This is a genomic window from Nostoc sp. (genome assembly GCF_036917935.1).
In the GTDB taxonomy this organism is placed as follows: Bacteria; Cyanobacteriota; Cyanobacteriia; order Cyanobacteriales; family Nostocaceae; genus Nostoc.
On record NZ_JBALEL010000002.1, the window covers coordinates 115,343 to 346,028 of the forward strand.

A 230,686-nucleotide genomic window follows, 5' to 3' on the forward strand; every position below is an offset into this window, starting at 1 on the left:
TACTAGTCAATTTTAGATTTTGGATTAATTGCCAATCCAAAATCCAAAATTCAAAATCCCAAATTATTGTGACTTGGGACGAGAAAACTGGGAAGGTGGCTTAAAGTTTTCTACTGGTACGTTCTTAAGTGCCTTTTCCATAAAATCTTTCCAAATGGGAGCAACCATAACACCACCTGTCGCATGGTCAGCTAATTGTCTGTTGTCATCTCTCCCTACCCAGACAGCAGTTGTTAACTGTGGCACAGTACCAACAAACCAAATATCTTTTTCTGATGATGTTGTTCCCGTTTTCCCTGCGGCTGGGCGACCGATAGCAGCACCTTTACCAGTACCTTCAGAGATTACCGATCGCATCACATCGATAATTGCTGCTGATGCCCAAGGATCGAGAACTAGCTGCGGTTTAGGCGTGTTATCTAACAACACGTTACCACTACTATCGGTAACACGGGCAATTACGGTTGGTGGAGATTGCCAGCCATAATTAGCAAAGGTAGCATAAGCACTAGCCATTTCCAGAGGGGTGACACCAATTGCACCAAGTGGCAAAGAAGACACAGGTTCCATCGGACTCATAATCCCCAAGGTACGGCAGGTTTCTATGACTCTGTTCATCCCCACAGCCTTACCAATTTTGATCACGGGAATGTTGCGCGATTGGGATATAGCTGTGCGGATTGACATCTCTCCCCTAAAAGTCGCATCATAATTTCTGGGAGAGTACCAACCGTTACCATCTCGATAGCTAACTGGGGCATCTACCACCGTTGAGTCTGGACTATACTTACCAGTAGCAAAAGCAGTATAGTATACAAATGGTTTAAAAGAAGATCCGGGCTGGCGTTGAGATTGAGTTGCACGATTGAATTCACTGGTCTTAGGATCTATACCACCCACCAATGCTTTAATAAAATGTGTGCGCGGATCAATTGACACCAGGGCCATTTGATTCTTAGATAATCCCTGATCTAAAAGTGTTTTATGCCACTTTGTAACTGTTTCCTCTGCCATCATTTGAAAGTTGGCATCAACTGTAGTTTGCACCCGCATCCCGCCTTTAAGTAGTGTCTCACGCCCAAACTTTTTAGCTAACTCCTGCGCTACAGTATTGGTTACATAAGGTAGGGCACTACCTTGAAAGGATTTGATTTTACCAAGTTTGATTTCTTGCTTGAGGGCATTGTCGTACTCTGACTGGTTGATCCAGTTCAATTCCAGCATCCGTCCCAGCACTTCTTTTTCTTTCTGTTTTGCCAACTTCATGCTCACAAACGGGCTGAATTCTTCTGGCGCTTGGATTAAACCCGCCATCATTGCTGACTCACCCAAGCTTAAATATTCTGCTGACTTATTAAAGTAACTGCGTGCTGCCGTTTGTACTCCATAATTGTTATGACCCCAATAAACTTGATTGAGGTACATTTCTAATATTTGGTCTTTAGTGAGAATTTGCTCTAACCGAATTGCTAGCACCCCTTCTGCTAACTTTCGGGTAAAGGCACGCTTGCGAGACAAAAATAAGTTTTTTACCAATTGCATAGTAACGGTAGAGCCACCCTCTTTGACTCCACCTGCTACCGCGTTAACTACTACAGCACGTCCAACACCAGTGGGGTTGATACCGTGGTGATCGTAGAAGTGACTATCTTCACTTGCCAACACCGCCCGTTTTAAATTTGGGGAAATTCTATCTAGGGGCACGACTTCCCGGTTGGCTTCCCCGTGAATACTCGTTAAGAGTTTGCCCTTAACATCATAAATGTAAGTCGTTTCTGAGGGAAAGAAGTTACGTAGCTGTCTCACATCTGGCAAATTACGGAAACTGATGGCTAAACCAACCAGTCCTCCGGCTACAATGGAACTTGCCAGCATGGTGATTGAGAGGAGAGTACCGCCAGTTACCTGACCGACTCCTTTCAAAAACTCAAAACCTGATGAAGCCCGACGCTGTGGCTGTTTATCTTCAAAAGTCCTAGACGACGACACGGCTATTTCACTTCCTCACTTGTAAATTTAACTGTAATTGATTGGGTGAAGCAAGGCGGTTAGTTTTTTGCAATTATAGTAGTTTGGCAGATGAGAAAGTGGATAAATTGCCAGTGAATATAACCAACTTAACTTCTAGTGTGCAAAACATCGCTAATAATGAATCTCTTAGGATGACGCAAGATTTTGCTTGGTTGCGTCGTGGTGTAGTAGAAGTTTTCCCACAATCAGTTGATGTTAACAGCGAAAGTCTAGAAAGGCTCTTACTAACTACAAACAGACCTTTAAGGGTCAAATTGGGGATTGATCCTACTGGTACTGATATTCATCTTGGTCATAGCATACCAGTACGAAAACTGCGAGGTTTTCAAGATGCAGGCCATACAGCAGTTTTAATCATTGGCGATTTTACAGCTCGTATTGGCGATCCAACTGGTAAATCTGAAGTGCGTCGTCAGCTGACAGAAGCAGACGTAGCTCAAAATGCTCAGACTTATCTGGATCAGGTACGTCCTATCTTGGATTTTGACACACCAGGAAGGTTAGAGGTGCGCTATAACTCCGAATGGCTCTCTGGGCTTAACTTAGAGAAAATTTTGGAGTTACTCTCCACGATGACGGTGGGGCAGATGTTGGCCAAAGAAGGATTTGCCGATCGCTATAAAAAAGAGAATCCGATTTTTATCCATGAGTTCCTGTACCCGTTAATGCAAGGTTTTGATTCGGTTGCAGTTGAGGCAGATGTGGAATTAGGTGGCACTGATCAGAAATTTAACATTGCTGTAGGTAGAGATTTGCAGCGCCATTTTGGTCAAAAGCCCCAATTTGGGATGCTGCTGCCAATTTTGATTGGCACGGATGGCGTGCAAAAAATGTCTAAGTCTTTAGGTAATTATATCGGATTGTCAGAACACCCAGGACAAAAGTATCAAAAGTTGCAAGGAGTTCCCGATCATCTGCTGTCACAGTATTGTGAACTGTTGACGGATTTACCTCTGGATAAACTGCCAGAAAATCCCCGCGATCGCCAAACACTCCTGGCATGGGAAGTTGTCAAACAGTACCACGGCGAAACCGCAGCTCAAGAGGCAAAAGTTGCAGCCCAAAGTGGCGGCAAGGAAGGTGCAGTTCCAGAATTCTCTCTAGCTGGCGTGCAGCAGTTCCCTACTAAGTTAGCGTATATTCTCAATGCCAGTGGCTTGTGCAAAAGTACAGGGGAAGGAAAGCGGAAAATTCAAGAGGGTGGAGTGCGCTTAGATGGCGATCGCATTACCGATGTTGATACTACTTTTGCTGATCCCGCCCAGTTACAAGGTAAGGTTTTACAAGTTGGGAAAAATAAGTTTGTGCGTTTAGTGCCTTAAATGGGAAATGGGAAACTGCAAATGAACGCAGAACAACGAGTTATAGTGCCTTTGGATGTGTCGGATGAACAAAGTGCGATCGCGCTTATAGATCAACTTCCGCAAGTGGGTTGGTGGAAGGTAGGCTTAGAGTTGTTTACCAGCACTGGCCCAAAAATTCTGCAAGTGCTAAAGTCCCGACAAAAACGCATTTTCCTAGATTTAAAGTTTCACGATATCCCGAACACAGTCGCCGGTGCTTGTCGTAGTGCAGCTAGTTACGGAGTGGATTTGTTGACAATTCACGCTACATCTGGTATTGACGCTCTCAAAGCTGCAACAGAGGCGGCAGAGGAAGGGGCTGCAAAAGCAGGTGTAAAACCGCCAAAATTAATTGCTATTACTTTGTTAACAAGCATTTCTGCTAGACAGTTGGCGTTTGATTTAAAGATTCCCCTAGAGTTACCAGAATACGCCCTAGAAATGGCACTACTGGCTCAAGAGGCGGGATTGGATGGGGCAGTTTGTTCGCCCCAAGAAGCGGCACAACTACGGCAAACTTGTGGAGATGACTTTTTGCTTGTTTGTCCGGGGGTTAGACCAACTTGGGCTGATATTGGCGATCAAAAGCGATCGCTGACCCCAGCGCAAGCAATTATTGCTGGCGCTGATTACCTAGTAATTGGGCGTCCCATCACCGCTGCTACTGAGCCGGAGTTAGCCTGGAAGAGGATTTCTGAGGAGTTAACCACGGTGGCATGAAGCTAAGAGTCAGTAAGAAACTCAGAGTGCAGGGTGTAGGGGAGAACAATCTTGCCTCTTCGCTCAGGAAGAAAAATTATAGTTGGCTTTTAGCTTGTAGCTTCTGGATTTTAGGATCAAATAACCTTGCTTACCCAGCCTTCTCGACAAACCCCACCCCTAAACCCTTTGCGATCGCAGAAAAGGAAAATGTCAATACTGGGGCAAGGTCTTTGTGTTCGGAGCAAAATTTAGAAATATTAACTATACAGCTACTGCAAGATTTGCCTAGTTATACTAACCGTGTAACTCAACGCGCCCGTCGCCTCAGTAGAAGCAGTCAGGTTTACAGTTATATGCTAGTGGCAGGAAAACCTGAATTTACTCCTCTGCCCCTTAACCTTGAAGAATATAGTGCAGATGCGTCTAAAAGTACTGCATCAGGAGTTGAGCAAGTTTTCTTTACTACCTTGGAGCGGCAGTACATAGGAAAGAAAGCGGTAGAATTGCAGGAGTTCCACTGGCTGTTGTTGACTAAAACTCAAAGTGGTTGGCAACTAGTGATGATGTTTTCTCAAGCTGGTTCCTATTCATCACAGCAGCTACTATCCCCGCCACGCGATAGTAGTAACGGTACTGTTGCCCAAGGGGTTAAAACTTGGTTACGGGATTGTCAAGCGGGAAGTGTACGTCAAAAAAACCTAATTCCAAATCTTCGTAAATTAGGAAAATATTAAATGACGGCATATTATTGCCAGATGCGATCGCGGAACTCAGCGATCGGATAATGGATACGGAGAAGAAATAACGCTTGCTGATCATATTCTCCAGATTTAGCAAAATTTTGATTATTCTGAGTGTCAACGCGAAACCTCACATTTTCGCTATGACCCAAGAATACCAATTGATCTGCACTGACATTGTACTGAGCCAGCGCAGTTAGAGCGAGACTGTTCCAATCGATTTTGCTCTCGATCAATTTCCGATTCAGATACTTATTTCAAACAAAATAAATCTACATCGCCCACCTAGCTTGTATCAGTGGAATTTTACATATATCTTTGGGAAGATTTTCCGGAAATATAGCTGATAAACAGCTAAAAGAAGCAGACATTATTTAAAAACGCAGACTGGCTTGAATTTAAGCGTTGTAACTCCTGTTTTTTGGCGATAACATGGAAATAAGTTTATTTCAAGCTTCTCAAACCGCGTTTAGCCTCAGTTTTTTATGGACATTCAGTTAATCAACATCGGCTTTGGTAACATCGTGTCTGCCAACCGAGTAGTTGCCATTGTCAGTCCAGAGTCTGCCCCCATTAAGCGGATTATTACCGATGCACGGGACAGAGGTCAACTGATTGATGCAACTTACGGTCGTCGGACTAGGGCTGTAATTATCACCGATTCCAGCCACGTAATTCTCTCAGCGATTCAGCCGGAAACGGTAGCGAATCGCTTTGTGATTTCCCGCGATCATCAGACTGTAGATAATTGACTAGCAGTGGGTTTTTCCACTCTTCTTTGCACCGTATTGGCAGTACTGTATGAATATAGACAAATTTTCTGTCACTCTTGCTACAAATTCTTTAGTCACTAGTGGACTAGACCAAGAACACAAGACTAATGAATAATATGTATTGATTGATTCACAGGTTGAAGGGATGATGCCAGTTTTACCCATCCAAAGTAGTGCTACTACCGAAGAATGCTTACATTTAGGCAGGTTAATTGTTTTAACTGGCCCCAGTGGGGTCGGTAAAGGCACTTTAATGCGATCGCTCCTAGAGCGTCATCCAGAACTCTATTATTCCGTATCCGTAACGACTCGTTCTCCCCGACCGGGGGAAATCGATGGCAAAAGTTATTACTTTATCAGCCGCAGTAAGTTTAAACAATTAGTTACTGAAGGTGAATTTTTAGAATCGGCAGAATTTGCTGGTAACTATTACGGCACACCCCGTGAAGCTGTACTTAACCAAATTCATTCCGGTAAGTTGGTGGTGCTGGAAATTGAGCTAGAAGGGGCAAGACAAATTCGTGCTTCCTTCCCCAGTGCCCTAAGCATTTTTATTTTACCGCCTTCCTTTGATGAATTGCAGAAACGAATACGCTCTCGTGGCCAAGATTCTGAAGAAGCGATCGCTCGTCGTCTGATCCGCGCTCAAGAAGAAATTCAAGCCGCAGATGAATTTGATATTAAAATCGTTAATGACGATTTTGAAACTGCTTTAAATGATATTGAAGCGGTTTTGTTTAAATAAGTTAGGAGCGGAGCCGGAGACGCTCCGCCTCCGGTTAAGAGTTAGAAGTTATGAATTTAAACTCCTAACTCCTATAGGAATCATATTTGAATTCTGAAAAAATCTCGGTAGTCTTGTAATGGACTGTCATGGCTTTAATGTTGCAAAAAAATTCTAGTAAAAAAATTGCTTTGTTGGGTGGAGGCTTTGCATAACCCAACATCCTGATAATCAGTTGGGTTACGCAAAGCCTCCACCCAACCTACGTCTAATGCACTATTTTGCGTAGACAGTCCACTACGTGCATTTCAAAAATCAAATACTAGTCCTATAGTAATTCAGGACTTACGCAAACAATAGCCGAAAATAGTAATTTTCTGGTAGGGGCAATTCATCAATTGCCCCTACAGCGTCTAGTTTTGCCTAAGTCCTATAATTAACCAAATAGACCTTGAATTAGTGACAAATTACTAGTCAAAAAGTAAGCAACTACTGCACCACCAATACCACCAATTAAGAAAGAACTGGCGAAGTTGTTCCAGCTTTCTTTAGAGTTAAAAGCATCTGCTGGAGGCTTGGGTACGGTAACACTAGGAAGTGCTTTAGGCGGATTGCTATTGGCATACAGCGATAGAGCGCCCGTGAGAACTACAACCAGGCCAATGGCTGCCAGTAACCCAGCTAAGTTAGCATTATCTGTGTCCCGCAGTGGGCCCAATTTGGCAAAGGGGCCAAATAGCCAGTAACCATGAGCCATACCAACTTCTAAACCGCGTCTAGCAGGAGCCAGACCTGGGCGATAGGCAGGTAAGTTATTAATGAACCACTTGCTCAAGGGAGAAGCATTAATCGGGGTTTCTAGGTTGCCTAGCTGTGGATCGCCGAATGCCGGAAAAACAACTTCCCGATTTCTCGGATCGCTGGGGAGATTTTTTGATGCATCTACTGCTTGTGCCATATTTTATGTTCAGCCTCTAAATTTAAAATGGTGGCATTTTTATATTAATAATAATTGTGGCTAAAGATGTCTTTTTGCTAGGAAGTTTAGAAAAATTAATTTAGCTAGTTTTAAAACTCTGAAACTCGCGATCTGTAAACAGAATCACGAGTTTCAAAAAACTATTTTTGCTGCCTATTTTAGTGATAATTCTGCCTAACTAAGCTGAATACATCAACTACACAATATTAGGCAAAAAACAAGACATTGATTCAACTGTCCTAAATTCCATTTGACACTTATGGGAGTGGGTGGAAAAGTAGGTCGGGGAACAAGAGGTTGAATTCAATCAAGATAACTGCTGTGATCGTCAGCCAGATGGTAGCTGCCACGGGCGCTGTGGAAATGAATTTAATCAAATAAGATGCTTGAGCGTCTTTGTCTGCCATGAATTTAGTCTCCAAAACCAATGAATTAGTTAAGCTGATTTAGCGTGGGGAAATGGGGATTTCTGAATCCTTGGCTGCTAATTTTCCAGAGAGAAGTTCTTGGACTGCTGCTACTGGCCAAGTAAAGCCTGACGCCATGATCGGTAGTGCCAAACCAAGATCGATTTGGACTTCTTTGAGTTCAGTGTCAGATTCCTTTTTGATTGCTTGCAGATAGGCACGACCTACCCAACCAATCCAACCAGCAATATATAGAAACAGAATGCTAGGGATCAAAAAGTCACCAGCACGATCTAGACGACCATCAACAATCAAGTGGGGATACCCCTCAGGGCCGCACAGCGCCTGAGAATAACGCTCAAACCGCTTTTTCCCGGATTGGGGGTCAGCGGTCGTATTACGGGCATTAGCTGCTAGCTCTTGAAAAGCGGGATTGTCTTTACACGGTGTCAAATTAGCCCCTAAAGCCTGTGCTGGGGGGGCAAAGTTGAACCAAAGACTAATCGCTAACATCAAAGCAAACAATCGTCGCATAGAGTTGTTTCCTTTTATTACAAAACAAGAAGTTCTTTGTACAAAACGAAGCGGCTTGTACAGTTGTTTATTTGCATAACTAGGAAGTCATCATACTCTTGGGTGGGAACCGAGTAAAGTTTAAGTCAATAAAAGTTAAAGCTTCTCAACCAAAATGAGTGCTGAGTGCTGAGTAACGAGTGCTGAGTACAAGAATTGTTGTAGTAGGGTAGTAAAGAAGCAAGATTTTCTCTCTATGACTCAGGACTCCAGACTCAGCACCCAGCACTGATTACTCTCAATGACAACCGTTTTAGCAATAGAAACCAGTTGTGATGAAACAGCCGTCGCAATTGTTAACAATCGTAAAGTTTGCAGCAGTATCGTAGCCTCACAAATTCCAGTCCATCAGCAGTATGGTGGGGTCGTGCCAGAAGTAGCATCTCGCCAGCACTTAGAAACGATAAATGTTGCGATCGCACAAGCCTTAGAACAAGCCCAACTAGACTGGGGAAAAATCGACGCAATTGCCGCCACTTGTGCCCCTGGACTCGTAGGAGCGCTGTTGGTGGGGTTAACTGCTGCCAAAACCCTAGCGATGGTACACAACAAGCCATTTTTGGGGGTTCATCACCTCGAAGGTCACATTTACGCAACTTACTTGAGCGAATCAACTTTAAATCCCCCTTTTCTTAGCTTACTGGTTTCAGGCGGACATACAAGCTTGATTTATGTCAAAGATTGTGGTATGTACGAAACACTGGGACAAACCCGTGATGATGCTGCGGGTGAAGCCTTTGATAAAGTGGCGCGATTGTTAAAGCTGGGTTATCCCGGTGGGCCAGTGATTGACAAGTTGGCACAAGAGGGCAATTCTCAAGCCTTTGCCCTACCGGAAGGAAGAGTTTCTTTACCCGGTGGAGGGTTTCATCGTTATGATGCGAGTTTTAGTGGGTTAAAAACGGCTGTATTGCGTTTAGTGCAGCAGTTAGAGAAAGATGGTGGACAAGTACCAGTGGCAGATGTAGCAGCTAGCTTTCAGGATACGGTAGCGCGATCGCTAACCAAAAAAGCGATCGCTTGTGCCCTAGACTATGGTCTAGATACAATCGCCATTGGTGGCGGTGTCGCAGCAAATAGCGGGTTGAGAAAAAACCTCCAAGTCGCCGCCGTAAAACATAACCTACGCGTCCTATTCCCGCCTCTAAAATTCTGTACCGATAACGCCGCCATGATTGGCTGTGCCGCCGCTGACCATCTATCCCGTGGTCATACATCCCCCCTCACACTGGGCGTTGAGTCTAGGTTAGGGCTGACTGAGGTGATGAAGTTGTATCAATCTGTTGAGTAGTCATTAGTCATTTGTGCTTTGTCATTTGTAAGCACCAATGCCCTTCAGGAGTGCTAAGTGGAGAATCTCACTTCCTTACTCAGCACTCAGCACTCTGGACTCGGAACTGTTTTGCCCAATGCCCAATAACTATTGACTTTTGACTATCGCCCGGATGTGATCAGCCACTGCATCCGGCTGTTCCAACATAGCCAGGTGTCCGCAATTAGGAATTTCCAGAACATTGTCACCACAATATTGGAAAAGTCTGTGAAAGCTAGCTAAATGGCGCACATACTTGGGTTCCATAACCTTGTCTTCGGCGCCAGCCAAAAAATAAACTGGCTGCTTCAGTTGGGATACTAGCTCAGGTAAACGATTGATTTCTTCTTCAGTTGTGGAGTCTAACAGAGTTCCCAGAGCCGCTTCTGGGTCAGCTACGATGAAATCAATTACCCGCTGACGTGCCCAATGGCGCTCTAAAGGACGAGCCACACTAGCTCTAGTAAACAGCAAATCAATCAAAGGCACTTGGGACAGCCAGCGCGGACGGACTTGCAAAAATTTCTGACCCGCCGAGCGAAACTGCTCAAAGGCTTCTTTGAGGTAAATACCACCGCCAGCGTTGATACAGATAACACCTTTAACACAGTCAGGTATTTGATCTGCTCCCCAAAGAGCGATCGTCCCACCCAACGAGTGACCAATTAGCCAAGCACTGGTAATATTCAGCTGTTTCAGAAGAACTGCTAAATCCTGAGTGTATGCAGCAGGAGTATAAAGAGAATCGATTGGTGAGCCAACCGCACTACTAGAGATGGGCGTAAGACTCAGAGACGTTTCTGCTCGACTAAAATCGGTTTTTACCTGGGATTGGGATTCACCAAAACCCCGCAAATCATAGGAAAGGCACTGCAAATCATCTGATAGGCGGGAAATCACAGGTTGCCAATATTCACGGCTATTGAGCCAACCGTGAATAAATACTAAAGCATGAGGGCAGGAAGTGGGAGCCGTTAGCTCGTATGCGTGTGGAACGCCCAAGATTTCAATAGTTGCCATACTTAATATCGTACCCTTAAGGGCGGGTGCGACTAAATACGGAGTGCGAAGAGTTAGAAGTTAGGAGTGAGAAGTTATTAATTTTTAATTACGAATTACGTCGCTTGCTTTTCGCCGGAGGCGAGTATTACGAATTACGAATTATTTAACTGATAACTCCTCACTTTTTTCATTTACCCAGCAACCTCTGTCGCACCCCTTCAGCAATTTTGTGACCCAGATATTCAGGAATCAGGCTTTCGTTTGGCCCCAACAAGTAAAGAATTAGCCGTGTACGTCCGCGCCAAACCAGTAAATTGGCATTGACTACCAGCAGGTCTTCCTGCCAGATGGCGTACATCACTTTGTAGAATAATCCTGGTTGATTATCAGCTTCAATCACTAAGGCAGGGAGATGAAAGACTGGATCAACATAGAACTCAGTTTGTACCTGCTCTAAGCCAGTGTCAAGATTGAATTCTACTGCCAGCATCTCTTCTACCTCAAACCGACCTCCTAAAGCCTCCCGAATCGCGCGACAAACATTTTCTGCGGTTTTGTCGGTCAAGGCTTTACTACCACGAGACACCAACAGCTTGATAAAAACTAACATCGGCGGACGGATCTGACCGTATAGACTCAGACCGTGGATAGTCAACCCATAAGCTGCTAGTACACCAAAAATATCGCTGAGGAGAAAAGACTGGTTGCGGTAAGCAAAATGCAGGGCACTTTTGCTGCCTTCCGGTTTCAGTTCAATAACAGCGCGTCTAGTTTTATAGAGACGGTAGGCTAGCCGCAAATTTTGCAGTTGAATTTCACTACTGACGAATTGCTCATAAAACTGGGGAAACGCTCGATTAAAGCGCTTTAGGAGTTCCAGTGTCGAAGATTTTAAACCAGAAGCCATTGTTAAGGGTAAGACTCGCTTGCTTTCGTCACCTGGGGGCTGGGTGTTGGGTGTTGGGTGTTGGGGATTAGGGACTGTGGGGGACAAGGGGACAAGAGTATAGAGTGTTCTCGATACCCAATGCCCAATCCCGTGTGTACAATTCACTCCTAAGCTAACGTGCATTTAAGCTCTATACGAGCAATTGCCAGGATTAGATTTTTCCATTATGAATTTTGAATTTTGAATTGTTTATATCCTTACCCTTTTGGTGAATTTCTCCTAGCCTTTACAACAAAATGCTAAAGTTGAGAATGATTGGTGTGAAACACGCTCTAACTTGCTGTTACCATTGCAAATCCCGAAAACAACCGAAAAACTTTGAGTGTAAGGGGTAGTAAATGGGGGTAGCTATGTTAAAAGTGAATCAACACTCCTGAGAGTGGAAACCAATTCAGTTATACTACCCGAACCGCGTTGGCATGGGTTTTTGGAAAACTTGGTTTAGTACTCCTGAATCTGTAGGGACAACTAGGACAAACCCCTTTGAAGAGCATACAGCAGAAACTGCGGGCAACTCCAGCCCCAGTAATATTAGCGAAGCTTCTTCAAAGGAGGCTCGGATCGTCTTCAGTACGGAACGAGACATTGACCTATATGAGCTAGAAGAACTCTGTGATGCAGTTGGTTGGTCGCGTCGTCCTCTAAGAAAAGTGAAAAAAGCTATTGAGCATAGTTTTCTCGTTGCCTCAATGTGGCAAGTGAGAGGAAACCAAAAGCGGCTCATTGGTTTTGCCCGTGCTACCTCAGATCACGCGTTTAATGCCACTATCTGGGATGTAGTAGTTCACCCAGACTTTCAAAGTCAAGGACTGGGCAAGGCGCTGATGAAATACGTTCTCAAAAAACTTAGGAGTGAAGAAATTAGTAATGTCACTCTCTTCGCTGACCCCCATGTTGTAGATTTCTACCGAACTATGGGGTTTATGGCTGATCCAGAAGGCATCAAAGGCATGTTCTGGTATCCTCACTAGCGCTCAATCGAAATAAAACGCGATTCGCACAAGAAAATCAGGTATAGTAGTATAAATCTATTATTTTGATTTGGTTTGACAAGGTTTAGCCGATGAACGAACAAGTATATCTCTTGTAAAACTAAGTCGGCAGCCAAACCTTTATCAGTGTAAATATCTAATCTAGCTCCTATTTGCAGAAGATAAAAGATATTAGGCATAAGCCGTGTTATGTGATATGATTAATTTAACGCTTTTGTAAAAGCGCGATCGCTTTGATGGAAAGTTAAAACCAAACCAAAAAAGTGGATAAGGATAACGGGATGTAGCGCAGCTTGGTAGCGCGCCTGCTTTGGGAGCAGGATGCCGCAGGTTCAAATCCTGTCATCCCGATTTAATTAATCTAGTTAACACTTAGAGGAATTAGATAGAGTTTCTTTGCTAACATCTACAATTTAATTGGATATTTTTACGGAGAAGACCAATTAGGCTGTTCTGCTGTTGAACGCTAAGAGGCAAATCTCTTCCTTAAGTAGTAAGTAAGATATTCTTGACACTGAACTTTGTATAGATTTGAAAAGATATTAAACCAATCGCAGATGGAACGATTGATTAACTAATAGCGTCAATGAATCTTAGAAAAAGCCGATAAAATCGCATTTATGATCTCCAAGCTTGGAGACATGGAGAGACTTTTTACTGTTTGAGAAGACATATAATAGGCATCTACGGCATTTCGCGGTAAATAGCGAAGCGAAACCTAGAAAAACACAACGTTAGCACAGCCAATTTGTGAAAACGATACTATAGCAACTCTAAATAGTTAGGGAACATTGGATTTTGACCGTTGACGCTTAACACTCAACCTCAACGCGCACAATGAATTTTTCACAACTCAAATAGATTGCTATATAACTAAAGCTAGTTGGTGCTGTGCAAATCCAACCATTTGTTTAATTTAATTGGACTATTGATGCGAGGAGCAGTCATGAAATCATTTATTCGCTTGGGCGCAACATTGGGTATAGCTGGCAGTGTATTTTTAACGGGGCTTTCAGGAATAGGCAATCTACCAGGAATGGGCAATCTAGAGGCGATCGCGTTGCCACAAGATCAGGTAGTGAAAAAGCTCCAAGAAGTACCTGTATTCACGCTCACCAATCCTAAAGGTGAATTCGTAGTTCTTTCGAGAAACAACGCATCCAAGCCGATCTCGCAAGTGGGATTTTTTATTAGCAAGCAAGATGCTCAAAAATTTCTTGACAATCGACTCAAAAAAGAAAATCCCCAGTTGGCAAGCACTCTACAGGTTAGACCTTTGTCCTTGGCAGACTATTATAAAATAGTGCAAGAAAGCAAAAAGAAACCAGACTCTGTAATTTATACTTTAGTCCCGACGCAACAGCAGGTAGCCTCGGCAACAAGTATGCTGAATCAAAATGGTAAAAAGGGGGAGCAATTCAATGGTATTCCCTTGTTTGTACCCAAATTTAAGAAAGATAATAGCTATCTAACTATTCCTCTTGCCAAAGGCAACGAGCGGTACATCCCTTTCTTTTTTGAAAAAGAACAAGCAGTGGCTCTATTAGACGAATTCAAAAAAGCCGTGCCAAAGGAAGCAGACAACACTGAAATTCAGGTGGTGGATTTGTACGGTGTTATGGAGGCTCTCAATAGCAGCACCGATCCTAGTATCAATAAAATTGTTCTGTATCCATCACGAGAGTCGATCAATTTTATTCGCTCCCTTGCACCGAATCAATCACCAGCTGCCAGACCCGCTCCCAAAAAATAACGGTTATGCGCTCCAAGGTTGAGGTATGGGGGAGAAACATCTGATAGTCTCTGGTTTACAACTTTGGCAGTGGCGAAATGCAGCTCTTAAAGCCGCGATCGCCACTGATGTCCCACCAATGGAGGTTGACTGGCTACTTCTAGAAGTTGCTGGGTTAGACCGCTTGGCACTGCGTTTGGAGTCTTTTAAAAACTGGCCACAAATTCAGCTGCAATTGCCGCTAGAAGATTTAGACCAACTGTGGCAGAGGCGATTAAATGACCGCTTACCAGTACAGTATATTGCGGGAGTTACACCTTGGCGCCATTTTAAAATCGCGGTTTCGAGTGCGGTTTTGATTCCCAGACCAGAAACAGAGTGCTTAATTGATTTAGCTGAAGCATCTGCTAGTAATGCTTCAGGACACTGGGCAGATTTGGGTACTGGGAGTGGAGCGATCGCACTGGGATTAGCAGATGTCTTGCCAAAAGCAACAATTCATGCAGTTGATTACAGTTTAGCAGCTCTGGCGATCGCCCAAGCCAACGCCAATAATTTGGGTGTTGGTGATCGGATTAAATTTTATCAAGGTTCCTGGTGGGAGCCACTGACATTTCTCAAAGGTCAGTTCAGTGGTATGGTGTCGAACCCTCCTTACATCCCCACCAGCACCTTACCTACTTTGCAGCCAGAAGTAGTTAACCATGAACCACATCTAGCTTTGGATGGTGGCGCTGATGGCTTAGATTGCATTCGCCATTTGATAGAAATCTCCCCTAGTTATTTGCTTCCGGGTGGCGTGTGGCTAATTGAGATGATGGCAGGACAGTCCGATGTAGTGCGAGAACTTTTGCAAAATCAAGGTAATTATTGCAATATTCAAATTCACGCGGACTTAGCTGGAATTGAACGTTTTGCCCTAGCTTATAGAAGTTAGGGAAACCCTAACTCAATTTGGCTATCTCTATCTGTTTGAGGCATTCCAATATCACTAAAACATTATCAATTCCAAGAGAATTTATTTCCACTCTTTAGCCCACAATCGCATCTCTCTCTCACAACATTTAAGCGATTAATTTAATACTGTGCTACTGGTTGATAAATATTAGACATCTTGCATAAATATATTGATTTGAAAATGGGGGAAAGGGTTTTGAGTCCTTTTCCCTTTTTTCTAACTTATGCAAGAAGTTGATTGAGCTTGAGTCAAAATATATAGCGTATTTCAGGTAAATGAAGTACAGGGGTAGGGGCACAACATGTTGTGCCCCTACAATTATCTGTACCTCACGCCTGTTGCAATCTGCTGTATATTGAATTGTTCTCGCTGACTTACTTAGTAAGATATATGACCCAAGCTTCTCTAACAAATCTAATAGCTGGCGCACGCGCTGGCCTTTTGGTGAGCTTTCCCACCGATACAGTGCCGGCACTTGCAGCTATACCAGAAAAAGCAGCATTAATTTTTGCGGCGAAGCAACGCAGTCAGGATAAACCTTTGATTTTGATGGCGGCTAGGGCTGAAGATTTGTGGCTGTATGTCAAAGGTAGTGAGAATGAGTATAAAGTTTGGCAAGAATTAGCAGATAAATATTGGCCAGGAGGGTTGACGCTAGTTTTACCAGCTTCAGATCGTGTCCCCAAAGTTATGAATCCCATTGATCCGACAACAATTGGTATCCGAGTCCCAAACAGTGCGATCGCTCAAACTATTTTGACTCAAACAGGCCCTCTTGCCACCACTAGCGCCAATTTTTCTGGTCAACCACCTTTGCAAACGATCGCAGAAATTGAGACTCAGTTTCCCCAGGTTCTAACTTTAGCAACGACAGAATACCACGATGAAATACCGGGGATGGGTGTACCTTCCACTGTTGCTAAATGGACAGGGATAAATTGGCAAATTTTGCGGCAAGGTGCGATCAAGTTAGATATTTCGAGTGATAACCAGATATAGGTAGCTATAATGTTGTTTTCCTGATTAGAACAACAGAGAAATCCGCAACTTTAGTTGGCGCTGTTGTGGTTAATTAACAAGTCAATAATTGCCAGATTATGAATTGGAGCAACTGGATATATCTAGGAGCAGGAATAGCACTAGGTATGGTTTTCCGTCAGTTATTTGGGCGATCGTCAAATGTTTTATCTAGCTCATCCCCAGTAGCGCCATTAGATCAACAGGATATGCAACCAATATCGCAACAGCTACAGCAAACGCAGCTGGCATACCTTATGGCAAGGGAAATGAGCCTGTTTAAAGCTGGTTTTTTGGCGCGGACTACCCATGAATTGCGATCGCCTTTTAATGGTTTGATTGGCTTACATCAGTTAATTTTGTCAGATTTGTGTGAAGATCCGGCTGAAGAGCGAGAATTTATTGCCCAAGCTCACGAGCGAACCCTGAAGCTGCTAAAGCTAATGGATGAAATTCTCAACGTTGCTAGAGCTGAACACGGCACCAATAAATTAGATATTCAGCCCAGACCCTTAGCCCAAATTTTGGAGGAGGTTCATGACTTAACTTATATGCTGGCGGCAAATCGCAATTTTCCCTTGCAATTATTACCAGCAGACCCAGAAATTTATGTTTTGACAGATTACCTCTGGCTCCGCCAAGTATTGATAAGTTTAATAGATACTGCTATTACTCAGATGGAGGAAGGCAGCATCTGTATTTCCAGTAGCACCCTACCTACAAACAATTTTGTAAACATTTGGCTAGATTTACCAACCCATGCTATACCCTGGAGCGAGCCGATTGATTTGCTCAAATTTGAAGATCAACTGGCCCAGATTGACCAAAAGAACGCTGCTCTTTCCCCAGGAATGAGGTTATTAATCAATCAGACTCTAGTGGAAGTTATGGGAGGAAAGTTGGAAATCCTACCCTTGACCATTGTGAAGGAACCATCTCAGCAGCTTACCAGACTACAAATCTCTATCCCCCTAGTGATTCCTGAAGCTGAACTTCTGTAGCAGAAACGAAAGCACGGTTAGCTTGATTGTCTAGCATCATCGTAGTGGTGGTGTTGGTTTGAAAACCAATCTTTTCGTAAAAACCTTGCTGGTGAGTAGTCATCAGGTAAACGCGCTCAACGCACTTCATGCGCGGATGACTCAAAACGGTTTCGACTAAATTGCTTCCCAACCCACTATTTTGATGCTCTGGATGAATCACAACATCCCAAATTGTGGCGCGATAGATGCCATCAGATGTTGCTCTAGCAAAGCCAATGAGTCGATCGCCAAGGCAGACGGAAATCACTGGCTCACTGTTGGCAATGGCTATACCTAAATCTTCAATACTGCGTCCCTTTGCCCAGAAAGCGGAAACGTTTAACAGTTCTTGGAGTTGGTAAAGGTCAATTTCAGACTTGCGCTCGCTAAATTGAATCTGAAGATCGTTCATGTATGGCATCCACTTTTGGCAGTATCTTTAGTAGACATCTGGTGAAATTAAATATGTATTATCCAGAACTCTTGTAGAGACGTAGCACTGCTACGTCTCTATATTCTTTTTCACTCATATCTCTAGTATGGCTAAGTCATATTTTGCTATAAATTGCTGTACGTGTATATGTATATGCAACGCCAAAATTTAATGACAAACCCACTTCCATAGAGGATGAGTTGCTCCCTGTTGACGTATCCGATAAACTTGTTTTTCTAAACGTTGTTTTTCCTGCTGTGGTAGTCCAAGTAGAATATTCCGACTTTGCCAAACTAAAACAGCAGCGGTCATCCCCAGACAAAAGGCTAGACCGAAGGTAGACAGTGGATGGTAGAACAGTCCAAATCTCACTGCCACCCAGGTAAAATATTGTTGCCACAGAGCAATTTCTGCACGTAGACCCCACAAGGAAACAGGCGCAATGGTCAGCCATAAACAGCCCACAAACAGCCACCTGCCATATACTGTTAGCTGATGTAGCCTTTGTACTTGTTGAGCAAACAATGGGTCAGATTTCTCCAAGTCTGGGACATTCGTTAATGGTTCTTTCGGTTGATCCATAGGGGAATAAGATTGCAAGGCGTGGGTGAGCAATTCAAAATGCTTTCACCCAATTTTGAAAAATACACAAGTTTAACTATCCTGGGAACTGGGAGATGTATCAATCGACTCAGCGCTGTCTACAACCTGGGATTGACCCCCGCGCTCTCGCCACCAAGCAAGGAGAGTACTGGCGATGAAAATACTTGAATATGCACCCATTGTAAATCCAATAATTAAGGCCAGGGCAAAGTTTCTCAGGGTTTCGCCACCAAATAGAAACAGAGAAAATAATGTTAGCAAAACGGTTAACGTGGTATTAATCGATCGCGTTAAAGTTTGATTGGTTGCATCATCAACAACTTTGTCAATGTGATCGTTAGGATGTAGATGCAGTATTTCCCGAATGCGATCGTAGATGACCACGGTATCTGTCACCGAGAAACCAGTAATAGTCAAAATAGCAACGACGAAAAGGCTATCAACTTCAATACCTACTACTAATCCTAAGATGGAGAAAACACCCAGGGTAATCAAAACATCATGGAACAAGGCAAGAATTGCGATTACAGCATAGTCCACCTGGAACCGCACACTTAAATAAATAACGATCCCAGCAAAGGAGACAATCAGAGCTAATAACCCTTGAGAAAATAGCTGACGACCAAGTGTTGGGCCAACGGTGTCAATTTGAGTGGCTTTCGAGTTAAATGCTCCAATTTTTTCACTCAAGGCTGTTTGCAACTGGGTGCGTTCATCGACATTTAATGTCTTTGTGCGAATGGATATTCCCTGTTGTTTTTGACCAACAACTTGGATGCTACTATTATTTAGCTTCTGAGCGTCAACTACTTCCCTGACATCAGAAATTTCAATCGGTTGAGTACAACTGTTTGCTTGTGTACAATCGCGTTCAAATTGTAGTCGCGTACCACCAACAAAATCTAAACTGGGACGTAGTGGTGCGCCTAGTTGTTGCCAAGAAATCACCATTGCCACGATGCTAACGAGCATCAGGGTGGCAGAAATTGTCCACCAAAGTTTCCGACGTTTGATGACACTAAATTTCATGACTGCACCTCCGCACCAGACTTAATTGACGTTGAGAGATTGGGACAAAACAACTCTGGCTTACGCAAGTTGGGAAATCCCAATGTTAGGAACAGCAGTGTGCGACTACAAGTAATGGCAGTAAACAAATTCACCCCTAACCCTAGCGCCAATGTCAAAGCAAAGCCTTTTACTAAACCTGCTCCTAAGAAAAACAGTGCTGCACAAGAAATTAATGATGTGACATGACTATCTAAAATGCTAGACCAAGCTCGGTAGAATCCTGACTCTATAGAACGATATAAAGTTTTACCAGCACGTAGTTCTTCACGGGTACGCTCAAAAATCAATACGTTAGCATCAACTGCCATACCGATACTGAGGATAAACCCAGCAATACCGGGGAGAGTTAATGTAATGCCTAGCAACGCGAAGGTGGCATAGGTCAATAGCGCATAGATAATCAAAGAAAAGTCGGCAATTAACCCTGGTAGTCGGTAGTAAACTAGCATGAAAACTAATACTAACAGCAATCCGCCAATCCCAGCGTAAATACTGCGTTGGATACTATCTTTACCTAAACTTGCCCCAACGGTACGGTTTTCAACTATTTCTACTGGTACGGGTAATGCCCCACCGCGTAGTTGCACGCCTAAGTCATTGGCTTGTTGGGCGGTAAACCGTCCTGTAATCACAGCAGAGCCACCAGTAATCCCAGTGGCGGCAAATTCTATACCCACGGTAGGAGCGCTAATCACTTCATTGTCCAGAAAAACACCAATGCTACGCCCAGTACCGGCAAGATTTTTCGTCAAATTGGCAAACAGTTCACCACCCTTTTGGTCGAAGCGAATGGCAACATTCCAGTTGTTACCTTGAGTGGGTTCACCATAGGCATCCTTGAGGTATTTGCCAATGAGCGGTGGATTGGTGCTTTCAAACAATTCTGCGATCGCTTGATTACTTTTTTGTAAATCTTCTTGGTTCTTGACAATTAGCGCTTTGTCAGTACTCTTTCTCAACTCTTCTTGCTTGGCTTTAAATTCGGCTCTTGATGCTTGAAAAGCAAGTAGTTGAGTTTCTGTATTCGGCTTTTGGGTACGAAATTCTAACTGCGCCGTACCCCCTAGCACCCGTTCAGCTTGCTCTGGATCGTTTACTCCTGGTAGTTGCACCAAGATTTTATCTGAACTGACTGTTTGGATCACTGGCTCAGAAACACCCAGACCATTAATCCGGCCTTCGACAACTTTCTTCACACCTTCCAATTCTCGGTCGGTGATTTTGGGAATTTCCGCTGATGGTTTCACCTGAATTGTGAGCTGTGAGCCTCCGCGCAAGTCTAGCCCAAGGGGTATTGGAATTGTGGCAATCACCGTAATAGCGGCGATTATCAGGACTAAAATCAAAATTAATAGCGATCGCTGTCTTTGCATACCATAACTCGCAACTGACAAAGGCTATAATAGCGCTCTTTTATGGAGTTATGAGCAAGTATTGGGTACTGGGGATCGGGGATTGGGCATTGGTTATTTTCTTTGTACCTAGTCCCCAGTCCCCATTACCCCAGAGGGGGCCCCACCTGACCCAATCCCTAATCCCTAGACTCGCAACGCTACCATTTTTTCCACAGCTTCCACTATTTGCTCTGGCTGGATGATTGTTAGTCGTTCCAGATTGCCGTTATAGGGTGTGGGAATATCTTGGGAAGAAAGTCGCAGTACTGGTGCATCCAATTCATCGAATAAGCGATCGTTTATTGAGGCGATGACTTCTGCTCCAATACCCGCAGTTCGCATGGATTCTTCCACAACAATGACTTTATGGGTTTTACGTATTGATGCACCAATGGTATCAAAATCTAATGGTTTGAGGGATATAAGGTCGATAACTTCTGGATCATATCCTTGTTTTTCAAGAGTTTTTACTGCTTGCAGCACATGATGGCGCATCCGCGAGTAAGTAATAATGGTTACATCTTTCCCCTCACGCACAATTTCTGCTTTATCTAGAGGTAGCAAGTATTCTTCTTCTGGTAAATCTTCTTTCAAGTTGTAAAGCAGAACGTGTTCAAAGAACAACACTGGATTATCATCGCGGATAGCGGATTTCAGCAGTCCTTTAGCGTTTCTTGGTGTAGAACAGGCAACAATCTTCAACCCTGGCACAGCTTGGAAGTAAGTTTCTAGTCGCTGGGAATGTTCTGCGCCTAGCTGCCGTCCCACACCTCCAGGGCCCCGAATTACCATCGGAATTTTAAAGTTACCGCCAGAAGTATAGCGCAGCATCCCGGCGTTGTTGGATATTTGGTTGAAGGCAAGCAGTAAAAAGCCCATATTCATCCCTTCAATGATCGGACGCAACCCAGTCATTGCGGCTCCCACAGCCATGCCAGTAAAGCTATTTTCAGCGATGGGGGTGTCTAGAATGCGGAGTTCGCCATATTTTTGGTAAAGGTCTTTGGTAACTTTATACGAACCGCCGTAGTGTCCGACATCTTCACCGAGAACGAATACGCTGGAATCACGCGCCATTTCTTCATCAATGGCTTCCCGTAAGGCGTTGAAGAATAGTGTTTCTGCCATTTAGACCTTTAGTACGATTATGGTTTTAGAATTTTATCGTGCTGCTGTCGCAAATACGGTTAGCGATCGCACTAGTTAGAGTTTAGGTTGTTTAAACGAACCACCCCTAGCATAGAGCGAGTGATTGCCATAACTATATCAAAGCTATTTAATTTAGATTTTAGATGTTTTATGAGCGATCGCCTGACACTCTGGCAAATATGGCTGATTGGTTTATGTAATAAAATTTAGAATAAATGTATAAAAATATTAAAGCTTACTGCTTAAAAAATACTAACTTAACGTGAGTTCGACGAATTAAAAAACAGCCAAAGGTAGAGCAGGTAATGAAAATTTGGTAATTTATGGAACTGTCACCACTGTACGTATTTGGCAATTTTTAAAATTAGAAGGACAATCTATCCAGATTGACTTAAGTGAATATTATCTTAAAGATTAAAGATGTCAATAAAATTTTAGGAATCTTAGCTAGTGGTATCCGCTGAAAAAATCATAATTAAGTAGCGATCGCATCCCTAAAACACCCACTCCAAAGGTTTTTGACGATATACTGTCCCCAGATGCGTAGGCGTAGCCCAACCCAGGCATCGCAATACCAAGAAACAAAGAATCTCACGCCTAAACACTAAAACACAACTCTGCGTCTAAAGCGCCTCTGCATGAGATTTACCAGTAAATTATTACTACTCAATTACTTGACTACTTTAACCATCGCGCCGCATCTTTAGCATGATAAGTTAAAATCAAATCTGCGCCAGCCCGTTTAAACCCAGTTAAAGTTTCCAAAACCACCCGCTCCTCATCAATCCAACCATTGAGAGCCGCAGCTTTCACCATCGCATATTCACCAGAAACATTGTAAGCCGCAACAGGTAAGTTACTTGCTTCCTTCACCCGCCAAATAATGTCCATGTATGCCAAGGCTGGCTTAACCATGAGCATATCAGCACCTTCAGCGATATCCAATTCAATCTCTTTAAGGGCTTCGCGGGCATTACCTGGGTCCATTTGATAAGTTCTTCTGTCCCCAAATTGCGGTGTCGAGTCTGCTGCATCCCGAAATGGGCCATAATAACCCGAAGCATACTTAGCAGCATAAGACATAATCGGGGTATCTTGGAATCCGGCTTCATCCAAACCCTGACGGATTGCTTGGACAAACCCATCCATCATCCCCGAAGGCGCGATGATATCAGCACCGGCTTTTGCTTGAGAAACCGCTGTTTTCTTCAACAATTCTAGAGTTGGGTCATTTAAAACCCGTCCCGTTAAATCACCAACTTGCAGATAACCACAATGACCGTGGCTTGTGTACTCACACAAACAAGTATCGGCAATTACAATCAAATCTGGTACTGCTGCTTTTACCGCCGTTGCTGCTTTTTGGACAATTCCGCAATCATGCCAAGCGCCAGTGGCATCCACATCTTTATCAGCCGGAATCCCAAATAGAATAATCGAAGGAATTCCTAAGTCATAAACTTCTTTTGCTTCTTCAACAATTTTATCTACCGAAAGTTGGTAGACTCCGGGCATGGATTTCACCTCATTAGCGATTCCCTCACCCGGTACGGCAAATAATGGGTAGATTAAATCGCTTGTTGTCAAAACAGTTTCACGAACCATCCGGCGCAGTTGAGGATGGGTACGCAGACGACGGGGGCGATGTATAGGAAACATAAAATTTTATCAAGAAAAACAACGCAAATGGACACAAAACAAAGCGTCACAAAAGCAGGCTAAAATTTTCCTGCCGTCGGACAGACTACAAACAGTGCTTAACTGTCCTTTGCCCTACTCTTAATCAAGTTGTAGGGCAATTTTGTATTCTACAGCTTGGTTGCACCTATCCGACGGACTGGAAAAAAAACAACATAGTAAGCAATTAAAAATGGTAAGACTGTCTGTTGGCAAAATCTGGCGAATTGAGGGTTGAAATTTTAACGCATAGGCGCTTGGTCTTCCCGCAGGGTAGGGGCGCAGAGGTAAACGCAGAGGCACGCAGAGAATTCGCTACGAATTAATGAAATATTGTATTTAGTAGCAAATAAATCAGGGTAAGCGCATCTCAATTTGAGTTGACAAATATAAAGTAGTATGCTGTCTTTGAAAACTATTTATCTCAGATTGGGGGCAGTCTCATGGCATCAGGATTCAAATCTCCTAATGTACCAACTAAAAGCCTAAAGGCTTTGAGGGTAGCCAATGCGACTGCGCTAACAGAACAGATGCAATCATTTTTTAGCGAAATAAAAGACCCGCGTGTAGCAAGAACCCGTGCCCATTTGTTAACAGATATTTTAATAATAGGAATATTTTCGGCGATCGCTGGAGGTAGGGGATGGGAGGATATGGAAAACTATGGGTTGAGTAAAATTGATTGGTTAGGGGAATTTTTAGCTCTGCCAAATGGCATTCCTTGTCCAGATACTTTTCGACGAGTATTTGAACGAATTAACCCCAAAGTATTTGAGCATTGCTTTCAAAGATGGATACAGTCGATAATTGAAACAATTGGAGCGCAGGTAATTCCTATTGATGGTAAAACCATCAGAGGTTCTTATGACAGAGAACAGGGAAAATCGGCTTTACACCTAGTCAGCGCATGGGCAAGTGAGCATCGCCTTGTGCTGGGGCAAGTTAAGGTGACAGATAAATCCAATGAAATCACGGCGATTCCGGCACTGTTAGGCTTACTAGACTTAGATGGATGCATTATTACTATTGATGCTTTTGCGTTCACAAACAGCCATAGCAGCTCAAATCTATAATGCAAAAGCGGATTATATTTTAGCACTTAAAGCTAATCATTCTACACTTCATGAGCAAATTAAGCATTGGTTTAATCAAGCGATCGCTCTAAATTTTGAGGGCATAACTAAAAGTTATGACGAACGCATAGAAAAAGGGCATCATCGTACAGAAAAAAGACAAGTTTGGGCTGTACCTATTTCTCAGCTACCTCCACTATATAAACAAGCTGATTGGTTAGGTCTAAAAACCGTTGTGATGGTTGTGCGATTCCGACGTTTATGGAACAAAACGACCCATGAGGTTCAGTTTTATTTGACTAGTTTACACAGTGAAGCGCTTATTCTGGGACGGGCTATCCGTCTCCATTGGGGTGTTGAGAATAGTCTGCATTGGAGTTTGGATGTTACCTTCAATGTTCGCGAAGCGGCTCTGAAAGAGCAGATGCTTGTCGTATTCGTACTGGACATGCACCGCAGAATTTTGCTCTACTACGGCGTATTGCCCTTAATGCTTTGAATCGAGAGCAATCTTTGAAACGTAGTAATCGCCAAAAGTCTAATCGAGCCGCAATGGATAACAATTATATGCTTACTATTCTTGCTGCTTGTTTATTCCAACATGATGATGCTTGTGAATCCACTTGTCAATAGTGTTTGAGACGCGCTTACCCTGGCAAATAAATGACAATTACCAATGCCCAATCCTCATAAATTTGTGTTAAAAAACTCGGAAAATATAGGGATAACGGAAGGGTATATCAGGATTGTTGAAAACTCCGATGAGCGCCCAAATTGTTAATCCCCAGTGCAATAGATATCCCAGACCGGCTAGTGGCCCCAATATTAATAGTGGTAGCACTAACCAACCGAATAGAAAAAATAGCGCTCCCAAAATCCCTGCATAAAGCCAGACATTAAAGTGGAAATTTATCGATTCTCTGGCGTTTTCTTTAACAACAGGATCGTCAGACACCAGCAGTATGGCAATAGGTATACCTACAGATACCAATGTCGTGCTTAAAAAAATGGCTCCATGAGACAAAGCAGATAGAAGCTTTCGCTTGTCTGTGTCGTACATTGCTTTCTCCTATTTAGTCAGATTGTTAGTTATATTACGACCCTATCACGAGCATCGTTGTCTTAAGATTAAAAGACTTGCCAGAGTCCAAAAAAATTAAGTTAGCTAACAAACAAATACACTTATGTCTACTGAACTTGAGTCTGAACTTATTGAAGCGGTTGAACTTCGCCGCAACTTTGCGATTATATCTCACCCTGATGCGGGTAAAACTACACTAACAGAAAAGCTACTCTTGTACGGAGGTGCAATTCACGAAGCTGGGGCGGTTAAAGCGCGACGGGCACAGCGTAAGGCTACCTCGGACTGGATGGCGATGGAACAACAACGGGGTATTTCCATTACTTCTACGGTGTTGCAATTTGAATATCGGAATTGTCAAATAAATTTATTAGACACTCCCGGACACCAAGACTTCAGTGAAGATACGTATCGTACCCTCGCCGCCGCCGATAATGCAGTGATGCTAATTGATGCAGCAAAAGGTTTGGAACCTCAAACCCGCAAATTGTTTGAAGTGTGTAAGTTGCGGGGTATCCCAATTTTTACATTTATCAACAAGCTCGATCGCCCAGGCAGAGAACCTCTGGAACTGTTAGATGAAATTGAGCAAGAATTGGGATTGCAAACCTATGCGGTAAACTGGCCAATTGGTATGGGCGATCGCTTTAAAGGTGTTTTTGACCGGCATAAGCAACAAATTCACCTGTTTGAACGCAGCGCCCACGGTAGCCGAGAAGCCCGTGATACCATAGTGGAATTAGGTGATCCGAAAATAGAAGAACAGCTAGAACAAAGTCTGTATCACCAACTGAAAAATGATTTAGAACTCTTAGAAGGAGTTGGGCCAGAGTTAGATTTACAGTTGGTACACGAAGGCAAAATGACGCCTGTGTTCTTTGGTAGCGCCATGACTAACTTTGGTGTAGAGTTATTCCTCAAGTATTTCCTCGACTATGCCCTTAAACCCGGCTCTCATTACAGCAGTCTTGGCGAAGTTGCTCCTACATACCCGGAGTTTTCGGGGTTTGTCTTCAAACTGCAAGCGAACATGGACCCGAAACATCGCGATCGCGTCGCATTTATCCGGGTTTGCACTGGTAAGTTTGAAAAAGATATGATGGTGAATCACGCCCGCATTGGTAAACTCATCCGTCTATCTCGCCCGCAAAAACTCTTTGCTCAAGAGCGAGAATCGATTGATGTGGCTTATCCTGGCGATGTGATCGGTTTGAACAATCCCGGTGTTTTTGCGATCGGGGATACAATTTACACGGGACAAAAGCTCGAATATGAGGGGATTCCGTATTTCTCGCCGGAACTGTTTGCATCTCTGAGGAATCCCAACCCCTCGAAGTCTAAACAATTCCAAAAAGGCGTTGCGGAATTGCGCGAAGAAGGTGCTGTGCAAATTATGTATTCAACTGATGAAGCCAAGCGCGATCCAATTTTGGCGGCGGTGGGTCAGTTGCAATTCGAGGTGGTACAGTTTCGCTTACAAAATGAGTATGGTGTAGAAACCCTACTAGAGGTATTGCCCTACAGTGTCGCCCGTTGGGTTGAGGGTGGTTGGGAAGCATTAGAAAAGGTGGGACGAATATTCAATACCACTACAGTTAAAGACAGTATGGGACGCCCAGTGTTGCTATTCCGTAATGAATGGAATTGTCAACAGTTATTGGGCGACCATCCAGAGTTAAAATTAAGCGCGATCGCTCCAGTATTTTCTAGTCAACAACCAGTGGAGGAATGAAGAAGAATCCAGAATTAGTCCCACAGAAGACGCAACTGAATTCTGACGACTGACACCTTTATTCTTTCTTTATCGTTCACTTGACAAGCAAAACTTGAGCGCGGTTGATTTCCACGGCATCCGAGGTTCGCGCTTTTGCACAAACGTGGATCAATTAGAAGAGATTGGAGTGCCAGAATTTGTATGCCTTCACATGCCAAATCGTCTTTGGAGGCTGGTTTAGTTGCCCTCAAGCAGGGAAATTACCAAACAGCGATCGCTCAACTAGAACCGATTGCTAGCAGCCAAAGCAATGCTACTGCTAGCTTACAAGCCCAGGTTGGTTTAGTGATGGCTTATGCTCGTAGTGGCGAAGTTCCCAAAGCGATCGCTTTTTCCCAGAATCTCATTGAGAGTAACAATCCGCAAGTTCAAGAGTGGGCAACACGCGCTCTCGAACACCTGACAAAACGTAAAAAACCTGATCAAGAATCAAAAAAAGTCGAAACTGGATTTGTTGCCTTTGAGAATTCAACCCCAGATTCAACCCCAGATTCAACCCCAGTTACTCCCCCGGAAACTTCTACATTCGAGGAAAAGCCAAACGAGCAAGTAATAGAAACTAAAAGCGACGACATCCCGCCGATGGTGCCACTAGCTAAACTCAAAGCTACATTAGCGACACCACCACCAACACCGGCTGCGCCCCTAAGCGGCTTCATGGGTTCTGTTACCCGCACCCAAGCCAAATTATTCGGCGTTATTTATTGGCGACAAGCACAACGCGCCAGAGCATGGCAACCCCTACGTAAACCGAAATTAATTCCGCTGCGGCTACTGTCAGCAGGAACATTCATTGCCCTGTTTTGGGTGCTGCGAGAAATCCTGAAGTTAGCAATGGGATTTATCAACCAGACTTTAGTCAAACTACCTTATCTGGAGCCGTTGCAGCTTTTATACCGCGACCCTACTAAATTGTTGCTAATAGTCTTGGTGATTTTGATCGGAGTATCACCTTGGTTGCTGGATCTGCTACTGGCGAAGTTGTATGGTCAGCGAGAATTTCCTAAAGATGTATTGAATACTCATAGCCGCGAAGCCGTCCGGGTGCTGCAACGTTGTTGTCAACAACGCCACTGGCCGTTACCCAAACTGCGGGTTTTACCAACGGCTGCACCAATTATCCTGACCTATGGTAGTTTACCACGTAATGCCAGGATTGTTGTGAGTCAAGGGCTATTAGAGCAGCTGGCAGATGATGAAATCGCCATTATTTATGCCACGCAGCTAGGGCATATTGCTCACTGGGATTTTGCTGTGATGTCTTTGTTGCTGCTGGTGACACTACCAACTCACAAGCTATATCAGCAAGTGTCGGAGTTGGGAGACAAAATATCAGCGAAAATTTGGCGCTGGCCAGTGACAATTCTGGCGAGTCTAATTTATGGAGTTTGGTGTTTGCTAACTGGGACTGCATTGTGGTTGTCGCGGTTGCGGCTTTATTATAGCGATCGCGTCGCCGCTGAAATTACTGGTAATCCCAATGCCCTGATTCGCGCTTTACTCAAAATCGCCATTGGCATTGCCGCTGATATCCAAAAAGAAGAACACACCAGTTGGCAATTGGAAAGCTTAAATCTCCTAACACCAGTCAGCTACCAACAGAGTTTATCTTTGGGCACTATTGCCAGTAATTTATCTTTTGAATCCTTTTTGAAGTGGGATACTGCCAATCCCTATCGCCGATGGTTTACGATCAATAATAGCCATCCTTTAATGGGCGATCGCATCGAACGTCTCTGCCAAATAGCCCGTCACTGGCATCTAGACACCGAACTACATTTTGCTAGCGTTCCATCAAAGGTTAAGCGTCAGTCTTTCTTATTACAAATCGCTCCCTGGTTGGGAATTCCTCTAGGGGTTCTGTTTGCAGCTTTAGTCTGGCTAACGTGGCAACTAGCATTCGCACTCAAGTTTTTAAATCTAAAGTGGATATATGAAGATTGGTCTTTTATTACAGGCTGCCTTCTGATTGGCTTTAGCATCGGTACAGTGATGCGGATTAATTCTTTCTTCCCCGATATTAAACCGGCCACGGTGCAAACTGACGACAGCTTACCCAACCTGTTATCTGACCCTTCTGCCTTACCCATTGACAGCATCAGCGTGCGTCTGGTGGGCAAATTATTAGGTCGTCAAGGCACTAGTAACTCCCTAGCGCAAGATTTAATCTTCCAATCCAGCGCTGGTTTGGTGAAATTACACCACATTTCTTGGCTAGGACAGTCAGTCAATCACCAGGATTTGATCGGCCGGCAAATTATCGTCACAGGTTGGTTCCGGCGAGGAGCAACACCTTGGATCGATATCCAAACCTTGGAAACTCAAAGTGGTAAAACCATTCATAGCCCTCATCCCATTTGGTCTACTTTTTTAGCAGTTGCAGCACAGGCTTGGGGGGCATACGTTTTTCTTACTGGTTAGTCATTAGTCATTAGTCATTAGTCACTAGTCACGAGTCACGAGAAAATAAACAACTGACAAAGGACAAATTGGAATGTAAACAAAAGTTGCAGGTTTTCTTTACGAATGTTACATTTATTTACACAAACAATAGCAGCCGACATAACTCAGCACTATAGCTTAGTTGTGAACTCGGATGTTTTTCTCCCCCTCCATACCTTTTATCTTCTCAACACAGCAGTAAATTAACCAGCCACTGGCTGGTTTTTGTTTCAAAGTATGCTCCCTTGATTAAAAAAATGTGTTTTATGTTACGATGCAGTAATACTAACGTCGGAAATGTATGCGCTAAACTAGCTACGTAGAAAATACCGTGGTAATGTAAGGAATGGTATTTGATTCTGCGAAAAAGGGCATGGAAGAAAGCGTGTACTTTAGCAGGCAATAGGCTATTAAATTTACAATTCTTAGAATTAAGGTGTTATTAGCTCACCATAGTGTGAGCCTTTGGATTAAACAAGCTTGATCCCGACGAAAAACTGTATTGTTGTATAAGTTGACAGTTTCGAGCAATAAAAATTGGTTAGTGGCAGCCTTGGTCAATAGCATCTATTTAAAAGCCAAAGCTAAATGATTGTTTTCTTGCCTTGCCATATTCATTCAACTCTGGAGGTATAGTTCATGTCCGTTCGCCTATATATAGGTAATTTGCCTAAAGATGAAATAGATCGTCAAGATCTGCAAGCCGTTTTTGCAGCAGAAGGTGATGCTGTAACTACTAAATTAATTAAAGACCGCAAAACTGGCAAATGCCGTGGTTTCGGTTTTCTTACCGTCAACAATGACGAGCAAGCTGACGAAATCATTGAAAAGTATAATGGTCAGATGTTCAAAGACACTCCCATTAAGCTAGAGAAGGCATTACCTCGGACAAAGGGTGAAGAGGGTGACGAGCAAGCTCCTAAACCAGTTACTCTTGCTAGTAGTACCCCGACTCCTAGCCCCAACAGAGAAGGTAGCCGTCGTGAGAAAAGCTCTAAGAAGCCTCGTCGTGGCGGCGGCAGTGGCGGCGGAGGTTCTCGTGAAACCAGCACCGCAACCACCGATTCAGACGCTATTCGTCCAGATCCTCGTTGGGCTTCGGAATTAGAAAAGCTGAAGCAGATGCTAGCTGCACAAACTACGAATTAATCCAAAAGGGAGAGAAATTAAAAATTAAAAATCAGAATTTTTTTTGATTTTTAATTTTTAATTATTGATTATTATCTAGCTGCTTAGTTAAAAATTACTTGCAGCTAATTTTGTAAGTGCGTAGGCGCAGCCCAAGCTAGGCATCGCATCGCCACTAGTCACATTAAGACGTGACTTAGAATTAGGAGTTAGAAGCGTAGAAACAGTCCAAGCTCCAGAAAATTTGGATTAGAGTCAAATCAAGCAACACATAAATTTCACACATATAGCAAAGTGCTGAGTGCTGAGTATAGACCCAGTTGCTTCAAGGTTTTGATCAATCAACACTGTGCTAACATATCTGACTACAGCTATATCATATACTTACGGAATAACAGTAAGTATATACTAATACAACAGTAACTTCCATAGAGTTCCTGTTAGAGCTTGTTTATAAAAAAATTAAGTTTTTGCGATTTAGACAGATTAAAAAACCTGACCGATGTGAATGCGATGCCTAGGTTGGGCTGCGCCTACGCAGTAATTGTCTGGATTTGATAAATTATAGTCAGTAATGGCAAGCTTGATAATGCCAAGTGAACTGGAAGCGTGTAGGCGTAGCCCAACCTAGGCATCGCTCCAAAGATAATTTACACTCAAGGTAAGACCGATCATTTGCAGCTTCTGTTATGTCTTCAACTCTAGATTCTTTGCCACCTGCGCTTGCTAAAATTGTCCAGCGCTTTCAACGCGCTTCCGAACCGAAACGGCGCTACGAACAGCTAATCTGGTATGCTCAGAAGCTAAATGAGTTCCCAGAAGCTGATAAATTACCCGAAAATAAAGTTCCTGGTTGCGTGTCTCAAGTTTTTATCACAGCAGCCTTGGATGACGGTAAGGTTGTGTTTCAAGGTGATTCCGATTCCCAGTTAACCAAAGGATTAGTAGGGCTTCTGGTTGAAGGATTACATGAACTAACGCCAACTGAGATTGTCCAACTTACCCCAGATTTTATTCAAGAAACAGGCTTAAACGTTAGTCTGACACCTTCCCGTGCTAATGGTTTTTACAACATTTTTAAAACCATGCAAAAAAAAGCATTGGAATGCAAGTTAGATTTGCCTAACTAAACTTGGTCATTTGTCATTTGTCATTTGCAAAGGACAAAGGATAACTGACAAATAGCGTACAACTACCAAAATTTAGTCTCATGTCAACCAATCTATTATCTATCTCTGCTGCTATTGGCTTTGGTGGAGTGGTTCAAGAATATCTCTGGAACTGCGAAAATCAGCAATTGCGCGTTGTTTATGAAACCCTCGGTAAAGGTTCACCGCTATTGCTACTACCAGCTTTTAGCACTGTTTCGACGCGCTTGGAAATGGGCGAACTTGCCAGGTTACTAGCTCCCAATTTTCAAGTTGTAGCCATAGACTGGCCTGGATTTGGAGAATCTTCTCGCCCTAGTTTGAATTATCGACCGGAAATATATCAGCAATTTCTGGAAGATTTTGTTAAAGATATTTTTAATATTCCCATTACTGCGATCGCGGCTGGCCATGCTGCTAGTTACGTTTTACAATTAGCTGTGAAACAACCTGCTGCTTTCTCAAAGATTATATTGTTAGCTCCTACTTGGCGTGGGCCTTTGCCGACAATGGGAGCAAGTCATCATATAGCTGGCTTTGTGAGAGAATTGGTGCGATCGCCTATACTTGGTCAAGCTCTCTACAAGCTCAACACTACCCAATCTTTCTTAAGTTTTATGTATCGTCGTCATGTCTTTACTGACGCGGCTAAAATTACACCCAGTTTCATCGAGAAGAAATGGCATACGACTCAACAACCAGGAGCGAGATTTGCATCTGCTGCCTTTGTAACTGGTAATCTTGATGCTGTACATGAACAAGCTGATTTTCTGGAACTTGTGCAGTCTTTAACCGTACCGCTCATGGTAGTAATTGGGGAATCCAGCCCCCCCAAATCACGAGAAGAAATGAATGCTTTGGTAGCCTTACCAGGAGTGAGAAACGTTGTTATCCCTGGTTCTTTGGGACTGCATGAAGAATACCCAGCAGTTGTTTTAGAAGCAGTTCAAGACTTTTTGTTCTCTTCAGAAAATTAAATCCTCACTTTTCCATCAAAGTATAATTTTCTTGTTTGCGATAATTATTATTGCATAGCGCTTCTCGTTTGTATGCAATATACTTTGACCTCTCTCCTATAGCGGTTCTCGGCCCAAGTGATGTACAAGAACCCCACCCCCAACCCCCTCCCCGCTCTTCGAGAGAGGGCTATGATGCAGCTCATGTGATTAGGAAACGCTATAAAAGGAGAGAGGCTTTGAATCTTACCCGGTATGAGTGATATTTAATTCTTCTCCATATCCTTGAGATTGTGGTCAGGACGCTACTAAAGCTAAGGGTGATGTAATCTCTGAAGGTAAATGGTGTGAAATTAGAGATCGCTACATTGCACTACTATATCTGCCTCTATTTCCGTTTGAGTACGGATCTCGGTTTAATCTCTTTTGGGTTAAAAAGTGAGCAGTAATCAAAATTTTAGAAATGAGTAACAATCAAAAATTAAAATATTTATCTCTAGCATATTGTGCGTATTTTGCACTGACAATATATTGGCTTTTTCACTATACTGGCCCAGTGAAATTTTTGGGAGAAATCCAGATGAGTCTGTTTGGTAAGCAGTTACAAGCTGTAAGTTTAATGATCGTTAATCTTCCAGTTATATCGTTAGTGACTTATTTACGCAATCGAGTTCAAAGCCAAAATCCAGATCCAGAATTTTCTGCTAAGTGGAATGTAATTGATGATTTGACAAAGAACCGACTTCTAAAAGATGCCCTCAAGCCGACAATTATTTTAATTATCGGGTTTGTTGTACTAAATATTACATTAGCGCAATCATTTAGCAAAGATATCGGTACACTTAACATCGCTCAACTAAGTTCCGGCAAAATTGCTGAACACAGTTTTTATGCCAATATTTCAGGCTATCCAGATCCCAATGCTTTAGTAACACAAAAGGGCGGTAGAATGCCCAGAGTCTATATTGCATTGAAAGAGAACTTTCAATCGAACACGCCGGTTCATCTAATTATTTCATTAGACAAGAGTGATATTGAAGAGTATGTTCACAAAGATCCAAAAAGTGAAACAGTCACGGTGAGTGGATTTGTGACTGAGGGTGGAGAAGGAGAAGTGAGAACGTGGTTAGAGAAGCAAGGAGTTGCCATTGCCGACAATTACTGGACTATCGTCCCTAGAGTTAATTTGAGTAACCGCAGTAGTACGAAATATTTTTCGGTATTTATAGCTATTGGCTTTATCAGTTTTGCCGCTTTTATCTTTTATAGAAATTGCAAAGAACAAACAGCATAGCTGAATCTGGCATTGTCAAGGTACTACCTGCGACTTTTGAGAAGTCTGTATAAGTTTCTGCGGTTACTCTAAGAGTTCTCCAAAGGAGTAGTTTTGCTTGTATGGAATATTCCTGTTAGGCTAACCAATTTGTGAATATTTATGACTTATTACAGATGCAGAAAAATAAAATGTTTCTAGATTAAATTATGTGATAATTTTGCTGAAAGCCAAAATCAGAGCAAGTTCAATACGGTTCAGTTAAGGATAATCGTAGGTTAAGGTTTTTATGGCTAACTGAACTGTATTGAGAGCAAGTTCGCACAAAAATATAAAAAGTCTTATCATGGGTGATAATGATTATCCATATAACAAGAGGCATTTAGAGTATGGTGGCTGACGTAATCAACAATTCAGTTCCCGTTACTGTTCTTACAGGCTATTTGGGAGCAGGTAAAACGACTCTACTTAATCACATCCTCACCTACGAACACGGCAAAAAAGTTGCTGTGATTGTCAATGAATTTGGGGAAGTGGGTATTGATAATCAATTGATTATCGATGCAGATGAAGAAATATTTGAAATGAATAATGGCTGTATCTGTTGTACAGTGCGCGGCGATTTAATTCGGATTATTGGCAATTTGATGAAGCGGCGCGATAAATTTGACCATTTAGTAATTGAAACGACTGGATTAGCCGATCCTGCACCAGTGATTCAGACATTTTTTGTGGATGAAGATTTGCAAAGCCAACTGTCTTTAGATGCGGTGGTGACAGTCGTAGATGCCAAGCATATTTGGCAGCACTGGGATGCAGACGAAGCCCAAGAACAGATTGCCTTTGCGGATGTAATTTTACTTAATAAAACAGATTTGGTAGCGCCAGAAGAGTTGGATGAATTAGAAAAACGGATTCGGGCGATGAATGCGATCGCAAAAATCTACCGTACCCAAAATTCTGAACTAGGAATGGATGCTTTATTAGGTGTAAAAGCCTTTGATTTAGACCGTGCATTAGAAATTGATCCAGATTTCTTAGGCGAAGATGCCCACGTACACGATGAAACTGTCTTTTCTGTGGCTTTAGTAGAAGCAGGTGCAGTCGATGGAGAAAAATTAAACGCTTGGATTTCCGAATTACTGCGTACCCAAGGGCCAGATATTTTTCGGATGAAAGGTATTTTAAATATTGCTGGAGAAGAAAATCGATTTGTATTCCAAGGAGTACACATGATATTTGATGGCAAACCCGATCGCCCCTGGAAACCCAGCGAAACCCCCAAAAACGAATTAGTCTTCATCGGTCGCAACCTTGATGCAGCCCAACTCAAGCAAGATTTTCTCGCTTGTCTAGCATAATTTAGGGAGTGGGGAGTAGGGAGTAGGGAATTTACTAATCCCTATTTCCCATGCCCCAATCCCCATTACCCAATAAATATGAACACCACAACCAGCAAATCTAAGGAATTTGAACAACACTATTCGGGGACACTTTCAGATTATGTAACTGCGATCGCTTGGTCGCCACAAGGTAAAACTTTAGCAGCAACTTCCGCCGCCGGTGAAGTCGTTCTGTGGAATGATGGCGAACTCACAACCTTACAAACTAGTAACGGTAAATCAGTAGACTGTCTCGCCTTTTCCCCAGATGGAAAATTTTTAGCAGTTGGCGGACAAGATGGACAGGTGAAAATTTGGCAAAATACTGAATTAATCGCCACGTTGTCAAATGCCCCCGCATGGGTTGACAAGCTAGCTTGGAATTACACTAGCAACCAACTGGCTTTTAGTTTAGGGCGTTACGTCCAAGTCTGGGATGCAGATACTCATGAAATTGTCGTAACGCTGAATTTCGACAACTCTTCAGTATTGGGTATAGATTGGCGCATTGACGGACAATACTTAGCCATTAGTGGTTACAAGGGAGTGAAGATTTGGCATAGTCAAAACTGGGATGAAGAACCATACAGCTTAGATATGACTACTGTCAGTTTAGCGATGGCTTGGTCGCCCGATGGCAAATTCCTGGCTTCTGGCAACATGGATCGTAGTGTCACCGTTTTAGAATGGAACAACCCCGATCCTTGGGTAATGCGTGGCTTCCCTGGTAAAATTCGCCAATTGGCATGGTCAGAAGCTACCACGAAAGTGGGTGCGCCAATCTTGGCATCTTCTAGCGTTGAAGGTATTGTAGTCTGGGAAAAGCTAGAGGATGATTCTTTAGGTTGGGAAGCACGAGTTTTAACAAATCATGTGGGTGTGATCAATGCGATCGCCTTTGCACCTAAAAGCTTCCTTCTCGCTTCTGCTGCTGCTGACGGCTGGTTATGTTTGTGGAACAAAGCTAAGGAAGTATCCCAAATTATCACAGGTGTCTCAGCAGGATTTTCCACCCTAGCTTGGCATCCCCAAGGCAAGTTACTGGCCGCAGGCGGTGAACAGGGCGAATTACTTGTATGGTCAAAGGTTTTGCGGGGTCAAGGATTCGGGCGTAATTAAGCAATACTCACTAATTAAAGTTGAACCTCGGCAATTTATTGGCTATGCTGTATCAGCAAAGGTATCTTTGTAAATTATGAACATTGTCAAACTGATTTTACTTGCCTGTCCTGCATTTCTGGTATCCATGCTCCTGGTGGTCAATCCAGCAAACGCATCCAGCCTGAAATCTGCATACGCTACCCAAATTATGACGGTAGTATCTACACAACAAATTCCCGATCTGGCAACACCAAACTTGATTCAAACATCTCATCCGATTATTGATCAACTTGGTTGCAATTGTGCCAACTGTGTTCAGTCTAAATTTCAGTCGCTACAAGGCAAGCTGCCATCAGTCGGTTTTTAATAAAGTTAGGAGTTATGAATATTGTCGGGGCACAGCAATGCTGTGCCCTTATTAATTTTATAAGCTTTTTGTCAGTCCCTAAGTGGCGATCGCACTGTTTAGGGCATAATTATTTATGGTATTCGTTAAAGATAGCGCCTAAAAAACGAGGTAAGAAAGCTGTTAGGTGAATTCCTAGATACTGAAAAAGCTGCGGTAAGCCAGTGAAGTTAGTGCGATCGCCATCTGCATCCAAGCTGTTAAGCTCTTGTTAAAAGAGCTAGTCTCTTAATTAGAAAACTTGCTAGAGTGAACAGAGTTAGCCTTAATGTCTAATCGCCAAAACCTATACATCTCATGGATTTCGCTAATATTGCATCCCAGCTAAACGCTGGAACGATTTTGCCAGAGGGGATTGTTATTCTCACCCTCTTGGGGGTTTTGATTGTTGATTTGATTTTGGGGCGTACATCCGCACGCTGGATTGGATATCTAGCGATCGCAGGTTTATTTGCTTCGATTATCGCCCTATATTTTCAATGGGACTCTCCTAATCCCATCGGTTTTACCGGTAGCTTTAATGGTGATGACCTGAGTATCGTCTTTCGCGGGATTATTGCCTTGTCTGCGATCGCGACTATACTGATGTCCATTCGCTACGTTGAGCAGAGCGGCACCGCTTTAGCTGAATTCATCGCTATTTTGCTGAGTGCTACTTTAGGAGGGATGTTTTTATCCGGGGCTAGTGAGTTGGTGATGATTTTCATCTCCCTAGAAACCCTGAGTATCTCCTCTTACTTGTTGACAGGTTATACCAAGCGTGACCCCCGCTCCAACGAAGCGGCGCTGAAATACTTGTTAATTGGAGCTTCCAGTACAGCAATATTTTTGTACGGCGTATCACTGCTGTATGGACTATCTGGAGGACAAACGGAACTAAGTGCGATCGCTAATGGCATTGCCACAGCTAAAGTCGGTCAATCTTTAGGTTTAGTGATTGCTCTGGTTTTTGCGATCGCAGGTATTGGCTTCAAAATCTCTGCTGCACCCTTCCACCAGTGGACACCAGACGTTTACGAAGGCGCTCCCACCCCAGTCATCGCCTTTTTATCTGTCGGTTCCAAAGCAGCTGGGTTTGCCCTAGCCATTCGCTTGCTGACAACAGCCTTCCCCCTTGTTGCTGACGAGTGGAGGTTTGTCTTCACTGCTCTGGCCGTTCTCAGCATGATCTTGGGTAACGTAGTCGCCTTAGCCCAAACCAGCATGAAACGGATGCTAGCTTATTCATCCATTGCCCAAGCTGGGTTTGTGATGATTGGTTTGATTGCTAGTACACAGGCAGGGTATGCCAGTATGATATTTTACCTGCTGGTTTACCTATTCATGAACCTGTGCGGCTTTACCTGCATCATTCTGTTCTCACTACGCACGGGAACCGACCAGATTGCCGAATACTCTGGCTTATATCAAAAAGACCCACTCCTAACACTGGGATTGAGCATCTCGCTGCTTTCCTTGGGTGGTATTCCACCATTGGCTGGGTTTTTCGGCAAGATTTACTTATTCTGGGCTGGTTGGCAAGCAGGACTTTATTGGTTAGTCTTGTTGGGCTTAGTTACCAGCGTCATCTCCATCTACTACTACATTCGCGTAGTTAAGATGATGGTAGTCAAAGAACCCCATGAAATGTCCGACGCCGTGAAGAATTATCCACAAGTGCGTTGGGATTTGCCTGGGCTAAGACCTTTGCAGGTCGGGTTGGTGGTAACATTAATTGCCACTACCGTAGCAGGGATTTTGTCAAATCCACTGTTTACATTGGCTAACAATTCCATCTCCCATACCCCAATTTTGCAAGCAACAATCAACAGTAGTGTAAAAGCACAAAATCTACTGCTTTTGCCAAAGTTAGATTCGGTTAGTCAGTCTCACCCCTCAGTCGATTCTACTGCTGAGATTTTATAATCCCACTCTCAACCAAACTTTGTACTCAAAGACACGCCTGTCTGCTTATTAGCAAACAGGCGTTTGTCATATCTTTTAACTTCAAATAAAATTGACAACTTATATTAAGTCCGGTTAAATATAGCGCTTCTCAATTGAGTGCAATAGAGACCTAACCCCCAACTCCTTCCTTACTAACGTTGGGGAGTAAGATTCAAAGTCTCTCTCCTTTTAGGAGTGAGAAATGGAAGTGAGGTCAAAGTGTATTGCATACAAACGAAAAGCGCTATAGTTGTAATTTACATAGATTTAGTATACTAATAGATGATCGTTCTCTTGATTTTTAGCAAAAATACTAAAGCAGTAATTAAATTTTATGAGACTGAGATCACAGGTATCTTAATTACAAATTCTGCACCTTGTCCTGGAACAGAAAAATAGCTAAGTTGTCCGTTATGTTTTTCAACTATAATCTGATAGCTTATATATAGTCCTAGTCCAGTACCTTTGCCCACAGCTTTAGTGGTGAAAAACGGATCAAATAGCTTTGAGCGAACTTGTTCATTTATCCCCAAACCATTATCAGCAATACTAACCGCTATCCAGTTTTCATCAATTACCTCAGTTTTAATTTGAATTTGAGGATTATTCTTTGGAAATTTTTGATTGTTAGTAGTTTGTGAATTGACCAGTGACCACTGACCATTGTTTGCCAACGCCTCCAGTGCATCGATCGCATTAGTAAGAATATTCATAAAAACTTGATTGAGTTGACCAGGGTAGCAAGTTACATTCGGCAGTTGACTATATTTTTTGATGACTTTTATTTCTGGATACTCATACCTAGCTTGTAGGCGATGCTCCAAAATCATTAAAGTACTATCAATTCCTTCATGGATATTAACTTGCTTAAGTTCAGCTTCATCAAGTCTGGAAAAGTTACGTAGTGATTTAACAATTTCCTGAATGCGTTCTGTTCCCACTGTCATAGACTGGAAGAGTTTAGTTATATCTTCAATCAAAAAATATAAGTCTATTTCTTCTATTTGTTTTTTGATTTCTGGAGAAATATGTGGACAAAATTGTTGATACATTTGTACCAAGTTCAGTAAATCCTGAGTGTATTTATAGGCGTGGTGAAGGTTCCCATAAATAAAACTCACGGGGTTATTAATTTCATGAGCAATACCAGCCACCATCTGACCTAAACTAGACATTTTCTCAGCTTGGATAAGCTGAGTTTGGGTAAGTTGTAGTTCGTTTAGTGTTTCTTGTAAAGCAGTTGTACGTTCCTCAACCCGAATTTCTAGCTCTTGATTCGCTTTCTTGAGCGCTTCCTCTGCCTGTTTACGTTCTTTTGCTAACTCATCAATTTTTTCATTCAGGAGAACGAAATTACTGCTGGCTAAAGCTCTATTTTCCAAGCGTAAGAGAATTAAAGCTGAAGATTCAGGAGACCAAGGTTGAATAACTGCTCCTTGACTACGACATATTAACGTTTGTCCATCATTATTTCGTAAAGTTAAGGAGCCAATAACCATTGCCCTGCTACTTGAACAAGCTTGCAAATACCTGACAATATCGTTGGTAGACTCAGTTACAAGTTCAAAAAGCATTCTTCCCCGCAGTTCCTGACGGCGTAACCCCAACATATCTGCTACTGGTTGATTGGTAGCTAACAACTGACCCTCTCCACTCACCAGGAGTAAAGGTTCTGGTAAAACTCTGGCAAGTTCAAAAAATTGTTCAGGAGTCATGAGGCTTCCAATTTCAGGGTTCGACTCTACTTTACATATCTGCACTAAGCTTGTATTCTGTGATTATTTTGGTGCTAAAGGGTTTAGACAGATTCTACTGCCCGAAAGTATTCTCGACCTTCTGCATCTTCTGCTTCTTCTGTAAGTTTTAAGTAAATAACAACTCTACATCCAGAAGCACCCTTTGCGATGCTCTCTTGCAATTCTACTTTCGCATACCCCAGATTATTAGCTGCGATCGTTCCAAAGACGTTTGAAGTCATCATGCACATGGCAGGGCGATTAAGTACTTTTTCACCAAATGGGCAGACGCGGTTGCCAAAGACAATTTTTTGATCATTCTGCTCAATGACATAAAAATCGCCCTGGATTCGTTTTTTTAAATCAATCAAGACATCAGCTACCTGCTTAGGAGAAAGGTTGGATACTGCCAGGGCAGATTTATAATCTTGGTTAATCTGCCTACCCATCCTTTCACCAACTACACTAATAAATCCAGAAGCTTCTTCTAAGCCAACTACATCCTGCAAAGTACCAGATAATTCTCTGATTAATGTACGTAAAAATATATCGCGTTCTAAAGAAAGATTAAGCGTAGCTATTGAGTGATTAAGTGCATTAGTCATAAATTTTAAGGGCACAATCTTGGAACTACAGTTCTAGAGTTCCCCAAAATGCATCTAAAATAACTGCTTAATCTCTTTCTTCAGAGAATTTAATCCTTGCTTTTGTTTCTAATGAATAGTGATGGTCATCACAAATTCTAAACCTTGTCTTTACAAAAATTCCCGATTTTGCAAAGTCTTTTTTAGCTTCCATCCCCATTATCACCCAATACGCTAGGACTAAGACTTTAACCTCCCTAACCCTCCTTTTTAAGGAGGGAATTAGAGCAAGCATTTTTAAGGGCGATTAGGGGGATATTCCGGGGCAAAGTATCATGTATTATCACTCTACGCATAAATCCGCTTGCTCTTAATCAGGATAAAAGGTTCCTGTTTTGCATCAATAAATTTTATTACTTTGAAACCGGGCTTAATTAAGAATTTTTAACTATTAATTGCCTGATGAATTTGCTGTAAAATGAGAAAATGTTCAAAGTCAATTGCAGCAAAAATAATCCCAGCTTTTGGTATATCTCCTGCAAGAGAAGTGGCACATTGCTGAAGAACTTCTTCAACTGCTGATAGAGAATCTGGATCGTTACTGTGACCCACTACTGCCTTGAACATAAATTTATCTATTATGTTTATGAACGCGACTTACTATGATTATTAAATGGGAAGCTTGATAATAAACTCTGAACCTTGTCCTACTGTTGAATTTACCTCCAGAGTTCCTCCATGTTTTTCAACAATAATTTGACGGGCAATTGATAATCCTAATCCTGTGCCTTGACCGACAAGCTTGGTGGTGAATAAATAGTCAAATATTTTTTGCTGGACATCAACCGGCATTCCCACGCCATTATCTTTAATCCGAATCAAGATACAATTTTTATCTTCAGAAAGAGTGGTCTGAATCATAATTTGATTGGGATTTGCTTCAATTTCAATGTAGGTATGTCCTACATTAGACTCCTCTAAAGCATCAATAGCATTAGCTAACAAATTCATAAATACCTGATTTAGTTGTCCGATAAAGCATTCTAATTCTGGTAATTTATTGTAATCTCTAATTACTTGAATATCAGGACGATCCTCTGATGCTTTTAAGCGGTGTTTGAGAATCATGATTGTACTATCGATGCCATCATGAATGTTACAAGAAATTTTGCGATCGCTATCTGCTCGAGAAAAGGTTCTGAGACTGGTACTAATGTCGCGAATGCGCTGAACACCCTCTTTCATTGAGGAAATTAAGTTAGGTAGATCGGCAAGCATATATTTCAAATCTATCGCTGCAATTTCCTCTTTAATTTCTGGGACTGGATTAGGATAGTGATGCTGATAGAGATCAATGAGGTTAATCATGTCTTGGAAATATACTGAAGCGTGTCCTAGATTACCATGAATGAAACCAACTGGATTATTAATTTCATGAGCAACTCCTGCTACTAATTGACCAAGGGCAGACATTTTTTCTGTCTGTACAAGCTGGAGTTGAGACTCTTGTAGGTCTTTTAATGCCCTAGACAAAGCTGCTGTCCTTTCTGCAACTCGTTTTTCTAAAGTTTTGGTGAGATTGCGTAATTGCAGATGGGTTTTAATTCTAGCTAATAATTCTTCTTCATGAAAGGGTTTAGTGATGTAATCAACTGCTCCTATATTTAGACCCTTTACCTTACTATCAGTATCAGAATTAGCCGTCATAAAAATTACGGGAATATCACAACTATCAGAACTTTGTTTCAGCCTTTTACAGGTTTCAAATCCATCTATTCCCGGCATCATTACATCTAATAATATTAAATCAGGTAGTCTAGATTCAATCCGTTTTAGTGCTCTTTCTCCATCATTTTCTGTGATAACTTCAAAGCCTACACTAGTTAATATATCAAAGACAATTTCTAAGTTTGTAGTAGTATCATCAACCACTAAAATTAAATTATCTTCTGGTTCATAAAGCATTTTGATGTCTTGCTTGTCATTCATGTATTTAAATTAATTTAACTCCTTCTTAATTATTCACTATTGCCCTGCGATCGCAGCTAAGTCACCTCTATTTTATTGGTGGACTGACTGACTTTCCTTATCGTCTGACAATCCTATAGTTCCCAAAAAGTCTGATAACAGCAACATTCTCACACTAAATTACCTACAGCTTTTCGCTGGAGCGATCGCTACAGGATGAAAATTAACTACCAATCTTCACTTTCACTAGAGTTTAACATCCTCTTTGATCAAAGCGATCGCTATGAAATTAGTCATTATTACCCTTGTTTTTTTATAAATTTTCCCGTATTACAGAACAATATTTTTAATCCGATAAGCTAACTTTTTCAACTAGTCAACAGTATTTATTATGAGTTAAGAAAATTTTATTAGGAGTTAATAGAATCAGAATTAATTTTATTAAAAATTTATAAATCCGAACAATCTCGGTTATTTTTTCCAAAGAGAATATACAACAATAGCTAAATAAGGTTGGAAATATTCATATATATTGATGCGCCGATAATAGGGGCATGAATACGATTTATACATTGTAAAAAATGTGTAAATTATAGTGAATTTTTCAATAATTCTGTTAGGAAAAATTAAAAATTGCATTGATTTTTTCCTGCAATTCATATTTATTGCTTTGATTTGAACTAATACATTCTATTTTTTATGCAGCAAGTCATTTCCCCTGTTTTATACTGTCCATTTCCATCTCAGATCAATAAGTACGTTGATGTTCTAGAAGGCCACGCCCTTGAATGGGTAACTCGCTTTAACCTCTTGGCCAATGAATCATCTTATAAGCGTTTTTGCAAATCAAAATTTTTCTTCCTAGCAGCGAGTGCCTATCCTAACTGCCAGCTTGAAGAACTGAAAATTGCCAATGATTGGTTGAGCTGGGCGTTTATTTGGGATGACCAGTGTGATTTATCAAATTTAGGAAGACAACCTGATGTTCTCAAAGATTTTCATAAGAGATTTTTGGAAATATTGAACGGTGCAGAACTCACGAGTAAGGATATACCACTTGCTTATGCCTTAAGTGATTTACGACAACGGATACTTCAAAGAGGCAGTCAAGAATGGTTTCATTACTTTGTTGATCGCTATGAAGGCTATTTCGATGGCTGTGTTCAAGAAGCAGTTAACCGGGCACAGGAAATTTCACCCGATGTTGACAGTTATATGCTTATACGTAGGTCAACTTTAGGTGGGTATGTTTTCCTTGCATTGATGGAATTGTGCAATTATTTAATAATTCCTGATTCTCTCCGAAATCATGAGGTGATGAAAGAGTTAAAATTGATGACAATTAACATTCTTGCTTGGTGTAATGATATTTTCTCCGTACATAGAGAAATGTCAAGTGGCGATGTTCATAATTTAGTCTTGATAATTCATGAGCAACAAAAAGTTTCTTTAGAACAAGCAATTATTGCAACTAGCGAAATGCACGATCAAGAAGTATATCGCTTGAAAGAGTTTGAATTATCTCTTCCATCTTTTGGAGAGAAATTAGATGTTGAACTTGCCAAATATATATCAGGACTACATAGCTGGATATCTGCCAATATGAATTGGTATTCTCACTCCGAACGCTATCAAAATATAGAAAGCTTGGAGTTAAATCAATAAATTATCACTCTATCTTTATAAGAAAAAGGATACCTAAGAGGTATCCTATTTTGCTGAAGTTCATCATAGATAAACCCCACATTATTCTGTTAAGGGTTTATCCTCGCTAATACAATTTTTCGATTTTGGTTTGGACTTAATATTCAGATGCAACTACCTAATCCTCTCAAAACCCCTTCTTTGCTACAAAAGCTTCAATGGATTACTGACCCTGTGGGCTATGTGGAAAACGCAGTTCAACAATATCCCGACATTTTTACTGGTAGGATAATTGGCTTTGGCGATACTGTAGTAATTGTGAATCATCCTCAGGCAATCCAAGAAATTTTAACGAATGATAGAAAGAAATTTCTAGCTGTTGGTGAATTCAATAGAATTACTGAACCCTGGCTAGGAAAAAATTCAGTTCTCATACTTGATGGCAGTCGTCATAAACAACAACGACAATTGATCATGCCTTCTTTTCATGGAGAGCGAATGCAAAGCTATGGCCAACAAATCTGTAATCTGACCGAAAATGTCTTTAATCAGTTACTACTAAATCAGCCTTTTTTGGCTCGTAACATAACACAAGAAATATCTCTACAGGTTATGTTACAAGTTGTATTAGGGTTGCATGAGGGAGAAAGATTTCAAAAACTTAAGCATTTACTGCCATTGCTGTTAGATCTCTCTCATTCACCTATCACTTCTAGTTTTTTCTTTCTCCCATTCTTGCAACAGGATTTAGGAGCTTGGAGTCCTTGGGGAAAATTTCTGCGTAATCGGCAGACAATCGATCAATTGCTCTACGCCGAAATTGCTGAACGTCGTCAACAGTCTAATTCAGAACGCGTCGATATCCTTTCCTTGCTGATGTTAGCTCAAGATGAAACTGGTCAATCAATGACAGATCATGAATTGCGCGATCAGTTAATAACTCTAATAGTTGGCGGTTATGAAACTACGGCATCTGTAATGGCTTGGGGATTGTACTGGATTCACAAAAAGCCTCTAGTCCGTGAAAAACTGCTCCAAGAACTGGACACTCTCGGTGATTCCCCAGACCCTATGAGCATTTATCGACTACCATATCTTACGGCTGTCTGTAATGAAATCTTGCGAATTAGCCCTGTTTTACTGTTCTGTTTCCCAAGGGTAGTACAAGAACCCGTTACACTCTTGGGACATTCTTTAGAGCCTGGAACAGTATTGGTTCCTAGTATTTATCTTACTCATCAACGTGAAGATTTATATCCCCAACCTAAGGAGTTTCAACCAGAACGTTTTCTAGAACGCCAATTTTCTCCCTATGAATTTCTGCCGTTTGGTGGTGGCGTGCGTCGTTGTCTTGGTGAGGCTTTGGCCTTATTTGAAATGAAACTAGTATTGGCAACCATCCTATCAGACTATCAGCTAGCGCTAGTTAATCAGCAACCTGAGCGACTTCAGCGTCGAGGTTTTACCCTAGCACCTGGTAGTGGAGTCAAGATGGTAATTACAGGGCGACATGTACGTCAAGAGTCTCCAGTAACTACGGAAACTGCACCTATCCTGTAATATTTACACTTTAACAGGACTTACACAAACAATAGCCGAAACCCTGATTTTTAGTAGGGGCAATTCATGAATTGCCCCTACAGCTTTCCAAGACAATGCCTCAATTCAAAAAAAATATTTTTGCCGGAATTTTAGTAAATCAACCTTTATTCAAAGTATCCCACTGTCACCTTGGTATCTCAATCAGGAACTCAGTCCTCTCTTTTGGGATGGAATTACAGGTTAACCGACCCTTATGTTTGTCTACAACAATCTGATAACTAATCGACAACCCCAATCCAGTACCACTTCCTATTGACTTAGTGGTAAAAAACGGGTCAAAGATTTTTTGCCGCACTGCTTCTGTCATCCCAGGGCCGTTATCGACAAACCGAATTCTTACAGTGTTGGAATCTGTTAGTTCAGTAACAATACGAATTTGTCCTACCCTGCGAGAAGCCGTTGGGCCGACGGGCAGTCCGCTCAAGTCAGGAAACCCTTTCGGCAGTTCCTCCTGGAAATCCCTCGACGCTCTCTGCGAGACGCTGCGCGGAGCTTGCCCCGTAGGACTAGCTAACGCTGCGCTATCGCCCTTGGCGTCTCCCCTTGGCAGAAGATCGGACTGTACTACGCGGCTGCCCTCGTCTATGTCCTTTGTTATTTGTCCTTTGTCATTTACCAATGACGGATGACAAATGACAAATGATTCTTCTAAAGCATCGATCGCATTACTTAGGATATTCATAAATACCTGATTTAACTGACCAGCATAACAATTTATTTCTGGTAAGTTTCCGTATTCTTTGATCACTTCAATCTCAAGACGATCATTTTTTTCCTTGAATCGGTGTTGTAGAATCATCAAAGTGTTGTCGATTCCTTGGTGAATATCTACAGGCTTCATTTCAGCCTCATCCAAACGAGAGAAGTTACGTAAACCTAAAATAATATTTCGGATACGCAAACTCCCAACATTCATTGAATCTAGAGTTTTTGGTAGGTCTTCTGCTAGAAAATCAAAGTCAATTTCTTCGCCTTTCTCCTCGATTAGAGGCGAAGGATGGGGATATTCCTGCCGATAAACAGTTATCAACTCCAGCAAATCTTGGACATACTCACTAGCATAAGCAATATTCCCATGAATAAAGTTGATGGGGTTATTGATTTCATGGGCTATGCCAGCCACCATTTGCCCTAAAGAAGACATTTTTTCACTTTGAATTAATTGGCTTTGGGTACGTTTTAATTCTTCTAGAGTATTTTTTAAGGATTGATTTTTAGCGTTGATCTCTTGCGTCCTTTCTTCTACCTTTTGTCCTAGCGTATGATTGTATTCTGCCAAACTTTCATTAGCTTGTGCCAAATTCTTATAGAGGAGAGCATTCTCCAGTGAGATTGCTGCTTGGGTAGTCAGGAGTTTGAGAACTTCAACTCGATCGCGTGTAAATGCTCCTGTAGTTAAACTATTTTCTAAGTAAAGAATTCCCATTAATTTGCTTTGATTAATAATAGGTATACACAACAAGCTCTTGGGTTCTTCACGAAGAATATAACGATCATTTTCTAGGAAGTTAATCGCCTTTGCATCATCAATGACAAAAATTTCTCTAGTGCGCTTAACGTAGTTAATCAAAGTAGTGGGAATGTCATTACTTGCGTTTAAAGGAATTGAAGGTAATTCTATAGATATAGAACTAAAAGTTGAACTTGAACTGATTGCAGTCAGAGTTAACTCTAAGTTATCACTTTCGCTCAAAATGAGAGCGCATTTAGAGGCTCCCGCGTTTTCCATTACAACTTCCATTAAGGTAGAAAGCAGTCGTTCTATCTCGATTTCCCCAGAGAGTGCTTGAGATGCTTTAATAAATGCTGCTAAATCTAGAGAATCAGAAACGCTTGTTTTTGAGCCAAGAACAGTCTGTTGATTACTCAGAGTTGATAGGGAGATGTTAATAATAGAAGTGCTGCTTTCAAGAGAATCACGGCTCGGTTTTTCTTGTTGGAGTATGGGCGCGAGTAATTGGGGATAGCGTTTGACTAAATCGCCCACTTTAGCTGAGGCACCCCAGCGAACATAGCTATAGTAAGCTTCAGTTAAGTATGTTTGTGCAATCTTTTGTTTGCCCCATTTTAAATAAAATCTACCGGCAAGTTCATTGGCGACACCTTCTTCATTAATGTATGCGTTGTCTTTAGCAAGAGAAATAGCGAGATCGTATGATTTCATTGCTTCGAGATATTGACTTCCAATCTGATAGCGTTCAGCCTCTACAAGATAATATTTATGTAAATAATTCATTGGGGCATGATGTGCCCAATGCTCCATTTTTTCCTGATTGGCTTGAACCCGATCGAGAATGCATTTTTGCTCAGATTCGGATACGTCAAAATATACAGCTAGACTTGCCAGAGAATCATAAAAATGGAAAACTGGAATAATTAGATGTCCTATTGCGGTATCTAAATACTTTTTCGCTAGTGTGGCATTTTCAACTGCCTGATGAAATTCTTGAAATAGATAACAGAGATGAAGTTTGCTGACATAGAGATATAGAAGTCCCAGTCCATCTTTAGTTTCCAAATGGATCGGCAGCATTTTATCTTCGTTATAAACCTCACCAATTAAAGAACACGAATTTTCTGCACACCCTAGCAGATTCAATACACTCTGCCGATAAATAGTACTCCATTGGAATACTGTTTTTTGCTTGATTTGTCTGATGGCATTATTATAATTTGCCATTTCTTGTTCTAGCTCTGAAAGTTCTGTACCGATAAAATATGAGCAGTAAGAATAAGCGTGTAGAGAATAAGCTGCATACTCTAAATCTCCTGTTTCAATACCGATAGAATAAGATTGCAACAAAGGTTTTAATATTTCCTTGCCGTGCTCCTTACAAGGTCTAACAAGTGAAAGAAAAGATCCAAGAACTTTCGCACTAATTTCTTTAATTTGTAACCTAGACAAAAGATTTACAGCTAGTTTACCAAATTCATAGCCAGACTCAATATCTCCCACTAGCGCACAGAGGATTACTCCATAATTAACATAGGCAAAGGCAGACAATGGTGCATTGCCATATTGTAGGGATAAGTTGATCTCTTTAACAATAATCAGTGGTAATAGTTCAGGAAGAGCTTGATAAGTTAAAGCATGAATACTCGATAAAATACTCATAACTGCCAGCGTTTTAGCTTCTGTCATTTCTGGTAGGTTAATCAAATCTTCAATATGCCTACCAGTCAAATTTGATGCTATTTCTGCCATTACTAGCTGAATATCAGATTGGCTTGGATGTTCAGGAAACTCTACTCCCAAAAGCTTCAAAAAGGCTAGTGCTGTATTAATTCCTTTGAGTGCTTGGTTCTGTGCCCCATAGGCTTTAATTTTTACTTCGTAAACTTTAACTTTATCTATAACAGTTTTCCCTCGTACCAACACTATCTCTGCTAATTGCTCGGTTTGCTCAAAGTCGCCGTCCAAGTATGCTGCTTCTGCGGCTGTCTCATATAAAGCTAGGATTAGCTCATATTTCGTCTCCCAACTATCATCTGTCAGCAATCTAATACCAGTAGTTAAATACTTAACCGCAGCGAGATAAGCTGTTGATGCTAAAGCTTTACGTCCAGCAATTAAATTCATTTGGGCCAGTTCATCTCGTTTAGCCTGATGGGAGATGAATTCTAGTGCAATATTGAACTGATTGACAAGCTCAAAAATCTTTTCTCCTCGTTCTGCAACTGGAATATTGCTGAAAAGCAGTAGTCCAATTTTTAAGTGAATTGGCTTTTTTTGTTCTTCGGGAATCAAAGAATATGCGGCTTGCTGTACTCGGTCATGGACAAATTTATATTTAGGTAACTGTAAATCAGAGATTGGGAATTGTGTAGATTCTATTCCATGAGCGATCAATTCTTGATTAGTATTATTTTTGGAAAAGATGTTATAATTTTCCGTCTGTGGTAAAACTAACCCATCAAGTAATGCTTGCCACAAGTCTGATGCTGTATCGACTACAGATTTTTCATTGACGATCGCCAGAGTTTTTAAGTCAAATTGATTCCCAATACAGGCAGCCATTTTCAGAACTTTTTGGGTATAAATTGGCAATTTTTCTATTTGCAGGGCGATAAATTCTACTACATCATCTGTGAGAGCTAATTCTTTGACTTTTGAAATATCATACTGCCAATAACCAACATCAAAGTTTAATGCAATTAGTCCGTCATCGTGTAAAGACTTAAGAAATTGGACGCTAAAGAAGGGGTTGCCTTTAGTTTTGGCAAATACCATCTGGGTGAGAGGAACAGCAATTAATTCAGGACAATGAAGGGTATCAGCAATTAGATGATTTAGATCACCCTGATTTAAAGGTGGTAGGGTGATCGTATTAATAGTTGCTCCTGCTTGTTCAATTTCCTGTAGTATTAAATAAAGCGGATGTGCCTTGGAAACTTCATTATCTCGGTAGGAACCAACTAACAAGAAACCCCCCTTAGTTTCATGCATCTGTTCTGTCTTTTCTGATAGAGAAGACAAGGTGCTTTCACTCATTAATAACTGAATTAGTTTTAAAGAAGCCGTATCTGCCCATTGTAAGTCGTCGATAAAGATAACTAGGGGATGTTCTTTAGTTGTGAAGATTTGGATGAATTTTTGAAACAATAAATTGAAACGATTTTGGGCAGCACTGCCAGAAATTTCTGTAATCGGAGGTTGCTTACCAATAATCTGTTCGAGTTCAGGAATTACATCAATAATTACCTGAGTTTGTGTACCCAATTGCCGCAGAATTTTGGCTTTCCATTGTTCAATTTGGGCATCAGTTTCTGAGAGCAGTTGCCCGATTAAGTCCCGAAAGGCTTGTACCAATCCTGATAAGGGAATGTCACGTTGAAACTGGTCAAATTTTCCTTTGATGAAGTAACTACGCTGCCGCACAATAGGTTTGTGAACTTCATTGACCACGGCAGTTTTGCCAATGCCAGAGAAACCTGCAACTAATATCATTTCTGTTGCCCCGTCTGTCACACGCTTAAAAGCAGCGAGTAGGGTTTCAACTTCACTTTGACGGCCGTAGAGTTTTTCGGGGATTACAAAACTGTCTGAGATGTCTCTCACACCTAGTTCAAAGGGTGCAATATTTCCTATTTCTTGCCACTGCCTTTGGCACACCTCCAAGTCATGCTTTAACCCCAAAGCACTCTGATAGCGGTCTTCGGCATTTTTTGCCATCAGCTTGCTGATAATGTCAGACAAAATTAGCGGAATATTAGAGTTTATCTGGCTGGTTCTTAACGGTTGTTTGGCAATGTGAGAGTAAACTAACTCTATTGGATCTTTGCTGGTGAAGGGCAACTGTCCGGTGAGGAGTTGAAAGAAGGTGACACCGAGAGAATAAAAATCAGTACGGTAGTCGATACCTCGATTCATCCTTCCGGTTTGTTCTGGGGAAATGTAAGCCAGAGTGCCTTCTAAGATGTTGGGATTCGTGAGAAATTGAATTTCTCTTGGCAGGAGGGTGGCAATACTAAAGTCGATGAGTTTTATTTCATCTGTGGTAGGGTTTATTAGGATGTTGGCAGGCTTGATGTCTTTGTGAATGATGCGATCGCGATGCAGTCCTTCAACGGTAGAAGCAATTTTAATTGCAATGTGGAAAAACTCATTCAGGGAAAGCCAGTTTTCCTTCTTGTCCTTATCTTCCATTCGCCAGTCTTGGAGGGAAATTCCGCCAAAATCTTCCATCACTAAAACGTAGCTGTTACGGTAGTTTTCTAAGCTATAGGTTTTGACTATGCCAGGAAGATCAAGGTTTTTGGTGATGATATATTGATTTCGGAACTGGGCGATTTCCGCAAAGGTAGGATATTCATTCCGCATCAATTTGAGAACGACTGATTTTTGGTCTTCTTCTCTAATGCCGCGATAAACTAGGGTTTTACTGCCTGAGTAGATTTGTTCAGTAATGCGATAGCCAGGAAACGAATATAATGTATCCAATACTACTAACATTGCGGACTATGCTCATAATTATTGTTTCTATGGCTTATTATTCCCATGCGAAGACTGTCCTTATCGTGAAATAGGATTTTTTTGTTTAATTTGTATTAGAAAATATAATTTTTTGCTAAATATCTGAATCTTGAACTATAGCGTTTCCTCATCTAGTTAAGTACATATAAAAACCTCACCCCCAACCCCTGTCCTTGAGGAGAGGGGAGATAAAGCACAGCTTTATTAGGGTGAGGTTAAACTGTATCTCACTAGATAATGATGATTTTTGATACTTTCCGCACTAAAAGTGATGGAGATTCTTGAAGAGTCTAAACTTGAACTTTCAATGGTGCTGGCAAAACACCCTAGACACTCAAACCAAGTATTTTTCAATGCTGGCATTGTGCTTACTTTTATTTTTACTTTCAGAGTCCACAAAATTAAAAAGTATAACTACTCCGCAACTTGCCATTATTTGCCCTTTAAGTGTTCAGCATCAAGGCTGATATATCGGTTGCCGGGATTTCTCCGTACTAAGTTGTTTCACTCTAACTGTGGTTATTCTTACTCGAATTAAAAAGATTATATCACAGCAGTTAAAACTGCCGTTCGCCTTTACTCAGGTCTAAAGACACTGAAGCTCTGTCGGCTTTTCGTGTTATTTTATGTCAACATAAGTGTTTTTGAACTAACTATTTTTACCGCCTTTTAATCGGACAACCGTTATTAGAGACGGTGTATTTTTGGCTGCGATAATAATAACTAGCACAAATACTACTTGATTTTTTGTTTAATAAAAGTCACAACCTGAGTTAGCTGTTTTTTCAAACCATCAATTTCTGCTTGCATTTTGACAATTTTCTCGTTTAACACATTAATTTCTGCGTCGGAGACTCCTCCAGTAGTAGGGGTTGTGACGCTAGGAATTGCGACGCTAGGAGTTGCGGCAGAAGGAATTGCGACGCTAGGAGTTGCGACGCTAGGAGTTGCAGCAGAAGGAATTGCGACGCTAGGAGCTACTACCGTACTATTAGCGACACTAGAGGTTGCTACTGTGCTATTTCTGACAGAAACTGCTGCTCCTACTGAGACTAGTTCTGGGCGTGGCTGTTTCGCCTTGGCCATAGCTAACTTAATCGCGCTAATTAGTTGCTTTTGATCAAAAGGCTTTCCCAGAAATTCAAAATATTCAAAGGGTTCTGTGATTTTCTCCGTCACCTCTTCCTTGCGACCAGACATGATCACTAAAGGAATTTTCCTTAACTCTGGGTGGGCTTGGACTTGCTGGAAAACTTCCCAGCCACTCATTTTAGGCAACAGGAAATCCAGCATAATCAGGCTGAGTTTTTCCTGAAGGATAAAATTTAGTCCTTCCACACCGTCTTTTGCTTCCAGTACCTCAAAATTGCCCGGAGGCAACATTTCTCGTACTTTTACCCTGACAACTGTAGTGTCATCGATAACTAAAATCTTGTTGCTTGCCACGACTGTTTGCTCTAACAGAAACTATAAGTGTAAATAGCGGCTTTGCCGATTGTCCTTGAGAATCCTCCCACTATATACAAAATTTCTAGCAATTGGGGGATAGTATATTTCGGTATAAATGACATTGTTAGAGGTGTTTTGCAAAACTTTTGCTTGCGCTCTTTTCAATTTGTGTCATTGTGATATTTAATCGACAGACCACTACATCTATATCCGCATCTTGCTTGGATGTCTATGATTTCGTCACAACAAGCCGAACTAAAGTCTGAAATTACGGCAATGCCTAGCTGGTTACGTCGCCCGATTGGTAAAGCCAGTGAAATCTCTACCGTACAACGCATTATTAAGCAGCGCCAAATTCACACGATTTGCGAAGAAGGCCGGTGTCCTAACCGGGGAGAGTGCTATGCCCAAAAAACTGCAACTTTCTTACTAATGGGGCCTACTTGCACCCGCTCTTGTGCTTTCTGTCAAGTAGATAAAGGTCATGCACCGATGCCTCTTGATTTAGAGGAACCCCAAAAGGTAGCACAGGCGGTGCAGCTTTTGGGATTGCGTTATGTGGTGCTGACTTCTGTAGCCCGTGATGACTTGCCCGATCAGGGTGCAGGGCATTTTGTGAAGACGATCGCGACTATCCGCCAGTTGAACCCAGAGACTCAAATTGAAGTGCTGACCCCAGATTTTTGGGGTGGTGCTGGTGTTGGGGAGTCAGGTCAACGCCAGCGGATAGCTACGATTGTAAAAGCCAAACCAGCTTGTTTCAATCACAATATCGAGACAGTGCAACGGTTAACTGGGCCAGTGCGCCGGGGAGCCAAGTACGATCGCTCGCTCTTGGTACTGGCTGTGGTCAAAGAAATCGATCCGACAATTCCCACCAAATCAGGTTTGATGCTGGGACACGGAGAAACACTTGATGAAGTCGTTGAAGCAATGGCTGATTTAAGGGCTGTGGGGTGCGATCGCTTGACTATCGGGCAGTATATGCGTCCAACTCTTGAACATCTGCCAGTGCAAAAATATTGGACTCCAGAGGAATTCGATCAACTCGGCATATTAGCATGGAAAATGGGATTCAACCATGTTCGTTCTGGGCCTCTGGTTCGCAGTTCCTATCATGCTGGAGAGGAGGGAGTAGGGAGTGGGGAGTAGCGAGACAAGGGAGAATATCTCCCGAATCCCCATTACCCCTTATCCCCAGAGGGGGCCCCACAATCCCCATTACCCCTTATCCCCAGAGGGGGCCCCACCTTCCCCAATCCCCAATCCCCAAGTTCACACAAATATTCTTAAAGAATTTGGGTATTTGGTACGCCAGTTTGGTATTTCTTAAAAAGTCCTGAAATTAGGAGAATCACATTATGACTGCTAAAGCTAAGAATCCCCCAGTTGCCGACAGTGGAGCTAAACCTCCCTACGCTTATCGCACAGGCTGGGCAGTGTTCTTGTTAGCTATCAATTTCCTGGTAGCAGCCTACTATTTCCACATCATTGAATAATTAGATGTGGAATGGTGCTGCTCAAATCGTTCCTTTGAATAAACCTTTGGGACGAATGAGCAGCACCAAAATCATGATCAACAGTGCTACACCTTGTTTATACTGAGAACCCAGCCAAGGAGTGCTGATTTCCTGGACGATGCCAATGATCAAAGCTGCTGCGATCGCACCGTAGGGATTGCCAATGCCACCAAGAATCACTGAGGCAAATAATGGTAATATTAAGAACCATCCCATATTTGGACGCACGGCTGTAATTAATCCATACATACTGCCGCCCAAAGACGTAAGAGTGCCGGCAATTAACCAAGTCCAGAAAATTACCCGGTCAACATTGATACCTGAAACCCTAGCTAAGTCCAGATCGTCAGCAACTGCTCGCATCGCCTTACCAATTTTGGTATTTTGTAGCAGGTAATGCAGCGCCAAAATTGCTAGCACCGCCAACCCTAATACCAATAATTGATTTTGCGGTATCTTTAAACCCAAAATATCTAAAGCTGGGGTAACAGGTAAATTATAATTTTGGTTCTTGCCACCCCAAATAAAAATAATCCCATTGCGAAGAAATAAGGCAAGTCCGATAGAAATAATAATCAGTGTCGTGGAAGTAGCGCGGATAGAGCGCATCTTTGACCACAGTAACTTTTCTGATAACAGCATTGCTCCTACTGTTCCACCCGCCGCCAGGATCATCGACAGCCAAATATTGACTCCAATAGTGTTTATCAGCCAGGTGAGATAGGCTCCTAAAGTTAGAAAGTCACCGTGAGCAAAGTTAGATAGCCGTAAAATTCCATAAGTAAGAGTGAGTCCGACTGCGGCTAGAGCAATAATGCTCCCCACCGCAATCCCATTAACGATTAGTTGGGCGAATTGTGTATCCATAAGCCTTAAGTTTCTTTAAAAGATTTTAGAGCAGTGGTTCATATAATAATTTTTTTGGACTAGCTGCTAAATTCGACATCATAAGTTATGGTTTATAACAACATAAGTTATGGTTTATAAATAAAAGAGAATTGTCCGCTAATATACATAGAATCCTTTTCGGATTTTTATGCGAAGCTAAACTTGTTCAGCGGTCTAGTTGACCATGCAGCAGTACTCAAGCTTACCAGACCAGAACCCTGAGATAGATGCAACGCCAAAACTTTTGACAACAATTCAGCAACTTCGCGCCAAGTTGTGGCTGGAGAGCAGCTTGAACCAGTTGCAAAGTCGCCTTAATGATTGCTTGCTTTCTGCTTGTAACACTGTCCCACACACAGGAACCGCAGAAGCAGAAATTCTCCAAACTGTGGTTAACGAGATTAATAGTGCTGTTCACAGCAGTAAACTGGCGCTTACAGATTGTGCCGTAGGCATTGCTCTATTTCAACCACAAGAAACTGTTGCCACCATTTGCTATGTTTCTTGTTCTCCATCCCCAAACTCACAACCTTTATTTTTAGAAGTGCTAACAGCAGAAAAAAAGCTGTTGTTGAGATTGCAAGAGGTCATACAACTTGAAGATTTACAGCAGCTTGAGAATCAACACCCACCGAGCGCTTGGCGGTTAGCTGATGATTCTGGCAATGTCATGGGCTGGCTAATTATTGCCACAGCGCCCCTAAGCTCTGATCGTGAGTCGCTCATAAAATTACAAACTCAACTCCAATCACAATTGATGGCAAGGTCTGCCAAGCACTGTACTACAGCCTTGGTACAAATTAGACACATCCTATATTGGCAGCAACAGTATCAAGAGTTAAGTAACTCTAATCAAGAATTGGAGCGCACCAATCAACTCAAAAATCAGTTTTTGGCAAATACCAGCCACGAAATTCGCACACCACTGAGTTCTATGATTGGGTTTACCCACCTGCTTTTAGCCCCAGGTTACGAACCAACTAAAGAACGCCAGCAAGAGTATTTAAATATCATTCAGTCTAGCGGCAAGCACTTGCTAGCTCTGATTAATGATATTTTGGATCTCTCTAAAATTGAAGCAAATCAGTTAGAAGTGCAGTGGGAAATAGTAGATGTGCCACTGCTGTGTAGCAATGTTTTGGCACTGGTGAAAGAGAAAGCCGCTAATAAGGGTTTGAAACTGTGCCTAGAAATTGAACCCGATATTACAACCCTAGTAGCTGACTCCTTACGACTCAAACAAATGTTGTTGAATTTACTCTTCAACGCCCTAAAGTTTACCAGTAAAGGAAGTGTTGGTTTACAGGTTGTTCCCAGAGGTGTATTTGTGCATTTTACAGTTTGGGATACTGGCACTGGCATTTCCCAAGAAGACCAGGCTCAACTGTTTGAACCCTATTTCCAAATTGCTAAGGCTGTCGCTGGTGGTGTTGAAGGTACTGGTTTGGGTTTAGCTGTGACTCTAAAACTCGCCGAAATTCACGGTGGTTCTGTGAAAGTTGAATCTGAAGTAAATTGCGGTTCTCGTTTTACCCTTGTACTTCCCTTTAAGCAAGACGCGGGAGTGGGGGAAGATGAGGGAGCAGCAGGGGGAGTAGAGAAAGCAAAGTACTCCTCATCTCCTTTGCCTTTCACCCCTAGTTCTTCTGTAGACATTTTGCTGGTAGAAAATGACTTACCCAACGCTAATTTGATGCAAATTTATCTACGTAAATTGGGATATCAGGTGACTTGGGTTAAGAATTGTGGCGAGATGTGGGAAGCTCTAACAGACTTAGACCCAGCGGTGATTTTAATGGATGTTTATCTGGCAGATGGAAATGGTCTTAACTTGGTACAGCAGCTGCGAGAAAATCGGCAATATGGAACGATTCGGATAATTGCCCAAACAGCAATGGCAATGAAAGGCGATCGCGAAATTTGTCTAGCCGCGGGAGTAGATGACTATATTTCTAAACCAATTGATTTACCACTTTTAGCCAGTCTGATAGCTAAATACAGCAAACCGCCAACAACAGGGGAAGCCGGGGAGTAGGGAATACGGTTCGGATAAGACTTGATCCCCCCAACCCCCCTTAAAAAGGGGGGGCTAAGAATAGCTCTATTTCCCCCTTTTTAAGGGGAGTCAGCGCGGTCTTCTCCCTTGGCGCTAGCCTCTCCCTTTGGGAGAAGGGGAGACGCTAAAAGCGATAGCGCAGCGTTAGCGAGTCCGCGTTCGCGCAGCGTCTCGTAGAGAGCGTCTGGGGGTTTCCCCCATGAGCGACTGGCGTGGACTAAGGGGGATCTTTAAGGACTATGCACCTTAACCGAACCGTATTGGGGGAGTAGGGAAGCACAGAGAAATGACTACAATGGAATTTGTTAGGTGCTATAGGGTTTGGGCAGGATTGGGAAATGATGCTGACAGAAAAATTTGAGCAATTAAAAGCCTTATTTCAAGAAATGGAGCAGGCGTTGATTGCCTACTCTGGGGGCGTTGATAGTACTTTGGTTGCCAAAATTGCTTATGATGCTTTGGGCGATCGCGCTTTGGCTGTCACCGCTGTTTCTCCTTCGCTATTACCAGAAGAATTGGAAGACGCCAAAATTCAAGCTGCAACTATTGGGATTCCTCATAAAATCGTCCAGACTCACGAGATGGAAAATCCCAATTACACCTCTAACCCTGTTAACCGCTGTTATTTTTGCAAAAGTGAGTTGCACGACACTCTCAAACCTTTAGCTTTAGAGTTGGGTTATCCATACGTAGTGGATGGGGTGAATGCCGATGATTTGCATGATTATCGCCCAGGAATTCAGGCAGCTAAGGAAAGAGGGGCGCGATCGCCTTTAGCAGAAGTGGGTGTCACCAAAGTTGAAGTTCGCCAACTTTCGCAACAACTCGGTTTACCTTGGTGGGATAAACCTGCCCAACCTTGCTTGAGTTCCCGGTTTCCTTACGGTGAAGAGATTACTGTCGCTAAGTTGCAACGAGTCGGCAGAGGAGAGATTTATCTACGAAAACTCGGTTGGCAGAATTTGCGCGTGCGATCGCAAGGAGATACAGCACGTATTGAATTACCACCAGAACAAATCAAAGAGTTTGTATTGACTAACGATTTACAAACATTAGTTTCGGCATTTCAAGATTTTGGATTTGTCTACGTAACCTTAGATTTAGAAGGTTATCGTAGCGGTAAGTTGAATCAGGTTTTAAATAGGGAAGCCTTGGGCGTTAAAGTATAGGATTTTAGTTGTATAAAGATAGAGTTTATTTACCTTCTAGAGAAACTAGAAAGCAACCGTTAATCCTCCAAATATTATTGGGCTGTTTTTCCATAAAATATAAAGCCGGACACAACCCTCAAGAGAACTCCATCAGGAGCAAGTAGCAGCACTGGTTGAGTTATGTTTCCCTGGATGGTTGTTATCTGCTCAAAAAAGACAGAACGAGGACGGTATACTGCTGAGTAGCTTGTCTTTACCATAAGCATAAAATTTTCTGGGTTTCCGAATTGTGTCTGAATTGCCGGACTAGCAAAGGCAAAAGCGCCTTGAGATCATCCTTTTTAAAGGCTGCCAATTGGTGTTCAATTACAGAACGTATGTTGATGGAATCGGTATCAGTAACATTCCATAAATTTAAAAATGGCGTAGGCGCAGCCCGTCGTAGACATCGCTGCAAGTGCCGGCAAAGCGATCGCTCAATTCGGGCGCTGAGTGAGCTTGTATTCTATCTGCTGTAGTGCCGATTGCCACACATCATATCCCTCTTGAGACAGGTGCAATCCATCTGTAGTCAACTCTGGGCGCAAATTGCCTTCCATATCTGTAAACCAGCTATAAATATTTAGATAACTAGCGCCTTCTTGTTTGGCAATTACGGTAAGTTGTATGTTGATCTGACGAATGCGGCTATTGGAAAGTTTTGGCAGGCGAGTAGGCAAAATTGATTCGACAATGATTTTAGCTTTTGGGTGAGTCTGTCGTAGGCGACGGATAATTCGGCGATAATTACGCAAAATTGTTTCATCACTAGCGCCTTTTCGTAAGTCGTTAATCCCAGCCATGATGTAAATCACATCCGGCCGCGTTGCCGAAAATACCCCCAATCTTTTTAAAACGCCACTAGAAGTATCTCCAGATATGCCTTGATTCAGCCACAATTTACCAGCAGGCAGTTTTTCTCTCGGAAACCACATGCTCAAAGAATCACCAACTAAAATACTTAGATGATTTGCACCTTGACCTTGAGCGATCGCTCTAGCTTCTAAAGCTAGTAAACTTTTCCAGTCGTCATAAGTTAGCTGACGTTTCTTGATCGACTCCCACAATGATTGCAAATTATCACTATCTACGCGTGTATAAATCTGACCTGTTTTCAGAGCCGCCAATCTTTGGTAGTAAAGTTGATTCCCAGATGTCAATAAGAGGCTAGTTGCTTGGGTGCTGGCGTTGACTAATGACTCTGTTGGGGCTGGTAATCCCTGACTGCTGAATTCTGGTACGCTAGAGACGTTTTTCTCACCTACTGTTGGCTGCGAACTTTTTAGGGGTTGGAACGCTTGGCCGCTGAGTTCTGGTAAGGAGAGATCAACGCTGGGGATAATTTTTGTACTGACTATTGTCTGCGAACCCTGTTTTAAATCCCACAGGAATCTAGAACTTTCTGGCAGGACAATCGACAGATGTGGAAGAGCCGATGCTGGTATTGCTAATCCTGTTAACAAGCCTGCTGCCAACAGATAAGGGTACCTCATCGCTTTCTCTCTCCTCTACTCACTGCTTTTCCTTATCACGGCATTAGTTACCTATATTCAGGAAAATTTTACTTCGGTTAAGTTATTATTCTTATTTACACTGTATAGTTCTGTAAAGCGTGTTCATGAGATTATATTTGACAATTTACGATCTCTTTAAAGTACGGTTTTCCCGGTGGTATAGAAGTCTTATTTGTGAGAATACTTCTACTGAAAGCACTGTTTTATCAGCCGACCACTTTTCATAACTCAGTTGTCACAAATATTGCAAGTGTTTGCAAACTCGGCGATTAGTGACCGATTTTTGAGGATCTCAGGACAGAGGTTTTTGCTTTTGATGTTGCTAATATGGGAAATAACCATAAGATTTTAGGTTTCCAGATTTCAGTCAATTGTTGCGATCGCATGAGAGTTTGCTAGACCGAAAGGCGATGTCTGACGACAAGCCGCAACTCTTGGAGACGCTTTGTGTAGCTTGCTTTTTTGCAGGAATACACGTCTACGCTTTTCACTTTCTCATATAAACTTGAGCGGTGCAAATGCATCAGTTATCAAATATGGGATTAGTCTGATTAAAGATTCGAGAACTAGCACAATAGAAAGGATAGTCATGAAAAGAAGTTTCTGACCGTTCTGGGGTAATTTGCAGCACAGTTAGAAGTTATGCGCGTCGTCCCAGAATAACAACAATTGACTTCACTGCTATCTACAAATTAGCTCGTACCTTTGATGTGACGATTGAGGGCTTGGTGGAAATTTTGGAGAAATAGGCAAAAGTTTAGCTGTTGAGAATATTGATATCATACGATGATGTGTCCTAAATGAGCAAGTATCAGGTTTGCCATACTGAGAATTTCAGAACTCACTATACGTAATTGAAAATTTATGTTTACTCATTGAAGTATGAGTTGAAACATATTTAAATTAAGTTTTAACTCTAGAGAATAACCTCATTGAAAGTGCTAAGATTTAGGCTGAATCATTAGTGTTTTCCTTTTTTTCCGTGGCTAGAGCTAGTACAGCGATTGGTGTCAGTCCCATTATTAAAGAGATTGTGCAAAAACAGGCACATTCGACACGTTTGACCCTGAAAGAAGTTATTCTCATGGGGATGTTAGCTATTGACAAACTAGATGATCGAGGTCGTCAAGAGCTAGCGGATCAAGTTCATCAAATGCAAGTGAATGGGGAAATTTAAGTGAGTAGTTATAAGTTAGGAGTTATGAGTTAGAAATTTTAACTCCTCAGTCCTGACTGTTTACCTAATATGTTTATTGGCTAAATCGATAACGACTTCCCATTACATAATTTTCATTAATTTCAAAAGATATCCATCGGCGTTGCAGAGTTTCAGCAACAAAGCCGGTTGTATTAGAACCTGCAAATGGATCTAATACTATATCACCTTCATCAGTTAAGAATTTGATGAAGAACTCGGCGAACCCTTGAGGAAAACGTGCTGGATGGGGTCTAATTTCTGCTGATTTACAGCGTCGTAAATAAGCACTATTCGATTCAGTATTAGCAATTTCTAGTAGATTTGGTGGAATTGCACCTTGGTTATCCTTTTGGAATTTATCCGAAATATCATGTCCACTAGGACGTATTTTAGCCTTATAGCCATTTTTGAGTAATTGTTTCATACTTTGGCTATAGGGCTTTAAAACTTTTCTGTTATCTGCTTTAGGATTTGGTGTTTTAGACAACCACCAAACTGTATTTACAGAATCTTTGACGCGAATTCGCCTGATTGTCACCCACTCAGCAGGGGTTGGCAGTCGAGCCGGATTATAGTGGTAAAATTCTTGAGCAAGAAAGAAACCTACTTCTTTGCATAATCTAACTAAAAGTTCGTATTGGTAGATACTCCGCACGGGATTACCAGGTAGGTAAGCGCCACCTAAATCTAGTACAAATGAGCCATTATCTGCCAGTACCCTTTTAAATTCGGATGCAAAAGGTAGAAACCACTCAATATATTTTTCAGCAGTTTCGTTACCGTATTCTTTTTTTCGTGTCAGAGCAAATGGAGGTGATGTGATAATTAAATTAATACTATTATCATCAATGAATTTAATAAGTTTAAGGCTATCGCCTAAATATGCGGCTCCGTTCTGCTGGGTATAATAGGGATTAAAAATTATTTCTTTTGGTGGTGTTATTGGTTGTTCTTGCAAGAGTGATAAAGTTATCTAGTTTTTCATAGTTATAACTTGTTTTTGTATTGTTCAAGTATTTAATTTTAAAGCTTAACTTAGTAATTAGATTAGTGCTAAATATTTTCTACACTGGAATTGATTTTTTCATAATACAGGCAACCTCACCATAACCAGGATTTCCAGTTAGTCCTTGTAAATTATTATGCTCTTTTGTCTCTGACAAACTTAACCCAAGCGTTATTACCTACCACCTATAGCCTCTTTGCTTACCCCAATCCAGCCAAGCTTTAGTCAAGTTTATTTTAGGCGATCGCAGTCTACCTTTTGTGTTTAGACAAAAAGCTCAAAAATTCTTCTACGACCGCCCTTGGCTGGTTGTAACACTTCTCCGCAGGGTAGTGTTCAACGCAGAGAATTCCTGATTTTTTAAACCAAGCATCCTTTTCCTTATCCTTCTCGTACCTGTCTGGGTGAAAAGAAATCTCTAATATTCCAAATGTTCCGTCTAAACAAACTAAAAAATCTACTTCTCGATGGTCTTCATAAATATTACCTGTTTCATGTCTGACAGCTAAAGGCAGAGGAAAGAACAAGACACCTTTTACTTCTAACTCTTGTGCAATCCTAATTTCAGACTGCGATGCAAACTTCATCTCATTGTAAATGATAGGCTCTCTACCTTTTCGAGCAAAGGCTTTCTCTGTAACTAGTCCTTGATTCAACTCTTTTGATTTGGCTATTAGAAATTTAATAGTCTTCTGCCAATTCTCTTCTACCTCCAGTAAATTAACTCTGTAGTGGATGGGAAAATTAGCCATATCATTCTAAATATGACCACCTGCAATAGACATAAAATAATGTCTCAAAGTTTGTTGAATTTCATCACTGTTTGAGACTATTAACCTGAGATTAAGTGGCAAATATACTATAATACCTGAATTATAGTCGCATGAATAATATTCACTCCATTCAACATCAAATTCTAACTCAGCATCAACAATGATCGCCGCATAGTCGTTCCGGCAATCATTAATTAAAGCTTGAACCCAAGTTCGATGTAATTTTTCTAATAAGTCTGAATCTGACATCAAAAAATATTTCCAAACACTCAAATTAATACATACTATATCCCTCACTTCACATAACTAGTAATTGATTTTACAAAAAAATCCCCCACCTTGCGGCAGGGGATTTTTATTACTTACCTACAAAACTAATAGCCGAATTAACCGAACTTACCAGCAGTAGAAGCAATCAAGAATGCTGCGTAAGTCACGATGTAGCCAACAGTGAAGTGAGCTAGACCAACTACACGAGCTTGAACAATAGACAGAGCCACGGGCTTGTCTTTCCAGCGAACCAAGTTAGCTAGAGGAGTGCGTTCGTGTGCCCAAACAAGGGTTTCAATCAACTCTTGCCAGTAACCTCTCCAGGAGATTAAGAACATGAAGCCAGTAGCCCAAACTAGGTGTCCAAACAAGAACATCCAAGCCCAGACAGACAGGTTATTCACGCCGTAGGGGTTGTAACCGTTAATCAACTGAGCAGAGTTAGCCCAGAGGTAATCGCGGAACCAGCCCATGAGATATGTAGAGTTCTCATTGAACTGAGCGACGTTGCCTTGCCAAATACCTAGATGTTTCCAATGCCAGTAGAACGTAACCCAACCAAGGGTGTTCAGCATCCAGAATGTAGCGAGGTAGAAGGAATCCCATGCTGAGATGTCACAAGTACCGCCACGACCGGGGCCGTCACAAGGGAAGGCATAGCCGAAGTCCTTTTTATCGGGCATCAGCTTAGAACCACGGGCATCCAAAGCACCTTTGACCAAGATCAAGGTGGTGGTGTGCAGACCTAAAGCGATCGCATGGTGTACCAAGAAGTCGCCAGGGCCAATTGTCAAGAACAGGGAGTTAGTACCAGCATTGATGGCATCTAACCAGCCTGGTAGCCAAACGTTAGCGTAGTTGGGCCATGCTGTGTAAGCAATACTATCTGGGTTAGATAGCAAGGTATCTAAACCATAGAGTACTTTACCGTTCGCAGCTTGGACGAATTGAGCAAACACTGGCTCAATCAAGATTTGCTTTTCAGGAGTACCGAAAGCAACTACTACGTCGTTGTGTACATACAGACCAAGGGTGTGGAAGCCCAAGAAAAGGGATACCCAGCTGAGGTGGGAAATAATCGCTTCTTTGTGCTGCAACACACGCTCAAGGACGTTACCCTTGTTTTGCTCTGGGTCGTAATCACGTACCCAGAATATTGCTCCGTGGGCAAAAGCACCAAGCATCAGGAATCCAGCAATATACTGGTGATGCGTGTACAACGCTGCCTGGGTTGTGTAGTCCTTCGCAATAAATGCGTAGGAAGGCATGGAGTACATGTGCTGCGCTACCAGGGAAGTAACAACACCTAGCGCTGCTAAGTGCCAACCCAATTGGAAGTGCAGGGAGTTGTTGTAGGTGTCGTAGATACCTTGGTGAGGTAGGTTGAACGGGCCTTCAACAGGAATACCAAAGAAATTCTTGGCATTCAAGGCTTCCTTGAGACTGTGACCAATCCCAAAGTTTGTCCGGTACATGTGACCGGCAATGATGAATAGAACTGCGATCGCTAGGTGGTGGTGAGCTATGTCAGTCAGCCACAAAGCTTCTGTCTGAGGATGGAAGCCACCCAAGAAACTCAGAATTGCAGTCCCTGCACCTTGCGATGTCCCGAATATATGTCCAGGAGTGTCAGGGTTTTGAGAGTAAACACCCCAATTGCCTGTAAAGAATGGTGTCAAACCGGCTGGGTGGGGTGGGGTACTCAAGAAGTTATCCCAACCTACGTGCTGACCGCGAGCTTCGGGGACAGCAACGTGAATTAAGTGACCAGCCCATGCCAAAGAACTAACACCAAACAAACCTGCTAAGTGGTGGTTTAGACGATGTTCAGCGCTCTTAAACCATGCCAAGCTGGGACGGTACTTGGGTTGCAAGTGCAGCCAACCAGCGAACAAGAATATCGCCGCGAATAACAGCAAGAACACTGAACCGTTGTACAGTTCGCCGTTCGTCCGCATTCCGATGGTATACCACCAATGGTAGAGACCAGAGTAGGTAATGTTTACCGGATTGCTAGCGCCAGCTTGGGTAAAAGCTTCGATCGCTGGTTTACCGAAGTGGGGGTCCCAAATCGCATGGGCGATGGGACGGATGTGAAGGGGATCTTTAATCCACTGTTCAAAGTTACCTTGCCAGGCTACGTGGAACAGGAGGCTGGATGCCCACAGGAAGATGATTGCCAAGTGACCGAAGTGAGTTGCGAAAATCTTTTGGTAAAGATTTTCTTCCGTCATGCCATCATGGGTTTCAAAATCGTTGCCTGTAGCGATCGCATACCATATCCGACGAGTCGTCGGGTCCTGTGCGAGATCCTGGCTAAATTTTGGAAATTTTGTCGCCATAGGTTAAACAAATCCTCTGACCTTTAGCCATCAAGTATCAGCGTCTAGAGTCCTGAAGTCTGAGTCCTGAGTTCTGAGTTTTGACTCAGCACTCAGCACTCAGCACTCAATAACTGATTTCTACCCTACTGAAAGGATATGTGCATGGAAGAACGCCCAAGTTGTGGCAATTCCTCCCAAGAGGTAGTGAGCTACCCCGACAGCCCGACCCTGAATAATACTCAGAGCGCGAGGCTGAATTGCTGGAGCTACCTTCAGTTTGTTATGTGCCCAAACAATGGACTCAATCAGTTCTTGCCAGTAGCCGCGACCACTGAACAGGAACATCAAGCTGAATGCCCAGACAAAGTGAGCGCCTAAGAAGAGTAGACCATAGGCAGATAGCGCACTGCCGTATGAATTGATGACTTGTGTAGCTTGCGCCCACAAGAAGTCTCGTAACCAACCGTTGATGGTAATAGCACTTTGGGCAAAGTTACCACCAGTGATGTGAGTCACAGTACCATCTGCATCTACGGTTCCCCAGACATCTGATTGCATCTTCCAACTGAAGTGGAAAATTACAATCGATATGGAGTTGTACATCCAGAAAAGTCCGAGGAATACGTGATCCCAACCAGAGACTTGACAGGTACCGCCACGACCGGGGCCGTCGCAAGGGAAGCGGAAGCCCAAGTTTGCTTTGTCTGGAATCAGACGAGAGCTACGGGCGTACAGCACACCTTTGAGCAGAATTAGGACGGTGACGTGAATGGTGAAAGCGTGAATGTGGTGAATTAGGAAGTCCGCTGTGCCCAAAACAATGGGTGCAGCTGCCACTTTTCCGCCAACAGCCAAGACACCGCCGCCAAAGACATAACTAACTGGTTCTAGGGCATTGGGTGCAGTTGTACCAGGAGCCAAGGCGTGGATATTTTGTATCCACTGGGCAAATACTGGCTGCAATTGAATCCCTGTATCAGAGAACAAGTCTTGAGGACGACCCAATGCCCGCATTGTGTCGTTGTGGATGTAAAGTCCAAAGCTATGGAAGCCGAGGAAAATACACACCCAGTTTAGATGAGAAATAATCGCATCCCGGTGACGAATTACCCGATCCAGCAAGTTGTTTTGATTCACAACTGGATCGTAATCCCGCACCATGAAGATTGCAGCGTGAGCCGCTCCACCCACAATCAAGAAGCCACCGATCCACATATGGTGTGTGAATATGCACAACTGCGTAGCGTAGTCAGTTGCCAAGTATGGATAGGGGGGCATCGCGTACATGTGATGCGCGATGATGATGGTTAGCGAACCCAAGAAGGCCAGGTTAGTAGCCAACTGAGCGTGCCAAGATGTGGTCAGGTTTTCGTAGAGACCTTTGTGACCTTCACCGGTGAAAGGGCCTTTGTGGTTTTCTAGGATCTCTTTAATGCTGTGACCAATACCCCAGTTGGTACGGTACTGATGACCAGCAACGATAAAGAGAACTGCGATCGCTAAATGGTGATGAGCAATATCAGTCATCCACAAGCCGCCTGTTACCGGGTTCAGACCGCCCTTGAAGGTGAGGATGTCAGCATACTGACCCCAGTTCAAGGTGAAGAAAGGTGCTAAACCAGCTGCAAAGCTAGGGTACAGTTCGGTCAACAAGTCTTTGTTCAAGATGAACTCGTGGGGCAAGGGGATGTCTTTGAGAGCAACGCCTGCATCCAAAAGCTTGTTGGTCGGATTGGACACATGGATTAAGTGACCTGCCCATCCCAAGGAACCACAACCTAGCAATACTTGCAAGTGGTGATTCAGCATCGACTCCACATTCTGGAACCATTCCAGTTTAGGAGCGCGTTTGTGGTAGTGGAACCAACCGGCAAATAGGAATAAGCCTGCTAATACCAAGCCACCGATCGCAGTGCAGTAAAGCTGGAAGGAGTTTGTAATCCCCCAGCCACGCCATACTTGGAACAAACCGGAGGTGATTTGAATACCGTGGAAACCACCGCCAACATCACCGTTTAAAATGTCTTGTCCAACAATGGGCCAAACGACTTGAGCGCTAGGCTTAACGTTCAACGGATCGCTTAACCAAGCTTCGTAGTTGGAAAACTTCGCGCCGTGGAAAATCATCCCGCTCAACCAAACCATCACTACGGCTAAGTGGCCAAAGTGGGCTGAGAATATCTTGCGGGAGATGTCTTCTAAATCGCTTGTATGTGTATCAAAATCATGGGCGAGTGCGTGCAGGTTCCAAATCCATGTGGTGGTTTTGGGACCTCTGGCTAAGGATCTGTCAAAATGTCCAGGTTGCGCCCATCTCTCGAATGAGGTTGGAACTGGGTCATTATCGACGATTACTCTTGCCTTTTTTTCCTCTCGCTCCGGAGGACTTATTGTCATTCGACCTCCTCTCTTGATAAGGAATGAGGAATCATGAATACCACAAAATGAACCATTACCACATACTCCAGAATTTTACTGAAGCCGCGATGAAGACTCTATGTGGAGAGTTGTTTCTCGTTGAATTATAGAGTCTTCACCTGCACTTTGTTAGAGATATTTTAACAATAATTCAAACTTGGTCAAATATTGCTGAAATTCCTACCTGATCTGGCTTTTAACTTCAAACTATTTGTCTAAAAGTCAATAGATTATCCATTTAATTTACAAAGGATCACAATTCGTAAAATTTATAGTTTGGCTTTGTCTAGCCGATTTTCCAGCTTTTGCTACTATTACTCATGAACATTTATGTCATATTTCAATTTTTATAAGTAAAAAGCTGTAGAGAATATGACTTATTTTGAAATTTACCGAGATACACAGGAAAACTTATGCGGTGTGAGGCAGATTTCACCTTTTGGGCCATAGTTCCAGATGGACAGTTTGAGCCAAAATAATCTAGTCAATTGTTGAAGACTATCACTGGGTGCAACGCATGAACTCGTGGCAAAAAAGGGTGTTAGATAAATTCCTCCCCAAGAGGTTCTCGATTCTCAGGTGGGTAATGACATTGGTGGTGGTATTAAGCTTGACCAGTTGTGGCGAGAAAGCTGACAGCCAGGAAGTATCTACTGGTTATGGAGAAAAACCCCTACAGATTTCTCGAATTTCCAAGCAATTTTCGGAAGTTTCCCCACCATCTGTTATTCAAGACCTGCGGAAAATTTTGGAAGTTTATCAGCCACAAGTGACAATTGTTACTCCACAACCTGATGAGGTTTTCCAAGACAACAAAGTTACAGCCAGTTTTCAGGTTAAGGATCTACCAATATTTAAAGACCCACAATTACAATTGGGGCCCCATCTACATGTAATTCTGGATAACCAACCTTATATACCTATTTACGACCTGAATCAGCCGTTGGTTTTGCCAGACTTGTCTCCAGGTACTCATACCCTGCGCGTCTTTGCCTCCCGTCCTTGGCATGAAAGCTTTAAAAATGAAGGCGCTTATGCCCAAACAACATTTCACGTCTTCACCAAAACTGACGATAACAACCCAGATGCCAAATTACCCCTGCTAACTTATAGCCGTCCTCAAAGCAGCTACGGAGCAGAACCAATCTTACTGGACTTTTACCTAACTAACGCGCCTCTGCATCTGGTTGGGAAGGATAATCCTAACGACAAATTCAGTGATTGGCGCATCCGCTCCACAATTAATGGTGAAAGTTTTATTTTTGATCGCTGGCAAGCAGTTTACCTAAAAGGCTTCCGTCCAGGAAAAAACTGGGTAAAACTGGAATTTCTCGATAATCAGGGAAATGCTGTCAAAAATGCCTTTAATACCACAGTTAGATTGATTGACTACCAACCAAAGGGTAAAGACACTTTGTCGAAAATTGTCAGAGGAGAACTCACAGCAGCTGAGGTGCGCGGGATTGTAGACCCGAATTATAGACTTGCACCTAAACCTACACCCACGCCATCCGTTGAAAAAACACCCCAAATACAACCAAAGGTAGAAAAACAGCCTATTCCTGAAACTGAAGTTCCAGAAAAATCCAAAAGACAGCCAGAACAACCAAAATTAGAAGTTCCAACGGCTGTACCATCTCCCAGCTTATCCCCGATAACACCAGAAGCAAAGCCAGAGGTAACACCAACTCCTGAATCAACGCCGTTACCCGAAAAAATTACGCCTCAGCCAACAAAATCTAGATTTGGCGGATTTTTTAACCGTGGGGCTGGCAAAGTTCCCACCCCAGAAGAACCAGTTGCACCATCTCCTAGTTTGCCACCCACGCTGCCAGAGATTATTGAGTCTCCAGAACCAGAAATAATTACACCAACGCCAGAACCACAGCCAGAGGTAACACCAACTCTTGAATCAACGCCGTTACCCGAAAAAGTCGCGCCTCAGCCAACAAAATCTAGATTTGGCGGATTTTTCAACCGTGTAACGGGCAAGACACCGACTCCACAAGTAACAATTGCGCCATCTCCTAGTTTGCCACCGACGCTGCCAGAGATTATTGAGTCTCCTGCACCAAAGATAATTACGCCACCAGAGGTAACGCCAACTCCTGAATCAACGCCGTTATCTAAAACAACCTCTGCCGATTCAGAAAAACCAGAATTAACCAAAGACGCTCAACTGTAACTCTTGCGCTAAAGCCTCAACAAATGCGATCGCACCGACAGGATTTCCGATATTATCTAACCCCGGACTGTAACAAGCGATCGCTCCCTCACCTGGTACTATTGCTACAAGTCCACCACCAATCCCTGATTTCATCGGTAAACCAATTCTGACTGCAAACTGGGCAGAAGCTTCGTACAGTCCACAAGTTAACATCACAGCGTTGACAATCCGGCGATTTTGTGCTAGTAAAGAGCCATTTTCACCAACTAGGAGTTTTCCTAACAAGGCTAAATCTTCAACTCGCCCAGATATACAGCATATTTGCTCGTAGGTGTCAAGTGTGGTTTCCCGATTTTTGAGATGACCGGCTTCGGCGAGATAATTAGCGATCGCTTGATTGGCTGTTGAACGTGTTAATCGCACTGAAGCCAGCATTACCTCATCTAACCTGAGTTGACAACCTGCTAATTGGTTAAGCCATTGACAAAATAAGAGAGTGCGTTGATTAGCGTCCTTTCCTGGTAACTTATCAGACAGGGTAATTGCCCCACTATTAATCATCGGGTTACGGGGATGGGTGCGATCGCTAACTAATTGTTCTAAAGAATTGAAGGGTGCATCCGATGGTTCCACCCCAACCCATCCAAAAACCGTTTCTGCTCCCAGATGTTCTAGGAGATAAAGTAGAGAAAATGGCTTAATCACGCTCATTAAGGGGAAGACACAAGCTGTATCCCCAAAGCTGATAGTTTTCCCCGATTCACAGCAGATGTGAACTGCAAACCAACCAGGATTAGCTTTTGCTAATTGCGGAATGCGATCGCAAACTCGTCCCTGTTTAGCCTGGATTTTAGCTTGTTGTACCCAAGCTGATAACTCCGTAGTAGTTAGTTTATTAAGTCCTTTCAAAGCTGTTAAACCATTTCTAGTTTAAATAAAGCAGTTACTGTTGAGCGGGTTGGTAGCGAACTTGTAAAGTTACAAAAGTTTCTATTCTTTGTTCTCCAGCAACAACAGGCGTGCTAGCTAAATTCATTGAAGCCGTTCTCTGCATTAAGTCAGTCATCTCCATCGCTACTGGCATAGGTGGACGAGCGCCGTTAATTTGAATGCTGACAATTTCCTGTTGCTTGAGTTGCAAAGCACCAAGCGCTGCATCTACTTGAGAACGAGCATCTTTCGAGGCTGCATCAATTGCCTGTTTTTGTGCAGCAGCTATTGCCTCATCAGATGCTACTAATGTTACACCATCAATTCGCGTAGCTCCTGTTTTAATCGCTTCATCTAGCAACCTACCAATTTTTTCTGGAGGAATTTGGAAGCGTACAAGATTACTTGCAGAATAGCCAATTATTTGGTTGCCATCTTTTGGGCTGTAGCGAGGATTTAGAGTGATACTAGTGGTTTCTAATTTAGTTACATCTTGACGCGCTTTTAATAAGTTAACCACTGCTTGCGATCGTTTAACAAGCTCCTCTTGGACAAGTCCAGATGTTTCACCCTGTACCTGAACGCCTAAACTAACTCGTCCATTTGTTTTGGGAATATCCACCATACCTCGTCCAGAAACCACAAGTGTTTGAGATTGGAATGGCACATTTGGTTCAACTCGGCTTTGAGCCGCTTGACAACCTACCAAACTCAACAAACATAAAGCAGGTAGCAATCGTGGTAGTGTTTTACCAAAATCGACTTTAAAATTTATCAAAGAATAATACATAACTGGATCAGAAAATTTTCGTGTGTTTATAATGTGGCACTTGGTCAATTGATAACTGATAGCGTTACAGTTTTGGAAACTGAAAAAATTGCCTTTTACTATGCTTCCCCGTGTTAGATCGCCAGAATTACCGCAAAATTACTCTTGGCTTAATACCGACAAACCTTTGTTGCTTAAACAACTCAAGGGTAGAGTCGTAATTTTAGATTTTTGGACATACTGCTGTATCAATTGTCTGCATATTCTGCCAAACCTGAAATATTTAGAACAGAAATATAAAAATAGTCTTACTATTATCGGCGTTCACTCCGCCAAATTTGATAACGAAAAGGAAACAGAAAATATTCGCCAAGCTATCCTGCGCTATGACATTGAACATCCTGTTGTAGTTGACAGCGGTTTTCGGATTTGGGAAGAGTATGCTGTGCGTGCTTGGCCTACGTTAATAATTATTGATCCAGAAGGTTACGTGATTGGCCAGATTTCTGGTGAAGGAAACCGTGACACTTTAGACGAGTTGATTCAAAAGCTAATTCAGCAACACCAAGACAAAGGCACAATTAATTTCCAAGAAATAAGCTTAACTTTAGAAAAACAGCGCCAACCATTAATCACACCTTTAGCTTTTCCTGGTAAAGTTTTAGCTACCCAAGCGGGTTTGTTTATCGCTGACTCTGGACATCACCGCCTGGTTATGAGTAGCTTTGATGGAGAAATTTTACAGTTAATTGGGACTGGACAATCTGGCTTAACTGATGGTGCTTTTAACGAAGCGCAATTTTTTGCACCGCAAGGAATGGCTTATGATGCCGAAAATCAGATTCTTTACGTTGCTGATACAGAAAATCATACCCTGCGGCGAGTTGATTTAAAGCGTCAAGTCGTGGAAGCGATCGCAGGAACTGGTGAACAAAGCCGGAATATTCATCCTCATAGCGGTGCTGCTTTAGAAACCGCGCTAAATTCTCCTTGGGATTTAGTGAAAGTGGGAAATACCCTGTTTATTGCAATGGCTGGGCCGCATCAAATTTGGGAAATGGATTTAGAAACTAACATCATTAAAACTTATGCTGGTACTGGTGCAGAAGCTGGCGTTGATGGTTCGCTTACCGAATCTGCTTTTGCTCAACCCAGTGGTATCAGCACAGATGGAAAAGAATTATATATTGCCGACAGTGAAGTTAGTTCAATTCGTGGTGTTGGAATTGTAGAACCTTATCAAGTGCGAACCGTATGCGGTAGTGGGGGTTTGTTCGGATTTGGCGATGTAGATGGACAGGGTGAAGATGTCCGTTTGCAACATTGTTTAGGAGTAGAATTTGCTCAGAATTTTCTGTGGGTAGCAGATACCTATAATCACAAAATTAAATTAGTTAGTCTTAGTGGCAATTGTCAAACAGTTTTGGGAGATGGTACTGCGGGTTTACAAGACAGACAAGGTAAGAATAGCCGATTTTTTGAACCTTCGGGATTAAGTGCTGGTGGTTCATATCTATATATTGCCGATACCAATAATCATGCCATTCGCCGCGTAGATTTGAATACTCTTGAGGTGACAACGCTACAGTTTATCGGTTTGTGTGCGCCAGATGTTTGTATTCCAACTAATTCATAGTACTTAGGTATTTTCACTAGCTTGATATCAATAAAATTACAGAATAAGCTGGGAGTAAGCTTAAATTATCAAGCTGGTATTGTCCAGTCTAAAATTGATATGAATATGAATAATCGACTCGTTACTCTAGACTGTGACGACGATGTTGTACTCTTGCAGAAAGACACTTTTAAAGTCAGCAGATTAAAGGAATTAGTTCGGGAACAGATTTGCAGCAAATGGGAAAAACATGGTGTTCATGATTACTCGACTCAAAAAGCTATCACTTCAATTCCTGCATTTTTCCAGCAACTATCTTTTAGTCAAGAGACTATCAAAATAGATGAAATTAAATTTAATTTGGTTACAGATTGCCAGATACTTAAAATTAACGGTCAAGGCTGGCAGAAAGGTAAACTAAAAATTCAAATATACATATCAAATGCAACCAAAGATAAATATAAATTATGTCTTGATTTTTGTTCTGATGAACCAGATGAACCTGAATCGCCTTTAGATGATATTCGTAAAATGATACAAGCAGAAGCAACATGAATACTATCCTCCACATCACTAAACGCCAACAATGGGAAGACGCGAAAATACTCGGTAGCTATCGCGCTGATTCGCTAGAGAGTGAAGGCTTTATCCACTGTTCAAAGTCAACGCAAATACTCAAAGTTGCAAAGAGATTTTTTGATAATCAAAAAGAATTGGTAATACTTTTTATTGATTCTGATCAAGTCCAAGCTGAAATTCGTTATGAAGAAGCGGAAATTGGCGAATTATTTCCTCATATTTATGGTGAGTTAAATATTAATGCTGTGTATCAGGTGATTGATTTTGAAGCTGGGGAAGATGGTTTATTTGAGTTGCCGCAAGAAGTTATAAATTTAGAATAACAAACCGCAGAGGCGCAGAGAACCCGGAGAAAGAGATGAAAAGTCAAGGGTTTGATTCATAATAAAATTATTTAACAACTAATATCCTATGGTTACTCTTCAACTCAGCCAAATTCGAGTTCCACCAGGGCAAAGAATAATATTGGAAAATGTTAGTTGGCAAGTATTTGAAGCAATTCTCAACGAGTTAGGGGAACATCGCATAAGCCGAGTAGCATACAGCCAAGGAACGTTAGAAATTATGGCTCCATTACCAGAACATGAGCGAACTAAGGTAATTATCGGAGACTTAGTGAAAGCCTTGCTAGATGAACTCGATCGAAATTGGGAATCTTTAGGTTCAACCACTTTTAAGCGAAAAGATACAAGTGCGGGTATTGAACCTGATGATTGTTTTTATATTCAAAACTATCAGCTAATGATCGGGAAAGACAAGATTGACTTAACAATTGATCCTCCTCCTGATTTGGCGATTGAAATTGATGTCACCTCTAAAACTCAAATTAGTGCATATCAGGCTTTGAGAGTGCCTGAAATTTGGCGATATGAAAACAAAAATTTAGAAATTAGCTTGCTGCAAGGTGAGCAATATGTAAAGTCTCTCACAAGCGCCACATTTCCTAATTTTCCTATCATTGAACTAATTCCCCGATTTGTGGAAATGGCGCGAACGACAGGAATGAGTTCAGCACTTAAAGGGTTTCGACAATGGGTAAGAGAACAGATAGAAGATAGTCAGGGTGAATAAAATTCGCGGCTATATAAACAAGTCTAAGGGATTCCGCGCTTTACTTAAAGAACGGGAATTAATCTAGAGCAATTGTGACCGAATTTAATTTACAAATCCCAGAAAATAGCGATGGCTGCGCCAACGCCAAGGGCGAACGCTTATCTTCTCATCTAGAGGATGCTGCACCTAGCTTGTTTCCTCTTAAGAATACGATACACTGCGTCAACACCAAAGGCGATCGCATCGACCGTTACCTTTCCCAAGAATTACCAGACTTATCCCGTTCCCGCATCCAACAGTTAATCGAACAGGGTAACGTTCAACTTAACGATCAAGTTTGCACATCTAAGAAGATCAATGTCAAGCTAGGCGATCGCATTACTCTTGATATACCAGAAGTCCAACCCCTAGAACTGCAACCAGAAGATATCCCCTTAGATATCCTCTACGAAGACGACCAGTTACTTATTCTCAACAAACCCGCAGGTTTAGTTGTCCATCCTGCGCCCGGTCATCCAGATGGTACTTTGGTAAATGCCCTATTAGCTCACTGTCCCAATTTACCAGGAATTGGCGGAGTTCAGCGTCCGGGAATCGTCCATCGATTGGATAAGGATACTACGGGGGCGATCGCGATCGCTAAAACAGATATTGCCCATCGTCATCTACAAGCGCAACTCAAAGCAAAAACTGCACGGCGAGAATACTTGGGCATAGTTTACGGTGCGCCAAAAACGGAAAGTGGCACCATAGACTTACCTATTGGTCGCCATCCCCAAGACCGCAAGAAAATGGCGATTATATCCGTTGAACAAGGCGGACGAGTCGCCGTCACTCATTGGCAAGTACTAGAACGCCTTGGTAACTTCACCTTAATTCACTTTCAATTAGAAACTGGACGCACCCATCAAATTCGCGTCCACAGTAGCAAAATAGGTCATCCAATTGTCGGCGACCGAGTTTATAGTTCTGGTCATTCAGTGGGGGTAAATTTGCCCGGTCAAGCACTCCACGCTTGGCGATTAAAATTGCAGCATCCCCTATCTGGGGAGTTGATTGAGGTGACAGCTACTCCTCCCGCCCACTTTACAAAACTTTTGGAGATGCTAAAAAGACGAACTACACTTTAAGCTCATCCCACGCTTAAAAGTATGGCCATTTTGCAGACATTGGACATTGAGAAAAAACCATGCCCAATGCCCCATACCTATTAACAACTAGCGTGCATCAGACATGGGATAGAGTTTGTTTCACTTAGTTCTATCTAAATGAAACTCCTACATAACCCAAGACTTATGCACGCTATAAAATAATCAAAGGGATGTACTAGCCAACCACCGACCAAAAATCGTTATTTAATTCCTGCCAGTTGCCGATAAGGTACAGACTTTTCGATATCGATGTTGAACGACGAGATTCTTTGTGGCGCATTGCCAGTTGCATTGACACTTTGTGCCATAGACAAGAATAGAGCTGGATCGCCAGCCTTGGGCTTTTGCTCTTGTGGAAGGAATCTGCGTACTTCGACCTGCCAAATGATTTGAGGGAAACCCAGTTTAGAACGGTGATAATCCTCGTATCGCGGAGATTTGATGTTGAATGGCAACTCACCCTCAGATTGGGATGGCAGTATCCGACGGCGCTGATAGGGCACTGTGGAGTATCCAAAATTGCTCAGGTACTCTTCAGTATTTAGCACTTGATCAATAAAGCCTACAATCCCTTTGGTAGCGACTACAATTGACCAAGCGATTTTTTCCCGCTCGTTGTATGGATCGCGTCCGAGAACCCGCTGAATTACTTGCTCAACAAAGCGATAATTATTGTTGAGGTCGTAGAAGCTTCTCTTAAAGGTATCCGAAAGCACCAACCCACGAATAAAGTCCCGTACTGTAATTTGTCCATTACGGAGTTGGGACTCTAAATATGTTTCGCGATCGGCAGCAAAGGCATAAAAGAAAAGTTGACGATATGCTGCTTCGATCAGATCACCTAAATCTGAGGGAGAAAGTATATTGTCTGTAGTAAAAATCCTGGGTTGTTCATCACCCGGCACTTCATACCCAGCTACACGCTGGTTTTGACTTGAAGGGTCATATTCTAACAGAGGAATTGCCACTCTAAAGCCTCCATGTTCTTAATTAAAGTTAACAACTTTTAATCACATATTAAGGGAGTAGTTGGATCAGAACCTCAGATTCTGATAAACTTTCACGAAACTTAACTAAGGGTGATTTCAGTATTCGTAGAATAGACGATTAGCCTGCTGGATTCAACTCATAGCTAATCAATAAATAGGGAGTGGGACTTCCAGCTTAATGACGATGTAAATGACTAAAAAACTTTGTTCACATATTTTAGATTAGGAGATTCAGTTTCACCTTTTTGGACTGAAGCAATAATTTTTAACATTTAGCAAAAGAAATTAATGGGAAGTGGGGCATTGGGCATGGTTATTTTCCTTGTCCCCCTTGTCCCCCTTGTCCCCCTTTTCTCTTCCTGCCTCCTTCAGCGACCTATCCAAAATTCCAGGGGATCTATGGTTGACTTACAGTGAGGCCAGCTACGCAAAGTTACTTCCATCCCTGTCTCCCAGTAGGGTGGTTCCAATCCCAGTCCCAAACATAGATGAGATAGGATGCTAGCAAACTGCTCATTGTGACCAAAGTCTCCTAGATGAGCATGGGCGTATTCATGGACGACTATACCAAACCAGTCTCTACGTGCAACTCGACCGACATCTATCAGAATAGTGATTGGGTTTGTGAGAATGTTGCACAGCCCATCTATGCCGAAGGATTGAGCTATCGGTACTGCAAAAATTTGGATGTGGCGACGCTCTTGGGGATGAAAGCACTCATGACAAACTTCTAGATAGGTGTTGATCTGAGCGTTTACGGTGTTAATATTCTCGCCGATCCAAATGCAAATGGGGATGCGATCGCGTAGGTTATCGAACACATCCACCATACCCGGCTCTAGGGCAAGTCCCTGTACTCGATGCAGATAATCTCGGCCACTAGTAAAAGCATCGGTCTGCTTAAGAATCATTCACCAGCCCAAAACGGAATAAAACTGGCTTTTTTCCAGAACATCCGCCCCAAGTCTTTCTGTTACTTCTTCTGTGCTGGCAGCCTCAACAGAAGTTTCAATCCGAGTTTCACTACAAAACGATGCCGTGCTAAAGCCGCCAAAGCGTTTGACTGTACTGGTTCGCATTCGCATATTGGGGCTGGCGAACCAGAATCTCTCAATCGAACTCATTGTTTCGTATTCGGTTGTCAGCACTAGCCCATCTTCATCATCCATGTGAAAAAGACCGACTACAGGGACAATTTCGGCGTAACCTCTTTCGCGGAGTAATTTGCCCGCCCTGGGGTTATCGCCATCAGGCACGATCGCAAATATGGTTTTCCCCTGATGATTATCCTCACCCTCTCTATCCCAAGCCATAGTACCTAGCCAACGCACACGCGAGCCACCTACTGAAAGGCTGGGGTCAATCTCATGATACTGGCACAGTTCAATGATTTCTGGATGATCCGCATCGAGAGTTTCTACCTGTATATCCGATTCTCCCGTCTCTGAGCGCTTGAACGCCAGATGATGAGTTGCACGTTGCGATCGCCACTTACCAGCACTTAGCTGAAAAAATTCCATTGCGTCTATCAATCTTCTGACTCCTACTTAATTGCTCCTGCGGATGATGTTTTACGAGTTCTTTCTTTTTAGAGTAGTTGGTATATAAACATTCTAAACATTACAGCGATTAGTGGTCAGCTTCAATAAACACCCGACAAAGGGAGAGACAGAGGTATCGTGATCCAATTGTAAATTTTTATGAGTGTGATTTCTTATAGCTTGACAATATAGACATTTTAATAGCGGAGTGCTAAAGTAGTAAAAAGCGATCGCCTTCCAGTAACAACAAATACCCTTCGATTCAGTCAATCACAGGAGTGAATGATGGACTTACCTGTCGAATTAACCTTAGAGCAACAGTTTCGCTTACAAAATTTGAAAGACCAGGTAAAAAATTTGAGTCAACAAGAAGCTCAAGAATTTTTGCTAGAGGTTTTACGGCAGATGATGGTGAAAGATAATTTGGTCAAACATCTATTAAGACAAGCTTGATCGAGTAAAAAAAACAATATTTTTTCCTTAAGACTTACGCAATGGCAGAGTTCCATTAAAAAGCGTAAGTCTTAATTTTTTGCCCAATTTAGACTAAATTTGACTTTTTTATCAGGACAGCCAAATTATAGGTAAATATTACAGATTATTACTTTGTCTCTCATAGTAAAGACTAGGGTACTAATGATCCCCTATGTTTTTCTTTGGCTACTCACAGTTAATCTGATCGAGAACACGCCAGAAATAATATCCGCCATTTGTGAATATTAAGGAGAACTCATGGTTCTTGATGCTTTTTCCAGAGCTGTAATTGCGGCTGATGCCAAAACCGCTCCTATCGGTGGTGCTGACTTGGCAGCCCTTAAGTCTTTCATCGCTGAAGGCAACAAGCGCCTTGATGCAGTGAATGCGATCGCCAGCAACGCTAGCTGTGCGGTTTCTGATGCCATTGCTGGGATTGCTTGTGAAAATACAGGTTTGCTTCAAGCTGGTGGTAACTTGTATCCCACTCGCCGGATGGCTGCTTGCTTGCGTGATGCTGAAATCGTTCTGCGCTATGTAACTTATGCACTGTTAGCTGGTGATTCTTCCGTATTGGACGATCGTGCTTTGAACGGTCTGAAAGAAACCTACACAGCTTTGGGCGTACCCACTGGCTCTTCTGTACGGGCTTTCCAAATCCTGAAGGCTATCAGCGTCGCTCACATCACCAACACCAACACCGAAGCTAACGCTGGTAAAAAGTTCCGCAAACAAGAAGTTGTTCAAGGCGACTGCTCTGCTTTAGCTGCTGAAGCTGCTAGCTACTTCGATCGCGTTATTTCTGCTTTGAGCTAATCGCTCATGGCTAAAGGCTATTAGCCAAGCAAACTGAAATTAAAACTCGATCAAATCTAATCTGGAGTATAAAAAGCAATGAAATCAGTTATCACTACAGTTATTGGATCTGCTGATGCAGCAGGCCGTTTTCCCAGCAGTTCTGATCTAGAATCCGTTCAAGGTAGCATTCAGCGTGCTAATGCTCGTCTAGAAGCAGCTGAAAAGCTAGCTTCTGGTATCGAAAACGTAGCTAAGGAAGCTTATGATGCTGCCTTCAAGAAATATCCTTACCTGACCCAAGAAGGTGAAGCTGGCGCTACCCAAGTCAAGAAAGACAAGTGCCTCCGCGACATCAAGCACTACCTACGCTTGATCAACTACAGCTTAGTTGTGGGCGGAACTGGCCCTCTGGATGAGTGGGGTATTGCAGGTGCTCGTGAAGTTTATCGCTCTTTGGGTCTGCCCACCGCTCCCTACGTTACCGCGTTGACTTATACTCGCGATCGCGCTTGCTCTCCTCGCGACTTGTCTCCTCAAGCGTTGGTTGAGTTCCGCTCTCTTCTCGACTACGTAATCAACTCCCTTTCATAGTAATAGGGATTGACTAGCTGTAGACGAGCGATCGTCATACTCTAAAACTCAGGGACTCTCAGTCTGTTGCTTTGCCTGTATCAGGTTGAGTGATTGACCAAGAGTCCCTCAGTTGTTAATAATTCGTAATGACGCTCTCTAGCAGACGCTAAAAGCGTAGCTTACTTGTCTGTAAGAGTACGCGGATTCGCTAGCGCTACGCTAACGTAATTCGTAATTCATCACTGAACTTGGGGGATTTAAACAAGGAAATTTTCTTTTATGACAATAGATTCTCTATTTGAACAATTGAAACACCCCAACCCCAATCTCCGGGAACGAGCCATCTGGGAACTGGCTGATGTCCGTGATGAAAATACCATTCCCCGGCTGATGGGTATTTTAGATGAAGAAGATGTCACCTACCGTCGATCTGCGGTAAAGGCACTGGGTGCTATTGGTATAGACGCTGTATCGGTACTGGTAGAGTCATTAGTAAATAGCGATAATGCGACCATTCGGGGTAGTTGTGCTAAGGCTCTGGCACAGGTTGCTGCTAATCATCCCGATGTTCCCTTCCCAACTGAAGGCTTACAGGGATTGAAAACAGCGCTCAATGACCCAAATGCTGTTGTTTATATTGCATCCGTGATGGCGCTGGGTGAGATTGGTTCTCCTGCCTTTGAGATTTTGACTGAAGCTCTGAAAACAATAGATAATGTTGCGGTGGCTGTGGCGATCGTCAATGCGCTCGGTTCGATGGGTGATAGCCGAGGGGTGGAAGTGCTGACGGCATTGACAAATGATCAATCTGTTGATCCGTATGTTCGAGAGTCAGCGGTGAGTGCTTTGCCTCGATTAGATCAGGTGATTAAATATAAAAGACGGTAGCGATCGCTCTTACAACTACTTTTATCAATCCCAATAGGGCGGATACATTAGATGAACAGACTGGGTTTCATCTTGAAGTACTCTCCGAGTGCCTTAGCTTGTGCCTTACTAATCGACCGCTTACCGTTCACAACTTCAGACACCACGCCGCTCGACCCGATGATGCCCACCAAGTCCGCTTGACGGGTGTCACTGACTTCCATAATATGTTGGAGAATTTCATGCGGTGCAGATTCATCCATTGGATAGTTCTGTGCCTCATACGCTTCAATCAGGGTTACTATCAGCTTATGCAGAGCTTGCTCTTCTGGAGTCCGGTTTTTGCAAAATGTTAGGCGCTCTGCTACAGCTAGGGCGCGATCGTACTCTTCTTCCGTCTCAATCACCTTGGGAGCGACTTCAGCTAGTAAACTACTATAAGCAGTTTGGTCAAAAGTAAGGGTCATTTTTCCATTTACCTTTGTTATATTCGGCATGAGTTAGAAAGTATTTGTAATAAACCGTTTGGTTTTCGTAGTCAATACCGACAATCAGACGGTATTCATTCCCTTTGATGTTAAAGACAGTAAAATTTCCAACCGCTTCAGCATCCCGATAAATCTGACTAACGTCCTCCAAATTCTGCCATTCCACTTTGTTGACGGTTGCGTACCAGTTGTCAACTTGCTTTTTGACATCAGGGTACTGGGCAGCATCAATGCGGAGGTTACGAATCGCAATCAGATGCATTTGTCTCTACGTTCTTTGTCTATATTCATCAATTAACAAAAAACTAATTGCTAATTAAATACTCTCAAAAAGAGAGGGAAATGTCAAGTTGGAAATGTCCATCGCCTTATTCCCAACCTTCTTCCTCTAACTGTCTTTCAATTTGAGAAATCGCCAACTTAATCACTGCCTGAACCCCCGCTTCTTCTTCCTCGGTTAATGCGGCTTGCAGAGGTTCTAATGCAGCACCATCGCCAATTTTCATCAATGCCAGAGCCGCCGCTTTTCGAGTTTCCCAATCGGCATGATGCAGTAACTCGACGAGGTTAGGAATTGCTGGTCGATAGGTCAAACTACCCAAAGCTGCTGCTGCTTCACACCGCACAATTTCAGATCGATCGGTGAGGGCGTTAATTAAAATATTAAATGCTCCTTCTTGGGTGCCTTCTTGAGCAATTTTAGCGATCGCACCCACCACAGCAGCCCGAACTTCAGCCGAGTCTGAGTTAATCTCTCGATATAAATGCTCTTTCGCCTCTGCCCCAATAAATCCCAACGCCCATACCGCATGTCCTTTGGCACTTTCTGGATACTCAGTTGACGCTAAGATTTTCAGCAATGCTGGTACAGCTGCCTCACCTATTTTGGCAAGCCCCCCCACCGACGAGGTTTTGACCACTGTATCTTGATCATTTAAGAGGGCGTTGACCAAAGTGGGAACTGCGATCGGGTCAGCAATGAGTGTCAGGGTTTTGGCGCTGGCTCTCCGCACAACTGGGTTGGGGTGATTTGCCACAGCTTCCATCAATAAAGGGGTGGCTGGTTTCCCGATTTTACCCAAAGCCTCTGCAAAACTCAACCTAACCATGCCCCGTGAATCCCCCATACTCTCAACCATCCGCTTGAGTAGCTTTTGGTCATCGGGATTAAAGGTGTTTAAGCCTAATTGCTCACTCACCACTTGAAATAAAGCATCGGTTTCATCATGGGACAGATTTAACGAATCCGCCCCGGATTGAGTTTCGGAGTTGAGCATATAACTTCTATTTAAATTATCAAGAGGAATGACTAGTTGCTGACACTCAGGGCAGCCTGTTGATTACGGAGTTCCTGGAGAGCAGAATCAATCTTGGCAAGCTCAGGCTCCAGTTTTGCCATGACGCTTACTCTCATCAACTTAGCTCGTTTTGCTGTTTCCGTAGTTTCTTGAACTAGACGTTCCCGATACTGCTCAAGTTCTGCAATCACTTCTGCTACATCTTGATCGGTTACGTTATTGGTTGTTGTGAGTTCTGAGATTTCATCCATAAGTTTTGTTTCCTAAATGCGTGTTTATATGAATGATGTGCGATCAGTGTTCGACTATCGTTTGTATCTTGGTTATTCGCTAAAGACCAGCACTTAGCTGTTACATAAAATTGAACAATTAGCAAGTGGCAACTAACTAATAGCTGACAAATGCAGATATTTTGATCTTCTCAGATCGCGTTACCACTGGTAAAGCTTTTTGACGGAAATCTTTAAAAGTTCAACCCAACTACAGCCTTAGATCCAATTTCTGATCAGTCTTTTAGGCTTTTTAGATTGAAAGTGCGTAGGCGTAACCCGTCGTAGACATCACGCAGCATGATTTAGCACCGTGCAAAAACCGCTCAAGAGGTTTCCTCTAGTGGAAAAATATCTCCTCGCAAGTAGGACTCAAAGTTTTTCTTAAAGTATTGAATGCTCGTGACATTTGGCTCATCGCTTTCTGTTGGCGTAAATTCATAAATTGGTACTTTTTCCCTTACCAGGTTGACTAAGCTAGGATGAAGCTGCTCAAAAGAATCTACTCTAAATATTGTGGTTTCAAATCTTAATTTAGCTGGATGAGCATATCCTAACTTCATCCACGGCAACCAAGGACAGTCCCTTGCCCATTTAGCAGCAGGGACTTCAGTCGCATCAGGTCGGCAAGTATTTGAGATAAAGTACTCAACTCCCTTAAACTTTTCTCCAGGGCAATAGTCTGAATATTTACTATCTCCTGCTAAGGGATGCGGGTATTCTAAAGGAATTTCCATGACAGAGGTAATATATCCCCTGCCTTTGGGTATGACAAATTTCTTTGGTTTGACTGAACCTTGGACAATGCGGTTAGCAATGTGTACTACTGGTACTGGTTGACTCGCTGTTGGTGACTTCCAAAAGTGCAAAATCTCTTGCGTATCTGGGTCACAAAATAAACCCAACTCTCTATTGATGCGATACCCGACTTCACCATGTTCAGGATCGGGCTTGATAAATACTTTGGTAGCATTCATCCCAATAATAGAGAACAATTTTTCTTTTGATTTTTCTGGTGTTTCTTGCCACCAAATTTCCCCAGACCAGTTGTAATAAAGCTGTAACCCATGATTTTTTCTGTAAAAATCCAGGTTATTAAATTCGTAGTCATCTAAATAATCACTCATATTTGTTCCTCTTATCCTCAAATAGCTACGTAGAGGCTTTTGATGCTTCAATCAATCCCCAAATAGAATTTACCGCTATTTCCCAATCCCCAATCCCCAGTCGCCACTCCCTAGTACGATAGTAAAAGTGATCTCTAAAATTATCCAAGAACCATTTACAGATCAATGGATAAACGTTTTTTTAAAATGTTTGGGCTAACAGAAGATGAAGCGATCGCAATTATCGATACACCACTAGAACAACTCGAAGACGCTTCTGATAAGTATATTGCTGTTTCCCATCTAATTAACTTCCCCACTGAGCAATCGATCGCAGCTTTGGTGCGGGCGATTGAAACCAGTAACCCTAATGAGTTAGACCACCGCATTGTTCGACGCAAAGCTGTAGAAAGTCTGGGGCGATTGCAGGCCGAATCAGCTTTACCGATAATTCGGCAGTGCCTTAAAGATGATGATATTTATACAGTTGAGAATACTGTGTGGGCGATCGGGGAAATTGGGACTAAAGATCCAGAAATTCTCGAAGAAGTAGCGCAACTGCTAGATAAATCAGGTCAAATCTATCGAGTCATTATTCATACTTTAGCTAATGCTGACTATCAGCCGTCCCTAGAGCGTGTATGCAAATTTACCCAAGTTGAGGATGAACCTACCCGTAGTGCGGCGATCGCTACAGTTTGTCGCTTTACAGGTGACTACTCCCAAATTACTGAGGTGATGGCGCTGCTGCAAAGTTCTAGTGTCAATGCCCGGCGTGGTTGTATTCAAGACCTGATTGATTCACGCTACTACAAAGCCATCCCAGAAATTGCCCGTTGTCCTGTATCTCTGGTGTTTCGGTTGCGAGGATTGCGGATGCTTTTGGATGCTGGCGTTCCCAGTGGAGAAATTACCTTTACAGAAATTCAACCTTACTTAGAGCAAGTACTCTACGATCATCCCAACGACCTCGATCTAGTACATGAGTATGATGCTAGGCCTGTTCTAGATTTTGTGATTAACGAACTCTACGAAACCGATTTTGGGCGCTGCTATTTAGCGACAAAAACCTTACTGGATTTCTATTCACAAGAAGCACCAGCAGCACTTTTAGTAACTTATGGCGATAAAGCATATAACGACTATGGTGCCCATTATCATGTCATGAAACTTTTTGGCTGGCTAAAATATGCTCCCGCCTACGATTTATTAGTAGAAAACCTGCATAACCGCGAACCTCAGTTTCAGAAATCCCGTGCAGCGTGTGCGATCGCTCTTGGCGAATTGGGTGATTCACGAGCAATTCCTGAAATCAAAATTTGCCTCAATACACCAATTTGGGACTTGAAATACGCTTGTTTATTAGCACTAGACCGCTTAGGAGACTCGTCCGGTCGGGAAATTTGCGATCGCGATGCTGACTGGTTAATTAAGGCGAAAGCGACGAGCAATTGATAGTTAGAAATCATTTAATCAATTTTAGATTTTTATTTAAATCAGAAATTAAAAATCTAAAATTACCATAGTCAAGAGTTATATAATGTCCGCTTGATTACTTATTAAACCTTTAAGAGATAACCTGATAGCGGTTCTCGCTTAAGTGAGGTACAAGAACCCCACCCCCAACCCCCTAAGAGCAAGCAAGGAGGGGACTATGATGTACCTTGTATGATCAGGAAACGCTATAATTAGCAGTCTCAGCTAATTTGGGTAAATACCTTTTTCCTTAGATGTGTAATTAATGGCTTTTCCAGATAAGAATGGATTACGCATCCCATAACTACTGCTAGTATAACAATTAGAAATGCACTAACATTGTAATATATGTTGGCATTTGGAATTAAGTATATATTAAGTTTATCTGCAAACTTAGTAAAAACTTTAACTATATTACCTAAGAAAAAACCATGCGTTAAATATATAGAATAAGACGCATTCCCTATATAAATTAGAATTTGTGGTATATTTACTGTCTTTGATAGTTCTAAATAAACAGATCCGATAATCAAGAGCGTAAATGGAATACCATAAGCTATTAATGAGGGGATACCTGAAACATCAAATTCCTGATATTTTGTATTTATAACTGATACAACTAACAGAAAAATTGAAACGTAAATTAATGATGTTGCAAACTTAAATTGGTATTTAGATATCGTATAGGCAGCTAAACAACCCAGCACAAACTCTAGATTACGTTCGTTAAATATAAACCCAACCAGAAAACTTTCGCCGATTGGTAATAAATTTAAAAGATTGAGAATTATGCCAATTATCCAAGCAACAATTATCGACTGGGAAATTTTTGTATTTTTCAATATTAGTAGAGCAAATATACAATAGAAAAAAACTTCATAACTAAGCGTCCAACTGACACCAATAAAAGTAGTCTCTAGAATAGAATGGTCTTGAGGTAGCAACAAAATAGCCTTGATAATTTCGTCTGGGCTTCGCTGATAAATGCTATCTTTATTAGTATTAAATAGAGAAACTAGAATTTTGATGCTTAAAATACTCCAATATAATGGATATACGCGGATAAATCTTTTAAATATGAAAGACTTCAACTTATTCGGTTTGCCTATATCAGATTGATGAATATAAAATATAATAAATCCACTGAGGACGAAGAAAAAATCCACGCCTATCCAACCGAAATGAAATATCTGTAATAAATCACCTTGGTGCATTTCACGAGAAAGTATTAAATTTCCGTGGGTTAAAACTACCAGTACAGCAGCGAGACCGCGATATACTTGTAGCAAATTTAATTTTTTGTTCATGATATTTCTAGGGTTAGTTTTAGGAACTAAACAAATAATTTAAATCAGTAAATGCCAGAGGTTTTGTGACTATTTACTTTCTCGCCCAAGCAGCAAATTTAGAAGTAGCAGGAATAGGAGGAGGTAATATTGTTCAACAGCAAAGGTATATAGACGTAGTGCTACTTTCACCAACTTCTCCTGATTTAGAAATTGGAAGTACTCCGAGTTAATTTGACTTAGATCGTCTTTGCTGATTCGATTTGCTATGGTTTCAATTAACTGACTGAGGTATACTATCATATAAATTATCTGCCGCGTCAAGAAATATACAGCAGATGGACTCAAGCGATCGCTTCCAGCACAGATAATTGTGAGCTTTATAGCGGTTCTCGCTTGAGTGAGATACAAGAACCCCACACCCAACCCCCTAAGAGGTTGTTTGAAAAGTGGTCGGCTGTGATATTGGGCACTTATCGATCCCCCCTAACCCCCCTTAAAAAAGGGGGGAATAAGAGTCTTAAAGTCCCCCTTTTTAAGGGGGATTTAGGGGGATCTCCAAGGGTTAAATGTATACAAAAAAACTTTTCAGACATCCTCTAAGGATTTGGGCTTCACTGAACGGTATTGACTGTTCAGGAAATTAGATTTGTCAAATTGGTAAGTATCTGAAACAAAAAAACTCATGAGTCACATTTTCAGGCTAATCTGAAAAATGCTCTCACGAGTCTCAAAAAGTAATTATTTAGGCAGATCAGGATTTACTACTGGTGACTGCTTTGTTTAAAACTAACTTTGGTTCTGGTGTCTCCTCTTCTTCTGGCAAACCGTAAATTGATCTGTACAACTTCACGTATTGCTTGGCAGATTGATACCAACTAAAATCTTGACTCATGCCGCGTTTTTGTAGTTCTTGCCATTGCGGTTTGAAACGGAAGCCTTCCCAAGCCCGAATCATACAGGTGAAAAGGTCTAGCGGTTCATAGCGATCAAAGCAATAACCAGTACCTACGGTATTTTCGGGGTCATAATGGGTTACGGTGTCAACTAATCCACCTGTGCGGCGGACAATCGGTACAGAACCGTAGCGTAAAGCCATCATTTGGCTAATACCGCATGGTTCAAAACGACTAGGCATCAAGAAGGCATCAGTACCAGCGTAGATGCGGCGAGACAGGGCATCGTTATACAGTAAGTAAGTTGCCATGCGTCCGGGAAAGCGCGATGCTAATTGCCACATCTGAGTTTCATAGTAGCGATCGCCTGTCCCCAACAGCACAAACTGGGCATCTGTATAAGATAGGAAGCGATCGAGGATTTGTAATATCAAATCAATGCCTTTTTGTTCGACTAATCGGGTCACAATCCCAATTAAAAAGGCTTTAGAATTGACTTCTAATCCGACTTCTTCTTGCAAAGCAATTTTGCTGGCTTTGCGTTTTTCTAAAGTATCAGCAGTAAAAGTTTGAGCAATGTATTTGTCATTTTCGGGATTATAAACCTGAGTATCAATACCGTTGATAATCCCAGATAATTTACCGCTAATAAAGGACAGCAAACCTTCTAATGTTTCACCGTAAGTAGGTGTCTTGATTTGCTCGGCGTATGTGGGCGAAACTGTATTTACCTTATCGGCAAATTGCACCGCCGCCGCCATTACATTGTGTCCTTGCATATACCAGGGACACCAAGTAATTTTCTCTAAATACCAACGCCACGGCCCTTGATAAGCCAGATTATGAATGGTAAATACTGTGCTGATATCAGGATCTTGGTGCATCCACACGGGAATCATCCCCGTATGCCAATCGTGACAATGGATAATTTCCGGTTTCCAGTAATTCCAGGCAAACTCGGCTGCACCATTAGAAAACAATGTGAACCGCCAGTCTTCACCATCTCCAGAATAAATGTGGCGGGGTAGGAAGGCGGGATGTCCAAATAAATACAAGGGAACATCAGTACCAGGCAGAATGCTTTCATAAACAGCAAATTCCTGGAACATAGCAGATCCCCGCCAGATGGGTTCGTTGGGAATTTCCATTTTGTCTGGCAGGAAGCCATAGTAAGGCAAGAATATCCGCACATCATGCCCCATTTCTCTCAGAAATTTGGGTAATGCCCCAACAACATCACCCATTCCTCCTACTTTGGCAATGGGTGCTGCCTCTGCTGCAACAAATAGAATCCGCATGGTAATTTTTGCTTCCCTGAGTCTATATTGTCAAATTAACTCTATGATCAATTCTGACCAAAGAGATTTATCGCGTCTGCACACCTTTTGTGCAACGGCGATCAATTCTTATCTAATCACATCGGCTTGCCCAATTGCTTAAGAACCGCGCTGAATCACCGCAAAAATTTCTGATAAAATTTCTTGCGCTCCCTGTTGACGCAACAGTTCTGCTAGTTCTATGCCTAGCGCTTCGGCGTTGTTGGCAATTCCAGTGACGGTATCTTTTACGAACTTTTGACCATCGACACTGGCGACTATCCCTGTTAAAGTCAAATTATCACCATATATTTCTGTATTTACACCGATAGGTACTTGACATCCGCCCTCTAGAGAGCGTAGAAAAGATCGTTCGGCGAGACAGCGATCGCGTGTTTGGGGATGTTCGATCGCTTTGAGTAGAGATAGCAATTCACTATCATCAGCCCGACATTCTATCCCTAAAGCACCTTGTCCAACGGCGTGGAGGGAGATTTCGTTGGGGATAATTTGATGAATGCGAGCGCTCATTCCCAATCTCTCTAACCCTGCTGCTGCCAAAATTAGGGCATCATATTCGCCTGCATCCAGTTTTGCCAACCGTGTAATTAAGTTTCCCCGCACATCCTTAAAGCTAAAGTGGGGGAAATGGTGGCGTAACTGTGCCAACCGCCGTAGAGAAGATGTACCAATTACCGCACCTTCTGGCAAGGTATCGATTTGTTTATCTTTGTGCTTTTCATGCACTACTAATGCATCTGCTGGGTTTTCCCGTTCAGTAATTGCTGCTAGCGTTAACCCTTCTGGTAAGTGAGTCGGCAGATCCTTGAGGGAATGAACGGCAAAATCAATCTCCTGATTGAGCATTCCGACTTCAAGTTCTTTAGTAAAAAGTCCTTTATCGCCAATCTTAGCTAATGCTACATCCAAGATTTTATCGCCTTGGGTAGACATGGTGTGGACTTCAAAAGTGATATCAGGAAAGCTTTTCTTGAGTTGCTCTTGTACCCAGTAGGTTTGAACCAGAGCAAGTTGGCTTTTGCGTGAACCAATCCGAATAGTGCGTGGGGGACTAGAAACTACTGAAGTCATAAAACAATATAATATCGCAGGCGATAAATTCACTCTCATCTAGACTACCGTAGTCAGGGACTCATACCAATTTTGGGTTTTGGATTTGGGATTTTAGATTACAATTCTTTACCAAAAGCTGGTTTGAGGAATCTCAGATATAGGACTTACGCACTTTAAAAATTGAGCATCATCTGCATATCCAGCTTCTTAAGATAAAAGTCTTGCCCTGCCTCTTTCCCAGGCAGAGCCTTGTAACGAGAGGTAATTCACATTTGGTTATGTCTGTCAATGCGTAAGTCCTAAAATAATAAAAAGGAGTGGGGAATGGGGAAAAGGAATTTTCTAGGCGATCGCCTTGTTGTATGCAGCTAGTGCAAAGGTTGATAAACTGAATCGAGTTACAAGCAATATTTTGCACTGCCTAAAATATGGTTGTCAGCTAGGATGGTTGATTGATCGTGATGACCGCTCAGTTCTTGTATTTAAACCAGATGAACAACCAGAATTTTGTCATAGAGAAGATAGCTTGACTGTTCTAGATGGTGTTGATTTGGAGGTTGTTTGAAAAGTATTTGGCTGTGATTTTAGGCACTTTGATCCCCCCTAACCCACGCCAGTCGCTCCACTTGGGGAGACCCCAGACGCTCGATGACTCGCTACCGCTTCGCTATCGCTTTTAGCGTCTCGTAGAGAAGACCGCGCTGGCTCCCCTTAAAAAGGGGGAAACCGGAATCAAAGTCCCCCAATTTATCGGGGGATTTAGGGGGATCTAAAACTATTTGATACCGACAATAGGACTTTTCAAACATCCTCTTAGAGTTGACAGTTGAACAGGTATTTGGCTGGTTAAAGATGAAAGTAGAGTGAGCAAGCCTGTTAGAGATGTTTTAAAAGTGTTCGACTGTAATTTTAGGCACTTCTAGATCCCCCCTAACCTCCCGATAAATTGTGGGGAACCGGAATCAAAGTCCCCCAATTTATCGGGGGATTTAGGAGGATCTAAAACGTTTTGCTACCGACCAGAGAACTTTTAAAACATCCTCTTAAAATCATCTAAGTAGGTAGGCACGAATTAATCTAACTATGTAACAAAATGTAAAACTGTGAAAGTCCTTGTGATTGCAACTCTTGGAGACCGGAGGCGAACGTTACACTCGCAATGACATACTTGTAAATTTTCCCACCTACTTACTTATAAATAATCGTATAAATCACCTTTGTACCTTTTTTATCAGTTGAGGATGTTGCGATCGCTTACAATAGCGATCGCACATCGCACCGAACTTGGTCAATATATCTAAAAAACTCAGCCCCAAAAGGGAAGTCGAAAATTTACAGGAATGCTAAGAATAATTTGGTATCTTCGTTAATGATCCAAGCTTAGTTGTTACGCCTTATGAATCGTTCCGCCTGTCTCATCTTCAATCCTGTTGCGGGTCAGGGCGACCCAGAAATAGAACTGGCAGAAATTCGGGCAATATTAGAGCCAGATATTGACCTAGATATTTATCTCACAACTGAAGAAATCGACGCTGACGAACTGGCCTATGCAGCGGTAGAGCGAGGGGTAGATGCAATCATTGCTTCCGGGGGAGATGGCACTCTCTCAGCAGCAGCGGCGGCTCTTGTAGGTACTGATATCCCATTCGGGATCATTTCCAGAGGAACAGCAAACGCTTTTGCTACAGCTTTAGGAATTCCTGACACGATCGCAGATGCGTGTCAGACAATTTTGCAAGGAGGAACCCGCCTTGTAGACGTAGCCTATTGCAACGATCAGCCAATGGTACTCTTGGCAGGTATTGGCTTTGAAGCTGAAACTGTAGAATTGGCAGACCGAGACGCCAAGAATCGCTTTGGAATGATGGCCTACGTCTTGGCAGGAATCCAGCAACTGAGAAACTTAAAAAACTTTGATGTTGAAATTGAAACTGAAGACAGGATAATTAAAACTAGTGCCTGTGCGGTAACGGTAGCAAATGCCGCGCCTCCTACTTCCGTTTTGGCTCAAGGCCCAGCAGGTCTGATTTATGATGATGGATTACTAGATTTAACCATTGTCGCTTCAGTTAACAAGGCAGGAGCGATCGCAGCCACATTTCATCTATTTCAAACGGCTTCTACAGGTAATGCCGTAGACCGGGATGATATTGGCTTCCTGCGAGCCAAACAATTTAAAATTACGACTGAGCCACCACAAAAAGTTGTTCTAGATGGTGAAATAGTGGGCACAACACCTGTAGAAATTAAGTGTGTACCAGCAGGTTTAAGAATTTTTGTGCCATTAGTAGAAGAAGTTGAGCCTACCGAAAAACTAGAGGGACTCCCTAATCTGACTATTGAGATGAAAAATACAGCAGAAGGATGAGAGCATGGGGCAATTCAATTTTAGATTTTGGATTGACTATTTGGGATTAAATTTCAATCTGAAATCCAAAATCTAAAATCTAAAATTCTTCCTCCTTTGCTCCCCTTCAATTAAAGATTCAGGAGTAGGTTGCATTGAAACTTGTATCTGATCCAGCGATCGCTAACAAAATTCGTAAAATGAATCAGCGGGTACGGTGGCAAGATCCGTTAATTGTGGAACGAAACATCGACCAAACTCGGCTGGTATTTGAAGATGGTCAAACAGACAATTCTGAGTTCTCATTTTTAGTTGTAGGTGATAGTGGTTCCGGCAAGCACCGGGGACACAATCCTCAGCGAAAGGTGGCTGAAATGATGTTGCCCCATCACAGCGAATCCAGCTTTATGCTGCATACCGGGGACGTGATCTATTTAGTGGGGTCGAGTGAATACTACCAGCAGAACTTCATCCAGCCTTACCGAGAGTTTCTCTTGGGCGCAGAGGATCGCAAACGGATTGCTTATGACCAGATGGTTTTTAAGCTGCCCATTTTACCTGTGCCGGGAAATCACGATTACTATAACTTGCCGATTTTATTGAGCTTGGCATCCCTAACAACATTACCTATTCGTCACCTGTTGCGATCGCGGTTAGACCTAGATGTGGGCTTACATGGCTCAGGATGCGGTGACGCTTACGCAAAGGCATTTATCGACTATCTTCAGGCGTTTCAGCTTCCAGGAGAGTTAGCCAGTCACTTAGATCAGTACTACACAGCCAAGACAGATACAGGTCGTTGTCTTTCTTATCAACCTGGGCACTTTACCCGCCTTCCCAATCGCTATTACACTTTTCGTTATGGCGGTATTGATTTCTTTGCTTTGGATTCTAATACATTTAACGATCCCCCACCGCTGCCTAAAACAAAAAAAGGTGATGCCGATCGCAAACTCTTAGAAAAACGCCGTGAAGATTTCGAGCAAGAAAAGCAGCAAATCATTGAAACCTCAGCCAAACTTCGCCCGGAAAACCCTAATGAAGCTGACCAATTAGACGACTTCCATGCCAAGCTGTCACAAATTGAAGAAATTATTGTTGATATCGATAAGCAACTAGCCACTAATAAAACAACGCTGACTGATACTGAACAACTAGAGTGGCTCAAGCAAAGATTAATTGAATCTTGGAATAATCCTGAAGTTCGGGGAAGGATAATTTATTTCCATCATCCACCTTATGTAACTGAGGCGACGAAGTGGCAACAAGCACAAACTCTGATTATTCGCGATCGCTTGCGTGGTGTCCTGGATGCGGTAGCTAAAGAAATTGGTTCCTTAACTCAGGGCCGTCCTTTGGTCGATTTGGTCTTAAACGGTCACGCACACTGCTTGGAACACCTGGAAACAATGGATACGGGACACGCTGATTCTCATATCCACTGGATTGTTTGTGGCGGTAGCGGGTTTAGTTTGCGACGCCAGCGGATTGAGGGAGCAGATTTGATGGAGACTTTTGGGAATGAAAATAGATTAGTGGCGCGATCGCATCTCTTCATCGGTCGCAACGGTCAAGGTTTTCAGAAGCGACGACCTTATTCAGGTTTACGCATTGACGTTAAAGGCGATGCACAGCCTAAGTTTATTGTCCGTCCTTTGGTTGCCGAATGGCATCAGCGGCAATGGCATAATCGTGAAATTGAGCCACTGATTATCTAGTAACATACTTCTCGAAATATTAACCCATACATACAAGTAGAGACGCAATCATTGCGTCTCTACAAACCAGCTATTTCGCCTTTTTACGTGTAATTGCACCCAGCAAAAGGATAGTTCTTAATTAAATTATTCCTGGCCCTCTACCGCGGCTGTCACCCTTTTCGGTCAACTTGCCTTCCTCGTCCTGATTAATTTCTCCAAGTTCTTCAATACGTGCTGCCTTTTCTTCTTCTGCTTGTTTGCGTGCATCACCAGGTACTTCGTAGTACATTTCCGGTTCAACTGCATAGTTGTTAGACAAACCTTCTTTGTCCACGGTATAGCCGTCAGTGGTGCGTATACTTTCTGGATCAGTTTGGTCATCCGTAGGTGCATCTGCCTCCCCTTCTTCTGTGGGGAGTTTTTTGTACTTATCTCCTTCTCTTTCCATTCGAGCAGCAGTTTCAGCTGGGATAATCCCGCGATCGTATGTATCTACTTCCGCTCGATCAGATGAATCTGTACCTCTATTAACTGCTTCATTAGCCATAATTTATGTCCTCGTTAAAGAATCTATTAAATAACTTCAAAAACTAGATTAGGCTGTTTTTTATCTCCGGGCTACTATCTTCAGAAGTGACTTAAATTTAAAAATAATCTGATGTTCTCTATCTTTTGATGTATCCAAAATACTAAGATAGAGTCCGGTTAAATACTGTTAATTCACATTTATTGGTTAGAACTAGGGTTGTAGCCGAAGTCAATAGACCTCTTGCAAAAGTCCATAATACCTCACCCCCAACCCCTCCCCGCTCTTTGGGAGGCGAGCGTTTGCTTTACTCAAATGCGGGGTGGGGTTCTTTATTTTTGATTTATGCAAGAGGTCTAATTTAACATTAAAAGGGCAGTTAGAAACCGCAACTACACGAGGCTTCACCCAACTGTGTGGGTTTCAAGCTCTCAATTTTTTCTTAGTCCGCAGGGGTGGACAAGAGTTTGTGTAGCTGCGAGTTCTATTTGCTTGCGTAAATCCTAGTTTAATGGTTGGTAAATTTACCCGCCCACAAATTGGTTTTTCAGTAATTGAATTTCATCAGCTAATTCTTGCCGAGTAGAAGCCTTCAATAGATAACGGAAAATGAACCAACTGGCGTAACCAATTCCAACTAACTCAAAGAGTGGTGAGAGGAGTGGAATATTATTGATTGCATCCAGTACTGCTAGCACTACCTTAGCTGTAATAATCGCCGTCAAAATTAAACCAACGGTTATTAGAGGCTGCTTGTAATCCTTAAAAAAGCCACTTAAGTATTCGGGCAGTTGCTCCAAAAATTGAGAAATTTGTCTGCTAATATGCTGCCATTGAGATTCAGGCTCAGATGCTGGTGGTAACTTTGGCAGGTTTAGCGTATCAGTACCTTCAAGTGCTAGCGTACCTTGTGATAAGGAAGCATTGATGGATTCACTTTGCTGTTGTTCCGTTTCCATAGTTTTTATTTTCGGTAACTACAAGACTTTGTATAACTGAACTGAGCATCAATAAATATAGTTATTAAGGTCATCAGTTGTCAATTCTGAGTGGTCAGTAATAAGTCTAACTGACCACTCAGACTGAGCAGGAGCATTTAAATCTAATTTACGCCTACCTACTCATTTGGATTTGTTGTTAGCTGCCTTACTTCTTTGGTGGGGCAACTGTTGCTTTAACAACTACACTAGTGACACCTTTAATTTGCTTAGCTAATTTTTCAATTTTAGCCAACTCCTGCTGATTGCTGACAGTTCCTGAGACAGTCACAATCCCACCATCGGCGGCATTAACTGTTAATTGGCTCTTGGGTATATTAACCTCCAACTTGGAGCGAACTTCACTTGCTAAGTCACCTTTGGCTCTTGTTGTATCGCCACCCGTGGTATTATTGCGCTGTTCGCGGGCGCGAATATCAGAATTAGCTTGTTTTCTGCGAACTTCACTTTGTGCGTCTTGTTGAGAAGCTTCTGTGGTTTTTGCAGTCGGTGTTTGGGGAGCTTCGTTAGGATTATTGGGTGCAGATTCACTTGTTTTAGAAGCGTTATCACAAGCAGCAACACCGAAGATTAATAGGCCGCTAATTAAGAAAGGAGTTAGCTTTTGCATGGGTTTAATTCGCAATCAGAAAGTGAAATTTGTTGATATTTACGGCAGAACGGAGGAGCAAGTTTTTTTAGTCAGGAGCAAAGTTTTCAAATTCTTGCTCCTGCAATTTTGTAAAATTAGTGTAAGTGACGACTACTTTAAGTTAAAGTACTTCATCACGACGATCAACAATAACTACAGCAGGATCGTTTCTATTAGGCTCTGTTGAGTAATTGGGGCGAATGGGATCAACTACTGCTGCGTCACGATCCGTTACTCGGCCGGAACCTGGGCGATGTTCAGTAATCTCAGTGGCATCATAGATTGCAAATTCTTCAATACCTCGATGTTTGAGAATCGCTTCCGCTTGGTGGATTTCAGCTTCTGTACCATCGAGAATTATTAAGTAGTCGCCTCTTTGGAAGCGATCATTATATACTCGCGCCCTGTCTTCAGGAATTCCCAAGCCAGCGAGTGCGCCGACAATACTGCCAGCTGCCGCACCGATCGCACCACCAGTTAATGTTGTCGCCAAAGCTGTTGCGACTGCGCCACCTGCAATCACGGGCCCGACTCCAGGAATTGCTAAAGTCCCAAGTCCAACTAATAACCCAGTCAAACCGCCTAGAACACCGCCTGTAGCTGCTCCAGCTTTTGCACCATCGTCTGCTTTATTACCTGTACCAACATTTCTGTCTACATCTACACCAGCGATCCCCTGACCGTTTGTATCTTTGGCAATAATGGAGACTTGATTCAAGGAAAAACCTGCATCTCGCAATTCTGTAATTGCTACTTCTGCATCTCGACGATGAGAAAATACCCCAATCGCGCGTTTTGCAACACCACTATGACCCACAGTCGAAGTTGGAGCCACATAACCAGTGGTTGCATTATTAGCATCTGGGTGGTCGTAAATGCCAAATTCTTCTACACCCTGCTGATGTAAAATTGCTTCTGCTCTGTGGATTTCTGTATCTGTACCATCGAGAATGACTAAGTAGTGTCCTCGTCTGACGCGTTCGTCGTAAACTTTGGCTCGTTCTTCAGGAATTCCTAAACCAATTAATGCACCAAGCAAACTGCCCGCTACTGCACCAATACCAGCGCCAGCGAGAGTTGTAGCTAGGGTAGTTGCTGCGGCTCCAGCCAACATAATTGGCCCGATTCCAGGAATTGCTAAAGTGCCAAGACCGACTAATAAGCCAGCCAATCCGCCCAAAGCACCGCCTGTAGCCGCTCCAACTTTAGCGCCATCGTCAGATTTATCGCCGACGCGATCGCTCACATCCGCACCAGCAATATTATCTTTGTCTCCATCTTCTGTAATGACAGAGACTCTATCCATATCAAAGCCAACTTTCTTTAATTCATGTAGCGCCTTTTCAACATCTCGACGATGAGAAAATACACCTACAGCACGTTTATGTACACCAACAACCATTATCTTTTCTCCTCAGCAAAAATTAATTATTCACTAATTTATAGCTTGTAATCACCCTTATTAATGCATGTTTCTATTTACTTTTCATCAATCGCTTGGAAGAAATTTTATCTCTATCATTAGACATAGGTGGTTTTATCTAAAGTCAAGTAAACAAATTTCACGTATAAAAATAATTTATAAAGTTTAAATATTAATTATTATATTCCTTATATCTTTTGCTATAAATTGATACCAAAAAGCCTTTTTTCTCCCGTTTGCTACTGTAACTTACCTGTTGAAAACCTGCCATATCAGTAGATACATTTTTATAAAATTAACTTTTATTTAGTAAAGTTTTATATCAAAAGTTTTGATTAAATTAAAAACAATAGATTATTCTATTGAAGAATAAATAAGCTAAATATTTATTTTTTAAATACGACTTTTGGCAAAGGAACCTATTACCTAAGAAAGTACCAGCTTAGATGAATGATAATTAAGCTGATAAATAAGCCATCTTAAAAATGGATATCTAATTGAGTGCAAGTGAGAGAATCCTATGTTTCAAGGTGTTTTAACTATTTTGGGATGGAATTGGCTACCTTTTGGATTAGCGCCGATAACTTTAGCTCAGGAACTACTAACTCCAGAAGAAGCATCAGTTCTTTTTTCTGGGCCTAAATTCTTGGTGGCATTGCTGGCTGGGGTTTCGATGGCATTTGCCTTTCAATTGTTACTCACAAACTTTTCAGTTGCCGTCGGAATTTCATCTTGGGAAATTGACTCAGATTCTGATGATGAATCGGAAAGTTTGGGTAAGACAATTCGTAAAGGTCAAGCTAAAGTCGGTGCTTGGGCATTAATAACCGTTAGCATTGCATTATTTATTGCTTGTTTTTTAGCAGTAAAACTTAGCCTAATCGAAAGCGCATTTTTAGGAGCAATTATTGGTGTAGTCATCTGGTCTACCTATTTCTCACTAGTAATTTGGTTGGGTTCATCGGCGATAGGTTCTTTAATTGGTTCTATATCTAATACAGTCACTTCTGGTTTTCAAGCTCTGATGGGTACAGCAACTGCTGGCATCGGTGCTAATAGTGCGAAAAAACAGTTAGTTTCTACCGCTGAAGATATTACAGCCGCAGTCCGGCGGGAATTAACTTCAGGTTTTGATTCTGAAGGGATTAGAAATACGCTCCAAAGTTCTTTAGGTTCTCTGCAATTGCCAAAGCTGGATATTAAAGAAATTCGGAGTCAATTTGACCAGTTGCTTAAAGATACAGATTTGCAATCTGTTGCTAACAGCGACCTCTTGCAAAACATTAACCGCCAAACATTTATTGATTTAATCAGTAGCCGTACAGATTTATCTAAAGAAGATATCAATGGCATTACTGACCAGTTTGAAGGTGCTTGGCAACAAGCTTTAAATCGCAAAAATCCCACAGAACAAGTAATTAATTTACTCAAGTCTGCTACTCCTGAAGAACTCAATTCTGAGCAATTAGGTGAACGACTTCAAGAACTGGTTACAGTCGGAGGCGGTTCTGGTAATAGTGTGATCAAACAAGCTATTAGATATGGCTTGAGCGCCGCTGCACCAGCAGTTCTGGAAGGGGTAAACTTTTCTAATATCGATGTGAACAAAATTACAACTCAGTTGCAAAAGCTGAAAGAAAAAGTTCAAGATGTCGATGTCGATCAAATCACAGAAAAACTTCAACAGCTTAGAGAGCAAGCAACCGAGCAAGTATCTGCAAAATTACCAATATCACTAGAAAACGCGATTAAGGCAGATGTAGAAGACTACATATTGCATTCGTTTCCTTGGCACTTTAACCGGATTACACTAGTAGATGAATTTAAAGAAGTTATCTATGATGTGAATGCAGATCCGACAACTGTCAGACGGGAGTTGGAAGAACTAAATCAAGAATATTTTACCAACTTGCTAAAGCAGCGGGGTGATATCAGCGAAGCTAGGGTGAAAGAAATTGCCGAACAAATGGAAAGCGATCGCCTGGAAGTTTTAGAAACTGTAAAACAGGCTCAAACGCGAGAAAAAGGGCAAGATTTCCGCAGCCGCATCGAAAATTATCTGCGTTCGACGGGGAAAGACGAACTGAATCCTGAAGGAATTGAACGGGACTTTAGCAAGTTGCTGGATGATCCAAAAGCTGGCTTTGAAGATTTAAGTAGCCGCTTCGAGCAATTTGACCGCGATACTTTTGTACAATTACTCCAACAGCGTCAAGATATCAGCGAAGAGGAAGCTAATAATATTGTTAGTCAACTCGAACGCAACCGCGATAATCTCTTGAATGGTGCTAGAGAATTGCAAGAACAAGCAAAAGCAAAAGCCGATGAACTGCGCCAAAGAGTTGAAGAATATCTGCGGAATACTAACAAAGACGAACTCAATCCCGAAGCTATCAAACGTGAGTTTAAAGTTTTACTAGACGATCCCGAAGCCGGAATTAGCCTTTTACGATCGCGCTTATCGCAATTTGACCGCGATACATTGGTACAATTGCTCAGTCAGCGTCAAGATTTAAGCGAAGAACAGGTAAACCAAACTCTCGATCAGCTCGAAGCAGTCCGAGATAATATTTTGCAAGTACCGCAACAAGCGAAAGAACAGTACGAAAAAACTACAAAAGCGTTAGCAAAGCTTCCCGAAGGGTTCGCGGAATATCTCCGCAATACCAACTTGGAAGAACTTAATCCAGAAGGTATCAGAGCCGATTTGGAAAAATTACTTGACGATCCCAAAGCTGGAGCCTTAGCACTGCGCGATCGCTTATCTAATGTCGATCGAGAAACCTTGGTTAAACTTGTGAGTCAACGCAAAGACTTGAGCCAAGAGCAGGTTAATCAGATCATCGATCGCGCCCAAGATGCCATTGGTGATATTGTGAGAGCGCCACGACGTTTAGCCAAGCGCACCACTCAAAAAGCTTTAGATTTTGAAGGTAATCTCGAAGAATATCTGCGTAATACCAACAAAGAAGAACTCAACCCCGAAGGAATCAAACGCGATTTACAATTGCTGCTGTCTTCTCCCCGCGCTGGAATTGGGAGTTTAAGCGATCGCGCCGCGAAATTTGACCGTTCGACAATTGTGGCGCTGTTGTCCCAACGTGAGGATATCTCAGAAGAGGAAGCTAACCGGATTGTGGATCAAATTGAGTCTGTTCGCACCTCGATTGTCGAGCAATTTCAGCAGATTCAGCAGAGAGTGCAATCAGTGGTGGATGGAGTTTTTGCTAAAGTTCGCAACTATCTCAACTCCCTGGATCGTTCGGAACTCAACTATGAAGGGATTAAGCAAGATTTTGCGAAAGTGTTCGACGATCCCCAAGCTGGATTTGAAGCATTGCGCGATCGCCTCGGTGAATTTGATCGTGACACCTTAATTGCTGTATTGAGTTCTCGTGAAGATATTTCCGAGGCGGATGCTAACCGCATAATTAGCCAAATAGAAGCGGCGCGGGATGGCGTATTGCAACGAGCCGAACGCATCCAGAAAGAAACCCAAAAACGCCTGAAAGCGATCCAAGAGCAAGCTAAAAAGCAAGCAGAAGAAACCAAAAAAACCGTTGCTTCTGCTGCGTGGTGGATATTTGGGACAGCGATTACTTCCCTTTGTGCTAGTGCGATCGCTGGTGCGATCGCAGTGACTGGGATAACTCTACCTGGGTAACATATCTCCGTCATCAGGAATTTTGAAAAATACAAAGTGGTATTCACTCTTTATAAATGAATGCCACTTTTTTTGTAAATAAATAAAGTACCGTGATATCAAGTTCGGATAATTATAGGACTTACGCACTGTACAAATGCATCGTGATGTGAATTACAGCAGTTTGCGATCAAACTCACCACAAGAAGAGCTATCTAAATAGGCTCAAAGAATAGACCACAATGATTAAACCAATTTAGAGCATTTTCATCAGTTGCAAAAAAATTGCTTTGTTGGGTGGAGGCTTTGCGTAACCCAACATCCTGATAATCAGTTGGGTTACGCAAAGCCTCCACCCAACCTACGTCTAATGCACTGTACAAATGCATCGTGATGTGAATTAACTAAAATAGGTTATTTCAGGCTTTTCTTAATTATCCTGCGATCGTAAATAGACCATGCTGTAGGGGCACAGCAATGCTGTGCCCTTACAAAAGCGGATCTGGCAACGATACCATTAGCGGTGATTTTGGTAACGTTGGTATCCTCATTGGTGTTGGTGGAACTGATGTTCTCACTGGAGGATCAGGTAACGATATTTTCGATTTCAACTTCGTTTCAGAGAGTCAACCTGGTTTGTTACGGGATGCGAGAAACGGTATCCTTGCAGGCGATCAAATCGATCTATCTACCATCGATGCCAACTCCACTATCAGGCACAACCAAGCCTTCACTTTCATCGGGAGTCGCGCATTCTCTGCAAGCGGTCAAGTCCGTTATTCAGGAGGTACTCTCCAAGGTAGCACTGACGGGGATCTATCGGCTGAGTTTTAAATTAGCCTTGCAGGGACACCACAACTAGTGTCAAGCGACATTATCCTTTAATTTAAGATATCTGCCTTGAAAATAAAGCAGGAGGCAGAATTCTGATTATTGAATAGTCGCAAAGAGAGGTAAATTTAGCTTGCCTCTCTCTTTTATAGTTGTTCGATCGCACTGCCCAAGCATGAGAAAATCAGGTAATACAATCGCAACTGTTGCGATGATGCCCCATAAGGAAAAAAGATGTCAGAGAATTTGAGAAGCCAAATTGTGACGCCAGGGGTGCAGCGATCGCACTGGTCTAACAAGGGAATGGCACTAAGTTAAAATACATCCCCTGCCCAGGATAGATTAAGAGCCTCCAGTAGCTTGACCAGAGACCTTAGGGAATACATTCCCAGCCTTAAGACTGGGAACGAGGTGACACAAGCCTTTGGGCTTTTCTTAATACCATTCGTCTAATAAGGCTTTTAACTTATTGGCAATTATTTGTTATATATAACTACAGAAACCACTAAATAAATATCAATAGGCAAAACAAAGCCTATCTGAACAAAGGTTTCAAATTTTGTTCTGGCGAGAGAATAAAAATAAGATTAATTATTATTTCTTATAAATACAAAAAATATGCTGAAAGGTAATACTATACTCTTGTTATTCTGAATACAGTCAGAATGTCCTCAAGCCTATGCAATTACGTAGGAGAAAATCTACTTATTCCTTAGCATTTTACGACTGGAACCAGTAAAAACATAAGGTACAAGGACATAACATGATTTTTGGTACAATTTTGATGTCAACACGATCAATACATCCAGTGCTGATCAAATCTTCTCAAGTCTTCAGACTTCACAGCAAAGACGTGTTCCAATCAGGTTTGGTTGAGTTATCTCTTCACCACTCGTGACCTTTTCACCTTGTTTTCTTGGCATTGCTGAATGAGAGTGTGAAATTACCAAATTCCATGTTTGAAATTGTTTGCTTTGTGCCTTTGGGGGAAACCAAATTTATACTCTTAATCAGCAATGCCGTTTTATAATGGGGAAGTGAAGAGGTAATTTTTTTACCATCTAAGTTTAGGAGAAACTCATTAAATGGCAACTTCAATATCAATCTCCTACGGGAGCAACAGTTCTAGTTCTAGTTCTAGTTCTAGTAGTAGCAGTAGTAGTGGTAGTAGTAGCAGTAATGGTAAGAGCGATGTCGTTAACGCTAGTGGTGGGAACAGTACCCTTATCGGTGGTAGTGGCAACAGTACCCTTAACGCTGGTGATGGCAACGATACCCTCTTTGGCGGTACTGGCAACGATGTCCTTAACGCTGGTAGAGGCAACGATACTCTTAACGGTGGTACTGGTAACGACAGCCTCTTTGGTGGTACTGGCAACGATATCCTGATTGGCGGTACTGGCAACGATATCCTAACTGGCGGTACTGGGACTGATGTTCTGACTGGCGGTGATGGGAATGATGTCCTGACTGGCAGTAGTGGGACTGATCGTCTCACTGGAGGATCAGGTAGCGATGTTTTCGAGTACAACTCAATTTATGAGAGTCTACCTGGTTTGTTACGCGATGTGATCACTGACTTTCGTGGAAACGGTAGCTTGCCAGGCGATCGAATTGATCTATTTACTATCGACGCCAACTCCACTATTGGGGGCAACCAAGCTTTCACTTTCATTGGGAGTAGCGCATTCTCGGCACCCGGTCAAATCCGTTATTCAGGAGGTATTCTTCAAGGAAGCACTGATGGGGATCGGTCGGCTGAGTTTGAGATTGGGCTTGAAGGATCACCACAAGTAGTGGCAAGCGACTTTATCCTTTAATTTAATATACCTGCCTTGAAAATAAGGCAGGAGGCAGAAGGCAGAAGGTAGCAGAGAATGAAAATATCTCTTTCTCAATCCTCAGTCCCTAGTCGCTATTTTCAAGGCAGGTCTAATCTGGAAGAAGAATTTTGGTACAAAGTTGGAGACACACCAACTTTGCACCAGAATCAATATAGTGAGCCATGAGCGCGGAAAATCGGAGCCTCAGCTTGTACAAGGGCTTTTATTTCACATTTAAATTCGCATTCCTATCCCTAGGATTTCCGGCAGTCTAGATGCCTACCCCACAAGAATCATCCCTATTTTATGCAACGCTCAGATGAAGATTTATTATAATTAGGGCTAACCAAAAGACACGGTGAAACATAGAGAATTACTCATGTTCGATCGCACCGCCCAGGCATGAGAAAATCAGGTAATACAATCGCAACTGTTGCGATGATGGCACGGAAGGAAAAAAGATGTCGGAGAATTTGAGAAGCCAAATTGTAACGCAAGGGGTGCAGCGATCGCCAAATCGAGCTATGCTGCGGGCAGTTGGTTTTAAAGATGAAGATTTCAATAAAGCCATTGTGGGCATTGCCAACGGTTACAGTACGATCACTCCCTGCAATATGGGGATAAATCAACTGGCACAAAGGGCAGAACTTAGTATTAAAGCCGCTGGCGGGATGCCGCAAATGTTCGGCACAATTACCATTAGCGACGGGATTTCGATGGGAACTGAAGGGATGAAATATTCCCTAGTGTCGCGGGAAGTCATTGCCGATTCCATTGAAACCGCCTGTACTGGACAAAGTATGGATGGTGTGCTAGCGATTGGCGGTTGTGATAAGAATATGCCAGGCGCAATGCTGGCGATCGCGCGGATGAATATCCCGGCTATCTTTGTTTACGGTGGCACCATTAAACCCGGTCACTATAACGGACGCGATTTAACTGTTGTCAGTTCTTTTGAAGCTGTTGGTCAATACAGTGCCGGAAAAATTGACGAAAAGGAATTATTAGAAGTTGAAAATCGGGCTTGTCCTGGTGCTGGTTCTTGTGGGGGAATGTTCACAGCTAACACCATGTCTTCAGCATTTGAAGCCCTGGGGATGAGTTTGCCCTATTCCTCGACAATGGCGGCGGAAGATGCCGAAAAAGCCGACAGCACCGAAAAATCAGCGTTTGTGTTAGTCGAAGCTATTCGCAAACAAATCTTACCCCGCGAAATTATTACCCGCAAATCTATAGAAAATGCCATTTCTGTAATTATGGCGGTGGGTGGTTCGACGAATGCAGTGTTGCATTTTTTAGCGATCGCCCGCGCTGCTGAGGTAAATTTAACTATAGACGACTTTGAAACTATCCGCGCCCGCGTTCCCGTTTTGTGTGATTTGAAACCAAGTGGTAAATATGTTGCTACAGATTTGCACAAAGCTGGCGGCATTCCGCAAGTAATGAAGATGTTACTTGTGCATGATTTATTACACAGTGATAGCCTCACCATTAGCGGCCAAACTATTGCAGAGATATTAGCAGACATACCAGAAGAACCATCTGCCAATCAAGATGTGATTCGGACTTGGAATAACCCGATGTATCCTCAAGGACATTTAGCTATTCTCAGAGGTAATCTGGCAACGGAAGGATCTGTCGCCAAAATTACTGGGGTGAAAAAACCAGTAATTACCGGCCCCGCACGGGTGTTTGAATCGGAAGAAGCCTCTTTAGATGCAATTTTGGCGGGTAAGATTCAAGCTGGTGATATTCTAGTCATCCGCTACGAAGGGCCGAAGGGCGGCCCGGGAATGCGAGAAATGTTGGCTCCCACCTCAGCAATTATCGGTGCTGGTTTGGGTGATGCTGTGGGATTAATTACCGACGGGCGCTTTTCTGGTGGTACTTACGGCATGGTGGTTGGTCATGTTGCTCCAGAAGCGGCAGTTGGTGGTGCGATCGCTCTTGTAGAAGAAGGCGATAGTATTACTATTGATGCACCGGCTCGTTTATTGCAATTGAATATATCCGAAGAAGAATTGGTTCGTCGTCGCGCTAACTGGCAACCTCCGGCTCCGCGTTACACAAAAGGCGTGTTGGCGAAATATGCCAAATTGGTATCTTCTAGCAGTATTGGTGCTGTAACAGATTTGGACTTGTTTTAAGTCAACTACCTACACTGTACTGACGGTACAGTGTAGGCTTGCTAATTCATTCAAAGTATGGAATATCGGATATAGGTGCGTGTATGGTTTATTGAAAGCTAGACGGGCGATACTCCTATTTGTAGTAATTTTTACCTAAATTTTATGAATTTTTGTAAAAATCTTGAAGAAGTTTCAGGAAATTTACATAGCAGTTATGATGTCAATAGAGAAATCACGGAAATATAGTTGACAGTCAACTACTTAAAACCGAAAAGGGTACAAAATGAATAATGTCAAACTAACGATCGCTCTTGATAATCCAGACTTAGATGCAGAGGAGCAAGAGCGGGAAACGCGAAATCTCTTGCGAGAAATTAGAGACTTAGATGTAGAAAGTGCTGAACTTGTAGCAGTTGCGGAAACACCCAAAGATTCAAAGGCGTTTGGAGGTTTCCTACTGGGTGTGTTGCAGGCTGAGGTGAGTATTACCAATTTTAAGAAAGTATTGGGATTTTTGGGCGATCGCTTGGGTAACAAAACTATTGAGTTGGAAGTTGAGGCTAACGGTAAAAAACTCAAGGTTAAAGCCAGCAGCCAGCAAGAATTAATGACTGCGATTGCAGCAGCACAAAAGTTTGTAGCAGCAAGCTGAGAAATGCCATAACAGGAAAGAGGATAGGGACATGACGAAGGTAGCACTCCTAATAGGAATTAGTGATTATGAGGTTGGTCTTAACCCATTACCAGCGTCGGTAAAGGATATGCAAGAGATCGCCAAAGTTTTGCAGCATCCAGAAATGGGTGATTTTGCTGAAACAGATATCCAAAAACTGGAGAATCCTGATCCTCAGAAAATGCAGGAAGCGATCGAGAAGCTGTTTAGCGATCGCGGTAAGGATGATCTAGCAATAGTTTACTTCTCCGGTCACGGCATTAAAGATGAGAGCGGCAAACTTTACCTTGCTACTCGCCTAACACGTAAAAATACTCAAGGACAACTCATAAAATCAACTGCTGTTCCCGCCAGTTTCATTCATAACATCATGAGCGATAGCCGCTGCAAGCGCCAAGTCATAATTCTCGACTGTTGTTTTAGTGGTGCTTTTGCCGAGGGTTGGTCAGCCAAAGATGATGGTTCTGTCAATATCCAGACACAACTCGGCGGAGAGGGGCGAGTTGTCCTGACCTCCTCCACTTCGACTCAGTATTCTTTCCAGCAACAGGGAGACAATCTTTCGACTTATACTCGTTATCTCATTGAGGGTATTGAAACAGGTGCCGCAGATTTAGGTAATGATGGTGCAATTTCGGTCGATGAGTTGCATGAGTACGCGAAAAAAAAAGTTCAAGAAGCCACTCCCGCCATGAAACCAGAAATCTATGCTTTCAAAGAAGGATTTAAAATCCTGTTGTCTAAAGCACCAATTGGTGATCCAAAACTTAAGTATCGCAAAGAAGTAGAGATTTATGCCAGTCGGGGCGAGATTTCGATTATTGGTCGCAGAATATTAGATGCCCTACGTCAGAATTTGGGGTTGCTCCCTGAAGAAACTGCTGCAATTGAAGCTGAGGTTTTAAAACCTTATCGAGAGTACCAACAAAAATTGCAGGAATATAAGCAGGCATTAGTTGATGCGATTGGGCGCGAGCAGACTTTGAGTGACTATACTCGCAATGATTTGCGACGTTATCAAGAAATTTTAGGACTTAGAGATGAAGATATAGCGTCAATTGAAGAAACACTAATCGCAGGAGAAGTCACACATCAAGCTATTAATGTTTCTGAGTTAGATAAGTACCTGCAAGTTATTACTTCCAAGCTAGGAAAAGTCACATATCAACCTATTAACCTTTCTGAGCCTCCACCATCAGTACAGCCACATCATCGTGTAGAGATACCTTCTCAGCCAAAGTCTTCTTCATCAAATCAAACAACGACACCAAAAACCCATAATTCCATAGAGAAAGTGCTACTGCGGGTAATTGCTGTGCCTTTCTTTCTTGTTGGCGCAGTTTGTGCAATCGGGGCACTTTACGGACTTTTTAGCGGTAATGGAGTACAATTTGTTATATGCCTACTTTTCAGCATTCCTTTTATGTGGTTAGGTACTTCTATGTGGAAACCTTAAATATTTTTACTGCACTTTGATTTTGACTAAGATATGCACTTTTTGAAACAACCAGTGCGATGATCGTTAAATATAGAAATAACAAAAACTGATTTAATGCTGGCGATCGCACTGACTCATTCTGATATTTCAAAATAGCGATCGCATCCAGTCTTTAACTTACAACAACTCGATAAACTCATCAACACTCAACCCAACCTGTCTAATAATTTCCCGGTAAAGTTCCTTTATCTAATTCTTGATGATTTGGAACAACGACTTCAGCAAATGGCTCATGCCGACGTAAAATAATGTGGCTTCCACGTTGTCGTAAAATATAAAAACCAGCCTTTCCCAAAGCTTAAATGCACTCTTGACCAGAAACGAGCGGTAACTTACTCATACATCGACCAAAACAGTTTCCAGATGATCTTCTGGAATAGGCCGACCTTCTTCTTTTAAAACCTCAATATATAGTTCTATAGCTTCCTTGATGTTGGCAACAACTTCTTCTTTGGTCTTCCCTTGGCTGATACAAGCAGGTAAGCTAGGACATTCAGCCACCCAGTAACCATCTTCTCCTGGATATATAATTACTTGCCGTTTCATCTATTACTCCTACAAAATAAGTCTTAGAGGATGTTTGAAAAGTCTACGGTTGTATCCCCTCGATTATCGGGGGGAAACCTTCTCAAAGTCCTCCAATTTATCGGAGGATTTAGGAGGATCTAAAATCTAGTCACGAATGTGCGGTTTGCAGAAATCAAAAAAGCCAAAATCTCTCACAAAATATCTGGATTTTCCCCTAGTTCTCTTAATCTAGCCGCTAAACGAGCCGCCTGTGCAACTGCGGCTTCCTCTCTTGCAGCAGCAACTTCTGCTTGTGCAGTTGCGGCTTGTGCTTGTGCAGCAGCAACTTCTGCTAGTGCAATTGCTGCTTCTTCTGGTAGCAAAACCAAATTACCAGCCACATCGTAAAACCGCAACCATATCGCTGTTTCTCTGTCTATTATTCCCTGACTCGTCCCCAACCATAAACCTAAACGCTTACACCATAGCCACCCGCGCTCATTTGGTGTCAAAGGCTGATACTGCTGATTATCATCTAAATGCCACCCCTGCAAAGAATTAGGATCAAAGGGATCATAGACAAAATAATCTGATGTTCGGAAAGTTTGTTCATAAAGGTTTTTCTTAATACCCTTGTCTATTGCTGCGGTAGATGGTGACATTAATTCCACGATGACATCAGGATAACGACCATTTTCTTCCCAAACTACCCAACCTTGTCTAGAGTTATTACCGTCAACATTTAACACCGCAAAGAAATCTGGGCCTCGTAAATCACGGTTACGAACCTGGGTGCTGCTGTAGTAAATAAACATATTGCCCCCAGTGAAGAAATCATTGCGATCAGCCCAAGCTTGTTGCAATGACCGAATCAGCACATTCATAGCAATACGGTGACGATTTGATTCCAAGGGTTCACCATCATCAAAAATTAAATCTGTGGGCGGTGTGGGGTGTTCCCAGTCTAGAATGGCTCTTGGGTTGTTTTCGGTAGTCATGAGCGATCGCCTTTCTCAGAAAGCCTTAGATTTTTATCATAAATTATTCTTGACCCAATCTCGAAAATTACGCATAGCTTGACTTCTGCCAATTGTTAAACACTGCTGAACATATTCATTAACTAATTCAATAATTGGAATACCAAGAAAATTAGGACTAGATTCAGATTTTATATATTTTCCTTCTTTTAGCAAGGAAATTTCTAAACCTTGTTGTGTATGTCGCTAAAGTTCAGGAACTCCCAAAATTTCATAATTTTCAAATCAAGTGCGAGAAGTAATATCAATTTCGATTGCTAAATCTGGTGGTGGGTCTATATTTAAATCAATGCGATTTTTACCAATGATAGCAGCTTGATTTTGAATATAAAAACTGGTATCTGGTTCTACTGCTTGCCGCGATCGCTCATTTTTAAGTGTTGTAGAACCGAAAGGCTCAAAATCAATTTGGAGTTTGTCTAATAGGATTTTGATTAAATCACCAATAAGCTCTTTATCTTTTTCGTGTTCTGGTAGGTAAACCATAATTTCTAACCAACCATCACTATAAGAAATACGTGCAGCACGTTTTTCTCCCATTTCTACCAAAATATTTTCTAACTGCTGCCAACTAATATCTTGGAGCAACATTTCTTGACCAGGTTTAATAATAATTTGTTGCAGTTTTAAAAGCATAAGATTTTACTTTTTGCTTGTTAAAGGAATACGGATGGTAAACTCTGTTCCACATCCTGGGGTAGAATCAACTTCGATAGTTCCTGTATGTTTGTCTACAACAATTTGATAGGCGATCGCCATTCCTAATCCGATTCCTTTGCCCACAGGTTTAGTAGTAAACATGTGGTCAAATACCCGTTGCTTGACATCCTCTGACATCCCAATACCATTATCGTAAATCTGCACGATCGCGTCATGAGTTGATTCGTCAATTTGGGTTTGGAGCTTAATTTGATTAGGATTAGTTTTAAGATCCTCAAAACTCCGTTTTTGGCTGGCTTCTTCCAATGCATCGATCGCATTCACCAAAACATTCATAAACGCCTGATTCAGTTGCCCTGCGTAGCATTCTACTAGAGGTAAATTACCGTATTTCTTAACGATCTGAATTTCTGGTAGATTGGGCGTGGCTGTGAGGCGACGGTTCAGAATCATCAGAGTGTTGTCTAATCCTTCATGAATATCTACAAATTTCATGTCTGCTTCATCGAGGCGCGAGAAATTACGCAGCGACAGCACAATTTGGCGAATGCGCTTGGTTCCCACTTGCATTGATGTCATTAGCTTGGGTAAATCTTCTGCGAGAAACTCAATATCAAGGTCTTGGGCGCGATCGCGAATTTCTGGTGTCGGATTTGGGTAGGTTTGTTCATAAAGCTTTAGCAAGTCGAGGATACCTTCACTGTATTCAATGGCATGGTTGAGGTTGGCATGAATAAAATTAGCAGGATTATTGATTTCGTGTGCCACCCCAGCAACCAATTGTCCTAGACTAGACATTTTTTCGGTCTGGATGAGTTGAGCTTGGGTATTTTGCAATTCTTTCAGGGTTTTGCTGAGTTGCTGCGCCTGCTGGCTGGAAATAAAGGCGCGATCGCGAATCTGTTCATATAATTGCACCTGTCGCCATGCACTAATCAACCCAACCACCAACAATCCTCCCAAAACCGTGGCCAACAGGTTCAACGCCTGCAATGGCGATTCAATATTTTCTTGTGGCACAATCAACGCTACCGACCAATTTGCTTCTCTCAGGGGAGTGTAAGCAACATAGCTCCATTTACCATCCAATTGAGCCAATTCAATGTTTGTGTGTTTAGCCACCATTTGTTGAGTAATTTCAACTAATCTGGGATTGGAGGAGTTAAGGAAACTCTGAGCGGCTTTTTCGGGTGTACCAATTAGTTCCGTGTTGGGATGAGCGATGGGAACTCCTTGAGAATTCAACGCAAAGGCATAGCTGCCTTTACCTTGATGTAAATTGCCGATCGCCTCAACTACTCGCTTAATCGGAATCCCTCCCATTAAAACACCTGCTGGCTTTGTGCCTGTTTCGGCAGGAATTGGCGAACTGATCTGAATCTGTAACTGACTGTTTGTGCGGCCAATAATTGGATCGGCGGCTACCGTTTCACCCGCCATACTCCGCTGAAAAAATTCTCGATCTTTAACATTGGGATGACCCCCTTGAGTATTAATTAATGTACCATTTGGTATGCCTAATGCCATGAGCAAAAACGTTTGCAGCCGCTTCACCTCAGATTGTAAGTAAGGTTCCATCACAGACCAATCTAGCGATCGCACCACAAGGGAATTTGCCAAAGTCTTAATTTCTGTCTTGCGAATGGCTAACCAGTTATCAATTTCATCTTCACCTTGGTGTGTTTTTAACAGTACTTGCTCCTTGAGACTATCGAGCAGCAACCCCTTAACAATCTTGTAGCTAGTGATGGCAGTGACGCTAATGCTAATGGACAAAATCACCACAATTGATAACAATAGGAAGTTTCGCGATCGCCATTTCAATGAATAGTAATTTTGGTTAATTGGGGTATACCATCGGGGATTGATTTTCAACCAGCTTTTGCGTAATTTAAGGATCATCGTTGCTTTATTCCAAGTTAAAATTTCAAAGGTAAAAATCAATAGTGCTGAGTAAAGTAGAAATTACTCAGCACTGGCTCAACCTTAGCTATCCGCTAACAGCAGTCTTTATTGTCGTTGAGTAGAGATTTGAATGACAAACTCTGTGCCCTGTCCAAGTTCTGAAGTACAGGAAAGTGAACCGCCATGTGCTTCAACCACAATTTGACGAGCGATCGCTAATCCCAATCCTGTGCCTTTTCCTACTGGTTTGGTGGTGAATAAATGGTCAAATACTTTTTGTTTAATCTCCGGTGACATTCCCATACCATTATCAGCAATCTTAATCAAAACGTGCTGACCTGAGTCTGTTACACGGGTTTGAATAGTGATGCAATTAGGGTTGGCTAGAATCGCTTCCAAACTATGCTCTGTATTGTATTGTTCAAGTGCATCAATGGCATTTGCTAGCAAATTCATAAACACCTGATTAAGTTGTCCAGCAAAGCATTCCACTAGGGGTAGTTTGCCATAATTCTTCACCACCTCAATTGCCGGACGGTTTTCGTTAGCTTTTAAACGGTGTCTGAGAATTAGAATAGTGCTGTCAATGCCTTCGTGAATATCAAAGGGAACTTTATAATCTTTATCTGCTCTGGAAAAGGTTCGCAAACTGGTACTGATACTGCGGATACGACTAACACCCAATTTCATCGAGTCTAGCAATTTAGGTAAATCTTCGCGTAAATAATTCAGGTCGATGGCATCAATTTCATCTTGAATATCTGAGCCAGGATTAGGAAACTTTTGTTGATAAAGGTTAATTAGTCCAAACAAATCTTTGACATAATCTTTGGCTGGTTCTAAGTTGCCGGCAATGAAGCCGACAGGATTGTTGATTTCATGGGCAATACCTGCTACCAAATTACCAAGGGCAGACATTTTTTCACCCTGCACTAATTGCAATTGCATCGTTTGCAGTTCTTGCAAGGCTTGTTCTAATTGTTGTTTTTGCTGTTGCAGCAATTGTTGTGCTTGCTGGCGTTCGGTGATGTCTTCAGAGGTGCTAAGGATACCAAAAACGTTTCCTTCTCTATCTTTTAAAGGAATTTTATTTGTATTCGACCAGTTTTGTTTTCCGTCTACTTGCTGAACGGTTTCGATAATGTTGAGTTCAGCTTGTCCAGATTCCATAATGCGGCGATCGCGCTCTACAAAAAAATCTGATTGCTCACTAGTCCAGGGAAGGTTGTAGTCTGTTTTACCAATAACATTTTCTGGCACTCCTAGACCCCAAATTTGAGTAAAGTTATGGTTACAACCTAAATAAAGACTATTGCAGTCTTTCCAGAAAACAGAGTGGGGAATATTGTCGATAATTAACCGCAAAAATTGTTCAGTCTGTCCAAGGTTTTGTAGACTATCTTGTGCTTGCTGATAAAGTCGAGCGTTTTCTAGAGAGATTGCAGCTTGAGTACATAACAGATTGAGAATTTCGACGCGATCGCTCGTAAACGCCCCAGTGGTAAGATTGTTTTCTAAATACAAAATCCCCAACAGTTTGCCTTGATACAGAATCGGCGTACATAACAAGCTTTTGGGTTGCTGACGAATGATGTAGAGATCGGAGATCAGCGCCGGATGGACTGTTGCATCAATGATGACGGTAGGTTGCAGGTTGCGTTTGACGGCGTAAATCAGGCTATGGGGAACGTCTGCACTATCTTCCACAAAAATGGACTGTAGCACGGTTGATTGCTGCCCAACTTCAGCAGTCGCCTCAACTACCAATCTACCTTCTTTAAGCAATAGTAAGGCACACTTATCTGCTCCAGCATTTTCAATCACTACTTGTAGCAGCTTTGTAAGTAATTTATCGAATTCAATTTCACTGGAGAGAGTTTGAGAAGCTTTGAAAACTGTTGCCAAATCTAGTATTACTGATGTATTGCTGCTAGAGGTTACTGACTTGCTGATGCTTGGGTGCAAGGTAGCAATAGGATTAATCTTTGTGATCGTCTCATCGGGCGTGAATAGCGATACTCTTTCAGAGTCACTTCGTGAAGGCTTCTGTTGTAAGATGGGGGCTAGCAATTGTGGATAACGCTGTTCTAGGTCATCAACTTTGGCTTTAGCACCCCAGCGAGTGTAGCAATAGTAAGCATTAATCAAATACTCTTGGGCAATGCGTTCTTTGTCCCATTCTAAATAAAACTTGGCTGCAAGTTCGTTGGCGAGAGCTTCTTCGTTGAGGTATTCGTTTTCTTTAGCTTTCGCAATGGCGCGATCGTATGACTCGATTGCATCCATATACTTGCCAGTAATTCTTGCCATTTCCGCAGATAACAATAGATATCGATGCAGAAAGTTTTGTGGGCAATTATTCGCCCAGGTTTTATGAGTTTGTTGATGTTCTCGGATAATCTCCCAATACTGTTTTTTCTTCTCTAATGTCGCATTGGGATAGAGAGCTATCAAACTGAGTGGATAATAAAAATGATATTGAATAATTGGAAAGAAACCAGAGTTAGAAGCAAGGGTTTTATCAGCTTCTTCTGCCGCTTTTACAGCATCTTCGTAGCGACCATAAAGGTACGACAATTGGATTTTGAGAAAACAGTACCAGTTAATTCCATGCTCAAAGTTATTTTTCTGTCTCCAAACTTCTATATAGGGAATATCTTCGCTATTGTAATCATCTAATAAATCGGTATTTTTAGATATATCTTGCAAATTCAGTAAAAACTGCCGCTGTAAAGTAAATGCATACAGCATATTGGCATCATTCACCTGTTCCACATAGCTCAAATATTTTTCAGTTTCCGCATAGACTTCAAAGAGGCGATCGCCCTTAATTAACATCGCCCAAATCAGAAACGAAACTGCCCAGACGCCAAATACCAAATTTCCTGTTTCTTGACATATTTGGAATGATTGCTGAGAAAGTGGTAAATTCGTTTTTAAATGCTGATTATAGGGATTAATGGTGTGTGCAAAAATATTATTTGTCTTGAAAATAAATTGAGTGCTATTGAAATGACGATCAAGTTTTAGTGCTAACGTACCGAACTCATAAGCAGTTTGATAACTTCCTTGATTTGCCAGATTCATCCCATACAGACAGTAAGCAAAACCAGAGCTTTCTGCATTGCCATATTTCAACGATAAACCGATCATTAATAGAGGAACCAAGCAACTGAGGTGTTGATCTCCTCCCATATAAGCGGCTGCCCAAACGTCGGCTAAAAGACCCATACAGACCTTCTTATCTGGATCTGTCATCTCAGGCAAATCGAATAAATCTGCTGTCCGAACCGTTTGAAGTTTAGCTTTTAATTCTTGAGGTTCAGTTTCGATGGCAGCTTGCTGTTCTTCAGAAGTGACTGGCAAATGCATCCCCATGATGCTTAAACCTTTCAACCCAGCTTCAAAGCCAGCTGCTATATTTTCGCCCTGAGTCATTTTCAGGTACATCTGAATTCCATAAATATCTGCCTGTTGAAATTTATCTGGGCTATGATTCAAAGCAATATCGAATAATGTCTCTGCCTGGTAAAAATTGCCAATTATATATTCACATTCCGCAGATTGTCGATATAATGCAAATGTAAGTTGATAGTTAGTCAGCCAACTTTCTTCTATTAGCAACTCTCTGCCTGATGTAAAATATTTAACGGCTGCTCTATAAGCAGTAGAAGCTTTGGCTTTTTTTCCAGCAATTAGATTCAGTTGAGCCAGTTCATATCTTTGTGATTGTTCACTAATTATATCAATGCCCTCATTTAACTGATTAACAATATCAAAAATCCTGGCTTCAATTGCTTCCGGCGATATATTGTTTAATAGGAGTTGTCCAATTTTTAGATGAGTAGCTTTTCTTTGAGATTCAGGAATTAGAGAATAGGCAGCTTGCTGAACGCGATCGTGGAGAAAGTTGTAAGAGCAGGAGTCAGGATAACTGTGTTGCTGAAATTCTGAATTTTGAATTTTGAATTCAGACTCATCTTGGTAGAACTTGTAAACTTCATTGGTAGGAATAATTAACCCATCTTGCACTGCTTTCCAAAAGTCTACAGCTGTTTCCACCTGGGATTTTTCATAGACAATCGCTAATGTTGCTAAATCAAATTTGTTTCCCACACAAGCCGCTAATTTCAAAACTTCTTGAGTTTCGATTGGCAACTTCTGAAGTTGAATTGCCATAAACTCTACGACATCATCGCTCAGGGCAAGAAGGCGCACCTGAGCAATATCACATTCCCATCCCCCGTTGTAGAAACTGGCGTGGGACTGAGGGAAGTTAAATGTAATTAGTTGATCTTGGTGTAGCGCTTTGAGAAACTGGGTACTGAAGAAAGGATTGCCTTTAGTTTTGCTCAATACTAACTCTGTTAACGGTGCGGCTAACGTTAGGGAGCAACTCAATGTATCTGCAACTAAATGATTGATAGAAACCTGCTCAAGGGGAGCTAAGGTAATCGTATTGACTGTAGCGCCTAACCTCTGAATCTCTTCCAAAGTCAACATTAGCGGATGTACTGGGTTGACTTCGTTATCTCGATAAGCACCAATTAATAGTAGATAGCCGATGTCAGCTTCACTCATTAACAACTGTATTAACTTTAAAGAAGCAGAATCTGCCCATTGCAGATCATCAATAAAAATCACTAATGGATGTTCTCTTGTCGTGAAGACTTGAGTGAACTTCAAGAACAGCAAATTGAAGCGATTCTGGGCTGCACTCCCAGAGAGTTCCGGTGCAGGAGGCTGTTTACCAATCATAGTTTGCAGTTCTGGAATTACCTCAATCATCACTTGTCCGTTCTCACCCAAAGCAGAGAGAATTTTGCACTTCCACTGCTCCAATTGAGCGTCAGGTTCACTCAGCAGTTGCCCGATTAAATCTCGAAAGGCTTGCACAAAGGCAGAGAAAGGGATGTTGTGAAACTGGTCAAATTTACCTTTAATGAAATAACCCCGTTGTCGCACAATTGGCTTGTGGACTTCGTTAACCACAGCAGTTTTGCCAATCCCAGAGAAGCCTGCCACCAAGATAATTTCCGTGCTTCCCTGACTGACACGCTCAAAAGCATTTAGTAAGCTTTCAACTTCAGTTTGGCGACCGTAAAGTTTTTCTGGGATGATGAAGCGATCGCAAATATCCCGCTCACCTAATTTAAAGGATTTAATTGAGCCAATTTCCTGCAATTGATCCAAACATTTTTCTAAATCAAATTTCAGCCCTAATGCACTTTGATAGCGGTTTTCAGCATTTTTTGCCATCAATTTCATCACAATGTCACAAAGAACTTGGGGAATTTCTTCTTCCCTTCTGCCTCCTAATTGATCCGGTTGCTTGGCAATATGACAGTGAACCAACTCCATCGGATCGTGAGATTGGAAGGGTAGGTGTCCAGTCAGTAATTCATAGAAGGTAATACCAAGGGAATAGTAATCACTGCGATAATCAATTCCGCGATTCATCCGCCCGGTTTGTTCTGGAGAAAGGTAGGCGAGAGTACCTTCTAAGACATTAGGGCTGTAAATTTCGCGGGTTTCTCTAGGTAAAAGAGAGGCAATGCTAAAGTCAATCAACTTGACTTGCCTGGTTTCCGGGTTAATGAGGATATTGGCGGGTTTGATGTCTTTGTGGATAACTCGATAGCGATAGAGTCCGTCAAGAATATTGCTGAGAGCGATCGCAATGTCCAAGAACTCTGTCAAAGTATGTTGGTTGTCCCCCATTTCTCTGTTCATCCAATCTCTGAGAGAAATGCCGCCAAAATCCTCCATTACCAGAGCATAGCTGTTGCAGTAAGGTTCCAGACTGTAGGGACGAACAATACCAGGTAGATCAAGATTTTTAGCGATGGTGTATTGATTACGGAATAGCAGCAGTTCGTTGAAGGTGGGATACTCCTGCTGAAGCAGTTTGATCACAACCGGAAGTCGATCATCCTCTCGAATTGCACGGTAAACCAAGGTTCTAGAGCCTGCATAAAGTTGTTCGCTAATTTGATAGTTCAAAAGCTTGTCCATCGGCCCAACTGCTGTATTCATACTTCATCAACTCTTGTTAAATCAGCTATTTATTTAAAGTAGTTTGCCCAAAAATCGGCTTTTGCTAACTTAGTTTTCTTTTGGGCGATACCGAACAGCGCGTCGTAGACATCGCAGTTAACTTGTATGATCTGTCTTGAGCAACTCAAGCAAAACTCTCACTATTTCCGGTAAAATCAAGTTCTGAGGACTGTGGATTTGGGAGAAATTTGGGGTGCCTACACTTGGTGTTAACATTGACCACATCGCCACCATCCGGCAAGCACGGCGGACGGTGGAACCAGATCCCGTAGCGGCGGCGGTGCTGGCAGAATTAGGCGGTGCAGATGGAATTACAGTACATCTACGCGAAGATCGGCGGCATATCCAAGACAGGGATGTGCGGATATTGCGGCAAACAGTGCGATCGCATCTTAATTTAGAAATGGCCGCTACAGAAGAAATGCTCGCGATCGCTCTGGATATCAAACCGGATTACGTCACTTTAGTCCCCGAAAAGCGCGAAGAAGTCACAACAGAAGGTGGACTAGATATTATCGGGAAAATTGCTAGAATAGGTGACATAGTTGATAAATTGCAAAGCGCTAGCATTCCAGTTAGTTTATTTATCGACGCCGAATCAGCACAAATCGAAGCATCTGTCAAGGTACAGGCGGCGTTTATTGAATTGCACACCGGACAATATGCTGAGGCTAAAGATGAAACAAATCGCCAACGAGAATTAGCCATATTAGCTAAAGGGTGTGAACAAGCTATTCAAGCTGGATTGCGAGTCAACGCCGGTCATGGACTCACCTACTGGAACGTCTATCCTGTGGCTGCACTTCCAGGCATGGAAGAACTGAACATCGGTCATACCATCATCAGTCGAGCTGCATTAGTAGGTATAGAAAGGGCAGTCCGCGAGATGAAACAAGCTATAAGAGGGAATGGGGTATAGGGCATTGGGCATTGGGCATTGGGCATTGGGCATTGGGCATTGGGCATTGGACATTGGGCATTGGGCATTAGTTATTTCTCTCTCTGCCTCCCCTGCTTCCCCTGCTTCCCCTGCTTCCCCTGCTTCCCCTGCTTCCCCTGCTTCCTCATCTCCCCTGCTTCCTCATCTCCCCCACTCCCTTAAACTTTAGAGGGGTTGTCACTGCGAAATCTAGAAATTGGGATCAAATCTTCAGCAAAAACTTCTATGAGCGCAACACAATCGAACGACCTGCCGCTTTGGGTACAGGATCGGGATCAGGTGATAGCAGAAAGCACTGATGTCGAGTGGCGCTATCAGACACCGCCTGATTATTCCCGTTCTAACGAGAATCTCGCTAAAGAAAGTATCTACAATCACCTTGAAGGTACATTAGAAGCGATCGTGCAAAACTTGGTACGAACCTTAGAGATGGAGGTATCCTTCAAAGCTAACCCGCAAGAGTGGTTGTCTATTGTGAATGACAAGTTTCGCGTGAGTACCAATGGCGGAGTAGAGTACACCGCAGCAGATTTATCAGCCCAAGGTACTTACAATCTATTTATGGCTGATTCAGAACACTACAAGGCTTCAGAAGAAAGCTTTGAATCATCCGCAAAAGTCTTCCACACAACATTTCCCCAAGGATTTCCTTGGGAAGTAGTGGAAGTTTTCTCAGGGCCACCAAATGTCACATTCAAGTGGCGGCATTGGGGACATTTTAACGGAGAATATAAAGACCATGCACCGACTGGAGAGACAGTAGAAATTATCGGTATGAGCATTGCAAAAGTTACCGACGACTTGAAGGTTATTTCCTTAGAACACTACTTTGACAATAGTCTGTTCTTGGAAAAGCTAACATCTGGTGGCAAACAGACAAAATCTGAAAACCAGAAAAGTGCTTGTCCGTTCAGTTCTTGGTTCAAGAAATCCCACAAAAGTTAGTTTGTAAGGGTACAGAGTGCAGCACTGTACCCTGAAATTATTCACATAGCAACCAAAGGATGAAAATGCAACCATACTATTACGTTTTGGCTAGTCAACGTTTTCTTCTGCAAGAAGAACCGATACACGAAGTTATCAAAGAACGTACCCGTCACTACCACGAACAAGAAAAACAAATAGATTTTTGGTTGGTTGAGCAACCAGCTTTCTTGGAAACACCGCAGTTTAAAGAGATAAAGGCGAAGTGTCCTCAACCATCTGTGGCAATTATTTCTACTAATCCCCAATTTATTACTTGGTTAAAACTGCGTTTAGAGTACGTCATCACTGGAGAATTCCAGGCTCCTTCTGAGGCAATACCTGATGCATTGGCATCGCTTGCGACTGTTTCCTAATCTGGGTATGGGTCATGGGGCATTTGTTATTTCTTCCCCATTCCCCATTCGGTTGGCCGAGTCATTGATCAATGCTATAAAAACTTTTTTGGCTATGGTAGCGAAATAAACTACGGTAACTCTATCAAAAATACTAATAGCCGCACCAATTCCCCAGTCGCAAAAGTTTACCTAAAGGGCGATTGTCAATCAATCACTACGTAGAGACAAGTGCTATATTATTTTGGGGGAACAAAATATTTTTTTATAAAATCTTTTAAGACACCTTAATTTACATAATCTAACTTTTGTGCATAGATTTCAGATTTTACCAAGTGTTTTAGGATTAGCGATGTCTACGATGAGCTTCGCTTACGCAGGGTTGATTGGTGGCATGAGTTCTGTCTTTGCCCAACAAACCATTCCCCTTTGTAAACCACCAAATGCGGGTGAGTATCTTTTATTAGTAGTCAGTCCCACAGCAAATAATCAAAAGCAGTTGCGTAGTGCCTTACCACCTGAGCTTAAGACCATTACCTGCAAATATCTCAATGAAACCGTGACGCGAGTCGGGGGCTTTAACAAAATTGACGATGCCAATCGTTGGGCGAGATATGTCAGCAATATTGTTGGCTTGTCTGCGATAATTACCACTCGACCAACAACAGCAGCTGTGCAGCCACAGTCACAGCCACAGCCACAGCCACAATCACCTCAGCAGACAGTCAGCTATAATCCTCAAGCTTTAGGAGAGGGTTATGCAGTGCTGGTAGATTATTACAACCGTCCAGAACTAGTAAATAGTGTGCAGCAACTAGTGGGAGGTAATGTCGGTTTTGTTTCTTATGGACAACGCCCTTACTTGCTGGCAGTTTATACCACTAACCAAAGTGAAGCGTACAACACATTGCAGAAGCTGAACAATGGCGGTTTCGTTGCCAGCATAGTAGATAGTCGTAAGGTGATTCTGCTGCGCTCAACTGTGCGGTTGTAGTGAGATTAAGTTTACTGGCATCCTAAATACGAATTACCAGAGTAGTAATTTGCCGACCAATTTTAGATTTTAAATTTTGGATTTTAAATTCAAAATTTAAAATTTAAAAAGGTTTTCAGGGAAGGCATTTCTAATAGCTCCGCGAGAAGCAAGCTACATAGAAAAAATCCTTTGATTCTCCGAGCAAGTGTATTACTTCCTGGGTTAAATCCAAAAAGTTTGACAAATTACCAGTTATTAATTATTAATAGCCGCTCAAACAAAGATTTATTGCTCTAGTTTAATAAGCATACCTAGCTAACCAATAAATGGTTATACCCAAAGCCGATCCAGCGATTACCTGAACTGGTGTATGTCCGAGTAATTCTTTCAGACGGTCTTGGCTAAAGTCTGGTTTTTCATGAAATAATTCATCAATCATTTGATTGAGAATACGAGCTTGCTTACCAGCTGCTTGGCGAACTCCGGCTGCATCATACATGACGATGATGGCAAAAATCATTGCAACGGCAAAATCAGGAGATGCCCAACCCAGTGTTTGCCCTACACCAGCAGCTAGAGCCGTAACCAGAGCTGAATGGGCACTGGGCATACCTCCGGTTGTCACCAAAACACGTACATTCAGTTTGCGATTTTTGATGATCTCGACTACGAGCTTTAATGCTTGAGCAATTAAACAAGCTACCAGAGCAACCAGCAGCACCCGGTTGTCTAAAATGTTGCCTATGTCCTGCATGGTATTTTGGTTAGGTTAGTAAATATTAGCAGCAGTTGTTGGTTGAGGAAACATTTAGATTCAACCCAAAATTCCAAATTAACCTAGTACATCACGGTGGAAACAGACCAACTATTCAAAATCACCTAAAAACTTAATTGATAAGCTTTTTTAATTTTGAATGAGTGAATTTTGTCATTCCGTTGGGCGGTGTAGTAGAGCATAGCGTCAATCAAACACCTATTCCCAATTAATAAAACGCTTGCAGTATAGGAATTACGAATTACCCAAAGCGTTACTAGTTGTTGCGACTAGTAATAAAATGAGCGATCGCTTGGAGTGGTTTGGCTCTGTCTCCAAATGGTTCTAATTCCACACAAGCTGCTTGAACTAGCTCTTGGGCTTTTGAGCGTGATTCCTCAAGTCCCCAAAGGCTGGGATAGGTCACTTTCTTAGCTTTTTGGTCTTTACCAGCTGTTTTACCTAATTGCTCTTGAGTAGAAGTGATATCCAGAATATCATCGATGATTTGGAATGCTAGCCCAATATTTTGAGCATAACGAGTCAGTCGCTGCACATCTTCAGGTGATGCATTAGTTATAAGCCCACCACAAACGACGCAAGCTTCCAAAAGGGCGGCTGTTTTGTGTTTATGAATGAAATTTAGGGTTTCTAGGGAAATGTCAGATTTACCTTCCGACTCTAAATCGACAACTTGACCGCCGACCAAACCACCTGCCCCCAACGCCCGACCAAGACGGGCAATGACCTGCAAGACTACCTCTCTCTTAACGCTTTGGGGGGTTTGAATGGCAACAAACTCAAAAGCGAGAGCCAACAAGCCATCCCCAGCCAAAATCGCCACATCTTCGCCATAGACTTTATGATTCGTCAGCTTTCCACGACGGTAATCGTCATTATCCATCGCTGGGAGGTCGTCATGAATCAGCGACATTGTGTGGATCATCTCTACAGCACAAGCCGTTGGCATGGCCATCTCGATGGTTCCACCCATCATTTCACAGGTAGCAAGGCAAAGAATGGGACGTACACGCTTGCCTCCAGCTAATAACGAGTAGCGCATTGACTCATAAATCTTTTCTGGATAAATGATTGGGATAGCCTGATCCAAAGCATTATCACAAAGCTTTTGTCGCTCTTTTAGATAGGCTGCTAAGTTAAATGTGGCTTCCTCTGGTGGTGTCTTTTGAAGTTTATCAGTTGCTACCATTCTTTAATTCCTGACATTTTGGGATTTTTGTCTTATACGTCACAATTTTAAGGTGCTGTGGATCTGAAAAAAATGAAGAGTTAGGAGTTAGCAATAATAATTCTTAACTTTTAACTGATCGCTCCTCAATCTCTTACCGCCCTGGAATAGCTGGCAAATGTATTTTGCAACAATATGGCGACAGTCATAGGGCCAACACCACCAGGAACTGGGGTGATAAATTCTGCTACATCAGCAGTTGATTCAAAGTGGACATCACCAATGAGGCGACTTTTGCCACTAGCATCGGTGACGCGATTCATTCCTACATCTACCACAACAGCGCCCGGTTTCACCATATCAGCAGTAATCAGTCCGGGACGACCTACTGCTGCAATTAGAATATCAGCATTTTGGGTAATGGTTTTGAGATCATGCGATCGCGAGTGAGCGATCGTAACTGTAGCATCAGCTTCTAATAGCATCAGCGCCATAGGTTTACCCACCAAAATACTGCGCCCCACTACTACTGCCTGTTTTCCCTGCAAAGGAATCTCATATTCTTCTAAAAGCCGCATCACACCAGCCGGGGTACAGCTACGTAAACCGCTTTCTCCCCGTACTAGTCGCCCCAAGTTAACTGGGTGCAGTCCATCAGCATCTTTATCGGGATCAATTTGATGTAGCAGAGTTACAGCATCCAGGTGGTTAGGTAAGGGCAACTGCACAAGAATGCCATCCACCTTTTCATCCTGGTTGAGTGCAGCAATTACCTCTTCTAACTCCCTCAGGGTAGTTTGGGCAGGAAAATGCTTACCAAAAGAAGCGATCCCAACTTGAGCGCAGGCTTTTTCTTTATTGCGTACATAAGCGGCTGACGCTGGGTTATCACCAACCATCAACACTGCTAAACCAGGGGATCGTCCAATTTTTGGTTTTAATTGTGTAATGGCAACAGAAAGTTCTTGCTGAATTTTTGCTGCTATTGCTTTCCCATCAAGGAGTTTGGCCGTTTTTGTTTCCATGAAAATTCCCAGCTATGTTAGCTTGTTGTCCAAAGTCCAAAATAAAAATATTGATTCTTGAATCTTGACTTTCGACTATTATTGTGTTGCTGTTTGATGTCGTAGCGTTTCTCTTACAGTAAATCCATAATGTTTATTTTCTCAGATCAACGGCATCATCTGAAGAATAAAGAATTGGGGGAGTGGGGAGTGGGGAGCAGAGAGAAGTTGCAGTAAGTCTTTCCCCTTGGCACCTCTGCCTCTTGTGCCCCATGCCCAAAATAAATAAATCGGTGGCTTTTATGCAACAAACGAGAAATTTATCCCTTTCATTCTTGTACAGGCACATTATTGTTCCTTACCGCTTGGGGTTGACTTTTTTCCTGATAGTAGGACTTTGTAGTTGTGGTAACTTGACATCGCCTGACTTGAGTAAGACTGGCTTAAAAATTGGGACAAATGTCACTCCAATTGGAGAAATTAAACCAAAACAAGACAATCAGGCTATAGTTTACATCCAAGGTCAGGTAGAAAAGCAAGCTCCGTTGATGAAACAGTGGGCTTATGAAATTAATGACTCAACTGGCAAAATTTGGGTTGTCACCAATCAAAAGAATCTCGGTCAGGGCGCACAAGTGGTGATTAAGGGTAAAGTTCGCTACCGAAGTATTCCCTTAGCTGGCAAAGAATTGGGGGAAGTTTATTTAGAAGAAGAGTAATCAGCAATTAAAAATGAAGATATGAACAATCAACAGGTGCATGTAGCGATCGCAATTCTCTATCACGAAAACAAGTTTCTCATGCAACTGCGCGATAACATCCCCGGTATTCTCTACCCTGGTTACTGGGCGCTGTTTGGCGGTCACATCGAACCTGGTGAAACGCCGGATGTAGCGGTAAAGCGAGAAATTTTAGAAGAAATCGGCTATAATCTACCACCCTTTGTTGAATTTGGCTGTTATCCCAACGAAAGAGTTGTTCGTCATGTCTTTCATGCACCACTCTTGGTGGAATTAAATCAACTGGTTCTGAATGAGGGTTGGGATATGGCGTTATTTACACCAGAAGATATTCGCCAAGGTAACTGTTATTCACAAAATGCTGGCGAAGTACGACCTTTAGGGGCAATGCATCAGAAAATTATGTTGGATTTTATTCAGAAAAATTCAACATAATTTGGGGATTGGGCAGGGGCACTTGTACTGAGCTTTGCCGTTGGCGCGGACTAAGAAGAGAAGTATTGGGCATTAGTTATTATTTTATTAATTCTTCTTCCCCTGCTCCCCACTCACTAGAAGCCAAAATAAAGTTAGAACTCTTATGGGGTCATCACTAATGCAATCAGCAAACAAACTGCCGAGATGGTTAACTATAGGATTGGCATTTCCGATTGCCATTCTCAACGGCTGGCTATTGCTCCAGGTTGTACAATATTTTCAACCCTTAGTTAGCATTATTGCCGCCGCCATCCTACTCGCTTTTGTCTTGAACTATCCAATCCAGTTTCTTCAGGAACAAGGGGTGAAACCCAACTTAGCGATCGGGGGAGTGTTACTTTTTACTGTGGTGATTTTAGTCGCTTTAGGCATCACCTTGGTTCCCCTGATTATTCAACAGCTCGTTGAGCTAGCTAATATTTTGCCCAGTTGGATTGATTCTGGTACTGTGCAGCTGCAAGCTTTTCAGGATTGGGCATTAAGTCAACAGCAACTTCCGATTAATTTAAGTGGTTTATTTACCCAAGTTCTGGAACGATTATCTAACCAACTTCAATCCTTCACTGGGAGAATTCTTGGTTTTGCCGTCGATACCATTGGTATTGTCCTGAATGTGCTGCTGGCGGTAGTGCTGACCATCTACCTAATATTGAACGGTGAACGTCTTTGGGACGGAATTTTTCAGTGGTTTCCCTCGAAAATTGGCCCAAAAGTCCGGGAATTACTCCGAGAGGATTTCCACAATTACTTCATCGGTCAAGCAACATTGGGAGCTGTGTTAGGGGTGACAATTACACTGGCATTTTTAGCGCTGCAAGTTCCCTTGGCTTTACTTTTTGGCATTGGTATTGGCTTGTTTTCACTCTTCCCCTTTGGTACGGGGGTAGGTATCGCCATAGTAAGTTTGTTGGTAGCACTGCAAAATTTTTGGTTAGGAGTGGAAGTCTTAGGTGTCGCTGTTGCCATCGACCAAGTTAATTCTAATTTTGTTGCACCTCGAATTCTTGGTAATCTGACTGGACTAAATCCCGTGTGGGTAGTAATTTCTTTACTGTTGGGGGCAAAGTTAGGAGGAGTACTGGGTTTGTTAATTGCGATCCCTATTGCCAGTTTTATCAAGGATATAACAGATAGCTGGCGGGCTGGAGAGTTTAATAAAAGAGATGATATCGAGTTAGAGTCTGTAAAGGTTACAAGTAAAAGAGCAGGAACTTATAGCTAAAATTCAATCATTCAGATTAACTGAAAAACTGGTGAGCTTGTCCAGCAATGAACTGCAAACCCCTGATTTATGATGCTAACTAACAAGAAGCTATTACTTTGGGCATCAATTATTTTCCCTAAAAGTAAGATAAGGGTAAAAAACTTGAGCGTAGGTGTAGCCCGTCCCAGGCATCGCTTGCACTCTGGATATTTGAATATTTTCAGACTATTGTGGCTGATAGAGGATGATTTTTATAAATTTAATATATTTAAATTCAATAAATATTAAATTGTGATATTATCGTCCCCTTGCTGATTAATAGCTAATCGCAAAATTGACAAACCTAAAATTATCAAAAATAGCACTAGCCCAATCGTGCAAGCATAGCTAATTTCCAAGTTGCTGAAGGCTTGCTCATATAAATAATAAACAATTGTTTTAGAGCTATTGAGTGGCCCTCCTTGAGTCATAATGTAGACCTCTTCAAAGACTTTGGTCGCAGAAATAGCCGAAATCACCGCCACTAGTGCTAGATATGGCTTCATCAAAGGTATGGTAATATCCCAATGTTTGCTGATCCCATCAGAGCCATCAATGGCTGCGGCTTCGTACACATCAGCGGGAATTGATTGCAACCCTGCTAAATAAATCACCATGTAATAGCCTAATCCCTTCCACACGGTGACAGCCATGACGCTGGCAAGAGAAATTGGTACAATGCCAAAAATTTTTGCTGGGCTAGTTAGCCAAGGGATACCTTCTGGAAAAAGACCTAAAGCTTTAAATAACTGATTCAGTAATCCGTTTTCTGCATACAGCCATTTCCAAGCTATTCCCGCAACCACCATTGAAATTACCACTGGAGTGTAGTACGCTGCTCTAAACCAATTCATCCCCCGCAGCTTCTGATTTACCAAAATTGCCAGTACTAAGGGAGCAATTACTAAAATTGGTACTACACCCACAAGATATAAAAAAGTGTTTTCCAAGGTTTTCCAAAAAACTGCATCCTTCCAAAGCTTGAGGAAATTAGCGAAACCTATCCATTGTGGGGGCTGGGCAATATCTTCATAGCTGGTAAAGCTGAGATAAAACGCTTGGAGTGCAGGCCAAAAGACAGTTAATCCTAAAAGAACTAAGGCGGGTAGTAAAAATAAATAAGGAGTCAGCCGCTGTTTGATGAACATCCAATTTTTAGGTGTCAATTGATTCATAGGAAGTTTAATAGTTATTTTTGCTTTGTCAGAACAAGGATTTGGAGATGTGAGTAGATGTAAGCTTCAATATTTTAAGGGCATATATTTGCTTGCCTAAGCGTACCCCTACGAGGAAGCAAGCTAGGTGTAGCCTCTCGTAGAGAAGCCTCGTCTTAGACATCGCTAATTAATAACTCGGAGATAAACTGCAATGGAAACTCAGCACAATCCGCCAATTGAACATCAAAATGTCCCCATAAACCACCGTGGACTGCATGAATTTTTGTATAGTTCCGATGATGAACACGCCGCCATTGAGGTGAGTATAACTCCTGAACTGGCAAACAATGGTACTGAAATCATTGACCTTGAGGCTTGGAGTGTGGCTGCTCAGAACGCTAAAATTGCAGGAGTTTATGCAGTGTTAGATGCAGGACGCTGCACACAGTACATTGGCTATTCTCGCAATGTGTTACTTTCCCTAAACGGTCATCTTCGCCAAAACGGTGAGCAAAAGTGTGCTTTTGTACGTGTGGAAGCATTCAAGTTTCCCAAGCGTCAGGAAATGGAAGATTTGCGAGATGTATGGATAGCAGAACTCGAAAGTACGCCACCTGGTAATGCAACTGATTGCGGAATGTGGGCTAGCACGGTAGGCGAAGCTACTAAGGCGGTAATGTCAGAAGCTCAACGTCAAGCCTATGAGGAGAAAAAGCTAAAACTGCGGAAAGCAATGGCTGACACAACCCTTTCTAAAGAGTCAGAAACAATAGATGCGAGTGCAGCCGAACGTCAGCGTCAACTTGAAGCTGCTGTGAAAAACGATGACTGGAGTGTAATCATCGACGCACAGACACAGGAAACCAAGTATTGATTTTTGTCAGCTTGAGTGCCTTATCTGACTTTATGTTAAGTAAGTGGCATGAAAGTACTGTGAAAGATGAGAATTAAGATTTTAAAACGCAGAGGGGCGCAGAGGGAAGCGCAAAGGTTCGCAGAGAATTAACTCCTCTGGGTTCCTCTGCGTAAACCTTTGCGTTCCTCTGGGTTAAAAAAAGGATATTATGACGACAAAATTAGATGCCCTGATTAATTCTCTAGAAGGCATAGAAACCATCACCGACTCCACGCAAGTCGCAAAATTATCTCAGGATTATCATACTTTTAGCCCGGTGCTAGTGTCGAAACTAGAGGGAAAAGTTGGAGATATCGTAGTGCGTCCCGCCAATGAAGCAGAGGTTTTAAAAGTTGCAGCTGCCTGTGCGAAACACCGTGTACCTGTAACTATGCGGGGTGCTGGCACCGGGAATTATGGGCAATGCGTACCTTTGCATGGTGGTGTAATTTTAGATATGACGCGAATGCAAGAGATTCTTTGGGTAAAACCGGGGGTGGCGCGGGTAGAAGCTGGGGTGAAGTTGGCGGCGTTGGATAAAAAAACACGAGAAATCGGTTGGGAAATCCGTATGGCACCCTCCACGTACCGCACAGCCACAATTGGCGGATTTATTGCTGGGGGAAGTGGCGGCATTGGCTCAATCCAATATGGGTTACTAGCCGATCGCGGTAATATCTTAGCACTGCGAGTGATAACTGTAGAAGATGAACCCCGTGCGATCGAATTACGCGGCGACGATGTACAAAAGGTGAATCATGCTTGGGGAATTAACGGCATCATCACTGAAGTAGAAATTCCTTTAGGGCCAGCTTATCCTTGGGCAGAAGTCATTGTCACCTTTGATGACTTTATGACAGCAGCAAAGTTTGGTCAGGCTCTTGGCAATGCTGATGGGATGATTAAGAAGTTGATTTCTGTTTTTGCATCCCAGATTCACCAATACTTTCACGCCCTACAACAGTATATTCCTGAAGAGACTCACTCAGTATTTTTGATAATTTCTGAACCGAGTTTGGAATTCTTACCGGCTTTGGTGCAGCAATACGGTGGCCAGATTACATATAAAAAACCAGCCGAGGAAGCAGCCAAAGGTACACATTTAGGAGAATTTAGCTGGAACCATACCACCTTACTTGCCCGGAGTGTAGATACTGGTATTACATACTTACAAAGTCTGTTTCCTAGCGATAGCGGTTTACAACTAGTAGAGCAGATGTATCATTACTTCGGCGATGAGGTAATGATGCATTTAGAATTTTTTCGAGTGAATGGTGTCGTCGTTCCTGGTGCTTTGCAACTTGTGCGTTACACCACAGAAGAACGCCTCAACGAAATTATCCGCTATCACGAAGAACAGGGTGTGAGTATTGCCAATCCTCATACGTATATTATTGAAGACGGCGGCAGAAAAGTTATTGATCCTGAACAGTTAAAATTTAAAGAAATAGTTGATCCTTATGGGTTGATGAACCCCGGTAAAAGCAAGGTTATTCAATTCCAAATTCCAAATTAGCAAACTAGAGAAACAAATACAGCAGAATTCAGAATTTAAAAGTAAAACAGGCTTTGTACCTGACTTTGAGACTTAGCTTGTGTACTTGATCAACTTGAAATCCGCTATATCAGAGCTTTCTCTGTATATTTGTGTAACCTCCTTCCAAAAAGCTAGTTGCTGGGCGTTTATAATTTGTGGTTTGATTTCTACAAGCCGTGGGGTTGAAGAAGAATTCAGAAGTCAGAAGACTTTAGGAATCAGAATAAGAAAGTGGGGGATAAGCGCGGAAAGTCGGAACAGCGGCTGACGCAGGAAAGATCAGTTTGTGATGTTTACCATTTATTCATTCCTCTTCAATTCTGAATTCTGACGACTGACGCCTTTATTCTTTTCGGATAACCCAAAATCCAACATCCCAAAATCGCCCATGATTGAAATTGACGGTTCCTACGGAGAGGGAGGCGGACAGGTTCTTCGCACTTCCTTAAGTCTAGCCGCCATCACCGGCGAACCCATACGAATTACAGGCATTCGCGCTGGACGCAAAAAGCCAGGATTAGCAGCACAACATTTAACAGCAGTTCGGGCGGCGGCGAGAATTTGTAATGCCCAACTACGGGGTGATGCTTTGGGTTCAATGTTGCTGGAATTCATCCCAGGTAGTGCTGTGCAAGCTGGAATTTATACCTTTGATGTTAGTAAAGCACAACAAGGTGGTTCTGCAGGTGCGATCGCTCTAGTTTTACAGACAATTCTCTTACCTTTAGCACTAGCATCCGGCAATTCACAGGTAACACTAAAGGGTGGAACTCATGTGAACTTTAGCCCGACAGCGACGTATATTGAGCAAGTTTATTTGCCGATACTGCAACGTATGGGTGTTGAAGCCCAAGTCAAGTTAGGCGCTTGGGGGTGGTATCCCCAAGGTGGCGGAGAGGTAGAGTTACAGGTAGATGGTGGTGGTAAACTCGGCGGGATCAACTTGTTGGAACGGGGAGATTTACAACAGGTGCGGGGACTAGCAGTGGTGACGGAATTGCCTTCTCATATTCCCCAACGGATGGCGAATCGGGCGGAGAATTTGTTACGGTCAGCCCATTTAAAGGTTACTGTACAGACCTTACGAGAAAGAGGTGTGGCACCTGGGGCGGGTATTTTCCTAACTGCTGAGTATCAGAATAGCTTAACTGGCTTTGGTGGATTTGGGCGTTTGCGGTTGTCAGCGGAAACAGTTGCAGAGATTGCTTGTCAGCAACTGCTAGAGTTTCATCACACCGGCGCACCAGTGGATGAACATCTAGCAGATCAGTTATTATTGCCGGCAGCTTTAGCTTCACAGAGAAGTCAGTATCGGGTGGCTGAAGTGAGTAGACATTTGACGACGAATGCAGCAGTAATTGAACAGTTTGGGTTGGCGCAAATCACGGTAGATGAAGCTGAGAAAATCGTGTCGATAATTCCTGTAATTGATGGATAAGATTAAAGACTAAACACTTTCTTAAGAGCCTTGATTTTTGTAGTATTAATGCCACATTCAAGTTTAGAGATAGGATTTAAGGTTTTCCACTTGCCTTTACTTGCACTGAATATAATATCAGATGATTTTTCTATATCAATAGCTTCAAAGCCATCTATTTTGGATTTTGATAAATAACTCAAACGAGTAAAAACTTCATCTCTTGATGCAGATTTAATACTCACAATTTCTGGTGGTGGTAATGGCGGTAATGATGAGAGAAAGAATACTTTTGCAAGAGCTTCCAATTTTTTGCCTCTAGTAATTCCACATTTCAAGGTAAGAATTGGGTTAAAATTAGGCCAGGTTTCGCGATTAGACTCTGCAATTCGATTTGTGGCAACAATAGGATCTACACCCTTTAATGCACTATTTGGTTCTGATATTAAGTATTTAAGTGCAGCTAGAATAGTATCTCGTGATGCTGTATTCAAATTTACTTTAGGTGAAACTTCTCTAGCTAAAATTTTTGCCTGCTCAATACTTTGAAATTCTGGTGAGATGACTATACACCAGATTCGCTCTAACTTAGCTTGTTGAGCAACTGCATATACAAAATGATTACTAACAACTTGATATTTATAATCACCAATTTCTTTAACAATAACAGGAATCCAATTCCGTCCATCAGCTTTTAAGATAGACTCTGCTGCTGCTTTGATGATAAATTCAGATTCGGAAAACTTCTCTCCAGCTTCAATATCAGTTAACTTCAGATGCATTAGTTTGCCAATATTATCAAAATCACTCATGCAATAAAATACTCCTTAGCTAGATCAAGATAATAATTTGTAGCAATACAATGCGTAAAAGCTGCTGGAATTCGAGCAAAGGCTCCACTTGCTATAATTGCATAACTTGGCAGACTGAATATTTTTGTATGGTTATTAGGATAAAAATAAGGACGTAAATTGAAATTAGATGCTTCACTTTCTCTGGTAATAATAGCTTCAATTTCCTGATTTGCTATTCTAAGCTGAGGAGGAGTGATATTTTCACCATTAAAAAATATAGGTAATGCAATTGGGCCACCATCTTGTCTAGCTGCCTTAACTTTTGGTACTAACTCTTTAATTACTTTAGCTGCATTATTTAGGGATGCTAAATTATTGTGCTTGGTAGGTATCAAAATGACATCACAAGCGAAGAGGCTACTTTGACTAAAAAACATCCAGTTTGTCGGACAGTCTATGAATATATAATCATATTTATACACCAAAGGTTTTAGAGTATCTTTTAACCTAGCAGCCCCCTTTTCAATTCTTGTTGCTAAGTCTTGCTCTGTAAAATCTACCAGTTTGGGATCTGCGGAAATGACATCAAATTGGAATAATTTACCAGATTTAAATTTGACTTTAAATGCTTGAACTGCATCGTGAACGTTTAAATTTCTATCGGATAGACAATCATACAAACTAATTTTTCTTACTTCTAGACCAAGAGATTTAGTTAAATCTCCTTGCTGTGGATCAAAGTCAATTACTAAAACTTGCTTACCTTGTTGTGCAAGAGTGGCTGCTAAATTAGCAGTTGTTGTAGTTTTGCCCACACCCCCTTTGTTATTGTAAACACAAACAGTTAAGGCTTTGGGCGGATTGTCAATTAAATGCTTGACATCGGAAACAATAGTATTAATATTCTCTTTTTTAATTAAACTATTTGGAGTTGCAGGAAATATAACTTTTCCATGTCGCCGGAATAGCTGGATATAAACTGAATCAGTAATAAGTCCCCATTGAGATGTGTTGCACTTAGAATCAAGTAGATATTTTTTTATTTGCTCTCTAGTGTTTATGTATTGAGGAGTGCCTTCTGATAAATTAAATTTAGCTCCTGTTCCTGTTGCTCGTGCTTTGATTTCAACAAGTAAATAGGGATTGGTCTTAGAGAATAAAAAAATATCACCATCAGTATTTTTGCGAACAGCAAAATCTACTGTCCCATGTCCTGTGGGAAACTGTGGAAAACGTTCTTTATCATTAAATCCAAGTGCGTTTATTAGAGGTCTTACAAATATCTCACTGATCAGCGTCTCACTACTCTCATCAGGCAAAATGTTGTCTAAAATCTGGTTCCAGTCTGTAAGTAGCATTGCTTAATAAGCAAACGGGAACAATGACAAAACCGTTTGTTTGATTAATTGAATCAAATTTGTTACTTAATTAACCTCAGTATTTTTAACTAATTGAATTGATTGCTATATTAAAGCTTTTATCTAAAAGCGATCGCTAGCAACACAAAGATGAAGCACAAGTCAATATACGAGTGCAGTACTCACACTTGCCTGTAATCAGCCACTAACCAATTTAAAAGGCGACTGCAAGTATCGTTGAGACTAAGTTCAGTTGTTTCTGATACTTGCTATTTACTTAACATAACTAGACAGCATTGAAGTAGCACTCATAAAACATGGTAATAAATTTATTAGTGATATATATAGAATTGGAACAAAACCGTGATTGATGAGCAAGAAATAGAAAAATTGTGGCAAGCCTTCAAGGTATTAGACGTAGACGGGAACGGATCGATCTCAACTCAGGAATTGGGGGAGGTAATGCGATCGCTAGGACAAAATCCTACGGAAACCGGGCTGCGTGACTTAATCAAAGAGATTGATGTTGACTTGTCAGGCACTATCGACTTTGAAGAATTTAAAACGCTGATGATCGCTAAGGTAGGCGATCGCCAAAGCCGCCTGAAGTTAGCCTTCAGCGCCTTTGATGAGGACGGTAGCGGTCACATTACTGCCGTCGAGTTGCGGACAGTTATGAGTCAGTTTGGGCTGACAGACGCTGAGTTGAATGAGATGTTACAGGAAGTAGATCATGATGGCGATGGCTCAATTGAATTTGATGAATTCTGTCAGCTAGTACCGGAAGAGTCAGAGAGCAAAACTGGTTATCAAGACTCACCGATTTCCCTTAACAGTTCGCTCAAAACAGTTGCTACTTCCAATCAGACAGCAGCAGCCACCCAGCCGACACGACAAGAAGCAAGCAGCAACACAACTCCTGAGTTGGCACAGCTAAGAGAACAGTTAGCGCAACACCCAAACTCACCGAATCAGAAAAAAAGCGGTACGTCCCCTTTGCAAATGCAGATTGGTCTATTTCGTTTGATTCAAGGAGCAGCCTACCGCAGTTTCCGTGAGAGTTTCTCCGCCAACCACGAAACTCACTTGCGGGTAAAAAACTTGCCATACAGAATTACTGATTTTGTGGAGTTTGTCAAACAGGCGATCGCACTCTACAAAGGATTAGGTATAATTTCCGAGGATTGCTACCCTGTCGTGGATGCAGTGGTTGAATCGGTTGCTGATGAATATGCCCGATTGCAAGAGCGGATCAAAAACTGGAAAACAGTGGCAAAGACACCAGAAATGTTGGCAGAACAGCAAGCGATTTTAGAGGCGCGGAGTAAATTTGCCAATGTCAAAGAAAAGTTTGCTGCTGGAGTCGAGTTTGCAATTACGATCAAAAAGAAAAGTCTCAGCTTGGGTGACATCGTAGAAGGTGTGCTAGCCATTAACGAACTCAATCGTCTGAGGGGAATAGAACTGAATGAAGAAATGGCTCCACCACCAACTAAATCTGCGGGAAATCCCAAAGACTATTTGAACAAGTGGAACCGCGTCATCCTCTCCCAGGCAACGGAGGAAATAGATGGTGCAATCATCCCAGTAGCATATTGGTATGAAGACTTTATGCCAAAGTTGTTGGCGGCCTTTAGTGTTTCTAGCACAGCAGATATCCAAAGCAACACCGTACCCAACGAGGCGGCTTTGGATGAATGGTATCAGTGTACAAAAAACTCAGGAGAATTTAACCGCTACGGGGCAGATGTTGCAGAAAATTTTCCCGATTGCACTCCCAAAGAGAAACTGATACTCAAACAAGCATGGCGGCTAACGCATCACTACCTGAATGGAGTGCAAAAACGGCGCGAACGCCTAGAATTTGGGCGAGAATCAGGGGCGCTGTCGCAGTATGTAGCATTCATTGATGTCTATCTAGATCGGACTGAGGTGAAGGATTCCCAGATGCGAGTCAGCTTCCCATACTACATTGGCCCAGCAGTGTGGCGCTTCTTCCACACCACAGCTGAGATCGTGTGTACCAAAACCGACGTACAGCAAAAAGCCGCAGTAGCAATCTTCAAAGATTTCTTCCAATTGTTTGCCACAATGTACCCCTGTCCCTACTGCCGCCACCATCTGAATATGTACGTTGTGCAAAATAAGGAAGTGGATATGTATCCTGTGGAGTACCTGGTGCTTGGGCGCGATCCCAACCTGACTGACTTTGAGGTATCACTGGAGGCAAAATTATCCACCGTCGTCGATGGTTCCTCCCTGCGCTTATTCTTCTGGAAACTGCATAACACCGTTTCCTCCTCCATTGCGCGATCGGAGGAGTGGTATCATAAGGATGAGAAAGCGTTCTACACCACTCGTTTTTGGCCCAGCCTTGACTCGGAGTTAGCAAGAGCCAATGCACTCAAATACACCAGTATAGAAACTGCTCGCATCTACAACATCTATGGAATTCTGAAGCCATTGGCACGGCTGACAGGGGTAAAAACAGAATTGCCAAAGCTGCTAGAGAAGGGCGATGAGAATAACCTCAAGGAAGCATGTATAGTTGCACAGAACCACATCAAGGATTTAGAAGAGGCTGCCATTAGTGGACAGTTTCTGCAAGAGACATACTACTTTGAGCCTAGCCTAGTGGATAAAGCTCCACTCTTCACCCCTGAAGAAGAAGAGTTTGCCCGAACCGGTATGTTTACAGAAACTATTTAAAATAATTCGTAATTCGTAGTTAAGAATTCAATTACGAATTACGAATTAGTTAACTTCCCTTCTTTTCTTGCCGTTCTTTGAGTTTCAGCATGATTTCTGCGTGCATCTCGCGGGTAATTGGGTAAAAATACGTTAAGATTAAGCCCAGAATCAAACAAACTGTAGGTATGGGCCCAACGGCTACGCGAATAGCAAACAGTGCCGATTCCGGTTGGATAGGTAGTGGACTTCCGGCTACAGATGCTTTGAAACCCGATACTTGTAAAGCATTTCCTACCAAAAACAGCCCGAAAGCTAAACCAAATTTTTGTAGCAAAACCATGAAGCCATAAAAAATGCCTTCTCTGCGTTGTCCGGTTTGGAGTTCATCTAATTCAATCACATCTGGAATCATCGACCAGGGAATTAGATAAGCTGTGGATACACCAACACCCGCCATAACAGCCATCACATACATCAAAACTATTTGACCGGGCTGTAAGAAAAATAGTCCGGCAGCTGCTATAATCCACAAACTCATTCCCAGAAAATAAACAACTTTTTTCCCAACTTTTTTACTCAGCGCCCCCCAGACAAATAGCATCAGTAGGGCGGTTCCTTGGACTGCAATCAGCAGTGTGGGCACATCTGATTCTTTAAGACCCATACAATAGACTACAAAATAGGGAATGATGCTGGCTGTAATCTGCACACCTAGCCAAGAAAAAAGATATATACCAATAACAAATAGAAAAGGTCGGTTGCTAAAGACAATTTTTAGCTGTTCCAAGAAGGGGAGAGATGCAGGTTCTTGGGACTGGATGCGTTTGGCCTCAAAAGCCAGGATGCGATCGCGGACTCCAAAAACGCACCAATATAATCCTAAAATCGAAATTACCGTACAAATTGCTGCTAAAACGAGATATCGTTGTTGGCGATCGGCAATTTGGGAAAAAACAATTTGCGCTAAAATCAGCGACAGAATGCTACCACCAATAGAAAATGTAAATCGAAAGCTGTTAAGTCCGGTGCGTTCGTCGTAATCTTGAGTTAGTTCTGGAGTCATCGCCGTATAAGGCAAATTCACAACCGTGTAAAAGGACTGAGATAGCACCCCAATCGCTACGTAATACCAGAACAGCGGCCAAATATTATCACTCTGATTTGTCCTAAATTGCGGTACAATCCACTGCAAGAAGAAGAAAATCCCAAAGGGGATTGCTCCATAAAACATCCAAGGAAGACGACGACCCCAACGACGAGATTTCGTTTTATCGCTCAGAAACCCGATAACCGGATCATTTATCCCATCCCAGATTTTGCTAATCATCAAAATACTGCCAGCTAAACCCGCAGGGATACCAGCGACATTGGTAAAGAAAAACAGCAGATAAAAGACGGAGATATTTGCAGTAATTGCTGGGCCTAAATCCCCTGCACCGTAAGCCAGTTTTGTTTTAAAGTCGAGTTTTTCACTGAGAGGATCTCGTTGAGCATCGCCATCAGTAGCAGAATCGTTCATAATAACTTGCGCTCATACTAAAATATAAAGTTTGCGTAGGCATAGCCCGTCGTAGACATCGCCTTCAATACTAGCTATCTCCCACTCCCGTTAGACTTATGCCAGACCTTTATGTTTCTTGGTCAGATTATCACCAAAAAATTGAACAACTGGCTATTCAGATTTATCAATCCGGTTGGGAATTCAACCAGATTATCTGTCTTGCTAGAGGAGGACTACGAGTTGGAGATATTCTCTCCCGTATATACGAGCAACCACTGGCAATTTTAGCAACCTCATCTTACAGTGGCGCTGGTAAACAAGAAAGAAGTAATTTAATTTTCTCCCGCCACTTGACAATGACCGCCGAAAAGCTAGGTTCGCGCATTCTCCTAGTGGATGACTTAGTAGACTCTGGGGTAACACTGCAACAGACTATACCTTGGCTCAAGCAAAATACTGATTCCCCAATTGAAGAAATTCGCACCGCCGTTCTTTGGTATAAAGCCTGTTCAGTTATCGCACCCGATTATTATGTTGATTATTTGGCTGATAACCCCTGGATTCACCAACCCTTTGAACACTACGAGCAGATGAACCTCGCTGAACTTGCGGCTAAAGTTAGTCAAGTGTGTTGACTTAAATACTATGATCTATTTTCAATGAGGTATGCAGGTCAAACCCCGGTGCATCACACACACTAAAAGGAAAATAACGCCCATGAACCTACCGCGTGTAGTTTTGCGTAAATCCTATTTTAGTTTTTACTCTGGAAATTGTTCTGTCCATTGTGTAAGATTAGTACAGAAGGTAAATTTTGTATATTTTTAGCAATTTGTACAAAACTTACATTTTGATTAGCATCAATTATTTAATTTTGTGAAGTTCTATGACTGCAATAAGTGCAACAGAAGCTCGTGCAAACTTCCAAGAGCTGATTAATCGTGCTGAGTATAAGGGTGAGCGTATTGTAATTCAGCGTCATGGTAAAGCTGCCGTAGCAATTATCGGTCTTGATGATTTGAAATTGCTTGAAGCTGTTGAAGATGCCATTGATTCTGAAACACTTCGTCGTGCAATTGAGGAAAATGATGGGTTTACTAACTTAGACGCAATTAGTACCAAGCGTGGAAATGAGTGAACGCTACAGTTTGAGAATTGCTAAGACTGCTGAAAAAGATTTGCTGGATTTGCAAGCGAAATTTTATAAGCAGGTTGTATCTAAAATCCTTTCGCTTCAAGGCAATTCTCAACCTCAAGATTGCAAAGCCTTGAAAGGCTATGAGGGTGGTTATCGTGTTTCTCAAGGTGAATATAGAATTCTCTACACGATTGATGAAGAAAGCAAATTGATTGATGTTTTTCGCATTGGTAAGCGAAATGATGGTGAAGTCTACAAAAATTTGTAATCGCACTTCGGTCAAAATTTAGATGCGTAGATGCGTTTGCTCTGGAGCATCGGTGTCAACTTAACGTGAAAGCCAGTCTACAAACTTAGAGATTGTCTCGTTCCCAGTCTCTGACTGGGAATGCGTATGTGAGGCTCCGCCTCCCGTACTCGCGGCAGAGCCGCAATGAGCAGCATTTCCAGCCTCTGGCTGGAAACGAGAATATTAATAGAACTCCTAACTCCTAATTCTTAACTCCTAACTCCCCAAACTTAGGACTCCACCAGCCTTTTTGCGTACTGAAATAAGCCACATCTTTATGTTTAGTATCCTGACGCGATCGCGGGTCAGAACATCGCAACATTGTCTTACTCTGCCCATCTTTTATATAACTGTACTCCTCTAGAGGTTTCTTACATACCGGACAGGGATATGCCGTAACCTTGACAGGAGGTTTTTGTTGATTCTCAGCTTGGACTGCTTTAGTTTGTGGTGGCTGCCAAGTTTTGTTAAAGTCGCTCCAAAATAACACGACATTTTCACAGCCTTTTGTGCATTTGAGGAAATATTTCTTTTTAACCTTACTACTCGGAATTTTGGCGAGAAAGTTTTTACATTCAGGGCATCGAGTCTTGGAAGTTTCATATTTCCGCTCATTTATCACATTAGCTTTACCTAGTGAAGAACTCGCAACTACAGTTTTAGCTTTGGAGAGCGCTGGTAAAAAGTAATTCTGATTCCAACTAGTTAAATAATGCTGCCAAGAGTTTTTTCCTTCAGAAATTGCATCAAGAGCATCCTCCATTTTCGCTGTGAATTCTGCCTCTAATAAATCCGGTAATGCTTTGAGCAAAAATGCATCAACTTCTAACCCTAACGCTGTTGGTTGCAGATGGTCTTTTTTCAACTCCACATAATTGCGTTTTTTTAAAGTAGCAACAGTAGGAGCATAAGTACTTGGGCGACCAATTCCTTTACGTTCCATCAGTTGCACCAATTTTGGTTCACTATAACGGGGTGGTGGCTGCGTCTGCTTCTGCTCATGTCCAGCATTCTCTAGTTTCAGCGCTTGTCCCTGTTGTAATGAAGGTAAAATACTATCCTTGCTGAGATTGTTCCAGTACCGAGCATAACCGTAAAATTCAATCACTTGCCCTCTAGCTGACCACAGTATGGAAGCAGACTGAGTAATCACTAAAGTTTTACGCAATTGGGCAGCACAACATTGAGAAGCAATTGACCGTTTCCAAATCATCACATAAAGATTAAACTGATCATCAGGAAGTTCAGAACGCAATTGAACTGAGGGACGAAATACATCCGTTGGACGAATCGCCTCATGTGCTTCTTGAGCGGATTTGCTACTACGATGCTTGGCAACTTGCTGCGGTACATTCTGCGGATCATTTTGCTCCAACCATTTACGGGCGCTGGCACAAAATTCTGGACTCAACATCACTGAGTCTGTTCGCATATATGTAATCAGCCCTGCCTCATAAAGCTTTTGGGCCACAAGCATGGTTTTGTCAGGAGCAAACCTCAGCTTTGAACCGGCTGCTTGCTGAAGGCTGGAAGTTGTAAATGGTGGCGGTGGCTGGCGGTTAACGATTTTTCCTTCAAAATGAATCACCTGATGAGGATGTCGCTGTGCTTCTTCAACTAAACGTGTAGCCTCTGCTTCCGAAAGAACGCGCTTAGACTCTGGTGTTTCTGCGCTGTTACCCACCTTTGCATCATCGTTAGTTTCAGTTTCTTGCTCTGCTGCATCTTTCGCAGAATCGACCGTCCCTTTGTAAAAAGCTCGGAATCCTTCAGCATAATCTACCCAGACACTCCAGTAATCTTGGGGGACAAAAGCCAGAATTTCGTTTTCTCGCTGACAAATCAGGTGCAACGTGGCGCTTTGGACTCTCCCAACGCTCTTAGCGCCGTTATTCAATGCCCAAACTAAAGGGCTACCTTTGTAACCCACCAACTTATCTAGGCAATCTCGGCACAGTCCAGCACCGATTAAATTTTGGTCTAGTTTTCTAGGATTTGCGATCGCACTCTGCACCGCCGATGCTGTAATCTCAGTATAAATTACTCGTTTCGGTTCCCTTAGACCCAGCGTTTCTTTGAGGTGCCAAGCGATCGTTTCGCCTTCCCGGTCTGGGTCAGTTGCTAAGACAACTTCATCAACCTGCCTAACCGCAGACTTGAGCTTCTGAATTGTTTCTTTCGCTCGTTGGTCACGCGGGACGTAATTGCAGCGGACATTATTGCCGTCCATGACGAAGCCCAAGGAATCATCCCCTTCATTGCTGAGTTCTCGGATGTGGCCACAACTGGCGAGAACTTTCCAATCTGCACCCAGAATTTGACTGAGTTTTTTGACTTTTCCGGGAGATTCTACCACAAGCAGGCGTTTGATCATAGCAACTGCATTCTCGATGCTCTATGTTGAATACTTTGTAACAACAAACAATTCCATAGTAAATTTTAGTATATATGTATCATCTAGTGCTTTTATTACTTTTAAATTGAAGGGTAAAAAACCCGGCTTCTCTATCAAAACGGGGTTTTTAAGTAATTGTTAATTTATTTCTGGACAGTACAACAGGGCAATAAAGGCTTATTTACAACTTCTTTAATGTCTACTGAATTTAACAAATCTTCCCAATATTTCTGAACTTCGGGATCGTTCGGACGCTGGCGGCGTAAATTAGCTAAAGTTCTCAGAGCATCTTCCCAAAATCCGGCTGTGGCAAATAAAACGGCACGATCCAAGTCTGTGTTTGGTTGGTTTAGCTGAAGAGAAAGGTTTTCATCTTGCGATCGCACAATTGTACCTTCTACATACGAGTCTTTATCGCGGTTACTCGGATCACAAATCATCGAAAAAGTCCAATTATACTCTTTACCGATTTGTAGAGATGGCTGATTAGCAGGTACATTTACACTAACAATACCATTCTGCCCAACAGGTTTGAAAGTTCCCTTATATAGTGGGTCGATGCTATCACCATCCCGCAAAACAAATTCTAGTGCTTGCACTGTTGCAGAGGTTTGAGGAACGTAGAAAAAGAATGTGGGACGTTCTGCTGTGGTTCGTTGAGCTTCCTTATCTGTTGGTGTCAGGGGAATAAGATATTGTCCAGCTTGAAAGCAACTTCCCCGTGTTCCTGCTGACCTTACCCTACCAGGTTTACCAGGGACAAAGGCGATACGATTTCTACCGCGTTGAATGTAACTTGTAACATTTCTAATTGCAGCAGTAGCATACCTATCTCCAGGACGTAGCCGCTCTGCTTGCTGAAAATTCAATAAAGCTTTTCTATAGTTTCTTCGTTTGGTTTCATTATAACCAAGCTGCATATATTGGGTGTAAGCAGATTTTGCTTGTGCCAGTTGATAAACTGACTCTGTTGCCAAAACCTGAGTAGTGCTTACAGGCTCGAAGGGCAGAAATGCTAAAGCAGCAAGCAGATAGCTTGCCCAAAATCTATGTTTCATGATGTTTATGTCCACTTGTAGTACATTGCTTGGGCATATATAATACAATAGCCTAAGCTTTACAGTGACAAGACTTTATCTGTGCTACTTTGTGGGAAGACTGAAGTAGTCTTCTGACTTTTTTTCCAACAAAATTCCCGACTTTTTTAAGAAGTCAGGAATTTGAGCCTTTAGATTTTGATTAGTCTAAAGTTGATAGACTATTGACTTTTACCTTGCTTAGTGCTGAGTGCCCTAATGAGGTACAGCCAATTGTTCATCGGCTACCTGAGCATTATCAGCAACAATTTTGCGGAATAAATCACCTTCAATTGTTTCCTGTTCTGCTAGCAAATCTACTAAACGCTCCAAAACTACGCGGTTTTCTTCCAACAGTTCTTTAGCCTTGATGTAGGAATTGTTAACAATTTCGCGCACTTGCGAATCAATTTTGGCGGCAATTTCCTCAGAATAGTCTGATTTATTCATCCAGTCACGTCCTAAAAATACCTCTGCACTCTGATTTTCCAGTGACAATGGGCCTAATTCTGACATCCCAAAGCGTGTCACCATCTGCCGCGCCATTCCTGTCACATGTTGTAAGTCATTACTTGCACCTGTGGTAACTTCTGGCTTCCCAAAAACGATTTCTTCGGCGGCGCGACCACCCAAAGTAGCAGTAATCCTGGCTTTGAGTTGGGAACGGGAAATTAACCCCTGTTCTTCGTTGGGAGTAAACCAAGTTAATCCTAGCGCTTGTCCCCGTGGAATTAATGTAACTTTCTGCACAGGGTCATGGTCTTTGAGCAATGTACCCACTAAAGCGTGTCCAACTTCATGATAGGCAATCAAACGCTTGCTCTTGCTGTCTACTAAAGCGGTACCTTCCATACCTGCAACAACTCGGTCTACAGCAGCATCAATTTCTAAAAGAGTGACAGCTTCTTTGCGTCTTCTGGCGGTGAGAATGGCGGCTTCGTTGAGTAAGTTGGCTAAATCTGCGCCAGTAAAACCAGGAGTGCGGCGAGCGATCGCTTCTAATGATACGCTAGGATCAATTTTCTTATTCCGGGCGTGGACTTTCAAAATTTCTAGTCGTCCTTTGAGATCGGGTGGATCGACCATCACTTGTCTGTCAAAGCGTCCCGGTCTGAGTAACGCTGTATCTAAAACATCTGGGCGGTTAGTGGCAGCAATAATAATGATGCCTGTATTACCTTCAAAACCATCCATTTCGGTGAGCAGTTGGTTGAGGGTTTGTTCGCGCTCATCGTTACCGCCACCGATACCAGCACCCCTTTGTCTACCTACTGCGTCAATTTCATCGATAAATATTAGGCATGGGGCATTATCTTTGGCTTTCTTGAAGAGGTCGCGCACGCGAGATGCACCCACACCAACGAACATTTCTACAAACTCTGAACCGGAAATACTGAAGAATGGGACACCGGCTTCACCTGCGATCGCTTTTGCTAGTAAAGTTTTACCAGTACCAGGGGGGCCAATTAACAGCACTCCTTTGGGAATACGTGCGCCTACAGCAGTAAATCTTTCAGGCTGTTTCAGGAAAGTCACAACTTCTTCGAGTTCTTCTTTAGCTTCTTCAACCCCGGCGACATCTTCAAATTTCACTCCGGTTTTTGCCTCCATTTGGAAGCGAGCTTTGGATTTGCCGAAATTCATCGCTTGGCTAGAAGCATTCGTAGAGCGCCGGAGGAACAATAGCATTAAAGCCCCCAATGGCAAAATCCACATCAAGTTTATCAACAGTCCAACAGCAGCTCGGCTGTTCGCAGAGGAAACTTCGCCAAAATCAACACTCTTCTCTTTGAGAATGTTGATTAACTCTGTGTTTTGCGCCAAAAGTCTCACCTGTTGCGGTTGTGTATTCTCCTTTTGCCCCTTGAGATAAACCTTTGCTAGCTGTTCGGTTTCGTCAAGCTCTACTTTCTCGACTTCTCCCGCCTTCACTTTCTTGATCAAGTCACCATAATTTAGCGAGGTGGTTTCTGCTTTTTGTGCCATGACAGGAGTACTTCCGAAAATTCCTGGCAACATAATCAAACTAGCAGCGATGCCGAGGGCGGGCTTCTCTACGAGACGCTGCGCGAACGCCAACGCACCAAACCAAGCAACGCGCTTTGAGGACTGCCTTTTTATCAATGCTTTTTTTCCCAAATTTGTCATAATAATTACCCTTTGTCTGCTGGCACAAGTTGAGCTATGGTTTTATGCCTATTCTTCTATCAAAAATTGTAATAACTGGAAATTACACTTTTCTTATCTAGTCTAACTTCCACACAAAACCATTCCCAAGTTTCTTCCGTCTATTACATAAAGTTGAGCAACCTGGATCATTATCTATATTTATGCAGCTATTAAGACTAGGCATTGGGAAGAAGTAGCCAGAGGTTGATTTATGTGCATGTAAGAACTTTATTCTCTAGTCCCCAGTAGATATTAATTTGACACATTATCACACAAATCGCTAAAATTAGCATAGTCATAACGATTCCGCTTTTTAAGAAATCTGGTGATAGTAGCTAGTTAATAGTTTGTGGGTTAATTATGGTAAAAATTATTGGCATTGGTGGTAGTTTAAGACCCAATTCTTATACCCAGCTTGCTTTACAAGTAGCAGCGCAAAGGGTTGAAGCTGTAGGTGCAGAGGTAGAAATTCTCGATTTAAGGCACTTGCAGCTACCATTTTGCACTGGTGCAAAGGAGTATCCAGAGTATCCAGATGTTCAGCGGTTGCAAGATACAGTTAGTCAGGCTGATGGATTAATTTTAGCGACACCTGAGTATCATGGTGGTGTTAGTGGTGTCCTGAAAAATGCTCTGGATTTGATGAGCTTTGAGCAACTGTCTGATAAGGTGGCAGGATTTATTAGTGTCTTAGGTGGTCAGTCTAATAGCAACGCTCTAAACGAACTACGGTTAATTACCAGATGGGTGCATTGTTGGTCTATCCCTGAACAAATTGCGATCGGACAAGCTTGGGGTGCTTTCAGTCCTGAAGGCAAACTGCTAGATGAGAAACTCTCTCAAAGATTTGATCAATTTGCTCAGAGTTTAGTTGATAATACTCGCAAGCTGCGGGGCGTAAATTAGTTTGTAGGGTGGTCAAAGCTTTGCCCACCCTATTAAAACTCAAACTTTACTTAATGATGATGGTGGTGATGATGGTGATCCCCTGCGAGTTGAGGATTAATTGCTAAAGTTTGCTCTGACAACAATTGTGCAATATGAGCATCAGCCCATTGCGCTGCCATTGACAAGAATTCTGGATGGTCATTGACGCAAGCCATTTGCACGTAGTTCGTACCAGGATGCTGTTTTTCCAAAGCATGGATGATATGGTGTACATCCAATAGAGTTTCGTGATTTTCTGTAGCAAAGCCAATTGGCATAAATATCACTACTTTCGCACCCAGTTGAATCAGGTTATTTGCCGCTTGCTCTGCATTTGGCTGTGTCCAATCAATCAATGGCGTGTCATGATTGAGCCAACCTACCGAGATTAACGGATAGCGGTTAATCAACTTATCCCGAACTAAATCGTACATTCCTTCACTTTCGGCAATCCCAGAAGTAAAGCCTTTAGCCTTATGGGGACAGCCGTGATTCATTAACACAATGCCGATTTGAGAAGGTAGATAAGCTGCACCTAACTCAGCAATTTTCTCCTCAACCAAATGAGCCATTAAATCGATATAGGCTGGTTCGTTGAAGAAAGAAGGAATATAACGCTGTGCCTTAATCCAGTGTTCTTCACCATCACTCAACTCAACGAGAGCATTGTTAACTTGCTCGATCGCAATACCACTAGTAAAGATAGAATCAACAACCAACAATGGGTAAATTAGCAGCTTATCGAAGCCTTGGTTTTTGATTTCTGCCAAAACTTGATTGGGTAGGAAAGGGGCGCAGAAGTTGAAAGCCTTGAAAACTTGGACATTCTCACCCCATTTTTCTTGTAAATTCTTCTCAATCCCAGCACGCTGCTGTTCAAAGATGGCGTTGTGTGGGGAGATAAAATCGTGATGTGTATGTCCCCACTCGTGGCGGTCAAATAGCGCCAAAAGCTTTGCTAGGGGGGGATAAATCCAGGTTGGTACTGGTGCGAATTTTGCTGTCAGCAGATTTAAAGCCTGTTCGTTATAGTTGGCGAAATCTTCATAGCTTTCGACTTCGCCGTAGCCCATGAGCAGTACGGCTACACGGTCTTTACCTGATAATTGCTCGTGAGTGTGTTGTACTTTTTCCGGCGTGGCAACCACAATGAGTTCCTCAATATAACCAGAGTGCAGAGAGATATAGTTAGGGAAATGTTCCCTACTATTAACTTATTATCCCATCCAGGGGGATAGGATAGGTGGAAAAATTAAAATAATACATCAAAAGATATACAAGATTTATGTGGGGCATTGGAAATTGAATAAATGCACCATCTGTCATTTGTGACTTACTTAGAGGATCTTTGAAAAGTCCTATTGTCGGTATCAAATAGTTTTAGATCCCCCTAAATCCCCCTTTTTAAGGGGGACTTTGATTCCGGTTTCCCCCTTTTTAAGGGGAGCCAGCGCGGTCTTCTCTACGAGACGCTGCGCGATGGGGTCTCCCCAAGTGGAGCGACTGGCGTGGGTTAGGGGGGATCTAAGTGCCTAAAATCACAGTCAAATACTTTTCAAACATCCTTTTAGATAAACTAATTTTTGTCAATCAGTTAAAATACCCAAATTAATCTGAGAATGATCGTCTTGCGTCGGAAATGGGGGTTCTTGTAGCTCACTTAACCGATAATCTCTATATTAACTTTTTTAACAATATCTAGATTTATGACAATATTTAGTCTTTTCAGTGTAACTAAAACCTTATTACTGCTTTTTAACTTTATGCTACCAATACGGACTTTATTACCACGCAAAATTTTTGTCAGCCCCAACCTAGAAACTGACGATTTTCAGAATAAATATTTGAAATTTTCACCTCAACAATACCAGTTACAGATGTTAGTTAACTTGAGAGAGACTTATAATGAAAACCAGAAGCAAGTAGAGGATATTGTTCATCCTTGACATCCGCTATTTTTGTCACTGCTAAAATCGCCTTTGTTGCCTTGTTACATACATCAAGTAACAGTTTATTTAATTCCTAAACTACAAAAACTGTGAATACCAATCAAGATGATACAACATCCTCTATAAATAGTTTACAACTGTCAGAGTTAGATCCAGCCAGCATTACAGCTTTATCTGACAATCTAGCTAACACACCGATCATCCCCGAATTTCTCAAAGAGTCTGTAAATGTGGTGTTAAGCTTCTTGAGAAAAAACATACTCAATTTAGTGATTAACCAACGCCAAAACAACAACTAAATAAAGCAAGCTGAACTGCTAATTAGCTTTTACTGTCATCAATAATTACTGTTTTAAATGACTCACTACCAAAAGTTACTAAAAATTTCCACCACTGGTAAATCTTTTTACAACATCACTGCAAAAGTTGAAGCCGCAGTTGCAGAATCTGGGGTTGAAACTGGTCTTTGTACTTTATTTTTGCGCCATACTTCAGCCAGTTTAGTGATCCAAGAAAATGCTGATCCTGATGTTCTTGTGGATCTAGTTAATTTTATGGCAAAACTTGTGCCAGAATCGGGCAAATACATCCATGATGCAGAAGGCCCGGATGATATGCCGGCACACATCCGTACCGCACTCACCCACACTTCTGAACATATTCCAATTAATCGTGGTCACTTGGTACTGGGAACTTGGCAGGGAATTTATATTTGGGAACACCGCCAGCGCAGTCATTCCAGAGAATTGGTTGTTCACATTTCTGGATAGATATAGGAATCCGATTTGATTCGGAGAACTTACTTACGTAGGTAGGCAAGAGGGAACAGTTAAAAAGGATATAGATGTGTACTGAATTTTTCCAAAATCAAATATAAGACTTAGAGGTTGTTTGAAAAGTCCTCTTGTCGGTATCAAAATATTTTAGATCCCCCTAAATCCCCCGATAAATTGGGGGACTTTGACTCCGGTTCCTCCCTTTTTAAGGGGGGTTAGGGGGGATCAAAGTGCCTAAAATAACAGCCAAATACTTTTCAAACATCCTCTTATAGTTCTCAATTATCGTTTATTTACAGTGTAGTTTGATAAAATTCAAATATCCTGTTTATACTGCGTACCCTTTGGGGATTATAAATATGATAAACTGCGCGGTGATATGCATTAAATAAATTTCGCCGTAATCGCTTTGTTATAAAACTTAACCACATATCCACGAAATCTATATTAATTTTTTAAGCCGAAAGTTAAGTTTATTTATAATTATTGAATAATCTAATTATTCCGAAATACACTAATATTTAGTGTAAGATATCTGTGGTATTGGAATTACTATGAAGCAAGAATTGACACCAACTCATACTTTTGAATGTATTGATCAAATCCTTGCCCAGCAGTCTGTTAACCTATTATCACTTAGTCCCCAAAAGACATTAATTACCAGCTTTGCAGAATTGGGAAATGTGATTACTAAAAAAAACACTGAAATTCAAATTATTACAACCATTAATGAAACTCTTGAAAGTATAGTCCGTACTCAGTTGCAAAACTTTCCAGAAAACATCTTCTGGGATTTTGATTTTCTTGTAAGTAGTATGCTTAGACAGGCTTTAACCGCAGATAATGGCGCTGTTAATTTCTTAAAAATTTTTGGTGAAAAGATGGTTTGTCTGACAGAGATGTTCGGAAATAAAACGGAAATGCGCTTCCGTTATGTTCATGATTTTATATATGGATTTGAGTGGGCAAGATGGGTACAAAAAGAGCCACAAAAACGCGCACATATAGAGCCTTTTAGTCTGTTATTTTTGGATTATTTGCTCGTCAAGGGTAAGGAACTTTTACAACGTATTAATCATGGTCAGGTCGGATCTTATAAACTGTGTGAGACAGGCTACCGCAACCCCTTCACATTTTCTCGTGAACCAGAAGATGAATACCGTCTGCTAACTTATCTTGCTGAGGAACAACTTATTCCAGTAGCAGTATGGAACTGGAATGCTAGCCCTGTGTGGAACAAACCTTTCCAAGAAATGCGCCAGCAATTAGCATTAAAATTAAATATTCAACCACAGAGACATTGATATAAGAATTCAGCACTCAGAAATCAGAATTTAGAAGGAATCCAGTATGATTTATACATTGATTTATCAAATATTATCGTGATTCTTTAACTATTTAGACGGATGTATTTTTACGCACTGATAATAAATTCAAAATTCACAAATTGTAAAATGCTAGTATCTAGCTACTTGCTGTATACAAAATGATTAGCTGGAAATAGTTAGAATGAAAATTGCTGATTTAATTGCTTGGTTTGAAGCATGGGCGAATCCCGCTTGGTGTGAAAGCTGGGATAATTGTGGCTGGCAGATTGAACCAGGAATTTTGCCGGAAAAAGCACGGGTTTTGGTCTGTTTGACACCAACTTTGGCGGTAATGCAGGAAGCGATCGCTCTTAATGCTAATCTAATATTTGCCCATCATCCCTTGATTTTTAATCCTCTCAAATCTTTACGCACTGGTGAAGCGATCGCTGAAATGGTACGGTTAGCCTTTAGCCACAATATTGGTGTTTACACTGCCCACACGAATTTTGACCAAGTGCAAGATGGGACTGCTGACGTTTTGGCTCAGATTTTAGAACTCAAAGAAGTTACTCCCATAGTACTTACACAAGCAGGATTAGGATATGGTCGTGTTGGTTTGCTAGAGCCATTTCTGACATTACAGGAATTACTCGCAACCATTCAAACCCGACTTTGTCCCCCTAATTTGATTTTTTCCCCAACTCCTGACTTACAGGAAACAATTTCACGAGTTGCTGTTTTAGGTGGTTCGGGGGCTAGTTATATTTCAGCCGTCGCCAAAACCGGTGCCCAAGCTTATCTAACTTCTGACTGTAAATTCCATCAGTTTCAAGAAAGCCGCGACCGCAATCTCATTTTAATCGATGCTGGACATTACGCTACCGAACGTCCAGCTTGCGATCGCTTGGTGCAAAAATTCCAGTCTTTAAACCTAGACTGGGTGCAATTAAGTCAAAAAGATGAAGATTTCCGTCAGTTTTTTGCTTGATTGCTGATATTTAACCATATTTTGTAGATGCTTGTTGAAAAAATTTTTATATTTTAATTTTGTTAAACCATCTAGCTTTTCAACATTGATGCTGAAAATTTCTGTGCCCTTCTATCTACGTATATTAATAAAGGGAGTATCAAAAACTCGTATTGTGATGTGAATCACTGAATCAGTGTAATACTAATCACATAGTATTAATGTTCCATATCAATTAGCAAGAAAGGAAAATATTCCACACTAGACCTAATAAATTGCTCACTCTGGCCTAATCAAGATGATTCGCACAATCATTGCGTCTGCTTTCCAAACTGGATATCTTAGTGTTGAATCTGAGGGTTTACTCCAGCAAGTGCTAGCCACTAAATGCTATCAGTCAGAGGATTTGCCAGACATCGCTGCCCTATACGATGCAGTTCGCGCAGGTAAAATTAAACGAGAAGCATCCTCGTCGAACGTGCTTATAGAATTTCCCCTACCGTATAAATCCTCCTGAGACTTCTGGAGTCGAATTTTCTCATTATCTTTCCCCTCTACCTCTTCCCCTACTATGTTGCCTTTTTTCAGGCAAAAACTTGAAAAATTCAAAACTATTTGGGTGTTGTTGTTGAAAAGCATCAAGGTCAGCAAGAGAATGAGTTAAGATCAGATACAAGTGGGTAAAAGTAAAGCCAAGTCCCCGGACTTCCCAGTAATGCCAATGAGTAAAAGTAGGCAAGTTAAACAACCGCATTCAACGATTCTTTTGGAGTATTCTTTATTACATAATGGTAAGAATGACTCACCAACAAATATGAACCTGGTTAGGACAGGTACTGAATTGTTTGACTTCTATGAAGCAGACATTCCCTAAAATGAGCCGGAGGGAGATTGAGTTCATTGCTAAAACAATTGATTTCTGACCCAACATTATCCTGATATTTTGACAACTAGAAGCAAGTCTTAGGATTGGGTCATGAAACGTACTTGTTCTGAACAGTGAAATGAACCTCTTAAAGGTGTAATGTAATGGGGTAGAACCCAGATTTTGACAGGTTTAACTACGTTGTTTAAAAAGGCAGAAACAGTACATGCTACACCGCAAGATTTATCAACTGTGTTGCGATGGGCGCGAGGTATGTGTTTTCTTGCGGGACCAGCAACGCTGGATTGAACGCGCCCGCATCATAGACATAGAGGGAGATTTAGTGACCCTACGCTATGAAACAGAAGAAGAGGATGAAGTTTGTTCTTGGGAAGAAATGGTTCGCCTTGAGAGCATTGGTGCTGTAACGCAAAAATTGGCTTCAGTACCACGCGGTAATGTAGAACCTCTGATGACTGAAGATTGTCCCGAAGCAGAGCGCATCCACAACCGTTACACTGACTCGAATCCAGAATAAATAATTAGTGCTGAGTGTTGAGTGCTGAGTGCTGAGTTAAAAAATCCTAACTCAGCATTAAGCATTCAGGACTCAGGACTAGATAAACGTTCAAAGGCAGGACAGTAACCTTCGAGAGTTACCTTAAAGTTATACAACGGTGAAGCTGGATTCCAACACCTCTGCCCCCTTTGGTGTCTGCAATTACCACAACAGTCTACATCTGTCCATGTATAGCGATCGCTATTTTGGTTGAGCAGTTCTCGTTGAGACAATCCCCTTAATACTAGTTCTTCCCCTTGCCAACGAGCTTCGATTAAACCAGTATCGGCAAATTGCCGCCAACGCGGATCAGCAGTAATCACATTGGGGAGGGTAATTGTGATTACTGTTCCTAACTCTGTCAGTTCGCCTTCGTAGTTAGTCTCTGGTGCTGCTGGTTGTAAAAATGTATCGCCGATGGGCAGTTCTACCAAGGTATCAGCCGCCGGGGAATGTATATGGTAGCGGTTTTGCAACTCCTCTAAGCTCGTCAGGTCTGCCAAGTACGCAGGAGAACCGTGGACAAAAATGACGTGCTGGGGTCGCAAATTATGAATTAGCTGCGTAGTACCAGGCCCATCACTATGTTGAGCCAATAGGTAGGTCTCGACAGTGGTAGGCGCTAAATATTCTTTATTAACTTTTATATCAATTTTTTCTGGTAGGAGAATCAGCCAAGGGCCGGTATCCAATTGGCAGTGTTCACTTAAATCAGATGTCGAGTCGGTGAGGACAATACAAGGTGACTTGCCTACACTGGGACGATGTTCTGGTTGTAAACGACGCACGCGGGGACGTACCCGTTCATCCCAAAACAGGGGTTGATGGCGGGCGAAGTTCTGCACCGATGGGGGGAGATGGGGTAGCAGTTCGAGGTATGCATCACACCCAGTGGCGACAGCACCATCTACCCAGATATCTAAATCTCGGCCGGTGAAGTGGTGATGCGATCGCAAGAGCATTAATAATTCTTGACCCAATCCTAAAGCCGGGGTGGGAAGGATTACAGAACAATGGTCAGCGATCGCTCGATTAATTCGCTCTGCGAGTTGATTTTCTTGGTTGCGGCGGTGAGGATGGCGGGATGTGCCATAACTGCCTTCAATGATTAGCACATCCAAGTCTAAGCCCCGCAGTTCTTCTAAACGCAAACCTTCTACCAGCCGGGAATTCGATAAGAAAAAGTCCCCTGTATACAGGAGTTTGTAAGTACGCTGCTGGGTGGTGTAGGTAAGGAGAATTGCTACTGCCCCTGGTAGATGCCCTGCGGGAAATAATTCTGCCACCAAACCATCTTGGAATTCCACAGGCGATCGCAAGGGTAAGGCATGACAAAATTGGGAAATTTTCTCAGGGTCTTCGTCCAGCCAATTCAGCGGCAGTAACTTGCTAGTCACCTCACTACCATAAATAGGTAACTTGGGAAAAGCTTTATGCAGTGCCAATAAGCCTTTAGCGTGATCTGGGTGGGCGTGACTAATCAAAACTAAATCTGCTGGTAGGGGCGAACTAGCTCCACGTCCCGACTTAGTAAGCCCCTTACCTAGTGATGAAATATCCTCCAAACCACAGTCCAACAGAATGCGGTGTGGGCCCATTTTCACCAATAAACACACGCCCTCATTGTCATGCTGAACACTATAGGGCAAACATTCTAATTCACTACCCGCTTCCGCAGCATCTACGCGAGAGGATGCCGACAGATTATCCCTCATGCTTTCCTCCCCTCAAACCTTATCATCATGGACATATCCCAAAATCCAAAAATTACACAAATTTTGGTTTTGTGACTTAGGGGTAAGTTTTATCGTGCGCCCCTACACCCTGAAAATACAGATTTTTGATTGGGGAGGACGCCTTCACCGAACCCGCACTGGTTCGGAAAGGTGGACTAACGAGAAGCCGTTAAACTAGGAGCTAAAGGATGCCTCTTGTTTATTTTCCCTTTGTAAGTTATAAGCGCTCTTAGCCAACTCATCCAACGGGAAGTCGCCCAAGCGTCTACAGACTTATCTCAATGTGCGGAGCCATTGCCATGATAGTTATCTGAATCATAGAATCCATTTTTCGTGCCAAAAAATAAGCACGAAAGCGTAAATATAACTGTTAATCCAGCTAGAATCAGCTTTACATCCATTTTTTTGCTGCCCCTTACTCTAAGACTTTCCTATACTAATTTAGTGCTTCCGCAATCAAACGCAATCACTAGAAAATCTTCACTATGCTTATGTGGATTGGGCAATAGGTAAATTTACCGCAATCAGTCAGATTGTAGAACTTTTCGGTCAAGCTGTCTATCTATCTAGATGTAAAGCAATATGACAGCAATATCTACGACGGGCTATGACGCTCGATGACTCGCTACCGCTTCGCTATCGGCGTCGCACAAATTTGGGCATTGGGCATGGGGCATTATGGGCGCGATGCTTTCTTACCAAAGCCATAGCGCAATCTATCCATAATCCAAGTTTGGAAGTTGTCAATGTAGCTAAATATCACTGGTACTACCACCAGTGTCAACAGGGTGGAAGTTGTGAAACCGCCCAAAATGGCAATTCCCATTGGTTGGCGAACTTCCGAACCCGCGCCAATTCCTAATGCTAAAGGTAGAGTACCTGCGATCGTTGCTAAAGAAGTCATTAAAATCGGGCGCAGACGTGACACGCCCGATTCTACGAGTGCCTGACGTTGGGTTTTGCCTGACTGCATGTTGATGATTGTATAGTCAACTAACAGAATCGAGTTTTTGGTGACAATCCCCAACAGCAACACAATGCCAATTAGGGCATATAGTCCCAAGGGTTTTTGGGCAAGCAGCAACGCTACCAATGCGCCGCCTAAACAAAAAGGCAAGGCTGCCATAATCGATAATGGATGGAGGAAGTTGTTATACAGCAGCACCAGAATTGCATAGATACACATTAATCCCAGTCCTAATGCACCGCCAAAGCGACCGAAAATCTCTTGCATAATTTTGGCACTGCCTGAAGGTTGCTGTACTACTCCTGGTGGTAAGTTTTGCATTGCAGGTAGTTTGTTGATTGTTTCTACTGCCTCTCCCAAAGAAAGCCCTTGCAAATTGGCTTCTACAGCAACTTGACGGGCGCGATCGTAGCGGTTAATGGTAGCAGGGCCGCTACCAAAGCGGATATCTGCTACTGCCACAAGGGGAACTAATCTACCATTTTGACTAGGGACTTGCAGATTTGTGATTGTATTGATGTCAGCCCTGGCTTTCGGGTCTATTTGGACACGAATGGGGATTTGGCGATCGCTTAAATTAAATTTTGCCAAGTTGGCCTCATTGTCGCCGATGGTGGCAAGGGAAGCAGTACGAGCGATCGCTTGTACTGTCACCCCCAAATCTGCTGCCCGTTGCGGGTTAGGAATTACTAAAATCTCTGGTTTCACCAAACTCGCAGTAGAAGCCACTTCTACCAATCCAGCTATGGATCGCATCTGCTTTTCTAGGGCATCAGCAGCTTGATTTAATGCTTGAGGATTTTCACTTCTAAGGACAATTGATAAACCTTTGCCAGTGTCACCTGGTGACTGACTTTTGAAACTAATTCTAGCTCCTGGTATTTGCTCAAAGTCAGGGCGCACTTGTTCCTCAAACTGTTTTTGGGAAATATTCCGTTCTTCTCTAGGTTTGAGATTAATGCTAAGGGTTGCAGAATTGATCTCTTCCGTTGCTAGTACACGTTCAACTAGTGGGTTTTGCCGGATGATGTCAGTCGCTTGTGTAACTACCTTGTTAACATCTGACAAAGTGGAACCAGGAGGTAATTCTATAGATACGTTAGAAATCCCGAAGTCGCCATCGTCAACGAAACCTTTGGGAATCAAGGGAACCAGCGTCAGACTGGCAACGAAGAAAGCTAAAGCGATCGCCATTGTTGTCAATCTATGGCGTAACGCCCACTCTAAGAGTGATCTATAAGGTTGAAAGCCTTGACGCTTTTCAGTTCTGAGTTTTCTACTTCCGTTCCCGCTACCTGGAAGTGTAAATTTAAAATTGAATAATTTTATTGTTCTCCCTGTTCCCCTACTCCCCTCCTCCTCTTTTAAAAGATACGCCCCCATCATGGGCGTAACCATCCGCGCTACAAGAGTTGAAAAAATTGTGGAAACGGCAACGGTAACACCAAATGGTTGAAAAAATTGCCCCGGAATCCCACCCATAAAGGCAACGGGCAGAAACACTGCAATAATCGTCGCTGAACTTGCGATTACCGCTAACCCTACTTCGTCGGAAGACTCAAAAGCAGCTTCCCAAGCTGACTTGCCCATAGCGATATGCCGTTCCATATTTTCAATTTCCACAACGGCATCATCTACCAAGTTGCCCACCGCCAGCGCTAATGCCAACAAAGTCATGTTGTTGAGGGTGTAACCAAGGGCTTGCTGTACTGCGAAGGTGGGAATTATTGACAGGGGTAAGGCAACAGCGGTAATCAATGTTGCTCGCCAGTCCTGCAAAAATACTAAAATAACAATCACCGCTAACACTGAAGCTTGAATCAATTCATCAATGGTGCTTTGATAAGATTGGCGGACAATATCGGCCCTAGTAAAAATTAAATCCAGTTTGACATCTGGGGGAAGGGTTTTTTCCAGTTCTTTGACTGCTGCTTTCACTCCTTGTTCAACAGTCACCAGAACGCTGCCAGTACTACGCAACACTTGGAAAGCTACCACGGGTTGATTATTCAAGCGGGCAGCTTGACGCACGTCGCCAAATTTATCTTCTACGGTTCCCAGGCTGGATAAAGGTACGGAACCACCTTGTGGTAAAAGGATTTCGTAGGTTTTCAAAAGATCCACACTGGTGGCACTTCCTAAAGTGCGGATACTTTGTTCGCTACCACCAACTTCGGCACGTCCACCGGGTAAGTTAATGTTCAAAGCGCGGATTTGGTCGTTTACCTGGGTGGCGGTAATTGCCAAAGATTGTAAGCGGTTGGGATTAAGATTAATCCGAATTTCTCGGTCAACCCCACCCACACGCTGAATTTGTGCTACACCACGAACTCCCAATAAGGCACGGCTAATAGTTTGGTCTACAAGGTTGCTTAATTCTTCTACAGAACGCTGATCTGATTTAACTGCGTAGGTAATCACCGGGCCGCCGGAAAATTCCAGACGTTCCACAATCGGATCGTTGATATCTTGGGGTAAATCTTGGCGAATTTGAGCGATCGCATTCCGAACATCATTGGTGGCGCGATCGCTATCTGTACCCAAAACAAAATTGATTGTTGTCTTAGAATTCCCATCGCTGACGGTGGAAATCATATAATCGATATTGCCCAACCCCGCGACAGCATCTTCAATTTTTTTCGTCACTTGGGATTCTAGTTCTGCTGGGCCTGCACCCGGTTGGGTGACTTTAATCAAAACTGTTGGCACATCAATATTTGGGTTAGTATCAATCCCCAAGGATATGAAGGAGAACCAACCCATCACTGTCAAAATTAAAAATAAAACTATCGTGGGAACAGGTTTTTTAATCGACCAGGCTGAGATATTAAAAGACATTGGGAAACTTTAGATTTTAGATATTGGGTTAGACATTAAATATTAGAAATTATTAATTTGCAACTCGAACCCGATCGCCATCTTTGAGATAGCCTGCACCATCAACTACGACGCGATCGCCTAACTGTAACCCACTCTTAATTTCCACTGTGTCGCCGTTACCAGGATCTCCTAACTCTACTTTCTGGCTGCGGACTAGATTTTTAGCCGACAAGATGAATACAATTACACTTGCGTCTGCTTGGGATTGCACCGCTTTTTGCGGTACTACCATCCTCATCCCTGAGTTAGTAGTAATTGCAGCACTAGCAAACATTCCTGGTTTAAGTGAAGTTGTTGGCGGTAAGTCAATTTTTACTGTCGCCTCACGTCTTTGATCGTTTACCTGTGGTTGTATATCTCTGACTCGTCCCTGCGATCGCACTCGCCGATCGACATCAGAAGTAATTTGCACCGATGCGCCAATTTTCACCTGAGTTAGTTGAGTTTCGGGCACCTTCGCCTGAAGTTCGAGTTTTTCATCTCGGATAATCGAAAATAGCTTTTGTGTGCCACCAATCACAGTTCCCACCTGGGTTTGCGGCGGTATACCAGTGACATCACCTACTCTAGCTAGTTTCTCGGCGATTACTCCCGAAACCGGCGCACGCACCACAGTTTGTCCCAACTGAGTTTGCAGCTGTTGCACCTTAGCAGCACTGCTGCGAACATCAGCTTTGGCTTTGTTGATAATAGCTTGGGCGTTACCAATATTGGCTTGAGCGCTGCCGATATTAGCCTGGGCACTACGCACATTTTCTTGGGACAGATTCACAACTTGTATGGCAGTTTTCACATTGTAGGAACGAGTATCGAGTTCTTGCTTACTAATCGTTCCAGAGTCAGCGAGTTGTTGATAGCGCTGATAATTTTTACTTGCTTCTTCTAGCCTTGCCTTAGCTTGAGCTAAATCGGCTTGTTTTTGTTGGACTATCGCTTTATTTGATGCCAAATCTGCCTGTTTGGATGCCAAATCTGCTTGTTTGGATGCCACATCTGCTTGTTTCGATTCTACATCTGCTTTTGCTTGGCTAATTTGGCTTTGCAGTATGGAACCATCCAACACCGCCAACACTTGACCTTGTTTAACAAAAGCTCCTTCTTTCACATTTTCCGGGATGCTTTTAATTTGTAAGCCGTTTGTCTGCGGTAGCACCGGAATTAAATCACTCGCTGCTACAGTCCCAGTCGTTTTAAGGGTACGAACAACACGGGCGGTTTCTACTGTGGCGATGGTGACTGTCATCGCTGGGTTAACTTTTTTATCCGCTACCGCACTTTGTTGACGGGATGGAAAACGATTTAATACACTCATCCCAACCAAGGCGATCGCGATTCCTAAACCAGCACCCAAGAATAATGGCTTCAACCATGCCCTGGTGAGTTTTTGATCTGATTTCCTCAAAGAGCTAGTATCTTCAGAGGTTACAGGTTCTTCCACCTCAACTTCTAAAACACTTTCATCGCTCACAGTTTCACCTCCACTTTCTGTCTATGCATACAAATCTTGGTATTTTCTTAAGAAAACTTGAAATTTATTTACTTCATATCAACTATGACGCATTTCCTAGTAAATGTCTTTGATGTGCGATAGTATATAATATAACTTTCTTTCTAAGAGAAATTACTATGAAAAAATGCTAAAAAATATTATTTAGATTATGATGCAAAAAATTATCTCATCTCATACAGCTACTCTATGTCACACAGTATCCGTATTTAGATCACTGCCAACCAAGGCTTAGATATGAAAGACTGAGAAAGCTCATCTAAATTTATCTCAATTAGAATCAAAAGCATTTATGTACTTTGGTACACCAGAAAATTCTTTTTTATACGCAATCTATGATTCCTCTAAAGCCTTTGTGTTGCCAGGAAGCCATGCAATACCATCTAACCCAGGCATAGATAAAGCTAGCGTCCACAGCTAGACGTGAGTTACAAAGGAGCAAACTCCATTGCCTTAAATTCCAGCAAGAGTGTCCTTGATTATGGAATCTTGAAATCAATCAAATCAATAAATAATTGGTATTTACCAGAGTAACCAGATATGTTCAATGCCACTGAAATTTTAATTGATGCCTTTGTAAATGAAATTCGAGACGGCTACCGTCGCACTTATGGCTGCTTTAAAAATGATTATCAGGACATTATCGCCTGGGCAGGTAACATGGCTTTGGAAAACATTGCCAATAGCGACGCCCTTTACCATAATGTTGAACACACTGTTCTAGTCACCCTGGTGGGACAAGAAATTTTACGTGGCAAACACATCAGAGAAGGTGGTGTTTCCAGTGAAGACTGGTTGCATTGCATCATTTCTTTGGTGAGTCATGATATTGGCTATGTTAAGGGAGTTTGCCGACAAGACCGAGAAACAGCAGGCTTATATGCCACAGGTAAAAATGGCAGAATGATTTCTGTAGCTTCTGGCGCTTCTGATGCCAGTCTGACGCCGTATCATGTTGATAGAGCCAAGCTCTTTATTGATGAGCGTTTTGGAGGTCACAAGTTAATAGACGCTGAGGCAATTAAGAGCAATATTGAATTGACTCGATTTCCGGTACCTGCGGCAGAAGATCATCAAGATACAAAGTGCTTTGCAGGATTAGTACGTGCTGCTGATTTGATTGGTCAACTAAGTGACCCGCGTTACCTAAAGAAAATTACTTCTTTATTTTACGAATTTGAAGAAACTGGTGTGAATAAAGTTTTAGGCTATAAAACCCCTGCCGATTTACGTAATAACTACGCTAAGTTTTATTGGAATGGCGTATATCCCTATATCCAAGAAGGACTGCATTACCTATCATTGACACAACAAGGAAAACAAATTCTCGCTAATCTCTACTCAAACGTGTTTGTTGTGGAACATGAAAAACAACAGGAAGAACAGCAGCGGTATTTAGAGAAGTTAGCAGTTGGGAGTTAAGAGTTATTCAATTTTGGATTTTAGATTTTTTATTCAATCTAAAATCCAAAATTGGCAGAGTTGGGAGTTAAGAATTATTAATGATGAGTTATGAATTAAAATGAAAGCTTAATAACTCATAACACCTAACTTATAACTCCTAACTACTATGGATTGGTGGCGACGACTTAAGAAAAATCCTTTGGCACGATTTGGGGCAATTTTGCTGTTAATTTTCTATATAGGAGTAATTGCAGCTGATTTCGTAGCTCCTTATGACCCCTATGCCTCACAGCCTAATGGTTCACTGCTGCCACCAACTAAGATACGCTGGGTTTCTCAATCAGGGCAGTTTATCGGCCCTTATGTTTATCCGACAACTCAGGGAGATACGAATTTAGATACAGGCGATCGCCAACTCATTGTAGACTCGACAAAGCCCTCACCCCTGCGTCTATTTGTTTCCGGGCCAGAATACCGATTGTTGCAGATGAGTTTGCCACTACCTCCGAAGTGGGATGAAGTGACAATATTTCCTGGTATTCCCTTAAATTGGCATTTATTTGGCACAACAAGTGGCGCAAAAGTCAATATTTTGGGCACTGATGACCAAGGCCGCGACCAATTTAGTCGCCTCCTGCATGGCGGCCGCATCAGTATGTTTATCGGGATTTTTGGCATTATCATTACCTATCCCCTCGGTTTGCTCATCGGGGGAATTTCTGGCTATTTCGGCGGTGTGACTGATAGCGTCATTATGCGCTTGGCAGAAGTGCTAATGACTTTCCCTAGTATTTATCTTTTGGTAACATTGGGCGCAGTCTTACCAGCGGGTTTAAGTAGTACCCAGCGCTTTTTGCTGATTGTGGTGATTACTTCAGTTATTAGCTGGGCTGGTTTAGCACGGGTCATTCGAGGACAGGTACTATCAATTAAAGAGCGAGAATTTGTCCAAGCAGCGCGTGCAATGGGCGGGAACCCAATTTATATCATCCTCCGCCATGTTTTGCCGCAAACGGCTAGTTATATCGTTATCTCTGCAACTCTTGCAATTCCCAGCTTTATTGGTGCAGAGGCGATACTGAGTCTCATCGGCTTGGGTATTCAACAACCAGACCCATCTTGGGGAAATATGCTTTCTCTGGCTAGCAATGCTTCAATTTTGGTGTTGCAACCTTGGTTAATATGGCCGCCGGCTGTGCTGATTATTCTCACAGTGCTGGCATTCAACTTACTCGGTGATGGACTCAGAGATGCACTCGACCCGCGTAGTTTAAGAAGATAAGCCTTCAGAATAGCAAATGCTGTCGCCGAAATAGCAAATGCGATCGCTGATATAGGACTAGTATTTGATTTTTGAAATGCACGTAGTGGACTGTCATGGCTTTAATAGTGCATTAGACGTAGGTTGGGTGGAGCCGGAGCGCAACCCAACAGATTATCAGGATGTTGGGTTACGCAAAGCCTCCACCCAACCGACAATTTTTTTGCAACATTAAAGCCATTACAGTCCACTACAAGACTACCGAGATTTTTTCAGAAATCAAATATGATTCCTATATAACAAATACGTAGGCGTAGCCAGCCGTAGGCATCACCAAAATAGCAGCAACAGAATTGTTGACGGTAGTTTCTACTTTAACTTGGATGTTGGACGGTAATTTCACTCTTCTGTTTAAAAGTGAAAGGGAGTATTCGTTTTATGGCTTACAGCGAGTTTAGTTTAGCTAAAGCAAAACAAGAGTTTAGTTTAACCACATTAGAAAAACGCGATATTTTCGCTGCTGTTCCTGAATTAACAGCGAGTAATTTACTTGCAGAAACACTCAATTACAACCTGGAGATCGCTTTAGGTAGTAATAGTGAAAAAGCTCGTTCTGAATTAATTATTGCTCCAATTTTAGTTGATTTACGCCGACAATTCCGCGAACAAATTGGTTTATTTTCTGGAGTAGATTTCACTGTCGATAATAGCAAAGGATTAAACGGCACTTGCGATTTTATTATTACTAAATCTCCAGAAATTCTAATTTTGACAGCACCAGTAATTACAGTTGTAGAAGCTAAAAAAGAAAATATTAATGCGGGTTTGGGTCAGTGTGCAGCAGAAATGGTAGCAGCCCAAATTTTTAATCAGCAAGCTGCAACTGAGATTAAAACAATTTACGGAGCAGTCACAACGGGCAGTATTTGGCAATTTCTCAAACTAGAAGCACAAACATTGACCATCGATTTAAGCGAATATTATCTCAAAGATGTGAATAAAATTCTTGGTATTTTAGCAAGTGGTATTTCTCAATAAAATTAATAAAATGTCAAGCAGCTTAATACCGAATTCGCGGATCTACATAAGCATTTAAAATATCAATCAAAATGCTGGCACTCACAACGATCGCACCAAAAAAGACTAGCACTCCCTGAACTGTGGGATAATCGCGATCGGCGATCGCTTGATACAATCGATTGGCTAACCCAGGCCAAGAAAATGTTACCTCTGTCAAAATCGCCCCACCCAACAGAGATGCAAAGGTTAATCCTAAGACTGTAATCACTGGAATTAAAGCATTTTTTAAAGCGTGGGAGGCTAAAATCTTATTTTCACCAATACCTCTGGCTCTAGCGGCTTCTACATAATCGGCTTGCAAGGTTTGCTTTAAATTCACTCGCACAATTCGTTCAAAAATCCCACTGAGCAAAATTCCTAGTGTGAGACTCGGTAGGGCAAGATGATGCAAAGATGTGAAAAACTGAGTGAAGTTTCCACCGAGTAGACTATCAATTGTATACAATCCAGTGACAGTAGTCGGAGCCGGCAGATTAGGCGGAAAGCGGTTGGAATTAGGAAACCAACCCAATTGGACTGAGAAAATCAACTGCAAAAGCATTCCCGCCCAAAACATGGGAAGTGCGTAGGTAATGATACCAAATAAGCGCCCACCGACATCAAAATATGTTCCAGGACGAGAAGCCGAAAGAGTCCCAACCGCGATTCCGACGATGAGTGCAACCGCCATACTACATACTGCTAACTCCACCGTCGCCGGGAAATATTGCCCAATTATGTCCCAAACATTCTGCCCCCGACTCATTAAAGATGTTCCCAAGTCAAAGCGTAGTATGCTTCCCAAATAATTGAGATACTGTAGCCACAGGGGAAGATTTAAACCGAGTTGTTTTCGCAATTCTTCTTTAGCTGCTTCTGGCGCACGTCCACCGAGAATTGCATCTGCTGGATCTCCTGGTGTTGCTCTTAGTAAAAGAAATACAATGGTGATGATAGTTAATAGCTGAAGTGGTGCGAGAAGCAACCGAGAAACAATGTAATATTGTAAAGCTTTAGAGCGAGACATAAGTAATTTAAATTTTAAAATTCACAAAGCACTTTTGAGAACTATTTTAGCTATCAAATAGATAGATATTGAACAAGAAATTTTTTATCGAATAGTCAAAAGTCAATAGTCAACAGTTATTACTAATGACTAATGACTAATGACTAATGACCAATGACTACTTTTTAATTGTCTGGTAGACCAGAATTTGGGTAGGGTTAAGTTGTACGCTACTAACACCTTTTTGGGCAAATACATAGTCTTTGTTTTGCCATAAGGGAACGTAAGGTACATCAGTAGTTACTTGCGTTTGAATTTCTGTAAAAATTTTCTGACGCGCTTCGGGGTTTTGTTCTTTGCGTTGCTGATCGATCAGTTTATTTATGGCTTCGCTATAGTAGAACGAACCCTGAGTTTGACTACCTCCATCTTCGCATCCTTTAGCAACTGAACCTTTGTCACAAGACAAAAACGGCTGGACGTAATTATCTGGATCTAAAAAGTCTGGATACCAATCAAGTAAAGCTGCTGGATACAAACCCTTAGCAATGTCTTTAAAGAAGGCTGGCCCTTCGGCGGGGGTGACTTCAAATTGCAGTATTCCATCCATTTTGACATCGACAAGGGATTTGAGTGTCTGTGCTGCCAAACTCCGAGTAGGCGAACTAGAAGGATACCAAAGTTGTACTTTTGCAGGATTTTCTTTGGAGAAGCCAGCAGTAGTTAACAATTTTTTAGCTTGATCAAAGTTAGCATCGCCATATTTCTCTTTGAATAATGGCACAGAAACTTTAAACGTTGTGGGAATCATGCTATATAGCGGATCTGCTTGACCAAGTAAGACTCGCTCGTTTAAAAGTGGACGGTCAATTATGGATGCGATCGCTTGTCTTACCTCTAATTTATCTAAAGGCTTTTGATTTCGGTTTAATACCAGATAACTTACTACACTACCGTTAGCAGCGATCGCTTGCCAATCCCCTTTTTTACCACCTTCTTCCAAGCTGCGATTTTGATCTGGCTGTAGCGAGAGATAAGCTACATCCACTGCACCTGTACGGAAAGCATTAAACAAATTAACCGGACTAGTTTGAATTTGGAGGTTAACACCCTTGTTAGCTGGTTTTTCTCCCCAATACTGATCAAACACATCAAATCGGATAGAATCAGTACCATACTGTCCTAATTTGTAAGGGCCAGTCCCCACAAAAATATTCGGCTTGAATTTACCAGCACCGAGTTCGTAAGCTTTGGGTGAAACTGCACATATCCCAGGAAATGCTAGCAGTGAAGGAAACGCTGCAAAGGGCTTTTTCAGCTTGATGGTTAACTCATACTCGCTTGTAGGTTTTATCGAATCTACTATATCAGTTAGTAAGAATGAGGGTTTTCCTTTATTTTCAATAAAACGCTGGATGGTAAAGGCCATTGCTTGAGCGTTAAAGGGAGTTCCATCGTGAAAAACTACTCTCTGACGTAAGGGGATGGTATAAGTTAAGCCATCTTGACTGACTTTGGGTAATGCTGTAGCTAGCTGGGGCTTAATTTCGGTGCTTCCTGCTTCGTAGTTGTAGAGGCGATCGCTCATATTAAACACCAAACCTAAAGATGCTAACTCATAAGCATCAGCCGGATCAAGTGTTCTTGGCTTTGCTGTTGTACCGATAGTAATCCGACCATCACCTGTAGGGGTATTTACAGAACCAGATGGCGGCGTAGAAGAGTTAGGACGAGGAGCGCAACTAACAACCAAAAATAAACATAGACAGAACAAAGATAGGAATTGTGTAATCCGACCCCACCGTTTCACGGACAAGGAAAACCAGGTCATAACAGTAATATATTTGATATCAGCGGTCAGCAATTTTACTACATTTGTGACTCTTGTGCTGAATCTTCACAATTATAGCGGTTCTCGGTTCTCCTTTCGATGGAACACGCGCTTTAATTGGCAATGCTCACGGCTCAGTATATACGTATAAAAAACAGAACTTGTACAGCCAAATGAAAGAAAACTTATTCTAAATCATGACTCGGTAGCCGTCTAAATCAAAACTTTGTGGCGGATACTCGACTTCATAGTTAAGTTTATTGCTAATGCGCGATGTCTACGACGGGCGTAGCTGCGGAACTATTTTGTGACAAAAAATCATTGACAAAAATACACAGTTTGACGTTTGTTAAGTACTGAAAAATTTTTATTTAATTAAGATTTTCAACATTGGCTAAATTTGTCGTAAATTCATAGTTACTAGGAAAATAGGTCTGTTAAGCTTTGACCTTAGCCCAAGTAGTCTAAGTTGAGATTTTACCTGTTGCTGCTTGGGAACAGACACCCATAGAGCAGTTTCTCGTCAAAATCGACTGGATTGTAAAAAAGAAGAGTGTTTGGACATCAGCGAAATCAAGCGATCGCGATATCGTTAACAACAGATTGAAAGTCTAATAGTGAGACTAAGACCGTGAAGTATTTCTTTCTATCTGACGGATGGGCAGTTGCTAGAGTCTGGGCATCTGATGGACTCTGGCAAATAACTGCATGGCGACGCCAACCAGATATTCAGCGAATGAATATTTGTTTAGTTGAAGAAAATGAACTGCTATGGCTTTATCGAGTTGAAGAAGCCATTTTAACCGTGGAAGTGAAGCCAATAACACCAGTAATTGCTAGTAAGACCATAGGTCAAGTAGTACTCAAGCGTCTAATGAGTGCCGAACAGGTAATCGAACGCCTGGGTACAGCTGAGACGAAGTGTCATCTGCAAAATATTGAGTTGGTAGTTCAGTAGATATTGGGCATGGGGAAAAGACAAGGGAGACAAGGAACAGGGGGAAGACAAGGGAGGGATTGATTCAATAATTCCCCCTTGTCTCCCTTGTCCTCCTTGTCCCCATTCCCCACTCCCCAAGTAAAGAAAAGATAAGCAAATTTAATCTGTGATGGTTATTGGTAGCGAAAAAACTTGGACATGCTACGCGATCGCATCAATTTACACGCTTGCAAACAATTCCATCAATAGTTACACTTTTTAAAACATTCTCATTTTTGCTTGGCGATGGCTACCCTAACATAGGTAAACCTCCCGAAGCGAGTAAGCATTGCCAAAGCACCCACACTGTCTGACTTATTAAGACTAACCTGTGGTAAAACTCTGGCTCTGGCAATAACAAAAAACAAGAGAGAGTTTTATGAGTGGCGATTTTCGTCTCTCATAACCTCAGTAAGAAAATTGCTTTGTAAACTAACTCATCGAGGAGGAGCGTAGTCAATGGGACTACCCTGGTACCGAGTACATACAGTCGTTCTGAATGATCCAGGGCGGCTAATTTCTGTACACTTAATGCACACAGCCTTAGTAGCAGGCTGGGCTGGTTCGATGGCACTCTACGAACTGGCTGTTTTTGACCCTAGCGATCCGGTTCTCAACCCGATGTGGCGTCAAGGAATGTTCGTTCTGCCCTTCATGTCACGTTTGGGCGTTACCCAATCTTGGGGTGGTTGGAACGTTACTGGTGGCCCATCCATTGATCCTGGCTTCTGGTCATTTGAAGGCGTTGCTGCCGCTCACATTGTTCTTTCCGGTCTGCTGTTCCTAGCCGCCGTATGGCACTGGGTTTACTGGGATTTGGAACTCTTTAGAGATCCCCGCACTGGTGAACCCGCCCTAGACTTGCCAAAGATGTTTGGCATTCACCTGTTCTTATCTGGTCTACTTTGTTTTGGATTTGGTGCTTTTCACGTCACCGGACTATTTGGGCCGGGGATATGGGTTTCTGACGCCTATGGTATAACTGGTGCCGCGCAGTCAGTAGCACCAGAATGGGGACCAGATGGTTTTAACCCATATAACCCTGGTGGCATTGCGGCTCACCACATTGCTGCTGGTGTTGTTGGTATTATTGCAGGCTTATTCCACCTGACAGTCAGACCCCCCGAACGGCTCTACAAAGCCCTACGGATGGGGAACATTGAAACAGTACTTTCTAGCAGTATTGCAGCAGTCTTCTTTGCTGCTTTCGTTGTTGCTGGTACTATGTGGTACGGTAATGCCGCCACACCCATTGAATTGTTTGGCCCTACCCGCTATCAATGGGATCAAAGCTACTTCCGTCAGGAAATTGATCGTCGCGTTCAAACTAGCGTTGCTCAAGGCGCAAACCTAACGGAAGCTTGGTCGCAAATTCCCGAAAAGCTGGCTTTCTACGATTACGTCGGTAATAGCCCCGCTAAAGGCGGTCTATTCCGTACAGGGCCGATGGTGAAGGGTGATGGCATTGCCCAATCTTGGCAAGGTCACGCCGTATTCAAAGATTCTGAAGGACGGGAATTGACCGTGCGTCGTCTCCCCAACTTCTTTGAAACCTTCCCAGTGATTTTGACTGATGCAGATGGAGTTGTCCGCGCTGACATTCCCTTCCGTCGGGCAGAATCTAAGTATAGCTTCGAGCAATCTGGTGTCACCGTTAGTTTCTACGGTGGCAATCTGAATGGTAAAACCTTTACAGAACCAGCTGATGTGAAGAAGTATGCCCGGAAAGCTCAAGGCGGTGAAATCTTTGAATTTGACCGGGAAACCTTGAACTCTGATGGTGTATTCCGCACCAGTCCTAGAGGTTGGTTTACCTTTGGACACGCCGTATTTGCTCTGCTGTTCTTCTTTGGTCATCTCTGGCATGGCGCTCGGACAATCTACCGAGACGTATTTGCTGGTGTTGATGCGGATCTAGAAGAGCAAGTTGAGTGGGGTCTATTCCAGAAAGTGGGTGATAAGTCAACCCGCCGGAAGGAAGCCCTCTAATTTCAGTGCTGAGTTCTGAGTGCTGAGTTCCGAGTTAAGGCTCTGACTCAGTACTCAGCTGAGTCAGCATTCAAAACTTTAATTACTGGCTTGATAGGCAGGAAATCGTAATATGGAAAGCGTTGCGTACATCTTGATTTTTACTCTGTGTATAGGTACTCTCTTCTTCGCGATCGCATTTCGCGAACCCCCTCGCTTTGAGAAACCAAAAGATAAGTAGAGCCTATTCCCAGACTTTTAAGTGGATTTAATCTTAATATCCGTTGCTACTAAGCATGGTGGCAACGGATATTATTGTGTTCGTCCTTTGTTGGTTTTCACTACTAAGTAAATGACAAATCATTTTTATATTGTGATATAATTTCCAATCTTGGGAGTAGATATGTGTTAATGCTAGCTTTTCTGCGCTAGGATGAAAAAGGATGTTTTGTGTAGGCTGCCATAGAACTGCTTACATAACGCATCGCGCTTGTCGCACCACCTTTACGGAGACTAGAACCAGGAACAAATCAGCATGGTCAATCAGAATTTAACCGCTACAGAAATTGGATTCACTCACGAAGATTTCGCTGCTCTACTTGACAAATACGATTATCATTTTAGCCCTGGTGATGTTGTCCCAGGAACAGTTTTCAGTATAGAGCCGCGCGGCGCTCTGATTGACATTGGTGCTAAAACCGCAGCATATATACCTATACAAGAAATGTCTATTAACCGGGTGGATAGCCCGGAAGAAGTATTACAGTCAAACGAAACACGGGAGTTTTTCATCCTTACCGATGAAAACGAAGATGGTCAATTAACCCTTTCAATTCGCCGTATTGAATATATGCGGGCTTGGGAGCGCGTGCGACAGCTACAAGCAGAAGATGCAACTGTACGTTCTGGCGTGTTTGCAACCAATCGCGGTGGAGCATTGGTACGGATTGAGGGATTACGTGGCTTTATCCCAGGTTCCCACATCAGTACCCGCAAACCTAAAGAAGAATTGGTAGGCGAGGATCTACCATTGAAATTCCTAGAGGTAGACGAAGAACGTAATCGCCTAGTTCTATCTCACCGTCGGGCGCTGGTTGAGCGCAAGATGAACCGCCTAGAAGTCGGCGAAGTAGTAATTGGTACTGTTCGTGGGATCAAGCCCTACGGTGCTTTCATCGACATTGGCGGCGTCAGTGGTCTACTGCATATTTCTGAGATTTCTCACGAACATATTGATACACCTCATAGCGTGTTCAATGTCAATGATGAAGTGAAAGTTATGATCATTGACTTGGATGCAGAAAGGGGTCGGATTTCCCTATCTACCAAGCAGCTAGAACCCGAACCCGGTGATATGATTAAAAACCGGGATTTGGTTTACGATAAGGCGGAAGAAATGGCTGCTAAGTATCGTGAACAGCTATTAGCCAAGCAGCAAGGTGCTGCTGCTGCGCCGGCTGCACCTGCGGAAGTTGTAGCAGACGAAGAAATTCCACCAGCAGCGGAACTTGAAGAAGAAATTCCACCAGCAGCAGAACTTGAAGAAGAAATTCCACCAGCAGCGGAACTTGAAGAAGAAATTCCACCAGCAGCGGAACTTGAAGAAGAAATTCCAGTAGTTGCGGAAGTTGTAGCAGACGAAGAAATTCCACCAGCAGCAGAACTTGAAGAAGAAATTCCAGTAGTTGCGGAAATTGAAGAAGAAATTCCAGTAGCGACAGAAACTGAAGAGGGAATTCCAGCAGGTATTGAAGAATAATAGATTTTTTATAGTTTTACTTGTCTTTAAGTAAGAGTATCAAATCATTTTATAAAGAGGGTTTTTCCCTCTTTTTTTATGTGGAGAATGGGTAAAAAGTAGTTAAAAGTTAAATATTATGGCAACCATTAAATGTAGAAATATCACTTTTGATAATATCCAGGCAATTTTGTTTGACAAAAACGGTACTCTAGAAGATTCAGAAACGTATTTGCGATCGCTCTCACAAAAAGCAGCAAGGTTAATAGATGCTCAAATCCCTGGAACTGGGGAACCCCTATTAATGGCATTTGGCATCAATGGCAATCTTCTAGATCCCGCAGGTTTAATATCAGTAGCAAGCCGCCGTGAAACAGAAGTTGCGGCTGCGGCATATATTGCCGAAACTGGCAAAGGATGGTTTGAGTGCTTAAAAATAGCCCGTCAAGCTTTGGATGAAGCGGAAAAATACATTGGACAAACTCCTTCACCGCTGTTTGTGGGTAGCTTAGACTTGTTGAAATATCTAAGGGGAGGGAATTTGAAACTTGGCATCCTCTCAGCTGCGACAACTGAAGAAGTACGTAATTTTGTAGCTAATCACCAGTTAAGTGATTATATTCAGTTGGAAATGGGAGTAGATGAAGGGCCGAGTAAACCAGATCCATTGTTATTTTTGCAAGCTTGCCAAGCTTTGGGAGTTGAACCGAGTGCTACATTGATGGTGGGTGATTCAGTTGGTGATATGCAAATGGCGCGTAATGCTAAAGCCGCAGGTTGTATTGGTATCACTTGGGTAGGTAAGTCAGATAATGTCCGAGGTGCGGATGTGGTGATAAATCAACTTGATGAAATCCAGATTTTAGAGGATTAATTTAACGTGAGTTCGATGAACTCAAAAAACGGCAGGAGGTAGAGCAGGTAGCTCTTTTGGATAAATATCAAGTGATGGTTTTTGGGGCAAATAAGTATAGACAACCAAACCTGCCATTAAGATTAAGATACGCTATATCTAATGAGGAAGAGTTGATTTAGTCGATTTTATTCTTCCTGTTTCTTGTCTTCTAAATTAGTTATCTTTGTATTTTGCAGAAGGATATGGTCTTCCTGATTCTGTCTTTCTTCTTTCTTTTCTTGTACAACTTGAGTGGCATATATTTCCACATCTCGCTGAATAATATCTTCTACATGACTTGCAAACAGATTAAATGCCTGTTCGTGGCTTGTATAACTACGATAAGCGCCTGTCAACTGTGAGAATTGCCACCCTTGGGTTTTCAAAGATTCGACTGTTCGGCGATAGTGTCGCCAGCGTTCTCCATAGTGAAAAAACTCTTCAATGGCAGCACTAATAGCAACTATTTGGCTCAAACCAAAAGTTGACCACATAATGATATCCCTATTGTTAGGTTTGAAAGTAGCGTTAATGTTTAGACTTACCAATGCCGGCAGAATTACACCACCAACAATAGTTGTGAGCCGTAAAAAATAATGGCGATCGCGTGATGAATTTGCCTTAGCTTCCATCCAGAGTACTTGGTCTAACCAGCGCGATCGCAAAAAATGTTTTTGCACATCGCCTAAGTTTATACCTACAAATAAATTGTTAAAATCTTCCTTTAAAAATTCTTGATAACTATCTTTTTTTGCCATTATTTACTCCTAATTAGATAGTAAAACCTTAATTACTTTGCCTAAATCCTCAACTCCCTTGTCTATGTCGATTAAATCGATGTATTGTAATGTACCAGATTTAGCTAGCTTTTTGGCCCGTTCATCGGTAGCCTTTCCACGCAAGGCATCTGCAAGGATATCTGCGGTTCTACCACTACCAGCGATCACAATAACTAATCTTCCACTATCAACACTACAAAACGCATCCTTAAAGGTAATTTCACCACCGTTCAAAAGTACTGTCACCGAAGGTGCATCATTGGCCAGCATAGTCGCAACGCAAGATATCCAAGGAGACTCGTCGCCCCAATCATTACCAGGAACTAGCACGAAATGAGTATGGTTTGGCTCTAAGGGTATTAAATCAGCACCAGTTTCCGAATGATTAGGTAAAGCCACTTTGCTTTCGGGTGTCACACCAACCAAAGCAAACTTAGCACCTATCTGGGTACGAGCCGCACCCATCATTCGCATTATTCCTGCATCCGTACCTCCATCCACGACATAAGCCCCTAAAGTTTCGGCGATGGGGGCTAAAACTTCCACAAACAACCGTTGAATTCGGAGAAAGTCAGCTTCACTAATATTACTTGCACCCCCCACTATTACTAAAACAGGACGCGAACCGCCAAGCCCTATTTCCTCAAAAGCATTTGGCAATTCCCCTTGCTGCTCAACTCGAGTAGCTAATGCTGTTTGGCCATTATCAAAGGTAAGTTTCAAATAACGTTTCATTTGTCCAAAATCCTAACTGCGTAAGTTTTCCAGCATAGGCTTCGCAGTCATATTCCGCAACCGTTGTATTTCGTAATTACCTTAAAGATAAGAAATTTTATGATGCTTTTTTATGGGTTATTCTCAGAGGATGTCTGAAAAGTTTTTTCTATACAGCGAATGCTTAAAGATCCCCCGAAATCCCCCAATTGATCGGGGGACTTTGAGACTCTTATCCCCCTTTTTTAAGGGGGATCAGCAAATATCTGATACTTCTCAGACATCCTCTCAAATAAATTATCAGCATCCCTCAATTCTTTTTTATCTAAAACCGCTTTTGATACTCTACTACTGCACGACTGTCATCGGTTAAATTAGTGGAAGCACGCACACGAAATTCGTTGTTTATCCGGTAATTAACACCCCATTGGAAGGGGTCATTTGTTGTCAAGATTTTGATACTGGAAACCGATATTTTAGAAGAAATATCAACCCCAGCCTCCGCTGCTAATTCCAAAGTTGAATTGCTTCTTCCTGCTTCGGGATTCTCAGAAATAACGGTAGGAAATATCCGCAGTTCACTTAAGCCAAAGGTACTCCCAATCTGGTTAAAAGCTGACTGAAAATTATTGAATACAGCCGATCCGGCGATGTTAATCAGACCCAAAGTACTGTCTGCACGTCCTTGGGTGTCTACAAATCCACCTCCTAAAAGAGCAACAATTTCGGTTTGACTACGTGATGGACTACTTGTTAATTCTAAATTTTCATTCAGTTTGCTAGCTAAACCGTTGATAGTGGCTTCGACTCGAACACTCTCTAACGCTGATAAACCTGTAGAATTTACCCGGCTGAAGTCATTACTTTGAGTTACATCCAGTACTTTGGCAAATAGCCGAATATCTAAGTTAGGGTCGCGGGGTTGAGAAGGACTAAAAGTTGCGGTGTGTTTATAGCCACGAACAAGGTTAAATTGGGTAGTAAATAAATTTACTCCCCCTTTTTCTAACTGGATAGTGCCATTGGGTATAGGCTGATTGATAAAGCCGTTAACTATGAGATTACCACTGGCGCGGAAGTTGAGAATAGGGGCACGGGTAATTTGGACGTTTTTACCTAGTTCCAAATCTAAATTATTAAATCTGGCGTTCGTATTTCCCGTGCCATTTCCAATTTCAGATTTACTCTGCTTATTGGCTTTTGTGGGTGATACGCCAATACTACCATTTGCAGATGTCGTGGCGTCGGTAGATTCTGCCAGCAATACCTTACCATCAAATAAATTTACTCTACCGCCAATTATGGGGTTAAGGGCAGAACCAGTAATCTGCAAATTGCCACTAGCGCCTCCCTGATAAAGTCCCTTAAGATTCAACGCTAGCTGATCGAGATTAACAGTCAGGGGATTTTTGATAGTTACGTTTTTATTGTTGAAGATGGGAATTTCTCCAGCAGCTTCTACCTTCCCACGGCTAAATCTACCTTGAAGATTTTCGACTAAGATGCTGTCAAAATTAAACAGCACTCTACCTGTGACGCGTCTCAGTTTACCTGGCAAAGCTTGGGCTGAAAAAGTAGCATTATTAATAGTAGCAATTCCATTTACTTCGGGTTTTTGCAATGTTCCCCCCACCTTGAGGTCTACTTCTCCTTCACCTTTCTCAAATACCACTTGATTAGTCAATGCATTTAACAGTGCCAATCCTTCGTTTTCTAACTTCATATCCAAACTGATTTGATCGCTGTCTGGTGCCACGGAAGCAAAAGGCAATTTATAAGGGATACTGCCAGTAATATCAACAGGTTTTGGGCCAGCAACTGCTACAGTACTACCAAAGTTTAAGCGTCCATTGGCATAGCTGAAACTTGCTATTGCTGACTCTATTTTGCTCTGATTTAGTATTCCTTCTGTGATTTGCAATTCCCCTCTCGCTTGAGGATTAGCAATACTCCCTGCTAAAGCTGCTGTAGCGTTAAGATTACCTGTTATTCCAATTGGCAGTTTGACAACATTATTCAGTAGTTGTACCGGAAAATTATTCACCCGCAGCTGGCCAGATTGTTCATCACCGCCAACGTTACCCGTGAAGGCAATCAGCCTGTTTTGAGACTCGATTCGTAAAGGTCGCAAACTCAAAACACCGTTTTCAAAGTTGCCTTCGGCAATCACTTTTTCGGCAGTATAAAAACGATTTCGTTCTTCCTTTTTACCCCAGGCAAAGTTTTGTCCATTCAAATTAAAATCGACTGATAATCCATTGGCTGTAGCTGTATTTACAGCCACTTCCCCATTGAAAGTCCCCTTTAAGTCTGCCAAATCTGGTATTGGAGTGGAATTAAGTCGCTGTTCTTCCTGTTCTGCCACCAATACTTCAATTTCAGAAAACCGTTGGATTTGGGTTAATAAGGGTTCGCTTGGCGTTCCTTGGGGGTTGGTAGTCAGATCCGCGGCTGTGCCGTAGATTTCTGCTGAACCACCTGGCAAATTTTGTAAATCAAATATTTTTGCTACAGCTAGAACATCTTGGATCTCACCCTGATTGACGTTCAGTTTACCTTGTAGTTGAGGGCCTTTAGGGCTTTGAGCAAAAGTACCGACAAGGGCGTAGCTACTTTTTCCTTTGACAAATTCGCTACTAGTGAGTGTGGCTTTATCGTCACCGTAGCGGAATTGAGCAGCTATTCGATCGCCTTTAATTCGGCCAATTTGGGGATTAGCGATCGCTAAATTCCCCGTTGCTGCTAATGTCTGCTGATTAAACAGTAAATCCCCAGTTAACAACCCAGCTATCTTACCAGTACCCAATCGAGTAATTGGTGGCGGAGTCAAATTCAATATTTGTAAGGGGAAATTTGCAACTTTCAGCGCCCAATCATTCCCTTGAACATTACCTGTTGCTGATGCTTGCTGCCATTTTACTAAGAAGGATTTCGGGCGATTATTGGCATCTAAATTGAAGTCCAGGCGATCGCTATTACCCGCCAAGTTCAAATTCAACCCACGTCCCTGTACTGAATCGATGTTTCCAGTTAACAACGGCTCAAAAGCAATATCTTGAACAACCAAGTCTCGTAAGTTGATTTGTCCTACTACATTCGGTAACGGCAGCTTACCAGTTATTTGACCATTAAAATCTACTCTCCCCGCCACAGCAACCTGATTAGGAAGATTGATCGGTAACTGTTTTAAGTTGTAATTCTGCGCCTGGACGTTGAGATTTAGGGCAGTAATTTCCGGTATACCTGCTTTTTTCGCATTGGCTAAGATGTTACCAGTAACACTTAAACCGGGAGCAATTGCTCGCTCAATGGTCAGCCTTTCACCACTCCAAGCGATCGCAGCGCTCAAGGGTTGCTCAAGACCAGGGATACCTTGGGATAATTGCACCTGTCCAGCAGCACGTACATCAGCTAATTTGGACGATCCTAGCGTGCCGGCTAATTGCAACTGACCGCCAAACTGACCTCGCAATTGCTGATTTAACCGATTTAATTCCACACCAGAAGCGTTCACTACAGCTTGATAGCGACCATTAGCCAATTGGATATTAGAGGCTGCGATCGTTCCACCTGCAACATCCACCCGTCCCTGACCACTGGCTTGAATTGTTTGCGGTTGAAAGGATTCAACAGAACCCGCCACGTTTGCTTGACCAGTTAACGTCCCTCGGAATTGCTTTGGTACTGCTACCAACTGCTGCAACGGTAGATTATTTGCTTGAACTTGCGCCTGGTATACACCATTAGCTACTTGGATATTAGAGGCTGTAATGGTTCCACCTCCAACATCCACCCGCGCCTGACCCATTGCTTGGATAGTTTGCGGTTGGAAGGATTCAACAGAACCTGCCACATTTACTTGACCAGTTAAGGCTCCCTGGAACTGCTTTGGTACTGCTGCTAACTGCTGGACAGGCACATTCTTAGCCTGAACTTGCGCCTGATACACACCATTAGCCACTTGGATATTAGAGGCTGCGATCGTCCCATCCCCAACATTTATCCGCGCTTGACCGTTAGCTTGAATAGTTTGCAGTTTAAAAGAATCAACAGAACCTGCCACATTTACTTGACCAGTTAACGCTCCTTGGAACTGCTTTGGTACTGTTGCCAACTGCTGCACAGGTACATTCTTAGCCTGAACTTGCGCCTGATACACACCATTAGCCACTTGGATATTAGAGGCTGTAATTATACCACCGCCAATAGCAAGGCGACCTTCACCACTGCCACGGAGGGTTTTCAGGCTGAAATTATCTCTGTTACCTGCAATTTGAAACGTACCCGCCAATGGATTATTTAAAACTGGGGGAGACTGTTTCAATATTTGTCCCAACCGCACACCATTAGCTACAAGTTGAGCCGAGAAGTCTTGGTCTTGCAGTTGGATATTAGAAACTGCAACCGTGCCACCACCAATTTGAACTCCTGCACCATCACTGCGAATTCTGGCAATTTTAAATGGTGCTGTGCTGCCTGAGAGGAGGAGACGACCATTGAACAGTGCCCCAGCCAAAGAGAGATTTTGCAGTTGACTTTTATCTACAAAGGGTTCCAATTTTACCCCAGAGGCAACAGCCACAGCTTGCCAACGCTCATTGGCATAACTACCAGTTGCCCGGACTGTACCACCACTTACATTCAGAGCCACATTGCGGAAAGAGACGCTGCGATCGCTAGCGATTGCAACTTCGCCAGTTCCGGGGTAAGTTCCATTAGGAGCTTGATACTGTACCACAGTTTGGACATTAGTAGTAGCGCCAGTTAGTTGGGCTGTAGCTGAAACATTGCCGATTTGGAAATTGGGTGTTGTTTCGTAAACTTTTGCGATCGCATCCCCTGGAACATTCTTGGCAGCGAAATTTAAATCCAGTCGGGGGCTTTTACCGAGTTGAATTGTACCAGCGCCCGTAATTTCACCGCCGACTTTAGCTTTACCTTGAATATCTTTCAGGGTAATTAAAGAGGAACTAGTAACAAGCTCAAACTTACTACTAATGTTATTAAAATCAACTTTATCAATCCGAGCAGTTTGAATCGTGGCAACTGTGCCGGAGAGAATTGGCTCTTTTGTTGATCCGGTAATTTGTAAGTCTGCTTGTACTTGTCCAGCGATCGGCACAGGTAGTTTTACCTTGAGAGTTTCCTGGGCATTCGCCAAACTCACCGCATTTACGCGCCCTGCCAACTTAAAGCCTGCTTTTGTGTCAATGATTCCCGTAGCCACTAGGGGAATTTTGCCGTAGTTGCTAGTAACATTCTCTAACTGCAACTCCGTTCCTTGAAAGTGGAGGTTTCCTTGGCTATTGCTCAACAGTTGCGGGACTTTGGGTATTTGAAGCGTTACCCCTTGCACAGTAGCGTTGCCAAACAATAAAGTCTGCTGTCCTGGTGTCAATCGAATTAACAAGTCGCCATTGGCTCGACCCGCTTGTAAGTTCACTGGTAACTTAATCAACCGAGTAATATCCGCAGCTAGCAAATCTTGCGCCTGCACCTGGAAGTTCCCTGCCAGCACCTTGGAACGCGTCTCTCCCTGAATGGAAATATTACCACCACTGTCTGCTTCACCCCCGACTTCAAACCTGATCAACTGGTTGTTTGCTAAAAGTTGGGCAGATCCATTCAGTTGAGAAAATGTTACTGGGGATGAGGGAGATGTTACTCCCTTTGTCTCCCCTGCTTCCCCGACTCTCTTCTGCGGCATCAATGCCAGCTTGGCATTGCGAAACCGCAGGTGATCCAAATCGGTTTTAATAGCGCCGCCTTCACCTGACGAGGCTATAGTAGTGGAAACCCAGCGTCCTTGGTCATCCTGTTGAATATAAATATCTGGGTTGACTAAGGTGACATCTAGCTTTAGGTGGCGGTTAAAGATTAGTTGTAATAGGTCAAAATCCACCTCCACTGACTCGACTGCGGCTCGATCTGGATCTGTGGGTGTGGCTGGGATGGCTGAAGTCCCAAACTGCACTCCCGTCAACGAAAATTGTCTAACTCTTCCCAGTTTTACCGGACGGTTGAGTGTAGTAGTGAGACTTTGTTGTGCCAAGGGTGTTAACTCTGTTTGGACAAAAGTCCACAACCGCCAAATACCGACAATAACTCCTAGCAGTAAAAGTCCACCCAAGGCAATGCTACCCCGACTCAACACCAGCAACCACTGACGCTTGCGGATAGGGGATGGGGAGAGAATATCTTGATTGGGAGATTTAGTCATTTGCTTTCACCGCATTAATTGCCGGATGTCGCTGGCACACACAAGCATTAACTGGCACATTGATTCAGTATGCCATTTCCAGGATACGCCAACTAAACCCAAGACCTCATTGGTTGAGTTACGGTATTTGCTCGATCCAATACTTATGCTTAATAATATTGGCGTTTTCAGGAAAATCTGAATAGAGTGAAAATTGTTCCTATGACTTTCCTTGAGACACAATCTCGAACTTTAATATGAATAAACCTTAAAAAGGACAGATGATTACACCAATGCGTGTCTTTGTGTTAATTTTTAATGCTCGAACGGAAAATGAGGGGATTCACACGATTCGGGAGGGCGACCGCAATAAAATTCTGATGTTCGAGTCAGAAGACGATGCCACGCGCTTTGCCCTAATGCTAGAAGCTCAGGATTTCCCCGCACCTACACCGGAGCCGATCAATGCTGAGGAAATCAAGGAATTTTGCGAAAGTGCTGGATATGAATGGGAAATCATCCCAGAAAACAGCAATTTAGTTGTCACTCCCCCAGAACTGAACGTGGAAGAAACTGACTGGCAAGCAAACGCCCAGAAGGAGGATACTATTGAAGACACCTTCCCTCTCAATCAACAGCCACTAGAAGAACCAGACTTGTCTGATTCGGAACTAGAGAAGATTCGTCGCAAATTTGAAGGATTGTTGTAATTAATTATTAGTCATTAGCAACTGACTAATGACTAATGACATAAACACCCAAAGGGCGGCTGTAGGGTAGGACTAAGGAGAAATGACAGAGGACAAATGACAAATTTGCAGGAACGCGGGCATCTTTTAACCGAGATGGTAAATCCTAACAGTCTGAACTTAGACCAGCTCAGTTCTCTGGAATTAGTGGAACTGTTTAATAACGAAGACCAAAAGGCAGTCGCAGCAGTTGCAGCGGCAAAAATTCAGTTGGCAGAGGCAATTGAGCGCACCGCAGACCGTTTGCGCCACGGAGGACACCTATTTTATATCGGTGCAGGGACAAGTGGCCGGTTAGGGGTGTTAGATGCTGCTGAGTGTCCACCTACTTTTTGTACACCCCCAGAGTTGGTACAGGGGATTATTGCTGGTGGTGCTGGCGCACTGGTACGCAGTTCTGAAGATTTAGAAGACAGCATCGAAGATGGTGAGGCTGCGATCGCTGGGCGACACATTACCCAGCTAGATGTTGTAGTTGGCATTACCGCTGGTGGAACAACGCCTTATGTCCACGGTGCCCTTCATGCTGCTCGTCAACGGGGAGCCACGACTATTTTTATCGCCTGTGTTCCAGCGGAACAAGTTAGCTTTAATGCCGATATTGACATTCGCCTCTTGACAGGGCCAGAAATAATCGCCGGCTCAACTCGCCTGAAAGCTGGTACAGCCACTAAATTAGCCTTAAATATCCTTTCTAGCGGCGTGATGGTCAAGCTAGGCAAAGTTTATGGCAATCGGATGGTGGATGTGGCGGTAACAAATCAAAAATTACGCGATCGCGCTTTGCGAATTTTGCAAGACCTCACAGGTTTAAATCGGGAAGCTGCTGGCTTTTTACTAGAACGCAGTGGTAAATGGGTTAAGCTAGCGCTATTGATGCACTGGACTGGTTTGGAAAAAGATGAGGGCGATCGACTTCTTTCAGAACACCAAAGTGATCTCAGGGCAGCTGTTGTCAGCCATCAAAACCAAAAGCAACCTTGAAAAAATTTTCCTAAAGAAATACTCTATATATGGCTGCTACTTGTCTTAGTAGTACGCCTTTTTTTAAGGATAATATTCCCTAGAAAAGCTAACATTAGCTGGTTTAATTAAGAATAGTAAACTTAAATAAATATTTTCAACAAAAGCTGAAATCTCTAAAGACTGCTAATCTTTCTCAAACAAAAATTCAGAACTTATACGGATATAATTCCCTATAAAAATTCTTAAAATAATATATCAATACTGAATTCATCATTATGTGGACTATAGGAAACCTACTGAAGTGATGAAATCTTAGCAGAAAAGTAAACTTTGCCAAGAATAAACCCTGTTCTAGATAACTTATTTACTAGCAAGAGTTTTGCTATCTTAGCATCTTACTTGCTTTTAATAATATTGATTTAGACTGCTATATAGATAGCGTTTCCTAATCACATGAGGTACATCTTAGCCCCCTCTCGAAGAGCGGGGAGGGGGTTGGGGGTAAGGTTATTGTACCTCACAAGGGACGAGAACCGCTATATACCAAATGTATTTGCCCTTATTGACATATTTGTTGACCACTATATAGTTAGTGTGGGTTTTTCAAGGGTTAGCTTTTTAATAAAAGGAACAAACTATGTCCCACCAGGAAGTTATTTCAAATAACCTAGTAAATGAATTTAAAACTTGTACTCAGCTACAATACAATGGCAAATTAAATATTAAGAGTTCAAAGGGTAGTCAATGGACTTTTTACTATCGGCTGGGACGGATAGTTTGGGCAACAGGGGGAACTCATCCCTTCCGACGCTGGCGTAGACAGATGGCTCAAAATTGTCCCGAAATCGATGTTGATAAGTTGCAGTTACGTTTACAAGACCTATCAAGCGATTATTGGGATTATCGGCTTTTAGAAATCTTATATAAAAAACAGAAAATCCAAAGGGAACAGATTAACTCTATTGTCGATAACACGATAGCAGAACTATTATTTGACCTAGCTCTGCAAGGAAATTTTGCTTCTATAAGTTGCAATCGTAGCCAAGAAGTTATCTTAGAAACGCCAATGAGCTTCACGAGTGCAGAGATGTCTGTAAAGCACATGCAAGACTCGTGGAAAATTTGGTCAGAAGCTGGTTTAGCAAATTTTTCTCCTGACTTGGCACCATTTCTGCGGCGACCAGAAATACTCCAGCAGATGGTAAGTCAACCTGTCTATAAAAACTTTGTCAATTTAATCAATGGCAAATTTACTCTGCAAGATTTAGCCGTGAAAATGAAGCAGGGTGTACTGCCACTCACCCGTTCGTTGCTTCCCTATATCCTTAAAGGAATCATTGAATTGGTGGAAGTACCTGACTTGCCCTTAGAACCTACTGAAGTCAACAATAACTCTACCACCACACAAGTAAAGAAGCGGATTGCTCCACTAGTGGCCTGCGTCGATGACAGCCCTCAAGTATGTAAAATGCTAGAGGATATTATCACTTCTAATGGATTGAGGTTTGTCAAGATTCAAGATGCTGTACAAGCTCTACCAACACTCATTCAGGATAAACCAGACCTGATTTTTTTGGATTTGATTATGCCAGTTGCCAGTGGTTACGAAATTTGTACTCAGTTGCGACGAATATCTACTTTTTCCAAGACACCAATAATTATATTAACAGGCAGTGATGGTCTTTTAGATAGAGTTCGTGCCAAAGTAGTTGGTTCTACAGATTTTCTCACTAAACCTGTAGTGGCTGATAGGGTAATGAATATAGTACGTAAGTATTTACCTACACCGAATGTATCCACCGACAATAATAAATCTAATTTAAAGGTTTGTAATTAGGGAAAATTAGAAGCTATTTTTGATTCTAAATTCTTCTTCAAAATTTATAACCCTTTCCACGTCAGTACAAATTAAATTATTGAGGTGATAAAACTATTTGAGATTCAAATATATATTAAGTTATGTTGATTACGTACTTTTTCGGAGGTTGATATATAAAGATTGAACCAAAATTAGACAAATACAAATTTTTGTATTTATAGCAGTCCTATTTGGTTTGTGAAAAAGTGGTTAGGGCAAAGGGGTTAGGGCTAGTCTCTAGTCCCTTCTATGTCTTTTTTGAAGAATCATTTAGGATTTGTATATCTAATTTCTTTGCATTTTGAGAAAAAGTTAACGAGTAATTGTCATGAATACTGTTTTAGTTGTTGAAGATGGCTTAACAGATATGGAAATAATCAGCCGTTACTTGCAACAGGCAGGTTATTCTGTAATTAGCGCCACAAGTAGTGAAGAAGCTCAAGAAAAAATAGATAAAACTAAGCCAGACCTAATATTTCTCGACGTAATTTTACCGGGTAAAAGTGGCTTTGAAATTTGCCGAGAGTTGAAAAATAATCCCGAAACTAGCAAAATACCTGTGGTATTTTGCTCTACAAAAAATAGTGATGTAGATAAAATTTGGGGTAATATGTTGGGCGCTGATGGTTATCTATCAAAACCGATTGTTCGAGAGGAACTAGTGGTAATTTTAAAGCGATTGATTAATTAGTAAAACTTAATAAATTAACGACTACCAAAATTCACTTTTTCTCATATAGAACCTCTGCAAGATCAAACAATAACTACAAATAGTAGTTAAAGGGAAATAATCAAGGACAAAGGATCAATAACTTTGGAAATCAAGGAAAAGTTTTTAAGTTTTAATTTGGGAGTAAGTGATACAGCCGTAATTTCGTTACAACACATCACAGAAGTTTTGCAAGTATCATTACCAGAAATATGTGGTGTTCCCCAGATGCCCAGTAGCGTCTTGGGTATTTATAACTGGCGCGGCGAGATGCTTTGGTTAGTAGATTTAGAGGCAATGTTAGGTTATCCTCCAATTTCGCAAGGGCCAAACTTACTTACAAAAATGATGGCGATTGTTCTGGAAAATAAGGGTAAGTATTTGGGACTCTTGGTGCGACAGCTTATAGATATTGAATGGCTGGATAGTAATGAAATGAAACCTGCAACTGCTGAATTATTTTATCCTAAAATATCAGCTTTTTTACAGGGATACTTTATTAATGATTCCGAGGAAATGATTTTTAATTTGGATGCAACAACTATTATTCAAGCTCCGATATGGGGCATTCATAGTTGAACATTGAGTAATGCTTGATTAGGTAGAGTAGTTGACAATTACTCATCCTGAATTACCAAATACCAGATCATTCTTAGCTGCCACATATCAAATTATTACCCACGACAATTTTTGAGGTTAATCAGATGACATTTTTGTATAACAGTAGCCATGATAATGAGGTTCTAATATCTGAATTAGAAAATCAGAATGGTAACGCTAATATAACGGATATTGCTAGTAATGAAATATCTTTATTAAATGCGATCTCTGAGGAATTTAAAAGTTGGCGGCGACAGTTGCAAGATATCGCAACTTATATGCGTCAAGCCCCAGATATTGATACACTACTCAAAATTACTGTAGCGCAAATTAGAGAAAAGATTGGTTGCGATCGCGCCTTGATTTATCAGTTTACTTCCCTAGAATCAGGTAATGTTTTAGCAGAATCGAGAACACTAGGTTGGACACCAACTTTAGGCGAAAATATTCCCGTAATTATTTTTGGCTTATATAGCAATAAAGACTATATAGAACCTGTAGTTATTGACGATATCAATCAGATTCAACTTACCCCTTATCAAAAGCAGCTGCTAGAGAAATTTCAAATTAAAGCTAGTTTGAGTTTACCGATTGTAGTAGAAGGTAAAGTATGGGGATTACTGGCAGTAAATAATTGCCAATCAACGCGGCAGTGGCAAGAGGTAGAAATTAGTCTACTATCTCAAATTACCACAGAACTCACATACAGATTACAGAACTTTGAATTTAAGAAAGAACAACAAAATCAAGTACAGGCAAAGAAATCAGTAGCTAAAGTCATTGATAAAATTCTTCACGTATCAAATATCGATAAGATTTTCCAAACAACCACTCAAGAAGTACGTCAATTACTAAAATGCGATCGCGTGGCTGTTTATCGCTTCAAACCTGACTGGAGTGGCGAGTTTATCGCGGAGACAGTGGGTAATGGTTGGATAAAAATGGTCGGCCCTGATTTTAATATGGTTTGGGAAGATAGCCACTTACAAGAGACTCAAGGAGGACGTTATGCCAAGGGTGAAACCTTTGTGGCTAAGGACATTTATCAAATGGGTCATGCTCAATGTCACATTGATATTTTAGAACAGTATGAAATGAAAGCTTACATCATTGCGCCGATATTCAGTGGAGAGAAATTATGGGGCTTGCTGGCAGCTTATCAAAATTCTGGGCCGCGTGATTGGCAATCTTGGGAAGAAAGCTTTTTAACTCAGATTGGCTTGCAATTTGGTGTGGCCATATCACAAAAAGAATATGTCGAGGAAGTGCAGAGGAAATCCGATCAACTAGCTCAGATACTTGAACAAGAGAAAGCTTTAACCAAGATAGTCGATCGCATCCGACAAACCTTAGATGTAGATACCGTCTTCAAAATAACCACTCAAGAAGTACGGCAATTACTAAAATGCGATCGCGTCGTAGTTTTTCGCTTCAATCCCGACTGGAGTGGTGAATTTGTCGCTGAGTCAGTAGTTAGTAATTCGATCAAACTGGTAGGCCCTGATATTAAAACTGTCTGGGCAGATACCTACATCCAAGAAAATAAAGGGGGTCGATATGTCCAAGGTGAAAGCTTTATCGCTAATGATATCCATGAGGTAGGTCATTCTCCCTGCCATGTTAACATGTTAGAGCAGTTGGAAATTAGAGCCTATGTGATTGTACCTGTATTTTCTGGGGAAAAATTGTGGGGATTATTAGCAATTTATCAAAACTTTGTATCTCGTGATTGGCAACCTTGGGAAGTCAGCTTTTTGATTCAAATTGGCTCTCAATTTGGTGTAGCTGTATCACAGGCAGAATATCTTGAACAAGTGCGAATTAGAAATACACAACTAGCTCAGTTAGCAGAACAAGAGAAAGCTTTCACTAAGATAGTCAACCGCATCCGCCAATCTGTAGATGTAGATAGTGTCTTCAAAACAACCACTCATGAAGTGCGTCAATCACTACGATGCGATCGCGTCGCAGTCTATCGCTTTAACCCTGACTGGGGTGGCGAATTTGTGTCTGAGTCTGTGGGTAATGCTTGGACAAAACTGGTAGGCCCCGATCTTAGAACCTTTTTAGACGATACCTACTTGCAAGAAACTCAGGGAGGTAGGTATGTCAAAGGTGAAAACTTTATCGTTAATGACATCTATAAAGCAGGGCTTGCTCCCTGCCACATTGAGATTTTAGAGCAGTTTGAAGCCAAAGCTTACATAATTGTTCCTATATTCTTCGGCGATAAATTGTGGGGCTTGCTGGCAGCGTATCAAAATTCTAGCATCCGTGAATGGCAAAGCTGGGAACTTAACTTTTTGGTTCAGACTAGCTTGCAATTTAGCCTAGCTAAATCACAGATAGACTATTTGGAATTAGTTCGGGTAAAATCTGAGAAACTAGCTCAGTTAGCCGAACAAGAGAAAGCTGTTACAAAGATCAGCAACCGCATCCGACAATCTTTGAATGCAGAAGATATTTTCAAGATAACCACTCAAGAAGTGCGACAATTATTGCGATGCGATCGCGTCGCTATCTATCGCTTTAATCCTGACTGGAGTGGCGACTTTGTGTCTGAGTCAGTAGCTCATGGTTGGGTAAGACTAGTAAGCCCTGATGTCAAAACTGTCTGGGAAGATACTCACTTACAAGAAACTCAGGGAGGTCGATATGCCCAAGGTGAAAACTTTGTTGTAAATGACATCTATCAGATGGGTCATTTACCCTGCCATATTGAGATATTAGAACAGTTTGAAGTCAAAGCTTATGTAGTTGTTCCTGTATTTGCTGGGGAACAATTGTGGGGTTTGCTGGCAGCTTATCAAAATTCGGGAACTCGTGATTGGGAAGAATCGCAAGTCAGTTTGTTAGCACGCATTGGCAGTCAGTTAGGACTGACATTACAACAGACGGAATATTTGCAACAAGTACAAGCGCAGTCAGCAAAATTAGCAGACGCAGCAGCACGCGAAAAGGCAGCCAAGGAATTATTACAACAACGGTCTATTCAACTCCTAATAGCCCTTAGACCCGCTCTCAACGGCGACTTAACGGTACGCGCACCAATTACAGAAGACGAGCTAGGGACGATCGCCGATGCTTACAATAATACCCTGCAAGCACTGCGGCAAATCGTTATTCAGGTACAGGGGGCTGCTCAACAAGTTGCCCAAACTTCTAGCGATAGCGACGCTTCACTGACGGGATTGACTAATCTGGCGCAACAACAGTCTGAGGAAATTACCGCAGCTTTAGGCGAAATTCAACAGATGGTGGACTCTACTCAAGCTGTAGTGGCAAATGCTGAGTTAGTGCAACTAGCAGTGCAACAAGCCAATCAAACTATAGAGTCTGGCGATACCGCCATGAACCTGACTGTCAAAGCAATCCAAGGAATTCGTGAAACTGTTGCTCAAACTAGCAAAAAGATTAAACGCCTCAGCGAATCCTCACAAAAAATCTCCAAAGTGGTGAATTTGATTGGTAATTTTGCCACACAGACAAACGTACTGGCTTTGAATGCAGCGATTGAAGCCACTCGTGCAGGTGAATATGGCAAAGGCTTTGCAGTTGTAGCTGATGAAGTCCGTTCTTTATCTCGCCAGTCAGCAGCAGCCAGCATCGAAATTGAAAAATTAGTCCAGGAGATTCAAGCAGAAACCGGAGAAGTTGCAGTAGCGATGGAAACTGGCATTCAACAGGTGGTAGAAGGCACAAATCTTGTCAATGATACTCGCCAAAACTTAAATGCGATCGTTTCTGCAACTGCCGAAATTAGTCAGCTAATTGAGCGAATTACCGCAGCGACTCAAAAACAAATGACGCAATCTGTGACAGTAACTAAATCAATGCAAGATGTAGCAGAAATTGCCAATAAAACTTTTGCTGAATCTAAAGAAATTGCGACTGTGTTCCAAGATTTATCAGGAATGGCGCAAGAGCTATTAACAACTGCTGGTAAGTTTAAAGTCAAATGAATTTTAGATTTTAGACTTCGTTGTGACACTTCGACCCTTCTCTACGTTCGCGAACAGCGTGTCGCAGACAGACGCTGCGCGAACGACAAGTCAATCGAACGATTTTAGATTTTGGATTATGAATGAGGAGGATTTGAAGCGAAGAAGAAAGCAGCTAGCACTGCGAGTAATCCGCTTAGGGACTGACAAATAAAAAAACATCCCACAAGATGGATAATTTATTTCTTGTCAGTCCCTTAGTAGAGAGCCAGTCCACAAGGGCGAATGGCAGAGGTAATTAGCAAGCAGCTAATCCGTTGAGCAACATCTGTGGGAGCTAACTATCGGTCAGTTTGTCGTAGTAAGTCAACCACCGATGTCATTGCTAAACTCAGCTTGGTAGAGCAAGAAGCCGATGAAAGTAAACTTATTGTTGAGGTTGGTTTATTACCACTGGAAAAGTGAGTAACTTGATGTCATAAAACACCCAAATTCTGGCAATGACAGTTGCATCAATTAAAACTTTACGCAACAAACCAAAATCGTTTGACTGAGCGGTCACGCCCAAGTCAAAAATTTAAAATCCCAAATCTAAAATATGATCACAGATAACGAAATTCGCGAACAAGGATACATCTACTTTCTGGCTGAAGCCCCGGAATTAGTCCAAATTATTGAACAGGAACTATTTAGCTTATCGGAAGGTTATAGCATTGCTAAAGTTCATAACTTAATGCGGGCTACTCATACACTTAAAGGTGGTGCTGCTAATGTTGGGCTAGAAGTAATTAAAATGATAGCCCATTTTTTAGAAGATGTATTTAAGGCTCTGTATAATCCTAAAGTAGTAGTTGATGCCGAATTACAAACGCTTTTGTTACAAGCTTATGAGTGTCTGAGTATAGCATTAAATACCGAACTTATAGGCAGTACTGTTAATGATGAAGAACTACTACATCGAGCAAGTTCAGTCTTTGCACAGTTACAAGAAAAATTGGGTGATGCATTTGGTGCTGAATCTCATATTCCCACTTCTGAAGAATTGGGATTTGATATTGTGCAGTCAGTTTTTGAAGTCGGAGTAGAACAACGTCTAAACAGTATTGCTGACGCTGTTAATAATCCACCAAATAGTGACGAATTTATTGAGTTTTTACAGTCTCAATCTGAAGTATTTTTCGGCTTGGCAGAATCTTTAAATTTACCTGGATTGGGAGAAATTGCCCAAACAATTCTGTCAGCGCTGCAAGCAAATCCCGCCCAGGTGCAGCAAATTGCAGAAATTGCCCTTGCAGATTTGCAACAAGCACAAAAATTAGTATTAGCAGGCGATCGCACATCTGGTGGAGAGCCTTCTCCAGGTTTACGAAAACTCACAACAGTGGCAAATAATGAGTTATCTGAAGAATTGCAAAACAATTCATTTGCTAGCACATTTATCATCAATGAAGAACAATTTTACCAGTTTATCACTACATCCGATCGCAATAAAAACGAATCCGTCAATCCAACAACTGCTAAGTTTTATTTAAAAGTAATTCGCTACATTTTTGGCTGGTTTAACCACCAGATGCAAATACCAGAGCCAGAACTCAGTTTGACTTTACTGGTTCCCACATTAGAAATAAAAAGTCTACTTAATTATCTCAAAAATTGGCTGAAAAAGTTCATTGATTTTGTCCAAGATGAAGAAGATAGTCAAAGTCTTTGTATTTATCGACGTGGTATTATCTTAATTATCCTATTTGCAGTTGCAAAATTTCAATATTCTCTTAAACCATCTGACAGTTACCTCTCAGTAATTAAAATCCTACAGAACCAAATTCATAAATTAGCAAAAGAATATAAAAATTATCCTCCTGTTACTGGCGAAGAGAAAAATTGGCTTGATAGTCCCAAGTTACAAACACTGTTAGTTATTAAAGAGATATCTGTATCTCCTCAAGCAACTGATAACTTACTAGAAGCAATATGGGGAGAAGAAGCTAGCCAAAATATTGCTGCGGAAATCGTCACCACCCAGACTGATGATTCTTCCGAAAAGCTTGATTCATTAACTGCCACCGAGCAAGTAGTTATAGATGTTTCTGAAACAGCTATTGAAGTCATGCCCGATATAGCTACACAAATCAACAAAGAAATAGAAGATAAATCACAGTATGTTCAAACTAAGAATTTTCGCCAACCTTCATTTATTCGAGTAGATACAGAAAGACTGCAACACCTCAACTATCTAGCAGGAGAATTGCTGATTTATCAAAAACGGCGGGGATTACAAGATGAACAAGTCAAAGAAATAATTGAGCAACTAATACAGCAACTCACTAGACACCAAACAACTTTAAATGAATTACGTGATTTACCATTACAAATACAAAATATTACCTCACAACAAACGCAGAATTTTGCAGTAAATTTTGACTCTTTGGAAATGGATGTATATACAGAATTCCACATGAAATTGCATGAAGCAATAGAAGAGACACTGCAATTACAAGAAACCACAGAGTCTCTTGACTTGCTCGTGACGCAAGCTGCTCAAATTAGTGGCAAACAAGAGAATTTAACTCTTAATATTATAGATAGCTTAGTAGAAGCACGAATGTCGCCTTTGGGCAATATCCTAAATCGCTTCCCCCACATGGTAGATAAGTTGGGGAATGTTCATGCCAAACTTGTAAAATTGAAACTTTTTGGTACTGAAGTACTAGTAGATAAAGCGATCGCAGAAAAGCTCTACGATCCCTTATTACACTTAGTGCGTAATGCTTTTGACCACGGTATTGAAGCACCGCAAGTTCGCCGAGAGCTTGGTAAACCAGAACAAGGTTTAATTGAAATCTGCGCTTATCATCAGGGTAGCCAAACTGTTATCGAACTTCGAGATGATGGTCAGGGATTAAATTTAGACAGAATTCGCAGAAAAGCTGCTGAATTTCATCCTATACAAACTGAAGAAAAAACTAGGAGCTATGCTTCTAATCTGACTGAAATTGAACTTTTAGATTTGATATTTTCGCCTGGATTTTCTACTGCTAATAAAGTGAGTGAAATTTCTGGGCGAGGTATGGGTTTAGATATTGTGCGTACTCAGATGCACGCGCTCAACGGCTCAATTTCAGTACAATCCTTACCCAACCAAGGAACAATATTCATACTCAAAATTCCTTTTTCTATGACTACAGAAAAATTAATGCTAGTTCAAGCCAAAGGTGTTGTTTATGGTCTTCTTTTAGACAACATCGAAAAAATATTGATTCCCTCGGAACAACAGATTAAAGAAATTGAAGGGAAAAAATTCTTGCATTGGAACACAGATGATGATGAGAGTATGGTCAGCCTCCGTCAACTTTCAAAGTTGATTGATTATAATGATTCATTCTTGAATAGTGCTACTTCATACAACACATCAAATAGTCACGACCCAAGCATAGCAAAAAATCCGGTGCTTTTGCTACGACGAAATCAGGGAAAGGTTGCTTTAGAAGTTGACCAAATAATTGGTGAACAAGAACTAGTAATTAGACCTTTAGGAAATGCGATCGCACCGCCAAAATACATTTATGGTTGTAGTAGTTTAGCCAATGGTAATCTCATCTTAGTGATTGATGCTTTGTTGCTGGTAAAATCTACTGAAATCCAACAAACAACACTTCATATTAGGGCGCTACCAGTAGCTTCTTCGTCAAATACAAAAGCCTTGCCGATATCAGGGCATACTTTTTCATCTACACCATTACTTGCTACATCGACTTCTAGACCAGCTATAGAAACCCAACCCAGTTATTCTCAAGAGCCAGATAAGAAATCACCAAAAGTTGTTTTAGTAGTAGATGATGCAATTAGTCTCCGGCAAACTCTCTCTCTGACTCTGCAAAAATTTGGCTATCAAGTAATACAAGCTCAAAATGGTGTAGAAGCCTTAGAGAAGTTGCAGTCACATCCTGAAATTCAAGTTGTGATCTCCGATTTAGAGATGCCACGAATGAATGGTTTTGAGTTGTTGAGCAATTTCCGTCAACACCCCAATTTAGCAAAAATACCTGTAGTGATTCTGACTTCTCGCAGCGCTGAAAAACATCGGCAGCTAGCCCAAGAATTGGGTGCAAAGGCTTACTTGACAAAGCCTTTCTTAGAACATGAGTTTATCTCTACAATTCAGAAGTTAATTAACAGTAATACAGATGATTTCAACCATGTACTCACGGTGGCACATCATTAATAATTTTGGAAATGCCATCGTCTTAATTACCAGGTAGATTATTTGGATCTACACCTATAGAACGTTATTACAAGTAGGTGACGAAAACTTTAGCGTTTGGGTGTAGCTTCACCAAACTTAATTAAAAGTGCGATCGCAATACTAACAAGCAAAATTAACGTCATACTCAAGGCTGAACCAAATCCCCAATTTTGCGTTGCTCCCAGAAACTGGTTATAAACTAACCGCGCCGCCGTCATACTAGAAGCACCACCGAGTAATTCTGGATCGACAAAATCCCCCAAGCCGGTGATGAATACAAGCATGGAAGCAGCTGCAATTCCCGGAAAAATCTGCGGTACGGTTACTTGGAAAAAAGTTTCTACCGGATTTGCACCTAAATCAGCCGCTGCTTCTAGCAACCGCTTGTCTAGCTTTTCGAGAGAAGCATATAAAATTAAAACCATATAGGGTAACAAACTGTAACTCATGCCAATTAATACAGCTTGACTATTGTTAAGTAATTCCAAAGTAGGTAAGCCGAAATTGCTGAGTAAACTGTTCAATAAACCTGTAGGACGAAGAATTGTAATCCAAGCATAAGAGCGAAGTAAGGAGGAAGTCCACAAAGGTAAGACAAAGCCTAATACCAGCAAATTTCGCCAACGCTGTGGCGCTATCTGAGCAATCCAATAGGCGACGGGGAAGCCGAGAATTAAACAAACTATTGTAGTGCCAAACGCAAAAAATAGCGATCGCCCAATTACTTGCACGTAAAGGGAGTCAAATATTCGGATATAGTTTTTGAATCCGTTGGGATTGACCAAATCTCCCGGTTGGATGTCTGCAACTAAACTTAACTCGAAAATTATCAAAGTTGGCAGCACCAACAAAAGTAATAACCAAATCCCAGATGGTGCAAGCAGTACTAAGGGTTGGAGCCAATTTCCTCGTGGGCGATGCAATTCTTCTATTTTAGAAATATCACTTTTTTCCAAATTCATCACTCCTAATTCCTAACTCTTTTATTTAGCTGCTAGTTAATTGAGTCCAATAGCGATCGTAAACTTGTTCAAATTCTTCTACAGGAGTAACACGTTCACAATTTTTTAAAAGTGACTCTGGCGGAAACAAATTAACGTTATTTTGTACTCTTTTTGGCAATTGCTCGAATCCGGCACTATTAGGCGTAGAAATATTCAGGCGTTGACTGATTTGGGCTGCTATTTCTGGTTGCAAAATCATGTTAATCCAAGCATAGGCTCCAGCTTGGTTGGGGGCTGTTTTGGGAATTACAATAGTATCTGTCCATAATGAAGAACCACTGCGAGGAATCACATATTTGAGTTTAGGGTTTTCTTGAGAGATTTTTACTGCATCTGCTGAATAACACATTGACAATAGTAAATCTCCTGCGAGAATTTGATTTTGCCAAGCGTCGGTGTCAAAACGTGCGATCGCAGGTTTTAGCACCTTCAACTTTTCATAAGCTTGTTTGATTTCTTGTTCATTTTTTGAGTTATAAGAATAACCTAGCATCCGTAACGTTGCACCCATTACTTCCCGAACATCATTAAGCAAGGTTATCCGCTGATTAAGTTGCTCTTGATTTTGCCAAAGATAATCCCAGTCTTCTGGTGCATCTTTGATTTTTTCGGAATTGTAAAGTAAGCCTGTTGTCCCCCAGTTAAAAGGGATACTGTAGCGGTTATTGCGGTCATAACTAGGATTCTGAAACCGGGGAAATAAATTCTCTAGACCGATTAAGCGATCGTGATTTATTTCTGTTAACAAACCTTTGTCTACCATCTTCTGCACCATGTAATCAGATGGGTTGATGATGCTGTAAGTGCCACCGCCTCCAGCTTGCAATTTAGCTAGCATGACATCATTAGAATCATACACATCCGCTAGCACTTTCATGCCAGTTTGGGCGCTAAAAGTTTTCAGTAATTGGTTGTCAGTATATTGTGTCCAGGTAAAGACATAAAGTTGGTCACGTTGACCATTCGGATTATAATTAGCACGTACTTCAGCTAGCCTCCAGCCACAACCAGCTAAAGATAAGCTAGAAAGCGCTCCTACCCCTTTTAAAAATTGGCGTCTGTGAGTCATTAAGTTAATAGTCAATCATCTTTTGTGTTGTTGCCGATTGATTTTAGATATGCCTTTAATTGGAGTGCCCATAGCTAATTTAAAGATTAACTTAAGGGTATATGCTTGTGCAATTGTTAATAAGTTACCGCTATCAGCTAGTTTGAGACACAATTCTTAATCTATTTAATCAAGCTTGAGTTATAAAAATTAACAAAGCGATCGCTCGTAAAATTATCAAGGAAACCCAGTGTAGCAAGCTGAACTGCACTTCTGTACTAGCAAAAATTATAGAGTTTGTCCTTACCTTACCAGTTAAAACTGTGACAGGAGTTTTGAATTCATAACTGTAAGGAGGAATAATCCAAGTGTCTAATTGGCAAAGCTTTTGCTCTCAGTGGCAGCGAGTTCGATATTATTTGATTTTCCTGGTTGCCCTCTCGTTGAGCTTAGGGGTTCCAGGTTGCAGTTTTTCCCCACCCAATTCTCAAACAGCTTCATCTCCTCAACCCACCCAGATTAACCCGTCCATACAACGTTTTGACGGTGTGACGATTAATGTTATTACCCAAAAAGGGGTGCTGGATGTTGCACTTAATCGGCACATCAGTAAGTTTGAATCTCTGACTGGCGCAAAGGTCAATATGGTAGCTTTTCCGTTTGGAGACCTCTACCAGAAACTACAACAGGATTGGTCTAGCCGCACTCCTAAGTACGATATGGCAGTAATTCTTTCTAAATGGTTAATTGACTTTATCAATACCAACGATCTAGAAGATTTAACCAATCGGGTTCAGTCTGACTCGGACTTGCAATGGCAGGATATTGCTCCCATTTTTCGAGATGTGAGTGCAAAGTATAAACAGCGGATTTACGCGATACCGTTGGATGGTGATTTTCAGATGGTGTACTATCGCAGCGATCTCTTAAAAACCGCTGGATTAGAGCCTCCGACAACTTGGGACGATTATCTGGCGATCGCTAAACAGTTTTATGGCAAAGACCTAAATAATGATGGAGAACCCGATTACGGCTCTTGTATGGCAAAAGGCCCTCGCTTTGCCGGTTACTTGCTGTTTGCCTCAATTACTAGTTCCTGGCTGCAATCTCAGGGAACGGCACAAGGAATATTTTTTGATCTGGAAACCATGAAACCTTTGGTTCGCAATCCAGCGTTTGCTAAGGCGTTAGATATCTATAAAAAAACGATGGAGTATGGCCCGCCCAATGAAGCAAACTTGAGTCTCTTTGAAGAAAGACGACTGTTTACGAGCGGCAGATGCGCCTTGACCCTGGAATCGGGAGATATTGGCACATTAGCGATCAATCCGGCTACGTCGAAAGTAATTGACAAAGTAGGCGCTGTTGTGACTCCCGGCAGCACTCAGGTACTCGATCGTAAAACAGGGAAATTGGTAGCTTGCGATAAGTTTAACTGTCCATATAGCATTGCTGGGGTTAATCATGCACCTTTTACCGCCTTCGTGGGTTGGTCTGGTGTTGTCCATGCAAAGGCAGAACCAACAGTCAAGGATGCTGCATATTCGTTCATTTCCTATATGAGTCAGCCTGCTCAGGCAAATGTGGATGTCACTATCGGCGAGACAGGTATCAACCCTTACCGGATTTCTCAATTTAAAACTATTGATTCCTGGCTCAAAGCCGGGATGTCGCCCGATGCTGCCAACAACTATTTAGGTGCGATCGGTGTCAGCCTGAATAGTCCAAACATGGTTTTGGATCTCAGGATTCCTCATAACCAGCAATATCAACTGGATGTCCTCGATGCTGTTCTCGCTGATTTCTTAGCAGGTAAACTGACGACAGAAGAAACAATGCAGCAGATTGAACAGGGATGGGAGCAGATTACCAACAAAGTGGGGCGTGAGTCTCAACGCGCCGCTTACCGCGCCAGCCTGGGGCTAACCCCATAAAGAGGACAGAAAGAGAAATCTCCAATCCTTAATCCAACTGTTCATTTGAGAGATGAAGTGGGCATCTTAGAAATAATTCGGCATGATTATAATACACTGCCTATCTCAGTAGTTTGGGGCAGTAAAAGGAGCCACACGAGTGCAAAATTGGAACCTCAGCACAAAAATTATTGCTTCTTATTCAGTGCTAATCGCGGTGATGGCTGGGACACTAGCATCGGGGATGTACTGGCAGTTGTACTCTAGTCAACGGCAGGCAATCCGTAATCGTCTTTTGGCTATTGTCAGTCTCGCAGTTCCACAAATCGACAGCGATTATCACGGATTGATTGTCAAACCTAGCGATCGCACCTCAGCCTTTTACAAAATTAATCAAGATAGGCTTGTAGCAATTCAAGCAACCAGTAAAGATATTCAGCGTATTTATACGGTACGCCAGCAACCAAATAAAAAGTTTGTCTATGTCTTAAACTACGACCCTTCTGATCAAGGCAAAACTGTATTGATTGGCTTGGATTACAACGAGGAATTAGATGATTTGTATGCAGCCGTTGCCCGCAATGCACCGTTTGTTGAGCAGGAATTTCACCAAACTACAAATGGCCAAACCATTCTTTACGGCTATGCCCCAATTACCAATCTTCAGGGTCGGGTGAATGGATTCTTGGTGGTTGAACTAGACGCAAGTTCTGTAATTCGCCAGGAATATTCGGTAGCCGGATTTGCTCTGGTAAATTTTTTCGCTGTGTTGTTACTGACTGTAGTTTTAGTGCGTTGGTTGTCGCGATCGCTTGTAGTGGTGCCTATCTTACAACTAAATAGCGCCGCCAAGCAATTAGAAACGGGAAATTGGAATGCGACTCTACCGATCTATCGCACCGATGAACTTGGAGAACTCTCCGCATCTTTTAATAGCATGGCCAAACAGTTGCAAACCTCCTTTGCCACCTTAGAACAAAAGGTAGAAGAACGGACACTACAACTAGCAGAAGCAAAAGAGAAAGCCGATACTGCAAACCAAGCCAAGAGCGAGTTTCTCGCTAACATGAGCCATGAACTGCGAACTCCGCTCAATGGCATCCTGGGCTATGCCCAAATTCTCCAAAATGGTGAACCATTAACAGAAAAAGGTAAAAAAGGTATAGATATCATCTATCAGTGCGGCAATCATTTGCTCAATCTGATTAACGATATTCTTGACCTTGCCAAAATCGAAGCTCGGAAGTTGGAATTGTATCCTGAAGATGCGTATTTCCCGGCACTTCTCGAAGGCGTTGCCGAGATGATGCGCGTGCGTGCTGTTCAAAAAGGAATTCCCTTCACCTATCAACCTGATTCGGATTTACCTGTTGGCATTAAAGTCGATGAAAAACGTCTACGCCAAGTGTTGATTAACTTATTGGGTAATGCGATTAAGTTTACTGACGAAGGCGGAGTTACATTTCGCGTTAAATCTCACAAACTGAAAACTGGAACCTATCAAATTCGCTTTGAGATTCAAGATACAGGGGTCGGGATGTCGCCAACCGGACTCACGAAAATCTTCCAACCCTTTGAACAAGTGGGTGATGTCAAGAAACAAGCAGAAGGTACTGGACTAGGACTAGCAATCAGTCAGCAAATCGTTTCTATGATGGGTAGCACCCTGAATGTGGACAGCCAACTGGGACAAGGTAGCACCTTCTGGTTTGAGGCCGAACTTGCCGAAGCCAAAGATTGGGCAACAACTCTGCGAACAACTAAGCAAGGGAAGATTGTCGGATTTGAAGGCAGCAAGCGCCAGGTGCTGGTAGTCGATGACCGTTGGGAGAATCGCTCGGTTTTGGTTAGTTTACTGGAACCTTTGGGTTTTGTAGTGATTGATGTCAGCAATGGTCGGGAAGGATTGGACAAGGCGCAGGAGATTCATCCTGACCTGATTATTACAGACCTGATGATGCCAGAGATGGATGGTTACGAGATGCTGCGACAGTTGCGACAGATTCCTGAGTTACAGAATGTTCCAGCGATCGCTTCTTCAGCTAGTGTATTTGAAAGTAACCAGAGTGAGAGTATTATAGCCGGAGCCGATGCTTTTTTACCCAAGCCTGTAGAAGCCTCAGCGCTGCTGAAGTTGTTGGAAAAATACCTGAATCTGAAATGGATTTATGATCAAAACTCCATTGCTCTAGAGCCGATGAGTGCCAAATCAGGGGCAATGTCTGCATCCACCCCAGATGAGATCATTCCCCCGACCGATGAGGTTTTGTCGCAATTGCATACATTAGCATTGCAGGGACGCTTGATGGCGATCGAGCAACAGCTAAAAAATTTGGAAAAAGCAGGTGAGCAGTATCAACCGTTTATTAAAGCAGTACGTGAGTATGCAGATAATTTCCAGATTGAAAAAATCCGAGCATTTATTGAACAGTATCTTCCCAAGATTAAAAGTTAATCCACTAATTCCAGTCTTATCACAATACTGCTCGGTTAAGACTCGATCCCCCCAACCCCCCTTAAAAAGAGGGACTAAGAATGGCTTATTTTCCCCCTTTTTAAGAGGGACTAAGAATGGCTTATTTTCCGCCTTTTTAAGAGGGACTAAGGGGGATCTCCAATAACTATGCACCTTAACCGAGCAGTCCTGAGTCTAATCAACCTTTGTTATCTCATAACAGATTGTCCTTTGTATCTAAAGTTTTGAGCAATTTAGACATTGGAGTGGAAGCAGCCTGTCTCAAGCCTTGTTCTGTGTATCTTAATTACGATTTACGAATTACTATCATCACCATTTTTGCTATGACAGCATTCTCTAGAAATTCCATTACATTTAACAATCCTGTTACCAATCAGTTTGATAATGGCATTATCCTCATTGTCGATGATGTACCAAATAACTTGAAGGTGCTTTCAGATACTTTAGCTAATGCTGGTTTTGAAGTTGCGATCGCCACAAGTGGGGAAAGTGCGCTACAGCAATTGGAACATACTCCAGTGTCTTTGATTTTACTGGATGTGATGATGCCCGGGATGAATGGCTTTGAAACTTGTGAGCGCATCAAGGCGAATTTGACAACCCAAAATATTCCGATTATCTTTATCACTGCCCTGTCTGAATCGGTAAATAAAGTCACAGGCTTTGAACTTGGAGCCATTGACTACATTACCAAACCATTTCAACAAGGTGAAGTTTTAGCACGGGTGCGAACTCACTTAAAACTTAACCAATTGAGCCAGTCTCTTGAAGCCAGAAATACAGAACTGCAACAACTCACCCAGCAACTAGAGCAACGAGTTACTGAACGAACTCAGGAATTATTTGGATCGATTGAAACCCTGAAGCAAACTCAACAATTGATGCGCTTAGTGTTTGATACTATTCCACACTGGGTAGGGTGGAAAGATATCGATTCAGTTTATTTGGGCTGTAATCAAAGTTTCGCTGATGTACTAAACTTAAACTCGCCTGATGAGATTGTGGGTAAAACCGACTATGACTTACTGCTCAGCAAAGAAGAATCCGATTGCTTTCGGATGTGCGATCGCCGCGTCATCGAGTCTGGTATAGCAGAATTTCATATCATTGATCAATTGCAACGGCCAGATGGTCAGCAAGCTTGGTTGGATACGAACAAGATGCCTTTACGCGATGCTAAGGGAAATGTGTTCGGCATTTTATTTGTGACAGAAGACATTACCGAACGTCAGCAAGGACAAGACCAACTCAAACAACAAAAACAAAATCTAGAAGAAGCACTTACAGAAGTTCAGCGCACCCAAATGCAATTGGTACAAAGTGAAAAAATGTCGGCACTGGGAAATCTCGTAGCAGGGGTGGCACATGAAATCAATAACCCTATTGGCTTCCTGGGCGGTAATATTCAACCTGCTTTAGATTATATCAAGGATATGTTTGGCTTAATTGATTTGTATCAACAGGAATATTCTACTCCCTGTGGAATAATTCAAGACGAAATCGAAGCAATTGATCTCGATTACATCCGCGAAGACTTACCTAAGTTAGTGGGTTCTATGGAAGAAGGCGTGAAGCGGATTCGGGATATTAGTACTTCCTTAAGAACCTTCTCTCGTGCTGATAGCGATCGCCCCGTTGCCTGTAATATTCATGATAGTATTGACAGCACCATTTTGATTCTCAAACATCGCCTCAAACCTTCAGAAACCCACCCAGAAATTAAAGTTATCAAAGAATATGGTCAGTTACCATTAGTAGAATGCTTTGCTGGGCAATTGAATCAGGTATTTATGAATATTTTAGCCAATGCTATTGATGCTTTGGAAGAGTCAAACATTGGACAGAGCTTTGAAGAGATAAACATCAATCCCAATTGCATCACAATTATTACTCAACTTAATGATGACAAGCAAAAAGTAATTATTAATATTAAAGATAATGGGAAGGGGATGAGTGAACAAATTAAATTAAAAATATTTGACCATTTATTTACGACAAAAGCTGTCGGTAAAGGAACAGGATTAGGATTAGCGATCGCTCGTCAAATAGTTGAAGAAACCCACAGCGGAAAATTGAGTTTTAACTCTGTTCTGGGTGAAGGAGCAGAATTTATCATTGAAATTCCAGTATAATTTTTAGCTCTTGTTGGTAAACAACTCTAGATATGTGGGAATACTAAATCTGGAAATCTTAAAGATTTAGTAGCATGGTTAGCACTCTTGTCAATATTCCCGGATATAAAGTAAGCGAAGAACTCTACAATGGTTCCAGAACCCTAGTTTATCGAGGGTATCGAGAAATCGACTCATTAAGAGTAGTGATTAAACTGCTGAAAAATCCTTATCCGAGTTTCAGTGAACTATTGTCGTTTCGGAATCAATACACCATTGCCAAAAATCTCAACTCACCGCTAATCGTCCAAACCTACAGCCTAGAACCCTACCAAAATGGTTATACGTTGGTGATGGAAGACTTTGGGGGGATTTCTCTCAAAGATTATTTCACCTCACCAAAGACGCTATATATCGCGTCTCTACAAGAGTTTTTAGAAATAGCGATCGCACTGTGCAATACCTTAGATATACTTTACCGCGAGCGGATTATTCACAAAGACATCAAACCCGCCAATATTCTGATTAATCCCGAAACCAAACAAGTTAAATTAATCGACTTTAGTATTGCATCTTTACTACCACGAGAAACCCAAACACTAATCAATCCCAATGTCTTAGAAGGGACACTAGCTTATGTTTCCCCAGAACAAACAGGCAGAATGAATCGGGGGATTGACTATCGGACTGATTTTTATTCTTTGGGTGTAACTTTCTACGAATTACTTACAGGTGAGTTACCTTTTCAATCAAACGATCCGATGGAGTTGGTGCATTGTCATATTGCGAAACTTCCACCCTTGGTACATAAAATTAACCCACAAATCCCGTTTGTACTCTCGGAAATCGTTAGTAAATTAATGGCGAAAAATACCGAAAATAGATATCAGAGTGCCTTGGGACTGAAGTTTGATTTAGAAAATTCTTTAAATCAGTTACAAGCTTATGGTATGATTAAGAATTTTGAGATTGCGCGATGGGATGTGTGCGATCGCTTCATTATCCCCGACAAACTTTATGGAAGAGAATCAGAAGTATCAACCCTACTCCAAGCATTTGAAAGAGTCAGCCTTGGTGCAACAGAAATGATGTTGGTAGCTGGGTTTTCGGGAATTGGTAAAACAGCGATTGTCAACGAAGTTCATAAACCAATTGTGCGGCAACGCGGTTATTTTATCAAAGGGAAATATGACCAATTTCAACGAAATATTCCCTTGAGTGCATTTGTGCAAGCCTTCCGAGATTTAATGGGGCAATTGTTAACAGAAAGCGATGCCCAAATTCAGCAATGGAAAAATAATATTTTAGATGCTATTGGAGAAAATGGGCAGGTAATTATTGAAGTCATCCCCGAATTATCAAGAATTATCGGTCAACAACCACCAGCGATAGAGTTATCAGGAACGGCGGCACAAAATCGATTTAATTTATTATTCCAGAAATTTACCCAAGTCTTTACTAGTGAGGCACATCCATTAGTGATGTTTTTAGATGATTTGCAATGGGCTGATTCAGCATCGCTGATGTTAATGCAGTTATTAATGGCTGATACCAAGCATCTTTTCTTAATTGGTGCCTATCGTGATAACGAAGTCAACCAAGTACATCCGTTAATGTTGACTTTGAATGATATCGAAAAAACAGCAGCCACGATTAATACAATTACTTTAGCGCCACTGAGTCAAGGGCAAGTAAATCAATTAGTTGCTGACACACTTAAATGTACAGAAAATTTGGCATGGCCTCTTTCTCACTTGGTATCTCAGAAAACTCAAGGTAATCCATTTTTTGCTATACAGTTTCTCAAGGCATTACACCAAGATGGATTAATTGAATTTAACTTGGAATCAGGGTGTTGGCAATGTGACATTACCCAAATAAATCAGCAAGCGGTTACAGATGATGTTGTTAAGTTCATGGCATTTCAATTGCAAAGACTGCCTCAATCAACTCAAGAGGTGTTGCAGTTAGCCGCTTGTATTGGCAATCAATTTGATTTAGCAACTTTGGCAATTGTTTGGGAAGAACCAGAAATTGAAACGGCTGCTAGTTTATGGAAAGCTTTACAAGAAGGGTTGATTTTACCCATTAGTGATGTTTATAAGTTTTATCAAAATTCGTCATTGCTCATTGATCATTTGTCATTAGAAAATAACAAACAAATGACAAAGGACAAAGGACAAAGGATAGCTTCATATAGATTTTTACATGACAGAGTGCAACAAGCTGCCTATTCTCTAATTCCTGATAACCAAAAACAAGCAACTCATCTCCAAATTGGCCAATTACTTTTACAAAATTCCTCTCAAATCCAACAAGAGGAAAAACTGTTTGATATTGTCGGGCATTTGAATTTAGGAATTGAGTTAATTACTCAACCAAGCGATCGCCAAGCATTAGCTCAACTGAATTTGAAAGCTGGAGTCAAGGCGAGAAATTCTACAGCTTACGTCGCAGCAAGGGTTTATTTGCAAACAGGGATTAAGCTATTACAAACAAACTGCTGGCAAGATCAGTATGAATTGACTCTAAATCTGTATGTGACGGCTGCGGAAGCTGCCTATTTGAATGGTGACTTCGAGGGCATGGAACTCTTAACCGCAGTGGTATTGCAACAGACACAGACAATTTTTGACAAAGTGAAAATCTACGAAATTCAAATCGCGGCATTAACGGCTCAGAGCCAAATGTTAGGGGCGATCGCGGTGGGAAGAAAGGCACTGAGTCAATTAGGGGTGGATCTCCCGAATGCAACCGATGAAGCCCAAATCGGCAAAGTGCTACAAGAGGTGGCAAGCCTTCAAAGCGGCAGAGATATTGCCGAGCTGATTGACCTGCCTGTGATGAGCGATCGCACCGCCGAAGCCGCGATCCAACTGTTAGGAGTTTTGTTTCCAGCAGCGATCCAGGGAATGCCAGGGTTACTGCCCCTGTTGAGCGCGACGATGGTGCGGTTGTCGCTCCAGTTTGGCAATGCCCCCGCCTCGATAGTCGGCTATGCGATTCATGGCATGGTGCTGTGTGCCTTTTTGGGCGAAGTCGAAACAGGCTACGGATTTGGTCAATTAGCGCTCTCGTTGCTGGAACGGTTGAATGCTCTCTTAATGAAGTCTATCACTCTAAACCTGTTTGGGGCTTTCATCCAACATCGCCACGAAGCGCTGAGAGCAACGATATCGACGCTGAAAGATAGCTACACGACTGGTATGGAAACTGGCGATTTTCTCTCTGCTGGCTACAGCGCAATATCCTACATGAATATTGCGGTTTTCGCAGGTGTAAACCTGGACACTTTAGAACCCGAATTCGCCGCTTACAGTGCTGCCTTGGCTCAGGTTAAACAAGATTCGGCGCATATTCATTCGGACATAACGCGGCAAACGGTGCAGCATTTGCGAGAAACGGTGAGCCAACCCGATTGCTTAATTGGTACTATCTACGATGAAACGGTGATGCTGCCGAAGCAACAGCAGGATAATGATCTCACCCCGATCGCCGTTGCCTACATCTATAAACTGCTGCTTGCCTACTCCTTTGGGAATTATCAGGCTGCCTTCGACTACATCACCACAGTCAAGTCCTATTTGATGGCAGTATCGGGAATGGTCTTTAGTCCCATTTTCCATTTTTATGCCGCGCTCACGCACCTGGCACTTTTCCCCACGCAACCAGAACCGGAGCAAGCCGAAATGCTTGCTGTTGCCGTCACCCATCAAACTATTCTGCATCAATGGGCGGAAAATGCCCCGATGAATCACTTGCATAAATGGTATCTAGTGGAGGCTGAACGTTATCGAGTTTTGGGTGATAAAATCGCTGCAATTGAATGTTATGACAAAGCAATTACTCTTGCTAAAGACAATCAATTTATCAATGAAGAAGCCTTAGCCAATGAACTAGCAGCAAAGTTCTACCTCCACTGGGATAAACAGCGCATCGCTCAGTCATACATGACCGAAGCCTACTACGGCTATGCTCGTTGGGGTGCTAAAGCCAAAGTCGCCGACTTGGAAACACGCTATCCCCAACTCCTTGCCCCCATTCTTCAGCAAACCCGTTCTCTCCTCTCAACTAAGGAAACTATCTTCACATTGGGAAATGTCACCTCCAGCAGTTCCCTAACTTCCAGCAGTAGCAGCGCTTCTACTGCTTTAGATTTAGCTACCATTCTCAAAGCTTCTCAAACTCTTTCTGGCGAAATCGAACTAGAAAAACTGCTCTCGGCGTTGCTGCATATTGTCATTGAAAATGCGGGAGCCGATAAGTGTGTGTTCATGCTTTTGGAATCAGATAATTTACGGATTCGGGCATTGGCGGGGCTGGGGCTACAGAAAAATGGAAATACCAAAGTTGATTTTTCTCCAATGCTGACCAATTCAGAGGCAGTTGAAGAGTCTATTCATGTACCAGTTAGCTTAATTAATACCGTCAAATGCAGCTTAGAACCTGCCGTGATTATTGATGCCACGGTGCATCCACAATTAATTCATGACCCGTATATTCAGCAACAGCAGCCCAAGAGTATCTTGTGCAGTCCGATTTTACATCAGGGTAAACTGCTTGGCGTGTTGTATTTAGAAAATAATCTAGCAACTGGAGCCTTTACACACGATCGCGTCGAACTACTCAATTTACTCTGCGCTCAAGCCGCAATTTCTTTGGAAAATGCCCGCCTTTATGAGCGATCGCGAGAAAATGGCCAACAACTAGAGCAGTCACTCAATGAGTTGAGTATGGTTCAGTCTCGCTTCCACAATCTAGTAGACAATGTGCCTGGCGTAGTTTATCAATACCGGATGACTCCTGAGCGAGTAATATCTCTGAGCTACATTAGTGCCGACTGTTACAGCTTGCTGGAAATTACCCCAGAGCAAGCTATGTCCAATTGGCAGTTTCTGGACAACATGGTGCATCCAGACGACATAGCAAGTTTTCTACAGTCCCAAACTCACGCCATTCAAACCCGATCTTTCTGGTACTGGGAAGGGCGAATTGTCACCCCATCAGGAATTCTTAAGTGGATTCACGGAGAATCACGAATTGAACAGCTTGCCGATGGGTCTGTGGTTTGGGATGGATTATTTTTGGATATTAGCGATCGCAAAAAACCAGAACTTGCCTTGCAACAAAAATCACTCTTATTACAACAAGCGCTAACTGATCTGCAAAACGCCCAATTACAAATGGTGCAAAGTGAAAAAATGTCTGCACTGGGCAACTTAGTTGCTGGTGTAGCTCACGAAATGAATAATCCTCTCGGTTTTATTGCTGCCAGTCTCAAACAAGCTAAACCAACGTTTACTGATATTATTGAACACCTGAAACTCTATCAAAAAAGTTTACCTAACAAGAGTGAGGAAATTATTGACCACGCCGAAGAAATCGACTTGGATTATACTTTAGAAGACTTGCCCAAGATGCTTGATTCCATGTCTATGGCGTGCGACAGGCTCAAAAACATCAGCACCAGTTTACGTACTTTCTCTCGTGCCGATCGAGACTACAAAGTACCATTTAACATTCATGAAGGTATTGATAGCACCATTCTCATTCTCAAACATCGTCTCAAGGCTAATGAACAACGTCCCGCCATTGAAGTTGTCACTAACTACGGTAATTTACCTCAAGTAGAATGCTTCCCCGGTCAATTAAATCAGGTATTTATGAATCTGATCGCAAATGCCATTGATGCCTTAGATGAATCTAACACCGGACGCAGATTTGAAGAAATCAAAGCCAATCCTAACTGGATTACAATTACAACTTCAATCGAAAATAGTCTAGTTAAAATTGCCATTGCTGATAATGGTAAGGGGATGAGTGAACAAGTTAAATCAAAAATATTTGACCATTTATTTACTACCAAAGCTGTTGGCAAAGGAACGGGGTTAGGATTAGCGATCGCTCGTCAAATAGTTGAAGAAACCCACGGCGGAAAATTGAGTTTTAATTCAGTTCTGGGTAAAGGTACAGAATTTATTATTGAAATACCGGTATAATTTTTTTCTATCCTTGGTAAACGACTTCAGATATCTGGGAATACTAAATCTGGAAGTCTTAAAGATTTAGCAGTATGGTTAGCACTCTTGTCAATATTCCCGGATATAAAGTAAGCGAAGAACTCTACAATGGTTCTAGAACTGTGGTTTATCGAGGGTATCGAGAGACTGACTCGTTACCTATAGTAATTAAATTGCTGAAAAATCCTTATCCGAGTTTCAGCGAACTCTTGTCGTTTCGGAATCAGTACACCATTGCCAAAAATCTCAACTCACCTCTAATCATCCAAACCTACAGCCTCCAAGCCTACCAAAATGGCTATGCGTTGGTAATGGAAGACTTTGGCGGGATTTCTCTCAAGGATTGGGGAGTGGAGAGTGGGGAGTGTGAAGTGGGGGGAAGGGTAGAATCTTTGATGGAGTTTTTAGAAATAGCGATCGCACTGTGTAATACCTTAGATATATTGTATCGCGCTCGGATTATTCATAAAGATATCAAACCCGCTAATATTCTCATTAATCCCGAAACCAAACAAGTTAAATTAATTGACTTTAGTATTGCATCCCTATTACCACGGGAAACTCAAACACTGATGAATCCCAATGTCTTGGAAGGCACACTTGGTTATATTTCTCCCGAACAAACAGGCAGAATGAATCGGGGGATTGACTACCGGACTGACTTCTATTCTTTAGGCATCACTTTTTATGATCTACTCACGGGCGAGTTACCGTTCCATTCAAATGATCCGATGGAGTTGGTACATTGTCATTTAGCAAAACTCCCACCAATGTTAGGGGATAAGAAAGAGATTCCCCAAGTTCTCAGTGACATCGTGATGAAATTGATGGCAAAAAATGCTGAAGATCGCTATCAAAGTGCATTGGGAATTAAATTTGATTTAGAAAATTGTTTAACTCAACTCCAAGAAACTGGTGAAATTAAGAGTTTCCCAATTGCCCAACGGGATTTGTGCGATAGGTTCATTATCCCCGATAAACTCTATGGACGCGAAACAGAAGTAGAAACCCTACTGCAAGCATTTGAGCGCGTTAGTACGGGCGCGACAGAAATGATGCTGATAGCTGGTTTTTCGGGTATTGGTAAAACCGTTGTAGTTAACGAAGTTCATAAACCAATTGTCAAACAACGCGGTTATTTTATCAAAGGGAAATATGACCAATTTCAACGAAATATTCCCTTTTCGGCATTTGTGCAAGCCTTCCGAGATTTAATGGGGCAATTATTAACAGAAAGCGATGCTAAAATCCAGCAATTTAAAACCAATATTTTAGCGGCTGTAGGTGATAATGGACAGGTAATTATTGAAGTCATCCCCGAATTAGAAATAATTATTGGTCAACAACCACCAGCTACACAATTATCAGGAACTGCGGCACAAAATCGATTTAATTTATTATTCCAGAAATTTACCCAAGTCTTTACCAGTGACAAACATCCATTAGTGATGTTTTTAGATGATTTGCAATGGGCAGATTCAGCATCACTGATGTTAATGCAGTTATTAATGGCTGATACAAAACATCTGTTCTTAATTGGTGCCTATCGTGATAACGAAGTCAACCCAGCACATCCATTAATGTTGACTTTGAATGATCTCAAAAAAACAGCAGCCACAATTAATACGATTACTTTAGCGCCACTGAGTCAAGGGCAAGTGAATCAATTAGTTGCTGACACACTTAAATGTAGACAGAATTTGGCATTACCTCTTTCTCAATTGGTATTTCAGAAAACTCAAGGTAATCCATTTTTTGCTATACAGTTTCTCAAGGCATTACACCAAGATGGATTAATTGAATTTAACTTGGAATCAGGGTGTTGGCAATGTGATATTACCCAAATAAATCAGGAAGCGGTTACAGATGATGTTGTTAAGTTCATGGTATTTCAATTAAGAAGACTACCTCCATCAACTCAAAAGGTGTTGCAGTTAGCCGCTTGTATTGGCAACCAATTTGATTTAGCAACTTTGGCGATTGTTTCGGAATCATCAGAAATTGAAACGGCTGCTAGTTTATGGAAAGCTTTACAAGAAGGATTGATTTTACCAATTAGTGATGTTTATAAGTTTTATCAGGGAGAAGAGCATGATAAGTTGGCGTTGTCAACTGGGAATAGCAATAAACAATTAGCCAAATATAAATTTTTACATGACAGAGTGCAACAGGCTGCCTATTCTCTAATTCCTGATAACCAAAAACAAGCAACTCATCTCCAAATTGGTCAATTACTTCTCCAAAATGCCTCTCAAATAGAACAAGAAGAAAAACTGTTTGATATTGTCGGGCATTTGAATTTAGGAATTGAGTTAATCACCCAATCAAACGAACGAGAAGCCTTGGCTCAACTTAACTTGGCAGCAGGAGGTAAAGCCAAAAGTTCTACCGCATACACTGCGGCCAGAGTCTATTTAGAGACTGGGATTGAGCTACTCACAGCCAACTGCTGGCAAGATCAATATGAATTGACCCTGAGTCTTTATGTTGCCGCTACCGAAGCCGCCTACTTGAATACTGACTTTGATGGCATGGAACAGATAGCGTTACAGGTGTTGCAATCAGCCCAAACGATTTTAGACAAAGTTAAAATTTACGAAATTCAAATTGCTGCCCAGACAGCCCAGAGCAAACTATTAGAAGCGATCGCACTGGGCAGAGATGCACTTTTACAATTGGGGGTTGAGCTACCCATCGAGCCAAACGATACTGAGATTGGTAAAGCGTTACAAGTCCTTGCCAGTCAACTCGAAGGTAAACGAATTGAGGAATTAGCTGACCTCCCAGTGATGACTGATCCCCAAGCACAGGCAGCCATGCAAGTGTTAGGAATGTTGTTTGCACCCGTTTTCCAGGGAATGCCGGGTTTATTGCCCCTAATTAGCTCCACAATGGTCAGTCTATCGCTTCAGTTTGGGAACACGCCCGCCTCCACGGTGGGGTATGGGCTTCACGGAATGGTGCTGTGTGCCTTTTTGGGAGAGGTTGAAGCGGGCTACAGCTTTGGGCAATTGGCATTGAATTTGCTGGATCGGTTCAATGTGCGGGAATTCAAATCGATAATTTCCATGTTGTTTGGCGGCTTTATTCAGCATCACCAAGAAGCTCTCTCGGCAACGATACCGATGCTGAAAGCTGGTTTTACCTCTGGTATGGAAACTGGCGATTTTTTACACGCTGGCTATAACGTATGTTGTTACAGCTATGCGGTCTTTTGGAGCGGCTCTGAACTCAACAATTTGGAATTAGATATAGCAAGTTACAATGCTGCCTTAACTCAGGCGAAGCAACATTCTGCCCAGACTTATGTGAGTATTATGCGGCAGGCAGCACAGAACTTCAGGGAAACCCAAATTCAGCCAGATTGTTTAAGCGGCACCATCTACGATGAAACGGTGATGATTCCCAAGCATCGTCAGGCTAATGAACTGACGGTGATGGCCGAACTCTATATCTACAAACTGTTGCTTGCCTATTCTTTTGGTAATTATAAGGCTGCGATCGCCTACATTGAGCAAGGTAAAGAGTATTTACTCGCAGTCTCAGGATTAATTTTTGTTCCGATTTTCCATTTCTATGCAGCCCTGACGCACCTGGCGCTATTTCCCACCCACTCAGAAATTGAACTTTCTCTAATTCTCGCTCAGGTAGAAATCCATCAAACCACTCTACACCAATGGGCGCAAAATGCTCCCACGAATCATCTGCATAAATGGCATTTAGTTGAGGCTGAGAAACAACGAGTGTTGGGCAATAAAGCAGAAGCACTTGAAAATTACGATCGCGCCATAACTCTAGCCAAAGCCAACGCCTACATTCAAGAAGAAGCACTTAGCAATGAACTGATAGCCAAATTTTATCTCGATTGGGGTAAAGAAAAAGTTGCCCAAGCATATATGCAAGAAGCATACTACTGCTACGCTCGTTGGGGCGCAAAAGCCAAAATAGAAGACTTAGAAAAACGCTATCCCCAACTACTGCAATCCATTTTGCAACAGCAACGGATCAACTTCAATACCCTAGAAACTATTAGCTTTCGTGGCACTTCCTCATCTACTCGCACTTCTACCACTGGCAGCACTAGTATTTCCCATGCACTAGATTTTACCTCTGTCCTCAAAGCCGCTCAAGCTATCTCCAGTTCACTGGAATTAGATCAACTCATTGCCAGCCTCACCCGGATTATCCTAGAAAACTCTGGCGCGAAAAAAGCTGTACTAATTCTTCCCCAAGATGATACTTGGCAAGTTAGGGCAATTACCTTTATCAACCATGACCAAATACAAACTATTCTTGAATCACAATCACTCGATAATTGTCAAGAGATTCCCCAAAAAATTATCAATTACGTCAAAAATACTCGCCAAACAGTTGTTATAGACAATTGCAAAACAGATATTATTGGGTTGATTGGGGAATACATGCACTCCTCACAACCCCAGAGTGTATTATGTACCCCAATTATTAATCAAGGGCGTTTGGTGGGGATTCTTTACTTAGAAAATAAACTGACGCAAGGGGTATTTACTAGCGATCGCCTTTCTGTGATAAATTTTCTCTGCACTCAAGCGGCGATTTCTTTGGAAAATGCCCAATTATATAATCATCTCCAGGAGCGAGGAAAGTTCCTAAGTAGTATTTACGAAGGTGTTGGCTGTCTAATCTTTGTGACTGATGTCCGGGATAATGGTAGGTTTGAGTACACCGGATGGAGCAAATCCTGCGAACTAGCGGTTGGTATACCTGCTTGGGAAGTGCTGGGTAAAACTCCCCAAGAATTCATGGCTGCTGATGAAGGTGCAAGAGTGGAGCAAAAATATCTGCGTTGTTTCCAAACCGGAATACCCGTCACCTATGAAGAATGTCTAACATTTAATGGCCAGAAAAATTGGTGGTTAACCACACTCAGTCCATTAAAAGATGAGACGGGCAAAGTTTATCGCGTAGTCGGGACAACTATTAATATTAGCGATCGTAAACAAGCTGAGTCAGCAGTAACAGAAAAATCTCAAGCACTGGGAACAGCCTTAGAAGATTTACAACAAGCCCAATTACAAATTGTTCAAAGTGAGAAAATGTCGGCATTGGGTAATTTAGTTGCTGGGGTAGCCCATGAAATGAATAATCCTTTGGGCTTTATTGCTGCGAGTCTCAAACAAGCTAAACCCACTATTGCTGATGTTGTTCAACACTTGAAACTTTATCAAGAAAGTTTACCTAATCCAGGTGGTAAAATTATTGACCATGCAGAAGAAATTGACTTAGATTATAGCTTAGAAGATTTACCCAAGATAATTGATTCAATGGTGATGGCGTGCGATCGCCTCAAAAATATCAGCACTAGTTTAAGAACTTTCTCCCGTGCTGATAAAGATTACAAAGTACCATTTAAAATTCATGAAGGGATTGAAAGTACGATTTTAATTCTCAAACATCGCCTGAAAGCAAACGAGCTACGTCCAGCAATTGAAATAATAACAGATTATGGTAATTTCATCCAGGTTGAATGTTTTCCTGGGCAATTAAACCAGGTATTTATGAATATCCTAGCTAATGCCATTGATGCCTTAGATGAGTCTAATTCTGAGCGGAAATTTGAAGAAATTCAAGAAAACCCTAACAAGATTATCATTAAAACCTCATTGAAAGCTAATCAGGTTGAAATAACGATTGCTGATAATGCTAAGGGGATGAATGAATCAGTCAAACAAAAGATATTTGACCATTTATTTACTACGAAAGCCGTTGGTAAAGGAACGGGGTTAGGATTAGCGATCGCCCGTCAAATCGTCGTGGAAAAACACGGGGGTTTGATACACTGCAACTCCTCCCCAGGAGAAGGTACAGAATTTGTGATTGCAATTCCAGTGCGGCAATGAAGAGTGCTGAATAGGGAATCTCACTTTTGTACTCAGCACTGAGTAAACCAACTCTAGCTAAGAAGATTCTGCCACGCCACTTGCTCATGGGCAGCCACTCCGTTGCGCGGCTTTGCCGACTTGAAGGAAGTGGCGGGGAAACCCTCGCGTAGCGTCTCCTAGAGAAGACCACAGTGGCTCCACAAGGGGAGTTGCTCTTACCAAGTACATCAATCAGTACTGAGTATTTTTCCTTACTCAGGACGGGCTAAATGCCCCGCTACCGTTAACAGCACTAAGTAAAGTAAATGGGAGGTGAACATGTGTACTAAGGCGCTCAATGACGAGATTACTCGCCTTGTTCAACGCTATGCAGGATGTGATTCTTGTCTTGAATGCCGAAGGACGATATAGAGGTTGTTTGAAAAGTATTTCGCTGTGACTTTAGGCACTTTTAGATCCCCCCTAGAAGCGGAATCAAAGTCTCCCAATTTATCGGGAGATTTAGAGGATGTTTGAAAAGTATTTCGCCGTGATTTTAGACACTTAGCGATCCCCCCTAACCCCCCTTCAAAAGGGGGGAACCGGAATTAAAGTCCCCCAATTTATCGGGGGATTTAGGGGGATCTAGAACGTTTTGATACCTACAATAGGACTTTTCAAACATCCTCTTAGAGGGATCTAAAACTTTTGATACCGACAAGAGGACTTTTCAAACATCCTCTAAAATCTAAAATTGTTTGACTATTGACTATTGACTAATGGCTAAACAATCAGTTTCTGCCCACCAAGCGTAGATGGGCGTGTCGCGGTCTGCTAAAGTGCCAAAAGTATTAGGTTGCAACACATTGATACTAATGCCATTTGTTAATTCCACAACATAATTAACGTGTGTGCCCAAATACATAACATTGATCAGCCTTCCTTCAAAGCAGTTAGCTGGCAAATTGGGTGGATAAAGCGAAAGCTGTATTTTTTCTGGACGCACGCTTACTACTACAGCTTGTGATAATTCATTTGGTGTATCTTCAGCGCGGTTAATAACAATTGAGAGTCCCGTTTTTGTTGAAATTTTAATATTAGAGGAGTCTACCGCGACGATTTCACCACTGAATAAATTAGTATCACCAATAAAATCAGCAACAAAGGATGTGCAGGGACGTTCGTAAATTTGGCTGGGAGTACCAACTTGTTCAATTTTGCCTTGATTCATCACAGCAATGCGATCGCTCAAAGACAATGCTTCTTCTTGGTCGTGTGTCACCATCACAAAGGTGACTCCCAAGTCTTTGTGTAAATTTGATAACTCAACCTGCATTTCCTTACGGAGTTTTAAATCTAACGCCCCTAAAGGTTCATCCAGTAGTACGACGGTAGGACGGTTGACTAAAGCCCTTGCTAAAGCAACTCGCTGCTGTTGACCACCAGAAAGTTGATTGGGAAAGCGCGATCGCAAACTTTCCATTTTCACAAGCTTTAAAGCTTCTTGGACTCTGGCTTCAATTTTCGATTTGGGTATTTTTTTTAACTTCAGTCCGAAGGCGATGTTATTCCAGACATTCAGGTGGTTAAATAGAGCGTAACTTTGAAACACAGTATTGACGGGTCGGCGGTAAGGCGGCACATTAGTCATAGACTGACCCTGAATCAACACCTTGCCAGCGTCAGCGATTTCAAACCCAGCAATTAAGCGCAGTGTTGTTGTTTTACCACAACCGGAGGGGCCTAAAATACTAAAAAATTCTCCTTGTCTGACATCCAAGTCAATTCCATTTACTGCTGGTTCTTGGTTAAAAAACTTGAAGACGTTACGCAGTTCAACATCAAGTGGCTGAAAACTTGTTATCCCCCTCTGATTTTGCATGACAATTTGAGCCATAATCCTCAGTAGAATGCCGTGATCTTACGTTATTTTGCCAATTGCTCTAGTCTTTTGGGCAGACTAGATTTGACACTTTGGTTTATTGTATCCGCCAAAAACAATTGTTCAAGAATATACTTGCCCGATTCTTTCATACCCAGTACTGAGAATGAGCTTACGGTAAATGTATATACTGAGTTTGCTACTTAGACATTCTTTGATTAAGCTAACATGCATTAAAATTGCATATTAGCAATTGCGATAAAGTCTGGCTAGAATTGCGTTTATTTATTTTGAATTTTGTTAGCGAGTCCACCAGCGTCATTTTGAATTTTGAATTGATACTTATGTCTTTATTCCCATCACTTGGCAGCAAAAAAGATACACGTACAGTTGGACGTGGTTTCCAATCAATATTTTTAATCGTATTTACCCTATTAATGACCACTGGTATCGGGGCGCGTTTAGCATATTTGCAAATTGTTGAAGGCCCAAAACTCCGGGAACGAGCCGAAGCGAACCGAATTCGGATGATTCTCAAACAACCAGAACGAGGCAATATTTTTGACCGGAATGGCAAACTTTTAGCCAGTACTCGCTATCCTAGCTCTGTATATTTGTGGCCGATGGCACATACTAAGCCTTCCTGGTCTGTAGTCGGCCCGCGTCTAGCGCAAATTCTCAACATTCCGCAAGATGAGATGGAAAAGAAATTAGAACTAGCAGGTGCTAATTCTTCTTCACTCATCCGAGTCGCTCGCGATTTAAATGAAGCAGAAATCACGGCATTAAAGGAGTATAAAAATGAACTCCCGGAAGTGGAAATTAATACAGATTCTGTGCGTTATTATCCCCACGGCAATCAATTGGCACATGTACTAGGTTATACGCGGGAGTTAACCGCCGACCAGTTAAAGGGCAAGAAGGAGGAAGGCTACCGACTGGGAGATGTAATTGGTCAGATGGGGGTGGAAAAGGCTTATGAGAAAACTCTACGGGGCGAATGGGGTGGTCAGCAGGTGGAAGTAGATGGTGCGGGTAGACCAATCCGGGTTTTGGGAGAGAAACAGGCAAAAGCTGGTAACGATTTACACCTAACTATAGATTTAGATGTGCAAAAAGCAGCAGCAAAAGCTTTGGGAAATCAACGAGGTGCGATCGCCGCAATTGATCCGAAGAATGGTGCGGTTTTAGCAATGGTGTCTTACCCCACCTTCGACCCGAATATCTTCTCTAAACAAAAACTTTCTCAGAAAGATTGGGAAAGCGTGCAAGGTAAAGATCATCCCTTGGTCAATCGTGCCCTCAGTGCCTTTCCCCCCGCCAGTACGTTCAAAATTGTCACTACAACAGCGGGACTGGAATCAGGTGAATTTTCTCCAGACTCAATATTACAGACCTTTGGTTCTCTGACCGTTGGTGGGGTGACATTTGGTGAGTGGAACCACGCCGGATTCGGGCCATTAGGATTTCCCAGAGCGATCGCTATGAGTAGTGATACTTTCTTCTATCAAGTTGGTAGAAAAGTCGGTGGCCCAACTTTAATCGAATGGAGTCGCAAATACGGGTTTGGTCAAAGAACTGGCATTGAATTTCGTGATGAAGAATCAATAGGCTTGGTTCCAGATGAAACATGGAAGCAGAAAGCTTTGAAAACGCCTTGGACTGTTGGTGACACCATTAATATGTCAATTGGTCAAGGCGCTTTGCAAGTGACACCTCTGCAATCGGCGATTATGTTTTCTGTCCCTGCTAATGGCGGCTATCGAGTTCAGCCGCATTTGCTCAAAGACAACGAAGAAGCAAAAAGTTGGCGAGAATCCTTAAATATGAAGCCGACAACTATCAAAGTTCTCCGCGACGGACTGCGGAAGGTGGTGAGTGAGGGTACTGGTAAGCGCTTGGACGTACCGACAATTGCCCCAGCATCGGGGAAAAGTGGCACTGCTGAAGCTGGTACTGGTCGCCCAAATCATACTTGGTTTGGTGCCTATGCCCCCACTAATAAGCCGGAAATTGTGGTTGTGGCCTTTGGTGAAAACTCCGGCGAACATGGCGGTACTGTTTGTGGGCCGATGGTTTTACAAGTGCTAGAAGCTTATTTTCAGCACAAGTATCCAGGTAAGTATCAAAAACCTCAGCCTGACCCATCAGAAGCTAAAACTCCCAATTCAGGACATGTGACTGGAGACTAGTACCCTGTGGCGGAAGTTTGCCACTATCTTTGTTATCTCACTCATCAGGCTATTTTGAATACTTTAGTCTGTAGAACTTTTGTATTCAAAATTCTACGCTTTTTCTTCATGCAGCCCAGTAAACTAGACCAAATTTTAGGACTAGAACTACAGCGTCGTCGCACAGAGAAAGGTTGGTCACAAGAGTATCTTGCAGAAGTGACAGGTCTGCACAGGACTTATATCAGCCAGCTTGAGCGAGGGCTAAAAAGTCCATCTGTTAGAGTTCTCAGCCATATTACCAATGCTTTAGGTTTGACAATGAGTGAGTTTTTACAAGCCGTAGAGGAATCCCTGAGTGTTGACGGACAACGAAATTGAAAGATTAAGCCAAGCCATTATTGCTACCATTGCATCTCCAGTCATCGGCTCGATAGAAGATTATACGTGGGAAGCAATTTTTCATTATCTTAAGGATATTCCTTTATCAGATCCCGCTCTGGGACGTAGCAAGCTTCTCTATGATGCTGTTGATCTAGTGACTAAAACTGGTTGGTCACTCAAATCCCTGCAACTAAATAGCCTCAACATTGCAAATCCATTTTTGTTTGTTATTCAGAGAGCAGATGTCATCAAGAAGGCTGTCCAACTGGGTTTTCCTGGTCTAACTGAGCAATCCTTACCTAATGAGCTTGGAGCAGCCATTATCCAACATTGGAACGAGAAGATTCTTTTGAATCAGGCAGTACAGGGCGTTATTAATAGTTATGAAGGCATATTACTGAAAACTATCAAAGGCTATGAGTATATTTACTGTGAGTTTCCACTCTATCCTCTTGACCAAAATACCTTTTCTTGGGCTTGGACGGTAGATAAAACTACTGGGGGATCAGGGGTTGGACTACAGGGAAGTGTTGCAGGCAAAATAGAATTAGTTTGGTACAAAAATCAGAAACAACTTTTTCGAGCTAGAGCTATTCCTACCCAAGCGGTTCGGATTACAGTTGCAAGAACTCGTCTGACGCTTGATCGATATGTCGAGACAGTTCTCTCTGCTTTGCAAGATCAAATCAATACGCAGTTTTCTGAGGATAGGTCTGAAGAATAGATGAAGCGATCGCTTTACCTAGTAGGGGAGGTACAGATTCGCCAATTTGAGAAGCCATCTCAGTATATGTTCCCAAAAAGTGAAAATCATCTGGATAAGAGTGTAATCTTGCAGCTTCACGTATTGTAATTGTTCGATCTTGAGTAGGATGAAAAAACCTACCCGATCCTGGATGGAAGACCCATCTGGTAATAGTTCTCGCTGGCTTATCCCAGTAAAGTCTCCCGTATGCGCCGCTATAGTGTTTCTTGGGAGCTAATTCAGAAGGTAAGTCCCTAGCATCTTGTCCTTCACAAAGAGCGCGAACTCTCGAAAATTGAATTGGACTCAAAGCACGAGCAACATGATTAACAATTTTCATGCTTTCATGACGCATCATTGCTTGATATGTAGTTTGTGGAGGAGAAGGATAAACTTCAGCGTCATAGTCTTGTCCTGCATCTAGTGGTGGTAAGTCTCCAATCGCATCTCTGACTGTGACAAGTGGAGAAATATTTGCTTCTAACAAATTAAGCTGATTACAAGATTTCGTACTTCTATAGTCACTCCTAATATCACCAAAATGTGTTGGTTCAGGAAAATGAAGGGAGTCATCCAGGCTAGCTAGAAAAAAAGCTCTGGTTCTCGTTTGTGGTATTCCATAACGGGCAGCATTTAATGATGAAGAAACAACTTTATAGCCTAATGATTCAAGTTTTTCTGTTATTTCTTCCCTAATTATTCCATTGTAAGCTTTCAAGATTTCAGGCACGTTTTCCATTACGACATAAAGGGGTCTAAACTCCTCTACGAATTCCAAAAACGTTCGATATAGCAGGTTACGGGAATCATTGAGGTAGCGATAACCAGCAGGAATATTTCTGGAAAATCCCTGACACGGGGGGCCGCCAATCAACAGTATTGGTTCTTCTCGCCGCAAGCCCAACGCTAATCGTAAGTCATCAGGACTAACCTGACGTATGTCCTGATGAATGATTTTAGTTTTTGGGTAATTGTGCTTGTAGGTCGCCAAGGCTTTTGCATTTACATCGATTGCACATAGAGATTCAAAGCCCGCCATCTGAAAGCCTTTTGTCAAGCCACCAGCACCAGCAAATAAGTCAATAATGTTGTGTGTCATTTATGAATACTATAGTATTCATAAACTATCGTCAAGCAACTCCTTTATAAAAAGATAGTAATCTCTAGATCAACTTTTATTGAGGTATCTTAGCGGGTTTCAAATTTCTGGCTTTGTAGAACATTTCCAAACTATTGCGATCGCCTACAAAACGCCAGTGCCAAGGCTCATAACTCACACCTTGAACATTATCTTTAGGAAATGACATTTCAAAGCTGAAACGCGCTGCATTTGCTTGCAGCCACCGATAAGCCTTGGTATTATCAAAGTTAGTTTGGAGATTAGTTGCTGGTACTGCCCCATCTGCAATATCCACAGCATAACCTGTGTGATGTTCGCTATGACCAGGAGGAGCGCTGAGGGCAGCTCGTTCTGCTGGCGTCTGATTTCGTTGGGCACCGACAGCAAAAAATAACTGCTCCTGGTCTTTGACTGAGCGAAAGCCAGAAATTGGTACTAAAATTACACCTGCACTCCGCGCTGCTGCTACCATCTCCTCAAACTTTTGGGCAGCAGTTTTTCGCATTCTAATGCCCCTATTTGCGGAGATGGTTACTAGTTCTGATTCCGGGGCTTCTGGGTATGGAAAATGCCCTAACACAGTATCGCTAGAATTATTAGATGCTGCTGGAGTTGCAGGTGCAGAACTAGTGAGCGAGAGTTGAGAATCGGCAGTTTTTTTGGGTGCAGTGACGAAAAACAAAAAACCGCTAATTAAAGCCAGGAGGATAAATCCTGCAACTCCGCCAATCAGGAGAATTCGAGTTTGCAACCAAATTTTAGGTGTTGCATCAGGGGTATCGCGTACAGCCACTGGAATATCATCACCAAGGTCATTCGATGAGTTTTGCGGTTTTCCAGAAAACCCAGCCTTATTCAAGGGTAAACTCCTGTTTCTGTGGGATAGCCATAACAGATTTTGCACTGGACAAAAGTAGACGTAACAGCTAGCATTTTACATCTGTGGTTTTAGGCGCAATCTTGATAAACCTTTTAGAACTATACGTCAACCTGGGAGGATTAGTCCTGGTAGGTTTTATTCTGGGACGCAAACTACCTATGACAGTTCCTACACGTTTGGGACAGTTCCTTTTTCGGGTGGGAGTACCCATAAGCATAGTATCGTTTTTGCATCGATCTAGCTTGTCGGGGCAAATTTGGATTGCACCTGCCTTCGCTTATCTAGCCATTTTACTTGGAGCATTTTTAGCTTGGCTAGCCATTAAAGGACAAGCCTATTTTAAAAATACTGTGCCCCAACAATCGACTCAGGCTAGCTTGATATTAGCAGCAATGCTGGGTAATACAGGTTATCTTGGCTTTCCCATTACCTTAGCAATTGTAGGCAAGGAAAATTTTGCTTGGGCGTTATTCTACGATTTGTTAGGTTCATTCCCAGGAACTTATGGCTTGGGTGTGTTACTAGCAGCGCGTTTTGGCGGTGGTATTCATAATCATTGGCAGATTGCTAAGTCCATCTTAATTAATCCTGCCCTGTGGGGTTTCGGATTTGGCTTGCTGTTTCGGCAGGTGACAATTCCCACAGTCGCGGAATTCTGGTTAGAGAAATTTGCTTGGAGTGTCGTAGCTTTATCTTTGATGTTAATTGGGATGCGACTGGCGCTGCTCAAATCTTGGGGTAGTCTACCACAAGCAGGGATGAGCTTGGGAATCAAAATGCTGCTGGTTCCCTTGATATTGGGGAGTATTTTACCACTGTTTGGATTAACTGGGGCGATCGCAAAAGTCATCGTGCTACAAATGGCCATGCCTCCAGCTTTCGCCACACTGGTAATTGCTGAGACATTCAATCTCGATCGCGATCTGGCAGTTACTGCCTTAGCTGCTGGGGCTATAGTATTGCTAGTTACTCTCCCAGTTTGGCTGTGGCTGTTTTGATTTGGGATTTATGCACGGTGATGCGATCGCATTCGTAAATTCGGTCAATATTAATTCAGTTACAGAAGTATGTTTAAGTGCCTCTGGAAATGATTTTAGAGTAAGGGCAACTAATATTATTGGAAGTAGTTATAACTCAAGTACTATGTCAGTCACGCCAACTTCAGGTACACCACCAGCACCTACATCTCTAGCTCTCAAGTCATTTACCCCAGCCAGAAATGATTCACCACTCGATTTATCCTACTTTATTTTTACTGACACAGTAAGTAATAAATGTCATCTAGAATGGAAAGCCCCTGATTCTAGCGGCTCAGGTGGGGCAATCACAATTTATTTAATTGAAAGTAGTGTTAATGGTACTAATGGGTGGACAACAGTTAGAGACACAGGAAACACCAATACAGAACTATACAATATTACAATTGACACTGAAGAAGTATATTTTAGGGTTCGTGCTATAAATGCCTCAGGAGTTGGAACACCTTCTAATGTTTTAACAGTGAAAGGTTCTACTTCAACTTGTGAAGGTACTATGGTGCGTCCAAATGGGGTATGGACATTCTTTACAAATCCTAGAGCAGTTTGTTATAGGGATAATACTTATATAGGTTGGGTTGATAATAGAGGAGTTGTTGGGGTTACAAAAGTAAATAATACAACTAAAGAATCTACTCATTTTGACTTAGAAGATGTATCAAATATTATTGACCCTGATAGGGCTGAAATTGACGACCATGATAATGCAGCAGTATTCATCATGCCTGATGGCAAGATTATTTGTTATTATGGTGCTCATAATGACCCAGGTGGTATTAGGTCAAGAACTACTATTTATCCAGAAGATATTACACAGTGGTCTATACCAATTGTCTATAGCCCTGCTAATACAGGTTCAAACCCAAATATTAATTTACCAACTTGCTATAGTAATCCCAGGTTATTAGAAGATGCTGGAATGTTGCTTTATCATTTCCGCACTGGTACACCACCTAAGGCCCCACATGCTATTCTGTTTACAAACATTCAAAATACCCCAAATTCTACAGCGTCTTATAGTGATGCATTACCTTTGATTGAAAGTGAAAGTACCCTTCAGCCTTGGGCAAATCAACGTCCTTATGTGCAATCTGTAGTAAATGGGAAAAACCGTGTAGACTTTTTCTGTACTGATGGCCACCCAAGTGACTTAGGTACACGTGGAAATGGAAATGGTACAAGTTTATATCATTTCTATGTAGAGTGGGATAAAGCAGCTAACAAAGCTCGTTATTATACTTCTGCTGGGGTGGAAATGGTTAATCCCTCAGCTACAGGTGCACAATCCCCTAGCTTACCTATACGCCCTAAACATGATGAAGGTAGTGACCCTACTATGGTTTGGAATGGAGTGAATGTAAGGTCATGGGGCTGGGACATTGTAATAGGTTGTGATGGAAACCCATGTGTATTATTCACCACTTATGATAATGGGTCTGGTAGCTTTGGTTATACCAATCAACGCTATATGTTCTCTAGATGGAATGGAACAGCATGGACAACTCCAGTTGATATTACAGGAGCTAATGTTGTTCCCTCTACTCAGACCATAGTTAGAAAAGTAGCTGTGTCATCTCCAGGTATGGGAACTAAGGGAGTAAACGGGTTTCACCTTGATGAACCTTGCTACACAGGTGGTTGCTGTTTTGATGCTAATAACCCCAATATTGTGTATTTGGTTAATACTGTAGTTCAGAATTCAACTAATAATTCTGATTTGTCATCTACAGATCCAGACCGTACTGGAACAAGAGAGTTACAGGAGTGGAGTACAACTGATAATGGCTTAAGTTGGTCAAAAGTCAGAGATATCACTACAAACTCCTTACATAAGATTATTAATGGTCGTCCTTACAGCCCTAAAAATCATGATGGTAAGATTGCTGTTGTGTGGTGGCGGGGTCCTTACTCTGGATGGGCAAGATGCTTTAATACTAATATTTGGTGTGCCCCTGCTTCAGATAGCTACTCTAATCCTAGTTGCTAACTTTACCTGCTTCTCATCTGCAAAATATGTTCTAAGGAAGCAAGTCTAACTGTTACTTAACCCTTCTTATAGCGTTTCCTGATCACATGAGGTACATCATAGTCCCCTCCTCGCTTGCGGGGAGGGGGTTGGGGGTGGGGTTCTTGTACCTCACTTAAGCGAGAACCGCTATAGCCTTATTTTTGGGTGTTTTAGTGCTGTTAGTCATAATAACTCAAACCAAGCTCAAAATGAGTAAATTAGTCATTAGATAACTAGTTTACAAGCATTATGAACCCTGTACTGGATGCTGCCCATAATATGGCAAAGCCTCTGACCAATTAGGAGACTTCCCCTCTTGCCAATCAAGATTAGCTAATTCCAAAATACTTGTCACCGTCGCGGCTAATCCAGATTGGGCTTGAATTAGCTGATAATTAGTGTTCCAATTCGCTAAAGTTTCCTGCCATGCTTCTGGTGTCAACACTCTATCTGAAAAACACACTCTTAGTTTAGAAGTATCTGGCTCAAACTGATAAATAGCAGCAAAAATTTGACCTCGTTGTGCTGGCATTTCCACAGCGATAGTTTTGGGATTTTGACTTTTACCTGCTTCTGACCAAGCTACCGCAGCCAAAGTTGAAATCGCAAATACAGGGATATCTAATTGTTGCCCCAAAGTCCGAGCAGTGACAACACCAATCCGAGTTCCCGTAAAGCCGCCAGGGCCTTTTGCAACTGCGATAAAAGATAAATCTTCCCAAGTTTGCGGTTTGATAAATTCAATTAAATATTGATGTATTAAGCTAGATAAATCACGCCCTAAATTCCAAATTTGAGAGCGAGTCTCACCAGCCAAATTACTAATTGCCAAACCTAATTCCGGTGTGGTGGTGTGTAGTGCTAAGGCGTATTCATTTATTGCAATGTCTTCTAGTTCCGTTGTCAAAGTTACTTAAAATATATATTTTTATAGAATTAACGTGATTTATTCAAGCATATAACATTGCGGTTCTTAATTAAATATACTACTGAGTAAGAATCAGTCAAACGCTCTTGTTGCAAGGTTTGTGAGAGCCAATGCTGTTCACTCTATCGGTGCGATCGCAGCTAAGATGGGGGATTTAGATTACCGCCTTGCTGTCTCAGTAGATAGTCTAAAACTCGGTCAATTCGCTCTAAAGCAGCACCCGTAGTGAGTTTAAACTCCTGAAACTGAGATTTTTGTTCCTCATAGTTTCGGTCAAGCTTTAGCATGAGTGCTTCTAATCGCTCAGTTCGTGCCTTTGTTTCCTCTATCTCACTGCCTGTCTTTGTAAATAGGCGTTGCGTGTGAGTGATAAAACTATCAATCTTATCAGAAACTTGGTCAACCTTTCCCCCTATCTGGTCAACACGTACCCCTAGTTGATCAAGATGAGATTGGGTAAGGTCTTGTTTTATGGTCAACTGGTCAAGATGAGATTGGGTATGGTCTTGTTTTATGCTCAACTCGTCAAGGTGAGATTGGGTACGGTCTTGTTTTATGTCTAATTTAATTGTCAATAAGCCTAAATTATTGATAAAGATGTAACAGTACATCCGCTCAAACGCTTACACAGCAGCTTATCGAGGGGGTCGAGGAAAGAATCAGGGATATAGCGATCGCTATATCCCCTCGAAAAACTTGCGTGTGCAAAGTCAAAATAAATACTTTTGATTTCACTAGGAAACTTGGGATTGAATTGTCAAGGTTCTGTTATTAATGGGTGTAAACATAACATACTACTCTTGACTTTTCAAGTCGGCACTAATTCACCAGGACGCAACTTCGACCACTTACCTGTTTCCCGCTTAAAGCTCAGACAACCAACAACATCCCATTCCATCTCAATTACATCCTCTTTAGTCCGAATGTTGACATTGATAGAAGGTTCATTCGGATCAAAATCTGGTGTTTCGGTCAAGTGAGGCTGTTGGTGCTGCCCTTCCACGGCATGATAGGTAAAACAGCTGTCTACATAGTGGCAGTTCACGCAAATACACATAATAGAACCAACTCCAGGGGCCTTTATTGTTAATCTAGCTTAAGCCCAACTGTTATTCATGAGTTGCTGGGTTGATTTTTATTACAATGCACGAATCAATTCTTTCTACCCTCGCTCCCGAAAATTGGCCTTTTAGTTTGGAATTCTTGCCACAACCCGCTTACATGGTAGGTGGCGCTGTCCGAGATGCGATCCTTGGCAGAACTCGCGAATATCTGGATCTAGATTTTGTTATACCATCTAAGGCAGTAAAGGTAGCGAGAGCGATCGCTCATCATTACAAAGCTGGTTTTGTGTTACTTGATGCAAAACGACAAATTGCCCGTGTGGTTTTTCCCCACGCCACAGCTGATTTTGCCCAACAGGAAGGAAATAGTTTAGAAGTTGATTTGCACAGACGGGATTTTACAGTCAATGCGATCGCTTATAATCCCCATACGCAACAAATCATCGATCCTCTGCAAGGTTGTGTAGACTTACAACAGGGCATTTTGCGAATGGTATCACCCGCTAATTTAGAAGATGACCCTTTGCGGTTAATGCGAGGTTATCGCCAAGCCGCCCAACTAGGTTTTACTATTGAGCCAGCTACCCAAGCCGCAATTCGTTCTTTGGCATCACATATCAGCAAAGTTGCAGCCGAAAGAGTTAGGGTAGAAATTGGCTATCTACTGGCAAATTCTCAGGGTACTCCTTGGATCACACAGGCTTGGGAAGATGGTTTACTTGCCCCTTTCTTCAAAAATGCCACCCGTGAAAGCTTGATCAAACTAGCAGCAGTTGATACAGCAGCTGCCTTACTCGCCCAAAATTGGCAACAATTAGGGGCACAACTGCAAAAATATGTCCGCGATAGTATCAAAACTACTTGGCTAGGTATTGCCAAACTTGCTTGTCTTGTCAACCCAGATCCAGAATTAGCAGAAATAGAGCTACAGGAACTAACTTATAGTCGTGCCGAAATCCGAGGTGTAACTACTACTCTGAAACTGTTACCGCAATTTCAAGTAGTTGATATGTCCTTGCGAGAACAATACTTTTTGTTTCATGACGCAGATATTGTGTTCCCCGCTACGGCAGTGCTAGCTATAGCACTGAATAATTTGATAGAGGCAATATCTGGCGACAAGCCACTACACACAGCAGTGGAAACTAAAGCAATGAGCTACCAAGTCTTAGCACCTTTGATCAACCGCTACCTCAACCCTAACGATGCGATCGCTCATCCCACTCCCCTAGTAAGCGGCAAGGAGTTGATTACAACATTAGATATTCCAGCTTCGCCAATTATCGGCCAACTGCTGACTGAAATTGGTGTAGCACAAGCTGAGGGGAAACTCTCAACACCAACAGAGGCGATCGCTTATGCACGTCAATTACTTGATGGTTAAATATACTTAATTAATTTCTGGTAATGCAACAAAGTCCATACCTACGCAATTTTGGTATTGCTGGCTAAGGCTGGTAAATCTGCAACATCAAGTCCCTTAAGTATCCCCTACTTCTCATAAAATCTCAATTTTTATAGTCAATTCTTGGAAGTACATATATCAGCTATGGTACTATTTGCTTGATGTTTATGATCACGTTGTGATGTTTTTTCCTAAAATTTAGCGCTGATGCACAAACTAATGGATCAGACAACAGCCTATTCATTACTATACCCTAGTTGGTCGTCTGAAGATACTCTCGTAAATTTACTTAAGCACTTACCAGAAAAAAAGACTTTCAGGTTTTCCTGATGGGTGGAGTTTTTATGCCTAGCCTTCCTTGGACAGAAGTAACTGCTTATGAATGGACAGCCTTTAATTTTGATTGTAGAACAGAGCCTACATGATTTAGAGCTACTTAATTCTCATCTAGGAATATTAAACTTTTCATGTATTTGTACCAAACAAGGTGTGAGGGCTGTGATGTTGGCACAAACTCATCAACCAGATTTAATCCTGCTAGATATGCAGCTATCTAATTTGAGTGCCAACCAAGTCATTGATGACCTCAAACATGACTCAAAAACTGCTACTATCCCAATCATTGCAGTCACACCAACAATGGTACAAGATGATGACTCCACGATGCTCACAGGATTTGATGATTGCATTACTAAACCATTCGATTTTAATCAATTAGAAATGGTAATCAGTCGCCACATCAGTCAGTTAAATTCCTGACATTTACCTTAGCAATAGATTCGGGATTACGAACTTAAGGTAATTGCTTGAGAATCACCACAATCCCAGTACGACCTGTTGCTAAATTTGTGTTTGTGATCAGGTCGAAGACAGGTTGATCAATAATTTCCTCAATCAAATTTTTCAAATCTGGCTTAATTATTTTTTCTAAATATAATCGTACTTGTTCAGCTAAACTATCATAACCTCCCTGCCGTAGAGTTTGTTCAGCTTGGGTAATAGAGTTTTGTAGAGAAATTACGATTTCAGTATCAAAAAAGTGACAAATGATTTGGCTAGGAGACTTCCCTAGTCTATCATTATATAAATTTATGATCCGCTGTGATATTTCTGTTTCTAATTGTCCGATAGTCGGTTGTACCATTATTAGCTAACTATGTAATATTTATGGTTGGAGTCTGGGAATCGAAGTATTCAATATTATAGTAGATGATTATGAAATAGTCTGAGAAAATCAATCAATATTGTATATGAAGTTATTATATCAATGTGATGTATTTGCTATGGATTTATTTGGAAAAATTTCCCAATTTGACAAAGGTAAAAGTTGTTAACTAACTACTTGTTCACTATTTGGTTAATGACTGGATTGGCGATCATTTGCTCATGGATAATCAGGTTATTTGGTGCCAAATAAGCGTAGGCGTAGCTTGCTTCCACGTTCGCGTAGCGTCCCGTAGGGAAGTGGTACGACAAAGCTCAGTTACTACCGCAGGCATCGCCTATATAGCGGTTCTCGCTTTGAGATACAAGAACCCCACCCCTAACCCCCTAAGAGCAACCGAGGAGGGGACTATGATGTACCTTGTATGATTAGGAAACGCTATATCTCCCAACCCAGGAATAATATAGCCATGTTCATCCAAATGGTCATCCGGGAGTATACAGCGGCACATCAGGATGTACATCACAAAAACGCTCGATACCTGCCGGTGCAGCAAATAAGCAGACAAACTTAATTGATAAGGAATTGTTGATT

At 42.1% G+C, this 230,686-nt stretch carries 179 protein-coding genes, 1 tRNA gene and 5 pseudogenes (1 of these 185 only partly in view); 103 read left to right on the forward strand and 82 right to left on the reverse strand.

The genetic code is table 11. From position 1 onward, the window contains the following. Positions 1–63 precede the first annotated feature (63 nt). On the reverse strand, positions 64–1,989 hold the full coding sequence (locus V7K62_RS00795) for a transglycosylase domain-containing protein (protein ID WP_334860744.1): 1,926 nt from the start codon (positions 1,987–1,989) through the stop codon (positions 64–66). A gap of 173 nt (positions 1,990–2,162) precedes the next feature. On the opposite strand from V7K62_RS00795, the gene tyrS reads away from it, so the two are divergent. From tyrS to V7K62_RS00810, 3 genes are read left to right on the forward strand one after another with little or no spacing between them, the layout of a single operon-like run. Further along, positions 2,163–3,353: a tyrosine--tRNA ligase gene (gene tyrS, locus V7K62_RS00800; RefSeq protein WP_334861450.1), complete on the forward strand. Its 1,191-nt coding sequence runs from the start codon at positions 2,163–2,165 to the stop codon at positions 3,351–3,353. Positions 3,354–3,374: 21 nt separating this feature from the next. Continuing rightward, entirely contained in the window at positions 3,375–4,094 is a 720-nt protein-coding gene (gene pyrF, locus V7K62_RS00805; RefSeq protein WP_334860746.1) for an orotidine-5'-phosphate decarboxylase, read from the forward strand. Then, the gene (locus tag V7K62_RS00810; RefSeq protein ID WP_334860748.1) at positions 4,091–4,810 is read left to right on the forward strand and encodes a hypothetical protein; all 720 of its coding nucleotides are present in this window, start codon (positions 4,091–4,093) and stop codon (positions 4,808–4,810) included. Before pyrF ends, V7K62_RS00810 begins: the two co-directional genes overlap by 4 nt. Before the next feature lie 11 nt (positions 4,811–4,821). Here the strand turns inward: V7K62_RS00810 and V7K62_RS00815 are convergent, their stop codons facing one another. Then, the gene (locus tag V7K62_RS00815) at positions 4,822–5,052 is read right to left on the reverse strand and encodes a hypothetical protein (protein ID WP_334860750.1); all 231 of its coding nucleotides are present in this window, start codon (positions 5,050–5,052) and stop codon (positions 4,822–4,824) included. A 249-nt stretch (positions 5,053–5,301) separates the two neighbouring features. Here V7K62_RS00815 and remA point away from each other — a divergent pair, with 249 nt between their 5' ends. Together remA and gmk are read left to right on the forward strand one after the other, a co-directional pair. Beyond that, positions 5,302–5,568, forward strand: coding sequence for an extracellular matrix/biofilm regulator RemA (gene remA, locus V7K62_RS00820; protein ID WP_073639751.1), 267 nt, complete (start codon positions 5,302–5,304; stop codon positions 5,566–5,568). Positions 5,569–5,734: 166 nt separating this feature from the next. Then, positions 5,735–6,334, forward strand: coding sequence for a guanylate kinase (gmk, locus tag V7K62_RS00825; RefSeq protein WP_334861452.1), 600 nt, complete (start codon positions 5,735–5,737; stop codon positions 6,332–6,334). A 415-nt stretch (positions 6,335–6,749) separates the two neighbouring features. On the opposite strand, the gene V7K62_RS00830 is transcribed toward gmk, so the two are convergent. The 3 genes from V7K62_RS00830 to V7K62_RS00840 all read right to left on the reverse strand — a co-directional run bounded on the left by V7K62_RS00830 (position 6,750) and on the right by V7K62_RS00840 (position 8,233). Next, a complete protein-coding gene (locus V7K62_RS00830) occupies positions 6,750–7,271 on the reverse strand; it encodes a photosystem I reaction center protein subunit XI (RefSeq protein WP_334860752.1) in 522 nt (173 codons plus the stop codon). Between the two features lie 278 nt (positions 7,272–7,549). Beyond that, the gene (psaJ, locus tag V7K62_RS00835) at positions 7,550–7,699 is read right to left on the reverse strand and encodes a photosystem I reaction center subunit IX (RefSeq protein ID WP_334860754.1); all 150 of its coding nucleotides are present in this window, start codon (positions 7,697–7,699) and stop codon (positions 7,550–7,552) included. Positions 7,700–7,738: 39 nt separating this feature from the next. Continuing rightward, positions 7,739–8,233, reverse strand: coding sequence for a Photosystem I reaction center subunit III (locus V7K62_RS00840; protein ID WP_334860756.1), 495 nt, complete (start codon positions 8,231–8,233; stop codon positions 7,739–7,741). A gap of 280 nt (positions 8,234–8,513) precedes the next feature. Here V7K62_RS00840 and tsaD point away from each other — a divergent pair, with 280 nt between their 5' ends. Next, positions 8,514–9,563, forward strand: coding sequence for a tRNA (adenosine(37)-N6)-threonylcarbamoyltransferase complex transferase subunit TsaD (gene tsaD, locus V7K62_RS00845; RefSeq protein ID WP_334860758.1), 1,050 nt, complete (start codon positions 8,514–8,516; stop codon positions 9,561–9,563). Between the two features lie 129 nt (positions 9,564–9,692). On the opposite strand, the gene V7K62_RS00850 is transcribed toward tsaD, so the two are convergent. Continuing rightward, a complete protein-coding gene (locus V7K62_RS00850; RefSeq protein ID WP_334860760.1) occupies positions 9,693–10,604 on the reverse strand; it encodes an alpha/beta fold hydrolase in 912 nt (303 codons plus the stop codon). Between the two features lie 169 nt (positions 10,605–10,773). Continuing rightward, positions 10,774–11,493, reverse strand: coding sequence for a hypothetical protein (locus V7K62_RS00855; RefSeq protein WP_086763971.1), 720 nt, complete (start codon positions 11,491–11,493; stop codon positions 10,774–10,776). A 461-nt stretch (positions 11,494–11,954) separates the two neighbouring features. On the opposite strand from V7K62_RS00855, the gene V7K62_RS00860 reads away from it, so the two are divergent. The 6 genes from V7K62_RS00860 (at position 11,955) to V7K62_RS00885 (ending at position 17,235) form a co-directional block, all read left to right on the forward strand. Continuing rightward, complete coding sequence (locus V7K62_RS00860) at positions 11,955–12,506, forward strand: GNAT family N-acetyltransferase (RefSeq protein WP_334860762.1); 552 nt, start codon at positions 11,955–11,957, stop codon at positions 12,504–12,506. A 298-nt stretch (positions 12,507–12,804) separates the two neighbouring features. Next, a tRNA-Pro gene (locus V7K62_RS00865) sits at positions 12,805–12,878 on the forward strand. 595 nt (positions 12,879–13,473) lie between these two features. Then, positions 13,474–14,280, forward strand: a complete 807-nt coding sequence (locus V7K62_RS00870) for a Tic22 family protein (RefSeq protein ID WP_334860764.1) — start codon at positions 13,474–13,476, stop codon at positions 14,278–14,280. Between the two features lie 25 nt (positions 14,281–14,305). Then, positions 14,306–15,196: a peptide chain release factor N(5)-glutamine methyltransferase gene (gene prmC, locus V7K62_RS00875; RefSeq protein ID WP_334860766.1), complete on the forward strand. Its 891-nt coding sequence runs from the start codon at positions 14,306–14,308 to the stop codon at positions 15,194–15,196. A 411-nt stretch (positions 15,197–15,607) separates the two neighbouring features. Then, a complete protein-coding gene (locus V7K62_RS00880) occupies positions 15,608–16,216 on the forward strand; it encodes an L-threonylcarbamoyladenylate synthase (protein ID WP_334860769.1) in 609 nt (202 codons plus the stop codon). 98 nt (positions 16,217–16,314) lie between these two features. Next, positions 16,315–17,235, forward strand: a complete 921-nt coding sequence (locus V7K62_RS00885; protein ID WP_334860771.1) for a sensor histidine kinase — start codon at positions 16,315–16,317, stop codon at positions 17,233–17,235. On the opposite strand, the gene V7K62_RS00890 is transcribed toward V7K62_RS00885, so the two are convergent. The 6 genes from V7K62_RS00890 to hemB form a co-directional block, all read right to left on the reverse strand. Next, positions 17,198–17,668 (reverse strand): GNAT family N-acetyltransferase, encoded by a 471-nt coding sequence (locus tag V7K62_RS00890; protein WP_334860773.1) that lies wholly within the window; start codon positions 17,666–17,668, stop codon positions 17,198–17,200. The genes V7K62_RS00885 and V7K62_RS00890 overlap by 38 nt on opposite strands. A gap of 189 nt (positions 17,669–17,857) precedes the next feature. Next, on the reverse strand, positions 17,858–18,271 hold the full coding sequence (locus V7K62_RS00895) for a hypothetical protein (protein WP_334860775.1): 414 nt from the start codon (positions 18,269–18,271) through the stop codon (positions 17,858–17,860). Between the two features lie 72 nt (positions 18,272–18,343). Beyond that, on the reverse strand, positions 18,344–19,321 hold the full coding sequence (gene secF / locus V7K62_RS00900) for a protein translocase subunit SecF (protein ID WP_334860777.1): 978 nt from the start codon (positions 19,319–19,321) through the stop codon (positions 18,344–18,346). Then, positions 19,318–20,736 (reverse strand): protein translocase subunit SecD, encoded by a 1,419-nt coding sequence (gene secD / locus V7K62_RS00905; RefSeq protein WP_334861454.1) that lies wholly within the window; start codon positions 20,734–20,736, stop codon positions 19,318–19,320. The genes secF and secD overlap by 4 nt, the downstream gene beginning before the upstream one ends. Before the next feature lie 165 nt (positions 20,737–20,901). Beyond that, the gene (locus V7K62_RS00910; RefSeq protein ID WP_099100369.1) at positions 20,902–21,885 is read right to left on the reverse strand and encodes an alpha-ketoacid dehydrogenase subunit beta; all 984 of its coding nucleotides are present in this window, start codon (positions 21,883–21,885) and stop codon (positions 20,902–20,904) included. Positions 21,886–22,584: 699 nt separating this feature from the next. Beyond that, complete coding sequence (gene hemB, locus V7K62_RS00915; RefSeq protein ID WP_334860779.1) at positions 22,585–23,565, reverse strand: porphobilinogen synthase; 981 nt, start codon at positions 23,563–23,565, stop codon at positions 22,585–22,587. A gap of 461 nt (positions 23,566–24,026) precedes the next feature. Here hemB and V7K62_RS00920 point away from each other — a divergent pair. Beyond that, positions 24,027–25,289 (forward strand): annotated as a pseudogene (locus V7K62_RS00920) (ISAs1 family transposase). 67 nt (positions 25,290–25,356) lie between these two features. Here the strand turns inward: V7K62_RS00920 and V7K62_RS00925 are convergent. Next, positions 25,357–25,716, reverse strand: a complete 360-nt coding sequence (locus V7K62_RS00925; protein WP_334860781.1) for a DUF4870 domain-containing protein — start codon at positions 25,714–25,716, stop codon at positions 25,357–25,359. A 124-nt stretch (positions 25,717–25,840) separates the two neighbouring features. Here V7K62_RS00925 and prfC point away from each other — a divergent pair, with 124 nt between their 5' ends. The 10 genes from prfC (at position 25,841) to V7K62_RS00975 (ending at position 39,252) form a co-directional block, all read left to right on the forward strand. Then, a complete protein-coding gene (gene prfC / locus V7K62_RS00930) occupies positions 25,841–27,469 on the forward strand; it encodes a peptide chain release factor 3 (protein ID WP_334860783.1) in 1,629 nt (542 codons plus the stop codon). Between the two features lie 183 nt (positions 27,470–27,652). Then, positions 27,653–29,932, forward strand: a complete 2,280-nt coding sequence (locus V7K62_RS00935; protein ID WP_334860785.1) for a M48 family metalloprotease — start codon at positions 27,653–27,655, stop codon at positions 29,930–29,932. A 660-nt stretch (positions 29,933–30,592) separates the two neighbouring features. Then, entirely contained in the window at positions 30,593–31,102 is a 510-nt protein-coding gene (locus V7K62_RS00940; RefSeq protein ID WP_334860787.1) for an RNA recognition motif domain-containing protein, read from the forward strand. Between the two features lie 668 nt (positions 31,103–31,770). Further along, positions 31,771–32,211 (forward strand): SufE family protein, encoded by a 441-nt coding sequence (locus V7K62_RS00945; protein WP_334860789.1) that lies wholly within the window; start codon positions 31,771–31,773, stop codon positions 32,209–32,211. Positions 32,212–32,291: 80 nt separating this feature from the next. After that, positions 32,292–33,206: an alpha/beta fold hydrolase gene (locus V7K62_RS00950; protein ID WP_334860791.1), complete on the forward strand. Its 915-nt coding sequence runs from the start codon at positions 32,292–32,294 to the stop codon at positions 33,204–33,206. 559 nt (positions 33,207–33,765) lie between these two features. Then, positions 33,766–34,479, forward strand: a complete 714-nt coding sequence (locus tag V7K62_RS00955) for a hypothetical protein (protein ID WP_334860793.1) — start codon at positions 33,766–33,768, stop codon at positions 34,477–34,479. A 368-nt stretch (positions 34,480–34,847) separates the two neighbouring features. Further along, positions 34,848–35,819: a CobW family GTP-binding protein gene (locus V7K62_RS00960; RefSeq protein ID WP_334860795.1), complete on the forward strand. Its 972-nt coding sequence runs from the start codon at positions 34,848–34,850 to the stop codon at positions 35,817–35,819. A 78-nt stretch (positions 35,820–35,897) separates the two neighbouring features. After that, a complete protein-coding gene (locus V7K62_RS00965) occupies positions 35,898–36,959 on the forward strand; it encodes a WD40 repeat domain-containing protein (protein WP_334860797.1) in 1,062 nt (353 codons plus the stop codon). 76 nt (positions 36,960–37,035) lie between these two features. Next, positions 37,036–37,308, forward strand: a complete 273-nt coding sequence (locus V7K62_RS00970; protein WP_334860799.1) for a hypothetical protein — start codon at positions 37,036–37,038, stop codon at positions 37,306–37,308. 336 nt (positions 37,309–37,644) lie between these two features. Beyond that, complete coding sequence (locus V7K62_RS00975; protein WP_334860801.1) at positions 37,645–39,252, forward strand: NAD(P)H-quinone oxidoreductase subunit N; 1,608 nt, start codon at positions 37,645–37,647, stop codon at positions 39,250–39,252. A 353-nt stretch (positions 39,253–39,605) separates the two neighbouring features. On the opposite strand, the gene V7K62_RS00980 is transcribed toward V7K62_RS00975, so the two are convergent. From V7K62_RS00980 to V7K62_RS00995, 4 genes are all read right to left on the reverse strand, one after another. Next, a complete protein-coding gene (locus tag V7K62_RS00980) occupies positions 39,606–40,988 on the reverse strand; it encodes a PAS domain-containing sensor histidine kinase (RefSeq protein ID WP_334860803.1) in 1,383 nt (460 codons plus the stop codon). 83 nt (positions 40,989–41,071) lie between these two features. Continuing rightward, positions 41,072–41,614, reverse strand: coding sequence for a methanogen output domain 1-containing protein (locus tag V7K62_RS00985; protein ID WP_334860805.1), 543 nt, complete (start codon positions 41,612–41,614; stop codon positions 41,072–41,074). A 423-nt stretch (positions 41,615–42,037) separates the two neighbouring features. Beyond that, positions 42,038–42,220, reverse strand: coding sequence for a hypothetical protein (locus tag V7K62_RS00990; RefSeq protein WP_334861484.1), 183 nt, complete (start codon positions 42,218–42,220; stop codon positions 42,038–42,040). Positions 42,221–42,262: 42 nt separating this feature from the next. Next, positions 42,263–43,582, reverse strand: a complete 1,320-nt coding sequence (locus tag V7K62_RS00995; protein ID WP_334860807.1) for a hybrid sensor histidine kinase/response regulator — start codon at positions 43,580–43,582, stop codon at positions 42,263–42,265. A 678-nt stretch (positions 43,583–44,260) separates the two neighbouring features. On the opposite strand from V7K62_RS00995, the gene V7K62_RS01000 reads away from it, so the two are divergent. After that, entirely contained in the window at positions 44,261–45,226 is a 966-nt protein-coding gene (locus V7K62_RS01000) for a terpene synthase family protein (protein WP_334860809.1), read from the forward strand. Between the two features lie 147 nt (positions 45,227–45,373). Continuing rightward, positions 45,374–46,765 (forward strand): cytochrome P450, encoded by a 1,392-nt coding sequence (locus V7K62_RS01005; protein WP_334860811.1) that lies wholly within the window; start codon positions 45,374–45,376, stop codon positions 46,763–46,765. Between the two features lie 166 nt (positions 46,766–46,931). On the opposite strand, the gene V7K62_RS01010 is transcribed toward V7K62_RS01005, so the two are convergent. Next, positions 46,932–52,760 carry an ATP-binding sensor histidine kinase gene (locus V7K62_RS01010; protein ID WP_334860813.1) on the reverse strand — a complete coding sequence of 1,943 codons (5,829 nt, stop codon included), beginning with the start codon at positions 52,758–52,760 and terminating at the stop codon, positions 46,932–46,934. A 756-nt stretch (positions 52,761–53,516) separates the two neighbouring features. Further along, positions 53,517–54,227 (reverse strand): response regulator, encoded by a 711-nt coding sequence (locus tag V7K62_RS01015; protein ID WP_334860815.1) that lies wholly within the window; start codon positions 54,225–54,227, stop codon positions 53,517–53,519. Between the two features lie 234 nt (positions 54,228–54,461). Here V7K62_RS01015 and lipA point away from each other — a divergent pair, with 234 nt between their 5' ends. Then, complete coding sequence (lipA, locus tag V7K62_RS01020; RefSeq protein WP_334861456.1) at positions 54,462–55,382, forward strand: lipoyl synthase; 921 nt, start codon at positions 54,462–54,464, stop codon at positions 55,380–55,382. A 209-nt stretch (positions 55,383–55,591) separates the two neighbouring features. Further along, complete coding sequence (locus V7K62_RS01025) at positions 55,592–55,729, forward strand: photosystem I protein PsaX (RefSeq protein WP_334860817.1); 138 nt, start codon at positions 55,592–55,594, stop codon at positions 55,727–55,729. Positions 55,730–55,750: 21 nt separating this feature from the next. Here the strand turns inward: V7K62_RS01025 and V7K62_RS01030 are convergent, their stop codons facing one another. Then, entirely contained in the window at positions 55,751–56,617 is an 867-nt protein-coding gene (locus V7K62_RS01030) for a branched-chain amino acid ABC transporter permease (RefSeq protein WP_334860819.1), read from the reverse strand. Between the two features lie 205 nt (positions 56,618–56,822). Here V7K62_RS01030 and hrmK point away from each other — a divergent pair, with 205 nt between their 5' ends. Next, positions 56,823–58,673, forward strand: coding sequence for a hybrid histidine kinase/response regulator HrmK (gene hrmK / locus V7K62_RS01035; protein ID WP_334860821.1), 1,851 nt, complete (start codon positions 56,823–56,825; stop codon positions 58,671–58,673). Positions 58,674–59,035: 362 nt separating this feature from the next. Next, entirely contained in the window at positions 59,036–59,863 is an 828-nt protein-coding gene (gene larE / locus V7K62_RS01040) for an ATP-dependent sacrificial sulfur transferase LarE (protein WP_334861458.1), read from the forward strand. A 74-nt stretch (positions 59,864–59,937) separates the two neighbouring features. Here larE and V7K62_RS01045 read toward each other — a convergent pair whose 3' ends face one another. Together V7K62_RS01045 and V7K62_RS01050 are read right to left on the reverse strand one after the other, a co-directional pair. After that, the gene (locus tag V7K62_RS01045) at positions 59,938–60,144 is read right to left on the reverse strand and encodes a DUF4864 domain-containing protein (RefSeq protein WP_334861460.1); all 207 of its coding nucleotides are present in this window, start codon (positions 60,142–60,144) and stop codon (positions 59,938–59,940) included. 177 nt (positions 60,145–60,321) lie between these two features. Then, the gene (locus V7K62_RS01050; RefSeq protein WP_334860823.1) at positions 60,322–61,377 is read right to left on the reverse strand and encodes an SGNH/GDSL hydrolase family protein; all 1,056 of its coding nucleotides are present in this window, start codon (positions 61,375–61,377) and stop codon (positions 60,322–60,324) included. 614 nt (positions 61,378–61,991) lie between these two features. Between V7K62_RS01050 and V7K62_RS01055 the strand changes: the two are divergent. Then, a pseudogene (locus V7K62_RS01055) lies at positions 61,992–62,147 on the forward strand (helix-turn-helix domain-containing protein); the annotation flags it as partial. A 215-nt stretch (positions 62,148–62,362) separates the two neighbouring features. Beyond that, the gene (locus tag V7K62_RS01060; RefSeq protein WP_334860825.1) at positions 62,363–62,575 is read left to right on the forward strand and encodes a hypothetical protein; all 213 of its coding nucleotides are present in this window, start codon (positions 62,363–62,365) and stop codon (positions 62,573–62,575) included. Positions 62,576–62,648: 73 nt separating this feature from the next. Here the strand turns inward: V7K62_RS01060 and V7K62_RS01065 are convergent, their stop codons facing one another. The 5 genes from V7K62_RS01065 to psaA form a co-directional block, all read right to left on the reverse strand. Further along, positions 62,649–63,554, reverse strand: coding sequence for a DNA-methyltransferase (locus V7K62_RS01065; RefSeq protein ID WP_334860827.1), 906 nt, complete (start codon positions 63,552–63,554; stop codon positions 62,649–62,651). A gap of 299 nt (positions 63,555–63,853) precedes the next feature. Further along, positions 63,854–64,354 (reverse strand): hypothetical protein, encoded by a 501-nt coding sequence (locus tag V7K62_RS01070; protein WP_334860828.1) that lies wholly within the window; start codon positions 64,352–64,354, stop codon positions 63,854–63,856. A gap of 6 nt (positions 64,355–64,360) precedes the next feature. Further along, positions 64,361–64,624, reverse strand: a complete 264-nt coding sequence (locus V7K62_RS01075) for a hypothetical protein (RefSeq protein WP_334860830.1) — start codon at positions 64,622–64,624, stop codon at positions 64,361–64,363. Between the two features lie 137 nt (positions 64,625–64,761). Beyond that, positions 64,762–66,987 (reverse strand): photosystem I core protein PsaB, encoded by a 2,226-nt coding sequence (gene psaB / locus V7K62_RS01080; RefSeq protein WP_334825193.1) that lies wholly within the window; start codon positions 66,985–66,987, stop codon positions 64,762–64,764. Positions 66,988–67,107: 120 nt separating this feature from the next. After that, positions 67,108–69,366 (reverse strand): photosystem I core protein PsaA, encoded by a 2,259-nt coding sequence (gene psaA / locus V7K62_RS01085; RefSeq protein WP_334860832.1) that lies wholly within the window; start codon positions 69,364–69,366, stop codon positions 67,108–67,110. 538 nt (positions 69,367–69,904) lie between these two features. On the opposite strand from psaA, the gene V7K62_RS01090 reads away from it, so the two are divergent. Further along, positions 69,905–71,572, forward strand: coding sequence for a hypothetical protein (locus V7K62_RS01090; RefSeq protein ID WP_334860833.1), 1,668 nt, complete (start codon positions 69,905–69,907; stop codon positions 71,570–71,572). On the opposite strand, the gene glsA is transcribed toward V7K62_RS01090, so the two are convergent. Together glsA and V7K62_RS01100 are read right to left on the reverse strand one after the other, a co-directional pair. Next, positions 71,549–72,463 (reverse strand): glutaminase A, encoded by a 915-nt coding sequence (glsA, locus tag V7K62_RS01095; protein WP_334860835.1) that lies wholly within the window; start codon positions 72,461–72,463, stop codon positions 71,549–71,551. The genes V7K62_RS01090 and glsA overlap by 24 nt on opposite strands. A gap of 34 nt (positions 72,464–72,497) precedes the next feature. After that, a complete protein-coding gene (locus tag V7K62_RS01100) occupies positions 72,498–73,274 on the reverse strand; it encodes an SIMPL domain-containing protein (RefSeq protein WP_334860837.1) in 777 nt (258 codons plus the stop codon). 100 nt (positions 73,275–73,374) lie between these two features. Here V7K62_RS01100 and V7K62_RS01105 point away from each other — a divergent pair, with 100 nt between their 5' ends. The 5 genes from V7K62_RS01105 (at position 73,375) to V7K62_RS01125 (ending at position 77,630) form a co-directional block, all read left to right on the forward strand. Then, complete coding sequence (locus V7K62_RS01105; protein ID WP_334860839.1) at positions 73,375–74,889, forward strand: thioredoxin-like domain-containing protein; 1,515 nt, start codon at positions 73,375–73,377, stop codon at positions 74,887–74,889. Between the two features lie 99 nt (positions 74,890–74,988). After that, entirely contained in the window at positions 74,989–75,423 is a 435-nt protein-coding gene (locus V7K62_RS01110; protein WP_334860841.1) for a KGK domain-containing protein, read from the forward strand. Further along, positions 75,420–75,770, forward strand: a complete 351-nt coding sequence (locus V7K62_RS01115) for a DUF952 domain-containing protein (protein ID WP_334860842.1) — start codon at positions 75,420–75,422, stop codon at positions 75,768–75,770. The genes V7K62_RS01110 and V7K62_RS01115 overlap by 4 nt, the downstream gene beginning before the upstream one ends. 88 nt (positions 75,771–75,858) lie before the next feature. Continuing rightward, complete coding sequence (locus tag V7K62_RS01120) at positions 75,859–76,518, forward strand: Uma2 family endonuclease (protein WP_334860844.1); 660 nt, start codon at positions 75,859–75,861, stop codon at positions 76,516–76,518. Between the two features lie 194 nt (positions 76,519–76,712). Then, positions 76,713–77,630: an RluA family pseudouridine synthase gene (locus tag V7K62_RS01125; RefSeq protein WP_334861462.1), complete on the forward strand. Its 918-nt coding sequence runs from the start codon at positions 76,713–76,715 to the stop codon at positions 77,628–77,630. 221 nt (positions 77,631–77,851) lie between these two features. On the opposite strand, the gene V7K62_RS01130 is transcribed toward V7K62_RS01125, so the two are convergent. The 3 genes from V7K62_RS01130 to V7K62_RS01140 form a co-directional block, all read right to left on the reverse strand. Continuing rightward, positions 77,852–78,619: a phycobilisome rod-core linker polypeptide gene (locus V7K62_RS01130; protein ID WP_334860846.1), complete on the reverse strand. Its 768-nt coding sequence runs from the start codon at positions 78,617–78,619 to the stop codon at positions 77,852–77,854. Positions 78,620–79,008: 389 nt separating this feature from the next. Then, complete coding sequence (locus V7K62_RS01135; protein ID WP_334860848.1) at positions 79,009–79,551, reverse strand: hypothetical protein; 543 nt, start codon at positions 79,549–79,551, stop codon at positions 79,009–79,011. Continuing rightward, a complete protein-coding gene (locus V7K62_RS01140) occupies positions 79,552–80,160 on the reverse strand; it encodes a phycobiliprotein lyase (RefSeq protein WP_442937204.1) in 609 nt (202 codons plus the stop codon). Positions 80,161–80,463: 303 nt separating this feature from the next. On the opposite strand from V7K62_RS01140, the gene V7K62_RS01145 reads away from it, so the two are divergent. The 4 genes from V7K62_RS01145 (at position 80,464) to V7K62_RS01160 (ending at position 82,914) form a co-directional block, all read left to right on the forward strand. Then, positions 80,464–80,634: an NblA/ycf18 family protein gene (locus V7K62_RS01145; protein WP_334860850.1), complete on the forward strand. Its 171-nt coding sequence runs from the start codon at positions 80,464–80,466 to the stop codon at positions 80,632–80,634. Positions 80,635–80,913: 279 nt separating this feature from the next. Further along, positions 80,914–81,471 carry a bleomycin hydrolase gene (locus tag V7K62_RS01150; RefSeq protein WP_289795383.1) on the forward strand — a complete coding sequence of 186 codons (558 nt, stop codon included), beginning with the start codon at positions 80,914–80,916 and terminating at the stop codon, positions 81,469–81,471. A gap of 78 nt (positions 81,472–81,549) precedes the next feature. After that, entirely contained in the window at positions 81,550–82,044 is a 495-nt protein-coding gene (locus V7K62_RS01155) for a bleomycin hydrolase (protein WP_334860852.1), read from the forward strand. A gap of 261 nt (positions 82,045–82,305) precedes the next feature. Beyond that, on the forward strand, positions 82,306–82,914 hold the full coding sequence (locus V7K62_RS01160; protein ID WP_334860854.1) for a HEAT repeat domain-containing protein: 609 nt from the start codon (positions 82,306–82,308) through the stop codon (positions 82,912–82,914). A gap of 47 nt (positions 82,915–82,961) precedes the next feature. Here the strand turns inward: V7K62_RS01160 and V7K62_RS01165 are convergent, their stop codons facing one another. The 5 genes from V7K62_RS01165 to V7K62_RS01185 form a co-directional block, all read right to left on the reverse strand. Then, positions 82,962–83,360: a helix-turn-helix domain-containing protein gene (locus V7K62_RS01165; protein WP_334860856.1), complete on the reverse strand. Its 399-nt coding sequence runs from the start codon at positions 83,358–83,360 to the stop codon at positions 82,962–82,964. Next, positions 83,344–83,643 carry a type II toxin-antitoxin system HigB family toxin gene (locus V7K62_RS01170; protein ID WP_334860858.1) on the reverse strand — a complete coding sequence of 100 codons (300 nt, stop codon included), beginning with the start codon at positions 83,641–83,643 and terminating at the stop codon, positions 83,344–83,346. Before V7K62_RS01170 ends, V7K62_RS01165 begins: the two co-directional genes overlap by 17 nt. A 106-nt stretch (positions 83,644–83,749) precedes the next feature. After that, positions 83,750–84,658 carry a HEAT repeat domain-containing protein gene (locus V7K62_RS01175; RefSeq protein ID WP_334860860.1) on the reverse strand — a complete coding sequence of 303 codons (909 nt, stop codon included), beginning with the start codon at positions 84,656–84,658 and terminating at the stop codon, positions 83,750–83,752. Between the two features lie 32 nt (positions 84,659–84,690). After that, positions 84,691–84,930, reverse strand: coding sequence for a hypothetical protein (locus V7K62_RS01180; RefSeq protein WP_334860862.1), 240 nt, complete (start codon positions 84,928–84,930; stop codon positions 84,691–84,693). A gap of 344 nt (positions 84,931–85,274) precedes the next feature. Beyond that, positions 85,275–86,075 carry a DUF1838 family protein gene (locus tag V7K62_RS01185; RefSeq protein ID WP_334860863.1) on the reverse strand — a complete coding sequence of 267 codons (801 nt, stop codon included), beginning with the start codon at positions 86,073–86,075 and terminating at the stop codon, positions 85,275–85,277. A gap of 165 nt (positions 86,076–86,240) precedes the next feature. On the opposite strand from V7K62_RS01185, the gene V7K62_RS01190 reads away from it, so the two are divergent. Beyond that, entirely contained in the window at positions 86,241–87,509 is a 1,269-nt protein-coding gene (locus tag V7K62_RS01190) for a HEAT repeat domain-containing protein (RefSeq protein ID WP_334860864.1), read from the forward strand. A gap of 242 nt (positions 87,510–87,751) precedes the next feature. Here V7K62_RS01190 and V7K62_RS01195 read toward each other — a convergent pair whose 3' ends face one another. After that, on the reverse strand, positions 87,752–88,837 hold the full coding sequence (locus V7K62_RS01195; RefSeq protein ID WP_334860866.1) for an acyltransferase family protein: 1,086 nt from the start codon (positions 88,835–88,837) through the stop codon (positions 87,752–87,754). 65 nt (positions 88,838–88,902) lie between these two features. On the opposite strand from V7K62_RS01195, the gene V7K62_RS01200 reads away from it, so the two are divergent. Then, the gene (locus V7K62_RS01200) at positions 88,903–89,049 is read left to right on the forward strand and encodes a hypothetical protein (RefSeq protein WP_334860868.1); all 147 of its coding nucleotides are present in this window, start codon (positions 88,903–88,905) and stop codon (positions 89,047–89,049) included. A 521-nt stretch (positions 89,050–89,570) separates the two neighbouring features. On the opposite strand, the gene glgA is transcribed toward V7K62_RS01200, so the two are convergent. Together glgA and hemC are read right to left on the reverse strand one after the other, a co-directional pair. Continuing rightward, positions 89,571–91,010: a glycogen synthase GlgA gene (gene glgA, locus V7K62_RS01205; RefSeq protein WP_334860870.1), complete on the reverse strand. Its 1,440-nt coding sequence runs from the start codon at positions 91,008–91,010 to the stop codon at positions 89,571–89,573. A gap of 138 nt (positions 91,011–91,148) precedes the next feature. After that, positions 91,149–92,120 (reverse strand): hydroxymethylbilane synthase, encoded by a 972-nt coding sequence (gene hemC / locus V7K62_RS01210; protein WP_334860872.1) that lies wholly within the window; start codon positions 92,118–92,120, stop codon positions 91,149–91,151. 337 nt (positions 92,121–92,457) lie between these two features. On the opposite strand from hemC, the gene V7K62_RS01215 reads away from it, so the two are divergent. The 3 genes from V7K62_RS01215 to V7K62_RS01225 all read left to right on the forward strand — a co-directional run bounded on the left by V7K62_RS01215 (position 92,458) and on the right by V7K62_RS01225 (position 96,167). Further along, complete coding sequence (locus tag V7K62_RS01215) at positions 92,458–92,667, forward strand: hypothetical protein (RefSeq protein ID WP_334860874.1); 210 nt, start codon at positions 92,458–92,460, stop codon at positions 92,665–92,667. Positions 92,668–93,498: 831 nt separating this feature from the next. Then, on the forward strand, positions 93,499–94,470 hold the full coding sequence (locus V7K62_RS01220) for a YegS/Rv2252/BmrU family lipid kinase (protein WP_334860876.1): 972 nt from the start codon (positions 93,499–93,501) through the stop codon (positions 94,468–94,470). A gap of 134 nt (positions 94,471–94,604) precedes the next feature. Further along, entirely contained in the window at positions 94,605–96,167 is a 1,563-nt protein-coding gene (locus V7K62_RS01225; protein ID WP_334860878.1) for a metallophosphoesterase family protein, read from the forward strand. Positions 96,168–96,288: 121 nt separating this feature from the next. Here the strand turns inward: V7K62_RS01225 and V7K62_RS01230 are convergent, their stop codons facing one another. From V7K62_RS01230 to V7K62_RS01245, 4 genes are all read right to left on the reverse strand, one after another. Then, on the reverse strand, positions 96,289–96,696 hold the full coding sequence (locus V7K62_RS01230; RefSeq protein ID WP_334860880.1) for a hypothetical protein: 408 nt from the start codon (positions 96,694–96,696) through the stop codon (positions 96,289–96,291). A gap of 503 nt (positions 96,697–97,199) precedes the next feature. Then, a complete protein-coding gene (locus V7K62_RS01235; protein WP_334860882.1) occupies positions 97,200–97,634 on the reverse strand; it encodes a CAAD domain-containing protein in 435 nt (144 codons plus the stop codon). A gap of 187 nt (positions 97,635–97,821) precedes the next feature. Next, entirely contained in the window at positions 97,822–98,283 is a 462-nt protein-coding gene (locus tag V7K62_RS01240) for a BON domain-containing protein (protein WP_334860884.1), read from the reverse strand. 142 nt (positions 98,284–98,425) lie between these two features. Beyond that, positions 98,426–99,706 carry a histidine kinase gene (locus V7K62_RS01245; RefSeq protein ID WP_334860886.1) on the reverse strand — a complete coding sequence of 427 codons (1,281 nt, stop codon included), beginning with the start codon at positions 99,704–99,706 and terminating at the stop codon, positions 98,426–98,428. Positions 99,707–100,247: 541 nt separating this feature from the next. On the opposite strand from V7K62_RS01245, the gene V7K62_RS01250 reads away from it, so the two are divergent. The 6 genes from V7K62_RS01250 (at position 100,248) to V7K62_RS01275 (ending at position 110,282) form a co-directional block, all read left to right on the forward strand. Beyond that, the gene (locus V7K62_RS01250; protein WP_334860887.1) at positions 100,248–103,391 is read left to right on the forward strand and encodes an MFS transporter; all 3,144 of its coding nucleotides are present in this window, start codon (positions 100,248–100,250) and stop codon (positions 103,389–103,391) included. A gap of 456 nt (positions 103,392–103,847) precedes the next feature. Continuing rightward, the gene (locus V7K62_RS01255; RefSeq protein ID WP_334860889.1) at positions 103,848–104,204 is read left to right on the forward strand and encodes a M10 family metallopeptidase C-terminal domain-containing protein; all 357 of its coding nucleotides are present in this window, start codon (positions 103,848–103,850) and stop codon (positions 104,202–104,204) included. 1,082 nt (positions 104,205–105,286) lie between these two features. Further along, positions 105,287–106,021: a calcium-binding protein gene (locus V7K62_RS01260; protein WP_334860891.1), complete on the forward strand. Its 735-nt coding sequence runs from the start codon at positions 105,287–105,289 to the stop codon at positions 106,019–106,021. A 464-nt stretch (positions 106,022–106,485) separates the two neighbouring features. Then, positions 106,486–108,171: a dihydroxy-acid dehydratase gene (gene ilvD, locus V7K62_RS01265; RefSeq protein WP_334860893.1), complete on the forward strand. Its 1,686-nt coding sequence runs from the start codon at positions 106,486–106,488 to the stop codon at positions 108,169–108,171. A gap of 265 nt (positions 108,172–108,436) precedes the next feature. After that, a complete protein-coding gene (locus tag V7K62_RS01270; RefSeq protein WP_334860895.1) occupies positions 108,437–108,805 on the forward strand; it encodes a hypothetical protein in 369 nt (122 codons plus the stop codon). A gap of 31 nt (positions 108,806–108,836) precedes the next feature. Beyond that, the gene (locus V7K62_RS01275) at positions 108,837–110,282 is read left to right on the forward strand and encodes a caspase family protein (RefSeq protein ID WP_334860897.1); all 1,446 of its coding nucleotides are present in this window, start codon (positions 108,837–108,839) and stop codon (positions 110,280–110,282) included. A gap of 202 nt (positions 110,283–110,484) precedes the next feature. On the opposite strand, the gene V7K62_RS01280 is transcribed toward V7K62_RS01275, so the two are convergent. The 6 genes and pseudogenes from V7K62_RS01280 to V7K62_RS01305 all read right to left on the reverse strand — a co-directional run bounded on the left by V7K62_RS01280 (position 110,485) and on the right by V7K62_RS01305 (position 120,469). Continuing rightward, complete coding sequence (locus V7K62_RS01280) at positions 110,485–110,619, reverse strand: type II toxin-antitoxin system HicA family toxin (protein WP_334860899.1); 135 nt, start codon at positions 110,617–110,619, stop codon at positions 110,485–110,487. Positions 110,620–110,660: 41 nt separating this feature from the next. Further along, entirely contained in the window at positions 110,661–110,870 is a 210-nt protein-coding gene (locus V7K62_RS01285) for a type II toxin-antitoxin system HicB family antitoxin (protein WP_334860901.1), read from the reverse strand. 173 nt (positions 110,871–111,043) lie between these two features. Then, complete coding sequence (locus V7K62_RS01290) at positions 111,044–111,829, reverse strand: Uma2 family endonuclease (RefSeq protein WP_334860903.1); 786 nt, start codon at positions 111,827–111,829, stop codon at positions 111,044–111,046. 36 nt (positions 111,830–111,865) lie between these two features. Then, positions 111,866–112,504 (reverse strand): annotated as a pseudogene (locus V7K62_RS01295) (Uma2 family endonuclease). A gap of 6 nt (positions 112,505–112,510) precedes the next feature. Then, positions 112,511–114,430 carry a sensor histidine kinase gene (locus tag V7K62_RS01300; RefSeq protein WP_334860905.1) on the reverse strand — a complete coding sequence of 640 codons (1,920 nt, stop codon included), beginning with the start codon at positions 114,428–114,430 and terminating at the stop codon, positions 112,511–112,513. A gap of 108 nt (positions 114,431–114,538) precedes the next feature. Next, the gene (locus V7K62_RS01305; protein WP_334860907.1) at positions 114,539–120,469 is read right to left on the reverse strand and encodes a trifunctional serine/threonine-protein kinase/ATP-binding protein/sensor histidine kinase; all 5,931 of its coding nucleotides are present in this window, start codon (positions 120,467–120,469) and stop codon (positions 114,539–114,541) included. Positions 120,470–120,683: 214 nt separating this feature from the next. Here V7K62_RS01305 and V7K62_RS01310 point away from each other — a divergent pair, with 214 nt between their 5' ends. The 4 genes from V7K62_RS01310 to V7K62_RS01325 all read left to right on the forward strand — a co-directional run bounded on the left by V7K62_RS01310 (position 120,684) and on the right by V7K62_RS01325 (position 123,743). Then, entirely contained in the window at positions 120,684–121,409 is a 726-nt protein-coding gene (locus tag V7K62_RS01310; protein ID WP_334860909.1) for a pyridoxine 5'-phosphate synthase, read from the forward strand. Between the two features lie 246 nt (positions 121,410–121,655). Then, a complete protein-coding gene (locus V7K62_RS01315) occupies positions 121,656–122,375 on the forward strand; it encodes a SnoaL-like polyketide cyclase (RefSeq protein WP_334860911.1) in 720 nt (239 codons plus the stop codon). A gap of 65 nt (positions 122,376–122,440) precedes the next feature. Next, positions 122,441–122,770 carry an MgPME-cyclase complex family protein gene (locus tag V7K62_RS01320; protein ID WP_334860913.1) on the forward strand — a complete coding sequence of 110 codons (330 nt, stop codon included), beginning with the start codon at positions 122,441–122,443 and terminating at the stop codon, positions 122,768–122,770. A gap of 331 nt (positions 122,771–123,101) precedes the next feature. After that, the gene (locus tag V7K62_RS01325; RefSeq protein WP_334861466.1) at positions 123,102–123,743 is read left to right on the forward strand and encodes a hypothetical protein; all 642 of its coding nucleotides are present in this window, start codon (positions 123,102–123,104) and stop codon (positions 123,741–123,743) included. 280 nt (positions 123,744–124,023) lie between these two features. On the opposite strand, the gene V7K62_RS01330 is transcribed toward V7K62_RS01325, so the two are convergent. The 3 genes from V7K62_RS01330 to folD form a co-directional block, all read right to left on the reverse strand. Next, positions 124,024–124,479 carry a divergent PAP2 family protein gene (locus tag V7K62_RS01330; protein ID WP_334860915.1) on the reverse strand — a complete coding sequence of 152 codons (456 nt, stop codon included), beginning with the start codon at positions 124,477–124,479 and terminating at the stop codon, positions 124,024–124,026. A gap of 277 nt (positions 124,480–124,756) precedes the next feature. Continuing rightward, positions 124,757–125,689: a geranylgeranyl diphosphate synthase CrtE gene (crtE, locus tag V7K62_RS01335; protein ID WP_334860917.1), complete on the reverse strand. Its 933-nt coding sequence runs from the start codon at positions 125,687–125,689 to the stop codon at positions 124,757–124,759. Positions 125,690–125,814: 125 nt separating this feature from the next. Further along, entirely contained in the window at positions 125,815–126,693 is an 879-nt protein-coding gene (gene folD / locus V7K62_RS01340; protein ID WP_334860919.1) for a bifunctional methylenetetrahydrofolate dehydrogenase/methenyltetrahydrofolate cyclohydrolase FolD, read from the reverse strand. Positions 126,694–126,974: 281 nt separating this feature from the next. Between folD and V7K62_RS01345 the strand changes: the two genes are divergently transcribed. The 3 genes from V7K62_RS01345 (at position 126,975) to V7K62_RS01355 (ending at position 129,111) form a co-directional block, all read left to right on the forward strand. Next, a complete protein-coding gene (locus tag V7K62_RS01345; protein ID WP_334860921.1) occupies positions 126,975–127,391 on the forward strand; it encodes a hypothetical protein in 417 nt (138 codons plus the stop codon). A gap of 21 nt (positions 127,392–127,412) precedes the next feature. After that, positions 127,413–127,847, forward strand: a complete 435-nt coding sequence (locus V7K62_RS01350; RefSeq protein ID WP_334860923.1) for an NUDIX hydrolase — start codon at positions 127,413–127,415, stop codon at positions 127,845–127,847. A gap of 160 nt (positions 127,848–128,007) precedes the next feature. Further along, positions 128,008–129,111, forward strand: a complete 1,104-nt coding sequence (locus V7K62_RS01355) for an AI-2E family transporter (RefSeq protein WP_334860924.1) — start codon at positions 128,008–128,010, stop codon at positions 129,109–129,111. Positions 129,112–129,377: 266 nt separating this feature from the next. Here the strand turns inward: V7K62_RS01355 and V7K62_RS01360 are convergent, their stop codons facing one another. Continuing rightward, entirely contained in the window at positions 129,378–130,307 is a 930-nt protein-coding gene (locus tag V7K62_RS01360) for a carbohydrate ABC transporter permease (RefSeq protein ID WP_334860926.1), read from the reverse strand. 193 nt (positions 130,308–130,500) lie between these two features. Between V7K62_RS01360 and V7K62_RS01365 the strand changes: the two genes are divergently transcribed. The 3 genes from V7K62_RS01365 (at position 130,501) to rtcA (ending at position 134,159) form a co-directional block, all read left to right on the forward strand. After that, positions 130,501–131,163, forward strand: a complete 663-nt coding sequence (locus V7K62_RS01365; RefSeq protein WP_334860928.1) for a GIY-YIG nuclease family protein — start codon at positions 130,501–130,503, stop codon at positions 131,161–131,163. A 190-nt stretch (positions 131,164–131,353) separates the two neighbouring features. Next, on the forward strand, positions 131,354–132,700 hold the full coding sequence (locus V7K62_RS01370) for an FAD-binding oxidoreductase (RefSeq protein ID WP_334860930.1): 1,347 nt from the start codon (positions 131,354–131,356) through the stop codon (positions 132,698–132,700). A 409-nt stretch (positions 132,701–133,109) separates the two neighbouring features. Then, a complete protein-coding gene (gene rtcA / locus V7K62_RS01375) occupies positions 133,110–134,159 on the forward strand; it encodes an RNA 3'-terminal phosphate cyclase (protein ID WP_334860932.1) in 1,050 nt (349 codons plus the stop codon). Between the two features lie 2 nt (positions 134,160–134,161). Here the strand turns inward: rtcA and V7K62_RS01380 are convergent, their stop codons facing one another. Both V7K62_RS01380 and V7K62_RS01385 read right to left on the reverse strand, forming a co-directional pair. Beyond that, positions 134,162–134,950 carry a Rho termination factor gene (locus tag V7K62_RS01380; protein WP_334860934.1) on the reverse strand — a complete coding sequence of 263 codons (789 nt, stop codon included), beginning with the start codon at positions 134,948–134,950 and terminating at the stop codon, positions 134,162–134,164. Beyond that, positions 134,947–136,290: an AAA family ATPase gene (locus V7K62_RS01385; protein ID WP_334860936.1), complete on the reverse strand. Its 1,344-nt coding sequence runs from the start codon at positions 136,288–136,290 to the stop codon at positions 134,947–134,949. Before V7K62_RS01385 ends, V7K62_RS01380 begins: the two co-directional genes overlap by 4 nt. 363 nt (positions 136,291–136,653) lie before the next feature. Between V7K62_RS01385 and V7K62_RS01390 the strand changes: the two genes are divergently transcribed. Next, positions 136,654–138,999, forward strand: a complete 2,346-nt coding sequence (locus tag V7K62_RS01390) for an EF-hand domain-containing protein (RefSeq protein WP_334860938.1) — start codon at positions 136,654–136,656, stop codon at positions 138,997–138,999. A 49-nt stretch (positions 139,000–139,048) separates the two neighbouring features. Here V7K62_RS01390 and V7K62_RS01395 read toward each other — a convergent pair whose 3' ends face one another. Beyond that, positions 139,049–140,500 carry an MFS transporter gene (locus V7K62_RS01395; RefSeq protein WP_334860940.1) on the reverse strand — a complete coding sequence of 484 codons (1,452 nt, stop codon included), beginning with the start codon at positions 140,498–140,500 and terminating at the stop codon, positions 139,049–139,051. A 98-nt stretch (positions 140,501–140,598) separates the two neighbouring features. Here V7K62_RS01395 and V7K62_RS01400 point away from each other — a divergent pair, with 98 nt between their 5' ends. The 3 genes from V7K62_RS01400 (at position 140,599) to V7K62_RS01410 (ending at position 141,888) form a co-directional block, all read left to right on the forward strand. After that, positions 140,599–141,117, forward strand: coding sequence for a phosphoribosyltransferase (locus V7K62_RS01400; RefSeq protein WP_334860942.1), 519 nt, complete (start codon positions 140,599–140,601; stop codon positions 141,115–141,117). A gap of 251 nt (positions 141,118–141,368) precedes the next feature. After that, positions 141,369–141,620: a type II toxin-antitoxin system Phd/YefM family antitoxin gene (locus tag V7K62_RS01405; RefSeq protein ID WP_334860944.1), complete on the forward strand. Its 252-nt coding sequence runs from the start codon at positions 141,369–141,371 to the stop codon at positions 141,618–141,620. Beyond that, positions 141,613–141,888, forward strand: a complete 276-nt coding sequence (locus V7K62_RS01410; protein WP_334860946.1) for a type II toxin-antitoxin system RelE family toxin — start codon at positions 141,613–141,615, stop codon at positions 141,886–141,888. The genes V7K62_RS01405 and V7K62_RS01410 overlap by 8 nt, the downstream gene beginning before the upstream one ends. Positions 141,889–142,111: 223 nt before the next feature. Here the strand turns inward: V7K62_RS01410 and topA are convergent, their stop codons facing one another. The 3 genes from topA to ftsH all read right to left on the reverse strand — a co-directional run bounded on the left by topA (position 142,112) and on the right by ftsH (position 147,528). Further along, a complete protein-coding gene (gene topA / locus V7K62_RS01415; protein WP_334860948.1) occupies positions 142,112–144,283 on the reverse strand; it encodes a type I DNA topoisomerase in 2,172 nt (723 codons plus the stop codon). 164 nt (positions 144,284–144,447) lie between these two features. Beyond that, positions 144,448–145,362 carry a DUF928 domain-containing protein gene (locus V7K62_RS01420; protein ID WP_334860950.1) on the reverse strand — a complete coding sequence of 305 codons (915 nt, stop codon included), beginning with the start codon at positions 145,360–145,362 and terminating at the stop codon, positions 144,448–144,450. A 234-nt stretch (positions 145,363–145,596) separates the two neighbouring features. Further along, positions 145,597–147,528, reverse strand: a complete 1,932-nt coding sequence (gene ftsH, locus V7K62_RS01425) for an ATP-dependent zinc metalloprotease FtsH (protein ID WP_334860952.1) — start codon at positions 147,526–147,528, stop codon at positions 145,597–145,599. A 381-nt stretch (positions 147,529–147,909) separates the two neighbouring features. Between ftsH and V7K62_RS01430 the strand changes: the two genes are divergently transcribed. Next, positions 147,910–148,455, forward strand: a complete 546-nt coding sequence (locus V7K62_RS01430) for an NADPH-dependent FMN reductase (RefSeq protein ID WP_334860954.1) — start codon at positions 147,910–147,912, stop codon at positions 148,453–148,455. Between the two features lie 50 nt (positions 148,456–148,505). Here V7K62_RS01430 and V7K62_RS01435 read toward each other — a convergent pair whose 3' ends face one another. Beyond that, entirely contained in the window at positions 148,506–149,624 is a 1,119-nt protein-coding gene (locus V7K62_RS01435) for a ferrochelatase (RefSeq protein ID WP_334860956.1), read from the reverse strand. Between the two features lie 558 nt (positions 149,625–150,182). On the opposite strand from V7K62_RS01435, the gene V7K62_RS01440 reads away from it, so the two are divergent. The 7 genes from V7K62_RS01440 to V7K62_RS01470 all read left to right on the forward strand — a co-directional run bounded on the left by V7K62_RS01440 (position 150,183) and on the right by V7K62_RS01470 (position 154,881). Next, the gene (locus V7K62_RS01440) at positions 150,183–150,422 is read left to right on the forward strand and encodes a hypothetical protein (protein WP_334860958.1); all 240 of its coding nucleotides are present in this window, start codon (positions 150,183–150,185) and stop codon (positions 150,420–150,422) included. 92 nt (positions 150,423–150,514) lie between these two features. Then, complete coding sequence (locus V7K62_RS01445) at positions 150,515–150,724, forward strand: hypothetical protein (protein ID WP_334860960.1); 210 nt, start codon at positions 150,515–150,517, stop codon at positions 150,722–150,724. Between the two features lie 57 nt (positions 150,725–150,781). After that, positions 150,782–151,195: a secondary thiamine-phosphate synthase enzyme YjbQ gene (locus V7K62_RS01450; protein WP_334860962.1), complete on the forward strand. Its 414-nt coding sequence runs from the start codon at positions 150,782–150,784 to the stop codon at positions 151,193–151,195. Positions 151,196–151,755: 560 nt separating this feature from the next. Beyond that, positions 151,756–152,505: a hypothetical protein gene (locus tag V7K62_RS01455; RefSeq protein ID WP_334860964.1), complete on the forward strand. Its 750-nt coding sequence runs from the start codon at positions 151,756–151,758 to the stop codon at positions 152,503–152,505. 205 nt (positions 152,506–152,710) lie between these two features. Further along, positions 152,711–153,499 carry a Nif3-like dinuclear metal center hexameric protein gene (locus V7K62_RS01460; protein WP_334860966.1) on the forward strand — a complete coding sequence of 263 codons (789 nt, stop codon included), beginning with the start codon at positions 152,711–152,713 and terminating at the stop codon, positions 153,497–153,499. A 277-nt stretch (positions 153,500–153,776) separates the two neighbouring features. Continuing rightward, positions 153,777–153,995 carry a hypothetical protein gene (locus tag V7K62_RS01465; protein ID WP_334860968.1) on the forward strand — a complete coding sequence of 73 codons (219 nt, stop codon included), beginning with the start codon at positions 153,777–153,779 and terminating at the stop codon, positions 153,993–153,995. A 574-nt stretch (positions 153,996–154,569) separates the two neighbouring features. After that, positions 154,570–154,881 (forward strand): DUF6679 family protein, encoded by a 312-nt coding sequence (locus V7K62_RS01470; RefSeq protein WP_012408115.1) that lies wholly within the window; start codon positions 154,570–154,572, stop codon positions 154,879–154,881. Positions 154,882–154,946: 65 nt separating this feature from the next. Here V7K62_RS01470 and V7K62_RS01475 read toward each other — a convergent pair whose 3' ends face one another. The 3 genes from V7K62_RS01475 to V7K62_RS01485 form a co-directional block, all read right to left on the reverse strand. Continuing rightward, the gene (locus tag V7K62_RS01475; protein ID WP_334860970.1) at positions 154,947–156,617 is read right to left on the reverse strand and encodes an MBL fold metallo-hydrolase; all 1,671 of its coding nucleotides are present in this window, start codon (positions 156,615–156,617) and stop codon (positions 154,947–154,949) included. A 697-nt stretch (positions 156,618–157,314) separates the two neighbouring features. Further along, positions 157,315–160,443: an efflux RND transporter permease subunit gene (locus V7K62_RS01480; protein ID WP_334860972.1), complete on the reverse strand. Its 3,129-nt coding sequence runs from the start codon at positions 160,441–160,443 to the stop codon at positions 157,315–157,317. A gap of 52 nt (positions 160,444–160,495) precedes the next feature. Further along, positions 160,496–161,953 carry an efflux RND transporter periplasmic adaptor subunit gene (locus V7K62_RS01485; protein ID WP_334860974.1) on the reverse strand — a complete coding sequence of 486 codons (1,458 nt, stop codon included), beginning with the start codon at positions 161,951–161,953 and terminating at the stop codon, positions 160,496–160,498. 579 nt (positions 161,954–162,532) lie between these two features. Here V7K62_RS01485 and V7K62_RS01490 point away from each other — a divergent pair. The 4 genes from V7K62_RS01490 to V7K62_RS01505 all read left to right on the forward strand — a co-directional run bounded on the left by V7K62_RS01490 (position 162,533) and on the right by V7K62_RS01505 (position 165,695). Further along, the gene (locus tag V7K62_RS01490; protein WP_334860976.1) at positions 162,533–163,414 is read left to right on the forward strand and encodes an Npun_R2479 family HD domain-containing metalloprotein; all 882 of its coding nucleotides are present in this window, start codon (positions 162,533–162,535) and stop codon (positions 163,412–163,414) included. Between the two features lie 148 nt (positions 163,415–163,562). Further along, positions 163,563–164,678, forward strand: a complete 1,116-nt coding sequence (locus tag V7K62_RS01495; protein WP_334860978.1) for an ABC transporter permease — start codon at positions 163,563–163,565, stop codon at positions 164,676–164,678. Positions 164,679–164,754: 76 nt separating this feature from the next. Next, on the forward strand, positions 164,755–164,892 hold the full coding sequence (locus V7K62_RS01500; RefSeq protein ID WP_334860980.1) for a hypothetical protein: 138 nt from the start codon (positions 164,755–164,757) through the stop codon (positions 164,890–164,892). A 203-nt stretch (positions 164,893–165,095) separates the two neighbouring features. Then, the gene (locus tag V7K62_RS01505) at positions 165,096–165,695 is read left to right on the forward strand and encodes a hypothetical protein (RefSeq protein WP_334860982.1); all 600 of its coding nucleotides are present in this window, start codon (positions 165,096–165,098) and stop codon (positions 165,693–165,695) included. A gap of 22 nt (positions 165,696–165,717) precedes the next feature. Here the strand turns inward: V7K62_RS01505 and V7K62_RS01510 are convergent, their stop codons facing one another. After that, positions 165,718–166,743: an ABC transporter permease gene (locus tag V7K62_RS01510; RefSeq protein WP_118169532.1), complete on the reverse strand. Its 1,026-nt coding sequence runs from the start codon at positions 166,741–166,743 to the stop codon at positions 165,718–165,720. Between the two features lie 157 nt (positions 166,744–166,900). After that, positions 166,901–168,553: an ABC transporter substrate-binding protein gene (locus tag V7K62_RS01515; RefSeq protein WP_334860984.1), complete on the reverse strand. Its 1,653-nt coding sequence runs from the start codon at positions 168,551–168,553 to the stop codon at positions 166,901–166,903. A gap of 631 nt (positions 168,554–169,184) precedes the next feature. Between V7K62_RS01515 and V7K62_RS01520 the strand changes: the two genes are divergently transcribed. The 5 genes from V7K62_RS01520 (at position 169,185) to V7K62_RS01540 (ending at position 174,112) form a co-directional block, all read left to right on the forward strand. Further along, positions 169,185–169,511, forward strand: coding sequence for a hypothetical protein (locus tag V7K62_RS01520; RefSeq protein WP_334860986.1), 327 nt, complete (start codon positions 169,185–169,187; stop codon positions 169,509–169,511). 480 nt (positions 169,512–169,991) lie between these two features. Then, the gene (gene psbB / locus V7K62_RS01525) at positions 169,992–171,521 is read left to right on the forward strand and encodes a photosystem II chlorophyll-binding protein CP47 (RefSeq protein WP_334860988.1); all 1,530 of its coding nucleotides are present in this window, start codon (positions 169,992–169,994) and stop codon (positions 171,519–171,521) included. A 112-nt stretch (positions 171,522–171,633) separates the two neighbouring features. After that, positions 171,634–171,741: a photosystem II reaction center protein T gene (locus tag V7K62_RS01530; protein WP_084227385.1), complete on the forward strand. Its 108-nt coding sequence runs from the start codon at positions 171,634–171,636 to the stop codon at positions 171,739–171,741. A gap of 294 nt (positions 171,742–172,035) precedes the next feature. Beyond that, positions 172,036–173,259: a 30S ribosomal protein S1 gene (locus tag V7K62_RS01535; RefSeq protein ID WP_334860990.1), complete on the forward strand. Its 1,224-nt coding sequence runs from the start codon at positions 172,036–172,038 to the stop codon at positions 173,257–173,259. Between the two features lie 118 nt (positions 173,260–173,377). Next, on the forward strand, positions 173,378–174,112 hold the full coding sequence (locus V7K62_RS01540; RefSeq protein WP_334860992.1) for an HAD family hydrolase: 735 nt from the start codon (positions 173,378–173,380) through the stop codon (positions 174,110–174,112). A gap of 21 nt (positions 174,113–174,133) precedes the next feature. Here V7K62_RS01540 and V7K62_RS31440 read toward each other — a convergent pair. From V7K62_RS31440 to V7K62_RS01555, 4 genes and pseudogenes are all read right to left on the reverse strand, one after another. Further along, positions 174,134–174,232, reverse strand: a pseudogene (locus V7K62_RS31440) (IS982 family transposase); the annotation flags it as partial. 47 nt (positions 174,233–174,279) lie between these two features. After that, positions 174,280–174,891, reverse strand: a complete 612-nt coding sequence (locus tag V7K62_RS01545; RefSeq protein WP_334860994.1) for a DUF4231 domain-containing protein — start codon at positions 174,889–174,891, stop codon at positions 174,280–174,282. A gap of 9 nt (positions 174,892–174,900) precedes the next feature. Next, on the reverse strand, positions 174,901–175,647 hold the full coding sequence (locus V7K62_RS01550; protein ID WP_334860996.1) for a hypothetical protein: 747 nt from the start codon (positions 175,645–175,647) through the stop codon (positions 174,901–174,903). A gap of 304 nt (positions 175,648–175,951) precedes the next feature. Next, entirely contained in the window at positions 175,952–181,846 is a 5,895-nt protein-coding gene (locus V7K62_RS01555; RefSeq protein ID WP_334860998.1) for a translocation/assembly module TamB domain-containing protein, read from the reverse strand. A gap of 260 nt (positions 181,847–182,106) precedes the next feature. On the opposite strand from V7K62_RS01555, the gene V7K62_RS01560 reads away from it, so the two are divergent. The 8 genes from V7K62_RS01560 (at position 182,107) to V7K62_RS01595 (ending at position 194,870) form a co-directional block, all read left to right on the forward strand. Next, positions 182,107–182,535, forward strand: coding sequence for a DUF3110 domain-containing protein (locus tag V7K62_RS01560; RefSeq protein ID WP_334861000.1), 429 nt, complete (start codon positions 182,107–182,109; stop codon positions 182,533–182,535). A gap of 96 nt (positions 182,536–182,631) precedes the next feature. Further along, positions 182,632–183,558, forward strand: a complete 927-nt coding sequence (gene murQ, locus V7K62_RS01565) for an N-acetylmuramic acid 6-phosphate etherase (protein WP_334861002.1) — start codon at positions 182,632–182,634, stop codon at positions 183,556–183,558. A gap of 619 nt (positions 183,559–184,177) precedes the next feature. After that, positions 184,178–185,377, forward strand: coding sequence for a response regulator (locus V7K62_RS01570; RefSeq protein ID WP_334861004.1), 1,200 nt, complete (start codon positions 184,178–184,180; stop codon positions 185,375–185,377). A gap of 349 nt (positions 185,378–185,726) precedes the next feature. Then, entirely contained in the window at positions 185,727–186,089 is a 363-nt protein-coding gene (locus V7K62_RS01575; protein WP_334861006.1) for a response regulator transcription factor, read from the forward strand. A gap of 123 nt (positions 186,090–186,212) precedes the next feature. Next, positions 186,213–186,686 carry a chemotaxis protein CheW gene (locus tag V7K62_RS01580; RefSeq protein ID WP_334861008.1) on the forward strand — a complete coding sequence of 158 codons (474 nt, stop codon included), beginning with the start codon at positions 186,213–186,215 and terminating at the stop codon, positions 186,684–186,686. Positions 186,687–186,811: 125 nt separating this feature from the next. Next, positions 186,812–190,669 carry a GAF domain-containing protein gene (locus V7K62_RS01585; protein ID WP_334861010.1) on the forward strand — a complete coding sequence of 1,286 codons (3,858 nt, stop codon included), beginning with the start codon at positions 186,812–186,814 and terminating at the stop codon, positions 190,667–190,669. A 309-nt stretch (positions 190,670–190,978) separates the two neighbouring features. After that, complete coding sequence (locus tag V7K62_RS01590; RefSeq protein WP_334861012.1) at positions 190,979–191,113, forward strand: hypothetical protein; 135 nt, start codon at positions 190,979–190,981, stop codon at positions 191,111–191,113. Between the two features lie 133 nt (positions 191,114–191,246). Further along, positions 191,247–194,870, forward strand: a complete 3,624-nt coding sequence (locus V7K62_RS01595) for a hybrid sensor histidine kinase/response regulator (protein WP_334861014.1) — start codon at positions 191,247–191,249, stop codon at positions 194,868–194,870. 89 nt (positions 194,871–194,959) lie between these two features. Here V7K62_RS01595 and V7K62_RS01600 read toward each other — a convergent pair whose 3' ends face one another. Further along, entirely contained in the window at positions 194,960–195,853 is an 894-nt protein-coding gene (locus V7K62_RS01600; RefSeq protein WP_334861017.1) for an ABC transporter permease, read from the reverse strand. Positions 195,854–195,878: 25 nt separating this feature from the next. Next, a complete protein-coding gene (locus V7K62_RS01605) occupies positions 195,879–196,964 on the reverse strand; it encodes an ABC transporter substrate-binding protein (RefSeq protein ID WP_334861019.1) in 1,086 nt (361 codons plus the stop codon). A gap of 347 nt (positions 196,965–197,311) precedes the next feature. Between V7K62_RS01605 and V7K62_RS01610 the strand changes: the two genes are divergently transcribed. From V7K62_RS01610 to V7K62_RS01630, 5 genes are all read left to right on the forward strand, one after another. Continuing rightward, positions 197,312–198,877, forward strand: coding sequence for an ABC transporter substrate-binding protein (locus V7K62_RS01610; protein ID WP_334861021.1), 1,566 nt, complete (start codon positions 197,312–197,314; stop codon positions 198,875–198,877). 139 nt (positions 198,878–199,016) lie between these two features. Then, positions 199,017–201,311 (forward strand): ATP-binding protein, encoded by a 2,295-nt coding sequence (locus V7K62_RS01615; RefSeq protein WP_334861023.1) that lies wholly within the window; start codon positions 199,017–199,019, stop codon positions 201,309–201,311. A gap of 245 nt (positions 201,312–201,556) precedes the next feature. Further along, positions 201,557–203,464: a hybrid sensor histidine kinase/response regulator gene (locus V7K62_RS01620; protein ID WP_334861025.1), complete on the forward strand. Its 1,908-nt coding sequence runs from the start codon at positions 201,557–201,559 to the stop codon at positions 203,462–203,464. Between the two features lie 74 nt (positions 203,465–203,538). Beyond that, a complete protein-coding gene (locus tag V7K62_RS01625; RefSeq protein WP_334861027.1) occupies positions 203,539–209,442 on the forward strand; it encodes a trifunctional serine/threonine-protein kinase/ATP-binding protein/sensor histidine kinase in 5,904 nt (1,967 codons plus the stop codon). Between the two features lie 74 nt (positions 209,443–209,516). Continuing rightward, on the forward strand, positions 209,517–215,342 hold the full coding sequence (locus V7K62_RS01630) for an ATP-binding sensor histidine kinase (protein WP_334861028.1): 5,826 nt from the start codon (positions 209,517–209,519) through the stop codon (positions 215,340–215,342). Positions 215,343–216,072: 730 nt separating this feature from the next. Here V7K62_RS01630 and V7K62_RS01635 read toward each other — a convergent pair. Then, the gene (locus V7K62_RS01635) at positions 216,073–217,200 is read right to left on the reverse strand and encodes an ABC transporter ATP-binding protein (protein ID WP_334861030.1); all 1,128 of its coding nucleotides are present in this window, start codon (positions 217,198–217,200) and stop codon (positions 216,073–216,075) included. A 329-nt stretch (positions 217,201–217,529) separates the two neighbouring features. Between V7K62_RS01635 and mrdA the strand changes: the two genes are divergently transcribed. The 3 genes from mrdA to V7K62_RS01650 all read left to right on the forward strand — a co-directional run bounded on the left by mrdA (position 217,530) and on the right by V7K62_RS01650 (position 220,464). After that, a complete protein-coding gene (mrdA, locus tag V7K62_RS01640; RefSeq protein WP_334861032.1) occupies positions 217,530–219,377 on the forward strand; it encodes a penicillin-binding protein 2 in 1,848 nt (615 codons plus the stop codon). A gap of 108 nt (positions 219,378–219,485) precedes the next feature. Next, positions 219,486–219,737, forward strand: coding sequence for a helix-turn-helix domain-containing protein (locus tag V7K62_RS01645; protein ID WP_334804312.1), 252 nt, complete (start codon positions 219,486–219,488; stop codon positions 219,735–219,737). Beyond that, entirely contained in the window at positions 219,715–220,464 is a 750-nt protein-coding gene (locus V7K62_RS01650) for a hypothetical protein (protein WP_334861034.1), read from the forward strand. The genes V7K62_RS01645 and V7K62_RS01650 overlap by 23 nt, the downstream gene beginning before the upstream one ends. Here the strand turns inward: V7K62_RS01650 and V7K62_RS01655 are convergent. Both V7K62_RS01655 and V7K62_RS01660 read right to left on the reverse strand, forming a co-directional pair. Next, positions 220,427–221,584, reverse strand: a complete 1,158-nt coding sequence (locus V7K62_RS01655; RefSeq protein ID WP_334861036.1) for a DNA cytosine methyltransferase — start codon at positions 221,582–221,584, stop codon at positions 220,427–220,429. The genes V7K62_RS01650 and V7K62_RS01655 overlap by 38 nt on opposite strands. Before the next feature lie 76 nt (positions 221,585–221,660). After that, positions 221,661–222,464, reverse strand: a complete 804-nt coding sequence (locus V7K62_RS01660) for a M15 family metallopeptidase (protein WP_334861038.1) — start codon at positions 222,462–222,464, stop codon at positions 221,661–221,663. Positions 222,465–222,565: 101 nt separating this feature from the next. Here V7K62_RS01660 and V7K62_RS01665 point away from each other — a divergent pair, with 101 nt between their 5' ends. Continuing rightward, on the forward strand, positions 222,566–223,483 hold the full coding sequence (locus V7K62_RS01665; protein ID WP_334861468.1) for an AEC family transporter: 918 nt from the start codon (positions 222,566–222,568) through the stop codon (positions 223,481–223,483). A 10-nt stretch (positions 223,484–223,493) separates the two neighbouring features. Beyond that, positions 223,494–225,509, forward strand: coding sequence for a BNR-4 repeat-containing protein (locus V7K62_RS01670; protein WP_334861040.1), 2,016 nt, complete (start codon positions 223,494–223,496; stop codon positions 225,507–225,509). A gap of 268 nt (positions 225,510–225,777) precedes the next feature. Here V7K62_RS01670 and tsaB read toward each other — a convergent pair whose 3' ends face one another. The 3 genes from tsaB to V7K62_RS01685 form a co-directional block, all read right to left on the reverse strand. Further along, entirely contained in the window at positions 225,778–226,437 is a 660-nt protein-coding gene (gene tsaB / locus V7K62_RS01675) for a tRNA (adenosine(37)-N6)-threonylcarbamoyltransferase complex dimerization subunit type 1 TsaB (protein ID WP_334861042.1), read from the reverse strand. Positions 226,438–226,598: 161 nt separating this feature from the next. Continuing rightward, positions 226,599–227,069 (reverse strand): 6-aminohexanoate hydrolase, encoded by a 471-nt coding sequence (locus V7K62_RS01680; RefSeq protein ID WP_334861044.1) that lies wholly within the window; start codon positions 227,067–227,069, stop codon positions 226,599–226,601. Positions 227,070–227,266: 197 nt separating this feature from the next. Further along, positions 227,267–227,515 (reverse strand): Ycf34 family protein, encoded by a 249-nt coding sequence (locus V7K62_RS01685; protein WP_334861046.1) that lies wholly within the window; start codon positions 227,513–227,515, stop codon positions 227,267–227,269. Between the two features lie 86 nt (positions 227,516–227,601). On the opposite strand from V7K62_RS01685, the gene V7K62_RS01690 reads away from it, so the two are divergent. Together V7K62_RS01690 and V7K62_RS01695 are read left to right on the forward strand one after the other, a co-directional pair. Next, the gene (locus V7K62_RS01690; RefSeq protein WP_334861048.1) at positions 227,602–228,906 is read left to right on the forward strand and encodes a CCA tRNA nucleotidyltransferase; all 1,305 of its coding nucleotides are present in this window, start codon (positions 227,602–227,604) and stop codon (positions 228,904–228,906) included. Positions 228,907–229,305: 399 nt separating this feature from the next. Continuing rightward, entirely contained in the window at positions 229,306–229,686 is a 381-nt protein-coding gene (locus tag V7K62_RS01695) for a response regulator (RefSeq protein ID WP_334861050.1), read from the forward strand. 34 nt (positions 229,687–229,720) lie between these two features. On the opposite strand, the gene V7K62_RS01700 is transcribed toward V7K62_RS01695, so the two are convergent. The 3 genes and pseudogenes from V7K62_RS01700 to V7K62_RS01710 all read right to left on the reverse strand — a co-directional run. After that, positions 229,721–230,071, reverse strand: a complete 351-nt coding sequence (locus tag V7K62_RS01700) for a DUF2294 domain-containing protein (RefSeq protein WP_334861052.1) — start codon at positions 230,069–230,071, stop codon at positions 229,721–229,723. Positions 230,072–230,265: 194 nt separating this feature from the next. Then, positions 230,266–230,403 carry a hypothetical protein gene (locus V7K62_RS01705; RefSeq protein WP_334861054.1) on the reverse strand — a complete coding sequence of 46 codons (138 nt, stop codon included), beginning with the start codon at positions 230,401–230,403 and terminating at the stop codon, positions 230,266–230,268. 131 nt (positions 230,404–230,534) lie between these two features. Next, positions 230,535–230,686: pseudogene (locus V7K62_RS01710) on the reverse strand (uracil phosphoribosyltransferase) (its annotated part continues 46 nt past the right edge of the window); the annotation flags it as partial.

Bases quoted from the DNA above. Each gene is read 5' to 3' on its own strand.
- tyrS (WP_334861450.1), top strand. From the start codon at position 2,163: ATGACGCAAGATTTTGCTTGGTTGCGTCGTGGTGTAGTAGAAGTTTTC.
- pyrF (WP_334860746.1), top strand. From the start codon at position 3,375: ATGAACGCAGAACAACGAGTTATAGTGCCTTTGGATGTGTCGGATGAA.
- V7K62_RS00810 (WP_334860748.1), top strand. From the start codon at position 4,091: ATGAAGCTAAGAGTCAGTAAGAAACTCAGAGTGCAGGGTGTAGGGGAG.
- remA (WP_073639751.1), top strand. From the start codon at position 5,302: ATGGACATTCAGTTAATCAACATCGGCTTTGGTAACATCGTGTCTGCC.
- gmk (WP_334861452.1), top strand. From the start codon at position 5,735: ATGATGCCAGTTTTACCCATCCAAAGTAGTGCTACTACCGAAGAATGC.
- V7K62_RS00830 (WP_334860752.1), bottom strand. From the start codon at position 7,271: ATGGCACAAGCAGTAGATGCATCAAAAAATCTCCCCAGCGATCCGAGA.
- psaJ (WP_334860754.1), bottom strand. From the start codon at position 7,699: ATGGCAGACAAAGACGCTCAAGCATCTTATTTGATTAAATTCATTTCC.
- V7K62_RS00840 (WP_334860756.1), bottom strand. From the start codon at position 8,233: ATGCGACGATTGTTTGCTTTGATGTTAGCGATTAGTCTTTGGTTCAAC.
- tsaD (WP_334860758.1), top strand. From the start codon at position 8,514: ATGACAACCGTTTTAGCAATAGAAACCAGTTGTGATGAAACAGCCGTC.
- V7K62_RS00850 (WP_334860760.1), bottom strand. From the start codon at position 10,604: ATGGCAACTATTGAAATCTTGGGCGTTCCACACGCATACGAGCTAACG.
- V7K62_RS00855 (WP_086763971.1), bottom strand. From the start codon at position 11,493: ATGGCTTCTGGTTTAAAATCTTCGACACTGGAACTCCTAAAGCGCTTT.
- V7K62_RS00860 (WP_334860762.1), top strand. From the start codon at position 11,955: ATGGGTTTTTGGAAAACTTGGTTTAGTACTCCTGAATCTGTAGGGACA.
- V7K62_RS00870 (WP_334860764.1), top strand. From the start codon at position 13,474: ATGAAATCATTTATTCGCTTGGGCGCAACATTGGGTATAGCTGGCAGT.
- prmC (WP_334860766.1), top strand. From the start codon at position 14,306: ATGGGGGAGAAACATCTGATAGTCTCTGGTTTACAACTTTGGCAGTGG.
- V7K62_RS00880 (WP_334860769.1), top strand. From the start codon at position 15,608: ATGACCCAAGCTTCTCTAACAAATCTAATAGCTGGCGCACGCGCTGGC.
- V7K62_RS00885 (WP_334860771.1), top strand. From the start codon at position 16,315: ATGAATTGGAGCAACTGGATATATCTAGGAGCAGGAATAGCACTAGGT.
- V7K62_RS00890 (WP_334860773.1), bottom strand. From the start codon at position 17,668: ATGAACGATCTTCAGATTCAATTTAGCGAGCGCAAGTCTGAAATTGAC.
- V7K62_RS00895 (WP_334860775.1), bottom strand. From the start codon at position 18,271: ATGGATCAACCGAAAGAACCATTAACGAATGTCCCAGACTTGGAGAAA.
- secF (WP_334860777.1), bottom strand. From the start codon at position 19,321: ATGAAATTTAGTGTCATCAAACGTCGGAAACTTTGGTGGACAATTTCT.
- secD (WP_334861454.1), bottom strand. From the start codon at position 20,736: ATGCAAAGACAGCGATCGCTATTAATTTTGATTTTAGTCCTGATAATC.
- V7K62_RS00910 (WP_099100369.1), bottom strand. From the start codon at position 21,885: ATGGCAGAAACACTATTCTTCAACGCCTTACGGGAAGCCATTGATGAA.
- hemB (WP_334860779.1), bottom strand. From the start codon at position 23,565: ATGTTTCCTATACATCGCCCCCGTCGTCTGCGTACCCATCCTCAACTG.
- V7K62_RS00925 (WP_334860781.1), bottom strand. From the start codon at position 25,716: ATGTACGACACAGACAAGCGAAAGCTTCTATCTGCTTTGTCTCATGGA.
- prfC (WP_334860783.1), top strand. From the start codon at position 25,841: ATGTCTACTGAACTTGAGTCTGAACTTATTGAAGCGGTTGAACTTCGC.
- V7K62_RS00935 (WP_334860785.1), top strand. From the start codon at position 27,653: ATGCCTTCACATGCCAAATCGTCTTTGGAGGCTGGTTTAGTTGCCCTC.
- V7K62_RS00940 (WP_334860787.1), top strand. From the start codon at position 30,593: ATGTCCGTTCGCCTATATATAGGTAATTTGCCTAAAGATGAAATAGAT.
- V7K62_RS00945 (WP_334860789.1), top strand. From the start codon at position 31,771: ATGTCTTCAACTCTAGATTCTTTGCCACCTGCGCTTGCTAAAATTGTC.
- V7K62_RS00950 (WP_334860791.1), top strand. From the start codon at position 32,292: ATGTCAACCAATCTATTATCTATCTCTGCTGCTATTGGCTTTGGTGGA.
- V7K62_RS00955 (WP_334860793.1), top strand. From the start codon at position 33,766: ATGAGTCTGTTTGGTAAGCAGTTACAAGCTGTAAGTTTAATGATCGTT.
- V7K62_RS00960 (WP_334860795.1), top strand. From the start codon at position 34,848: ATGGTGGCTGACGTAATCAACAATTCAGTTCCCGTTACTGTTCTTACA.
- V7K62_RS00965 (WP_334860797.1), top strand. From the start codon at position 35,898: ATGAACACCACAACCAGCAAATCTAAGGAATTTGAACAACACTATTCG.
- V7K62_RS00970 (WP_334860799.1), top strand. From the start codon at position 37,036: ATGAACATTGTCAAACTGATTTTACTTGCCTGTCCTGCATTTCTGGTA.
- V7K62_RS00975 (WP_334860801.1), top strand. From the start codon at position 37,645: ATGGATTTCGCTAATATTGCATCCCAGCTAAACGCTGGAACGATTTTG.
- V7K62_RS00980 (WP_334860803.1), bottom strand. From the start codon at position 40,988: ATGACTCCTGAACAATTTTTTGAACTTGCCAGAGTTTTACCAGAACCT.
- V7K62_RS00985 (WP_334860805.1), bottom strand. From the start codon at position 41,614: ATGACTAATGCACTTAATCACTCAATAGCTACGCTTAATCTTTCTTTA.
- V7K62_RS00990 (WP_334861484.1), bottom strand. From the start codon at position 42,220: ATGTTCAAGGCAGTAGTGGGTCACAGTAACGATCCAGATTCTCTATCA.
- V7K62_RS00995 (WP_334860807.1), bottom strand. From the start codon at position 43,582: ATGAATGACAAGCAAGACATCAAAATGCTTTATGAACCAGAAGATAAT.
- V7K62_RS01000 (WP_334860809.1), top strand. From the start codon at position 44,261: ATGCAGCAAGTCATTTCCCCTGTTTTATACTGTCCATTTCCATCTCAG.
- V7K62_RS01005 (WP_334860811.1), top strand. From the start codon at position 45,374: ATGCAACTACCTAATCCTCTCAAAACCCCTTCTTTGCTACAAAAGCTT.
- V7K62_RS01010 (WP_334860813.1), bottom strand. From the start codon at position 52,760: ATGTTAGTAGTATTGGATACATTATATTCGTTTCCTGGCTATCGCATT.
- lipA (WP_334861456.1), top strand. From the start codon at position 54,462: ATGATTTCGTCACAACAAGCCGAACTAAAGTCTGAAATTACGGCAATG.
- V7K62_RS01025 (WP_334860817.1), top strand. From the start codon at position 55,592: ATGACTGCTAAAGCTAAGAATCCCCCAGTTGCCGACAGTGGAGCTAAA.
- V7K62_RS01030 (WP_334860819.1), bottom strand. From the start codon at position 56,617: ATGGATACACAATTCGCCCAACTAATCGTTAATGGGATTGCGGTGGGG.
- hrmK (WP_334860821.1), top strand. From the start codon at position 56,823: ATGCAGCAGTACTCAAGCTTACCAGACCAGAACCCTGAGATAGATGCA.
- larE (WP_334861458.1), top strand. From the start codon at position 59,036: ATGCTGACAGAAAAATTTGAGCAATTAAAAGCCTTATTTCAAGAAATG.
- V7K62_RS01050 (WP_334860823.1), bottom strand. From the start codon at position 61,377: ATGAGGTACCCTTATCTGTTGGCAGCAGGCTTGTTAACAGGATTAGCA.
- V7K62_RS01070 (WP_334860828.1), bottom strand. From the start codon at position 64,354: ATGGCTAATTTTCCCATCCACTACAGAGTTAATTTACTGGAGGTAGAA.
- V7K62_RS01075 (WP_334860830.1), bottom strand. From the start codon at position 64,624: ATGTCAGATTCAGACTTATTAGAAAAATTACATCGAACTTGGGTTCAA.
- psaB (WP_334825193.1), bottom strand. From the start codon at position 66,987: ATGGCGACAAAATTTCCAAAATTTAGCCAGGATCTCGCACAGGACCCG.
- psaA (WP_334860832.1), bottom strand. From the start codon at position 69,366: ATGACAATAAGTCCTCCGGAGCGAGAGGAAAAAAAGGCAAGAGTAATC.
- V7K62_RS01090 (WP_334860833.1), top strand. From the start codon at position 69,905: ATGAACTCGTGGCAAAAAAGGGTGTTAGATAAATTCCTCCCCAAGAGG.
- V7K62_RS01100 (WP_334860837.1), bottom strand. From the start codon at position 73,274: ATGTATTATTCTTTGATAAATTTTAAAGTCGATTTTGGTAAAACACTA.
- V7K62_RS01105 (WP_334860839.1), top strand. From the start codon at position 73,375: ATGCTTCCCCGTGTTAGATCGCCAGAATTACCGCAAAATTACTCTTGG.
- V7K62_RS01110 (WP_334860841.1), top strand. From the start codon at position 74,989: ATGAATATGAATAATCGACTCGTTACTCTAGACTGTGACGACGATGTT.
- V7K62_RS01115 (WP_334860842.1), top strand. From the start codon at position 75,420: ATGAATACTATCCTCCACATCACTAAACGCCAACAATGGGAAGACGCG.
- V7K62_RS01120 (WP_334860844.1), top strand. From the start codon at position 75,859: ATGGTTACTCTTCAACTCAGCCAAATTCGAGTTCCACCAGGGCAAAGA.
- V7K62_RS01135 (WP_334860848.1), bottom strand. From the start codon at position 79,551: ATGATTCTTAAGCAGACCGATGCTTTTACTAGTGGCCGAGATTATCTG.
- V7K62_RS01140 (WP_442937204.1), bottom strand. From the start codon at position 80,160: ATGGAATTTTTTCAGCTAAGTGCTGGTAAGTGGCGATCGCAACGTGCA.
- V7K62_RS01145 (WP_334860850.1), top strand. From the start codon at position 80,464: ATGATGGACTTACCTGTCGAATTAACCTTAGAGCAACAGTTTCGCTTA.
- V7K62_RS01150 (WP_289795383.1), top strand. From the start codon at position 80,914: ATGGTTCTTGATGCTTTTTCCAGAGCTGTAATTGCGGCTGATGCCAAA.
- V7K62_RS01155 (WP_334860852.1), top strand. From the start codon at position 81,550: ATGAAATCAGTTATCACTACAGTTATTGGATCTGCTGATGCAGCAGGC.
- V7K62_RS01160 (WP_334860854.1), top strand. From the start codon at position 82,306: ATGACAATAGATTCTCTATTTGAACAATTGAAACACCCCAACCCCAAT.
- V7K62_RS01165 (WP_334860856.1), bottom strand. From the start codon at position 83,360: ATGACCCTTACTTTTGACCAAACTGCTTATAGTAGTTTACTAGCTGAA.
- V7K62_RS01170 (WP_334860858.1), bottom strand. From the start codon at position 83,643: ATGCATCTGATTGCGATTCGTAACCTCCGCATTGATGCTGCCCAGTAC.
- V7K62_RS01175 (WP_334860860.1), bottom strand. From the start codon at position 84,658: ATGCTCAACTCCGAAACTCAATCCGGGGCGGATTCGTTAAATCTGTCC.
- V7K62_RS01180 (WP_334860862.1), bottom strand. From the start codon at position 84,930: ATGGATGAAATCTCAGAACTCACAACAACCAATAACGTAACCGATCAA.
- V7K62_RS01185 (WP_334860863.1), bottom strand. From the start codon at position 86,075: ATGAGTGATTATTTAGATGACTACGAATTTAATAACCTGGATTTTTAC.
- V7K62_RS01190 (WP_334860864.1), top strand. From the start codon at position 86,241: ATGGATAAACGTTTTTTTAAAATGTTTGGGCTAACAGAAGATGAAGCG.
- V7K62_RS01195 (WP_334860866.1), bottom strand. From the start codon at position 88,837: ATGAACAAAAAATTAAATTTGCTACAAGTATATCGCGGTCTCGCTGCT.
- glgA (WP_334860870.1), bottom strand. From the start codon at position 91,010: ATGCGGATTCTATTTGTTGCAGCAGAGGCAGCACCCATTGCCAAAGTA.
- hemC (WP_334860872.1), bottom strand. From the start codon at position 92,120: ATGACTTCAGTAGTTTCTAGTCCCCCACGCACTATTCGGATTGGTTCA.
- V7K62_RS01220 (WP_334860876.1), top strand. From the start codon at position 93,499: ATGAATCGTTCCGCCTGTCTCATCTTCAATCCTGTTGCGGGTCAGGGC.
- V7K62_RS01230 (WP_334860880.1), bottom strand. From the start codon at position 96,696: ATGGCTAATGAAGCAGTTAATAGAGGTACAGATTCATCTGATCGAGCG.
- V7K62_RS01235 (WP_334860882.1), bottom strand. From the start codon at position 97,634: ATGGAAACGGAACAACAGCAAAGTGAATCCATCAATGCTTCCTTATCA.
- V7K62_RS01240 (WP_334860884.1), bottom strand. From the start codon at position 98,283: ATGCAAAAGCTAACTCCTTTCTTAATTAGCGGCCTATTAATCTTCGGT.
- V7K62_RS01245 (WP_334860886.1), bottom strand. From the start codon at position 99,706: ATGGTTGTTGGTGTACATAAACGTGCTGTAGGTGTATTTTCTCATCGT.
- V7K62_RS01250 (WP_334860887.1), top strand. From the start codon at position 100,248: ATGTTTCAAGGTGTTTTAACTATTTTGGGATGGAATTGGCTACCTTTT.
- V7K62_RS01255 (WP_334860889.1), top strand. From the start codon at position 103,848: ATGCTGTGCCCTTACAAAAGCGGATCTGGCAACGATACCATTAGCGGT.
- V7K62_RS01260 (WP_334860891.1), top strand. From the start codon at position 105,287: ATGGCAACTTCAATATCAATCTCCTACGGGAGCAACAGTTCTAGTTCT.
- ilvD (WP_334860893.1), top strand. From the start codon at position 106,486: ATGTCGGAGAATTTGAGAAGCCAAATTGTAACGCAAGGGGTGCAGCGA.
- V7K62_RS01270 (WP_334860895.1), top strand. From the start codon at position 108,437: ATGAATAATGTCAAACTAACGATCGCTCTTGATAATCCAGACTTAGAT.
- V7K62_RS01275 (WP_334860897.1), top strand. From the start codon at position 108,837: ATGACGAAGGTAGCACTCCTAATAGGAATTAGTGATTATGAGGTTGGT.
- V7K62_RS01285 (WP_334860901.1), bottom strand. From the start codon at position 110,870: ATGAAACGGCAAGTAATTATATATCCAGGAGAAGATGGTTACTGGGTG.
- V7K62_RS01290 (WP_334860903.1), bottom strand. From the start codon at position 111,829: ATGACTACCGAAAACAACCCAAGAGCCATTCTAGACTGGGAACACCCC.
- V7K62_RS01300 (WP_334860905.1), bottom strand. From the start codon at position 114,430: ATGATCCTTAAATTACGCAAAAGCTGGTTGAAAATCAATCCCCGATGG.
- V7K62_RS01305 (WP_334860907.1), bottom strand. From the start codon at position 120,469: ATGAATACAGCAGTTGGGCCGATGGACAAGCTTTTGAACTATCAAATT.
- V7K62_RS01315 (WP_334860911.1), top strand. From the start codon at position 121,656: ATGAGCGCAACACAATCGAACGACCTGCCGCTTTGGGTACAGGATCGG.
- V7K62_RS01320 (WP_334860913.1), top strand. From the start codon at position 122,441: ATGCAACCATACTATTACGTTTTGGCTAGTCAACGTTTTCTTCTGCAA.
- V7K62_RS01325 (WP_334861466.1), top strand. From the start codon at position 123,102: ATGTCTACGATGAGCTTCGCTTACGCAGGGTTGATTGGTGGCATGAGT.
- V7K62_RS01330 (WP_334860915.1), bottom strand. From the start codon at position 124,479: ATGCAGGACATAGGCAACATTTTAGACAACCGGGTGCTGCTGGTTGCT.
- crtE (WP_334860917.1), bottom strand. From the start codon at position 125,689: ATGGTAGCAACTGATAAACTTCAAAAGACACCACCAGAGGAAGCCACA.
- folD (WP_334860919.1), bottom strand. From the start codon at position 126,693: ATGGAAACAAAAACGGCCAAACTCCTTGATGGGAAAGCAATAGCAGCA.
- V7K62_RS01345 (WP_334860921.1), top strand. From the start codon at position 126,975: ATGCAACAAACGAGAAATTTATCCCTTTCATTCTTGTACAGGCACATT.
- V7K62_RS01350 (WP_334860923.1), top strand. From the start codon at position 127,413: ATGAACAATCAACAGGTGCATGTAGCGATCGCAATTCTCTATCACGAA.
- V7K62_RS01355 (WP_334860924.1), top strand. From the start codon at position 128,008: ATGCAATCAGCAAACAAACTGCCGAGATGGTTAACTATAGGATTGGCA.
- V7K62_RS01360 (WP_334860926.1), bottom strand. From the start codon at position 130,307: ATGAATCAATTGACACCTAAAAATTGGATGTTCATCAAACAGCGGCTG.
- V7K62_RS01365 (WP_334860928.1), top strand. From the start codon at position 130,501: ATGGAAACTCAGCACAATCCGCCAATTGAACATCAAAATGTCCCCATA.
- V7K62_RS01370 (WP_334860930.1), top strand. From the start codon at position 131,354: ATGACGACAAAATTAGATGCCCTGATTAATTCTCTAGAAGGCATAGAA.
- rtcA (WP_334860932.1), top strand. From the start codon at position 133,110: ATGATTGAAATTGACGGTTCCTACGGAGAGGGAGGCGGACAGGTTCTT.
- V7K62_RS01380 (WP_334860934.1), bottom strand. From the start codon at position 134,950: ATGAGTGATTTTGATAATATTGGCAAACTAATGCATCTGAAGTTAACT.
- V7K62_RS01385 (WP_334860936.1), bottom strand. From the start codon at position 136,290: ATGCTACTTACAGACTGGAACCAGATTTTAGACAACATTTTGCCTGAT.
- V7K62_RS01395 (WP_334860940.1), bottom strand. From the start codon at position 140,500: ATGAACGATTCTGCTACTGATGGCGATGCTCAACGAGATCCTCTCAGT.
- V7K62_RS01400 (WP_334860942.1), top strand. From the start codon at position 140,599: ATGCCAGACCTTTATGTTTCTTGGTCAGATTATCACCAAAAAATTGAA.
- V7K62_RS01405 (WP_334860944.1), top strand. From the start codon at position 141,369: ATGACTGCAATAAGTGCAACAGAAGCTCGTGCAAACTTCCAAGAGCTG.
- V7K62_RS01410 (WP_334860946.1), top strand. From the start codon at position 141,613: ATGAGTGAACGCTACAGTTTGAGAATTGCTAAGACTGCTGAAAAAGAT.
- topA (WP_334860948.1), bottom strand. From the start codon at position 144,283: ATGATCAAACGCCTGCTTGTGGTAGAATCTCCCGGAAAAGTCAAAAAA.
- V7K62_RS01420 (WP_334860950.1), bottom strand. From the start codon at position 145,362: ATGAAACATAGATTTTGGGCAAGCTATCTGCTTGCTGCTTTAGCATTT.
- ftsH (WP_334860952.1), bottom strand. From the start codon at position 147,528: ATGACAAATTTGGGAAAAAAAGCATTGATAAAAAGGCAGTCCTCAAAG.
- V7K62_RS01430 (WP_334860954.1), top strand. From the start codon at position 147,910: ATGGTAAAAATTATTGGCATTGGTGGTAGTTTAAGACCCAATTCTTAT.
- V7K62_RS01440 (WP_334860958.1), top strand. From the start codon at position 150,183: ATGACAATATTTAGTCTTTTCAGTGTAACTAAAACCTTATTACTGCTT.
- V7K62_RS01450 (WP_334860962.1), top strand. From the start codon at position 150,782: ATGACTCACTACCAAAAGTTACTAAAAATTTCCACCACTGGTAAATCT.
- V7K62_RS01455 (WP_334860964.1), top strand. From the start codon at position 151,756: ATGAAGCAAGAATTGACACCAACTCATACTTTTGAATGTATTGATCAA.
- V7K62_RS01460 (WP_334860966.1), top strand. From the start codon at position 152,711: ATGAAAATTGCTGATTTAATTGCTTGGTTTGAAGCATGGGCGAATCCC.
- V7K62_RS01465 (WP_334860968.1), top strand. From the start codon at position 153,777: ATGATTCGCACAATCATTGCGTCTGCTTTCCAAACTGGATATCTTAGT.
- V7K62_RS01470 (WP_012408115.1), top strand. From the start codon at position 154,570: ATGCTACACCGCAAGATTTATCAACTGTGTTGCGATGGGCGCGAGGTA.
- V7K62_RS01475 (WP_334860970.1), bottom strand. From the start codon at position 156,617: ATGAGGGATAATCTGTCGGCATCCTCTCGCGTAGATGCTGCGGAAGCG.
- V7K62_RS01480 (WP_334860972.1), bottom strand. From the start codon at position 160,443: ATGTCTTTTAATATCTCAGCCTGGTCGATTAAAAAACCTGTTCCCACG.
- V7K62_RS01490 (WP_334860976.1), top strand. From the start codon at position 162,533: ATGTTCAATGCCACTGAAATTTTAATTGATGCCTTTGTAAATGAAATT.
- V7K62_RS01495 (WP_334860978.1), top strand. From the start codon at position 163,563: ATGGATTGGTGGCGACGACTTAAGAAAAATCCTTTGGCACGATTTGGG.
- V7K62_RS01500 (WP_334860980.1), top strand. From the start codon at position 164,755: ATGCACGTAGTGGACTGTCATGGCTTTAATAGTGCATTAGACGTAGGT.
- V7K62_RS01505 (WP_334860982.1), top strand. From the start codon at position 165,096: ATGGCTTACAGCGAGTTTAGTTTAGCTAAAGCAAAACAAGAGTTTAGT.
- V7K62_RS01510 (WP_118169532.1), bottom strand. From the start codon at position 166,743: ATGTCTCGCTCTAAAGCTTTACAATATTACATTGTTTCTCGGTTGCTT.
- V7K62_RS01515 (WP_334860984.1), bottom strand. From the start codon at position 168,553: ATGACCTGGTTTTCCTTGTCCGTGAAACGGTGGGGTCGGATTACACAA.
- psbB (WP_334860988.1), top strand. From the start codon at position 169,992: ATGGGACTACCCTGGTACCGAGTACATACAGTCGTTCTGAATGATCCA.
- V7K62_RS01530 (WP_084227385.1), top strand. From the start codon at position 171,634: ATGGAAAGCGTTGCGTACATCTTGATTTTTACTCTGTGTATAGGTACT.
- V7K62_RS01535 (WP_334860990.1), top strand. From the start codon at position 172,036: ATGGTCAATCAGAATTTAACCGCTACAGAAATTGGATTCACTCACGAA.
- V7K62_RS01540 (WP_334860992.1), top strand. From the start codon at position 173,378: ATGGCAACCATTAAATGTAGAAATATCACTTTTGATAATATCCAGGCA.
- V7K62_RS01545 (WP_334860994.1), bottom strand. From the start codon at position 174,891: ATGGCAAAAAAAGATAGTTATCAAGAATTTTTAAAGGAAGATTTTAAC.
- V7K62_RS01550 (WP_334860996.1), bottom strand. From the start codon at position 175,647: ATGAAACGTTATTTGAAACTTACCTTTGATAATGGCCAAACAGCATTA.
- V7K62_RS01555 (WP_334860998.1), bottom strand. From the start codon at position 181,846: ATGACTAAATCTCCCAATCAAGATATTCTCTCCCCATCCCCTATCCGC.
- V7K62_RS01560 (WP_334861000.1), top strand. From the start codon at position 182,107: ATGATTACACCAATGCGTGTCTTTGTGTTAATTTTTAATGCTCGAACG.
- murQ (WP_334861002.1), top strand. From the start codon at position 182,632: ATGACAAATTTGCAGGAACGCGGGCATCTTTTAACCGAGATGGTAAAT.
- V7K62_RS01570 (WP_334861004.1), top strand. From the start codon at position 184,178: ATGTCCCACCAGGAAGTTATTTCAAATAACCTAGTAAATGAATTTAAA.
- V7K62_RS01575 (WP_334861006.1), top strand. From the start codon at position 185,727: ATGAATACTGTTTTAGTTGTTGAAGATGGCTTAACAGATATGGAAATA.
- V7K62_RS01585 (WP_334861010.1), top strand. From the start codon at position 186,812: ATGACATTTTTGTATAACAGTAGCCATGATAATGAGGTTCTAATATCT.
- V7K62_RS01595 (WP_334861014.1), top strand. From the start codon at position 191,247: ATGATCACAGATAACGAAATTCGCGAACAAGGATACATCTACTTTCTG.
- V7K62_RS01600 (WP_334861017.1), bottom strand. From the start codon at position 195,853: ATGAATTTGGAAAAAAGTGATATTTCTAAAATAGAAGAATTGCATCGC.
- V7K62_RS01605 (WP_334861019.1), bottom strand. From the start codon at position 196,964: ATGACTCACAGACGCCAATTTTTAAAAGGGGTAGGAGCGCTTTCTAGC.
- V7K62_RS01625 (WP_334861027.1), top strand. From the start codon at position 203,539: ATGGTTAGCACTCTTGTCAATATTCCCGGATATAAAGTAAGCGAAGAA.
- V7K62_RS01630 (WP_334861028.1), top strand. From the start codon at position 209,517: ATGGTTAGCACTCTTGTCAATATTCCCGGATATAAAGTAAGCGAAGAA.
- V7K62_RS01635 (WP_334861030.1), bottom strand. From the start codon at position 217,200: ATGGCTCAAATTGTCATGCAAAATCAGAGGGGGATAACAAGTTTTCAG.
- mrdA (WP_334861032.1), top strand. From the start codon at position 217,530: ATGTCTTTATTCCCATCACTTGGCAGCAAAAAAGATACACGTACAGTT.
- V7K62_RS01645 (WP_334804312.1), top strand. From the start codon at position 219,486: ATGCAGCCCAGTAAACTAGACCAAATTTTAGGACTAGAACTACAGCGT.
- V7K62_RS01655 (WP_334861036.1), bottom strand. From the start codon at position 221,584: ATGACACACAACATTATTGACTTATTTGCTGGTGCTGGTGGCTTGACA.
- V7K62_RS01670 (WP_334861040.1), top strand. From the start codon at position 223,494: ATGCACGGTGATGCGATCGCATTCGTAAATTCGGTCAATATTAATTCA.
- V7K62_RS01680 (WP_334861044.1), bottom strand. From the start codon at position 227,069: ATGTACTGTTACATCTTTATCAATAATTTAGGCTTATTGACAATTAAA.
- V7K62_RS01685 (WP_334861046.1), bottom strand. From the start codon at position 227,515: ATGTGTATTTGCGTGAACTGCCACTATGTAGACAGCTGTTTTACCTAT.
- V7K62_RS01690 (WP_334861048.1), top strand. From the start codon at position 227,602: ATGCACGAATCAATTCTTTCTACCCTCGCTCCCGAAAATTGGCCTTTT.
- V7K62_RS01695 (WP_334861050.1), top strand. From the start codon at position 229,306: ATGAATGGACAGCCTTTAATTTTGATTGTAGAACAGAGCCTACATGAT.
- V7K62_RS01700 (WP_334861052.1), bottom strand. From the start codon at position 230,071: ATGGTACAACCGACTATCGGACAATTAGAAACAGAAATATCACAGCGG.